Source organism: Nocardia sp. CA-151230, assembly GCF_050942175.1.
Lineage (GTDB): Bacteria > Actinomycetota > Actinomycetes > Mycobacteriales > Mycobacteriaceae > Nocardia.
On record NZ_CP192061.1, the window covers coordinates 6,302,092 to 6,528,116 of the forward strand.

Annotated in this window: 215 protein-coding genes, 2 tRNA genes, 1 rRNA gene and 2 pseudogenes (1 of these 220 running past the window's edge); 81 read left to right on the forward strand and 139 right to left on the reverse strand. The window is 67.8% G+C overall.

Annotated features, from left to right (window positions below; genetic code table 11):
* Positions 1 to 148: 148 nt before the first annotated feature.
* The 4 genes from ACQP1O_RS29715 to ACQP1O_RS29730 all read right to left on the reverse strand — a co-directional run bounded on the left by ACQP1O_RS29715 (position 149) and on the right by ACQP1O_RS29730 (position 4,930).
* Positions 149 to 1,665, reverse strand: a 16S ribosomal RNA gene (locus ACQP1O_RS29715).
* Between the two features lie 561 nt (positions 1,666 to 2,226).
* On the reverse strand, positions 2,227 to 3,507 hold the full coding sequence (gene tyrS, locus ACQP1O_RS29720; protein ID WP_433561731.1) for a tyrosine--tRNA ligase: 1,281 nt from the start codon (positions 3,505 to 3,507) through the stop codon (positions 2,227 to 2,229).
* Between the two features lie 218 nt (positions 3,508 to 3,725).
* Entirely contained in the window at positions 3,726 to 4,151 is a 426-nt protein-coding gene (locus ACQP1O_RS29725; RefSeq protein WP_433561732.1) for a DoxX family protein, read from the reverse strand.
* Between the two features lie 104 nt (positions 4,152 to 4,255).
* Positions 4,256 to 4,930, reverse strand: a complete 675-nt coding sequence (locus ACQP1O_RS29730; RefSeq protein ID WP_433567839.1) for a FadR/GntR family transcriptional regulator — start codon at positions 4,928 to 4,930, stop codon at positions 4,256 to 4,258.
* A 214-nt stretch (positions 4,931 to 5,144) separates the two neighbouring features.
* Between ACQP1O_RS29730 and ACQP1O_RS29735 the strand changes: the two genes are divergently transcribed.
* Positions 5,145 to 6,752: a 2-isopropylmalate synthase gene (locus ACQP1O_RS29735; protein ID WP_433567840.1), complete on the forward strand. Its 1,608-nt coding sequence runs from the start codon at positions 5,145 to 5,147 to the stop codon at positions 6,750 to 6,752.
* Positions 6,753 to 6,758: 6 nt separating this feature from the next.
* Here the strand turns inward: ACQP1O_RS29735 and ACQP1O_RS29740 are convergent, their stop codons facing one another.
* From ACQP1O_RS29740 to ACQP1O_RS29760, 5 genes are all read right to left on the reverse strand, one after another.
* On the reverse strand, positions 6,759 to 7,334 hold the full coding sequence (locus tag ACQP1O_RS29740) for a Clp protease N-terminal domain-containing protein (protein WP_433561733.1): 576 nt from the start codon (positions 7,332 to 7,334) through the stop codon (positions 6,759 to 6,761).
* A 112-nt stretch (positions 7,335 to 7,446) separates the two neighbouring features.
* Entirely contained in the window at positions 7,447 to 8,070 is a 624-nt protein-coding gene (locus tag ACQP1O_RS29745) for a DNA-3-methyladenine glycosylase (protein ID WP_433561734.1), read from the reverse strand.
* Between the two features lie 91 nt (positions 8,071 to 8,161).
* On the reverse strand, positions 8,162 to 8,455 hold the full coding sequence (locus tag ACQP1O_RS29750) for a DUF3761 domain-containing protein (protein ID WP_433561735.1): 294 nt from the start codon (positions 8,453 to 8,455) through the stop codon (positions 8,162 to 8,164).
* 122 nt (positions 8,456 to 8,577) lie between these two features.
* Entirely contained in the window at positions 8,578 to 9,498 is a 921-nt protein-coding gene (locus ACQP1O_RS29755; protein ID WP_433561736.1) for an RNA polymerase sigma-70 factor, read from the reverse strand.
* 120 nt (positions 9,499 to 9,618) lie between these two features.
* On the reverse strand, positions 9,619 to 10,806 hold the full coding sequence (locus ACQP1O_RS29760; protein ID WP_433561737.1) for an NAD(P)/FAD-dependent oxidoreductase: 1,188 nt from the start codon (positions 10,804 to 10,806) through the stop codon (positions 9,619 to 9,621).
* A gap of 179 nt (positions 10,807 to 10,985) precedes the next feature.
* On the opposite strand from ACQP1O_RS29760, the gene ACQP1O_RS29765 reads away from it, so the two are divergent.
* A complete protein-coding gene (locus tag ACQP1O_RS29765) occupies positions 10,986 to 11,705 on the forward strand; it encodes a DsbA family oxidoreductase (RefSeq protein WP_433561738.1) in 720 nt (239 codons plus the stop codon).
* Between the two features lie 6 nt (positions 11,706 to 11,711).
* On the opposite strand, the gene ACQP1O_RS29770 is transcribed toward ACQP1O_RS29765, so the two are convergent.
* Positions 11,712 to 12,920, reverse strand: coding sequence for a low temperature requirement protein A (locus tag ACQP1O_RS29770; protein ID WP_433561739.1), 1,209 nt, complete (start codon positions 12,918 to 12,920; stop codon positions 11,712 to 11,714).
* Between the two features lie 254 nt (positions 12,921 to 13,174).
* Here ACQP1O_RS29770 and ACQP1O_RS29775 point away from each other — a divergent pair, with 254 nt between their 5' ends.
* Together ACQP1O_RS29775 and ACQP1O_RS29780 are read left to right on the forward strand one after the other, a co-directional pair.
* Positions 13,175 to 13,888, forward strand: coding sequence for a response regulator transcription factor (locus ACQP1O_RS29775; protein ID WP_433561740.1), 714 nt, complete (start codon positions 13,175 to 13,177; stop codon positions 13,886 to 13,888).
* Complete coding sequence (locus ACQP1O_RS29780; RefSeq protein ID WP_433561741.1) at positions 13,878 to 14,909, forward strand: sensor histidine kinase; 1,032 nt, start codon at positions 13,878 to 13,880, stop codon at positions 14,907 to 14,909. The genes ACQP1O_RS29775 and ACQP1O_RS29780 overlap by 11 nt, the downstream gene beginning before the upstream one ends.
* On the opposite strand, the gene ACQP1O_RS29785 is transcribed toward ACQP1O_RS29780, so the two are convergent.
* Genes ACQP1O_RS29785 through ACQP1O_RS29800 form a run of 4 tightly spaced genes read right to left on the reverse strand, consistent with a single transcriptional unit; the run spans position 14,836 to position 18,003 of the window.
* Positions 14,836 to 15,291: a hypothetical protein gene (locus ACQP1O_RS29785; RefSeq protein WP_433561742.1), complete on the reverse strand. Its 456-nt coding sequence runs from the start codon at positions 15,289 to 15,291 to the stop codon at positions 14,836 to 14,838. The genes ACQP1O_RS29780 and ACQP1O_RS29785 overlap by 74 nt on opposite strands.
* On the reverse strand, positions 15,288 to 16,592 hold the full coding sequence (locus ACQP1O_RS29790) for a molybdopterin-dependent oxidoreductase (protein ID WP_433561743.1): 1,305 nt from the start codon (positions 16,590 to 16,592) through the stop codon (positions 15,288 to 15,290). The genes ACQP1O_RS29785 and ACQP1O_RS29790 overlap by 4 nt, the downstream gene beginning before the upstream one ends.
* Before the next feature lie 59 nt (positions 16,593 to 16,651).
* Entirely contained in the window at positions 16,652 to 17,341 is a 690-nt protein-coding gene (locus tag ACQP1O_RS29795) for a TIGR04282 family arsenosugar biosynthesis glycosyltransferase (RefSeq protein WP_433561744.1), read from the reverse strand.
* Complete coding sequence (locus tag ACQP1O_RS29800; RefSeq protein ID WP_433561745.1) at positions 17,338 to 18,003, reverse strand: glycosyltransferase family 2 protein; 666 nt, start codon at positions 18,001 to 18,003, stop codon at positions 17,338 to 17,340. Before ACQP1O_RS29800 ends, ACQP1O_RS29795 begins: the two co-directional genes overlap by 4 nt.
* Before the next feature lie 125 nt (positions 18,004 to 18,128).
* Between ACQP1O_RS29800 and ACQP1O_RS29805 the strand changes: the two genes are divergently transcribed.
* Positions 18,129 to 19,514 (forward strand): hypothetical protein, encoded by a 1,386-nt coding sequence (locus ACQP1O_RS29805; RefSeq protein WP_433561746.1) that lies wholly within the window; start codon positions 18,129 to 18,131, stop codon positions 19,512 to 19,514.
* 15 nt (positions 19,515 to 19,529) lie between these two features.
* Here the strand turns inward: ACQP1O_RS29805 and ACQP1O_RS29810 are convergent, their stop codons facing one another.
* Positions 19,530 to 20,588 carry an NAD-dependent epimerase/dehydratase family protein gene (locus ACQP1O_RS29810; protein ID WP_433561747.1) on the reverse strand — a complete coding sequence of 353 codons (1,059 nt, stop codon included), beginning with the start codon at positions 20,586 to 20,588 and terminating at the stop codon, positions 19,530 to 19,532.
* Between the two features lie 207 nt (positions 20,589 to 20,795).
* Between ACQP1O_RS29810 and ACQP1O_RS29815 the strand changes: the two genes are divergently transcribed.
* Genes ACQP1O_RS29815 through ACQP1O_RS29825 form a run of 3 tightly spaced genes read left to right on the forward strand, consistent with a single transcriptional unit; the run spans position 20,796 to position 22,943 of the window.
* The gene (locus ACQP1O_RS29815) at positions 20,796 to 21,530 is read left to right on the forward strand and encodes an ABC transporter ATP-binding protein (protein WP_433561748.1); all 735 of its coding nucleotides are present in this window, start codon (positions 20,796 to 20,798) and stop codon (positions 21,528 to 21,530) included.
* The gene (locus ACQP1O_RS29820) at positions 21,527 to 22,315 is read left to right on the forward strand and encodes an ABC transporter permease (protein WP_433561749.1); all 789 of its coding nucleotides are present in this window, start codon (positions 21,527 to 21,529) and stop codon (positions 22,313 to 22,315) included. Before ACQP1O_RS29815 ends, ACQP1O_RS29820 begins: the two co-directional genes overlap by 4 nt.
* A gap of 16 nt (positions 22,316 to 22,331) precedes the next feature.
* Positions 22,332 to 22,943, forward strand: a complete 612-nt coding sequence (locus ACQP1O_RS29825; RefSeq protein WP_433561750.1) for a TetR family transcriptional regulator — start codon at positions 22,332 to 22,334, stop codon at positions 22,941 to 22,943.
* Between the two features lie 308 nt (positions 22,944 to 23,251).
* Here ACQP1O_RS29825 and ACQP1O_RS29830 read toward each other — a convergent pair whose 3' ends face one another.
* Genes ACQP1O_RS29830 through ACQP1O_RS29840 form a run of 3 tightly spaced genes read right to left on the reverse strand, consistent with a single transcriptional unit; the run spans position 23,252 to position 26,200 of the window.
* A complete protein-coding gene (locus ACQP1O_RS29830; protein WP_433561751.1) occupies positions 23,252 to 23,473 on the reverse strand; it encodes a Trm112 family protein in 222 nt (73 codons plus the stop codon).
* A gap of 10 nt (positions 23,474 to 23,483) precedes the next feature.
* Positions 23,484 to 23,969 carry a GtrA family protein gene (locus ACQP1O_RS29835; RefSeq protein WP_433561752.1) on the reverse strand — a complete coding sequence of 162 codons (486 nt, stop codon included), beginning with the start codon at positions 23,967 to 23,969 and terminating at the stop codon, positions 23,484 to 23,486.
* A complete protein-coding gene (locus ACQP1O_RS29840) occupies positions 23,966 to 26,200 on the reverse strand; it encodes a hypothetical protein (RefSeq protein ID WP_433567841.1) in 2,235 nt (744 codons plus the stop codon). Before ACQP1O_RS29840 ends, ACQP1O_RS29835 begins: the two co-directional genes overlap by 4 nt.
* Positions 26,201 to 26,569: 369 nt before the next feature.
* On the opposite strand from ACQP1O_RS29840, the gene ACQP1O_RS29845 reads away from it, so the two are divergent.
* Both ACQP1O_RS29845 and rffA read left to right on the forward strand, forming a co-directional pair.
* Positions 26,570 to 27,625, forward strand: a complete 1,056-nt coding sequence (locus ACQP1O_RS29845) for a glycosyltransferase (protein WP_433567842.1) — start codon at positions 26,570 to 26,572, stop codon at positions 27,623 to 27,625.
* Positions 27,622 to 28,761, forward strand: coding sequence for a dTDP-4-amino-4,6-dideoxygalactose transaminase (gene rffA, locus ACQP1O_RS29850; RefSeq protein ID WP_433561753.1), 1,140 nt, complete (start codon positions 27,622 to 27,624; stop codon positions 28,759 to 28,761). Before ACQP1O_RS29845 ends, rffA begins: the two co-directional genes overlap by 4 nt.
* 53 nt (positions 28,762 to 28,814) lie before the next feature.
* On the opposite strand, the gene ACQP1O_RS29855 is transcribed toward rffA, so the two are convergent.
* Positions 28,815 to 29,261 (reverse strand): MarR family winged helix-turn-helix transcriptional regulator, encoded by a 447-nt coding sequence (locus ACQP1O_RS29855; RefSeq protein ID WP_433561754.1) that lies wholly within the window; start codon positions 29,259 to 29,261, stop codon positions 28,815 to 28,817.
* Positions 29,262 to 29,402: 141 nt separating this feature from the next.
* On the opposite strand from ACQP1O_RS29855, the gene ACQP1O_RS29860 reads away from it, so the two are divergent.
* A complete protein-coding gene (locus ACQP1O_RS29860; RefSeq protein ID WP_433561755.1) occupies positions 29,403 to 30,878 on the forward strand; it encodes an MFS transporter in 1,476 nt (491 codons plus the stop codon).
* Positions 30,879 to 30,938: 60 nt separating this feature from the next.
* Here the strand turns inward: ACQP1O_RS29860 and ACQP1O_RS29865 are convergent, their stop codons facing one another.
* The 3 genes from ACQP1O_RS29865 to ACQP1O_RS29875 form a co-directional block, all read right to left on the reverse strand.
* A complete protein-coding gene (locus tag ACQP1O_RS29865) occupies positions 30,939 to 31,811 on the reverse strand; it encodes a sterol desaturase family protein (protein WP_433561756.1) in 873 nt (290 codons plus the stop codon).
* 97 nt (positions 31,812 to 31,908) lie between these two features.
* Positions 31,909 to 32,541 (reverse strand): TetR/AcrR family transcriptional regulator, encoded by a 633-nt coding sequence (locus ACQP1O_RS29870; RefSeq protein ID WP_433561757.1) that lies wholly within the window; start codon positions 32,539 to 32,541, stop codon positions 31,909 to 31,911.
* Positions 32,542 to 32,655: 114 nt separating this feature from the next.
* Positions 32,656 to 35,619: an AMP-binding protein gene (locus ACQP1O_RS29875; RefSeq protein WP_433561758.1), complete on the reverse strand. Its 2,964-nt coding sequence runs from the start codon at positions 35,617 to 35,619 to the stop codon at positions 32,656 to 32,658.
* Positions 35,620 to 35,985: 366 nt separating this feature from the next.
* Between ACQP1O_RS29875 and ACQP1O_RS29880 the strand changes: the two genes are divergently transcribed.
* From ACQP1O_RS29880 to idi, 4 genes are all read left to right on the forward strand, one after another.
* Positions 35,986 to 37,392 (forward strand): family 2B encapsulin nanocompartment shell protein, encoded by a 1,407-nt coding sequence (locus ACQP1O_RS29880; protein ID WP_433561759.1) that lies wholly within the window; start codon positions 35,986 to 35,988, stop codon positions 37,390 to 37,392.
* A gap of 15 nt (positions 37,393 to 37,407) precedes the next feature.
* Entirely contained in the window at positions 37,408 to 39,342 is a 1,935-nt protein-coding gene (locus ACQP1O_RS29885; protein ID WP_433561760.1) for a family 2 encapsulin nanocompartment cargo protein terpene cyclase, read from the forward strand.
* Positions 39,343 to 39,410: 68 nt separating this feature from the next.
* Entirely contained in the window at positions 39,411 to 40,283 is an 873-nt protein-coding gene (locus tag ACQP1O_RS29890) for a geranyl diphosphate 2-C-methyltransferase (RefSeq protein WP_433561761.1), read from the forward strand.
* Positions 40,280 to 40,846, forward strand: a complete 567-nt coding sequence (gene idi / locus ACQP1O_RS29895) for an isopentenyl-diphosphate Delta-isomerase (RefSeq protein ID WP_433561762.1) — start codon at positions 40,280 to 40,282, stop codon at positions 40,844 to 40,846. The genes ACQP1O_RS29890 and idi overlap by 4 nt, the downstream gene beginning before the upstream one ends.
* A 37-nt stretch (positions 40,847 to 40,883) precedes the next feature.
* Here the strand turns inward: idi and ACQP1O_RS29900 are convergent, their stop codons facing one another.
* From ACQP1O_RS29900 to ACQP1O_RS29910, 3 genes are all read right to left on the reverse strand, one after another.
* Positions 40,884 to 42,131, reverse strand: coding sequence for a globin domain-containing protein (locus ACQP1O_RS29900; protein ID WP_433561763.1), 1,248 nt, complete (start codon positions 42,129 to 42,131; stop codon positions 40,884 to 40,886).
* Between the two features lie 8 nt (positions 42,132 to 42,139).
* On the reverse strand, positions 42,140 to 42,598 hold the full coding sequence (locus ACQP1O_RS29905; RefSeq protein ID WP_433561764.1) for an RrF2 family transcriptional regulator: 459 nt from the start codon (positions 42,596 to 42,598) through the stop codon (positions 42,140 to 42,142).
* A 168-nt stretch (positions 42,599 to 42,766) separates the two neighbouring features.
* Complete coding sequence (locus ACQP1O_RS29910; protein ID WP_433561765.1) at positions 42,767 to 44,257, reverse strand: NCS1 family nucleobase:cation symporter-1; 1,491 nt, start codon at positions 44,255 to 44,257, stop codon at positions 42,767 to 42,769.
* A 197-nt stretch (positions 44,258 to 44,454) separates the two neighbouring features.
* Here ACQP1O_RS29910 and ilvA point away from each other — a divergent pair, with 197 nt between their 5' ends.
* Positions 44,455 to 45,678 carry a threonine ammonia-lyase gene (ilvA, locus tag ACQP1O_RS29915; RefSeq protein WP_433561766.1) on the forward strand — a complete coding sequence of 408 codons (1,224 nt, stop codon included), beginning with the start codon at positions 44,455 to 44,457 and terminating at the stop codon, positions 45,676 to 45,678.
* A gap of 51 nt (positions 45,679 to 45,729) precedes the next feature.
* Here the strand turns inward: ilvA and ACQP1O_RS29920 are convergent, their stop codons facing one another.
* A complete protein-coding gene (locus tag ACQP1O_RS29920) occupies positions 45,730 to 46,053 on the reverse strand; it encodes a DMT family transporter (protein WP_433561767.1) in 324 nt (107 codons plus the stop codon).
* A complete protein-coding gene (locus tag ACQP1O_RS29925; protein ID WP_433561768.1) occupies positions 46,016 to 46,798 on the reverse strand; it encodes a hypothetical protein in 783 nt (260 codons plus the stop codon). Before ACQP1O_RS29925 ends, ACQP1O_RS29920 begins: the two co-directional genes overlap by 38 nt.
* Positions 46,799 to 46,929: 131 nt before the next feature.
* Here ACQP1O_RS29925 and ACQP1O_RS29930 point away from each other — a divergent pair, with 131 nt between their 5' ends.
* The 3 genes from ACQP1O_RS29930 (at position 46,930) to ACQP1O_RS29940 (ending at position 48,205) form a co-directional block, all read left to right on the forward strand.
* Complete coding sequence (locus tag ACQP1O_RS29930; RefSeq protein ID WP_433561769.1) at positions 46,930 to 47,277, forward strand: VOC family protein; 348 nt, start codon at positions 46,930 to 46,932, stop codon at positions 47,275 to 47,277.
* Positions 47,278 to 47,326: 49 nt separating this feature from the next.
* Complete coding sequence (locus ACQP1O_RS29935) at positions 47,327 to 47,797, forward strand: iron chaperone (protein WP_433561770.1); 471 nt, start codon at positions 47,327 to 47,329, stop codon at positions 47,795 to 47,797.
* A gap of 225 nt (positions 47,798 to 48,022) precedes the next feature.
* On the forward strand, positions 48,023 to 48,205 hold the full coding sequence (locus tag ACQP1O_RS29940) for a hypothetical protein (protein ID WP_354848491.1): 183 nt from the start codon (positions 48,023 to 48,025) through the stop codon (positions 48,203 to 48,205).
* A 60-nt stretch (positions 48,206 to 48,265) separates the two neighbouring features.
* Here ACQP1O_RS29940 and argH read toward each other — a convergent pair whose 3' ends face one another.
* The 3 genes from argH to ACQP1O_RS29955 are packed head-to-tail and all read right to left on the reverse strand — an operon-like array spanning position 48,266 to position 51,858.
* On the reverse strand, positions 48,266 to 49,687 hold the full coding sequence (argH, locus tag ACQP1O_RS29945) for an argininosuccinate lyase (RefSeq protein WP_433561771.1): 1,422 nt from the start codon (positions 49,685 to 49,687) through the stop codon (positions 48,266 to 48,268).
* Positions 49,684 to 50,601, reverse strand: a complete 918-nt coding sequence (locus ACQP1O_RS29950) for an SAM-dependent methyltransferase (RefSeq protein ID WP_433561772.1) — start codon at positions 50,599 to 50,601, stop codon at positions 49,684 to 49,686. The genes argH and ACQP1O_RS29950 overlap by 4 nt, the downstream gene beginning before the upstream one ends.
* 54 nt (positions 50,602 to 50,655) lie before the next feature.
* Positions 50,656 to 51,858, reverse strand: coding sequence for an argininosuccinate synthase (locus tag ACQP1O_RS29955; protein WP_354848500.1), 1,203 nt, complete (start codon positions 51,856 to 51,858; stop codon positions 50,656 to 50,658).
* 253 nt (positions 51,859 to 52,111) lie between these two features.
* On the opposite strand from ACQP1O_RS29955, the gene ACQP1O_RS29960 reads away from it, so the two are divergent.
* Positions 52,112 to 52,879, forward strand: a complete 768-nt coding sequence (locus ACQP1O_RS29960; protein ID WP_433561773.1) for a trans-aconitate 2-methyltransferase — start codon at positions 52,112 to 52,114, stop codon at positions 52,877 to 52,879.
* A gap of 148 nt (positions 52,880 to 53,027) precedes the next feature.
* Complete coding sequence (locus ACQP1O_RS29965; RefSeq protein WP_433561774.1) at positions 53,028 to 53,180, forward strand: hypothetical protein; 153 nt, start codon at positions 53,028 to 53,030, stop codon at positions 53,178 to 53,180.
* On the opposite strand, the gene ACQP1O_RS29970 is transcribed toward ACQP1O_RS29965, so the two are convergent.
* The 7 genes from ACQP1O_RS29970 to argC all read right to left on the reverse strand — a co-directional run bounded on the left by ACQP1O_RS29970 (position 53,173) and on the right by argC (position 59,785).
* Positions 53,173 to 53,874 carry a hypothetical protein gene (locus ACQP1O_RS29970; protein ID WP_433561775.1) on the reverse strand — a complete coding sequence of 234 codons (702 nt, stop codon included), beginning with the start codon at positions 53,872 to 53,874 and terminating at the stop codon, positions 53,173 to 53,175. The genes ACQP1O_RS29965 and ACQP1O_RS29970 overlap by 8 nt on opposite strands.
* Before the next feature lie 90 nt (positions 53,875 to 53,964).
* Positions 53,965 to 54,462, reverse strand: a complete 498-nt coding sequence (locus tag ACQP1O_RS29975) for an arginine repressor (protein WP_433567843.1) — start codon at positions 54,460 to 54,462, stop codon at positions 53,965 to 53,967.
* A gap of 29 nt (positions 54,463 to 54,491) precedes the next feature.
* On the reverse strand, positions 54,492 to 55,436 hold the full coding sequence (argF, locus tag ACQP1O_RS29980; protein ID WP_433561776.1) for an ornithine carbamoyltransferase: 945 nt from the start codon (positions 55,434 to 55,436) through the stop codon (positions 54,492 to 54,494).
* Positions 55,433 to 56,626, reverse strand: a complete 1,194-nt coding sequence (locus ACQP1O_RS29985) for an acetylornithine transaminase (protein ID WP_433561777.1) — start codon at positions 56,624 to 56,626, stop codon at positions 55,433 to 55,435. Before ACQP1O_RS29985 ends, argF begins: the two co-directional genes overlap by 4 nt.
* Positions 56,623 to 57,522: an acetylglutamate kinase gene (gene argB, locus ACQP1O_RS29990; RefSeq protein ID WP_433561778.1), complete on the reverse strand. Its 900-nt coding sequence runs from the start codon at positions 57,520 to 57,522 to the stop codon at positions 56,623 to 56,625. Before argB ends, ACQP1O_RS29985 begins: the two co-directional genes overlap by 4 nt.
* Positions 57,519 to 58,727 (reverse strand): bifunctional glutamate N-acetyltransferase/amino-acid acetyltransferase ArgJ, encoded by a 1,209-nt coding sequence (argJ, locus tag ACQP1O_RS29995; protein WP_433561779.1) that lies wholly within the window; start codon positions 58,725 to 58,727, stop codon positions 57,519 to 57,521. The genes argB and argJ overlap by 4 nt, the downstream gene beginning before the upstream one ends.
* On the reverse strand, positions 58,724 to 59,785 hold the full coding sequence (gene argC / locus ACQP1O_RS30000) for an N-acetyl-gamma-glutamyl-phosphate reductase (protein ID WP_433561780.1): 1,062 nt from the start codon (positions 59,783 to 59,785) through the stop codon (positions 58,724 to 58,726). Before argC ends, argJ begins: the two co-directional genes overlap by 4 nt.
* Positions 59,786 to 59,873: 88 nt before the next feature.
* On the opposite strand from argC, the gene ACQP1O_RS30005 reads away from it, so the two are divergent.
* Positions 59,874 to 61,586 (forward strand): LCP family protein, encoded by a 1,713-nt coding sequence (locus ACQP1O_RS30005; RefSeq protein ID WP_433561781.1) that lies wholly within the window; start codon positions 59,874 to 59,876, stop codon positions 61,584 to 61,586.
* Between the two features lie 66 nt (positions 61,587 to 61,652).
* Here ACQP1O_RS30005 and ACQP1O_RS30010 read toward each other — a convergent pair whose 3' ends face one another.
* Positions 61,653 to 62,558 carry an RNA polymerase sigma-70 factor gene (locus ACQP1O_RS30010; RefSeq protein ID WP_433561782.1) on the reverse strand — a complete coding sequence of 302 codons (906 nt, stop codon included), beginning with the start codon at positions 62,556 to 62,558 and terminating at the stop codon, positions 61,653 to 61,655.
* Between the two features lie 119 nt (positions 62,559 to 62,677).
* Here ACQP1O_RS30010 and ACQP1O_RS30015 point away from each other — a divergent pair, with 119 nt between their 5' ends.
* The 9 genes from ACQP1O_RS30015 to ACQP1O_RS30055 all read left to right on the forward strand — a co-directional run bounded on the left by ACQP1O_RS30015 (position 62,678) and on the right by ACQP1O_RS30055 (position 72,286).
* The gene (locus tag ACQP1O_RS30015; RefSeq protein ID WP_433561783.1) at positions 62,678 to 63,169 is read left to right on the forward strand and encodes a nitroreductase/quinone reductase family protein; all 492 of its coding nucleotides are present in this window, start codon (positions 62,678 to 62,680) and stop codon (positions 63,167 to 63,169) included.
* 39 nt (positions 63,170 to 63,208) lie between these two features.
* On the forward strand, positions 63,209 to 64,204 hold the full coding sequence (locus tag ACQP1O_RS30020) for a hypothetical protein (RefSeq protein WP_433561784.1): 996 nt from the start codon (positions 63,209 to 63,211) through the stop codon (positions 64,202 to 64,204).
* Between the two features lie 93 nt (positions 64,205 to 64,297).
* On the forward strand, positions 64,298 to 64,969 hold the full coding sequence (locus tag ACQP1O_RS30025) for a TetR/AcrR family transcriptional regulator (protein WP_433561785.1): 672 nt from the start codon (positions 64,298 to 64,300) through the stop codon (positions 64,967 to 64,969).
* A complete protein-coding gene (locus tag ACQP1O_RS30030; RefSeq protein ID WP_433561786.1) occupies positions 64,969 to 65,904 on the forward strand; it encodes an SDR family NAD(P)-dependent oxidoreductase in 936 nt (311 codons plus the stop codon). The genes ACQP1O_RS30025 and ACQP1O_RS30030 overlap by 1 nt, the downstream gene beginning before the upstream one ends.
* Positions 65,897 to 67,528 carry an AMP-binding protein gene (locus ACQP1O_RS30035; protein ID WP_433561787.1) on the forward strand — a complete coding sequence of 544 codons (1,632 nt, stop codon included), beginning with the start codon at positions 65,897 to 65,899 and terminating at the stop codon, positions 67,526 to 67,528. The genes ACQP1O_RS30030 and ACQP1O_RS30035 overlap by 8 nt, the downstream gene beginning before the upstream one ends.
* Positions 67,529 to 67,718: 190 nt before the next feature.
* The gene (locus ACQP1O_RS30040; protein WP_433567844.1) at positions 67,719 to 68,459 is read left to right on the forward strand and encodes an alpha/beta hydrolase; all 741 of its coding nucleotides are present in this window, start codon (positions 67,719 to 67,721) and stop codon (positions 68,457 to 68,459) included.
* Positions 68,460 to 68,618: 159 nt separating this feature from the next.
* Complete coding sequence (locus tag ACQP1O_RS30045; RefSeq protein ID WP_433561788.1) at positions 68,619 to 70,178, forward strand: FAD-dependent monooxygenase; 1,560 nt, start codon at positions 68,619 to 68,621, stop codon at positions 70,176 to 70,178.
* Between the two features lie 120 nt (positions 70,179 to 70,298).
* Positions 70,299 to 71,174, forward strand: a complete 876-nt coding sequence (locus ACQP1O_RS30050; protein WP_433561789.1) for an alpha/beta fold hydrolase — start codon at positions 70,299 to 70,301, stop codon at positions 71,172 to 71,174.
* A gap of 2 nt (positions 71,175 to 71,176) precedes the next feature.
* Positions 71,177 to 72,286, forward strand: a complete 1,110-nt coding sequence (locus tag ACQP1O_RS30055) for a GlxA family transcriptional regulator (protein ID WP_433561790.1) — start codon at positions 71,177 to 71,179, stop codon at positions 72,284 to 72,286.
* Here the strand turns inward: ACQP1O_RS30055 and ACQP1O_RS30060 are convergent.
* The 5 genes from ACQP1O_RS30060 to ACQP1O_RS30080 all read right to left on the reverse strand — a co-directional run bounded on the left by ACQP1O_RS30060 (position 72,262) and on the right by ACQP1O_RS30080 (position 77,133).
* Complete coding sequence (locus ACQP1O_RS30060) at positions 72,262 to 72,984, reverse strand: helix-turn-helix domain-containing protein (RefSeq protein ID WP_433561791.1); 723 nt, start codon at positions 72,982 to 72,984, stop codon at positions 72,262 to 72,264. The two genes, ACQP1O_RS30055 and ACQP1O_RS30060, sit on opposite strands and share 25 nt — an antisense overlap.
* A 362-nt stretch (positions 72,985 to 73,346) precedes the next feature.
* Entirely contained in the window at positions 73,347 to 74,882 is a 1,536-nt protein-coding gene (locus tag ACQP1O_RS30065; RefSeq protein WP_433561792.1) for an amino acid deaminase, read from the reverse strand.
* Positions 74,883 to 74,981: 99 nt separating this feature from the next.
* A complete protein-coding gene (locus ACQP1O_RS30070) occupies positions 74,982 to 75,410 on the reverse strand; it encodes a hypothetical protein (protein WP_433561793.1) in 429 nt (142 codons plus the stop codon).
* Between the two features lie 126 nt (positions 75,411 to 75,536).
* On the reverse strand, positions 75,537 to 76,601 hold the full coding sequence (locus tag ACQP1O_RS30075) for a hypothetical protein (protein ID WP_433561794.1): 1,065 nt from the start codon (positions 76,599 to 76,601) through the stop codon (positions 75,537 to 75,539).
* 22 nt (positions 76,602 to 76,623) lie between these two features.
* Positions 76,624 to 77,133 (reverse strand): PspA/IM30 family protein, encoded by a 510-nt coding sequence (locus tag ACQP1O_RS30080; RefSeq protein WP_433561795.1) that lies wholly within the window; start codon positions 77,131 to 77,133, stop codon positions 76,624 to 76,626.
* 313 nt (positions 77,134 to 77,446) lie between these two features.
* On the opposite strand from ACQP1O_RS30080, the gene rho reads away from it, so the two are divergent.
* The gene (gene rho, locus ACQP1O_RS30085; protein WP_433561796.1) at positions 77,447 to 78,619 is read left to right on the forward strand and encodes a transcription termination factor Rho; all 1,173 of its coding nucleotides are present in this window, start codon (positions 77,447 to 77,449) and stop codon (positions 78,617 to 78,619) included.
* On the opposite strand, the gene ACQP1O_RS30090 is transcribed toward rho, so the two are convergent.
* From ACQP1O_RS30090 to ACQP1O_RS30105, 4 genes are all read right to left on the reverse strand, one after another.
* Positions 78,606 to 79,391: an alpha/beta hydrolase gene (locus ACQP1O_RS30090; protein ID WP_433561797.1), complete on the reverse strand. Its 786-nt coding sequence runs from the start codon at positions 79,389 to 79,391 to the stop codon at positions 78,606 to 78,608. The two genes, rho and ACQP1O_RS30090, sit on opposite strands and share 14 nt — an antisense overlap.
* Before the next feature lie 304 nt (positions 79,392 to 79,695).
* Entirely contained in the window at positions 79,696 to 82,197 is a 2,502-nt protein-coding gene (gene pheT / locus ACQP1O_RS30095; RefSeq protein WP_433561798.1) for a phenylalanine--tRNA ligase subunit beta, read from the reverse strand.
* A 32-nt stretch (positions 82,198 to 82,229) separates the two neighbouring features.
* The gene (gene pheS / locus ACQP1O_RS30100) at positions 82,230 to 83,288 is read right to left on the reverse strand and encodes a phenylalanine--tRNA ligase subunit alpha (protein ID WP_433561799.1); all 1,059 of its coding nucleotides are present in this window, start codon (positions 83,286 to 83,288) and stop codon (positions 82,230 to 82,232) included.
* Between the two features lie 113 nt (positions 83,289 to 83,401).
* A complete protein-coding gene (locus ACQP1O_RS30105) occupies positions 83,402 to 84,211 on the reverse strand; it encodes an ion channel (protein ID WP_433561800.1) in 810 nt (269 codons plus the stop codon).
* Between the two features lie 116 nt (positions 84,212 to 84,327).
* On the opposite strand from ACQP1O_RS30105, the gene lipB reads away from it, so the two are divergent.
* Positions 84,328 to 84,999 carry a lipoyl(octanoyl) transferase LipB gene (gene lipB / locus ACQP1O_RS30110; RefSeq protein ID WP_433561801.1) on the forward strand — a complete coding sequence of 224 codons (672 nt, stop codon included), beginning with the start codon at positions 84,328 to 84,330 and terminating at the stop codon, positions 84,997 to 84,999.
* A gap of 87 nt (positions 85,000 to 85,086) precedes the next feature.
* Here lipB and ACQP1O_RS30115 read toward each other — a convergent pair whose 3' ends face one another.
* Positions 85,087 to 85,311 (reverse strand): hypothetical protein, encoded by a 225-nt coding sequence (locus ACQP1O_RS30115; RefSeq protein ID WP_433561802.1) that lies wholly within the window; start codon positions 85,309 to 85,311, stop codon positions 85,087 to 85,089.
* Between the two features lie 27 nt (positions 85,312 to 85,338).
* Entirely contained in the window at positions 85,339 to 86,793 is a 1,455-nt protein-coding gene (locus tag ACQP1O_RS30120) for an MFS transporter (protein WP_433561803.1), read from the reverse strand.
* Positions 86,794 to 86,894: 101 nt separating this feature from the next.
* Here ACQP1O_RS30120 and ACQP1O_RS30125 point away from each other — a divergent pair, with 101 nt between their 5' ends.
* Complete coding sequence (locus tag ACQP1O_RS30125; protein WP_433561804.1) at positions 86,895 to 87,470, forward strand: TetR/AcrR family transcriptional regulator; 576 nt, start codon at positions 86,895 to 86,897, stop codon at positions 87,468 to 87,470.
* A gap of 56 nt (positions 87,471 to 87,526) precedes the next feature.
* On the opposite strand, the gene ACQP1O_RS30130 is transcribed toward ACQP1O_RS30125, so the two are convergent.
* The 4 genes from ACQP1O_RS30130 to infC all read right to left on the reverse strand — a co-directional run bounded on the left by ACQP1O_RS30130 (position 87,527) and on the right by infC (position 89,801).
* A complete protein-coding gene (locus ACQP1O_RS30130) occupies positions 87,527 to 88,351 on the reverse strand; it encodes a TrmH family RNA methyltransferase (protein WP_433561805.1) in 825 nt (274 codons plus the stop codon).
* A 10-nt stretch (positions 88,352 to 88,361) separates the two neighbouring features.
* Positions 88,362 to 88,742, reverse strand: coding sequence for a 50S ribosomal protein L20 (gene rplT, locus ACQP1O_RS30135; protein ID WP_040807291.1), 381 nt, complete (start codon positions 88,740 to 88,742; stop codon positions 88,362 to 88,364).
* A 117-nt stretch (positions 88,743 to 88,859) separates the two neighbouring features.
* Positions 88,860 to 89,054, reverse strand: coding sequence for a 50S ribosomal protein L35 (gene rpmI, locus ACQP1O_RS30140; RefSeq protein ID WP_040856904.1), 195 nt, complete (start codon positions 89,052 to 89,054; stop codon positions 88,860 to 88,862).
* 60 nt (positions 89,055 to 89,114) lie between these two features.
* Positions 89,115 to 89,801, reverse strand: a complete 687-nt coding sequence (gene infC / locus ACQP1O_RS30145) for a translation initiation factor IF-3 (protein WP_354846243.1) — start codon at positions 89,799 to 89,801, stop codon at positions 89,115 to 89,117.
* A 329-nt stretch (positions 89,802 to 90,130) separates the two neighbouring features.
* On the opposite strand from infC, the gene ACQP1O_RS30150 reads away from it, so the two are divergent.
* Positions 90,131 to 90,499: a DUF1844 domain-containing protein gene (locus ACQP1O_RS30150; protein ID WP_364619634.1), complete on the forward strand. Its 369-nt coding sequence runs from the start codon at positions 90,131 to 90,133 to the stop codon at positions 90,497 to 90,499.
* 233 nt (positions 90,500 to 90,732) lie between these two features.
* Here ACQP1O_RS30150 and ACQP1O_RS30155 read toward each other — a convergent pair whose 3' ends face one another.
* Positions 90,733 to 91,347, reverse strand: a complete 615-nt coding sequence (locus ACQP1O_RS30155; protein WP_433561806.1) for a TetR/AcrR family transcriptional regulator — start codon at positions 91,345 to 91,347, stop codon at positions 90,733 to 90,735.
* Positions 91,348 to 91,353: 6 nt separating this feature from the next.
* Positions 91,354 to 92,190: a class I SAM-dependent methyltransferase gene (locus ACQP1O_RS30160; protein WP_433561807.1), complete on the reverse strand. Its 837-nt coding sequence runs from the start codon at positions 92,188 to 92,190 to the stop codon at positions 91,354 to 91,356.
* A 127-nt stretch (positions 92,191 to 92,317) separates the two neighbouring features.
* Between ACQP1O_RS30160 and ACQP1O_RS30165 the strand changes: the two genes are divergently transcribed.
* The 5 genes from ACQP1O_RS30165 (at position 92,318) to ACQP1O_RS30185 (ending at position 99,205) form a co-directional block, all read left to right on the forward strand.
* On the forward strand, positions 92,318 to 93,019 hold the full coding sequence (locus tag ACQP1O_RS30165) for an alpha/beta fold hydrolase (protein WP_433561808.1): 702 nt from the start codon (positions 92,318 to 92,320) through the stop codon (positions 93,017 to 93,019).
* 332 nt (positions 93,020 to 93,351) lie between these two features.
* A complete protein-coding gene (locus ACQP1O_RS30170; protein ID WP_433561809.1) occupies positions 93,352 to 94,182 on the forward strand; it encodes an LppX_LprAFG lipoprotein in 831 nt (276 codons plus the stop codon).
* A 275-nt stretch (positions 94,183 to 94,457) separates the two neighbouring features.
* Positions 94,458 to 95,942 carry a fatty acid desaturase gene (locus ACQP1O_RS30175; RefSeq protein ID WP_433561810.1) on the forward strand — a complete coding sequence of 495 codons (1,485 nt, stop codon included), beginning with the start codon at positions 94,458 to 94,460 and terminating at the stop codon, positions 95,940 to 95,942.
* 194 nt (positions 95,943 to 96,136) lie between these two features.
* Complete coding sequence (locus ACQP1O_RS30180; protein ID WP_433567845.1) at positions 96,137 to 97,246, forward strand: type III polyketide synthase; 1,110 nt, start codon at positions 96,137 to 96,139, stop codon at positions 97,244 to 97,246.
* Positions 97,247 to 97,282: 36 nt separating this feature from the next.
* Positions 97,283 to 99,205 (forward strand): ATP-binding cassette domain-containing protein, encoded by a 1,923-nt coding sequence (locus ACQP1O_RS30185; RefSeq protein WP_433561811.1) that lies wholly within the window; start codon positions 97,283 to 97,285, stop codon positions 99,203 to 99,205.
* Positions 99,206 to 99,259: 54 nt separating this feature from the next.
* On the opposite strand, the gene ACQP1O_RS30190 is transcribed toward ACQP1O_RS30185, so the two are convergent.
* The 3 genes from ACQP1O_RS30190 to ACQP1O_RS30200 all read right to left on the reverse strand — a co-directional run bounded on the left by ACQP1O_RS30190 (position 99,260) and on the right by ACQP1O_RS30200 (position 103,867).
* Entirely contained in the window at positions 99,260 to 99,745 is a 486-nt protein-coding gene (locus ACQP1O_RS30190; RefSeq protein WP_433561812.1) for a RidA family protein, read from the reverse strand.
* 171 nt (positions 99,746 to 99,916) lie between these two features.
* A complete protein-coding gene (gene uvrA / locus ACQP1O_RS30195) occupies positions 99,917 to 102,916 on the reverse strand; it encodes an excinuclease ABC subunit UvrA (protein ID WP_433561813.1) in 3,000 nt (999 codons plus the stop codon).
* 123 nt (positions 102,917 to 103,039) lie between these two features.
* A complete protein-coding gene (locus tag ACQP1O_RS30200; protein ID WP_433561814.1) occupies positions 103,040 to 103,867 on the reverse strand; it encodes a sigma 54 modulation/S30EA ribosomal C-terminal domain-containing protein in 828 nt (275 codons plus the stop codon).
* A gap of 255 nt (positions 103,868 to 104,122) precedes the next feature.
* On the opposite strand from ACQP1O_RS30200, the gene ACQP1O_RS30205 reads away from it, so the two are divergent.
* Positions 104,123 to 104,770, forward strand: a complete 648-nt coding sequence (locus tag ACQP1O_RS30205; protein WP_354846173.1) for a response regulator transcription factor — start codon at positions 104,123 to 104,125, stop codon at positions 104,768 to 104,770.
* Between the two features lie 72 nt (positions 104,771 to 104,842).
* Positions 104,843 to 106,573 (forward strand): GAF domain-containing sensor histidine kinase, encoded by a 1,731-nt coding sequence (locus ACQP1O_RS30210; RefSeq protein ID WP_433561815.1) that lies wholly within the window; start codon positions 104,843 to 104,845, stop codon positions 106,571 to 106,573.
* Positions 106,574 to 106,619: 46 nt separating this feature from the next.
* Here the strand turns inward: ACQP1O_RS30210 and ACQP1O_RS30215 are convergent, their stop codons facing one another.
* Positions 106,620 to 107,816, reverse strand: a complete 1,197-nt coding sequence (locus tag ACQP1O_RS30215; RefSeq protein WP_433561816.1) for a beta-ketoacyl synthase N-terminal-like domain-containing protein — start codon at positions 107,814 to 107,816, stop codon at positions 106,620 to 106,622.
* 175 nt (positions 107,817 to 107,991) lie between these two features.
* Between ACQP1O_RS30215 and ACQP1O_RS30220 the strand changes: the two genes are divergently transcribed.
* On the forward strand, positions 107,992 to 109,323 hold the full coding sequence (locus ACQP1O_RS30220; protein WP_433567846.1) for a diguanylate cyclase domain-containing protein: 1,332 nt from the start codon (positions 107,992 to 107,994) through the stop codon (positions 109,321 to 109,323).
* Between the two features lie 161 nt (positions 109,324 to 109,484).
* Positions 109,485 to 111,761: a HelD family protein gene (locus ACQP1O_RS30225; protein ID WP_433561817.1), complete on the forward strand. Its 2,277-nt coding sequence runs from the start codon at positions 109,485 to 109,487 to the stop codon at positions 111,759 to 111,761.
* A 90-nt stretch (positions 111,762 to 111,851) separates the two neighbouring features.
* On the opposite strand, the gene ACQP1O_RS30230 is transcribed toward ACQP1O_RS30225, so the two are convergent.
* The 3 genes from ACQP1O_RS30230 to ACQP1O_RS30240 all read right to left on the reverse strand — a co-directional run bounded on the left by ACQP1O_RS30230 (position 111,852) and on the right by ACQP1O_RS30240 (position 114,165).
* Positions 111,852 to 112,304: a universal stress protein gene (locus ACQP1O_RS30230; RefSeq protein ID WP_433561818.1), complete on the reverse strand. Its 453-nt coding sequence runs from the start codon at positions 112,302 to 112,304 to the stop codon at positions 111,852 to 111,854.
* A 460-nt stretch (positions 112,305 to 112,764) separates the two neighbouring features.
* Entirely contained in the window at positions 112,765 to 113,181 is a 417-nt protein-coding gene (locus tag ACQP1O_RS30235) for a DoxX family protein (RefSeq protein WP_433561819.1), read from the reverse strand.
* 87 nt (positions 113,182 to 113,268) lie between these two features.
* Positions 113,269 to 114,165, reverse strand: a complete 897-nt coding sequence (locus ACQP1O_RS30240; RefSeq protein ID WP_433561820.1) for an AraC family transcriptional regulator — start codon at positions 114,163 to 114,165, stop codon at positions 113,269 to 113,271.
* Positions 114,166 to 114,221: 56 nt separating this feature from the next.
* Between ACQP1O_RS30240 and ACQP1O_RS30245 the strand changes: the two genes are divergently transcribed.
* Positions 114,222 to 114,704, forward strand: a complete 483-nt coding sequence (locus tag ACQP1O_RS30245) for a VOC family protein (RefSeq protein WP_433561821.1) — start codon at positions 114,222 to 114,224, stop codon at positions 114,702 to 114,704.
* Between the two features lie 125 nt (positions 114,705 to 114,829).
* Here the strand turns inward: ACQP1O_RS30245 and uvrB are convergent, their stop codons facing one another.
* Positions 114,830 to 116,995 carry an excinuclease ABC subunit UvrB gene (gene uvrB, locus ACQP1O_RS30250; protein WP_433561822.1) on the reverse strand — a complete coding sequence of 722 codons (2,166 nt, stop codon included), beginning with the start codon at positions 116,993 to 116,995 and terminating at the stop codon, positions 114,830 to 114,832.
* Between the two features lie 410 nt (positions 116,996 to 117,405).
* Here uvrB and ACQP1O_RS30255 point away from each other — a divergent pair, with 410 nt between their 5' ends.
* Complete coding sequence (locus tag ACQP1O_RS30255) at positions 117,406 to 117,990, forward strand: DUF402 domain-containing protein (RefSeq protein WP_433561823.1); 585 nt, start codon at positions 117,406 to 117,408, stop codon at positions 117,988 to 117,990.
* A 66-nt stretch (positions 117,991 to 118,056) separates the two neighbouring features.
* Here ACQP1O_RS30255 and ACQP1O_RS30260 read toward each other — a convergent pair whose 3' ends face one another.
* Positions 118,057 to 118,479: a hypothetical protein gene (locus ACQP1O_RS30260; RefSeq protein WP_433561824.1), complete on the reverse strand. Its 423-nt coding sequence runs from the start codon at positions 118,477 to 118,479 to the stop codon at positions 118,057 to 118,059.
* 210 nt (positions 118,480 to 118,689) lie between these two features.
* Here ACQP1O_RS30260 and ACQP1O_RS30265 point away from each other — a divergent pair, with 210 nt between their 5' ends.
* Entirely contained in the window at positions 118,690 to 119,214 is a 525-nt protein-coding gene (locus ACQP1O_RS30265) for a DUF402 domain-containing protein (RefSeq protein ID WP_433561825.1), read from the forward strand.
* Positions 119,215 to 119,302: 88 nt separating this feature from the next.
* Here the strand turns inward: ACQP1O_RS30265 and coaE are convergent.
* Positions 119,303 to 120,253, reverse strand: a pseudogene (gene coaE, locus ACQP1O_RS30270) (dephospho-CoA kinase); the annotation flags it as partial.
* Positions 120,254 to 120,522: 269 nt separating this feature from the next.
* On the opposite strand from coaE, the gene ACQP1O_RS30275 reads away from it, so the two are divergent.
* Positions 120,523 to 120,741: a hypothetical protein gene (locus tag ACQP1O_RS30275; RefSeq protein ID WP_433561826.1), complete on the forward strand. Its 219-nt coding sequence runs from the start codon at positions 120,523 to 120,525 to the stop codon at positions 120,739 to 120,741.
* A gap of 168 nt (positions 120,742 to 120,909) precedes the next feature.
* Here ACQP1O_RS30275 and ACQP1O_RS30280 read toward each other — a convergent pair whose 3' ends face one another.
* Positions 120,910 to 122,433 carry a phospholipase C gene (locus tag ACQP1O_RS30280; protein WP_433561827.1) on the reverse strand — a complete coding sequence of 508 codons (1,524 nt, stop codon included), beginning with the start codon at positions 122,431 to 122,433 and terminating at the stop codon, positions 120,910 to 120,912.
* Between the two features lie 233 nt (positions 122,434 to 122,666).
* Between ACQP1O_RS30280 and ACQP1O_RS30285 the strand changes: the two genes are divergently transcribed.
* Positions 122,667 to 124,922 carry an MMPL family transporter gene (locus ACQP1O_RS30285; protein ID WP_433561828.1) on the forward strand — a complete coding sequence of 752 codons (2,256 nt, stop codon included), beginning with the start codon at positions 122,667 to 122,669 and terminating at the stop codon, positions 124,920 to 124,922.
* On the opposite strand, the gene ACQP1O_RS30290 is transcribed toward ACQP1O_RS30285, so the two are convergent.
* Together ACQP1O_RS30290 and rpsA are read right to left on the reverse strand one after the other, a co-directional pair.
* A complete protein-coding gene (locus tag ACQP1O_RS30290) occupies positions 124,868 to 125,500 on the reverse strand; it encodes a TetR/AcrR family transcriptional regulator (RefSeq protein WP_433561829.1) in 633 nt (210 codons plus the stop codon). The genes ACQP1O_RS30285 and ACQP1O_RS30290 overlap by 55 nt on opposite strands.
* 78 nt (positions 125,501 to 125,578) lie before the next feature.
* Complete coding sequence (gene rpsA, locus ACQP1O_RS30295; RefSeq protein ID WP_040856871.1) at positions 125,579 to 127,042, reverse strand: 30S ribosomal protein S1; 1,464 nt, start codon at positions 127,040 to 127,042, stop codon at positions 125,579 to 125,581.
* A gap of 281 nt (positions 127,043 to 127,323) precedes the next feature.
* On the opposite strand from rpsA, the gene ACQP1O_RS30300 reads away from it, so the two are divergent.
* Together ACQP1O_RS30300 and ACQP1O_RS30305 are read left to right on the forward strand one after the other, a co-directional pair.
* Positions 127,324 to 128,196, forward strand: a complete 873-nt coding sequence (locus ACQP1O_RS30300; RefSeq protein WP_433561830.1) for a class I SAM-dependent methyltransferase — start codon at positions 127,324 to 127,326, stop codon at positions 128,194 to 128,196.
* Between the two features lie 39 nt (positions 128,197 to 128,235).
* Positions 128,236 to 128,799 (forward strand): hypothetical protein, encoded by a 564-nt coding sequence (locus ACQP1O_RS30305; protein ID WP_433561831.1) that lies wholly within the window; start codon positions 128,236 to 128,238, stop codon positions 128,797 to 128,799.
* A 9-nt stretch (positions 128,800 to 128,808) separates the two neighbouring features.
* Here ACQP1O_RS30305 and ACQP1O_RS30310 read toward each other — a convergent pair whose 3' ends face one another.
* The 3 genes from ACQP1O_RS30310 to ACQP1O_RS30320 all read right to left on the reverse strand — a co-directional run bounded on the left by ACQP1O_RS30310 (position 128,809) and on the right by ACQP1O_RS30320 (position 131,338).
* On the reverse strand, positions 128,809 to 128,967 hold the full coding sequence (locus tag ACQP1O_RS30310) for a hypothetical protein (protein ID WP_196054659.1): 159 nt from the start codon (positions 128,965 to 128,967) through the stop codon (positions 128,809 to 128,811).
* On the reverse strand, positions 128,967 to 129,845 hold the full coding sequence (locus ACQP1O_RS30315) for an SPFH domain-containing protein (protein ID WP_433561832.1): 879 nt from the start codon (positions 129,843 to 129,845) through the stop codon (positions 128,967 to 128,969). Before ACQP1O_RS30315 ends, ACQP1O_RS30310 begins: the two co-directional genes overlap by 1 nt.
* Positions 129,846 to 129,973: 128 nt before the next feature.
* Complete coding sequence (locus tag ACQP1O_RS30320; RefSeq protein WP_433561833.1) at positions 129,974 to 131,338, reverse strand: FAD-binding oxidoreductase; 1,365 nt, start codon at positions 131,336 to 131,338, stop codon at positions 129,974 to 129,976.
* A 71-nt stretch (positions 131,339 to 131,409) separates the two neighbouring features.
* Here ACQP1O_RS30320 and ACQP1O_RS30325 point away from each other — a divergent pair, with 71 nt between their 5' ends.
* Positions 131,410 to 132,330, forward strand: a complete 921-nt coding sequence (locus ACQP1O_RS30325; protein ID WP_433561834.1) for a LysR family transcriptional regulator — start codon at positions 131,410 to 131,412, stop codon at positions 132,328 to 132,330.
* A 7-nt stretch (positions 132,331 to 132,337) separates the two neighbouring features.
* Here ACQP1O_RS30325 and ACQP1O_RS30330 read toward each other — a convergent pair whose 3' ends face one another.
* The gene (locus ACQP1O_RS30330) at positions 132,338 to 132,820 is read right to left on the reverse strand and encodes a DUF4383 domain-containing protein (RefSeq protein ID WP_433561835.1); all 483 of its coding nucleotides are present in this window, start codon (positions 132,818 to 132,820) and stop codon (positions 132,338 to 132,340) included.
* 135 nt (positions 132,821 to 132,955) lie between these two features.
* On the opposite strand from ACQP1O_RS30330, the gene ACQP1O_RS30335 reads away from it, so the two are divergent.
* Together ACQP1O_RS30335 and ACQP1O_RS30340 are read left to right on the forward strand one after the other, a co-directional pair.
* On the forward strand, positions 132,956 to 133,387 hold the full coding sequence (locus tag ACQP1O_RS30335) for a helix-turn-helix domain-containing protein (protein ID WP_433561836.1): 432 nt from the start codon (positions 132,956 to 132,958) through the stop codon (positions 133,385 to 133,387).
* On the forward strand, positions 133,384 to 134,223 hold the full coding sequence (locus ACQP1O_RS30340) for an alpha/beta fold hydrolase (RefSeq protein WP_433561837.1): 840 nt from the start codon (positions 133,384 to 133,386) through the stop codon (positions 134,221 to 134,223). Before ACQP1O_RS30335 ends, ACQP1O_RS30340 begins: the two co-directional genes overlap by 4 nt.
* 74 nt (positions 134,224 to 134,297) lie before the next feature.
* On the opposite strand, the gene ACQP1O_RS30345 is transcribed toward ACQP1O_RS30340, so the two are convergent.
* From ACQP1O_RS30345 to ACQP1O_RS30360, 4 genes are all read right to left on the reverse strand, one after another.
* The gene (locus tag ACQP1O_RS30345; protein WP_433567847.1) at positions 134,298 to 135,050 is read right to left on the reverse strand and encodes an amino acid ABC transporter ATP-binding protein; all 753 of its coding nucleotides are present in this window, start codon (positions 135,048 to 135,050) and stop codon (positions 134,298 to 134,300) included.
* Between the two features lie 90 nt (positions 135,051 to 135,140).
* Positions 135,141 to 136,091: an amino acid ABC transporter permease gene (locus tag ACQP1O_RS30350; RefSeq protein ID WP_354846108.1), complete on the reverse strand. Its 951-nt coding sequence runs from the start codon at positions 136,089 to 136,091 to the stop codon at positions 135,141 to 135,143.
* A gap of 6 nt (positions 136,092 to 136,097) precedes the next feature.
* On the reverse strand, positions 136,098 to 137,006 hold the full coding sequence (locus tag ACQP1O_RS30355; RefSeq protein WP_433561838.1) for an ABC transporter substrate-binding protein: 909 nt from the start codon (positions 137,004 to 137,006) through the stop codon (positions 136,098 to 136,100).
* A 153-nt stretch (positions 137,007 to 137,159) separates the two neighbouring features.
* Positions 137,160 to 138,245 carry an isocitrate/isopropylmalate dehydrogenase family protein gene (locus ACQP1O_RS30360; protein ID WP_433561839.1) on the reverse strand — a complete coding sequence of 362 codons (1,086 nt, stop codon included), beginning with the start codon at positions 138,243 to 138,245 and terminating at the stop codon, positions 137,160 to 137,162.
* Between the two features lie 89 nt (positions 138,246 to 138,334).
* On the opposite strand from ACQP1O_RS30360, the gene ACQP1O_RS30365 reads away from it, so the two are divergent.
* Positions 138,335 to 138,850, forward strand: a complete 516-nt coding sequence (locus tag ACQP1O_RS30365; RefSeq protein WP_433561840.1) for a 2'-5' RNA ligase family protein — start codon at positions 138,335 to 138,337, stop codon at positions 138,848 to 138,850.
* 81 nt (positions 138,851 to 138,931) lie between these two features.
* A complete protein-coding gene (gene trxA, locus ACQP1O_RS30370) occupies positions 138,932 to 139,297 on the forward strand; it encodes a thioredoxin (RefSeq protein ID WP_120739276.1) in 366 nt (121 codons plus the stop codon).
* Positions 139,298 to 139,420: 123 nt separating this feature from the next.
* Here the strand turns inward: trxA and ACQP1O_RS30375 are convergent, their stop codons facing one another.
* Together ACQP1O_RS30375 and polA are read right to left on the reverse strand one after the other, a co-directional pair.
* Entirely contained in the window at positions 139,421 to 139,852 is a 432-nt protein-coding gene (locus ACQP1O_RS30375) for a 2-keto-3-deoxygluconate kinase (RefSeq protein WP_433561841.1), read from the reverse strand.
* A 570-nt stretch (positions 139,853 to 140,422) separates the two neighbouring features.
* Complete coding sequence (polA, locus tag ACQP1O_RS30380; protein WP_433561842.1) at positions 140,423 to 143,158, reverse strand: DNA polymerase I; 2,736 nt, start codon at positions 143,156 to 143,158, stop codon at positions 140,423 to 140,425.
* Between the two features lie 122 nt (positions 143,159 to 143,280).
* On the opposite strand from polA, the gene ACQP1O_RS30385 reads away from it, so the two are divergent.
* A tRNA-Trp gene (locus ACQP1O_RS30385) sits at positions 143,281 to 143,353 on the forward strand.
* Positions 143,354 to 143,415: 62 nt separating this feature from the next.
* On the opposite strand, the gene ACQP1O_RS30390 is transcribed toward ACQP1O_RS30385, so the two are convergent.
* From ACQP1O_RS30390 to ACQP1O_RS30415, 6 genes and pseudogenes are all read right to left on the reverse strand, one after another.
* Positions 143,416 to 144,111, reverse strand: a complete 696-nt coding sequence (locus ACQP1O_RS30390) for an ABC transporter ATP-binding protein (RefSeq protein WP_433567848.1) — start codon at positions 144,109 to 144,111, stop codon at positions 143,416 to 143,418.
* Positions 144,112 to 144,276: 165 nt separating this feature from the next.
* A pseudogene (locus tag ACQP1O_RS30395) lies at positions 144,277 to 145,218 on the reverse strand (ABC transporter ATP-binding protein); the annotation flags it as partial.
* Complete coding sequence (locus ACQP1O_RS30400; RefSeq protein ID WP_433561843.1) at positions 145,215 to 146,447, reverse strand: branched-chain amino acid ABC transporter permease; 1,233 nt, start codon at positions 146,445 to 146,447, stop codon at positions 145,215 to 145,217. The pseudogene ACQP1O_RS30395 and the gene ACQP1O_RS30400, both read right to left, overlap by 4 nt.
* Entirely contained in the window at positions 146,444 to 147,484 is a 1,041-nt protein-coding gene (locus ACQP1O_RS30405; protein ID WP_354846087.1) for a branched-chain amino acid ABC transporter permease, read from the reverse strand. The genes ACQP1O_RS30400 and ACQP1O_RS30405 overlap by 4 nt, the downstream gene beginning before the upstream one ends.
* Before the next feature lie 75 nt (positions 147,485 to 147,559).
* Positions 147,560 to 148,771, reverse strand: coding sequence for a branched-chain amino acid ABC transporter substrate-binding protein (locus tag ACQP1O_RS30410; RefSeq protein ID WP_433567849.1), 1,212 nt, complete (start codon positions 148,769 to 148,771; stop codon positions 147,560 to 147,562).
* A 246-nt stretch (positions 148,772 to 149,017) separates the two neighbouring features.
* The gene (locus tag ACQP1O_RS30415; RefSeq protein ID WP_433561844.1) at positions 149,018 to 149,641 is read right to left on the reverse strand and encodes an ANTAR domain-containing response regulator; all 624 of its coding nucleotides are present in this window, start codon (positions 149,639 to 149,641) and stop codon (positions 149,018 to 149,020) included.
* A 222-nt stretch (positions 149,642 to 149,863) separates the two neighbouring features.
* Here ACQP1O_RS30415 and ACQP1O_RS30420 point away from each other — a divergent pair.
* Positions 149,864 to 149,950: transfer RNA gene (locus tag ACQP1O_RS30420), tRNA-Leu, on the forward strand.
* A gap of 22 nt (positions 149,951 to 149,972) precedes the next feature.
* On the opposite strand, the gene ACQP1O_RS30425 is transcribed toward ACQP1O_RS30420, so the two are convergent.
* Positions 149,973 to 150,419 (reverse strand): tyrosine-type recombinase/integrase, encoded by a 447-nt coding sequence (locus ACQP1O_RS30425; protein ID WP_433561845.1) that lies wholly within the window; start codon positions 150,417 to 150,419, stop codon positions 149,973 to 149,975.
* 291 nt (positions 150,420 to 150,710) lie between these two features.
* Positions 150,711 to 151,199 carry a DUF420 domain-containing protein gene (locus ACQP1O_RS30430; protein ID WP_433561846.1) on the reverse strand — a complete coding sequence of 163 codons (489 nt, stop codon included), beginning with the start codon at positions 151,197 to 151,199 and terminating at the stop codon, positions 150,711 to 150,713.
* Positions 151,200 to 151,904: 705 nt separating this feature from the next.
* Between ACQP1O_RS30430 and ACQP1O_RS30435 the strand changes: the two genes are divergently transcribed.
* From ACQP1O_RS30435 to ACQP1O_RS30455, 5 genes are all read left to right on the forward strand, one after another.
* Complete coding sequence (locus ACQP1O_RS30435) at positions 151,905 to 152,915, forward strand: glycosyltransferase (RefSeq protein WP_433561847.1); 1,011 nt, start codon at positions 151,905 to 151,907, stop codon at positions 152,913 to 152,915.
* Positions 152,916 to 153,335: 420 nt separating this feature from the next.
* On the forward strand, positions 153,336 to 153,521 hold the full coding sequence (locus ACQP1O_RS30440) for a hypothetical protein (RefSeq protein ID WP_433561848.1): 186 nt from the start codon (positions 153,336 to 153,338) through the stop codon (positions 153,519 to 153,521).
* Positions 153,522 to 153,665: 144 nt separating this feature from the next.
* On the forward strand, positions 153,666 to 154,343 hold the full coding sequence (locus ACQP1O_RS30445; RefSeq protein WP_433561849.1) for a phenylacetaldoxime dehydratase family protein: 678 nt from the start codon (positions 153,666 to 153,668) through the stop codon (positions 154,341 to 154,343).
* A 60-nt stretch (positions 154,344 to 154,403) separates the two neighbouring features.
* Positions 154,404 to 155,093: a low molecular weight phosphatase family protein gene (locus ACQP1O_RS30450; RefSeq protein WP_433561850.1), complete on the forward strand. Its 690-nt coding sequence runs from the start codon at positions 154,404 to 154,406 to the stop codon at positions 155,091 to 155,093.
* A gap of 193 nt (positions 155,094 to 155,286) precedes the next feature.
* Positions 155,287 to 155,649 (forward strand): hypothetical protein, encoded by a 363-nt coding sequence (locus ACQP1O_RS30455; RefSeq protein WP_433561851.1) that lies wholly within the window; start codon positions 155,287 to 155,289, stop codon positions 155,647 to 155,649.
* 203 nt (positions 155,650 to 155,852) lie between these two features.
* On the opposite strand, the gene ACQP1O_RS30460 is transcribed toward ACQP1O_RS30455, so the two are convergent.
* From ACQP1O_RS30460 to ACQP1O_RS30510, 11 genes are all read right to left on the reverse strand, one after another.
* Entirely contained in the window at positions 155,853 to 156,716 is an 864-nt protein-coding gene (locus ACQP1O_RS30460) for an acyl-CoA thioesterase (RefSeq protein ID WP_433567850.1), read from the reverse strand.
* 61 nt (positions 156,717 to 156,777) lie between these two features.
* On the reverse strand, positions 156,778 to 158,202 hold the full coding sequence (gene pyk / locus ACQP1O_RS30465; protein WP_364619557.1) for a pyruvate kinase: 1,425 nt from the start codon (positions 158,200 to 158,202) through the stop codon (positions 156,778 to 156,780).
* 90 nt (positions 158,203 to 158,292) lie between these two features.
* Entirely contained in the window at positions 158,293 to 158,961 is a 669-nt protein-coding gene (locus ACQP1O_RS30470; RefSeq protein ID WP_354846064.1) for an amino acid ABC transporter permease, read from the reverse strand.
* Between the two features lie 21 nt (positions 158,962 to 158,982).
* Entirely contained in the window at positions 158,983 to 159,738 is a 756-nt protein-coding gene (locus ACQP1O_RS30475; protein ID WP_379389796.1) for a transporter substrate-binding domain-containing protein, read from the reverse strand.
* A 210-nt stretch (positions 159,739 to 159,948) separates the two neighbouring features.
* Positions 159,949 to 160,389, reverse strand: coding sequence for an NINE protein (locus ACQP1O_RS30480; RefSeq protein ID WP_433561852.1), 441 nt, complete (start codon positions 160,387 to 160,389; stop codon positions 159,949 to 159,951).
* A 20-nt stretch (positions 160,390 to 160,409) separates the two neighbouring features.
* Positions 160,410 to 161,588 carry a prolipoprotein diacylglyceryl transferase gene (gene lgt, locus ACQP1O_RS30485; protein WP_433561853.1) on the reverse strand — a complete coding sequence of 393 codons (1,179 nt, stop codon included), beginning with the start codon at positions 161,586 to 161,588 and terminating at the stop codon, positions 160,410 to 160,412.
* 193 nt (positions 161,589 to 161,781) lie between these two features.
* Complete coding sequence (trpA, locus tag ACQP1O_RS30490; protein ID WP_433561854.1) at positions 161,782 to 162,582, reverse strand: tryptophan synthase subunit alpha; 801 nt, start codon at positions 162,580 to 162,582, stop codon at positions 161,782 to 161,784.
* The gene (gene trpB, locus ACQP1O_RS30495; RefSeq protein ID WP_433561855.1) at positions 162,579 to 163,889 is read right to left on the reverse strand and encodes a tryptophan synthase subunit beta; all 1,311 of its coding nucleotides are present in this window, start codon (positions 163,887 to 163,889) and stop codon (positions 162,579 to 162,581) included. The genes trpA and trpB overlap by 4 nt, the downstream gene beginning before the upstream one ends.
* A gap of 8 nt (positions 163,890 to 163,897) precedes the next feature.
* Complete coding sequence (gene trpC / locus ACQP1O_RS30500) at positions 163,898 to 164,716, reverse strand: indole-3-glycerol phosphate synthase TrpC (protein ID WP_433561856.1); 819 nt, start codon at positions 164,714 to 164,716, stop codon at positions 163,898 to 163,900.
* Between the two features lie 149 nt (positions 164,717 to 164,865).
* Positions 164,866 to 165,846, reverse strand: a complete 981-nt coding sequence (locus ACQP1O_RS30505) for a TIGR02234 family membrane protein (protein ID WP_433561857.1) — start codon at positions 165,844 to 165,846, stop codon at positions 164,866 to 164,868.
* On the reverse strand, positions 165,843 to 167,408 hold the full coding sequence (locus tag ACQP1O_RS30510; protein ID WP_433561858.1) for an anthranilate synthase component I: 1,566 nt from the start codon (positions 167,406 to 167,408) through the stop codon (positions 165,843 to 165,845). Before ACQP1O_RS30510 ends, ACQP1O_RS30505 begins: the two co-directional genes overlap by 4 nt.
* Before the next feature lie 199 nt (positions 167,409 to 167,607).
* Between ACQP1O_RS30510 and ACQP1O_RS30515 the strand changes: the two genes are divergently transcribed.
* The 4 genes from ACQP1O_RS30515 to ACQP1O_RS30530 all read left to right on the forward strand — a co-directional run bounded on the left by ACQP1O_RS30515 (position 167,608) and on the right by ACQP1O_RS30530 (position 169,921).
* The gene (locus tag ACQP1O_RS30515) at positions 167,608 to 167,913 is read left to right on the forward strand and encodes a hypothetical protein (protein WP_433561859.1); all 306 of its coding nucleotides are present in this window, start codon (positions 167,608 to 167,610) and stop codon (positions 167,911 to 167,913) included.
* A gap of 172 nt (positions 167,914 to 168,085) precedes the next feature.
* Positions 168,086 to 168,541 carry a peroxiredoxin gene (locus ACQP1O_RS30520; protein WP_357003011.1) on the forward strand — a complete coding sequence of 152 codons (456 nt, stop codon included), beginning with the start codon at positions 168,086 to 168,088 and terminating at the stop codon, positions 168,539 to 168,541.
* A 100-nt stretch (positions 168,542 to 168,641) separates the two neighbouring features.
* Positions 168,642 to 169,235 (forward strand): permease, encoded by a 594-nt coding sequence (locus ACQP1O_RS30525; RefSeq protein WP_433561860.1) that lies wholly within the window; start codon positions 168,642 to 168,644, stop codon positions 169,233 to 169,235.
* A 188-nt stretch (positions 169,236 to 169,423) separates the two neighbouring features.
* Positions 169,424 to 169,921 (forward strand): MarR family winged helix-turn-helix transcriptional regulator, encoded by a 498-nt coding sequence (locus ACQP1O_RS30530; RefSeq protein ID WP_433561861.1) that lies wholly within the window; start codon positions 169,424 to 169,426, stop codon positions 169,919 to 169,921.
* Positions 169,922 to 169,982: 61 nt separating this feature from the next.
* Here ACQP1O_RS30530 and hisI read toward each other — a convergent pair whose 3' ends face one another.
* Genes hisI through ACQP1O_RS30555 form a run of 5 tightly spaced genes read right to left on the reverse strand, consistent with a single transcriptional unit; the run spans position 169,983 to position 173,243 of the window.
* Complete coding sequence (gene hisI / locus ACQP1O_RS30535) at positions 169,983 to 170,354, reverse strand: phosphoribosyl-AMP cyclohydrolase (RefSeq protein WP_433561862.1); 372 nt, start codon at positions 170,352 to 170,354, stop codon at positions 169,983 to 169,985.
* On the reverse strand, positions 170,351 to 171,124 hold the full coding sequence (gene hisF, locus ACQP1O_RS30540; protein ID WP_433561863.1) for an imidazole glycerol phosphate synthase subunit HisF: 774 nt from the start codon (positions 171,122 to 171,124) through the stop codon (positions 170,351 to 170,353). Before hisF ends, hisI begins: the two co-directional genes overlap by 4 nt.
* 16 nt (positions 171,125 to 171,140) lie before the next feature.
* Positions 171,141 to 171,962, reverse strand: a complete 822-nt coding sequence (locus tag ACQP1O_RS30545; protein WP_433561864.1) for an inositol monophosphatase family protein — start codon at positions 171,960 to 171,962, stop codon at positions 171,141 to 171,143.
* Between the two features lie 4 nt (positions 171,963 to 171,966).
* Positions 171,967 to 172,698 (reverse strand): bifunctional 1-(5-phosphoribosyl)-5-((5-phosphoribosylamino)methylideneamino)imidazole-4-carboxamide isomerase/phosphoribosylanthranilate isomerase PriA, encoded by a 732-nt coding sequence (gene priA, locus ACQP1O_RS30550; RefSeq protein ID WP_433561865.1) that lies wholly within the window; start codon positions 172,696 to 172,698, stop codon positions 171,967 to 171,969.
* 26 nt (positions 172,699 to 172,724) lie between these two features.
* On the reverse strand, positions 172,725 to 173,243 hold the full coding sequence (locus ACQP1O_RS30555) for a hypothetical protein (RefSeq protein ID WP_433568023.1): 519 nt from the start codon (positions 173,241 to 173,243) through the stop codon (positions 172,725 to 172,727).
* Between ACQP1O_RS30555 and ACQP1O_RS30560 the strand changes: the two genes are divergently transcribed.
* Positions 173,155 to 173,502 (forward strand): LppP/LprE family lipoprotein, encoded by a 348-nt coding sequence (locus ACQP1O_RS30560; RefSeq protein WP_433561866.1) that lies wholly within the window; start codon positions 173,155 to 173,157, stop codon positions 173,500 to 173,502. The genes ACQP1O_RS30555 and ACQP1O_RS30560 overlap by 89 nt on opposite strands.
* A gap of 8 nt (positions 173,503 to 173,510) precedes the next feature.
* On the opposite strand, the gene ACQP1O_RS30565 is transcribed toward ACQP1O_RS30560, so the two are convergent.
* A complete protein-coding gene (locus ACQP1O_RS30565) occupies positions 173,511 to 173,966 on the reverse strand; it encodes a MarR family winged helix-turn-helix transcriptional regulator (RefSeq protein WP_433561867.1) in 456 nt (151 codons plus the stop codon).
* Positions 173,967 to 174,065: 99 nt separating this feature from the next.
* Here ACQP1O_RS30565 and ACQP1O_RS30570 point away from each other — a divergent pair, with 99 nt between their 5' ends.
* Complete coding sequence (locus tag ACQP1O_RS30570) at positions 174,066 to 174,539, forward strand: nuclear transport factor 2 family protein (RefSeq protein ID WP_433561868.1); 474 nt, start codon at positions 174,066 to 174,068, stop codon at positions 174,537 to 174,539.
* 117 nt (positions 174,540 to 174,656) lie between these two features.
* On the opposite strand, the gene ACQP1O_RS30575 is transcribed toward ACQP1O_RS30570, so the two are convergent.
* From ACQP1O_RS30575 to ACQP1O_RS30620, 10 genes are all read right to left on the reverse strand, one after another.
* Positions 174,657 to 175,490 (reverse strand): alpha/beta hydrolase, encoded by an 834-nt coding sequence (locus tag ACQP1O_RS30575; protein WP_433561869.1) that lies wholly within the window; start codon positions 175,488 to 175,490, stop codon positions 174,657 to 174,659.
* Positions 175,491 to 175,661: 171 nt separating this feature from the next.
* Positions 175,662 to 176,546 (reverse strand): cupin domain-containing protein, encoded by an 885-nt coding sequence (locus tag ACQP1O_RS30580; RefSeq protein ID WP_433561870.1) that lies wholly within the window; start codon positions 176,544 to 176,546, stop codon positions 175,662 to 175,664.
* Between the two features lie 178 nt (positions 176,547 to 176,724).
* Positions 176,725 to 177,363 carry an imidazole glycerol phosphate synthase subunit HisH gene (hisH, locus tag ACQP1O_RS30585; protein WP_433561871.1) on the reverse strand — a complete coding sequence of 213 codons (639 nt, stop codon included), beginning with the start codon at positions 177,361 to 177,363 and terminating at the stop codon, positions 176,725 to 176,727.
* On the reverse strand, positions 177,360 to 177,989 hold the full coding sequence (hisB, locus tag ACQP1O_RS30590; RefSeq protein ID WP_433561872.1) for an imidazoleglycerol-phosphate dehydratase HisB: 630 nt from the start codon (positions 177,987 to 177,989) through the stop codon (positions 177,360 to 177,362). The genes hisH and hisB overlap by 4 nt, the downstream gene beginning before the upstream one ends.
* Positions 177,986 to 179,107 carry a histidinol-phosphate transaminase gene (locus tag ACQP1O_RS30595; protein WP_433567851.1) on the reverse strand — a complete coding sequence of 374 codons (1,122 nt, stop codon included), beginning with the start codon at positions 179,105 to 179,107 and terminating at the stop codon, positions 177,986 to 177,988. The genes hisB and ACQP1O_RS30595 overlap by 4 nt, the downstream gene beginning before the upstream one ends.
* 29 nt (positions 179,108 to 179,136) lie before the next feature.
* A complete protein-coding gene (hisD, locus tag ACQP1O_RS30600) occupies positions 179,137 to 180,474 on the reverse strand; it encodes a histidinol dehydrogenase (RefSeq protein WP_433561873.1) in 1,338 nt (445 codons plus the stop codon).
* A gap of 308 nt (positions 180,475 to 180,782) precedes the next feature.
* On the reverse strand, positions 180,783 to 181,559 hold the full coding sequence (gene yidC / locus ACQP1O_RS30605) for a membrane protein insertase YidC (RefSeq protein WP_433561874.1): 777 nt from the start codon (positions 181,557 to 181,559) through the stop codon (positions 180,783 to 180,785).
* A gap of 106 nt (positions 181,560 to 181,665) precedes the next feature.
* Positions 181,666 to 181,962, reverse strand: coding sequence for a DUF6412 domain-containing protein (locus ACQP1O_RS30610; protein WP_379389838.1), 297 nt, complete (start codon positions 181,960 to 181,962; stop codon positions 181,666 to 181,668).
* Between the two features lie 173 nt (positions 181,963 to 182,135).
* Positions 182,136 to 182,423 (reverse strand): putative quinol monooxygenase, encoded by a 288-nt coding sequence (locus tag ACQP1O_RS30615; RefSeq protein WP_433561875.1) that lies wholly within the window; start codon positions 182,421 to 182,423, stop codon positions 182,136 to 182,138.
* A gap of 45 nt (positions 182,424 to 182,468) precedes the next feature.
* On the reverse strand, positions 182,469 to 183,515 hold the full coding sequence (locus ACQP1O_RS30620; protein ID WP_433561876.1) for an aldo/keto reductase: 1,047 nt from the start codon (positions 183,513 to 183,515) through the stop codon (positions 182,469 to 182,471).
* 158 nt (positions 183,516 to 183,673) lie between these two features.
* On the opposite strand from ACQP1O_RS30620, the gene ACQP1O_RS30625 reads away from it, so the two are divergent.
* The gene (locus ACQP1O_RS30625) at positions 183,674 to 184,525 is read left to right on the forward strand and encodes a helix-turn-helix transcriptional regulator (protein ID WP_433561877.1); all 852 of its coding nucleotides are present in this window, start codon (positions 183,674 to 183,676) and stop codon (positions 184,523 to 184,525) included.
* 133 nt (positions 184,526 to 184,658) lie between these two features.
* On the opposite strand, the gene ACQP1O_RS30630 is transcribed toward ACQP1O_RS30625, so the two are convergent.
* The 4 genes from ACQP1O_RS30630 to ACQP1O_RS30645 form a co-directional block, all read right to left on the reverse strand.
* Complete coding sequence (locus tag ACQP1O_RS30630) at positions 184,659 to 186,239, reverse strand: serine/threonine-protein kinase (protein ID WP_433561878.1); 1,581 nt, start codon at positions 186,237 to 186,239, stop codon at positions 184,659 to 184,661.
* A 267-nt stretch (positions 186,240 to 186,506) separates the two neighbouring features.
* Complete coding sequence (locus tag ACQP1O_RS30635) at positions 186,507 to 187,403, reverse strand: arylamine N-acetyltransferase family protein (RefSeq protein WP_433561879.1); 897 nt, start codon at positions 187,401 to 187,403, stop codon at positions 186,507 to 186,509.
* 81 nt (positions 187,404 to 187,484) lie between these two features.
* The gene (locus ACQP1O_RS30640; protein ID WP_433561880.1) at positions 187,485 to 188,429 is read right to left on the reverse strand and encodes an NAD-dependent epimerase/dehydratase family protein; all 945 of its coding nucleotides are present in this window, start codon (positions 188,427 to 188,429) and stop codon (positions 187,485 to 187,487) included.
* A gap of 96 nt (positions 188,430 to 188,525) precedes the next feature.
* Entirely contained in the window at positions 188,526 to 189,494 is a 969-nt protein-coding gene (locus tag ACQP1O_RS30645) for an alpha/beta hydrolase family protein (protein WP_433561881.1), read from the reverse strand.
* Positions 189,495 to 189,601: 107 nt separating this feature from the next.
* Between ACQP1O_RS30645 and ACQP1O_RS30650 the strand changes: the two genes are divergently transcribed.
* The 3 genes from ACQP1O_RS30650 (at position 189,602) to ACQP1O_RS30660 (ending at position 191,825) form a co-directional block, all read left to right on the forward strand.
* Complete coding sequence (locus tag ACQP1O_RS30650; RefSeq protein WP_433561882.1) at positions 189,602 to 190,780, forward strand: winged helix DNA-binding domain-containing protein; 1,179 nt, start codon at positions 189,602 to 189,604, stop codon at positions 190,778 to 190,780.
* A gap of 280 nt (positions 190,781 to 191,060) precedes the next feature.
* Positions 191,061 to 191,558 (forward strand): tellurite resistance TerB family protein, encoded by a 498-nt coding sequence (locus ACQP1O_RS30655; RefSeq protein ID WP_433561883.1) that lies wholly within the window; start codon positions 191,061 to 191,063, stop codon positions 191,556 to 191,558.
* A gap of 84 nt (positions 191,559 to 191,642) precedes the next feature.
* Positions 191,643 to 191,825 (forward strand): hypothetical protein, encoded by a 183-nt coding sequence (locus tag ACQP1O_RS30660; protein WP_433561884.1) that lies wholly within the window; start codon positions 191,643 to 191,645, stop codon positions 191,823 to 191,825.
* 60 nt (positions 191,826 to 191,885) lie between these two features.
* On the opposite strand, the gene nadC is transcribed toward ACQP1O_RS30660, so the two are convergent.
* The 3 genes from nadC to nadA form a co-directional block, all read right to left on the reverse strand.
* The gene (gene nadC / locus ACQP1O_RS30665) at positions 191,886 to 192,746 is read right to left on the reverse strand and encodes a carboxylating nicotinate-nucleotide diphosphorylase (protein ID WP_433561885.1); all 861 of its coding nucleotides are present in this window, start codon (positions 192,744 to 192,746) and stop codon (positions 191,886 to 191,888) included.
* A 121-nt stretch (positions 192,747 to 192,867) separates the two neighbouring features.
* Complete coding sequence (locus ACQP1O_RS30670) at positions 192,868 to 194,586, reverse strand: L-aspartate oxidase (RefSeq protein ID WP_433561886.1); 1,719 nt, start codon at positions 194,584 to 194,586, stop codon at positions 192,868 to 192,870.
* Between the two features lie 33 nt (positions 194,587 to 194,619).
* Positions 194,620 to 195,660 (reverse strand): quinolinate synthase NadA, encoded by a 1,041-nt coding sequence (gene nadA, locus ACQP1O_RS30675; RefSeq protein WP_433561887.1) that lies wholly within the window; start codon positions 195,658 to 195,660, stop codon positions 194,620 to 194,622.
* 77 nt (positions 195,661 to 195,737) lie between these two features.
* Between nadA and ACQP1O_RS30680 the strand changes: the two genes are divergently transcribed.
* A complete protein-coding gene (locus ACQP1O_RS30680) occupies positions 195,738 to 196,496 on the forward strand; it encodes an NUDIX hydrolase (protein ID WP_433561888.1) in 759 nt (252 codons plus the stop codon).
* Positions 196,497 to 196,567: 71 nt separating this feature from the next.
* Positions 196,568 to 197,056 carry a nucleotidyltransferase domain-containing protein gene (locus ACQP1O_RS30685; RefSeq protein ID WP_433561889.1) on the forward strand — a complete coding sequence of 163 codons (489 nt, stop codon included), beginning with the start codon at positions 196,568 to 196,570 and terminating at the stop codon, positions 197,054 to 197,056.
* A 7-nt stretch (positions 197,057 to 197,063) separates the two neighbouring features.
* On the opposite strand, the gene ACQP1O_RS30690 is transcribed toward ACQP1O_RS30685, so the two are convergent.
* A complete protein-coding gene (locus ACQP1O_RS30690) occupies positions 197,064 to 197,585 on the reverse strand; it encodes a hypothetical protein (protein WP_433561890.1) in 522 nt (173 codons plus the stop codon).
* A gap of 46 nt (positions 197,586 to 197,631) precedes the next feature.
* Positions 197,632 to 198,507: a helix-turn-helix domain-containing protein gene (locus ACQP1O_RS30695; protein WP_433561891.1), complete on the reverse strand. Its 876-nt coding sequence runs from the start codon at positions 198,505 to 198,507 to the stop codon at positions 197,632 to 197,634.
* 456 nt (positions 198,508 to 198,963) lie between these two features.
* Here ACQP1O_RS30695 and ACQP1O_RS30700 point away from each other — a divergent pair, with 456 nt between their 5' ends.
* The 3 genes from ACQP1O_RS30700 to ACQP1O_RS30710 all read left to right on the forward strand — a co-directional run bounded on the left by ACQP1O_RS30700 (position 198,964) and on the right by ACQP1O_RS30710 (position 200,728).
* Positions 198,964 to 199,710: an alpha/beta fold hydrolase gene (locus ACQP1O_RS30700; RefSeq protein WP_433561892.1), complete on the forward strand. Its 747-nt coding sequence runs from the start codon at positions 198,964 to 198,966 to the stop codon at positions 199,708 to 199,710.
* Positions 199,711 to 199,826: 116 nt separating this feature from the next.
* On the forward strand, positions 199,827 to 200,147 hold the full coding sequence (locus tag ACQP1O_RS30705) for a hypothetical protein (RefSeq protein ID WP_433561893.1): 321 nt from the start codon (positions 199,827 to 199,829) through the stop codon (positions 200,145 to 200,147).
* Positions 200,147 to 200,728, forward strand: coding sequence for a carboxymuconolactone decarboxylase family protein (locus ACQP1O_RS30710; protein WP_433561894.1), 582 nt, complete (start codon positions 200,147 to 200,149; stop codon positions 200,726 to 200,728). The genes ACQP1O_RS30705 and ACQP1O_RS30710 overlap by 1 nt, the downstream gene beginning before the upstream one ends.
* Here the strand turns inward: ACQP1O_RS30710 and ACQP1O_RS30715 are convergent.
* The 10 genes from ACQP1O_RS30715 to ACQP1O_RS30760 form a co-directional block, all read right to left on the reverse strand.
* A complete protein-coding gene (locus ACQP1O_RS30715) occupies positions 200,725 to 202,188 on the reverse strand; it encodes an MFS transporter (RefSeq protein WP_433561895.1) in 1,464 nt (487 codons plus the stop codon). The two genes, ACQP1O_RS30710 and ACQP1O_RS30715, sit on opposite strands and share 4 nt — an antisense overlap.
* A gap of 28 nt (positions 202,189 to 202,216) precedes the next feature.
* Positions 202,217 to 202,996: an ABC transporter permease gene (locus ACQP1O_RS30720; RefSeq protein ID WP_433567852.1), complete on the reverse strand. Its 780-nt coding sequence runs from the start codon at positions 202,994 to 202,996 to the stop codon at positions 202,217 to 202,219.
* A gap of 29 nt (positions 202,997 to 203,025) precedes the next feature.
* Positions 203,026 to 204,192 carry an ABC transporter substrate-binding protein gene (locus ACQP1O_RS30725; protein ID WP_433561896.1) on the reverse strand — a complete coding sequence of 389 codons (1,167 nt, stop codon included), beginning with the start codon at positions 204,190 to 204,192 and terminating at the stop codon, positions 203,026 to 203,028.
* Positions 204,189 to 204,905, reverse strand: coding sequence for an ABC transporter ATP-binding protein (locus ACQP1O_RS30730; protein WP_433561897.1), 717 nt, complete (start codon positions 204,903 to 204,905; stop codon positions 204,189 to 204,191). The genes ACQP1O_RS30725 and ACQP1O_RS30730 overlap by 4 nt, the downstream gene beginning before the upstream one ends.
* A gap of 85 nt (positions 204,906 to 204,990) precedes the next feature.
* A complete protein-coding gene (locus ACQP1O_RS30735) occupies positions 204,991 to 205,614 on the reverse strand; it encodes a class I SAM-dependent methyltransferase (RefSeq protein ID WP_433561898.1) in 624 nt (207 codons plus the stop codon).
* Positions 205,615 to 205,652: 38 nt separating this feature from the next.
* Complete coding sequence (locus ACQP1O_RS30740) at positions 205,653 to 207,077, reverse strand: cytochrome P450 (protein WP_433561899.1); 1,425 nt, start codon at positions 207,075 to 207,077, stop codon at positions 205,653 to 205,655.
* An 18-nt stretch (positions 207,078 to 207,095) separates the two neighbouring features.
* Complete coding sequence (locus ACQP1O_RS30745; protein ID WP_433561900.1) at positions 207,096 to 207,767, reverse strand: class I SAM-dependent methyltransferase; 672 nt, start codon at positions 207,765 to 207,767, stop codon at positions 207,096 to 207,098.
* A gap of 65 nt (positions 207,768 to 207,832) precedes the next feature.
* Positions 207,833 to 211,081, reverse strand: coding sequence for a thiamine pyrophosphate-binding protein (locus ACQP1O_RS30750; RefSeq protein WP_433561901.1), 3,249 nt, complete (start codon positions 211,079 to 211,081; stop codon positions 207,833 to 207,835).
* Complete coding sequence (locus ACQP1O_RS30755) at positions 211,069 to 212,166, reverse strand: pyridoxal phosphate-dependent aminotransferase (protein WP_433567853.1); 1,098 nt, start codon at positions 212,164 to 212,166, stop codon at positions 211,069 to 211,071. Before ACQP1O_RS30755 ends, ACQP1O_RS30750 begins: the two co-directional genes overlap by 13 nt.
* Complete coding sequence (locus ACQP1O_RS30760; protein WP_433561902.1) at positions 212,166 to 213,233, reverse strand: UbiA family prenyltransferase; 1,068 nt, start codon at positions 213,231 to 213,233, stop codon at positions 212,166 to 212,168. The genes ACQP1O_RS30755 and ACQP1O_RS30760 overlap by 1 nt, the downstream gene beginning before the upstream one ends.
* Before the next feature lie 292 nt (positions 213,234 to 213,525).
* Here ACQP1O_RS30760 and ACQP1O_RS30765 point away from each other — a divergent pair, with 292 nt between their 5' ends.
* On the forward strand, positions 213,526 to 214,386 hold the full coding sequence (locus tag ACQP1O_RS30765) for a haloalkane dehalogenase (RefSeq protein ID WP_433561903.1): 861 nt from the start codon (positions 213,526 to 213,528) through the stop codon (positions 214,384 to 214,386).
* A gap of 91 nt (positions 214,387 to 214,477) precedes the next feature.
* Here the strand turns inward: ACQP1O_RS30765 and ACQP1O_RS30770 are convergent, their stop codons facing one another.
* From ACQP1O_RS30770 to ACQP1O_RS30800, 7 genes are all read right to left on the reverse strand, one after another.
* The gene (locus ACQP1O_RS30770) at positions 214,478 to 217,633 is read right to left on the reverse strand and encodes a heterodisulfide reductase-related iron-sulfur binding cluster (protein WP_433561904.1); all 3,156 of its coding nucleotides are present in this window, start codon (positions 217,631 to 217,633) and stop codon (positions 214,478 to 214,480) included.
* A 69-nt stretch (positions 217,634 to 217,702) separates the two neighbouring features.
* On the reverse strand, positions 217,703 to 218,815 hold the full coding sequence (gene fni / locus ACQP1O_RS30775) for a type 2 isopentenyl-diphosphate Delta-isomerase (RefSeq protein WP_433561905.1): 1,113 nt from the start codon (positions 218,813 to 218,815) through the stop codon (positions 217,703 to 217,705).
* Positions 218,812 to 219,924, reverse strand: coding sequence for a phosphomevalonate kinase (locus tag ACQP1O_RS30780; protein WP_433561906.1), 1,113 nt, complete (start codon positions 219,922 to 219,924; stop codon positions 218,812 to 218,814). The genes fni and ACQP1O_RS30780 overlap by 4 nt, the downstream gene beginning before the upstream one ends.
* A complete protein-coding gene (mvaD, locus tag ACQP1O_RS30785; RefSeq protein WP_433561907.1) occupies positions 219,921 to 220,922 on the reverse strand; it encodes a diphosphomevalonate decarboxylase in 1,002 nt (333 codons plus the stop codon). The genes ACQP1O_RS30780 and mvaD overlap by 4 nt, the downstream gene beginning before the upstream one ends.
* Positions 220,919 to 221,851 (reverse strand): mevalonate kinase, encoded by a 933-nt coding sequence (gene mvk / locus ACQP1O_RS30790; RefSeq protein ID WP_433561908.1) that lies wholly within the window; start codon positions 221,849 to 221,851, stop codon positions 220,919 to 220,921. The genes mvaD and mvk overlap by 4 nt, the downstream gene beginning before the upstream one ends.
* Positions 221,848 to 223,047, reverse strand: coding sequence for a hydroxymethylglutaryl-CoA synthase (locus ACQP1O_RS30795; protein WP_433561909.1), 1,200 nt, complete (start codon positions 223,045 to 223,047; stop codon positions 221,848 to 221,850). The genes mvk and ACQP1O_RS30795 overlap by 4 nt, the downstream gene beginning before the upstream one ends.
* Complete coding sequence (locus ACQP1O_RS30800) at positions 223,034 to 224,104, reverse strand: hydroxymethylglutaryl-CoA reductase (protein ID WP_433561910.1); 1,071 nt, start codon at positions 224,102 to 224,104, stop codon at positions 223,034 to 223,036. The genes ACQP1O_RS30795 and ACQP1O_RS30800 overlap by 14 nt, the downstream gene beginning before the upstream one ends.
* Before the next feature lie 440 nt (positions 224,105 to 224,544).
* On the opposite strand from ACQP1O_RS30800, the gene ACQP1O_RS30805 reads away from it, so the two are divergent.
* Both ACQP1O_RS30805 and ACQP1O_RS30810 read left to right on the forward strand, forming a co-directional pair.
* Positions 224,545 to 225,516 (forward strand): hypothetical protein, encoded by a 972-nt coding sequence (locus ACQP1O_RS30805; RefSeq protein ID WP_433561911.1) that lies wholly within the window; start codon positions 224,545 to 224,547, stop codon positions 225,514 to 225,516.
* A 21-nt stretch (positions 225,517 to 225,537) separates the two neighbouring features.
* Positions 225,538 to 226,025, forward strand: the 5' portion of a protein-coding gene (locus ACQP1O_RS30810; RefSeq protein ID WP_433561912.1) for an isochorismatase family cysteine hydrolase. It continues 97 nt past the right edge of the window; only the first 488 of its 585 coding nucleotides appear in the window; it begins with the start codon at positions 225,538 to 225,540; the stop codon falls past the right edge of the window.

The following is a 226,025-nucleotide window of genomic DNA, read 5'->3' on the forward strand; positions in this document are numbered from 1 at the left end:
CGGCCGGCCACATGGGACCGACACCGATGAGAAGAGGTTGTCAGCGTTCCACCCATGAGCTTCCGCGGTCCCACGATTGGGGACTCAAACGGTCTCTGACACAACCCGATTCGACTCTTCGAATGGTTTGTGTAGAAGTGCTCCTTAGAAAGGAGGTGATCCAGCCGCACCTTCCGGTACGGCTACCTTGTTACGACTTCGTCCCAATCGCCAATCCCACCTTCGACGGCTCCCTCCACAAGGGTTAGGCCACCGGCTTCGGGTGTTACCGACTTTCATGACGTGACGGGCGGTGTGTACAAGGCCCGGGAACGTATTCACCGCAGCGTTGCTGATCTGCGATTACTAGCGACTCCAACTTCACGGGGTCGAGTTGCAGACCCCGATCCGAACTGAGACCGGCTTTAAGGGATTCGCTCCACCTCGCGGTATCGCAGCCCTCTGTACCGGCCATTGTAGCATGTGTGAAGCCCTGGACATAAGGGGCATGATGACTTGACGTCGTCCCCACCTTCCTCCGAGTTGACCCCGGCAGTCTCTCACGAGTCCCCGCCATTACGCGCTGGCAACATAAGATAAGGGTTGCGCTCGTTGCGGGACTTAACCCAACATCTCACGACACGAGCTGACGACAGCCATGCACCACCTGTACACCGACCACAAGGGGGGCCATATCTCTATGGCTTTCCGGTGTATGTCAAACCCAGGTAAGGTTCTTCGCGTTGCATCGAATTAATCCACATGCTCCGCCGCTTGTGCGGGCCCCCGTCAATTCCTTTGAGTTTTAGCCTTGCGGCCGTACTCCCCAGGCGGGGTACTTAATGCGTTAGCTACGGCACGGATCCCGTGGAAGGAAACCCACACCTAGTACCCACCGTTTACGGCGTGGACTACCAGGGTATCTAATCCTGTTCGCTACCCACGCTTTCGCTTCTCAGCGTCAGTTACTGCCCAGAGACCCGCCTTCGCCACCGGTGTTCCTCCTGATATCTGCGCATTTCACCGCTACACCAGGAATTCCAGTCTCCCCTGCAGTACTCTAGTCTGCCCGTATCGACTGCAAGCTTGCAGTTGAGCTGCAAGTTTTCACAATCGACGCGACAGACCGCCTACAAGCTCTTTACGCCCAGTAATTCCGGACAACGCTCGCACCCTACGTATTACCGCGGCTGCTGGCACGTAGTTGGCCGGTGCTTCTTCTACAGGTACCGTCACTTGCGCTTCGTCCCTGTCAAAAGAGGTTTACAACCCGAAGGCCGTCATCCCTCACGCGGCGTCGCTGCATCAGGCTTGCGCCCATTGTGCAATATTCCCCACTGCTGCCTCCCGTAGGAGTCTGGGCCGTGTCTCAGTCCCAGTGTGGCCGGTCACCCTCTCAGGTCGGCTACCCGTCGTCGCCTTGGTGAGCCGTTACCTCACCAACAAGCTGATAGGCCGCGGGCCCATCTCGCACCAGTAAACCTTTCCAACCCGGACCATGCAGTCCAGGCTCATATCCGGTATTAGACCCAGTTTCCCAGGCTTATCCCAGAGTGCAAGGCAGATCACCCACGTGTTACTCACCCGTTCGCCGCTCGTGTACCCCGAAGGGCCTTACCGCTCGACTTGCATGTGTTAAGCACGCCGCTAGCGTTCGTCCTGAGCCAGGATCAAACTCTCCGTTGAAGACTCTCGATCCACTCCCGAAGGAGCCAATCAGAAGAATGTTCGCAGAGTCCGAAAACCTAGCGATAAAAACGCCAGCCGGAAATTAGCTGACTAAAAATGTCCGACCCCAACACACGGGGGGTGTGAGGCCGGAACCAAATAAAATATTTGGCACTGACATTCATCGACACACTATTGAGTTCTCAAAGAACACACGCACAAGCAATCGATCCAAAGTTGATTGGATGTCCTGCGAGGCAACTTTTCCAGCCTAGCCGCGAGACTCCGCAGAGTCAAGGACCAACTTTCTGGCTGGTGTGTTCGTGTCCGGCGCTCCTCGTCCAACCTCGTATCCGATTCCGATGATTTCCAGCCTCTGAGCTGGGCGTTTCGGTCCCGGTCGGTGTCCGTGTCGCTCTGACCTGGATTAAGTTACGCGGCGGATAACGCAAGGTCAAATCCGCTGGTCGCGGAGGCGTTTCCGCTGGTAAACAGGCCGCTGACCGGGGCGATCGGCGACCTGAGCCACTGGTTTGTGACCCAGGTCATTTCGATCTTGTTTTGGTATCGACGAACCGGTCAGTTGGCCGCGCGGCGCACGCCGGCGAAGTTCTTCTTGCCGCGACGCAGTACCAGCCAGCGTCCGTGCAGGTAGTCGGCATCGGACGGGGTCCACTCCGGATCGGACACCTTCTCGTTGTTCACCGCGGCGCCGCCCTCGTTGACCGCGCGACGGGCCGCACTGCGGCCCTCGCACAGACCCGAGTCGACCAGCAGATCCACGATGGTGGAGGCACCTGTCGCCTCGGCGACCTTGCCGTCGACCGCGGATTCGGCCAGGGCCGCCGACAGCGTGGCCTCGTCGAGCTCGCGCAGATCGCCGCGGCCGAACAGGGCCTGGCTGGCCAGCTGCACCGCATGGGTGTTCGCCTCGCCGTGCACGAGCGTGGTCATCTCGGCGGCCAGGCGCTTCTGGGCCTCACGGGCGAAGGGGCGCTCGGCGGTCGCCTTCTCGAGCTCGTCGAGTTCCTCACGAGACAGGAAGGTGAACCAGCGCAGGTAGCGGACCACGTCGGCGTCGGCTGTGTTCACGAAGTACTGGTACCAGGCGTAGGGGCTGGTCATCTCCGGGTCCAGCCAGAGGCTGCCGCCACCGGTGGACTTGCCGAACTTCTTGCCGTCGGCCGAGGTCACCAGCGGGACGGTGAGGGCGTGCACGTGCTCGCCGTCGACCCGACGATTGAGCTCCACGCCCGCGATGATGTTGCCCCACTGGTCGGAACCGCCGACCTGCAGCGTGCAGCCGTATTCGCGGCGCAGCTGCAGGAAGTCGTTGGCCTGCAACAGCATGTAGCTGAACTCGGTGTAGGACATGCCGTCCGACTCCAGCCGGCGCTTGACGGTGTCGCGGGCCAGCATGACGTTCACCGAGAAGTGCTTGCCGATGTCCCGCAGGAACGACACCGTGCTCAAGGACCCGGTCCAGTCCATGTTGTTGGCGATGATCGCCGCGTTCGGGCCGTCCAGATCCACGAAGCGCTCGAGCTGGGAGCGGATGCGGCCGGCCCATTCGGCGACGGTGTCGGTGGAGTTCATGGCGCGCTCACCGACGTCGCGGGGGTCGCCGATGAGACCGGTCGCGCCACCGGCCAGCACGATCGGGCGGTGGCCCGCACGCTGGAAGCGCTTGAGCGCCAGCAGGGGAACCAGGTGTCCGGCGTGCAGGCTGGCCGCGGTCGGGTCGAACCCGGCATAGAGGGTGATCGGGTCCTTGGCCGCGGCCGCACGCAGGGCGTCCAGGTCGGTGGACTGCGCGATCAACCCGCGCCAGGTCAGTTCATCGATGATGTCGCCGCTCACGCCGTCCATCTTTCCATTCCGCCTCTCCGCGACTTTTTCGCCCGGCCTTGGTGCCGTCGCCAGTACTGCATGCGGCCACCGGTGGAGAGCCGAGACAATTTTGGCCGTCCCCGACGAGTTACCCCGGTCACAACGAAATCAGTTGTCGCGTGACATACGAGGAAACCCGTCGCCGAGTTTCGTCGGCGACGGGCTGGGGGTCGAGCGATTATTCGGGGTCACTTCACCAGGTCGGTGAAGGTGGAGAAGGAGGCGCGGCGCTCGTAGGCGATCCAGGCGAAGACACCGACGAGGATGAGCGGGAAGACCGCGAGGGCCGGGGAGCCGAGGACGAAGGCCTGGGTGGCGGCGGCACACACCATGGTGATGGACAGGCCCGCGGCGGCGGGGCCGTTCAGGCGGACGACCAGCAGGCCGATGCCGCCGGACACCTCGACCAGGCCGGTGAAGTAGCGGAACCAGTCGCCCCAGCCGATCTGGTGGAAGACGCGGACGGCGTCGGCCTGACCTGCGAACTTCGGCAGGCCGGAGGCCACGATGAAGAACAGGCCGAGCACGATCTGCAGGGTCCACAGCACGCGGTTGCGGAGCTTGCTCGGGGTGGCGGCGATGGCGACGGTCGGGGTGGCGGCGATGGCGGTCATGTCGAATGTCCTTCCGGGGCTTGTCGGTTCGGTGTCGAACCGGCTTGCTCACTAGGACGGGGGTCGCCGCGGAAACTCATCGCCGCTCGGCAGAATTTTTTTGGTCAGGGCTCGAAGGCGGCCTGGAGCGTGGTCAGGTGGACGCGACTGGCGGTCGCGGCGGCCTCGGGATCGCGGGCGCGGATGGCGTCGTAGAGGTGCTCGTGCGCGTCGTGGTCGGTGGCCGGATCGCGCATGGGGCGGATACGGAGCATGTCGATCATGGCGTGGCGCGAACGCGGGACGAAGGCGTTGAACAGCTCGAGCAGGATGTCGTTGTGGGCAGCGGCGACGACCGTGCGGTGGAAGGCGGTGTCGGCGTCGACCAATCCCTCGACGGAGTCGCCGCTTTCGGCCCGGGCGGCCAGGGCGCGGAGCATGGCGCGCAGGTCGGCGGGGGTGCGGCGGCGGGCGGCCAGGGCCGCGCCCTCGGCCTCGATCGCGATGCGGGCCTCGAGGACGGTGACGATGTCCGAGCGGCGCAGCACCGTGTCCCAGTCCTCGGCGACATCGAGGGCGGTGACGAAAACGCCCGCGCCCTGGCGGCTTTCGAGCACGCCCCTGCCCGCGAGTTCGCGAATGGCCTCGCGGAGCGTCGAGCGGCCGACGCCGAGCTGGGCGGCGAGGGTGGTCTCGCCGGGGAGGCGGTGGCCCAGCTGCCACTCCCCCGCACGAATTCGCGAGAGCAGGACCTCGGCGGCCTGGGCGGCGAGCGGATGCCTCTGTACCTGCGCCACTATTGCTCGGCCTCTCTACTTGTCTGAGGAGTGAATCACCTCTAGTCTAGTCCACATGCTTCTGGGTGCCCTGCTTCTCCTTCACCGCCGCGGCGGGGTCTGACCGACCGGCACCCCGCTAGCGGGCTCGCTGTGCTGCGCCGGTCACCTCCTCCGACGCGAAAGTGAATCTCCCGTGAGCACTCCCCCGAGCTGGAATCGTCAGCAGCCGTCCGTCATGCCCTCGCATCGGTATCGCGATGTGTACCAGCGGGTTTCGGTACCGCTGACCGAACGTTCCTGGCCCGCCAACCGGATCGCGACCGCACCGCTGTGGGTGCCGGTGGATCTGCGCGATGGCAATCAGGCCCTGGCCGAGCCGATGGATCCCGACCGCAAGCGGCGGTTCTTCGAACTGCTGGTGGCCATGGGCTACAAGGAGATCGAGGTCGGCTATCCGAGCGCCTCGCAGACCGACTTCGACTTCGTACGGCTGATCGGGGCCGAGCGGCTGGTTCCCGAGGACGTCACCATCGTCGTCTTCACCCCCGCGCGCCGGGATCTGATCGAGCGGACCGTGGAATCGGTGCGTGGCATTCCCAACGATGTAGTCGTCCACATGTACACCGCCACCGCGCCTACCTGGCGGAATGTGGTGCTGGGCAAGACCCGCGACGAGCTGGCCGAGCTGATCACCGCCGGCGGGCGCGATGCGCTGGAGCTGGCCGGGGACATGCCGAATGTCCGGTTCCAGTTCTCGCCCGAGGTGTTCATGCTGACCGAACCGGATTTCGTGCTGGAGGTCTGCGACCGCATGACAACCCTGTGGGACGCCACGCCCCAGCGGCCGGTGACGCTGAACCTGCCCGCGACGGTCGAGGTGGCGACGCCGAATGTGTACGCCGATCAGATCGAGTACATGCACCGGAACCTGGCGCGGCGCGACAGCGTGATCCTGTCGGTGCATCCGCACAATGACCGCGGCACCGGGATCGCGTGCGCGGAGTTGGCGGTGCTGGCGGGGGCGCAGCGGGTCGAGGGGTGCGTCTTCGGCAATGGGGAGCGCACGGGCAATGTGGATCTGGCGACGCTGGCGTTGAATCTGCATGCACAGGGCGTGGATCCGATGATCGACTTCTCCGATATCGACCAGGTGCGGCGGACCGTCGAGTACTGCACGCGGCTGCCTGTGCACGAGCGCCATCCCTACGCCGGTGATCTGGTGTACACGGCGTACTCGGGGACGCATCAGGACGCGATCAAGAAGGGGTTCGCCGAGCATCGCGAGCGGGCGGCCCGGCTGGGGCGGCCGGAACGGGAAATCGCCTGGGAGGTACCGTATCTGCCCATCGATCCGGCCGATGTCGGCCGCTCCTACGACGCGGTGATCCGGGTCAATTCGCAGTCGGGCAAGGGCGGGATCGCGTACCTGCTGGAGACCGAGTACGGCCTGGAGTTGCCGCGCCGCCTGCAGATCGACTTCGCCCGCCACGTCCAGCACCACACCGACCGGACCGGGACCGAGGTGTCGGCGCGGACGCTGTGGGAGTTGTTCACCGCCACCTACGCGGCGAGCCCGGCCGATTCGGGTATCCCCGCCGACGCGACGGTCGAGGACGCCGTCGGTCTGCTGGGCCGGCGCGGATTCTCGGTCGAGGTGTTGTCGGTGACGCATCAGAGCGTGGACCGCGCCGGCGTCGATCCAGCCGTCGCCTACCTGGAGTACCGGACGGACGATGGCGCGGCCTGGGCATTCGGTACCGCTGAAACCTCCTCCCGCGCAGCCGTTTCCGCCGTGCTGGCGGCCGGGGAGCGAGCCGCCCGGGCGGTACCGCTGAGCGTGTAGCCGGAGCTACCCGATGATGTCGCCGTGGACGGTCCCGGTGCCGGGACCGTCCAGGCGGCGTTCGAGTTCGGCCACCCGGTGCTCGAGTTCGGTGATGCGCTGGCGGAGTTCGGCTTCGGCCGAGGGCGCGCCGGCCGGGCCGGGGCTCGCGGCCACGCGGGCATCGATTCGGCCGCAGAGGTCGTCGGTCGTGGCGCCCTCACTGATGAGGACCTGCGAGGCCACGCCGGAGCCCTCGGCGACCAGAGCCAGCAGCAGGTGTTCGGGGCCGATGTAGTTGTGCTGCAGGCGCATTGCCTCGCGCAGCGACATCTCCAGCACCTTCTTGGAGCGGGGTGTGAAGGGAATGCGCCCGGCGGGGGCACCGTTCTCCTGGACGCCGACCGCCTGGTTCACCCGTTCGCGGAGGCCGGAGAGGTCCAGGCCCACGTCCGCCAGGGCCTGCCCCGCGATCGGATCACCGCCGCGCAGGATGCCGAGCAGCAGGTGTTCGGTCCCTATCCAATCGTGCCCGAGCAGGCGGGCCTCCTCCTGGGCCAGCACGATGGCGCGGCGGGCAGTGTCGGTGAACCGTTCGAACATGGGCTATTCCACCTAGGGTGAGCTGTCGATTCGTCCACCGTAGTCCTCCGGTCCGCCCGCCGATACGGACTCACGTGCGCCGCATCCCGCCCGGCGCGCGGACCGATCCGGACTAGGCGGAACGATCCAGTTTGGGAGCGCGCGGGCTGCGGCGGTAGGTCGACACCGCCGGGGAATCCGGCAGCCACAGGCGCCACGGACGGTCGGAGGCCAGACTCACCCCGACCCGGGGACCGGTGGATACGGCAGCGGGATCGGTGATCTCGGGGCCGAGTTCCAGGCGGATCGGCGCCTCCGGGTCGAAGAGGTGAGTTCCGTAGTCGTCCAGGCGAATTCCGAGGGCGCTGCCGACATTGCCGGGGCCACGCGCCAGGTCGGCGTCGGTTTTGGCGGCGGGGCGGCGGGTGCGGGCGAGATCGTGGCCCGCGATGATCTCGCCGGCCCGGACGAGGACGGCACTGGCGACGCCGTCGGGACCGCTGGTGACGTTCACGCAGGTGTGCATGCCGTAGCTGAAGTAGACGTACAGCACGCCGGGCGGGCCGAACATGACCGCGTTGCGCGGGGTGCGGCCGCGGCCGGAGTGGGCGGCCGGGTCGGGCCACGGGCCCGCGGGGTCGCTTCCGTAGGCCTCGGCCTCGACGATGCGCAGGCCCACCGGACCGGACCACAGCGTGCCGCCGAGCAGGCGCCGCGCGGCGCACAGTGGTTCGACGGCAAGCTCTTCGGCACTCACGCCGACCTATTGTTCCGCACGGCCGTCCCGCCCGGAGTGCCGGGACGGCCGTGCGGGGCCGGTGACCGCGTGGCCGGAGCCGAAGCGGTGGTCAGAGCCAGGCTGCGACGCCGCCGTGGTGCGAGCAGGTGCCACTGCGGTGCTGGCTGAAGCTGTAGGTGCCGTCCTTGCAGCGGGCGGTGGCCCCGTCCGGAACGGTGGGAGACTGCTCCGGCCGCGGCACGCAGGCGCCGCTCACGTTCTCGTATTCGGTGGCAGCGCAGGCGGTGTGGAGCACCGGCGCGGCGACCGCGGGGCCGGCGAGCGCGCTGCTCGCACCGATGAAGGCCGCGGCGGCCCAGGGCAGAATGTGGCGCGCCGTACGGCGCTTGATATAGCCGATCACTACGAAATCCTTTGCAGAATAGCGGTGTCGAGGCGGGAGCGGATGCCCCCGACGAGCGCCGAATAGTACGGGACCGCAATTGCCGCGAGACCGGATTCCTGTCGACCGACCGATTCGGCGACCTATTCGCCGCCCTGTTGCTGAATACCGGCCAGTTTGTCCGGATTCACCTGGAAGCGAATGTTTTCGATGTGACCATCGCGAATGTCGTAGGTCAGGGCACCCACACGGTAGTCACCGATCATGGCCAGCACGCCGAGTTCGCCATTGATGTAGGCGGATTCGAGGCGGATGCCCGCGCTGATCGGTTTCGCCATGGCGCCGAGCATCCAGCGAGCCACATGGTCGGGACCGTAGAGCGGGCGGCGGGCGGCGGTGACCTTGCCGCCCCCGTCGTTCCACAGCGTCACGTCCGGGGCCAGCAGTTCCATGAGCGCGTTGACATCTCCGCCCTGGGCCGCGGCCATGAATTTCTCGGTGACCTCCGCACGGATCGAGACATCGGTGTCGAAGCGCGGACGGCGCGAGTGCACGTGGGAGCGGGCGCGGTGCGAGATCTGGCGGACGGTGGCCTCGGGGCGGTCGAGGAAACCGGCGATCTCGGCATGCGAGTAGCCGAAGACCTCCCGCAGCACGAAGACCGCGCGCTCGACCGGGCTCAGGGTTTCGAGGACGACCAGCATGGCGGTCGACACGGTGTCGGCCATCTCGATCTCCTCTGCGGCGTCGGCGGTGGTGGTGAGCAGGGGTTCGGGCAGCCACGGCCCGACATAGGTCTCGCGGGTGGCGCGCGCTGAGGTGAGGCGGTTGAGCGCCAGATTGGTAACGGTGCGGACCAGATAGGACTTGGGGTGGGTGACCGTGTCCCGGTCCACCTCGTGCCATTTGATCCAGGCGTCCTGCAGGACGTCCTCGGCATCGGTGACGGTGCCGAGCATCTGATACGCGGTGCCGAACAGCAGCCGGCGGTGGGCGACGAAGGGATCGATCGAATCGTCCTGCCGGGCAGCGGTTACGGGCTGGTCGGGCGTGTGGTCCTGCATGGGACTCATACCTACCGGGTCTTGCGAAATGAATCCATCGGCGTGCCGGGATGTCGCATCGATATCCCGGCTACCTGGGCTGACGCGAACCGGAGAGAAGTTCGGGTCGTTTCGATGATCTCAGCATGCGATCGCGCGGGTGGCGCGGCCGCCGTTGGCGAACTGCACCTGCATGTTCATGTGCTTGCTCATCTTGTACACCGGCACCGGGCTGGCGCTGACCTGCTCCTTGTAGGCGACGGCGGCGCGGCCCTTCAGGTACCAGCGGCGCGGGGTGTCGTCGGCCTTGGTGAACTGGATGACCGCGTCCTTGCGGCCCAGGCTCACCGGCTGGTGGATGTAGCCGAAACGGAAGGGCTTCACGGTCTTTCCGCGCAGCCGGCGGGCCAGGCTGTCGGCGGCGTAGGCGGCGGTGGGCATGCCGCTCTGGCAGGTGCCGTGCAGAACGCCGAAGGGCATGCGCACCGCGGCGGCGTCACCGATGGGCAGGATCTCCGGGTGTGAGACCGAGCGCAGGGTGGTGTCGGTGACGATCAATCCGCGCTCGTCCACGACGATTCCGGCCTGCGCGGCCAGCGGCGAGACCTTCACGCCCGCGGTCCACAGGGTCAGGTCCGAGGCGATCAGGTCGCCGGTCGTCAGGCGTACGGCGTCGGGCAGCACCTTGGCGACCTGCACACCGACCTTGCGGACGATGCCGAGCCGGTCCAGGGCGCGGTTCAGGTGCGCGCGGGCCTTGTCGCCCATCATGTGTCCGGGTTCCTGCGCGCTGATCAGGGTGACGGTCAGGCCCGGGTGCGATTCGGCGATCTCGGTGGCGGCCTCGATACCGGTCAGACCGCCGCCGACTACCGTGACAGTGCCTGCGGCAGCGGCGATTTCGGTGAGCCGGTGCGAGAAGCGGCGGGCCCGGCGCGGGTCGTTGAGGGTCCAGGCGTGGTGGTCGGCGCCGGGCACGATCGAGGTGTCGGTGGTGCTGCCGAGGGCGTAGATCAGGGTGTCGTAGGGCAGGTCGGTGGCGTCGTCGAGAGTGACGACGCGGGCCGCGGCGTCGATGGCGACGGCGGCCGCGCGGTGGAAGACCACGCCCGAACCGGCCAGCAGATCGGGGATGCGGTGGTCGGCCAGTTCCTGCCCGGCGGCGATCTGGTGCATGCGCAGCCGCTCGGTGAAGCGGTCCGAGGGGTTCACCAGTGTGATGTGGGCGTCCAGCTTGCGGGTGCGGCGGGCCAGGCGAATGGCGGCCAACATGCCGGTGTAGCCGGCGCCGAGGACGACGATTCGGTGAGTGTTGGTGGTGGCGTTCATGGTCGGCTCCGTGGGGCTCGTTCCTGCTGGGTCGGGCATGAGACAGGACAGCCCCGCCGAACGTGACAACCCATCGTTGTGAACCGGGTCACAGCGGAACATTCGGGCCCGGTCGCCGGTTGGCAGAGGGGTGGCCGGACCCTCCGGCCTGCGGAAACAGCGTCGGAGTGTGAGGTGTGATGGCCGTACAGGTCGAGATCTGGACCGATATCAACTGCCCGTTCTGCTACCTGGGCAAGCGGCGTTTCGAGGAGGCGCTGGAGGCGTTTCCGCATCGGGACGCCGTGACAGTGGTGCACCGGTCCTTCGAACTGGACCCGACGTTGCCCCGGGATCACAGCGACGCGGTGGTGCCGCACATCGCGGAGAAGTACGGCATCAGCGAGGCGCAGGCCGCCGCCAACGAGCGTGGCATCGGGGCGCAGGCCGAGGCGGTCGGCCTGCCGTACCTGACCTCGGGACGGGACTTCGGCAACAGCTTCGACATGCATCGGCTGCTGCACTTCGCGCTCGAGAAGGGCAAGCAGGAGCAGCTGCTGGATGCCTTGTACGCGGCCAACTTCGCCGAGGAAGCACCGCTTTTCGGAGATACCGAACGACTGGTTCGGGTCGCGGTGTCGGTCGGATTCGACGACGCGGCCGTACGCGAGGTGCTCGCGGATCCCGAGGCCTACGCCGATGCGGTGCGCGCCGACGAGGCCGAGGCCGCCAAGCTGGGCGCGCGCGGCGTGCCGTTCTTCGTGCTCGACCGCAAGTACGGGGTGTCGGGCGCGCAGCCGTCGGAGGTGTTCGCGCAGGCGCTGGAACGGGCCTGGAACGATCACGCGCCGGAGCTCGAGATCGTCGCGGACGGCGAGGCCTGCGGTCCCGACGGTTGCGCACTGCCGCAACGGGATTGAGCGCTGCTAGCGATCGCCGTCGCGAATGATCCGGTGCCCGATCGCCGAGATGTCCTGCAGGTACGCGCTGCGCTCCCCGGATCGGAGTCGGAGCAGGTCGTCGGCGATCACGAAGCCGTAGGCGACCAGCATCAGGACCACGAGCTGTCCCCAGGCCACCCAGGCGATGCCGATCGGCGCGGTGGCCAGGACGGCGACGGCGGCGATGAATCGCAGGCCCGCGCGGGGAATGCCCAGGACCAGCCGGAACAGGCACTGGCCCAGCAGGAACAGGGCCACGCCGCCCGAAAGCGCCAGTGCCGCGGCCATACTCGCGGGCTGATTGCCGTGCGCGATGGTCATGGAGATGCCGGCCGCGGTCAGGATGATGCCGAGCACCAGCACGAACAATGAATAGCCGTAGGCGAGTACCGCGGTGCGGATCTGCGCCGGGCCCCGCAGTGCCCGCAGCCGGTGCTCGCCGCGCTCGTCGTCGAAGCCGAAATAGGCCCACCACAGCACATATCCGAGGGTGAGGCCGAGGCCCGCGGTCGCGACCAGACCGACGGTGAGGTCCATGCCGGTCAGGTTCGCGCCGATGGCCACCACCGATTCGCCGAGCGCGATGATCACGACCAGACCGTGGCGTTCGCAGAAGTGGCTGGGGCGGATGACGAATCCCTCGGTGCGCGCCAGGTACGGCGAGACCACCTGCACCGCGACCGCGATCATCCACAGCACGGCGCGCGCCCAGCCCTCGGCGATGCCGCCCGACAGCACCAGCGCCGCGGACACGGCATTGAGCGGCGCGAGACGCAGGATCGCGGAGCTCGCGCCGCGGCTGCCCGACGTCGCGAACATGACGCTGTGCACCGTGTTGATCACGAAGTACCCGAGCCCGAAGGCCAGCCCGGAACCCTGGAACGCACTCGGAATAGCGATGGCGATGACGAAGAAACCGAACATGCCGATGAGCAGGAAGGTGCGGCGTGACGAGCTGTTCGGGGCGACCTCATTGGTGAGGAACACGTACCCGCTGTACATCCACCAGATGATGGCGAACATGAGCGCCACGTGCCCCAGCTCGGACCAGCCGGGATGGTGGGTGAAGGCATGGGTGAGCTGGGTGATGGTGAAGACGAAGACGAGGTCGAAGAACAATTCCAGGGTCGAGGCCCGGACCTGTCCGCCCTCCGCTTCGACCTCGCCGGCCGGGCCGGACATATCGCTGGTCACGTCCAGAGCGTAGAGCCGCCCGGCTCCGGCCGCCGCCTGCCCGTCCGACGATCCCGCGCTCGGTGCGCTCAGCACCGCGCCAGCCAGGCGATCGGCCGCCCCGACACCGTGACCGCGGCGACCACGCGGAGCTCGGCGGCCGCGGCCAGCAGGAGCGTTCGAGCTGGTCACCGGTGGTGACGAAACTGTGACGGCGACTGCGGAAATGGCTCGGACCAGGTGATTCGCGGTTCGACGCCGCCTAGGGTGGGGAGATGCGGATTCTGGTGGCGGATGACGATCCCGTGGTGCGCGAGGTGGTGCGGCGGTATCTGGAGCGGGACGGGCTCGAGGTCGTCGAGACCGCGGACGGGCCGGCGACCGCAGCCGTGCTGGCCCGGAACGAGATCGATCTGGCGGTGCTGGATGTGATGATGCCGCCACCGGATGGGATCGATCTGACGCGGGCCGTACGGGCGGGGGCACATCCGGAGACGCCCATCATTCTGCTGACCGCGCTCGGCGAGGAGGACGATCGGGTGGTCGGGTTGCAGGCGGGGGCGGACGACTACGTGACCAAGCCGTTCAGTCCGCGTGAGCTGGCGCTGCGGGTGGCGTCGGTGCTGCGGCGCACCCATCCGCAGCCGGTGGCCGACGAGGTGCTCCACGGAGACGGCGTGGAGTTGAACCGGGCGGCCCGGACCGTGGTGGCGGGCGGGACGCCGGTCGAATTGACCGCGCGCGAATTCGATCTGCTGGCCTTCCTGCTGGCGCATCAGCGGCGCGTCTTCAGCCGGCAGGAGTTGCTGGCCGAGGTGTGGGGCTGGAACTTCGGCGACCTGTCCACGGTCACCGTGCACGTGAAGCGGTTGCGCGCCAAACTGGGCGCCGCACATCGGATCGAGACGGTGTGGGGTCGCGGATATGCCTGGGGCCGCGCCGATCTCGGCACTGATCCAGGAACCGAGGAGGTGTCCGGTGCCGACTGATACGCCCGGGCTGATCGGGTACGCGCTGGCGGGCACGCTGCCGGTGGTGGTGGTCGGCGCACTGTTGCTGCGCTACACCCGCAATCGCGCGATGACCACGAGCATGGCCGTGCTGGTGCTGATTCCGACGCTGGCCACGCTGTGCGGGGTGGTGGCGGTGAGCGGGCTCATGTTCGGGGCCGAATTCGAGCGCACGGCAGTGGTATTGGCCGTCGTCACCGCCGTCACGGTGCCCGCGGCGATTCTGCTCGGCCGCGAGCAGGCCCGCGCCACGGTGTGGGAGCGCGAGATGCTCGAGCAGGAGCGCGCGGCGGAACGGTCGCGGCGCGAGCTGGTGGCCTGGGTCAGCCACGATCTGCGCACCCCGCTGGCGGGGATTCGCGCCATGGGCGAGGCGCTGCTGGACGGGGTGGTGTCCCGTCCCGAGGATGTGCAGCGGTACGCCGATCAGATTGTGCTCGAGACGAATCGGCTCTCCGCGATGGTGGACGACCTGTTCGAGATGTCGAAGATCAATTCGGGGGCGCTGCGGCTGCAGATGGAGCCGGTCGATCTGCGCGAGCTCATCGACGAGGTGCTGGCGGCCAACCGGCCGACGGCCGAACGCGCCCGGATCACCCTGGAAGCAACGCAGCCCGAGGACAAGATCGTGGTGGCAGGCAGCGATCGGGCGCTGGGCCGGGTGCTGACCAACCTGGTCGCCAATGCCATCGCGCACACCCCGCCCGGCGGGCGCATCGACATCTCGGCGGGCGCCGACGACGGGCACGCCTGGACCCGGGTCGACGACACCGGGCCCGGCATCTCCGAAGCCGATCTGCCGCGCATCTTCGAGGTCGCGTACCGCGGCAGCTCCGCCCGCTCCCCCGGCGCGGCCGAACTCGGCAGCAGCAGCGGTATGGGATTGGCCATTGCCGCCGGGCTGGTGGCGGCGCACCACGGGGACATCACCGCGCAGAATCGTTCCGACGGTGCGCGATTCGAGGTCCGGCTGCCGCTGCTGACCACCGCCGGGCGGTGAACAGCAGGCAGGCGGCCACTACCGCCCACACCACGGCGAGCGCGACCAGCAGGCCGACGGTGTAGTCGCGGTCCAGGATGGTGGGGTTGCCGGGGACCGCGTCCTCGCGGCCGAGCACCGGGACTGCGATGAGGATCAGGGCCAGGCTGATGAACGCGCCCACGGCGTAGGCGGGCCACCAGCGGGCGGGGAGCACGAGGCGGCCGAGCGCGCCGGCGAGGGCCGCGACCGGACCGAAGACCACGTTCTCGGCGAGGATGACGCCGATGAACCAGACCGTGACCGAGCGCACGTCCGGGGTGCTCATCCTCAGCAGCAGTTCGACACCGTACGCGGCCAGGCCGATGCCCAGTGCGCCCAGCAGGATTCGGGTGATCGTCATGACAGTTCCTCGATCGATTTCAGCCATTTGGTCTGCAGGACACCCGGGCGGCTGGGTGCGATGAGGCGGCAGGGGTAGCCGTGGTCGAGGGCCAGGTCTTCGCCATTGAGGCGCAGGGCGATCAGCGTGGCGGCATCCACCACGTGGGTGCGGGGCAGGACGGATGAACCGTAGATGCCGGTCGTCTCCAGGGACACGAAACGTACGTCGCCGCCCCCGTACTCGCCCACCCGGGTCAGCAGGTCGCGCAGGCGGACACCGGACCAGTGGCCCTGCGCGCTCCAGCCTTCGACGCAGGCGATGGGCAGCGCGCTGTCGGCCTGCGGCAGGGCTTCCAGATCGGCGCGGGAGAAACTGTGTTCGTGGCCACCGACTTTCACCGTCAGCGCGTACTGCGGTGAGCGGGCGGTCTCGGTGACTCCGGCGGCTGTGGCAGTCCGGTTGATCGGAACACCCTGCGGGCCTTCGCCGCTGCGTGGCGCGAGCAGGGAGACCCAGCGCAGGAACGGGATCGACTGCCCCGCCACCGCCAGGCCCGCCACGACCGCGCCGAGCCCGGCTGCGGCGAGCACCGCGCGCCGCGGAACACCTGGCTGCGCGTGCTCCGATTCTCCGATCAGTTCGACATCCGGGACAGGGTCGTCGATCGGCCGCGAAAGTGCTTGCCGCACAATAGGAAGCTTGACTGCTAGATGCACCAGGACCGCACCGAACGCCACATACGCCATAGCGTGATGCGTGGTGGTGAAGAAGAATTTCCACGGATAGAACTGCGCGGTATTGAACAGCCCGGTCACGATCTGGAACAGCACCGCGCCGATGAGCACCGCCACCGACAGTCGCTCCAGTGCGTCCGGAAGTCCCCGGCGCAGCGACGGTTTGATGAAGAACCGCGGATACACCGACCAGAACTTCACCAGCAACAACGGGATCATCATGACCCCGACCGTCACGTGCGTGCCCTGCGTGAGTCGGTACAGCCACACCGGATGCGCGGGCCACCAGAACCAGTCCGGCGGATGCTGGATCAGGTGGCTGATCAGGCCGGTCCCGAACAGGATGGTGATGCCGACGCCGAGGGCAATGCCCGTCCGCGCGGCAACCGCCGTGGAGCGGGCGGGACTCAACCGATCGGAAAGCGCGCCCGGCAGCAACAGTTGGAGCGGCCCGGCCCCCTCGATCCGGCCGGGCCCCTCGATCGGGTCGGACTGAGCTGTCCCGCTCGACTGGACTTTTCCGCCGGGTTGGACTGGCCCGCCGGGCGGTGTGGGTTGGTCGGGCGGTGCGGTGGGTTCTGACATGGCGTCCGCGGCGGGGCCGGTTCGGGCGGCCGCCGCGGGCTCCTTTCCGAGCTCGAATCTCAGAGTGGGACGGGGGTTTTCGCGGTCACCAGGTCGGCGACGGCGCGCGTGAAGCGGCCGCGGGACACGGCCGCTACGGAGACGGCGTCTGCGTAGGTGTCCACGTCGGTGAGGGTGGGGAGGGAGTGCACCCGGAATCCGCTGTGGCGCAGGGCTGTTGCGGTCAGCTCACCGGTGCGGGGGGTCGACATGGGGACGTCGGTGAGCAGGTGCGCCGGACGCGGCTCCGGGAGACCGAGGGCCCACCAGCCGCCGTCCGCCGCGGGGCCGAGGACGGTGTCGCCGGTGGCCACCAGGCGCGCGGCCGAGCGGTTCAGCAGGTCGGCATCGGCCTGCGGAGTGTCCATGCCGATCTGCAGCACCGGGACACCGAACTCGGCGGCATCGACGTGGGCGTTGGCGAGGCGTTCGCCGAAGCTGTCGCCGCGCTGCGGCACCACGGTCACCTGGCGCAGGGCGGCGGCCAGTTCGACCGAACGCTCTGCGCGGTCGAGGTCGCCGGTCCAGGCGACGACGCTGTGCCGGATGCCGCTCTCGCGCACCGCGTCCAGCGTGTCGAGCAGGGCGCAGGCCGCCAGGTAGGCGGCGTCCACCGGTGAGAACGGCGGTGTGAGACGGGTTTTGGCGAATCCCGGGATGGGCGATTTGGCCACCACCAGCATGGTGGCGGGGACATCGGTCGGGTTCATCGCACACTCCAGAAGTCTCGGGCGGCACGCACGGTGCCGAGCCAGGAACCGGAGACCTTGGACTCGCCGTGAGTCCGCGGCCGATAGGTGATGTCGCGCTCCAGCACCAGCCAGCCCGCGCGGGCCGCACCGGTGAGCAGGGCCAGCGGATAGCCGGAGCGGGCGTGCAGGTGGCCGAGCGCCTGCAGACGGTCGCGGCGGGCCACTCGCATGGCAGCGATATCGTGCACCGGCAGGCCGTAGCGGCGGCGCAGCCGGAAGGCGAAGGCCCAGTTGCCGATTCGCGCGTGCAGGGGTTGCGCGCCGGATACCGCCGCGCGGCGGCGGCCGACCACCATGTCGACGCCGGGGCCGAATTCGGCCACCAGCCGGGGAAGTTCGCCGGGATCGAGGGAGCCGTCGCCGTCCAGGACGGCGACCAGTTCGGTGCGGGCAGCGTCGACGCCGGCGTGCACGGCGCTGCCGTAGCCGGGGGTCGCTTCGGTCACCACGGTCGCTCCGGCGGCACGCGCGACCTCGGCGGTGCCGTCGGTCGAGCCATTGTCCACCACGATCACCCGGTAGCCCACCGGAATTGCTGATAGTACGCCGGGAAGCGCTTTCGCTTCGTCCCGGCAGGGGATCACCACCGTGACCCCGGGTACGGAGTCCAACTCGGTCATGGCCTCGACCGTACGGCCAACCGGGGTCTTCCGACCCCGGGACACGCATGACGAAAGTATGACAAGAGCAGGATAAATGGCGATCCGGACAGTTCCGACAGGTTTCGGAGCCTAGGGTTTCCGGCATGGCGAACGCTTCCGCGACCCGGGTCGCGCGCTACGTCTCCACCCGTGTCGACGGCTACTGCGCGCTCGCGGCTCTCCTGCTCGTCCTCACCGCTTTCGCGGTTCCGCGAATCATAGGCAAACCCTGGAGCGACAAGTTGTACGCCGGGGCCGCACCGATCTTCGGCGGCTGGCTGCCGCATCTCGGGTGGGGCACGGTGCCGGCCGTCGCTCTCGCCGCGGCCGTGGTGCGCTTCGGCCCGGATCTGGCGCAGCGGCTGTCATGGAGTCGACTGCTGCCGGCGGCATGGGCGACGGCGGCGGCGTGGGCGTTCACGCTGGCCATGGTGGACGGCTGGCAGCGCGGCTTCGCCGACCGGCTCACCACCCGCGACGAGTACCTGCACGAGGTCGGCGGAGTGCACGACATCGGGGCCATGCTGCGCGGATTCTCCGGGCGCATCCTGGATTTCCAGCCCGATTCGTGGACCACCCACGTGTCCGGACATCCGCCGGGCGCATTGCTGGTGTTCGTGCTGCTGGACCGGATCGGACTGGGCGGCGGAGCCTGGGCGGGACTGCTGTGCGTGCTGGTCGGGACCAGTGCCGCGGCGGCCGTACCCTTCGCCATCCGGGCGCTGGGGTCCGAGCATCGGGCCCGGGCCGCAACGCCTTTCCTCGCGCTCATGCCCGCGGTCATCTGGATCGCGGTCTCCGCGGACGGGCTCTTCGCCGGGGTGGGCGCCTGGGCGGTGGCATTGCTGGCGTTGGCGACCCGGCTGGAGCGGGGCTGGGTCCTGCTCGCGCTGGCGTCCGGAGTGCTGTTCGGATTCACCCTCTTCCTGAATTACGGCCTGGCGCTCATGGTGATTCCGGCCGCGGCGGTGCTGCTGGCCCGGTCGCTGCGGCCCGCGCTGCCGGCGCTCGTGGGTGCGCTGGCGGTGGTGGGAGTCTTCGCGGCGGCGGGGTTCTGGTGGCTCACCGGCTATCACCTCGTGGTGCAGCGCTACTACCAGGGCATTGCCAGCGAGCGGCCCTATTCGTACTGGGTCTGGGGCAATCTCGCGGCGACGGTGTGCGCGGTGGGGCCGGCCACCGCTGCCGCGGGCAGCCGGGTGCTGGTCGAGCTGGAGATCCTGCCGGTGCAGCCGTGGCGGAACTGGCTCTCGCGCTGGCGCTCCCACGTCGATCCCGCGGCGCTACTGGCCGCCGCCGGGATCACCGCCATCCTCATCGCGGACATCAGCGGGCTGAGCAAGGCCGAGACCGAACGCATCTGGCTGCCGTTCGATGTGTGGGCACTGTCGGCGACCGCGCTGCTTCCCCGCCACAGCACGCGCTTCTGGCTCGCCGCGCAGGCGGCGGGGGCGCTGCTCGTCAACCACCTGATCCTGACGAATTGGTAGTAGCCACAGCCGAATTCACCTCCAGGTAGGGGACCCGTTCCCGGCGGCGGAGCGCAACGGCGCGTTCGCGAATTCGGCGAGCCCCAGACTCGGGGTGACGGCAGCGACGAAACCCAGTGAGCGGCGGGCGCGTTCGGGACTCGCCACGATGTGGCGGACGTCGCCGGCGCGGTAGTCGCCGGTCACCACGGGCTGTTTGCCGCCGCAGACGCGGGCCAGGATGGCGGCCACCTCGCCGATGGTGATCGGCGTGCCCGAGGCGATATTGAGCGGGGTGAACGCGCCGAGCGGGTGTTCGAGGGCGGCGACGTTGGCTTCCGCGATATCGCTGACGTGAACGAAATCGCGGGCCTGCGTGCCGTCTTCGAACACGCGCGGGGACTCTCCCGCCTCGAGTGCGGAGCGGAAGATGGCGGCAACCCCGGAATACGGTGTGTCCCTGGGCATATCGGGTCCATATACATTGTGGTACCGCAGTGCGGTGACGGTCCCGCCGGTGGCAGCGGCCCAGGCGATGGCGTAGTGCTCCTGAGCCACCTTGGAGGCGGCGTAGAGGCTGCGCGGACGCAGGGGGGCGTCCTCGTCGATGGGCGTCCAGGTGAGGGGGCGGCCGTCGGGGCCGCGGTAGTCGAATCGGCCGTTGTCGAGATCGGTGCGGGTGCGCGGGGCCGGCTCGGCGGGCGCGCCCGCGGAATCGACGTAGCGGCCCTCACCGTAGACCACCATCGAGGAGGCCAGCACCAGGTGGCGGCAGTGGGCGCGGTGCATGGCCGCGAGCAGCACGGCGGTGCCGAGGTCGTTGTGGCTGGCGTAGGCGGGGGCGTCCTGGGCGCTGACGCCGGCGCCGACCACGGCGGCCTGATGACAGACGACGTCGATGCCGTGCAGGAGATCGCCGAGGGCGTCCGGGTCGCGCACGTCCACCCGGGCGATGCCGGGCGGGGGCACGGCGGCGGATCCGTGGGCGGCGGCGAGCATGAAGTCGGCCGCGACGACCTCGTGTCCGGCGGCCAGTGCCGCGCGGTGAATGTGCGAGCCGATGAATCCGGCTGCGCCGGTCAGAAGTACACGCATGCGGCGATTCTGGACGGACCGCCGCCGGAATGCGCCAGGACTGACCGACCTCGCGTGATTCGTCACGATTTGGTCAGCGGAATCGGTCAGAGATGACCAGATCGCCACGCCGGAAAGCGACACGCAGCGGGGTCTTGCCCCGAGCCCCGGATGAGCGCACAATTCATCACGTAGTGAATTCAACACTCGATGAATTGAGGGTGACCCGTGACGGCACCAGCGACGACAACCGACGCCATCGCCATCGAGCACCTGGAAGTGCGGCGCGGCGGGCAACAGGTTCTGCAGAACATCTCCCTGACCGTTCCCCGGGGCAGCATCACCGGGCTGCTGGGGCCGTCGGGGTGTGGGAAGACGACGCTCATGCGCAGCATCGTCGGGACACAGATCATCGAATCCGGGTCGGTGTCCGTACTCGGCGAAGAGGCCGGATCGCGCGGGCTGCGGCGGCGGGTCGGGTACGTGACCCAGGACCCGAGCATCTACGACGACCTCACCGTCGCCAACAATGTCGCGTATTTCGGTGCGCTGTACGGGGCTTCGTCCGCCGACGTCGAAACGGCGCTGGCCGCCGTGGGTTTGAGCAGCCATGCGGGGCATCACGGCAACGAGCTGTCCGGCGGGCAGCGCACCCGCGTGTCCCTGGCCTGCGCACTGGTGGCCGATCCGGAGCTGCTGGTGCTCGACGAGCCGACCGTCGGCCTGGACCCGGTACTGCGCGCCGACCTGTGGGAGCAGTTCCAGGCACTCGCGAAACAGGGCCGGACACTGCTGGTTTCGAGCCATGTCATGGATGAGGCCGAGCACTGCGACCGGCTGCTGCTCATGCGCGAAGGCCGGCTGCTGGCGCAGCTCACGCCGGCCGAATTGCGATCCGACACCGGCGAATCCAGCCTGGAGAACGCCTTCCTCAAGCTGATCCGGATGGGAGAAGAGCTGTGACCGCGACACTTTCACGCCCCGCGGGCCCACGGCCGCTGGGCTGCTACACCGCCACCACGGTGCGCATCCTGCGCCAGTTGCGCGCCGACAAGCGCACGGTCGCCATGATCGTGCTGGTGCCCGCGCTGCTCATGACGCTGCTGTATTTCGTGTACAAGAACTATCCGACCATGCCGGGCGCGCCTCGGCTGTTCGACCGGGTCGGCATCACCATGCTCGGCATCCTGCCGTTCGTGGTCATGTTCCTCATCACCGCCATCGCCATGCAGCGCGAACGGGTTTCGGGCACGCTCGAACGATTGATGACCACGCCGCTGTCCAAATTCGACCTGCTGGCCGGGTACGGGACCGCGTTCTCCATCGCGGCCGCGGTACAGGCGGCAGTGGCCTGCCTGGTGGCGTTCTGGCTGCTCGGGTTGAACGCGGCGGGCAGCCCGGGGCTCGTAGTGCTGATCGCGGTGGTCGACGCGGTGCTCGGGGTCGCGCTGGGCCTGCTGGCAAGCGCGTTCGCGCGCACCGAGTTTCAGGCCGTACAGTTCATGCCCGTGATCGTGCTGCCGCAATTCTTCCTGTGCGGCCTGCTGGTGCCGCGGGGACAGCTGCCGAGCTGGCTGGAGGCGATCAGCAATGTGCTGCCGCTCAGCTACGCCGTCGACGCGCTGCAGCAGGTGTCCACGCACACCGGGGCCACCGGGCAGATGTGGCGGGATGTGCTGATCGTGGCCGCCTTCGCCGCCGTCGCACTGGGATTGGGCGCGGCCACCCTACGGCGGCGCACCGCATGACCGGGAGACATGCGGCGTGAGCGGAGGCAGCGGGACCCGTAGCGGACGGCGTCCGGGCAATTCCGGCACCCGGGAGGCGATTCTGGACGCCGCCCGGGTGCGCTTCGCCGAAGTCGGCTTCGACCGCGCCTCCATCCGCTCCATCGCCAGCGCGGCCGGAGTGGATCCCGCACTGGTACACCACTACTTCGGCACCAAGCACCAATTGTTCGCCGCCGCCCTGCAACTCCCCGTCGACCCCCAGACCATCCTCTCCGGCTTCGCGGCCGTCCCCGTGGAAAACCTGGGCGCCCACATCATCCGCACCGTCGTCGGTATCTGGGACTCTCCCGTGGGCATGCCCGCCGTAGCCGCCTTCCGCAGCCTCCTCGCCAGCGACGACCCCACCCTGGCCCGCACCTTCCTGCTGGAGGTGGTGCTGAAAGAGATTCGCCCCCTGGTCGATTCACCCCCCGGCACGGGCGCCCAACGCGCCGCCCTCGCCGCGTCACAGTTGGCGGGTCTCCTGGTAACCCGCAAGATCCTCCGCCTCGAACCCATCGCCTCCATGGCCGTCGAAGATCTCGCCACCACCATCGGCCCCACCCTGCAGCGCTATTTCACCGGCGATCTCCCCCAGCAGGGCTGACCGCGCCCGAGACATCCACCGGCAGAACCGAATCCGCTTCTACTGGCCGGCAGGCCTCTGCGCGCGAGGCGCCCCTTTTGCTGTGGCGGTTTCCCCTGTTGCGGCGCGGCTACCCACCACTGCTGCTGCCCTGCCATCCCTGCGGCTGCGGTACCCGATCCCGGGGGCCGAGCGACCCAACCTTGGGGCTGCCCCGCAGCCGATATCGACCAGCAGGGTCGCCGCCGATCCGGTCCCCATACTCGCCTGACGCGCTAGTCGGCCGACGGTGGGGCACGCGGGCGTTCATGGAGGGGGTGGTGGGGGGATCAGGATTGGGTGAGGAAGAGGGAATGTTCGTCGTCGGAGACGTCGCGGGCCTCGTCGACGAGGAGAACCGGGATGCCGTTGTCGACCGGGTAGGCGCGGCGCAGGCGGGGGTTGTAGAGCACGGTGTCACCGGTGGCGGTGTGGACCAGCTGCAGGGGGCCCTTGTCCTGGGGGCAGGCGAGCAGGCTCAGCAGGGTGGCGTCCAGGGTTTCCTCCGACATGTCCGACAACCTACCGGTCGGCGCGGGCGGGAGTGGAATCGGCGGGGCGGCGGAAGCTGATGTGGCGATGACCGAAGTAGCTGGCCACCGCGACCAGGCCCATGACGACCACGGCGGCCGGTTTGGCGGGGGCGTGCAGCAGGGAGACGGCCAGCTGCAGCAGCACCATGTTCAGCACCATGCCGACCGCGTTCACACCCACGAAGGCCACGAAATCGCGCAGCAGATGGCCGCGCACCCGGAACACCAGGGTGCGGTGCAGAACGAAGGCCACCACCATGCTGACCGCGTAGGCCAGCGCCACCGACAGGGCGGCGGCCGCGTCCTCGGACACCACGCCGCCGAGGACGGTCAGCCACACGATGGTGAGCACCATGCCCATCAGCGTGTTGAAGCCGCCGACGAGGGCGAAGGCGATCTCCTGCCGGCGCACCAGCCGCAGCAGCGGCCCGGCCGGAGCGGGCTCGGCGCCGGTGAGCGAGGGCGTCTCGGTCACTTGGCGGTGCCCACCAGTTCGCGGTCCGGATCGTCGTCGAGCTGTTCGGCGTCGGGCATGTCCTGTCCCCGCCGACGCGAGCGAACGTACAACCACTGGAGCAACCCGAGGCCGACGAGTCCTGCGGCGGCACTGCCGATTCCGATCTTCCAGCCCGGCGGCCGCCAGCTCACCTCCAGCACGGCCTTGTCGGTGCCGGCCGGAATGTCCACGGCCACGAAGACCTTCGCGACGGTGTGGAACGGGACCGTCTTGCCGTTGAGGGTGACGCGGTAGCCGGGCCAGCCCAGGCGCGCGAAGGTGACGCGGCCGCCGGTCTCCGAGGAGACCTGCACGCGGCTGGTGGTGTCGGTCTCCTCGAGCGAGGTGGCGGTGACATCGTGGGCGTCGCCGACGCGGCCGTTGACCGTGGAGATCGGGCCGTTGTCATGCTCGAGCACCCAGATGTACTTCTCGTGCCCGGGCACGTCGACGAAGTGCCAGCCCTTCGGGGCGGGTTGGTCACCGGCGTCGGGGAACATGGCCTTCTGCAATACGACCCGGTCGATCAGCATCAGGTCGGCGAGGGTGCGCCCGGTGGTCGGCTCGGCGCCGAACAGCCGGCGGTAGGCGTCGGGGCAGACGCTGGAGTCCCAGCGCATGCAGAGCATTTCGCCGAAGTAGAAGTGCCCGTTGGGCGTATAGCCGTTGACGTAGTCCTGCTGCAGGTCCTTGGCGTAGTTGCCCCACACCAGCGACCCGTACGCGCCCTGCAGGTTCTTGTCGGCGGGCTGCAGCAGGCCGCGGTCGGAGAGCTGAAGGGTGGTGCCCGCATGGAACTTCGGGAAGGCGGCCATGGCTTCGTTGCGGTCGGCGGGCAGGTTCCACGACATGGGCGTGGGCTGCACCCACCACACCTGGAACCAGGCGATCGGCACCATGGCGGCGATGACCAGCGCGGTGGCTCCGGTGGCGCCGCGGGTGCGGCCCAGCCACACCGCGCCGAACCCGAGGGCGATCACCACGGCGGCCGAGCCCAGGTGCCACAGCGCCTCGTGCGGGTCGGCGGAGAAGGTGCGCACCCACAGCGCCAGGACCAGCACCAGCGCCGAGATGATCCGCGTGTTGCGGTCCCGCAGCGTGGCGAAGCGGCCCAGCAGCACGCACACCAGCACGAGCAGACCCAGCGCCAGCATGGGCAGCACGCGGGCGGGCCAGCGCAGCGGGCCGACGGTACCGGGCCCGGCGGTCCACATGAGCGCCATCAGTGCGAACAGGGCGATCGCGACGAACTGCTTCCAGTGTTTCTGCGCCGCTTTCCAATCCACGAACGCCAGCGCCGGGATCAGGAACCAGGCGATGTAGGTCATGGGCAGCGGCTGGACGTAGCCCCACCACGAGGTGAACGCCGGCATGGTGGTCGGCAGGCTGGCGTTCAGCGATTCGGACCACGGCACGGTCAGGAACTGGTCGTTATTGATCTGCGAATTGCCGCGCCAGCTGACCTGCGCCGACAGCATCGAGGGCAGGAAGGTCAGCAGGCCCGCCGCGCCCGCGCAGGCCGCCGCAGCGGCCAGGCGCAGCAGCGGGCCGAACGCGTCGCGCCACTGCGGCCAGGTCCGCGGCCCCCGGCACACCAGGTAGCCGACAACCACCGCGATCAGCATGAGCACGGCCTCGACCGCGGGGAACACGTACTGCACCGAGATCGCCAGGTACAGGTACACGAAGACCGGGATCGGACCGCCCTGGCCGCGCAGGTAGCGCTCCGAGGACGCCCAGGCGTGGATCATCCAGGCGGTGCCGGCCATGGCGGTGAACCAGCTGGCCGAGTCGAAGAACAGGAAGAAACCGGTGAACGGCATGGCCACCCCGGCCACCGCGGCCCACTGCGGGCGCGCGCCGTACACCAGGCACACCCGGTACACGCCGAGCCCGGTGATGATCGCGAAGACCAGCTTCACGATGGTCGCGTACACGGCCAGATTGGGCACCGAGGGCGCGATCAGATCGATCAGCAGCTGCGGCGGGTTGAACAGTCCCGCTTCCTCATTGGCGTAGTTGCCCGTCATCCACTGGTCCGGAATCAGCAGCGGGAAATGGCCGTCACGGAAGGCGCGCCCGAAGAACACCCACAGGCCCGTGTACTGGCTTTCGGTGTCGTCGGTGAAGAAGTGGCGGGAGTTGGCCAGGATGACGGCCAGATACCCGAGGATCACCCCGATCGAAGTGACGATGCCCCAGCGGTACACCTCACGCCGAGCCGCCTTTTCGTCCTGCCCGGATTCGGCGGCCCCGACCACCTTGGAAACTGAGCTTTCCACCACGAGTTCCAGACCCTACAGGGCGGCGATGTCGATGGCACTTACGCCAAGCCGTTGGGAGGTATGGGCGCCGTTGCCGGGATGGACATGGGGAATGATGGGCCGGGTGTCAATACTTCGCACCGAATGCCGCGCCGAGCAGCGTGTTAGAGTTCAGCGCGGCTCGGGCTCCGGTTTCCGGTGTGGAGTTCCGGCGAACACCGTCATCGAAAGTACATTCAGCTGATGCCGATTCCGTCTGCCCGCACCTACGCGAGCGACCCCAGCGTGACCTCCGGCAGCGAGCGCCCGGCGCGGGTGCACGCGGTCTCCGTCGTGGTGCCCGTGTACCGCGGCGAGGAGACGATCGCCGCACTGGTCAGTGAGCTGGACAAGCTCGGGGAGCCGGTCACCACGCCGCAGGGCGCCACCTTCCGGGTCGAGGAGATCGTGCTGGTGCACGATCACGGGCCCGACCGCTCCGACGTGGTGCTGCAGGAGCTCGCCGAAACCTACCCGCAGGTGCGGGTTGTGTGGTTGAGCCGCAACTACGGCCAGGATGCCGCCACCATCGCAGGCATGGCCGCCGCACAGGGCGACTGGACCGTCACCATGGACGAGGACGGCCAGCACGATCCGGCCTTCATCGCCGACTTCCTGGACGCGGCGCTCGAGCAGCGCGCCGATCTGGTCTACTCCAAGCCGGTCAACACCCGCCCGCACGGTTTCCTGCGCAATGTCACCTCGCGCGGCGCGAAGATCGTGCTGGCGACGGTGTTCGCGTTCCCGGACTCCACCCGCTTCGAGAGCTACCGGCTGATCCGCGGCGATATCGCGCGGCAGCTGGCGCAGGTCGCCTCGAATGGCGTGTACCTGGATGTGGCGCTCACCTGGGTGGTGGGCGAGGCGGCGCAGGTGCCGGTGCAGTTGCGCGCCGAGGGCCGTGAGGAGTCCGGCTACAACTACCGGCGGCTGTTCTCGCTGTTCTGGAAGATGGTGCTGTGCAGCGGAACTCGCGGCCTGCGGCTGGTGAGCATGCTGGGTGTGACGCTGGCGCTGGGCGGGCTGGCCATGGCCGGGTGGGTGGTTTACCACAGGTTGACCGACAGCGGCACCGACCCTGAAGGCTGGGCCTCGCTCATGACGGTGCTGCTGCTGTGCTCGGGCGCGGTGCTGTTCTCGCTGGGTCTGATCGCCGAATACCTCGGTGTGGCACTGCATGTGCTGGTCGGCAAGCCGCTGTATCTGACGGTGGATTCGCCGACGCCGCGGCCGCAGCAGTTGCGCGGCGAAACCCGCCACGACGGTGGAAATCACCGCAACGGCACGACGAATCGGATCGACGAAGACATCGAGGGGGAGCTCCGCGCGTGAGCAGTGACCGCATCATCTTCAGCCGCCCGTTCCGCGCCGCGCGCGAGCTGCCGAATGTGGAGGCCGTGCTGTCCTCGGACCACAGCCACGGCGACGGTCCCTTCACCGCGACGGCCACCACGAAACTGCGTGACATCACCGGCGCGCCGCACGCGCTGCTCACCACCTCGTGCACGCACGCGCTCGAAATGGCCGGGCTGCTGCTGGAACTCGGGCCCGAGGACGAGGTGATCGTCCCGAGTTTCGCGTTCACCTCCAGCGCGACAGCCATGGCGTTGCGTGGAGCGACCGTGGTGTTCGCCGATATCGACGCCGCCACCGGCAATCTGGATCCGGAGTCGGTGGCCGCGGCGGTCACCCCGCGCACCAAGGCCGTCATGGTCATCCACTACGGCGGCGTGGCCGCCGACATGGAGGGCCTGCAGCGGCTGGCCGACGCGCACGGCTTCGCCATCATCGAGGACAATGCGCACGGCCTGGGCGGCTACTACCGGGGCCGCCCGCTGGGCACCATCGGCACCGTGGGCGCGCTGTCCTTCCACGACACCAAGAACGTGCACTGCGGTGAGGGCGGCGCGGTGCTGCTCACCGACGAAATCCTCATGGCGCGTGCGGAAATCATTCGCGAGAAGGGCACCGACCGGGCCCGCTTCCTGCGCGGCGCGGTGGACAAGTACTCCTGGCAGGACATCGGATCCTCCTACCTGCCAAGCGAATTGAACGCCGCCGTCCTCGACGCCCAGCTCGCCGAGTTCGACGCCATCCAGCGCAACCGCCACCGGGTGTGGGACACCTACGCCACCGCCCTCCCGGACTGGGCCGCCCGCAACGACGTTCGCCTGATGACGGTGCCGTCGGACCGCGAGCACACCGCGCACCTGTACTACCTGCGCGTCCCCACCGAACACCGCCGCGACGACCTCATCGCGCACCTGTCCCAGCGCGGCATCGTGGCTCCCTTCCACTACGTCCCGCTGGACTCCTCCCCCGCCGGCCTCAAGCTCGGCCGCACCCCGTTCCCGTGCGTGCGCAGCGCCGAGTTCTCGGCCACCCTGGTGCGGCTCCCCCTGTGGCCGGGCCTGACGGAGGAGCAGCTGACCCGCGTCGTCGACGGTGTCACCAGCTTCACCGTCTAGTAGCCGCGGGCCCGGCGGCATCGCGGATGCCGTTGCCACGCAAGGGGGCCGCGTCAGGGGCGGGTGGAAATACGGTTTCGGTAGCGGTCGATGTCGGCGTTCAGGCGCGAGAGGGAGTCGGCGAGGGCGGTGACCTCCTCGTCGGTCCAGTCGGCCACGATCTCGTCGAGATGGCGGATGCTCTGTGCGCGTTCGCCGTTCAGGCGGGACGCGCCTTCCGGGGTGAGGCGGAACTTGCGAGCGATGCCGCCGTCGGGGTCGGGGATGCGGTCGGCGAGGCCGGCGCGGAGCAGCGCCGCGGTCTGCCGGTTCAGGGTGGAGACGTCGAGGCCGAGGATTTCGCTGAGCCGGCCGATGGACATCGGGCCGTCGGCTTCGAGCAGGCTCAACAACAGGTAGGCGCTGCGATCGAGGCTGGTGTCGGTCGCCTTGCGGGCGATGAGGCTGAAACGGCCCATCAGCATGGTCTGAAATTCCAGCAATTCGGTGGGCTTGGGCACGTCCCGTCCTTCCGCGATCCGCATTGACCTGCGGGTTCAACCCCTGTCCACCCACACCCTAGCGTTGTGCATCCGCCACTGCATGTGCATCTTGCACTTTATGTGTACAGTACACATGATTCCGCATTGTGAGGAGATCCCATGACCCAACCCGATTCCGCTACGGCGTCCGGCTCGACGCCGGCGCGCACGGGCGCGGGCCGCACCCTCGCGGTGCTCGCCTACGCCGGTGTCATCGCATCGCTCATGCAGACGCTGGTGGTGCCGCTGCTGGGTGAGCTACCCCGCATCTTGAATACGTCGGCCTCGAACACCAGCTGGGTGGTCACCATCACGCTGCTCGTCGCGGCCGTCGCCACGCCCGTCGCGGGCCGGCTCGGCGACATGTACGGCAAGCGGCGCATGATGATCGCCTCCACCATCCCGCTCATCGTCGGGTCGATCGTGTGCGCGGTGTCCGATTCGCTGGTGCCGATGATCGTCGGCCGCGGCCTGCAGGGACTCGGCGTCGGCATCATTCCGCTCGCCATCGCCCTGCTGCGCGATGTGATGCCCGCCGAACGGCTCGGCTCGGCGATCGCGCTGATCAGCTCGTCCCTGGGCATCGGCGGCGCACTGGGCCTGCCGATCGCCTCGGCCGTCACCCAGTACAGCAGCTGGCGTGTGATGTTCTGGGTCGCAGCGGTTCTGGTGGGCATCGCCACCACGTTGATCGTGACCCTGGTGCCCGAGGGCAGCTCGGAAGGACCGTCGGGCCGTTTCGACGTTCCAGGTGCGGTGCTGCTCGGCGTCGGTCTGGTGTCGTTCCTGCTGCCGGTGTCGAAGGGCGCGACCTGGGGCTGGACCAGCGGTACCACGCTGGGCTTGTTCGCCGCGGCGGTCGTCGTCCTGCTCGCCTGGGGTTGGTGGGAGCTGCGGTCGCCCGAGCCGCTGGTCGACCTGCGCACCACCGCGCGTCCGCAGGTGCTGGTCACCAACCTCGCGAGTATCGCGATCGGTGTCGGCATGTACGCACTGCAGTTGAGCATGCCGCAGCTGTTGCAGCTGCCGACGTCGCTCGGTTACGGCCTGGGCCAGTCGATGATCATGATGGGTCTGTGGATGGCCCCCGGCGGCATCATGATGATGGTCATCTCACCGGTCGGCGCCCGCCTGTCCGCCGCGCGCGGCCCGAAGATCACCCTGTTCACCGGCGCGTTGACCATGGCGGCCGGTTACGGGGTGGCGCAGCTGACGATGGGCTCCACCTGGGGTCTGGAGCTGGTGAACGTCATCTGCAGCACGGGTGTGGCGCTCGCGTACGGCGCGATGCCGGCGCTGATCATGAGTGGGGTGCCGTTGTCGGAGACGGCCGCCGCCAACAGCTTCAACACCCTGATGCGTTCGATCGGAACCTCCGTCTCCTCGGCGGTCGTGGGCGCGGTGCTGGCACAGCTGACCATCTCGGTTGGCGGCCATGCCATTCCGACCGAGAACGGCTTCCGCACGGTGTTCCTGATCGGCAGCGCAGCCTGCCTGGCGTCCGCGGTGATCGCGCTCATGATCCCGGTCCGCAAGGCGGTCGCGGCCCGCACCACCACGGCTACCGAGCCGCAGAAGGTGCTGGCGGAGAACTGAACCGGAGCACGACCACTTGCCGGAAGCCCGGTCCACGACCGGGCTTCCGTGCGTGCGAGTTCAGGCGGGCTGGTCGCGTAGCTCCGGGGGCTGCCAGCCGGGCGGGGCGAAGATGTAGCCGAGTTTGTTGCGGTAGCCGTCGACGGTGCGGACGTCCCGGATGATGTTGCCGTACTCGTGATACTGCAGCTTCAGGAGGTTGTAGGTGCCCACGGGTTTGGTAAGACCGTAGGTGGGGCGGTGGATTTCGGGCTGGAAGGTGCCGAACATGCGGTCCCAGATGATGAGGATGCCGGCGTAGTTCTTGTCGAGGTATTCCGGGTCGCTGCCGTGGTGGACGCGGTGGTGCGACGGGGTGTTGAAGACGAATTCGATGGGGCCCCAGAGTTTTCCGATGGTCTCGGTGTGGGTGAAGAACTGGTAGATCAGGTTGAGGGTGAAGGCGATGTAGATCGTCCAGGGGGCGAAGCCGAGCAGCGGCAGCGGCGCCCAGAAGATGGCCTCGGACCACGGATTCCACTTCTGCCGCAACGCGGTTCCGAAGTTGAAGTACTCGCTGGAGTGGTGAGCCTGGTGGGCGGCCCAGCCGATGCGGACGCGGTGGGAGAAGCGGTGGTTGAGGTAGAAGAGCAGATCCAGGACCACCATCAGCAGCACCCAGCTCCACCAGGTGCCGGTCGGGAGGCGCCACGGCGCGACGTAGGTCCACAGCAGGACGAACACCACGAGGCTGAACGTCTTGAACACGAACGACGACACGATCGAGCCCAGGCCCATACTCAGGCTGGCGCGAGTGTCGCGGGCCAGGTAGCCGGTCGCCTGGTCGCGATCGCTGTCGCGCAGCGACACCATCTCGACGGCGATACACAGTAGGAAAACCGGGACCGCGTACAGCAGCGGTGTGTTGATCTGGTGCCAGACCTGCGAGAACATCGCACCTCCTCGAATTGACCAATTCGTAAGTTACCAATTGGTCAATTAAGTGGCAAGGGTCCGCCTGCAACCGGCCGCCGATGGCGGAATCAGCGAATCAGATGATCGCGGCGAACAGGCGGGCGCTGCGCGCGATCATGGCCTCGGCCGTCTCGTCCGGATGACTCAGCCACCAGTCGACGAGCGCGGCGACCAGCCCGGTCCACACGGCGATGAGCGCGGACAGGTCCTTCGAGTCGGTCAGCCCGTGCCCCGCCGCGAACGCCCCCACGCCCTGATCGGTCTGCGCGTCGATCCGGGCGCGCGCGGCCCGCACCGCCTCCGCCGCGGGCCCCTCGGCCGGATAGGACTGGTCGTGCACGACCTTCCAGTCGGAGGGCCGCGGCTCCAGCGCGGTGAAGATCGCGGCCAGCGTGCGCTCGGCCATCTCCAGCGAGGCGGTCCCCGAGATGGCCTCGTCGATCGCATCCCCGAGCACGCCCGCGGCCCGCTCCACGCAGGCCACGTACAACCCGTCCTTGGATCCGAAATACCCGTACACCAACGGTTTCGACACCCCGGCCCCCGCCGCCACCACGGCCGGCGACAGCCCCGCATACCCGACCCGCGCGATCTCCGCGGCCGCCACATCGAGGATCTGCGCCTCCCGCTCGGCTCGCGGCACCCCCTTGGTCCCCGCCGTGCCGACCCGCTTCACGGCTCCGCTCCCACCTCCGACATCCGATCGCATGCTCGAAAATTACCATTCGGTCAATTCGAGGGATCGCAGGCGAAATGCGAACGCGCCCCGGCCCTGCCGTGTCTTCTTCGGTACGACACGGTGGCGGGGGCGCGTTCGAGACGATCAGCCGAACAGGCGCGCGGCGAGATCGGGGGTGAGGACCTCGTAGGCCTCGGTGGTGCGGTTGTACCACCAGGTGCGGTCGTCGGGTTCGGCGCGACCCGCAGCCTGCACCGCCCGCGTCGAGGGACGGTAGGTGGAGCTGCGGGGGATGTCGTCCACGACGTAGACGATGTCGGGACGCTGATCGGGAGCCAGGGCCCGGACCGCCTCGGTCACGTCCTTGGGAGCCAGGCCGAAGCCCGCGCGGACGCTCACCGCGGCGATCGCGAGGATGCGGTCGCCGGCGGGGAGACCGAAGGCCACCTCCATGTCGACGGCGGTGATGTCGTTCAGCACGTCGACGATCGGCTGGGTGTAGACCGGGCCGCGCGGCGTCGGAATGACGGTGTCGCGGCGGTCCATGAGCCAGTAGTCGCCGTCGCTGTCGCGGCGGAAGAGGTTCTCGGTGGGCATCCAGGCGTCGCCGGGGGCGAAGACGCCGCGGAGTCCGCCCGCGGAGAGGTCGACGAGGTCGGAGACGGTGCCGATGAGCAGCCCCACCTCGTTGTCGGCGCAGCGCCGCGCGAAACCGCTTTCCTCGACCAGGATTTCGTCGGTCAGCGGGTCGTAGGCGATGAGTTCGACCTTGGCGGTGCCCGGCACCGGACGGCCCTTGGAGCCGATCTTGGCGCCGGAGACGTTGGCCAGCACCACATCTCCCTCGATGGAGGCGTAGAACTCCAGCACCTTGGCGGGCGCGAAGCGCTCCTCGGTGCGCCGCCACAGGCCCTTGGGCATGCCGGAACCGATGAACAGGCGGATCGGGTGCGCATGCCCGTCGGCGAAGGTGTCCGCGTCGAGAATGTCGCGCAGCATGGTCCAGGTGTAGGTGACCACGGTGACGCCGTAGCGGTGCACCTCCTCGGCGAATCGCGCCGGTTCCAGCGAACGGGCCAGCGCGATGCGGCTGCCGCCGGCCACCGCGCCACCGAGGCTCACCAGTAATCCGGACGAATGGTGCAGCGGCGCAAGGCAGTACACGGTGTCGTGACGGCTCAGGTTCGCCGCCGACGCGGTGCCGAAGGCCGACAGCGCCCAGCGGTGATTGGTGACCTGCTTGACGTCGAACTTGTCGCCGGTGCCGGTGACCAGGATGAAGGCCAGCTCGCGCGCCAGGCCCGGATCCGGCCGGTACCAGGCGGGCAGCTCCACCTGCGCCGGGTCGATCTGCTCCAGGTCGACCACATCGGCGCCCGGCGGAATGCCGAGGCGACGGGCATTGCCGCCGCCGAGCACCAGCACCCGGTGACCGGTGGCGGCCGCGCTGGCGAGGTTCTCCGGATCGGCGATGAGCAGCCTGGTCCCGGTCAGGTCCGCGACCTTGGAGAGTTCGCTCCCCGGCGCCAGCAGCACCGCGACGGCACCGAGCCGCGACAGCGCGGCGATGGCGGCCAGCGCGCTCGGCCGGGTCTCCATGACCACGCCGACCCGGGTGGCAGGCCGCACGCCGACGGAGATGAGCCCACGCACCACATTGTCGATGCGCTCGTTGACCGCCTCCTGGGTGTGCACGCGGTCGTCGAACACGAACAGCTCGCGCTGCGGCGCGCGCCGCGCCTGCTCGGCGACCAAGCGGCCCAGCGAGATTCGGGTGTGCGGCTGGATCATGCCCAGCCGGGTCAGCCGGGGCAGCGCGCGGGCGGCCTCGCTGGTGAGTTCGACCGTGCCGCGCAGCGTCTGCCCGGCCACGCCCTCGATGGTCTTACCGACGCTGGTTCCGGCCTCGGCCAGGGTGCCGAGGGCGTGCACGACCCGGGTGAGCCCGGTGCGCGGGCCGTTGCGGACCACCTCGGTGCTCATGCGCTCGACCTGCTGGGGCAGTTCGCCGCGGCCGCTGAGGTAGTTGACCCAGTCGCGCACCACGGGCCAGGTCTGCTTGGTGGCGGTGGAACCCGACACCAGTCCGAAATGCCCGGCCACAATGCTGGTCTCGTACACGTCGGCATTGGGCGCGGCGTGCACGATGCCGCGCACGGCGGCAGGCTGGCCGATGTCGTCGACCTCGCCGACGAAGGCCAGGATCGGGCACTTGATCTCCGCCAGCGAGATGAGCTGATCGCGGATCACGAAGCCGCCCAGCATCATTCGATTGTGTTTGACGAACTGCTGGAGCAGGTCGGTGAGTGCGGGACCGGGGTAGCCGAGCCAGCCGTCGACCTCGAGGAAGCGGCGCTGACGCTCCTTGGGCAGCAGCGCCTCGCGGTTGTGCAGCTGGCGCAGGAAGTCGATGCGGGCGCGGGCGGTCTTGACCGGATCGAGGGCCTGGAAGCCCAGGCGCACCATGGAATCGGTGATGGGCAGCCGGTTCAGCACGTGGTCGGTGAGGAAGTCGGTGGCGTCGGAGACCAGCCCGTGCGGCAGTCCGAAGGGCATGCCCGCGACGGCGTCGACCGGGCTGCCGAAGGTCACGATGGACTCGACGCCCTTGCCGTAGCGGTAGGCCGCGGTCTGGTAGGCGAACATGCCGCCCTGCGAGTACCCCATGAGATGCACGGCGCGGCCGGTGATTTCGGTGACGGTGTCGATGGCGCTCGAGACCGCCAGCACATGGTCGGCCAGATCGCGGTCCCAGCCGCCCTCCTCGGTGGCCGGTGAGCCGAAATCGACCACCCAGCAATCGATTCCACCCTGGTGCAGAATGCCGACCGCCCCGTCGGCGGCATTCACATCCCAGATCTCGGCGGTCACCATGATGGGCGGCACCAGCACCACCACCGGACGCTCCGCCCCGGTGTCGTCCGGGAAGTAATGGCGCAGGCGATACATCCGCTTCCGCTCCACCACCTCGTACGGAGACGATTCGATGTCGTGAACCAGTCCCCCGAACCGGATCACCTCGAGCCCGTTCTGTGCGGTCGCGACGAGTCGCTCGATCGGACCCACCACGGACCTCGTATTGAATTTCACGGCTTCTCTCCCAGACATTTCCTGGCCTTGACCAGCGTCACCCGCCCCGACGCGTCGCGATGAGCTTGCCATACGTCCACCCTACTGCGCTGGCGCTGTGACCAGCACCATGCGGGCTACGCGTGGCGGAGCGATCCGGGCCCGCACCAAAGCAAACCGGCCGTTCGGGGTTTACGGGATACAGCAACATTCCAGGCATCATGTTTTGGCATTTCGGCATGTCGCATGATCAGGAGCCCTACCATCGAAATCGCTGGAATCGCACTGTCGCGCTTGTCAATTCACTCACTTGTCTAATTCACGCAGGCCCCGTTCGGGTCTGCTGTTTCGCCGTGGACTCCACCGCCTTCCATCGCGGTGGCCCTTCGAGGTGAGGACCGCAGCATGACCATCGAAATGCCCCTTCAGACCGAAAACGGCCAGCGCAAGTCCCTCAGTACCGCTGCCGCCCACCAGCTGGCACACACCACCAAATCCGAACCGCAGATGCAGGGCATCAGCTCCCGCTGGCTGACCCGCTCGCTGCCGTGGAGCCAGGTGAAGGGCGGTATCTACCGCGTCAACCGGCGCCTCACGCACACCGTCGGCAACGGCGAGGTGGAGTACGTCATCAACGGCCCGCACGCCCGGGTCATCCCGCTCGAACTGCAGGAGCTGCCGCAGCTGCGCGGCTTCGCCGACGAGGAGATCCTGGCCGCCGTGGCCGGCCGCTTCGAGCAGCGGGATCTGCCCGCCGGCACCGTGGTCGCCGAGTTCGGCAACCCCATGGACCAGGTGCTGCTGATCGTGCACGGCAAGCTCTCCAAGATCGGCACCGGCGAGTACGGCGAGACCACCAAGCTGGGCATGCTGGGTGGCGGCGACTACTTCGGCGATCAGACCCTCACCGATCCGGACGCCATCTGGCCGGTCACCATCAAGACGGTCACGCCCACCACCCTGCTGGTGCTCGCCCGCTCCGCGGTGGAACAGCTGACCGAGAACATTCCGGCACTGGCGGAACACCTTTCCGCCGTGGCAGACGCCCCGGCGCTGCCGCAGAACAAGTACGGCGAGGCCGAGATCGTGATCTCCTCCGGCCACTCCGGGGAGCCGATGCTCGAGGGCACCTACGTCGACTACGACGACCAGCCCCGTGAGTACGAACTCAGCCTGGCCCAGTCGGTGCTGCGCGTGCACACCCGCGTCGCCGACCTGTTCAACGACCCGATGGATCAGATCGAACAGCAGCTGCGCCTGACCATCGAGGCCCTCTACGAGCGCCGCGAGTACGACCTGGTCAACAATCCGGACTTCGGCCTGCTCAACAACTGTGACCTCAAACAGCGCATCTACACCGAATCCGGCGCGCCCACACCGGACGATATGGACGAACTGCTCTCCATGCGCCGCAGCACCAAGCTGTTCCTGGCGCACCCCAAGGCGATTGCCGCGTTCGGGCGCGAATGTTCCAAGCGCGGAATCTATCCCGACCCGGTGGAGGTGGACGGCCACCGCGTGCCCGCCTGGCGCGGGGTGCCGATCTTCCCGTGCGGCAAGATCCCGGTCAGCGGCACCCAGACCACGTCGATTCTCGCCATGCGCACCGGCGAGAAGGACCAGGGCGTGATCGGCTTGCACCAGACCGGAATTCCGGACGAGTACGAGCCCAGCCTGAACGTCCGGTTCAAGGGCATCGACGATCAGTCGATCATCTCCTACCTGGTCAGCTGCTACTACTCGGCCGCCGTCCTGGTCCCCGACGCGCTCGGCATTCTCGACAATGTGCTGGTCGCCCGTCAGTCCGACTGAGCGAGGTGTCCTGTCATGTCGGTGCTCTCACGCGCCGCGGCCCCGCCTGCCGCCCATGAGGTGGCGGCGGCCGTCGCCGCCCTGCTGACCAACCTCGACACCACCGCACCCCAAACCCTGCTCGCGGCAACCGAAGCCATTGCCGCCCTCGGTGATAATCCCCGCCTCGGCGCCTCCGACGCCGCCGAGGCGCATTCCCCCCGACGGTTGCTCGGCCCCTCCGGCCTCGGGGCCCCGAGCCTCCGTGTGAACCTACCCAACCCCCAGGTGATCACGGAGCTCGCGGGGCAGGCATCGCGTCCGCCGTCGCCTGCCGGCGGCGCGATGCCGACGCCGAGACCCCCGACCTCCCCACTCGCCCAACCCCTTCGCCCCATCCCCCGCACCCTGGGCTCCGGCCGCCGCCCGTCCCCACCGGCCGAAACCCATGCCGCGGAACAGAGCTCGCCCGGCCCGACGGCGCGGCGGGTTGCGAGCGGCCCCACCGGAATCGGTACGAACTCGGCATTTCGCCGAGGCGGGGTGCCCGGTGGCTCCGCATCGGTCGCGCCGACGTCGCCTGCGGCACGGGCGGACACCGTGGTCCGGGCCGATACGGTGGCTCCGGCTGTACCCATCTCGATAGCCACCGCTCCGGACGGTGTCGGTCCCGCCGATGCGGCGGCGATCGTGCCGGCGTCCAAACGGTCCGCCGGGCAGATCGCGGATGCCGTTCGGGCAGTTCCGACTTCGGCGGCTGCTCGGCCCGGTGCTCCCGGCGCGGATCCCGGGCAGACCCTCGATCCTGCGTGGGACCTCGGGTCGATCACCGAGCTGGCTCGCGGGATTCCGGGCTCCACGGCGGTCGAGCCCGGTACCACCATGGCGGTCGGAGCTTCGGAGGCCGCCAGTTCCGCTGGGGCCGAGCGGGTTTCGCATGGTCCGAGTGGCATCGGGACCGGATCGGTGCGACGGGCGCAGGGGGCGGCCATTCCGGCGCTCTACTGCCCGCCGCCGGTACGGGACGATCCGGCGCTGGCGGAGGCGGTGAATTTCGGGATCATCGCCTGGGCCGAGGAGATCGGGCTGTACGAGGGGCGGCTGGATGATCTGCGGAAGGCCGACTTCGGGCGGCTGATCATGCTGGCGCATCCGGATTGCGATGATGCGGATCGATTGCTGGCGGCGGCCAAGTGCGCGGTGTCGGAGTGGTCGGTGGACGACTACTACTGCGAGGAGGATGCCAGCGATATTGCGCCGGACGGCAGCAGGTCCAGCGCGGAGGCCGAGCTCGGACCGCGGCTCGAATTGGCTGCCGCCGCCATGGATCCCGTGCATCTGCCACCGCGATACCAGGTCAAGGTGGAGGAGGCCATGCAGAGCGATCCGATTCTGCGGGCATTCCGGACCTCCTTCGAGCACCTGTCGCGATTCGCCACCCCGACCCAGGTGGCGCGGCTGCGCACCGAGATCGCGGGCTGGTTCATCGCGCTGGGCGCCGAGGCGGGGTGGCGCGCGGCGGGCCGCATGCCGCCGGTCTGGGAATACCTGCTGAACCGGCAACCGCACAGCTTCCTGCCCTGCATGGCCCCGATCGATGCGGTCGGCGGCTACGAGGTGCCGTCCGGGGAGTACACCGATCCGCGGGTGCGCCGGGTGGTCACCACCGCCGCGCTGGCCAGCCAGATGGTCAACGACCTCTACTCGATGGCACGCGAAGACCTCTCCGGCGGACGGGAATTCAATCTCCCCACCGTCCTCGCCGCCGAGGAGCAGTGCTCCCGCCGCCAGGCCGTCCAGCGCACCGCGGAGGTCCACGACGAACTGGTGCACCGCTTCGAGGCCGAGGCGGGCGCCCTCGCCGCCGCCGGCTCCCCGGAGCTGCGCCGCTTCCTGACCGGCCTGTGGGCCTGGATGGGCGGCAACCGGGCCTGGCACGCGGACAGCCGCCGCTACAACGAAACCCCGTGAGTCACATCACCCTTCGATGCGCGCAGTACTTCCAGAGTCATATCACCCAGTCGAGAGGATGACCTGCCATGACCGCGCTCCACCCCCGGCCGGATGCCGTGCTGAAGACCGAGTACCAGAAGTCGGTCGCGTCCTACTGGAACAACAATCCCAATGACGATCGCGTCAACACCAAGCTCGGCGAGGTGGACGGGCTCTATCACCATCACTACGGCATCGGCGAGCCGGACCTGTCGGTCCTGGAAGGCCCCGAGGAGACCCGGCAGGAACGGATCGTCAAGGAACTGCACCGGCTGGAGACCGCGCAGGCCGACGTCCTGCTCGGCCAGCTCGGCGACGTCCGCCCCGGCGACCGGCTGATGGACGGCGGATCCGGCCGCGGCGGTACCAGCTTCATGGCCAACCAGCGCTTCGGCTGCGAAGTGGACGGCGTCACCATCTCCGAATATCAGGTGGGTTTCGCCAATGAGCAGGCCCGGGAGCGCGGCGTCTCGGACAAGGTGCGCTTCCACTTCAAGAACATGCTCGACACCGGATTCGAGGCCGGCTCCCGGCGCGGCATCTGGACCAATGAAACCACCATGTACGTGGACCTTTTCGAACTGTTCGCGGAGTTCTCCCGGCTGCTCGAGCCGGGCGGCCGCTACGTCTGCATCACCGGCTGCTCCAATGACGTGTTCGGCGCCCGCTCGGCCTCGGTGAGCTGGATCGACGCCCACTACGGCTGCAATATCCATCCGCGCAGCCGCTACTTCCAGGCGCTGGCAGCCAATGGCCTGGTCCCCATCGCGGTCACCGACCTCACCCCCGCGACCATCCCGTACTGGGAGCTGCGCACCCGGTCCGAACTCGCGACCGGCGTCGAGAAACCCTTCCTGACCTCGTACAAGGAGGGCAGCTTCCAGTACCTGATGATCACCGCCGATAAGGTGGTTAGGTGACCGGCACCCTCGACGCATCCGACACCACCCCGGTGGTGGACCGTGAGACCCTGCTCGTCGAACTGGTCGACGAGCAGGGCCGGGCGCAGGGTTCGCTGTCGGTGGCCGCGGCCCACACCGCGCCCGGGCAGCTGCATCGGGCCTTCTCGGTGCTGCTGTTCGATGCCGCCGGGCGGGTGCTGCTGCAGCAGCGGGCAGGTGTGAAGACGCGCTTCCCGCTGCTGTGGACCAACACCTGCTGCGGGCATCCGGAGCCGGGGCAGGCGGTGGTGGAGGCGGCCGCCAAGCGGCTGCACGAGGAACTCGGCATCACCGCCGAGGTGTCCGAGGCCGGCACCTTCACCTACCAGGCCACCGATCCGAAGACCGGTCGCGTCGAGTTCGAATACGACCACGTCCTGATCGGACGGCTGGAAGACAGCGCACCGCATCCGAATCCGGATGAGGTCGCCGATATCGCGTGGATCCGGCCGGACACCCTCGCCGAGAACGTGGCGGCCGAACCGTCGCGCTACACCCCGTGGCTGAGCGGAGTGCTGCGGATCATCGCGGCGCAGGTCTGACGGCCGATCGCGGCCAAGGGTCGATTACCGCCCGCGGTCAGGCGAGGGCGGGCTCCTGATCGGCGTCGAGCAGCCAGTCGTTCGGCGCGAAGAGCTCGAAATGCACTCGGTCCGAGGGGATTCCGGCGGACATGAGCTGGGCGCGGACATACTGCAGGAAGCCGGTGCCACCGCACAGGTAGTAGTCCGCGTCCTCCGGCAGATCGACGCTGGTCACGTCCAGCAGCCCGTGGCCGTCCGCCTCGTACCAGGCGCGAGAGTACACGTCGGCGAGCCGGTGGGCGAGCTCGTCGACCGTCTCGCGCAGGGGGTGCGCGGTGGTGGAGCGGTCGGCGTGCAGGATGACCGTTCGGCGCGTGGGGGTTTCGGCCGCCAGGTATTCCAGGATGCCCACCATCGGGGTGACGCCGATGCCCGCGGAGATGAGCACGACCGGCGTGGTGGCCCCGGTGTCGATGGTGAGATCGCCGAACGGCAGCGTGATTTCGAGGGTGTCGCCCGCGCCGACGGTATCGTGCAGCCAGTTCGAGACCTCACCGGCCGGAATGTCCGCGTCGGCGGGCACCCGGCGCACGGTGAAGGCGAGCCGGCCGTCGCCACCGCGGTTGATCAGGCTGTACTGCCGCAGCTGGCGGGCGCCGTCGGGCAGCTGAGCGCCGACCGAGATGTACTGTCCCGGCACGAATCCCGGCAGCGGCTCGGACGGGTCGGCCGACTCCACCACGAAGGTGGCCACCCCGGACGGATCGTCGATGCGCTGTACCACCCGGGTCTGACGGAACACGTCACCGGCCACGACCCCCGCGGCGTCGTAGAGCTCCCGCTCGAAATCGATGAGAGTGGTTGCCATCAGCCAGTACACGCGATCCCAGGCCGCGGCGATCTCCGCGGTCACGACGTCCGCGCCCAGCACCTCCACGATGGCGGCGAACAGATGCTCGTGGACGATGCGGTATTCGGGCTCGGTGACGCCCAGCGAGGCGTGCTTGTGGCCGATGCGGGCCAGCAGTTCCCGCGGATGCGGCAGGGCCGGGTCGACGAGGTGGGTGGCGAAGACGGCGATGGAGGCGGCGAGCGCCTTCTGCTGCGCGCCCTGGTGCTGGTTGCCGCGATTGAAGCGGTCGCGCAGCAGGTCCGGGTGGGCGGTGAACATCTTGGAGTAGAACAGCGGGGTGATTTGGTCGATGTGCGCGGCCACCAGGGGCAGGGTCGCGCTGATCACCTCGGCATGCTCGGGTTCCAGCTCGGGGAGATTGTTCAGCGTGGAATCCGGCGCGAACCTCATGAGGTCTCCTAGGTATCGATGAGTGAAGCCACCGGGAATACCGGCATATACAGCAGCTCCACGGTGCGCTGATCCACCAGATCGGACAGGAGGTACCGATCCAGTTCGGCATAGAAGGCGTTCTGCGCGGTGGCGAGAACGCCTCGCAAACGGCACGCATTCGACAATGGGCACGGATTGTCACCGCCGCACTCGATGACTTCGCTATCACATTCGAGTTGGCGAACAATAGTGCCAATGGTCGTTTTTTTGCCGGCCTCGGTCAGGAAGATCCCGCCGGTGCGTCCGCGCTGGGACTCGACGTAGCCCAGTTCGGCCAGCCGGGAGATAGCCTTCGCAACGTAGTTTTCGGAAGCATTCACCTGTCGCGCAATGAGTTTGACGGTGACTCTTTCCTCGGCTCCACTGCTGACCGCGAGACGCATGAGCGACCGTAAGCCGAGATCGGTGAACCGGGAGAGCTGCATGAGCCCAACGGTACTAATTCCGATTGAGAAAAGCAGGTTTTCGAACTGTGCGCTTTAATACGCGACCCCATGCGGATTATGTAACACGGGACACACTTTCATGGGTGCGCCTATTAATGTTCCAGCAAATCCCTGGCAGCAGCCGGCACCGCTGCCAGGGACATCCCCTCAGGCTTCGACCATGAGCTTGCTGCGCGTGGCCAGCGCGTAGTAGATGACCAGCGCCAGACCGCATCCGATGAACCAGCTGTACTGGGCCGCGGTGTGCATGCCGTAGACGTCCTTGGCCAGCACCGGGAACACCGCCGCGATGGCGCCGATCACGGTGGCGATCACCGCGACCGGATTGAACCCGTTGCGGTACCAGTACTTTCCGCTCTCGGCCATGGTGAACAGCTCGTCCACCACGATGGTCCGCTTGCGCACCAGGTAGTAGTCGGCGATGAGCACCCCGAACAGCGGGCCGATGAACGCGCCCAGCACCTCGAGTGTGTAGTGGATGACGTCCGGGTTGTTGTAGAGGTTCCACGGCGTGATCAGCACCGACCCGACCGCGGCGATCATCCCGCCCATGCGCCAGCTGATCTTCTGCGGGCTCACGTGCGAGAAGTCGAAGGCCGGGGAGATGAAGTTGGCGACGATATTGATGCCGACCGTGGCGATGGTGAAGGTCAGCGCGCCCAGCACGATGGCGAAGGTGGAGTCGATGCGCGAGACGGTCTCGACCGGATCGGTGATGAGCTCGCCGTACACCGGGATGGTCAGCGACGCGGTGATCACCACCAGCAGCGAGAACGCCAGGAAGTTGACCGGCAGGCCGAGCAGGTTGCCGCGCTTCACCGCCGCCATGGACTTGCTGTAGCGGGAGAAGTCACCGAAGTTCAGCATCGGGCCACAGAAGTAGGACACCACCAGCGCGATCGCGCCCAGGACCACGGGCAGCGCGTCCCAGCCGTGGTACTTCACCGCGCCCAGTTGCAGATCGATGGCGCTCCAGCCGGCCTTGTAGATCAGGTAGCCGCACAGGAAGAACATGACGACATACACGGCGGGACCGCAGAAGTCGATGAACTTGCGGATGGACTCCATGCCCTGCCAGAACACGGCCGCCTGCACCAGCCACAGCACCAGGTAGGCGCACCAGCCCAGCAGCGACAGGCCGAGGAAGCCGTAGTCGCCGGACTTCGCGTACGGCGCCAGGCTCGGGAAGAGCTTGACCGCCACCACGATCAGCGCCGCCGAGGCCAGGTAGGTCTGAATCCCGTACCAGGCCACCGCGATCAGACCGCGGATGATGGCCGGGATGTTCGCACCCTTCACACCGAAGGCGCTGCGGCACATGACCGGATACGGCACGCCCGCCCGCTGGCTGGGCGCGGCCACCAGATTGCACAGGAAATATACGATCGTGATGCCGATGAGCAGGGCGGCCAGCACCTGCCAGCCGGCCAGGCCGAGGGCGAAAAGGCTTCCCGCCGTGACGTATCCGCCGACGCTGTGCACATCCGACATCCAGAAGGCGAAGATGTGGTACGAGCCCCAGGTCTGTTTTTTCAGCGGGGCGAGATCGTCATTGGTGAGCCTGGGGTCGTAGGCTGGAGCAGGTGTCGCCGCGGTGGATTCCGCGCCCGCCGATGCGGGAGAGACGATATCGGTCATGGGGTTTTCCGATCCGAGAGCCGTTGGTCGTTGGCTCAAGGTAGGAACGAGCCGTTCCTCGTGGATTGCTTTTCGGTTTCCGGGTTATTGCGTGATCCATATATCTTTTGCGATCGCCCCGGACGGACCCGCTTCACATTCCGGCGGCGGCGAGCCGCACGCCCGCACCTGTCACAGAGGGGTGAATCCCTGGCACCATGGCCGGCATGGAGCTCATGGCGCGGATCGAAGCGGCGGCGACCCTGCTGACACCGGTCATCCGGCGGACCCCCGTGGTGGCCTCGCGGGTGCTGTCGGAACGCATCGGACACGAGGTCTGGCTGAAATGCGAGAACCTGCAGCGCACCGGATCGTTCAAGCCGCGCGGTGCCTACAACCGGATCGCCAATTTGTCCGAGGCCGAGCGGGCGCACGGGGTGGTGGCGGCCAGCGCGGGCAATCACGCGCAAGGGGTGGCGTGGGCGGCGACCTCGCTCGGGATCGAATCCACGGTATTCATGCCGGTGGGCGCGGCGCTGCCGAAACTGGTGGCGACCAGGGCCTATGGCGCGACGGTGCATCAGGTGGGCGAAACCATCGACCAATCACTCGCCACCGCAATGGATTTCGCGGCACGCACTGGAGCGACGCTGGTGCACCCGTTCGATCACATCGATATCGTGGCCGGGCAGGCGACGGTCGGGCTCGAAATCCTCGACCAGCTGCCGGATGTCGGCACGGTGCTGGTGCCGACGGGCGGCGGCGGCCTGCTCGCCGGCGTGGCCGCCGCGGTACAGCGACGGAAGCCGCAGGTCCGGGTGATCGGCGTGCAGGCCGCCGAGGCGGCCGCCTGGCCCGCCTCGCTCGCGGCCGGGAAACCGGTGGCGCTGGAACAGATGTCCACCATGGCCGACGGCATCGCGGTGGGCCGGCCCGGTGAGGTACCGTTCGAGCACATCGTGGCCAGCGCGCCCACCATCGTCACCGTCGACGAGGACGCATTGTCCAGGGCGCTGCTGCTGTGCATGGAGCGGGCCAAGCTGATCGTCGAGCCCGCGGGCGCGGCGGCCGTCGCGGCGCTGATGGCCTGCAGTCCAGCCGAACTCGCGCTGGAGGGCCCGGTGTGCGCCATCCTCTCCGGCGGCAATATCGACCCGCTGCTGCTGACCCGCGTGATCGGCCACGGCCTCAGCGCCGCCGGCCGCTACCTCGCCGCCCGCGTCACCATCTCCGACCGTCCCGGCAGCCTGTCCCGCCTGCTCGCCGAGCTCGGCCGCACCGGCGCCAGCGTCCTGGACGTGGTCCACTCCCGCACCGGCGCCTGGCTCGCCATCGACGAGGTCGAGGTGCTGCTGACCCTCGAAACCCGCGGTCCCGCCCACCGCGACGAGATGCTCACCGCCCTCGCCGACGCCGGATACCAGGTGCGCGTACAGGATTGACCAGATGGACGCCGGGCTGCCCATTCGTTCGTGCGCAGAATCGGCTGACAGTCAGTGCGCCCCACCGAGTTCCAGCGCCAGCACCCCCGCGATCACCAGCACGATCCCCCCGATCTGCACCGGCGTGATCCCCTCATCCAAGAACAACGCCCCGATCGTCGCCACCGCGACCACTCCCACCGCCGACCAGATCCCGTAAGCCACCCCAATGGCCATCCCCCGCTTCAACGCCTGCGACAGAAAAAAGAACGCCGCCCCGTACCCGATCACCACGATGATCGACGGCACCAGCTTGCTGAACCCCTCCGAGATCTTCAGCGAAACAGTCGCCGTCACCTCACACACAATCGCCAACGCCAGCAAAAACAAGGTCATAGCCGCACAATAACCGGCTGTCACCCCGCTTCGGGCAGCCGATGAAACTGCCGGCGTACTCCAGCAACTCGGCACCCCGGCCACGGATGCCGATGGCTACCAGGCGGTTTTTGCCGAAGCGTTGGAGCTGCCGGATCTGCCGCCGCGCGGTGGCCGCAGCGGCACGCAGATCCCCGGCGCGACTCTGGGCAGCGGCGAGGGTGTCGAGCGCAGCGGACTCGGCGAACAGGTCGCGCGTGCCGCGCACGAGCTCGACCGCCCGCTCCACACGCGATACCACTTCCGGCGCAGCCCAGCCGCCCGCCGCCGCGCGATCCATGAACAGGGCGACGGCATCCGAATCGCCTTCTCCGGCAAGCGACATCGGCGGGACCGTGTACACGCGCTCGAACGGCACCATCAGCCGGGCGCGGCTGGTGGCCAGCACGCTCATTCCCGGGCACGCGGCCAGCAACTGCTCCACGAAGGGGGCGACGCCGTCCCGCACATGTTCGCAATTGTCCAGCACCAGTAGCGCGTTCCGATCGGCGAGCGCGGCCAGCACGGCGCGGTCGAAGCCGCGGCCGGGCTGCTCACCGATGCCGAGCGTCATGGCTGCGGTGCCTGCGACCACACACATATCCGGGCTGCTGATCGGCACCAGGTCGACGAACCACACCCCGTCGGCGAAGTCGGCGGCCACGTCCGCCACCACTGTCAGGGCGAGCCGGGTCTTGCCCACACCGCCGGGTCCGACCGCGGTCACCTGCTGGTGGATTCCGTGGTCACCACGGATGCGACCGAGGGGCCCCGGGGGCGAAGCTGAATGCACACCGGGTTCGCAGGAACCAACCGGGCGACAGGGTCGTCTCGGACCCGCACTCACCAGGAGAAATCATGACCACGCTGGGCATCAGGACCGTGCTGCACCCCGTCTCCGACCTCGCCGCCGCCAAGACCGTCTACGCCGCGCTGCTGGGCATCGAGCCCCAGACCGACTCCCCCTACTACATCGGTTTCGAGTCCGAGGGCCAGCACATCGGCCTGGTCCCCGCGGGCGGCCCGCAGAGCCCGGCCGCCCCCGTCTCCTACTGGCACGTCGGCGATATCGAGGCCAAGGTCGCCGAGCTCACCGCCGCCGGCGCGACCGTCCAGCAACCCGCACGCGAGATGGGCGGCGGCCGCCTGGTCGCCACCCTCACCGATGCCGACGGCAATGTCCTGGGCCTCATCCAGGACCGCTGACCGCTCCCCCAACCCAGCCTCTCCCCCACTCCCGCAAAGGAATCCAGCCATGGCCACCGAAACCACCATCAAGAAGACCACCGCCAAGAAGACCACCGTCGGCTTCAGCGCCGAAGAGCGCGCCGCCATGAAAGCCCATGCCGCGGAACTGAAGACCGCCGCCCGCCGCAGCTCCCGCTCCGCCAAGGCCGACGGCGAACAGGACGTCCTGGCCAAGATCGCCGAAATGACCGGCACCGACCGCGAAATCGCCGAACGCCTCCACGCCCTCATCAAATCCGTCGCCCCCGAACTCACCTGCAAAACCTGGTACGGCATGCCCTCCTACATGCGCGACGGCAAGATCGTCTGCTTCTTCCAGACCGCCGCCAAGTTCAAGACCCGCTACGCCACCCTCGGCTTCAACGACATCGCCAACCTCGACGACGGCGACCTGTGGCCCGTCAACTACGCACTGCAGGCCATGACCCCCGAAACCGAATCCCGCATCACCGACCCCCTGAAGCAGGCCCTGAGCTGACGTTCCCCCCTCCGACACCCGCCGCGCCCCGGCCCTGAATCAAATGAGGTGCGGCGGGTGTCCGCCTGTGGTTACAGTGCTCCGCATGTGGCTGCAGCTGTTCTCCTGAGCACGATTCGTTCGTGACGCCCGGCGGTCTGCCGAATTGACCGTGCCTGTGGCATTCCCGATTCCGACCGGCGATCGAACCCGGTCCGTCGGTCACGCATACCCGTAGGAGGACTCATGCCCGAGCGCTTTCCGCTGCCCGAAATCCCTGCCGAGGACCCCGCCGAACGCCCGTTGTCGCGGCGCGAACGGCGCGGGAAGGGTGACAAGAAGCAGCAGACCACCGCGAACGGCAAGGTGCACGACGCCGGTCGTGCCGCGGTGCCCGCCGCTAAGCACATGAATTATCGACGCGGATGACGAACGCGGCCCGTTGGGTTTCCAGGTCGGAAATCCAACGGGCCGTTATCGTTTCGAGTATCAGCTGAGCCAGGCGCGCTGGGTGGCGGCGGTGCCGCGCACCTCTTCGAGCTGCTTGGCGACCTGGGTGCCGGCCGTGCCGCCGCGGGCATTGCGGGAGGCGATGGAGCCTGCGACGGTGAGGACCTCCCGGACACCGGGGGTCAGGGCCGGGTCGACGGCGGCGAACTCGGCGTCGGTGAGCTCGTCCAGGCCGACGCCGCGGGACTCGGCGGCGCGGACGCAACCGCCCGCCGCCTCGTGCGCGACGCGGAACGGAACACCCTGACGGACAAGCCATTCGGCGATATCGGTGGCGAGGGTGAAGCCCGCGGGGGCAAGCTCGGCCATGCGGTCGGTGTGGAAGGTCAGGGTGGAGACCAGGCCCGCGATGGCGGGCAGCAGCAGCTCGAGCTGGGCGACCGAGTCGAAGACCGGCTCCTTGTCCTCCTGCAGGTCACGGTTGTAGGCCAGCGGCTGAGCCTTCAGGGTCGCGAGCAGGCCGGTGACATTGCCGATCAGGCGGCCCGCCTTGCCGCGGGTGAGTTCGGAGACGTCCGGGTTCTTCTTCTGCGGCATGATCGAGGAGCCGGTGGACCAGGCGTCGGCCAGGGTGATGTAGCCGAATTCCGGTGTGCTCCAGATGATCACCTCTTCGGCCATGCGGCTCAGGTCGACGGCGATCATGGCCAGCACGAACGCGGCCTCGGCGGCGAAGTCGCGCGAGGAGGTGGCGTCGATCGAGTTCGCGGCGGAGGAGTCGAAATTCAGTTCGGCGGCAATGGCTTCCGGATCCAGGCCCAGCGAGGAGCCCGCCAGCGCGCCGGAACCGTACGGCGACACCGCGGCCCGCTTGTCGAAGTCGCGGATCCGGTCGATGTCGCGCAGCAGCGGATGGGCGTGCGCGAGCAGGTGGTGGGCCAGCAGCACCGGCTGGGCAGCCTGCAGGTGCGTCTTGCCCGGCATGACCGCGTCCGGGTGCGCGGCGGCCTGCTCGACCAGGGCGTCCACCACGTCCAGCACGCCGGAGGCGATGCGCCGCACGGCATCCCGCAGCCACATGCGGAACAGCGTGGCCACCTGGTCGTTGCGGGAGCGGCCCGCACGCAGCCGGCCACCCAGCTCGGTACCGACCCGGTCGATCAGCCCGCGCTCCAGCGCGCCGTGCACGTCCTCATCGGATTCGAGGGGCCCGAAAGCGCCCGATTCCACGTCCGCCGCAAGCTGATCCAGGCCCGCGAGCATGCCCGCCAGATCGGTCTCCGACAGCAGCCCGGCCTTGTGCAGCACACGCGCGTGAGCCTTGGAGGCGCGAATGTCGTACGGCGCGAGCGCCCAGTCGAAGTGGGTCGACTTGCTCAGCGCCGCCATCGCCGCGGCCGGGCCGGACGCGAAGCGTCCACCCCACAGCGCGCCTTCATTGGTGCTGCCGCCCTGGGTCATAGCGTGTCGTCTCCTCGCGGTTTCGTCGCGGTCATCAGAATGTGTTGGGTCATACCGGCCCGGACCGCCTCGGGAACGGCCCGGCCGCGGTCCTCGAGCAGGGCGACCGGGTCGCCCTCGGTGACCAGCCAGCGGTGCATGGCGAACCAGCTGCGGGGGTCCTCGCGGCCCTCCCACGGGTAGAACAGATCTTCCAGGTCGAGCTTCAGCCCGGCATCCGCCATCACCTTGCGGCGCCGCTCCCGGAACTCGTCGGCCGGATCACCGGACCCGGTGCCGAGGTTGATCGCCATCCGGCTGCCCGGCGCGCTGAGCTCCACCACATGCTCGAGCAGCTGGGTCTGGGCGTGACCGGGCAGGTAGCGCAGCAGCCCCTCGGCCAGCCAGGCGGTCGGCTGATCCGGTTCGAAACCCTTGTCCAGCAGTGCTTTCGGCCAGTCCTGCCGCAGATCGACCGGCACCTCACGGCGATCGGCCGCCGGCTCGCCATCGGCGAGCGCCCGGGCCTTGAACGCCAGCACCTTCGGCTGATCGAGCTCGAAAATCCGGGTGTCCGACGGCCATTCGAGCCGGTACGCCCGCGCGTCCAGCCCGGCGGCCAGAATCACGATCTGCCGGATCCCGGCCCGCACGGCCGCGGCGAAATACTCGTCGAAGTAGACGGTGCGGGCCACCAGGACATTGCCCATCGACCAGGCCTGGTAGTCGCCGTCGCTGATGCTCCGGCGGCTCAACGCCCCGGACATCATGGCGTTCCAGCCCTCGGACCCGACCGCGGCCACCAGCTTCGCCGCGTACGGATCGTGGAACAGGGCGTCCTCGCGACTGGTCTCGTAGGCGCGAATGGCCGCCACGCCGATGGCGGTCGCGCCCACGCTCTCCGTGATGTCCCAACTGTCGTCATCGGTTCGCATGGGCGCGTCTCCTTCGGCCGGCGCTTGAATGAAATCAGCTCCGGTCGCAGGCTACTACTTGCTGTTGAGATCCCGCCGCGCCGCGACCTTGGAGGACAGGCCGTGGATCTGGACGAAGCCCTTGGCCAGCGACTGGTCGAAGGTGTCGCCCTCGTCGTAGGTGGCGAGGTTGAAGTCGTAGAGCGACTCGTCGGAGCGACGGCCGTTGACCACGACGCTGCCGCCGTGCAGGACCATCCGGACATCACCGGACACGTGCTGCTGGGTCTCGGCGACGAAGGCATCCAGCGCGCGCTTCAGCGGCGAGTACCACAGGCCGTCGTACACCAGCTCGCCCCAGCGCTGCTCGACCTGCCGCTTGTAGCGGCCCAGCTCGCGCTCGATGGTGACCGCTTCCATCTCCTGGTGCGCGGTGATCAGCGCGATGGCGCCGGGGGCCTCGTAGATCTCGCGGCTCTTGATGCCGACGAGCCGGTCCTCGACCATGTCGAGGCGGCCCACACCCTGGCGGCCGGCCCGCTTGTTCAGCTCGGTGATGGCCTCGAGCATGGTGACCGGGCGGCCGTCGATGGCGACCGGCACACCCTTGTCGAAGGTGACGATGAGCTCGTCGGGCGCCTCGAAGTTGACGGTCGGGTCGACGGTGTAGTCGTAGACGTCCTTGGTCGGGGCGTTCCACAGATCCTCGAGGAAGCCGGTCTCGACCGCGCGGCCCCACAGGTTCTGGTCGATGGAGAACGGCGACTTCTTGGACACGTTGATCGGCAGCTTGTTCTCGCCGGCGAACTCGATGGCCTTCTCACGGGTCCAGGCGTAGTCGCGGACCGGGGCGATGACCTTCAGGTCGGGCGCGAGCGCGCCGATGCCGACCTCGAAGCGGACCTGGTCGTTGCCCTTGCCGGTGCAGCCGTGAGAGACGGTGTCGGCGCCGTGGTACTCGGCGGCCTCGACCAGGTGCTTGACGATCAGCGGCCGGGAGATGGCCGAGACCAGCGGGTAGCGGCCCATGTAGAGGGCGTTGGCCTGGATGGTCGGCAGGCAGTACTCGTTGGCGAACTCGTCGCGGGCGTCCACGACGATGGACTCCACGGCGCCGCAGTCCAGCGCGCGCTGGCGCACGTCGTTCATGTCCTCGCCACCCTGGCCGAGGTCGATGGCGACGGCGACGACCTCCGCGCCGGTCTCCTTACCGATCCAGCTGATGGCGACCGATGTGTCCAGCCCGCCGGAGTAGGCGAGTACGACGCGCTTGGTCATAGTCCGTGTGCTCCTCGATTGTTCGTATAGGCCCTCGACCGGTGTGCTGCCCCGCGGTCCCGTCCCGGTCCCTCTGGCGCGCTCCGTCGTCCTGCAAATGATTATGCATGACGATGCAATCCCATTCATAACCGGGGTCCTCGCCTGCACGGATCCGACCGCCGGTGACCGTCACATCCTTGCACCGGAACCCGGAGACGAATACAGTACGAACGTACGGTTTGGGAAATTCGACGTTCATGCGGAGGGGCCCATGTGGGATCCGGACAAGTACCTCGCCTTCGACGACCTGCGCGCGCGGCCGTTCTTCGACCTGGTCGGGCGGGTCGGCGCGAACAAACCGCGGCGGGTGGCCGATGTCGGCTGCGGCCCGGGGAATCTCACCGCGGCACTCGCGACCAGGTGGCCGGAGGCGGCACTCGAGGCATTCGACTCCTCGCCCGAAATGGTCGCCGCGGCAAGGGAACACGGCATCGATGCAACTGTCGCCGATGTCCGCGACTGGCGGCCCGCACCGGACACCGACGTGGTGGTGACCAATGCGGTGCTGCAGTGGGTGCCGGATCATCTTGCGCTGCTGCCGGATTGGGTAGCAGCCCTGCCCGACGGCGCCTGGCTGGCGATTCAGGTGCCCGGGAACTTCGATGCGCCTTCACATCTCGCGATCCGGGAGCTCGCGTCGTCGCCGCGGTGGCGGGAGCGACTGGGGGCGGCGGGGATTCTGGATCGGCAGGCGGTGCCCGATCCCGCCGGATACGCCGGGGTGCTGACCGCGGCCGGATGCCGGGTGGACACCTGGGAAACCACCTATCTGCAGCCCCTGACCGGGAACGACCCGGTGCTGGAATGGGTCACCGGAACGGCACTGCGGCCGGTCCGCGACGCACTCGACGATGCCGCGTGGCAGGACTTCCGGGCCGAGCTCGCGCCACTGCTGCGATCGGCCTATCCGCAGCAGCCGGACGGTGTCACCTGGTTGCCCTTCCGTCGCGTGTTCGCGGTCGCGCACAAGCCGGAGTGAGAGGAACCGGTCGCCCCTCAGGGCGACGGGTCGGCACCGAATCCGGCAAATGTCCGAAACCCACCCTTCGATGCGATTCACGATCACGGCGTACGCCGCTGTGCCACGCTGGAAGTCGACACTTCCGGGTCAACCGAAGGATTCCGCCATGCTCTCGACACTCGCTCAGAACGTAGGCACCCTCGGCCGCGACATCCTGTCCATCGGAGGAGCGGCACTCCAGCTCGTGCAGGATCTCATCTACTCCGGCGCAAACGGCCAGGGCGGCACGGTTCCGCCCGGCCAGTACCCGTTCAACTGATCTCGATCGGCATCAGCATCCCGTTGGTGGCGGCGTCCTCTCGATGCCGCCACCGATTTCTCTGTCCGCGAGCCCGTCGCCGTTGAGCGTCGAGCACGCAGTAGCCCGCATCGTCGGCGAGCCGCACGACCTGGGGCTCACGCACCGGCAGGCGCAGGCCGGCGCGATCCAGGCCACGCGGGTCGGGCGGTCGCAGGCGGGCGGTGCGGCCGCCGGGCTCCAGGGGTGGGGTGGGCGGCCGCGGAGGTAGGTCCGGTAGCCGGACCGGTTGCGGCACAGTGATATCCGACCAGGTGATCACCGTCTGGCGTTCGGCGCGGAAGAGCAGGCCGCCGCGAATCCAGTGCGAGGCCAGGATCCGCCCGGAGAGCGCGACCTCGAGGACGGTGAAGCGGCCGCCGTAGGGTTCCGGCGCGGCTTCGGATACGGCGTGGAAACCGCAGCTGCAGTCCTCGTCCGGCACTGCGTGACTCCGGCCGCGCCGGCATTCGGCGATCGCGTCGCGCGGGTAGGGCGCCCCGCCGGTTGCCGGAATGAACCGATCCCCGTCGATGTGCCGGGCCACCTTGCGGGCCATGACCACCCAGAACCCGTCGTCGGTCCGGCGCAGGCTGGGCCGGACCACCTCGGGAACATGAGGCCGCTCCCGCGTCCCGGCTTCGAAGGATCCGATCAGTCCATAGCCTTCGCACATGTGCGTTCCTTGCTCGGGGATGTCCTATCTACCGAGCGTACGCCCGCACTCGCACCCCGCTACCGCAATTATCCTGCGGCACAGTCCGATTCAGGCCAGCTGTTCGATCTTGGCAGCCAGTTCCGCGCCGGTCATGGGCTCGCGGGCGATGACCGCGATGGTGTCGTCGCCCGCGATGGTGCCGACCACCTCGGGCAGCGCGGCGCGGTCGAGGGCGCTGGCCAGGAAGTGCGCGGCGCCCGGCGGAGTGCGCAGGACTGCGATATTGCCGCTGGCATCGGTGGAGACCAACAGGTCGCCGAGCAGTTTCGAGAGTCGTTCGGTGCCGCCGGTGACGCCGCGGACGGGGCTGCCGTCCTCGGGGACCACGTACACGCCCGCGCCGCCGTCGGCCGCGCGCAGCTTGACCGCGCCCAGTTCGTCGAGGTCGCGGGACAGTGTCGCCTGGGTGGTCTCGATGCCCTCGGACGAGAGCAGCACGGCCAGTTCCGACTGGCTGCGCACCTCGTGCTGGGAGAGGATGGCGATGATGCGGGCCTGCCGGCCGGCCCGGGTACGGGCGATGGCCGCACCCGACTTGCCCGACACCGGTGCGGCCGTGCGACGTTCGCCGCTGCTCACCTCTCGCCTCGCTGGTATCGCTCCAGCAGCCACACCAGCAGCGCCTTCTGCGCGTGCAGGCGGTTCTCGGCCTCGTCCCAGACCGCGCTGTGCGGGCCGTCGATGACCTCGTCGGTGATCTCCTCCCCGCGGTGTGCCGGAAGGCAGTGCAGCACGGTCACATCCGCGGCCGCGCGGGCCAGCAGCCCGGCATTGACCTGGAACGGACGGAACGGGGCGACGCGGTCGCGGCCGTCGTTCTCCTGGCCCATGGAGGTCCAGGTGTCGGTGACCAGCGCGTCCGCACCCTCGGCCGCGGCCTGCGGATCATGGGTGATGGTGATGGTCGCGCCGGTCTCGGCGGCCCGCTTCTGGGCGGCGTCGACGATCCAGCCGAACGGCTCGAAACCCTCGGGGGCGGCGATGGTCACGTTCATGCCCGCGGTGACGCCGCCGAGCATGAGCGAGTGCGCCATATTGTTCGCGCCGTCGCCGAGGTAGGTGAGGTTGCGGCCGCTCAGGTCGGAGCCCTTGCGCTCCTTCAGCGTCTGCAGATCCGCCAGCACCTGGCAGGGGTGGAACTCGTTGGACAGCGCATTGACCACGGGAACCGTTGCGGCACCGGCCATCTCGTCCAGGCGCGCCTGTTCGAAGGTGCGCCAGACGATGGCGTCCACGTACCGCGACAGCACGCGGCCGGTGTCGGCGAGGGTCTCCTCGCGTCCCAGCTGGGTGTCGCGGCCGTCGACCACGACGGCGTGCCCGCCGAGCTGGGCGATGCCCATCTCGAAGGAGAACCGGGTCCGGGTGGAGTTCTTCTCGAACATGACCGCGACGCCGCGCGGGCCCTCCAGCGGCCGCCGCGACTGCGGCGCGGCCTTCAGTTCCGCTGCCAGCGCGAGGATCTCGGCCTGCTCGACGGGGGTGACGTCGTCGTCACGCAGGAAATGCCGGATGGTCACTTGGTCTCCTTCTGGGCCTGGGCGGCATCGAGGATGCCGGGCAGGTCGGACAGGAAGTTCTCCGCCTGGGTCTCGGTGAGCACCAGGGGCGGAGCGAGGCGAATCACGTTGGGCTTGGCCGGATTCAGCAGGTACCCGGCCTCCCGGGCGGCCAGCTCCACGTCCGTGGAGGCATCGGCGGTCAGCTGGATGCCGATGAGCAGACCGGCGCCCCGCACGTGGTCGACCAGCGGGTGGCCGAGGTTCTCGATCCCGTCGACGAGGATCTTGCCCACCGTCTCCACGTGCGAGAGCAGGCCGTCTTCGTCGATGGTCCGCAGCACGGCCAGTGCCGCCGCCGCACACACCGGATTGCCACCGAAGGTGGTGCCGTGCATGCCCGGCTGCAGCAGCTCCGCGGCCGGGCCCTGGGCCAGCACGGCGCCGATGGGCAGGCCGCCGCCCAGCCCCTTGGCCAGGGTGATGACATCGGGCACGATGCCCGCGGCCTGGTGCGCGTAGAACGCGCCGGTGCGGCCGATTCCGGTCTGCACCTCGTCCAGGATCAGCAGCGCGCCTTGCTCTTTGGTGATGGCGCGGGCCTTGGCCAGGTAGTCGGCCGGAGGCACCACGACGCCGCTCTCCCCCATGATGGGTTCCAGGAACACCGCGGCCGTGTCCTTGTCGACGGCGGCGGCCAGCGCCAGCGCGTCACCGTAGGGCACGTGGATGACGCCGGGCGGCATGGGCTCGAACGGTTCCCGCTTCGAGGGCTGACCGGTCAGTGCGAGCGCGCCCATGGTGCGGCCGTGGAAGGCCTCCTCGCAGGCGATGATCTTCCGGCGCCCGGTCAGCCGCGCCATCTTGAAGGCGGCCTCGTTGGCCTCGGTGCCGGAGTTGCAGAAGAACGCCTTGCCGTGCCCGTCGCCGAAATGCGCGAGCAGCCGCTCGGCCAGCTCGATGACCGGTTCGCTGGCATACAGATTCGAGACGTGGCCCAGGGTGCCGAGCTGCTGGGTGACCGCGGACAGGATGGCGGGGTGGGCGTGGCCGAGGCTGTTGACCGCGATGCCGCCCAGGAAGTCGAGGTAGCGCTTGCCGTCGGCGTCGTAGACGACCGCGCCGGCGCCGCGCACCAGCGCCACCTTGGGGGTGCCGTAGTTGTTCATCAGCGCGGTGTTCCACCGCTGCTGGATGTCGGCTGTGCTCATGAGATCTCCTGTGCGGGGGTGACCATCGTGCCGATGCCTTCCCCGGTGAACAGTTCCAGCAGGACCGAGTGGGCGACGCGCCCGTCGATCACGTGCGCGGTGGGAACGCCGCCCTCCACGGCGCGCAGGCAGGCTTCCATCTTGGGCACCATGCCCTCATCCAGCGACGGCAGCAACTTGGCCAGCTCGTCGGTGTCGATGCGGCTGGTCAGCGAGGACCGGTCGGGCCAATTCGTGTACAGGCCCTCGACATCGGTGAGGACCACCAGCTTCTCCGCGCCGATGCCCTGGGCCAGCGCGGCCGCCGCGGTGTCGGCATTGATGTTGTGCACTACGCCGTCGGCGTCCGGGGCGATGGTGGAGACCACCGGAATCCGGCCCGCCGCAATGAGATCCAGCACGGCCTCCGGCTTCACCTCGGTGACGTCGCCGACCAGGCCGATATCGGTGGCCTCACCGTCGACCTGCACGGTGCGGCGGGTGGCGGTGAACAGCCGGGCGTCCTCGCCGGAGATGCCGACCGCGTACGGGCCGTGGGCGTTGATGAGCCCCACCAGTTCCCGGCCGACCTGACCGAACAGCACCATGCGCACGACGTCCATGACCTCGGGCGTGGTGACGCGGAAGCCACCGCGGAATTCGCCCGTCATGCCGAGCTTCTTCAGCATGGCGCTGATCTGCGGGCCGCCGCCGTGCACCACCACCGGGTGCACGCCGACGGTGCGCAGGAACGCCATATCGGCCGCAAAGGCCCGCTTGAGCTCGTCGTCGACCATGGCGTTGCCGCCGTACTTCACGACCACGATCTTGTCGCGGAACTTCTGCAGCCACGGCAGCGCGTCGGCCAGGACGTGCGCCTTGTCGAGGGCCGAAAGCTGTTTCACCACATCGCTCATGAGCTGTAGGCCGAGTTCTCTTCGACGTAGCCGTGCGAGAGGTCGGTGGTGCGGACGGTGGCCGCGCCGTCGCCCAGACCCAGCTCCACCAGGACCTGGATGTCGGGCCCGGACAGGTCGACCTCGCGGGCGCCCGGCGCGCCCGCGCCGTCGATGCACACCGGAGATCCGTTGAACGACACCGAGACCCGGTTCGGATCCAGTTCGATGGGCGCGATGCCGATGGACGCCAGCACCCGGCCCCAGTTCGGGTCGGAGCCGAAGAACGCGGTCTTGACCAGGCTGTCGCGGGCCAGCGCCCGCGCCCCGATGAGCGCTTCCTCTTCGCTGACCGCGCCCTGCACGGTGATGTGCACGCGCTTGGTGACGCCCTCGGCGTCGGACATGAGCTGCTCGGCCAGGTCGTCGCAGACCGCGAGCACGGCCGCGTTCAGATCCGCCTGGCTGGGGGTGACGCCCGAGGCGCCGTTGGCCAGCAGCAGCACAGTGTCGTTGGTGGAGCAGGAGCCGTCCACGTCGAGCCGGTCGAAGGTGTACTTCGTGGCATTGCGCAGCGCCTCGTCCAGCTGCTGCGGGGTGGCGACCACATCGGTGGTGAGCACCACGAGCATGGTGGCCAGCGACGGCGCGAGCATGCCCGCGCCCTTGGCCATGCCGCCCACGTTCCACTTGTCCTGGTGATGGAAGGCGGTTTCCTTCGGCACGGTGTCGGTGGTCATGATGGCCCGCGCGGCCTCGGCGCCGCCGGACAGGCCCCCACCCATCTCGTGCACGATCTCGGTGACGGCCGGGATGAGCTTGTCCATGGGCAGCCGGTCGCCGATCAAACCGGTGGAGCAGACCGCGATCTCGCCCGCGCCGGTCTCGGTTCCCCAGTTGCTCAACGCCTTCGCCAGCTCCTCGGCGGTGGTGTGGGTGTCCTGGAAGCCGCCCGGGCCCGTGCACGCGTTGGCGCCACCGGAATTCAGGATGACCGCGCGCAGGCGGCCTCCGGTCAGCACCTGCTGCGACCACAGCACCGGCGCGGCCTTGACCTTGTTGCGGGTGAACACGCCCGCGGCCGCGTACTCCGGGCCCTCGTTGAACACCAGCGCCAGGTCCGCCTTGCCGCTCTTCTTGATGCCGGCGGCGATGCCCGCGGCCCGGAAGCCCAGCGGTGCGGTGACGCCCTGGGTCCGCACCAGCTTGCCGTTCTCGATCGTCACGGTGCCACTCCTACGGTGGAAAGTCCTGCGGTCTCGTCGATTCCGAGAGCCAGATTCATCGATTGCACCGCGGCGCCCGCGGTGCCCTTGGTCAGGTTGTCGATCGCGCCGATGACCACCAGCAGCCCGGCGTCGGTGTCCACGGTGACCTGGAGGGTGACGACATTGGAGCCGAGCACCGAACCGGTCTGCGGCAGTACGCCTTCCGGCAGCAGCTGCACGAAAGGCTCGTCGGCGTAGGCCTTCTCGTAGACGGCGCGGGCGGTGGCGGCGTCCACGGTGGTGGGGGCGGTGCAGGTGGCCAGGATGCCGCGCGGCAGCGGGGCCAGCACCGGGGTGAACGACACGCTCACGTCGGCGCCGGATCCGGTGGCGGCCTTCAGGTTCTGCGCGATCTCGGGGGTGTGCCGGTGCGCGCCCGCGATGCCGTAGGCCCGCAGCGAGCCCATCACCTCCGAGCCCAGCAGGCCCACATCGAGTTTGCGGCCTGCGCCCGACGTGCCGCTCACCGCAACCACATTCACGCGCGGCTCGATGATTCCGGCCGCGACGGCCGGGGCCAGCGCCAGGCTCGACACGGTCGGGTAGCAGCCGGGGACGGCGATCCGGGTGGCGCCGCGCAGCTTCTCGCGCCCGCCGGGCAGCTCGGGCAATCCGTAGGGCCAGCTGCCGGCGTGCGGGGTGTCGTAATACTTCTCCCACGCCGCCGGGTCGGTGAGCCGGAAGTCGGCGCCGCAGTCGATGATGATCGTGGATTCCGGCAACGCCGTGGCGATCGCCGCGGACTGCCCGTGCGGCAGGCCGAGGAAGACCACATCGTGGCCGGCGAGCTCCTCGACGGTGGTGGGCGCGAGCACCCGATCGGCCAGCGGCAGCAGATGTGGCTGCAGCTCACCCAGGGTGGTACCGGCATTGGACCCCGCGGTCAGCGCCCCGATCTCGAGGCGGCCGCTTCGGTAGGCTGGATGACCGAGCAGCAGGCGCAGGACTTCACCGCCCGCGTACCCGCTCGCACCAGCTACCGCGACCCGCAGGGGCCCGTTCGAGGTATCCACCATGTGATGATTATGCACGACTGTGCAAGCTCATTCACAACGGGGCGGAAATCTGACAGAGAGCGCCGCTTACGGCACACTCGACAGCGCCATGTACGACGACGCCACCCAACCGCTGCCGGTCGTCGGCCCCCAGCCGGGCCGCACCCGCCGGGCACCGGAGACGCCAAACCCGACTCCCCGCCGTTCGCGGCGTGCCGAGGCGGACTCCACCAGCCGGCGCGCGGACAAGCGACGCACCGATGGCAAGCGTGATCGCAGCGGCGGCAAGCCCGAGCGCACCGCGGCCCAGCTCGAGCGCGACAAGCGCCTGCGCCTCGCCGGACGCGGCATCACAGCACTGGTGGCCGCGGGTGTGATCGGCGTAACAGGACTGGTCTGGTACGGCCGCAACGACTTCGACGCCGGCTTCGTCCGCTCGGGCGCGATCTCACCGGAGGACGTCAACCTCGACGGTGACATCAATATGCTGCTGATCGGCCTGGACACCCGGAAAGACCTGAACGGCAACGACCTACCCAAGGAGATCCTCGACCAGCTGCACGCCGGTGACGGCTCGGAGGGTGGCTACAACGCCAATTCGCTTATCCTGGTGCACATTCCGAAGGATATGAAGCACATCATCGCGTTCTCCATCCCGCGCGACGACTACGTTCCGGTGCAGGGCATTCCGGGCTACGACCACGCCAAGATCAAGGAGTCCTACGGCCTCAAGAAGTACACGGTCGAGGAGAAGCTCAAGGCGAAGGGTATGTCCGAAGGGCCCGACCTGGAGCGTCAGGGCCGGGAAGCGGGCCGCGCCAGCATCGTTCAGACTGTGAAAGCGCTCACAGGCGTACCCATCAACCGGTTCGCGGAGATCTCCCTGGCCGGCTTCTACGATCTCGCGACCGCGCTCGGCGGCGTCGACGTGTGCCTCAATCACGCCGTGGACGACAGCTACTACTCGGGGGCGCAGTTCCCCGCCGGGCCCCAGCACCTGGACGGCTCCGACGCGCTGGCGTTCGTGCGGCAGCGGCACGGGCTGGAGAACGGCGACCTCGACCGCACCCACCGGCAGCAGGCATTCCTCACCTCGGTGGCCAATTCCATGAAGAGTTCGGGCACGCTGGGCAACCCGGGCCGGCTCAAGGCGCTGATGGATGTGGCGCACAAGGACGTGGTGCTGTCGGACGGCTGGAGCCTCATCGATTTCGCCACCACGCTGGGCCGCGCGGAGAAGCCGACGGTGGAGTTCCGCACGCTGCCGGTGCTGCGCTACGACACGGTCGACGGCCAGGACGTGAACGTCATCGATCCGGTCGCCATCAAGAAGACGGTGCGCGAGGCGTTCGGCGTCTCCACCCAGGCCGCGCCCAGCGCACCCGCCACCACGCCCACCTCGACGCTGGACGTGGCCAATGCCAGCGGCACGCCCGGCCAGGCCGCCAAGGTGTCGAAGTTGCTGACCGCCAAGGGATTCCCGGCCGGTGACGTCGCCAACGCCACCTACGCCGACGGCACCACCTCGACGGTCTACTACGGCACCGGCGCCGATACCGACGCCAAGCAGCTGTCGGAGATGTTCGGCGGGATCCCGGTGAGCCCGTCCACCGAGGTGTCCAGCGGGCACGTGAAGCTGGTCGTCGGCGCGGATCTCGAGATTCCGGCGTCGCTGGACCCGACCGCCGCCACCACCAGTCCGACCACCACCGCGGGCGGCTCCTCGACCAGCGCCGCGGCCACCGACACCACCACGGACGCACCCGATTCCGGCAAGCCCGTCACCACCCAGATCGGTTCGAATATCCCCTGCGTGAACTGATCCACCTGCGGCCGGCCGCTGAAATCCCCAGTCACACAACGATTCAGCGGCCGCTGAGCATCCGGCTCACCGTTCCAGGGCGCGCGTCAGTTCGGCGGTCCCCAGCTTGTCCGGGTTGCGGATGGCGTACAGCCCGGTGATGCGGTCGCCGGAGGTCTCGATCAGCTCGACGGTGTCGAGGCGTCCGTCGGCGGTGCGCAGCAGCAGGGCGGGCAGGGCGTTGTAGGTGCCGACCTCGACGGTCATGTCCGCCATGGCCTTCCGGCTCAGCCCGATCAGATAGTGGGCGACGCGCTCGGCGCCGACGACCGGGCGGCGTGCCGCGCTCACCTTGCCGCCGCCGTCGGAGATCTGGACGATATCGGGGGCCAGCACATCCATGAGGGTCTGCAGGTCGCCGGTTTGCGTGGCCCGCAGGAACCGGTCGATCACCTCGCGGCTGGTCTCGGAGTCGGGTTCGAAGCGCTTGCGCCGGGACCGCACGTGCGCGCGGGCCCGATGCGCGATCTGACGCACGGTGGCATCGGATTTGCCGACCATGCCGGCGATGTCGACGAGGCTGTGGCCGAACACCTCCGACAGCACGAACACCGCGCGTTCGGTGGGTCCGAGGGTCTCGAGCACCAGCAGCATGGCCATCGACACCGATTCGGCCAGCAGCACATCGTGACTGGCGTCGGATTCGGTGCGAATGGGCTCGGGCAGCCAGTTGCCGACGTAGTCCTCGCGGCGGCGGCGCACGGTGCGCAGGTGGTTCAGCGCCTGCCGGGTGACGATGGTGGTGAGATAGGCGCGCGGATGCTCGATCCGCGCCGGATCGGTCTCACGCCAGCGAAGATAGCTGTCCTGCAACACATCCTCGGCGTCGGCGGCGCTGCCGAGCAGCTCGTAGGCGATGGTGAACAGCAGCGGCCGCAGCCGATCGAACGCGTCCACCGCGCTCATCGGTCCGGTGTCAGCGCCGATCCTCATGCCCGAAGCCTAATCACGAACCGGGCGAGCACGACACCCTCCTTCAGGAGCCACTACGTCAACTCACTGGACGCCATGTACATTGAGCCCGTACGACCGCCGACCCGAGGGGACCTCCAATGCCCGGCACCGATTCCGGCCCGCTGACCCTGGCGGGTCGCTTCAACTACTACTCCAGCACCCACCTCGGCGCGGTCGCCCGCTTCTACGCCCGCCTGCACCGACGCCTCTTCGACCGTTTCGGCGGCACCCGCTTCGCCACCCTCTTCGGCCACCCGGTCCTCGAGTTGACGGTCCCCGGCCGCAAATCCGGCCAACCCCGCCCCGTCATGCTCATGCTGGTCCGCTCCGGCGACGCCCTCCTGGTCTGCGGCTCCAACGGCGGCAACCCCGGCACCCCCAACTGGTGGAAGAACCTCCTCGCCGCCGACCACGCCGACGTCCGCATCGGCCGCGAAACCTTTCCCGTCACCACCCGCGTAGTCACCGACGACACCGAATACGCCACCCACTGGCAAACCCTCACCGCCGCCTACCCCCACTTCACCACCTACCGAGCCCTCAGCCCCCGCGACTTCCCCATAGCCGTCCTCACCCGCGCCGGCAACTGAACCATGCAATGATCACCGCCATGACGACCCGAAAGGCCCATGGCCGCTAGCCACGTCCTCGCGCTCCACGCGCGGCTCCCGGACCGCTACGCCCACCTCGAGCTCCTCGCCTCCACCATCGATGCCCGCGGCCGCCTGCTGGCATTGCTCGCCGATCCGGCACAGCCCGTGCCACCGGCATCCACATCACCTCCCTCCGGCGCGAATTACGATGCGACCGTTGCCATCTGCGACGCCGGCGACATCACCGAGATCCCGCTGCGGCATCTCGATCTCCGATTCACGGCTCTCGACGCGCTCGGCACGGGCGTCGTCCTCGCCGCGGCCCGAATCCCCCGCGCCTGCCCCGATGAATGGACTCGCCGCGGGCCCGTCCCAGCGGACGGGCTGAACCTCACGCACAATGTCCGGCTCTTCGATGCGTCGGGCAAGCCGACCGGGTCGTTCTACGCCGGCGATGCCATCGATCAGATGATCACCGATCCCGACGGCCGAATCTGGATCAGCTATTTCGACGAGGCACGATTCTGGGCGCCCGACGCGAATGGCACTCGGTCCCTGCAACTTCCGGTCGGCCTGGCCCGCTGGGACACCTGGGATGCCGCACCCTGGCTGGCCGCCCGGCACACCTCCGGGGTGTTCTGGCTGGATTGTTACGCGCTCAATGTGGGCCGCGCGCGCGTTCGAGCCTGCCCGTACCCCAACTTTCCACTGGTCGAGCTCGAGTCCCGTGGATTCCTTTCCACCACAGCCACTTCGGTCGAGTACTGCCACGGCATGGCGGTATCGGGTGATGGTTTCGCCTTCTTCCGTCCCCACGTGGGTCGCAGTGATCCGATCGGGTGGGAGATCGTCCGTGCCCGGCGGGAAGGAGGCGCGATCGTCGAGGTCGACCGGGAGGAGCTGTTGCTGCCCGACGGACGGCGGCCCACTGGTTGGCCGATTGGCAAGGTCGGGCGAGATTCCGGGCTGTGGTTGCGGGAGTTGGCTAGTCCGCGGGAGTGGTATCGCTTTGACCTGGGCGGGAGCTGCTGAGAATCAGTTCTTGAATCTGGTTCAAGAAGTTGGTTAGGCTGCGGGGGTGGCCAAAGTTGAACGGGATTCAAAAAGTGGGCCCGGGCGGTTCAGGTGAATCGGCGGGGACGGCAGTCTCGGGCGGCGCTGCTGGAGGCCGGGCGCACCGCGTTCTCGGCCAAGCGGTACGAGGAGGTGTCGATCGCGGAGATCGCGGCGGCGGCGGGGGCCGCGGTGGGGTCGGTCGGATATCACTTCGGGGGGAAGTTCGAGTTGTATCTGGCGGTGCACGAGGCGGTGTTCGAGGACTTCTGGGATCGGCTGCAGGAGTTGCGGGGGTCCGCGATGGAGCGGCTGACACTGGGGTTCGGGATCTATCTGGATTTCGTGCAGCAGCACGGGACCGCGTTGATCATGACGCCGCGCGCGGGGGCCGACGAGCGGCTGCTGGCACAGCACGAGCGGCATCGGGACCGGCTGGTGGCGGCGCTGCTCACCGAAATCGTCTCCGCGGGAGAGAGTTCGGCCATCCGTATCGCCATGGACGGGTGGCTGGCCTTCGCGGAGGGCGCCACGGCGCGCTGGCTCACCGAGCCGGAGCCGGATCGTGCTCAGCTGCAGAGCCTGGTGCTGGCCGCCGGATTCGCCACGGTGCAAACGACTTTGGCGCTCGACCCGTCCATCACCCTGACCTCCCGCACCATCGCCGCCCTGCTGGACCTGACCGGCACGCAGCAGCGCACCGAACCACGAGAACAGCGCACCGAACGAAGAGAGACGAGCTAGTGGAACTCCTCCACCGACCCAACAATGCCCTGGCGGCCGGGCCTGTCGGCCGGGCCGCGGCGTGGCTCATCGGCCCGCGCGGCATCTCCGACCCCGCCCGCCTGCGCCGCGAGGTGGAGGGCAAGATCGCCGTGGTCACCGGTGCGTCCCACGGCCTGGGCGCCGAGACCGCCCGCATGCTCGCCGCCGCCGGCGCGACCGTCGTGCTCGGCGCGCGCTCGGTCGATCCGCTACAGGAGGTGGCGCAGGAGATCACCGCGGCGGGCGGCAAGGCGGTGGCGATCCGCCTGGATCTGGCCGAGCCGGAATCGATCGCGGCCTTCGCCGAGGACATCCTCGCCCGTTTCGACCATGTCGACTATCTGATTCACAACGCGGGCAAGTCATTACGCCGGTCGATCCACCTGTCCTACGACCGGCCGAAGGATCTCACCGCCACCTCGACCGCCAACTACCTCGGCCCGATCCGCCTCACGCTCGCCCTGCTGCCGAGCATGCGGGCGCGCCGTAGCGGCCACATCGTGAACATCTCCACGGTGGGCGTGCTCTTTCCAGCCGTCCCGAAGTGGGGTTTCTACCTGTCTTCCAAGGCCGCCTTCGATGTGTGGATGCGCGCGGTGGGCATGGAGGCGCGGCCGGACGGGGTCACCCTCACCACCATCTACGCCGGGCTCATGCACACCCGGATGAGCGCGCCCAGCCGCTGGATGTCCGCGATGCCCGGCCAGTCCCCCGCCGAGGCCGCGACGGGCGTGGCGCGGGCGCTGATCACCAAGCCGCGCATCATGATTCCCGCCTACGGGTATGCGACCTCGGTTCTCACCCCACTTCTGCGGGTGCCGCTGGAGGTCGCCTTCACTGCCGTCTACCAACGACTCGGTGATACCGACGCCGCTCTCCGCGCGCTGAACGGGAAAGGCGCGAGCGATGCGTAATAGAACGCTCTTCGATTGGGGCACAGCTCTTTCCGCGATCACGACTTCGGGTGCGCTACGCCCGATCGGCCCAAAGGCCGCGGTGTCGATCGCGCGCGGCTACCAGGCGTACGGCCCGTCGCTCGGTCTGCTCCTGGCGGTGTCCGCGGCCCGCCACCCGGATCGGATCGCCCTGATCGACGAATCCGGCGCGGTCACCTACCGCGATCTCATGCGCCGCTCCGAAACCATTGCGGCAGCGTTGCATTCGCTCTCACCGGACCTGCGCACGCTGGGCATTCTGTGCCGCAATCACCGAGGTTTCCTCGAGGCGGTCATCGCGGGCAGCCGTCTCGGCTGTGAGCTGGTCTTCCTCAATACGGAACTGCCCGCCGCCCAGCTGGCCCGCATCCTGGAACGGCACGCGCCCGATGTCCTCGTCCACGACGACGAGTACCTTCCGGCGATCGCCGAGGCAGGCTATCCCGGAATGCAGGTGCGCGGCTGGCGCGAATCCGAGGTCGAATCCGAGTCGCTGACCCTGGACCAGCTTGCGCGGCAAAGGCATCCATCCCCGCCACCGGCCAGGCAGCCCGCGCGGATCACCTTGCTGACCTCGGGCACGTCCGGCATGGCCAAGGGCGTCGCCCGCAGGATCGGATTGCGTCCCGCGCTGGAGGCGGCCGCCTCGCTGGCTTCGGCGGCCCGCCTGGCCAACCGCGATATCGCGATCGTCGCACCCCCGTTCTTCCACGGTTTCGGCCTCGGCGCACTGGCCGGCCAGCTTGCTCTGGGCGCGACAGCGGTTACCCGCCGCCGCTTCGATCCCGAACTCGCCCTGGCAGATATCGAGCGCCACAGAGCGACCGTGTTCATCGGCGTCCCGATCATGATCCAGCGCCTCGCCGCCCTCCCCGACGACATCCGTAGCCGCTACGACCTGTCGTCCCTGCGCCTGGCTTTGACCGGTGCGGCGCCGATTTCGCCCAACACCGTCGCGAAGTTCCTGCGCCACTTCGGACCCCGCCTGGTCAACGGCTACGGTTCCACCGAGGCGGGCGTCATCTCCATCGCCACCCCGGCCGATCTCGAGTACTCCGCCAAGACGGTCGGACGCCCCATACTCGGTGTCTCCGTACGCATCCTGCGCGCCGACCGCACCCTGGCCGCGGTCGGTGAGACGGGCACGATCTTCGTGCGCGGCGGCCTGGGATTCAACGGCTACACCGCCGACCACGGCGGCTCCGCCCCCATCAAGGAGGTGCGCGACGGCTACGTCAATGTCGGCGACATGGGCCACCTGGACGCGCAGGGCCGCCTCTACATCGACGGCCGCGACGACGAGATGATCGTCTCCGGCGGCGAGAACATCTATCCCCGCGAGGTCGAGAACGCGCTGTCCGAGCATCCCGCCGTCGCCGATGTCATCGTGGTCGGCATCCCCGATCCCGAGTACGGCCAGGTGCTGCGGGCATACCTGGTGACCACCGACGCCGACCCCGGCGACGACGCCCTCAAACAGCACATCCGCACCCGCCTCGAACGCTACAAGGTGCCCAAGCACTTCGTCCGCCTGCCGGAGCTCCCCCGCAATCCCAGCGGGAAAGTGCTGCGCCACAAGCTCGGCGAGCAGGCCGCCTCCTGATCGCAGGGTTGCGGCCTCCCGCCCGGGTTGGTACCGTTCCGCCCGACCGTGACATCACGAAGGAGGTGAGACCCATGAACGACGTATCGAGGTGGGTGCTCCCCATCGTGGTCGCGGTTGGGCGTACGAAGTAGCTGTCGCCGGGAGCGCCTGTGTTGCAAGGCATTCCGAGAGGCAGAACATCATGCACCTGAACTTCACCGCGGAGACGTCGGAAGACGGCGTCCGTGAACGCGATTTCCTCCTGGGCGAGATCACCGGCGTACTGTGGTCGCCCGAATCCGCGTCCGAGAACGCACCCCTGATCCTGCTGGGTCACAGTGGCGGCGTGCACAAGCGCGCCCCGAACCTCGTGACGACGGCGCGTCACTTCGTGACCGAATCCGGCTACCGGGTGGCCGCCATCGACGCCCCGGGGCACGGCGACCGGCCGCGCAACGAGGAGGACCAGCGGTGGGCCGACTCGCTGCACGCGGCGCGGGCGGCCGGAGAACCCATGGACTCGATCATCGCCGAGTTCAATATGTCCCTGGCCGAGCGGGCCGTGCCGGAGTGGCAGGCCACCCTGGACGCGCTGCAGGCGCTGCCGGAGATCGGCCCGGACGCTCCGGTCGGCTACGGCGGCATCACCCTGGGCACCGTCATCGGCATGATGCTGGTGGCCGCCGAACCCCGCATCCGGGCCGCGACCTTCAACAGCGTCTTCGTGTTCGACGCGCTGTTCGAGGCCGCACGCAGGATCACCGTCCCCCTCACGCTCCAGGTCGCCTGGAACGATGAGGAAATCGACCGCCGGCCCAGCTTCGACCTGTTCGAGGCGTTCGCGTCGGAGGAGAAGACGTTGCTGGCGAATCCGGGCCGGCACAACCAGATGGCCAGGACCCAGCCCGATTTCGCGGCGGCGTTCATGCGCCACCATCTGGGCCGGTAGCCGAAAGAGTCCATCCGGCAACGGATGACGATCGACAAAGGGAAGCGGTGATCCGCTTCCCTTTTCAACATATATCGCACCCCCGGACTTGCGGCAAGACCCCCGGTATGCCGCAGAATCGCTGGCCGTAGCCGAAATCCGTGGAATGGAGTAGCGCGAGTGCGTGCGACGAGTGCCGACGTGATCATTGCGGGCGCGGGTCCGACGGGTCTGATGCTGGCCGCCGAACTGCTGACGGCAGGGGTGCGGCCGGTGATCCTGGAGCGCAGTCCGCTGCTGCGGACAGTCCCCAAGGCCAATGGATTCAGCGGGCAGATCCTGCAATTGCTGAGCCATCGAGGATTACTGGACCGGTTCGAATCGGCCGGGGCGGCGGTCGCTCCGGCGGCGGTCTTCCCGTTCGGCGGACTGCACGTGGACCAGAGCCCACTGGCGGATCCACCGCTGCGCGCGCTGCACCTCCCGCAGCCGCAGCTCGAGCAGCTGCTCGACGAGCTGGTGCGCGAGCGCGGTGGGGAGGTCAGGCGCGGACACACGGTGACCGGAATCGATCAGGACGCCACCGGGGTCACCGTGGCGGTGTCGGGCCCGGAAGGCCCGCATCAGCTGACCGCCCACTATGTCGTGGGCTGCGACGGTGCGCGCAGCAAGGTCCGTGAGCTGGCGGGAATCTCCTTCCCGGGCATCACCTATCCGGAGGTCAACCGCCTGGGCCAGGTCGCCGTGGCAGCCGGGGTGACCATGCTGGACAACGGCGATCTGGCCGTCGCCGGACACGGTGTGGTCCCCGCCGGTTTCACCCGCACCGATCGCGGCGTGTTCGCGGTCGGCTCGCTCGCCGCCGGCATGCTCATGGTGCAGACCACCGAGGACACCGCCACCGAGACCGATGACAACGAGCCGATGACCCTGGCGGAGCTGAGCGACAGCATCCGACGCGTCCTGGGTGTCGACCTGCCGTTGGGTGAGCCGATCCGCCTGTCCCGCTATCAGTTCCAGGCACGGCAGGCCGAAAGCTTCCGCGCCGGAAGGATTCTGGTGGCCGGCGATGCCGCGCACACGTTCCCGGCCACGGGTGTCGGCCTCAACGCGGGCATGCTCGACGCAGTCAACCTGGCCTGGAAGCTGGCCGCCGACATCGACGGGAGTGCCCCGGACGGGCTGCTCGACAGCTACCACGCGGAGCGTTCCTTCGCGGCGGCCCGCACCATGGTGCACACCCAGGCGCAGGCGGCGCTGCGCCGCGGCGACGATCCGGCGGCCGAGGCACTCCGGACGCTGTTCCAGGAATTGCTCACCGACGCACCGGCCCTGCAGCGGCTGGGGTCCATGATCGCGGGCGCCGACATCCGCTATCCGCTGCCGAATCCCAATGGCCACACCCTGACCGGCGCCTTCCTCCCCGATCTGCGCCTGCGCACCGGCGTCGCCCAGTCCCTGCACGACGCCCGCCCCGTGCTGCTCGATCTCGCCGACCGCGCGGACCTGCGCGAGATCGCCGAGCAGTGGGGCGACCGCGTCGACATCCGGACCGCCACCACCGGCGACCGGGCCGCCGATGCCGTTCTGATCCGCCCGGACGCCCACATCGCCTGGGCCGCAACGGTCGGCGAATCCCCCTCGACCGCCGAACCCGGACTGCGGGACGCGCTGACCACCTGGTTCGGCGCACCGGCGCAGGTGACCGTCCCGAGCACTGGAAACACGGTCAGCGACTGACCGGATCGGCCACACCGCTGATCCGTCCGGCCCGAGCCCTCGGCCCGGATCCATTTCCGGCGTTCAATTCCGGCATGCCGCAATCGCGGCCGGAACGAAATCGCTTGGAAGGACCGGGAAATGACCGAGTTCGTAACGCTCGAGCACGGGCGGATCGCGTGTGATGTGGCCGGGAACGGACCGCTGGTGGTGCTGTCGCACGGCATGGGAACCTGGCGGCAGGAGTTCCGGCACCTGGTCGGGCCGCTGGTCGCGGCCGGATACCGGGTGGTGAACGCCGATATGCGCGGGCACGGCGAATCCAGCCTGAACTGGCCCTCGGTGACCAGGAAGGAAGCCATCAGCCGCACCGACGTGGCCCACGACCTGCTGGGTGTCATCCGGCATTTCGGGGGTCCCGCGGTCATCGTCGGGCATTCGCTGTCGGGCGGCTCGGCGACCATTGCGGCGGCGGCGGCCCCCGAGTTGGTGAGCGCCATCGTCGAAATCGACCCCTTCACCCTCACCCAGCAGCTGCATATCGGCACGATGATCACCAGCCGCCGTTACCGCCGCGGGATGTTGCGCCTGCTCGCCACGCAGGGGCTGAAGTCCTTCACATGGTGGTTCCGTTACCTCGACATCGCGTACCCGACCAAGCCTGCCGATCAGGACAGCTACCTCGACGGACTGCGGACCGTCCTGCGGCAGCCCGGCCGCTGGGCGGAATTCATGAAGACCGGCGCGACCACTCCGGCCGACGCCCATGCCCGAATCGCCGATATTCATTGCCCCGCACTGGTGCTCATGGGCGCCGAGGATCCGGACTTCGCCGACCCGGAGGCCGAGGCCGACAAGGTCGTGGCCGCCATGCCGCCCGGACTCGGCCAGGTCGCGCTGGTGGCGGGCGCAGGCCACTACCCGCACGCGCAGTGCGCCGACCGAGTAGCCGAACTGGTCATCCCGTTCCTCGACCGGAACACCGCCCGCCGCACATCCGAATCGGTCAGCCACTGACCATGGCAGCCGAGCCCGGCGACTGCGATGATGGCGGGATGCCCGCACCCCGCACCATCGTTTTCGTTGTCTACCAGGGCATGCAGCTGTCCGAGCTGGCCGGGCCCCTGGATGTGTTCGCGCTCCTCAACGGCGTCCGAGAGCGGCCGCCCGCGCAACTGCCGCAGGTCCTGCAGGAGCATCCCATCAGTTCGGCCGGCGGCCGGGCGGATTCGGACGGCGCGGCCCTGCCCTACCGCCTGCTGACCGCCTCGCCCGGGGGCCGCCCGATCACCGCGGACGGCGGCCTCACCGTCTCGGTGGAGCACTCGCTGCACGACATCGCCGCCGGTGACGACTTCGACACCCTGATCGTCGTGGGCGGCATTGCCTCCGGGCCGGCCGGGGCGGAGGTGGTGCGGGAGCTGCCCGCCCTGGCCCGCAAGGCGCGGCGGGTGACCTCGGTGTGCGCGGGCGCGCTGCTGCTGGCCGCGGCCGGGTTGCTCGACGGCTATCGGGCCACCACCCACTGGGCCTCGACCGACCTGATGGCCCAGCGCTTTCCGCGGGTCACGGTCGAACCGGATCGCATCTACGTCCGTGACCGCAATCGCTGGACGTCGGCGGGCATGTCGGCGGGCGTCGATCTGGCCCTGGCACTGGTCGAGGACGACTACGGCCGCGAGGTCGCCGCCATGATCGCGCGGCTGTACGTGGTGTTCACCCGGCGTCCCGGCGGGCAGACCCAGTTCAGCGCGCAGCTGCGCACCCAGCCCGCGCGCACGCCCGCCATCCGCGCGGTGCAGCAGTGGCTGCCCGATCACCTCGACACGAACCTCGGGGTGGCCGAACTGGCCCGCCGCGCGGGTATGAGCGAACGCAACTTCGCCCGGGCCTTCCGCATCGAAACCGGCAGCACGCCCGCGGCTTTCGTGGAGGACCTGCGCGTCGAGGCGGCCCGCCGCCTGCTGGAATCCACCGAGCTGACCATCGGAGCGATCGCCCGCCAGGTCGGCTACCGCCACGGCGAGACCCTGCACCGGGTCTTCGGCCGCCGCCTGTCCACCACACCCGAACGCTACCGGCAGCATTTCGCCACCGGCGCTGCTCAATTGGCGGGGACCAGCGAGTAGATCCACCAGGGGCGTTGCGGCAGTTCGAATTTGAAGATCTGAATGTGGTAGCTCACCCACTCGCCGGTCTCGGGCGAGCGCACCCGCACGGGCCGGCGGGTGATCTTCTCGGGCGGAACCTCGGTGGACCAGAAGCGACCCCACTCCGGGGCCGCGCTGCAGCGATCGACAATGGCCGCGAGTCGTTCGGGCGGGTGGGTGGCGGAGGCCATGTAGCGGAATCCGTACACCATGAAGTGTGCTTCGCGTTCCCAGTCGTCGATGACCTCGCGCGCCCTCGGGTCCAGCAGCATCCATTCGACGATGACGTCGCCGGGCTCGAGTCCCGGAAACGCCCGCAGATAGGCGTCATTGGCGGCGACGAGGTCTACCGCGGGCATGGTCTGGAAGCAGGCGGGGTGCGGCATGGCGCGCAGGAAGTCGAGCTCGTAGGGCTCCGGCGGCGTGATCTCGGTTCCGAAACTGGCCAATTCGGGCTGCAGCAGGGTGGCGACGTGCTCGCGCACCTGCACCGGCACCTGGAGCGCGGTGAACAGCGCGCCGACGGCGACCGCGGTGGGCTGGCGAGTGCCCTGCTCGATCTTCTGGATCAGCGCCTCGGAGACGCCGGCAAGCCGGGACAGCTCGGCCCTGGTCAGCCCGGCTGCCTCGCGGCGACTACGCAAATAGTCAGCAATCTCCGAGCGCGCCGCGGTCACCGATACCTCCAGAAGCCATGAAACATGTTGTGTCCTCGCACAAGGTACCGGAACACCCACGATCAACACAGCCTGCGAACTGGCTTCCGAGGAAAATGGCAATCCGGCCGCTATTTTCGCTGGGACAAATTGGGACAGAAGTTCACCTTGACCCGCACCCGGGCCGATCGGGATGCTTGCCACGCCGTGTGGAACACCGCACGGCGACACCGGGTGTCCGCGAGGGGACGGCACGAACGCGGACCGCATCGCTGTCGCCGATGGATCGCGCCACGTGCCGCGAGGCATCCGTCGTCGCGGCGGTGGACGGGACCTCGGGGTCCACCCGCCGCGGCCGAAGCACCTCGGCCCCTACATCCCGCTCAGAAATACGTGTGCAGGAAGTCGACGACCCGCGGCCGCTCGGCGTCGGCGTCATCGATCACCGGGATGAGCCGCCACTTGTCGAACGCGGTGCAGGGATGCGAAAGGCCCAGTCGCACCACACTTCCCACCGGCACCTCGTCATTCGACGCACCCGGCAGCCGCAGGAAGGCGTGCTGATCGTTCAACGCCGAAACATGCGCGCCGGCAGGCAGCGAAGTGGTCGCGCCCGCCGAGAGCCCGGTGTTCGCCGGTCCCGCCATTCGCTGCGGGACCGGCAATCCCAGATCGAACGGAACATCGCGCCGCCCGGCATCGAGCAGCGTGAGTTCGGCTTCCGGGCGGGACACACACCGTGCCCATCCATGCATGGCCGACCGCAGCGGATGCTCCGCGTGTCCCGCGGCCAAGGGTGAAATCCCCGAGTAGAAGCCGTCATCGTGCACCAGATACGCACCGGACCGCAGCACCACCGTGGTCGGAACCCCGTGCGCACCTTCCTCATCCGCCAGCCCCGCCAGTCGCTCCACGACGAGGTCCGGATATGCGCTGCCGCCGGCGGTCACGATCGCACTGCGGCGAGGCCGATCAGTTCGGGCGTTCGATCCATCCAGGGCGGAACGGGCGGGCGCGGACGAGTCGGCCGTGGAATCCGCCGCAGCAAGCGAGGTTTCCTCGGTGCGGAAGGCTGCCCCCGCGGTCGGCTCCTCTACCGGGCGACCGGCCACAGGCTGGAATACGAACTCGTCGTACCTGCCCGCGGCCATGAGCTCCTGGTGCAGGATCACGAGTTCGTCCAGGTAGTGCCGCACGGCCGCGATGGCCTCCGGCGTGCGGTCATGGGCGAGCGCGGCCTCGTAACCGCCGACCCCGGCGAGTCGCAGGCGCGATGACTTGTGGACCGCCTCGGCTACGGCGTGTGCGGCGGCCAGGCCACGAGCACCGGTACGGCCGTGCGGGCCACCGAGTTCCACCACGACGTTCAGCTGGACTCCGTCGGGCGCGGACTCGAGATGGCGCTCCATCTCCCGGACCGCGTCGACGCCGTCGACCCAGCTGTAGAGCTCGAAGTCGGGGTCATGCGCGATTTCCGTTGCTGCCCAGTGTAATCCGATCGGATCCACCAAGGTGTTGGCCAGCACGATGCGGTCGAGGCCGAACGACCGGCCGACCTGGGCCTGCCAGCCGGTGGCGAGGGTGATACCCCAGGAGCCGGCCTCGAGCTGTTCGGCCCAGAGCTGGGGCGACATGGAGGTCTTGCCGTGCGGGGCGAGCCGGACGCCGGCGGCGCGCGCCCAGTCGGCCATGACGGTCCGGTTCGTGTCCAGCGCGGAGCGGTCCATGGTGAGCACCGGCGTCTGCAGGTCGTCCAGGTGCGGATTCGTGGCCAGGTATTCGCGGACGGTCAGTCCCCAGGCGGCCGGGGGCAGCGACTTGTGCCGCGGGCCCAGGACAGCGTCACCACAGGCGAGGACGCTGTCGCTGAGGGCTGCGGCGACTCCGTTGTCGGTGCGGGACTGATCAGCCTGGGCCACGACGCTCCTTTCGATCGAAGCAACCTTGCGTTGCCCGAGTCGAAGCAATCATGCATGGCACGATCCGGGACGTGTGCACCCACTCGCGGGCTCGGGGCCCTACTCGACACCGATGTGCTGATGGTCGGTGCGAATGCGGCCGTCCTCGTCCAGCGCGAGGACATCCATTCCGCCGCCGACCACGGTGCCGTCGTCGGTCACCATCGACCAGGTGAAGGCGACGACCTGCTTCAGCAGCAGCTTCGCCTCCCCGCGCTGGACGAAACGGTGCTCGCCCGGGCCGACGAACATCTCGTAGGCCCGCTCCACCCGCCGTTCCAGCGCATGATGTCCCCGCACCTCGAGCGAAGGGATCGGAAAGTTCAAACGAGTGGCGGCATCTCGCATATCCTCCGGCGGATCGACGAGAATCTGCGCGCCGTCCTCGGCCCACAGTTCGCGAATGAGTTTGCGCCGCGGCTCCGGGTCGGGCTCGTTCCACGTGGCCAGGTAGCGGTCGGCGAGTTCGTTGATGTCGATGTTCGTCATGGCATCGAGTCTGTGCGAGTGCGCTGCGCTGCGCGATTCCCTCCAGGGAATGAGCGGGCTCCCCGTCAGGGAATGAAACAGGGCCGCACGCGGTTTCAGCGTGCGGCCCTGTTCACCGGACTCGGGTCAGTTCCCGGCGAGTACCGCCAGCACCGGCTCGGACAGGAAGAACGGCTCCAGCCGCTCGCGAATCAGCTTGGCCAGCACGCCGTTCCGCTTGGCGGCCTCCACCACGGCCGGGCCGTAGCGCAGGATCTCCTCGGCGATGACCGCCTCGGACAGACCCAACTCCGGCAGCATGGCCGCCAGGGTGTGGTCGCCGTACTTCTCGAAGAACACCTCGACGCCCTGGTCCACCAGCACGCCCACGTATTCCTTGTTGCGGGTGGTCAGCGCGATCCGGTGGATGATCAGGGCCAGGTCGCGGAGGTCCTGCTGGGACAGGTACTCGCGCAGGCCGCTGACCGGCTCACCGGCGTGCAGGTCCCAGAATTCCATGGCCGCGTCGTGCACCGGGGCATCGCGCAGCATTTCGCGAATGGCGTTGTTGGTGCGCTTGAGCGCGAATTGCGCACCCTTACCGGCCATTTCGCCGATGAAGGTGCCGCCGGCCTTCTCCGCCGCCTTGCGGGCGGACTTGGCGGCATTGGTGCCCATGGAGACCAGGGAGCCGACGCCGGGAATCTTCGAGGCGATCTGCTTGTTGGTCTCCATCAGATCGTCGACCAGCTTGTCCACGAACTTGGCGGCCACGGTCGCGATGAGGGGGCTCTCGGTCAGCCGTTCCAGGATGCGTTCCTGGGCCTGGTGCATGCCGAAGAGCTTCTCCAGCAGCTGTTCGACCGGCTCCCGGTCCACCACGTCACCGAGGGTGTAGTCATGATTCCCGGCGATGTTCTCGTACAGCGAATCGGCCAGCGTGCCGACCATGTCGCCGAGTACCGGGCTGCCGCCGATCAGGTCGATGACATTGGCGACGGTCTGCTTGGCCTGATCGATCTCCACCACATCGCGGAAGATGATGGTGTCGGCGACACCGACCACGGCTTCCACGTCGCGGGCGATCACTTCGGCGAAGCGGTCACCGCTGACCTCGGCGACAATGAAGTCGACCTGCAGATCCAGGAGCTTCTCGGCGATTTCGCGTGGCGTCCGCGACGGCGTATCGGACTCGGTCAAGGTTCCACCCATCAATTGAAGATGGAACGCCTGATCACTCGGAATCGTTGCCGTGCACCGATTTTCGAATCTGTTCCAGACGTTCCCGCGCGGCCTTCGCCCGCGCATCCCACTGTTCCTCGACGCTACGGCCCACTGGTGTCTGCCGATCGAGTTCGCCCATCCCCTGCGATGTCCCGTAGCGCTGCTCGACCTTATCGCGAACTGACTCGAAAGTAGGGACGCCGCCGGAGGTATACCCGCCGATCGACGGACCTGCGGGGATACCCGCAGGCGGTACCGGTATCCCGGTGACCACGGGACCCGCTCCCACCTGCCCGGATGCCGGGACCGTCTCAGACTGCGGATAGCTTTCCACGGGCAGCGTGTCCGGAGTCACATCGATGACATCCGGCGCATGACCCAGGGTGGCCGCCAGTGACTGTGCCACCGCGTGCAGCGCGGCCAGCCCGGCCTTGCCGTCGGTGGCGGCCTCGACGACCGCCGCGAGTTCGGCGTCCGGCAACTGCGCCAACAACGCCACGAGTTCATTGGCATCGCTCATGGGTTCCAGGCTACGCATCGCGGGGGTCCGGCACAGCGCGCCGGCAACGGAACATTGCGCGGGATTCGGGGACAGCGTACGGTGAGGGCGTCGCAATCCCGTGGATGCAGGTCGACGCCGAGTCCCTCCCACGCGATTTCTTCCCTCCCCGAGCCGGTTATCCGGTGGCGCTGCAGCTCCCAGCCGGAGCTGCACCACCTCACTCGAACCACTCGGAGTCACCGGCGGTCTTCTACCGCCTTCGGCCGCATCCGGCCACACCAATCACTCACTCCCGGTGCACAAGTCACCTGATCCTTCAAGGAGAACTCTCATGACCACCATCGATCCCACGCCGCGGGTCGCCCACAACGACGCGACCCCGGCCCTCGAACACATCGAAACTCTCACGCCCGCAACGGGAATCCTGGATGTCCATGGCCAGAGCGGTGTGCTGCGCCGCAGCGGATACCTGCCCGGCCCGGAGGACATCCACGTGCCCACCCGATTGATCCGGAGCCACGGCCTGCGCCGCGGCGATGCCCTCACCGGGCTGGCGCAGTCGAACACCAAGAACGGCAAGCTCGCTCCCCTGGTGCGGGTCGACACCGTGAACGACCTCCCGGTCGCCGAGATCTCCCCGCGACCGCACTTCCAGGACCTGACCCCCATCCACCCCAATGAGCGGCTGCGACTCGAAACCGGGCCGAACCAGCTCACCGCCCGCGTCACCGATCTCGTGATGCCGATCGGCAAGGGCCAGCGCGCCTTGATCGTGGCACCACCCAAGGCGGGGAAAACCTCTGTGCTGCAGTCGATTGCACATGGCATCGCCGCCAACCATCCGGAGGCGCACCTGATGCTGGTGCTCGTCGGTGAACGCCCCGAGGAGGTCACCGACCTCTCGCGCGGGGTACCCGCCGAGGTGATCGCCGCGACCTTCGACCACTCCCCGGCCGAACAGACCGCCCTGGCCGAACTGGCCATCGAACGCGCCCAACGGCTGGCCGAACAGGGCCGCGACGTCATCGTCCTGCTCGACTCCCTGACCCGGCTGGCCCGCGCCTACAACATGACCGGATCAGCATCGGGCCGAATCCTTTCCGGCGGTGTGGATTCCATGGCATTGGCGCCGCCGAAGCGGTTCCTGGGCGCGGCCCGCAATATCGAACACGGCGGATCGCTGACCATCATCGCCACCGCCCTGGTCGAAACCGGTTCGCTCGCCGACACCGTCATCTTCGAGGAGTACAAGAGCACCGGCAATGCCGAGCTCAAACTCGACCGCGGACTGGCGAGCCGCCACGTCTTCCCGGCCGTGGACATCGCCAAGTCCAGCACCCGCCGTGACGAACTGCTGTTCGCCCCCGACGAGCGGCTCGCCGTGGACAGGCTCCGCCGCACCCTGGCCGAACTGGACGATCAGCGCGCCCTCGACCTGCTCCTCGACGGCCTGCGCAAGACCGGCAGTAATGCGGAATTCCTCGCCAACATCATCCGGAAGTGAGGCGCTTGGGCGGCAGCACCCCGGCCGCCCAGGTCGCCACCGTCTCGGCCCAGCCCGGGAATCCGATGAGGTCGTTGTGCATGCCGCCGGGATAGATCACCAGCTGTTTGGGCTCGGGCGCGGCGGCGTACAGGTCGCGGCCCATCTGTACGGGCAGGAGTTCGTCCATGTCGCCGTGCATGATCATGACCGGGCAGGTCAGAGTGCGAATCCGCGGCAGGCTGGGATAGGCGTCGGGCACGAACGGCTTCGGCAGGAACGGATACACCGCGACCGCAGCGTCCCGCATACCCGTGAAGGTCGACATGAGCAGCAGCGCGGCGGGGGGAAAGGCATTCGCCAGCTCGAGCATCACGCCGCCGCCGAGCGACTTTCCCAGATACACCAACCGGTTGGCATCCACACCGGGCCGCGCGAGCAATGCCTCCCGCGCCGCCCGCACGTCCAGATACGTCCCACGCTCGCCCGTCCGCCCGGTGCTGCGCCCATACCCGCGGTAATCGAAAATCATCACATCGAACCCGACCGCCGCGAGCATGGCCAGCATCGGCGACCGATCCCCGATATTCCCGCCGTTCCCGTGCGCGAACAAGATGTGCCCCAGCGGCTCCACCGCCGCCCGCACGAACCAGGCATCGATGGTCTCGCCGTCCGCCGTCCGGAGCGACAGCTCCTCGTAGGCGATGCCATACATCTCCGGAGTCGCCAGAATCCGCCGATCGCCCGGCTGATAGCTGAGCGCATTGAGGATGGGGGTCGCCGGATGCCACATGGTTCTTTCTTACCTCCCCGCGTCCCCGCCCGCCGAGAGACCTCACCCCATATCCCGATTCGAGTTATTCGCCACCTTCGATTCGGACAACGAATTCGAACCGGGCCGGGATCGGCGGGAGCGTCTGGTTCGATCGAGCCACCGCACGAGCCCTCGGCAACCCCGACCCACCGCGCTCTACCGCCTGCCCCTGTTGATCGAGGTTACCGACACCCCAGCGAACGACGAGACCGAGCTGAACGAACCAGGGAAATGACAACGGAGGCCCCGGGTTCGGAGCCTCCGTTGTGTTGGCCGGTTCGGGTCAGGCGCGGATGACCGCTCCTACCGCGGAGGATGCGGCGGCGACGGCTGCGTCGCGGGCAGCGCTGGCCTCGTCCTCGGTCAGGGTGCGATCGATGGCGCGGAAGCGCAGGGCGTAGGTCAGGGACTTGCGGCCCTCACCGGCCTGGGCGCCCTCGTAGACATCGAAGAGCGAGATGTTCTCGAGGAGTTCGCCCGCGCCGGTGCGGAGGGCGTCCTCCACTGCGGCGGCGGACACGGTCTTGTCGACGCTGATCGACACGTCCTGCAGCACCGCGGGGAACGCGGAAACCACGGGGGTGGGCCGAATTTCGCGCAGTGGCAGTGCGTCGAGGTCGAGCTCCACGGCGCAGGTGCGCGGGGGCAGGCCCGAGCGCTCCAGGACCGCGGGGTGCAGTTCACCGGCGTGGCCGACGACCACTCCGTCGACGACGAGCTCGGCGCACCGGCCCGGGTGCCACGGAAGGTATTGCGCGGCACGACGTTCGATCACCAGGCCCGAAGCGTCGGCGATGGCGTCCACCAGGGCGAAGGCGTCGCCCGCCTCGACCGCACGACCCGCACCCCACGAGCCCCGCGGCTCGCGGCGACCGGTGAGCACGGCACCGATGTGGATCGGCTGCTCCGGCAGCGACTGCAGCAGCACGCCGATCTCGTCCTCGGTGGGACGGCGGTCGACGGGCAGCGGACCCACCGGCACGGTCTGCTCGGTCGGCAGGGTGACCTGGCCGATGCCGTAGATGGCGAGGTCCCGCTCCCCGCGGGAGATATTGCGGGCGGCGATCTCCAGCAGCCCGGGCAGCAGCGTGGAGGACAGCTCGGCACGCTCGACATCGAGCGGGTTGAGCACGCGCAGCGTCTTGCGGCGCGAGTCATCCGCGGCCAGGCCCCAGGTGTCGAAGACGCCGCCGGGCATGAAGACCGGCGCGGGCACCTCGACGCAGCCCTCGAAGGCCAGCGCCTTGCTCACCGCGCGGCGGCGGCGCTGCTGGGCGGTGAGGCCGCGGCCGGCGGGGGCGGTGGGCAGCACCGACGGGATCTTGTCCAGACCCTCCAGGCGCAGCACCTCCTCCACCAGGTCGGCGGGCTGGGTGAGGTCGGGCCGCCAGCTCGGCGGGGTGACGACCAGCTGCCCGTGCCCGGACTCGCTGACGCCGACCTCGATGGCGCAGCCCACCTGCTGCAGGCGGCGAGTGGCGGCGCCGGGGGCGTAGTGCACGCCCGCGGTGCGGTCTGCCAGGTCGATGTCCATGACGATCGGCTGCCGGGCCGGGGTGGGCACGCGTACGTCGGTCAGCACGGATTCGACTGTGCCACCGGCGATCTCGGCCAGCAGCGTGGCGGCGCGATCCAGGGCGGCCACGTTGACCGCGGGGTCCACGATCCGCTCGAACCGGCGGCTGGCCTCGGAACCGAGCTTGTGGCGGCGCGCGGTGCGGGCCACGGCCACCGGGTTCCAGGTGGCGGCCTCGAGCAGGATGTCGGTGGAGGTACCGGACACCTCGGTGCTCGCGCCACCCATGATGCCCGCGAGCGAGATGACGCCGCTGTCATCGGCGATCACCACGTCCTCGGAGTCGAGGGTGCGCTCGGCCTCGTCGAGGGTGCGCAGCGTTTCGCCCTTGTGCGCGCGGCGCACCACGAAACCGCCCTGCACCTTCGTGGCGTCGAAGGCATGCAGCGGCTGGCCGAGTTCGAGCATCACGTAGTTGGTGACGTCGACGGCCGGGGAGATGGGCCGCACGCCCGAGAGCAGCAGGCGACGCTGCAGCCACCACGGGCTCACGGCCTTCGGGTCGATGCCGGTCACCCGGCGCACCGCGAAGCGCGTGCACAGCGACTCGGGCTCGAGCTTCACCGACCAGGCCTCGGCCTCGTCGTCCGGCAGCAGCCGCACGGCCGGATCGCCGTATTCCAGGTCGAAGCCGCAGGCCAGTTCACGCGCCAGACCGCGCGCCGAGAAGGCGTAACCACGGTCGGGGGTGATGGCCAGCTCGATGACCGTATCGTCCAGGCCCAGCAGCTCATTGGCGTCCGCGCCGGGCTCGGCGGTGCCGGGCTCCAGCACCAGGATGCCGCTGTGGTCCTTCCCGATCCCCAGTTCGGCGACCGAGCAGATCATGCCATTGCTGGTGTGGCCGTAGGTCTTCCGCGACGCGATCTGGAAGCCACCGGGCAGCACACCGCCCGGCAGCACCACGACCACCAGGTCGCCGACGGCGAAATTCCGTGCGCCGCAGACGATCTCCTGCAGCTCGGGATTGCCGACGTCCACCTTGCAGAAGCGGATCGGCTTCTTGAACTCGGTCAGCTCGGTGATCTCGGCGACCCGTCCGACCACCAGCGGGTGCTCGATGTCACCCTGCACCTGGTGCAACTGGTCGACCTCTTCGACCTCCAGCCCGACCCGGACGAACCCCGCGTCGAGCTCCTCCGGCGTCACCGACCACCCGGGGGTGGTCCGCTGCAGGATTTCCGTCAGCCAGGACTGCGCTACTCGCACTTGACGTTTCGCTTCCTCGTATCGGGGTCAGGTCAGGACTGGATGCCGAACGGCAGCGTGAAGCGCACATCGCCCTCGACGATGTCGCGCATATCCGGCAGGCCGTTGCGGAACTGCAGGGTCCGCTCCAGACCCATGCCGAACGCGAAACCGCTGTACACCTCGGGATCGATGCCGCTGGCGATGAGCACCTTCGGGTTCACCATGCCGCAGCCGCCCCATTCGACCCAGCCGGGGCCGCCCTTCTTGTCCTCGAACCACACGTCCACCTCGGCGGACGGCTCGGTGAAGGGGAAGAAGCTGGGCCGCATGCGCGTCGTGGTGTTCGGACCGAACAGCGCCCGCGCGAAGGAGTCCAGGGTGCCCTTGAGGTGCGCCATGGTCAGGCCCTTGTCGATGGCCAGACCCTCGATCTGCGAGAACACCGGGGTGTGGGTGGCGTCCAGCTCGTCGGTGCGGAAGGTCCGCCCCGGGCAGACCACGTAGATCGGCAGCTCGCGAGACAGCATGGAGCGCACCTGAACCGGCGAGGTGTGCGTGCGCAGCACCTGCCGCGAACCCTCCGGCGCGATGTGGAAGGTGTCCTGCATGGTGCGGGCCGGGTGGTCCGGCAGGAAGTTGAGGGCGTCGAAGTTGAAGTGCTCGGTCTCGACCTCGGGACCCTCGGCGACCTCCCAGCCCATGCCCACGAACACATCCGCGACCCGCTCGGACAGCACCGAGATCGGGTGCCGCGCGCCCTCGGCGTGCCGCCGGGCGGGCAGGGTGACGTCGATGGTCTCCGCGACCAGGACCGCCGCGTCGCGCTCGGCGAGCAGCTCGGCCTGGCGGGTCTCGTACGCCTGCGACACCCGGCCGCGCGCCACATTGACGCGCTTGCCGGCGTCGGCCTTCTCCTCCTTGGGCAGCGCGCCCAGCGACCGCTGCGCCAGCGAGATCGGCGACTTGCCACCCATGTACTCGGTCTTGGCGGCAGCCAGCTCGTCCAGGGTCGAGGCCGAGGCGAACGCCTTCTCAGCAGCTTCCGCGGCGGCGGAGAGCGACTCCTCGCTCAACGCAGCGGTCTGCTCGGCACTGTTGTCATCGGCCACGATGGTTCGTCACTCCCCAGGCTCGTTACGGGTCGGGCGGATACTCTTTGTCAGCATCGGTACTGCGTACCCATTCTTGCTGGTCGCATCGTAATCCTTGTAATCAGGCCGCCTCACCCGGATTTTCCCAGCTCGCGGACACCTTCCTGGCGTGGTGTACCCAGCTGGGCACGCAGCTCGGCGATGTCGGCGCGCAACGACCGCACCTCGCCGATCAGCTCGTCGAGTTCGCGGTCGGCCCGTTCGACGCCCTCGTCCACAGTGCGCAGCCGGTCGATGACCCAGCTGGTGACGGTACCGATGACGAAGGAGATCAACCCGATTCCGACGGTCATCAGCACCACCGCGATCGACCTGCCCTCGACCGTCACAGGATAGAAGTCCCCGTAACCGACCGTGGTGACCGACACCACAGACCACCATGCCGCCTCACCGAGACTGTGGATATTGCTCCCCGGGGCATCGCGTTCGGCGTCGAACATGGCGACGCTGCACAGCAATACGAGCAGCATCGAACTCACCCCGACGAACATCGTCAGCCGCATCCGCGCCTGGAACCGGGTGTGCCGGTCGACCGCGTCGATGATCAGCAGGGCCGCACGCAGCAGTCGCAGCGGGCGCAGCGGCGGCACCAGCACGATCGACAGGTCCAGCCAGTTGTTGCGCAGGAACCGCCTTCGATCGGTCGAAATGCGCAGGCGGAACAGGAAATCGGCGGAGAACAGCAGCCAGATCGCGATATCGACCCGGGTCAGCCAGGCATCCAGCGACGGGGTACGGCCGTGGTCGAGCACCTGCCACACATAGGACACGAGGAAGGCGACGGCCAGGACAGTGAAGGGGACGGTGGTCGCCCGTTCCCAGAGCACGCGCCGGCTCGGGTGGCGGGCGAACATCACGACCGCGGTATCGGTCTCGGGCATGGGGTGACCATCTCGTATCGGATCGACTGGACGTCGACAAGCGGCGTCGACACACAGCAGGATCGCATTGACGGCCGGGCCCGGGCACGCCGGGCAGCGGTGGTACCAATGGAGCTGTGAAGTCCCGGCCGCTGACCCTCATCGACGACACCGACAGCCTCATCGAGTACTCGGCGGCGATGGACCGCATGCAGGAGATGTGGGAGGAGCGCGTCGCCGACCAGCGGCCCGACACCCTGTGGCTACTGAGCCACGAACCCATCTTCACCGCCGGGGCCCGGACGCCCGAGGCCCACTTCCCCGCCCCCGAGACCGATATCCCGGTCCTGCTGACCCGCCGCGGCGGCCAGCTCACCTATCACGGGCCCGGCCAGCTGGTGGGCTATCTCATCGTCAAACTGCAACCGGGCGAAGGCGTCGTCGACCTCATCCGCGACGTCGAACACCGACTCGTCACGGCCCTGGCCGAGCTCGGGATTCCCGCCGAGCGCCGTGACACCCCACCGGGTTCCGAGCTCCTCACCGGTGTCTGGACCCGCGACACCGGCCGCAAGATCACGTCCATCGGTATGCGCGTAGGCCGCAATGTCTCCACGCACGGCTTCGCGCTCAATGTCATCGGCGACCTCACCCCCTGGAAGCTCGCGGTCGCCTGCGGCATGCCCGATGTCGACATGACCTCCGTCGAGCGGGAACTCCCCGGGCAGGAGCCGCCGACGATGGAGCAGGTGGTCGCCACCATCGCCACCGCCTTCGAGGCCGCCGCTGCTCCGAGCCCGGCTCCGTAGCCGGCGCCACCTCCCGAGTGCACCTGTAATGCGTTGCGGGCCCTTCCGGATCGGTCCGGAAGGGGCGCAACGCGGTTCGTGCCGGCGTTACTCTGGCGCACCGGTTGTCAGGGGCACCGTTCGAGGGGCGGATCGGATCGTCGACGCCGATCCGAGGGCGGCGAACAAGGCTACGCCGATGTAGACCAGTTGTTCGGGGATGCGGAACCACAGCGGTGTGGCCGCCTGACCAGCGAGGGGGATGTTGTCCACTGCCACATGGATGTTCGCGGGGAGCAGCAGGACGAGCATCAGGAGCAGGGTCTCGTACATGAGGCACCTCCGTGGGGACGAACCCGGTCAGTGAGCGACAGCCGGTGCACCGGTGGATGATTCGGCGATCGCCTGCCGACTGGGCAGCAACAATGCGACCAGCGCACCGACCGCGACGATGGCCGCGCCCACCTTGACCGCCGGGATGAGGCCGTCCACGTATTCCTGCGGGCTCAGATACGAGCCGTGCGAGGCGAACACCGACGCCAGCACCGCGACACCCATGGCGACACCCACCTCACGGATGGTGTTGTTGGTGCCGGAGGCCATGCCCTGATCGGCCGGGGCCGCGCTGGCCATGACGGCGGTGGCGGTGGGCGCGAAGGTCAGGCCCATACCGATGCCGCCGAGCACGAAGGGCAGGACGAAGGAACCGTAGGAGACCTCGACGGTCGTGATCAGAGCCATCCACAGCAGCGCCGCCGACAGGAACACCTGACCGATGGCGATCAGCGGCCGCACTCCCACCCGATCGACGATCAGCCCGGCGAGCGGAGCCACCACCATCGGAGCCATGGTCCACGGCAGCGTCCGGATACCGGACTGCAGCGGCGTGTAGCCCTGCACCACCTGGAAGTACTGGGCCAGCAGGAAGATCGAGCCGAAGACGCCGACGGAGAAGGTGAAGAGCACGATATTGACCGCGGTGAAGCTGCGCGAACGGAACAGCCGCAACGGCAGCATGGGATCGGCCGAGCGGTTCTCCCACAGCACGAACGCCGCCAGCAGCGCCGCGCCGCCGATCAGTCCGGTCAGCACCTTGGACGAGGTCCATCCGTCGTCCGCACCGTGGATCACGCCCCAGACCACCGCGAGCACGCCGCCCGCCGATAGCAGCAGGCCGACCGGATCCAATTTCCGTGCGCCGCCGAAGGATTCGTTCAGGATGCGGGCGGCCAGCGGAACGGCGACGATGCCGATCGGAACGTTGATCCAGAAGATCCACTGCCAGCTGAGTCCGTCGACGACCGCGCCGCCGACCACGGGTCCGAGCGCCACGCCGAGCCCGGAGATGCCACCCCAGATACCGATGGCCGCACTGCGCATCTTCTCCGGCACCGCCGCCGACAGCAGTGTCAGCGACAGCGGCATCACCGCCGCCCCGCCGAAGCCCTGCACCGCCCGCGAGGCGATGAGCATCCACGGCTCGGTGGCCAGCGCGCACGCCGCCGAGGCCGCCGTGAACAGCGCGATGCCCATGACGAACATCCGCCGGCGGCCGATCCGGTCGCCGAGCGCGGCGGCGGTGAGCAGCAGCGAGGCGAAGGACAGCGTGTAGGCGTTCACGAACCATTGCAGGTCGGTGAGCGACGCGTGCAGTTCGGTGCGGATGACCGGCAGCGCGTTGGTGACCACGAGATTGTCCAGCGTGACCATGAACATCGGGATGCCCACGGCCGCCAGGATCGCGCCCAGCGGCCGCTGCCGGGCGGCATCGACGACCTTGTCGGTGAGCGTTGAAGTTTCGAGTGTTTCAGCCATGACCAATCCTTGTTGTTATCGACTGATAACTAGAGAGTATGCATCGACTGATAACATGTCAAGGCACACTGAATCGCCGATGACGAGGAGGCACGACAGCCATGACCAGGACCCGGATGACGGCGGCCGAGCGCAGCGCGGAAGTCCTCGCGGCGGCAACCGCCGCCTTCGCTGAATCCGGTTACGCCGCAACGAAAACCGACGATATCGCGCGCCGAGCGGGGGTCTCGCAGCCCTATGTGATCCGACTGTTCGGTACCAAGCAGCAGCTGTTCCTGGCAGTGCTGGACCAGGTGTGCGGGCGCATCGAGGAGCTCTTCCGCTCGGGGGCCGCCCAGGCCGCACCCGACGCCTCCCCCAAAGACCGCCTCGACTCTCTCGGCAGCCACTTCGGCGACCACTTCCTCACCGACGACGATCTGCCCAGAGTCTTCCTGCAGGGCATCGCAGCGGCGAGCGAGGCGGCCATCGGCGAGAGCATCCGCAATCACTTCGGACGCCTCTACAACCTGGCCAAGGAGCTCACCGGCGCGACGACCTACGAGGTCCGCCGATTCTTCGGCACCGGCATGCTGCTCATCGACCTGACTGCGCTCCAGGTCACCGATATCGACGACGCCGATACCCCGCCGTGGGCCACCGAGATCCTCGCCAACCTCAGCGAGGACGGCATCTGATCAGATCCGGACCGGCTCGCCGGGTTTCGGCGCCGCATCGGCAGACTCGGCCGGCGTCACTTGGCGTGCTGGACCCGAGCGCTCGCGTAGAGGCAAATCGCTGCCGCGGCAGCGAGATTCAGGCTCTCGGCGCGGCCATGGATGGGAATGCGGACCCGGTGGGTGGCGCGGGCGGCGATGGCCTTGTCCAGACCGTGCGCCTCGTTGCCGAACAGCCAGGCGACCGGGCCGCCCAGGATCTCGTCGGTATCGTCCAGGTCGACCTCGCCTTTGGCGGTGGTCGCCAGCACGGCGATCCCGGCGTGCTCGAGGGCGTCGAGGGTGGCATCGATATCGCGGGAGCGGGCCACGGGGACGTGGAAAAGGCTTCCGGCACAGGCGCGCACGCATTTGCCGTTGTGCGGATCTACCGAATCACCGGCCAGCACAACGCCATCCGCGCCGACCGCGTCGGCCACCCGAATCAGGGTTCCGGCATTGCCGGGGTCGGCGATCTCGACCGGGACGGCCAGCATGCGCGGGGACGCGTCGAGGATCTCCGACAGCGGCACATCCACCTGGCGGCAGACCGCGATCAGGCCGGGCGGCGTCACGGTCTCCCCCAGCATCTCCGCGGCACGGTCACTGACCAGCGTGGTCCGCACCCGTTGCGCCGCGGCGCCGGCCACCAGCTCGTGCTCGCGTTCGGCGGCCTTGGAGGAGTAGAACAGCTCCTCGATCCGCCCGGTATCGAGCGCGGCCTCCACCGAATTCGCGCCCTCGGCCAGGAACAGGCCGGTCTTGCGGCGCACCGGCGCGCGATGGAGCTTGACCGCAGAAACGACCCGCGGGTTGTGCTCGGAGAGCACGTCCGCGGGTCGTTTCGAGTGTTGCGTCGTCACGCAGGCCGAATCAGGCGGCCGGGGCGTTGACGTCGGCGGGCAGCGCGGCCTTGGCGGCGGCCACCAGCTGGGCGAACGCCTCGGCGTCGGACACCGCGAGCTCGGCCAGGATCTTGCGGTCGACCTCGATGCCGGCGGCCTTCAGGCCCTGCATGAAGCGGTTGTAGGTCATGTCGTTCAGACGCGCGGCGGCGTTGATACGAGTGATCCACAGCTGACGGAAGTCACCCTTGCGCGCCCGGCGGTCCCGGTAGGCGTAGGTGAGCGAGTGCAGCTGCTGTTCCTTGGCCTTGCGGTACAGACGCGACCGCTGGCCACGGTAGCCCTTGGAGGCCTCGAGAACGGAACGGCGCTTCTTCTGAGCGTTGACGGCCCTTTTGACGCGTGCCACTTGTCAGTCCTTGATCGAATAGGGGGCGCTGGGTCTTTCGCGTGAACCCGGTGAGTGCGCCCGAGGTTGGTCGGTATGCGTTCCGCGAACGGATCGCGAGCGGCTGGCTCAGCCGAATTACTTGGCGAGCAGCTTCTTGACGCGAGCGACGTCCGCCTTCGCGACGACCTCCACGCCGTCCAGACGACGAGTCCGGGTGGACGGCTTGTGCTCGAGCAGGTGGCGACGGTTCGCCTGCTGACGCAGCAGCTTGCCGCTGCCCGACACCTTGAATCGCTTCGAGGCGCCGCTGTGGCTCTTCATCTTCGGCATGGATTCCTCAATCTGTCGTGCCGGAGGCGCGCGTCAGCGCGCCACCGGAGCTTCTCGTTATTACTGCTGCGGGGTAGCCGGTTCGGCAGCCGGGGCTGCGGTCTCGGCCGGGGCCGGAGCCGGGGTCTCGGCCGGGACGGTACCGCCCTGGGCCGCAGACTGCTGGGCCTTCACCCGCGTCTTCGCACCCTTGTGGGGCGCGAGGACCATGGTCATGTTCCGGCCGTCCTGCTTGGCCGAAGTTTCGACGAAACCGAGGTCGGCGACGTCGGCGGCCAGTCGCTGCAAGAGCCGGAAGCCGAGTTCCGGACGCGACTGCTCGCGACCACGGAACATGATGGTGACCTTGACCTTCGACCCCGCCTCGAGGAAGCGCATCACATGGCCGCGCTTGGTGGCGTAGTCGTGGTCATCGATCTTCGGCCGGAGCTTCTGCTCCTTGATCACGGTCTGGACCTGGTTCTTCCGGGACTCACGCGCCTTCTGCGCGGTCTCGTACTTGAACTTGCCGTAGTCCATGATCTTGCACACCGGCGGGCGTGCATCCGGCGCGACCTCGACCAGGTCGAGGTCGGCTTCCTGAGCGACGCGTAGTGCATCTTCAACACGCACGATCCCAACCTGCTCGCCACCCGGTCCGATGAGTCGGACCTCGGGAACGCGGATGCGATCGTTGATGCGGGTCTCAGTGCTGATGGGGCCTCCTAGGTCAAGCGGTTCGTCAACGACCGCAAGCAATAACTGCAACCCCAATTCCAACACGAAAGCCCCGTGCTGGTATTTCACCACCACGGGGCCCGAGTCGACCGATCCGCGACGCAAACAGCTCGCATCGCACTACACGCAGGACAAAACCACGTGCAGAACCCATCAGGCAAATGATGGGCGACCGGACCGTCTGATCTGACCGAAAGGCCGATCGACGGTGGGAGTCGGGCTCCACTTGATGCCCCGAGTCGGTTGCAGGAACCAGTCCGGGACGGTCGTCGCGGAAGAGTCTAACACTCATAGCCGTGAGCTCCGAATCGGCGGCCCCCGCGACCAGGGCCGACCCGCGCGATGGGATGCTCTACTGCATGAGCGAGGCAATCACGAGCGACGAATCGGCTCTCATCGACGGCGAGGTCGTCCGCGAACTGGCCGACATCCCTGCCGTCGAGGTCATCAGCCGCGCCGCCGTCATGCTGATGAGCTCCGCCGCCGAGAAGCTCGGCCTCGGCGAAGCCGATCCTGCCACCAGCCCGCACCTCGACCTCGACGAGGCCCGCCGCGTCATCACCGCCCTCGCCGGCCTGATCACCGCCTCCGTCGAATATCTCGGCCCGCACGCCGGACCCCTCCGCGAGGGCCTCCAATCCCTCCAGCGCGCCTTCCGCGAATCCTCCGCCTACCCCGACGCCCCCGGCGCCGGCCCGGGCGAGAAGTACACCGGCCCGGTGTACTGAACGAACCGCTCGGCCGATTCCGCGGCCGATCCACCCCGCCCCGCTCGGTAGCCTGCGACCGGAGGCCGCGAACCTGGGTCGACCACCCCAGCGGTGGAAATCGCAGTCGCCATATTGGTGGAGCCGCGCGATGCCGGGCCGGGTTCCCCGAATCGGCTGTGACGCCAAAGCCTTCAGTGCGATAAGACCGCATCGGCCGAGTCGGGCCGAGACTGTAGCGGCAGCCGGGCGCCTCAGGGGTGGGGTGCGATTCCGGCGAGGAGGGTCGCGACTACGGCGTCCACGTCTACTTCGGCGTGCGGGGTGCCGGGGAGCATTGCGGTGAGGACTGCGTCGTGGCAGATGCCGACGAGGATGGCGGTTGCGGCGGCGGTGTCGGCGTCCGAGGCGAGGCGGGACAGGTCGCGTTCGGCGCGGAGGTAGCGGGCCAGTAGTTCGCGCCAATCATCGCTGTGGGCTTCGGATTCGGCATAGCGGGTCAGCACGGATGGGCTGGCCAGCAGGCCGGCGAAGACCGGTAGGACTGCGCGGTGCAGGGCAAGGCCGGCGTGTAGGTACAGCGCCAGGTTCTCCTGGACGGTCGCGGTGCCGGGAGTGGGCAGGGGCCCCAGGTCGGCATGGGCGGCGGCGACGTGGGCGCCGAGGGCCGCGGCCAGGAGGGCGTCCTTGTCGGGGAAGTGGTTGTAGAGGACGCCGTCGGCGACGCCCGCGGCGCGGGCGATGGCTCGGACGGTGAGGCCGGGTGCGCCCTGGTCGGCGAGCAGGCGCTGGGCGGTGGCGACGAGGTGGTCGCGGAGATTGCGGTCGTCGTCGGTGCCGCGCAGCGCCGCTGCCTTTCTCGGGGACATGGGTGGTTACGGTAGCGGGCGCGTCGCGGTGACCAGGTAGGCCGCATTGCGGAGGCGGACGCCGCCGGGGGTGACGAAGGGGGCCAGGGCGGTCGAGATGGCTGTGCGGACCGCGGTATCGGTGGTGAAACCGGACAGCGAGCGGTGGTAGCGCAGCGGGCCCCAGTCGATGATGAAGTCCGTGGCGTCGTCCAGGTCGCGACCCCAGAGACCTTCGGCCTCATGATATTCGACGTCGATGTCGCGGAAACCAGCTGCGGTCAACAGGTCCCGGATGGCGTCGGGGTCGGCGAGCGGGCCATGGGTGTGGGTGATCTCGAAGTCGGCGAGATGCTGTGCGGCCGCGCCGAACACGGTGCCGAGATCGGTGCCGGGCATGGGCGGCATGGTGACGAAGGCGAGGCGGCCGCCGGGGCGCAGGGCGCGACCGATGTTGGTGAAGGCTGCCGGCGGGTCGGCGAAGAACATGATGCCGAAGCGGCTCAGGGCGGCGTCGAAAGCGTTGCCGGGGAACGGGAATACCTGGGCGTCGCCTCGTTCGAAGGTGACGTTGGGGACGGCCTCGGCGGCGGCGAGGGTGCGTGCCCGGGTGAGCATCGGACCGGAGAGGTCGATGCCGGTGGCGGATCCGGTGCCGGTGCGGCGGGCGGCAGCGCGGGTCAATTGGCCGTTGCCGCAGCCAATGTCGAGGACGCGGTCGCCGGTGGAGATACGGGCGGCCGTCAGCAGGGGCTCGTTGAAGCCGTGGTTCACCGCGTCGTAGCGGTCGTGGTTGCCGGCCCAGTGTTCGCCCTCGTAGCCGTTCCAGGCATCGGACTGAGCGGTATTGACGATCTCTGTCATGATCGACTCCTATATGAACGCTTATTCATGAACGTACGTTCATAATGCGCCTCCCTCGTCGCTCGGGTCAAGAGCCCCCGGGAGACATGGGGTTTCGACTGTCGGTGGGCTGTGCAATCCTCAGGACATGGCACGGATACTGCTGGTTCCCGGCTTCTGGCTGGGCGCATGGGCGTGGGAGGAAGTGGCCGGGCAGTTGCGGTCACTCGGGGACGAGGTCGAGGCGCTGACCCTGCCGGGTCTGGATCCGGCGGATCCGGAGCGGTTGTCGGCAACCCTGCAGACACAGGCGCGCGCGATCGTCGCGGCCGGCCGCGAGGGCGACGTGCTGGTAGCCCATTCGGGCGCCGGCGCGGTCGCGTACATGGCGACAGATCTAGCGCCGGAGCTGTTTTCGCGCGTCGTGTACGCCGACAGCGCACCCATGCCGGCCGGGTTCGTCCTCAACCCGGCCCTGGGGGACGCGGCGGAGTTTCCGCTGCCGGACACCTGGGCCGAGGTGGAGGCCATGGGGAACAGCCTGGCCGGATTGGACGAGGCGATGCTGGCCCGCTTCCGGGAGCGGGCGGTGCCGGTCCCGGCCGGCGTGGCGGGCCGCCCGCTGACGCTCGGCGATTCGGCTGCGCGACTGAAGGTTCCGACCACCGTGATCTGCTGCAGCTTCCCCTCCGAGCTGGTCCAGCAGCTCCGCGACGCCGGCGAGCTGCCGCTGTTCCGGGAGCTGCGGAACATCGACGCGGAGTACGTGGACCTGCCGACCGGGCACTGGCCGATGTGGTCGAAACCGGAGGAACTCGCCGAGTTGATCCACGAGACCGCACAGCACTGATCGCGGTGAAACTTCAACGATCAGCTGAAGTTTCACCGAATCAATTGGCTAATATCCAGCGATCAAACTGCGTACCAATAAGTGGCCGCTCGGCTTGCCGCCGGCTCAGCGACGCTGTTAACGCTCGCCGCCACGGGGGAAATACTGGGTTGCAGGGTAATCGCCTGCGCGGCTGGATGATCTAAAGCTTTGGCGTCACGCAGGTGGTGCTGGTTGGATGCCGGAGTATCGCCTCCGTTCGACACGGACGCGGGCGAAGTCCTGCATACTACGACGGGCAGCGGCAAGGCTGTCCTCACAACGAGATCGAACGGAATCTTCGGGGGTTGTACATGAATGAACTGATGTCCCAAGGCAAGCGCACCGCCGGCCGCCGCGTCCGGCGCAGCGTCCTTCCGATCATGATCGCCGCCGCGGCGGCCGCCGCGCTGGTGTCGGGCTGCTCCTCGTCCTCCAGCTCGGACAGCAAGGCCACCACCTCGCAGGCGGCCCCGCCGTCGCAGCTGCCCGACGGCGCGCAGATCGTCGCCGAATCGGCCAAGACCACCCAGACCCTGCAGTCGGTGCACGTGGTCATGAATGTCCAGAACCTCCCGACCCTCCCGGTCGAGAGCCTCAAGGCCGACGTCACCAACCAGCCGCAGGGCCAGGGCCAGGCCATCGGTGAGGCCAAGGTCAAGGTCAAGCAGGACGCCGACTTCACCGACACCAAGTTCATGGTCGTCGACAAGACCCTCTACACCGGCGACGGCAGCAAGTACGCCCCCGTCGGCCCCGCCGAGAAGATCTACGATCCGGGCGTTCTCCTGGACAAGGACAAGGGCCTCGCCAATGTCATTGCGCAGGTGAAGAACGCGAAGGCCGAGGGCCGCGAGAAGATCGACGGCGTCGACACCGTGAAGGTGAGCGGCACCATCGACGCCTCGGTGTTCGACCCGGTCGTGCCGCAGATCGGCAAGGACGGCGGCAGCTTCCCCATCACCCTGTACATCAAGGACGTCGCTCCGCCGAGCGGCGCCGGCACCACGCTGCCGTCCACGGCCGCCTCGCCGGGCACCGGTCCCAATCTGGTGCGCGCCGTGGTCACCAAGGACACGGGCACCGTCACGGTTACCCTGTCCGACTGGGCGAAGCCGGTCCACGTCACCAAGCCCGGCAGCTGATCGCGCGTATCCCTGTCATGTGAGTTCGGAGCCGGTTCGGGGAAAAAGCAACGGCGGCAACACCTGTCATCCGCCCTCCCCGGACCGGCTTTCGCATTTCGGCACACAGTCCGAAGTGCCATTGCTTACAACGAATTCCAGCCCGCCCCGGCGAGCTGGTTAGTCCGCAGCTATCTCGGCTGCACGCTTAAGAGATTGTTCAGTGAAATGCAAGGCGCGGCAGCGACGATTTCGTCCGAAAGTTCAAACGTCGTGCCTGCGTGTGGAGGGATGAAATGACGATCGAACGCCCGGAAGCCGAAGCGACGATCGAACGCCAGGAACCCGAAGGGGAGTTCCGCCGGCCCCCGATGGACGGCCCACCGCCGGTATCGAATGTCTGGGTCTACAACGGCAAAGCCTACGACCTCAGCGACTGGATTTCCAAGCATCCGGGCGGCGAGTTCTTCATCGGCCGGACCAAGAATCGCGACATCACCTCGATCGTCGGTTCGTACCACAAGAATCCGGAGGCCATCGGCCGCATCCTGAAGAAGTACGCGCTGGATCGCGACGCCCTGCCGGAGGACATCCACCCCAAGGCCAACGCACCCGCCTTCCTCTTCAACGAGGGCTTCGACAGCTGGCGCGACACCCCGAAGTTCACCTTCGACAACAAGGACGACCTGCTCCACCAGGTGAAGGCCCGGCTCAAGGAACCCGAGCTGGCCGCCCGCATCCGGCGCATGGACACCTACTTCAATATCGTGGTGGCCACGCTGGCGGTGCTGTACTTCGCGGTGCAGGGCCTGCGGCTGTTCGAGCGCAGCTGGATGCCGCTGCCGGTGTTCGTGATCGCCATGGTGCTGCTGCGCAGCTCGCTGGCCGGCTTCGGGCACTACGCGATCCACCGCGCCCAGAAGGGCATGAACAAGATCTACACGAATGCCTTCGACTTCAATTACGTCGCACTGGCTTTCGTGACCGCGGACGGCCACGCGCTGCTGCACCACCCGCACACCCAGAGCGAAGTCGACATCAAGAAGAACGTCTTCACCATGATGATGCGGGTCCCGCGGCTGTACCGGGTGCCGATCCACACTCTGCACAAGTTCGGTCACACCATCACCGGCATGACCATCCGCCTGCTCGACGTCTGCCGCCTCACCCGCAAGGTGGGCATCAAGGACATGTACGGCACCTGGGGCGGTGCGCTGCCGCACTTCATCGGATCCTTCGGCGTGCGCTTCCTGCTGCTGGGCGAGCTGATCGCCTTCACCGTGATGGGCGACTTCTGGGCCTGGGCACTGCAATTCGTGATCACGCTGTGGATCTCCACCTTCCTGGTGGTGGCCAGCCACGACTTCGAACTGGAGACCGAGGAGATCGAGTCGAACTCCGAGGACTGGGGCGTGAACCAGATCGAGCAGGCCTACGACCTCAAGGTGGTCGGCAACCGTTACGTCGACTGCTTCCTGTCCGCGGGCCTGAGCTCGCACCGGGTCCATCACGTATTGCCCTACCAGCGCAGTGGTTTCGCAAACATCGCGACCGAGGACGTGCTGCGCGAGGAGTCCGCGAAGTTCGGGGTGGAGTGGCTGCCGGCCAAGAGTTTCTTCACCGACCGCTTTCCCAAGCAGATCCGCACCTACATTCTCGCGCCGTCCGACGACGCGGTGGAGCGCAAGTGGGGGTTCGTCAAGGAGCACTTCTCACCACTTGCCCTGAAGACCTGCGCCGTCTACACGGTTCAGGGCTTCACCGGAATCGGAACCGTCTGAACCGATTCCACTACCGCGGTGCGTTCGCACATGCGCCGGCCGCACCGCGGGTCGTCATATCGAAACGAGGGGAGAATTTCGTGTCTATCACCATCGATGAAGGGGGCGCCCGCCCTTCGACGGCGGCGACCCGGCTCGCGGGGGGCGAGCCCGGCTCGGCTTTCCTACACCGGGAAGACTTCGCACCCGCGCCGCTGCCGCCGACCCCGCCGACCACCGTCGGCGTCATCGAATCCATCGCGACCGGTTCGCCGGACCAGATCTTCTCGCAGGCCGACGCCGCCGCGCAGGTGGCCGGACTCTTCAGCGATCCGGTGCAGCAGGCCCGGATTCCGCGGATCTACCAGAAGACCCGCATCACCACCCGCCACCTCGCGGTCGACCCGGTCGACCCGGAATTCCTGTCCTACAGCAGGGAAGTCGGCACCATCCGGGACCGCATGAACACCTTCTACGAGCACGCGGTGCCGCTGGCCGTGGATGTGGCCGGACGCGCCACCGCGCATCTGGAGGACCGGGCGTCTGAGATCGGCATGCTGGTCTTCGCCACCAGCACCGGCTTCATCGCACCTGGCGTGGACGTGGCCGTGGTCAAGCAGCTGGGCCTGTCCCCCACCGTCAACCGCGTCATCGTGAACTTCATGGGCTGCGCCGCGGCCATGAACTCGGTGCGCGCCGCGGTGGACTACGCCCGGGCGCACCCGGACAAGAAGGCGCTGGTCATCTGCATCGAACTGAGCTCGGTGAACGCCGTGTTCGACGACAATATCAACGATGTCATCATCCACAGCCTCTTCGGAGACGGCTGCGGCGCGGTGGTCATCGGGGCCAGCCAGCCGCAGCAGCCGCTGCCGGCCGGCGCGGTGGTCATCCGCGACAGCTTCAGCTACCTGTTCGACGACGCGGAGGACGGAATCGTCCTGGGCGTCAACGACAATGGCATCACCTGCGAGCTGTCGGAGAACCTGCCGCAGTACATTCTGCGCGGCGTGGACCCGGTGGTGACCAGCGTGCTGGCGCGCAATGGCATGACCAAGTCCGACATCGACCTGTGGGCGATCCACCCGGGTGGCCCGAAGATCATCGAGGAGTCCGTGCGCTCGCTCGGCCTCGGCTCCGAGCAGGCGGCGACCAGCTGGGACGTGCTCGCCGAGTACGGCAACATGCTCAGCGTCTCGCTGATCTTCGTGCTCGAGCAGATGATCGCGCAGCAGGCCACGCAGCCCATCTCGACCGGGGTGGCGTTCTCGTTCGCGCCCGGCGTCACCCTCGAGGGTGTCGTCTTCGACATCATCCGCCCCTGATCCGGGCATAGTTTCCGTCCAGAGAGCCCAGCAGCCATGCAACTCATCAGATTCCTCATCTCCATCTCGTGGATGCGGATCGCCGGCGTCATCGCCTCCGGTCTGGTCTGCGGTGCGGCCAATACCTACCTGGTGACATTGATTCGGGGAGTGGTGTCACCGGAACCGCATCCGGGCGTCACGGTCCAGGCGTTCGTCGCGACCGCGCTGATCATCCTGATCAGCGGTGTGATCTCGCAGGTGCTGCTGATCCGGCTCGCGCAGGAGGCCATCTACCGCCTGCGCGCGGACCTGAGCGCCCGCATCGTGTCCGCGCCGCTCGAACACCTCGAGCGGCTCGGGCAGCACCGCCTCATCGCGACCCTGACCGAGGATGTGCGGTCACTGTCGCAGGCGGTCACCGCCATTCCGAGCATCTGCATCGACCTGGCGACCATCATCGGCTGCTTCGCGTTCCTCGCGATCGTGTCCGGCCCGATCTTCGCCACCACCGTCGCGGGTACCTTGCTCGGAATCGCATGTGTCGAAACAGTTCTCAAGAAGGTGCGGCACCTGTACCAGGCCGCCCGCGAGAACGAGGACGGCCTGCTGCGGTCCTTCCAGGAGGTGTCGCTGGGCATCAAGGAGCTCAAGCTGCACCGCGGGCGGCGGCGCGACTTCATGGATCGGCAACTGCTCGGCTCGGCCGAGAAGCTGCGGGCGCAGAACGTCGACGCCGGCTCGAAGTTCACCTTCGCCCAGGGTTTCGGCCAGCTGCTGCAGCTGGGCACCATGGCCCTGATCCTGTTCGGCCTGGCGCGCGCCCTGGACCTGCCGCAGAACGTCATGGTCGGCTACGTCCTGGTCACCACGTTCCTCTCGATGCCCATGCAGAACTTCATGCACCGCATTCCCGACCTGCTGCGCGGTGACGTGGCACTGGCCAAGATTCGCTCGCTGAATCTGTCCATCCAGACCGCGCACGACGAATCCACGCTGCCCTACACCGAGCGTCCCGCCGTCACCGCAGCGCGGCTGGAGCTCAACGACGTCAGCTACAACTATCTGAGCGAAGCGCCGCCCGCCTTCCCGCCCGTGCCTGGTGGTCCGCCGCCCGGCACCGGAGCGCACCCGGGTGGCGGTGCGCGGCCGCACCCGGGCGGTGGCGGACGACCCGGCGCGCCCGGTGCGCCCATGGGCGGACGGCCCGGACCGCATCCGGGTGGACGGCCCGGCGGGCCGCCGCCCGGCCACGGCCCGCGTGGCACCGATCGGCCGGATGTCAACGGCCACCGATTCGTCGACCACGGCGGCCACCCCGTCCCGATGGGCGCGCCCATGGCGCCGCCCCAGGCCGACGGGTCCGGCTTCCACCTCGGACCGCTGGACCTGACCTTCTCACCCGGTCAGATCAGCTTCATCGTGGGCGGCAACGGCAGCGGCAAATCGACACTGGCCAAACTGATCACGGGCCTGTACGTCCCGCAGCACGGCCACCTGTCGCTCAATGGCGAGACGATCGACCACGAGAACATCGAGTGGTTCCGGCAGAACTCGTCGGCGGTCTTCACCGACTTCCACCTGTTCGAGGACTACCTGGGCTTCGACGAGGGCGTCGACGACGATGTCCGGAAGTACCTGAAGGAACTGCAGATCGACCACAAGGTCACCGTGGAGAACGGCCGGCTGTCGACGATCGCGTTGTCCCAGGGTCAGCGAAAGCGCCTGGCGCTCTTGACCGCTCTGCTCGAGGATCGCCCGATCTACATGTTCGACGAGTGGGCCGCGGACCAGGAACCGAAGTTCCGCGACGTCTTCTACCGGGAAATCCTGGTGAAGCTCAAGGAACGCGGCAAGACCGTCATCGTGATCACCCACGACGACCGCTACTTCGACTGCGCCGACCAGATCGTGAAACTCGACTTCGGCCGCATCGCCGAGGTCAAGGAACTCGGCCCGCCCCTGGCGGCCACCGAGTAAGCACGGAAGACGAAGGCCCCGTACCGATTCCGGTGCGGGGCCTTTCGTCTGCGCTCAGCCGTCGATCTCCACTTCAGCCGCGACGGTGACGCAATAGCCGAGGGGCAGGGTGGTCATGCCGACGGCGGTGCGTGCGTGCCGGCCGATCTCCGGGCCGAACACGTCGAGAACCACGTCGGAAAAGCCATTGATCACGGTCGTCGTGCCAGCGAAGCCGTGGTCGGCGTTCACCATGCCGTTGACCATGAGCCACGCCGAGATCCGGTCCAGATCACCGAGTTCGACCTCGAGGGCCGCGATCATGGCCAGGGCCGCGCCCCGCGCGGATTCGGCTGCCGCGGCAGGCGATACGACACTCGGCACCTTGCCGAACGGACCGGCCGGACGCCCGTCGTCGGTGAGCGCACCGTGCCCCGACACCAGAACCCGCCGCCCCGAAACCCGAACCCACGCAAACGGAACATTCAGACCGGGCGGCGGCTTCACGACCGGTGGCAGCTGGATCCCCAACCCCGTCAACCGTTCCGCGACAATTCCCATGACCAGCCCCTTCCGATCCGTGAATGATGGCCTGCCATCCAGCCGTTATTCGAGAATGGGACGCGACACCGAAGGGAGGAGCCACCCGGCTCGACGCCTCGATTGGACCGCTCGCCGGCCGAATGACGACGGCCCCACAGCAGTGCGGTGGGGCCGTCGGGGATCTCGGCATCAGCGGAGGGCGGCGGCCTTGCGGCGGGCGGCGGCTGCCTTCTTGGCGGCGGTGGCCTGGGCGTCGGTCTTGGGGGCCGCCTTCTTGGCCGGAGCCTTCTTCGCTGCCTTCTTGGCCGGCGTGGGTTCGGTGAGGGAGGCGGGCTGGGCGGCGAGGACGCCCTTCAGGAACTGGCCGGTGTAGCTCTCAGGGACTGCGGAAATGTCTTCCGGGGTGCCCTGGGCGATGACCATGCCGCCGCCGGAGCCGCCCTCGGGGCCCAAGTCGAGGACCCAGTCCGAGGTCTTGATGACGTCGAGGTTGTGCTCGATGACGATGACCGTATTGCCCTTGTCGACCAGGCCGTTGATAACCCCCAGGAGCTTGCGGATGTCCTCGAAGTGCAGGCCGGTGGTGGGCTCGTCGAGGATGTAGATGGTGCGGCCGGTGGAACGCTTCTGGAGTTCGGCGGCCAGCTTCACGCGCTGGGCCTCACCGCCGGAGAGCGTGGGGGCGGACTGGCCGAGGCGGACGTAGCCGAGGCCGACATCCACCAGGGTCTTGAGGTAGCGGTGGATGGAGGTCACCGGCTCGAAGAACTCGGCCGCCTCCTCGATCGGCATATCGAGGACCTCGGCGATGGTCTTGCCCTTGTAGTGCACCTCGAGGGTCTCGCGGTTGTAGCGCGCACCGTGGCAGACCTCGCACGGGACGTAAACGTCCGGGAGGAAGTTCATTTCGATCTTCAGGGTGCCGTCACCCGAGCAGGCCTCGCAGCGGCCGCCCTTCACATTGAAGGAGAACCGGCCCGGCTGGTAGCCGCGCACCTTGGCCTCGGTGGTGGCCGCGAAAAGGGTGCGGATCTTGTCGAAAACACCCGTGTACGTAGCCGGATTCGAGCGCGGCGTACGGCCGATCGGCGACTGGTCGACCTGCACAAGCTTGTCCAGGTGATCGAGGCCGTTGACCCGGGTGTGGCGGCCGGGCACCTGGCGTGCGCCGTTCAGCTTGTTCTGGAGCACGGTCGCCAGAATGTCGTTGACCAGCGTCGACTTACCCGAACCCGACACGCCGGTGATCGAAGTCAGCACGCCCAGCGGGAAACTCACGTCGATGTTCTGCAGGTTGTGCTCGACCGCGCCGACCACCGTGAGTTGCTTGCGCTTGTCGATCGGGCGCCGCACCAGCGGCACCTCGATCTGCTCGCGGCCGGAAAGGTAAGCGCCCGTGAGCGATCCCTTGTCCTTCAGCAGGCCCTCGTACGGACCCGAGTACACCACCTGACCGCCGTGCTCACCGGCCAGCGGGCCGATGTCGACCACCCAGTCCGAAGCGTGGATGGTGTCCTCGTCGTGCTCGACCACGATGAGCGTATTGCCGAGACTCTTCAGCCGCGTGAGGGTTTCGATGAGCCGGCGATTGTCGCGCTGGTGCAGGCCGATGGACGGCTCGTCCAGCACGTACAGCACACCCACCAGGCCGGACCCGATCTGGGTGGCCAGCCGGATACGCTGCGCCTCACCGCCGGACAGCGTGGCCGCGGCGCGCGAGAGCGTCAGGTACTGCAGACCGACATCCAGCAGGAAGCCCAGGCGCGCCTGGATCTCCTTGATCACCTGCGCCGCGATCGCCGCCTGGCGATCGTCGAGGGTCAGGGTGTTCAGGAACTTCGCGGCGTCACCGATGGACAGATCCGACAGGTCCGCAATGGATTTGCGCTCCGGGCCCGCCGACAGCGTGACCGCCAGGATCTCGGGCCGCAGTCGCGCGCCGTTGCAGACAGGGCACGGGATGTCCCGCATGTACCCGTCGTAGTGCTCCTTCATCGCCTCCGATTCGGTGGCGTCCATGCGCCGCTGCAGGAACGGCATCACGCCCTCGAAATCGGCGTAGTACGAACGCTTGCGGCCGTAGCGGTTGGTGTAGGAGACGTGCACCTGCTCGGAGCTGCCCTCCAGCACGGCCTTGCGGGCCTTGAGCGGCAACTGATTCCACGGCGTGTCCATGGAGAAGCCGATCGCCTCGGCCAGGCCCGACAGCAGGCGGGTGAAGTATTCGGCGGTCTGGCCGCGCGACCAGGGCGCGATCGCGCCGTCATTGAGACTCAGATCCGGGTCCGGCACAACCAGATCCGGATCGACCTCCTTGCGGATACCCAGACCCGTGCAGTCCGGGCAGGCGCCGTAGGGCGAGTTGAAGGAGAACGACCGCGGTTCCAGATCCTCGATATCGAGGGGGTGCCCGTTCGGGCAGGCCAGCCGCTCGGAGAAGCGCCGCTCTCGATCGTGGGCGTGCTCGTCGCGATCCACGAAGTCCAGCACCACGATACCGTCGGCCAGCCGCAGCGCGGTCTCGATCGAATCGGTCAGGCGCTGTTTGGAACTCGGCTTCACCGCGAGGCGGTCCACGACCACCTCGACATCGTGCTTCTCCTGCTTCTTCAGCTTCGGCGGGTCGGTCAGCGGATGCACCACGCCGTCGACCCGGACCCGCGAGTAGCCCTGCGAGTTCAGCGACTCGAACAGGTCCACGAATTCGCCCTTGCGGGTGCGCACCACGGGCGCGAGCACCTGGAACTTGGTGCCCTCCTCCATGGCCAGCACCTGATCCACGATCTGCTGCGGGGTCTGCTTGGCGATCAGATGACCACAGACCGGGCAGTGCGGAGTGCCCGCGCGCGCGAACAGCAGACGCAGATAGTCGTAGACCTCGGTGATGGTGCCGACCGTGGACCGCGGATTGCGGTTGGTCGACTTCTGGTCGATGGACACCGCCGGGGACAGGCCCTCGATGAAATCCACATCCGGCTTGTCCATCTGGCCGAGGAACTGCCGCGCATACGCCGACAGCGATTCCACGTACCGCCGCTGGCCCTCGGCGAAAATCGTGTCGAAGGCGAGCGAGGACTTTCCGGACCCGGACAGACCAGTGAAAACGATGAGACTGTCGCGGGGTAGGTCGAGATCGACCCCTTTGAGGTTGTGCTCCCGCGCTCCGCGCACCGTCAGGCGATCCGCCACTGGCCATCCTTCCAACGTTTCAGCATCCAGACATACCCCCGACGCCATGCTAGGGGCACCCACCGACAAGTTTGGTTACGAGTGCTGAAACGCTGGTCACAGTATGTTTATTGCGAGATGTGACTAGGCCCGCCGATCGGCGGGTACGGCAGTGGTGCCCGCCACACTCGGCAGCGCTCGCCGCACACAGCCCGTGATGGCTCGCGGCTGCAGGACCCGATCCCGGTCCCGCGCACGCGAGCGGCCCTCGGCGCCGGCCGCGGTGACCAGCGCGAGATCGCCGTCGAAGCGCCGATACAGCAGCCGGCCGCGGCGCGTATCGGCATCGGTGAAGAACAGATAGGGCAGCCCGCCCAGGCACAGCCGGGCCACCGCATCGTCTTCGAGCAGGACCGGCACGCCGTCGCGCATCCGGCCCAGGGTCCGCACCCCGAGCGGACCGGTCCAGCAGACCACCGCCTCGGATCCGGTCCCGGCATCGATGAACAGGTGCGCGTCGTAATCCATCGCATCCAGCACCCGCGCCGCCGCGGCCGGTGTGGCCACCTGTAGTCGACAGTCCTTGCGCCGCACGATCGGTCGCGGCTCGGTCACCGAGGACAGTGTCGGCCGCGCGGGATCCGGCCAGGGCCGGGACAATTCGTCCGGCCGGCAGCCCAGTCGCAGATCCAGCCGCTCCAGCGCGAAGGTGGCCGCGAACCGCCCCGGCCCGGCGACCTGCACCCGGAACGCCTTCCCCAGTGTCCGGATACCCGCCTGCACCAGCGTCGTCTCGTCCTCGGCGGCGGGCCAGTGCAGGCGTGCCCGCACCGGCCCTGCGACCCCGTGCCGGCGCAGGATCCTGCCCAATCCGCGCACCACCCGGGTCACCTCCCCCGACGGGACGGGCCCGCGCGTGGTCACGACGAAATCCGGATCGATTCCACTCGACCACACATCGAATGCGCCCATAGCCGACCCCGCTCTCCCTGTTCCGACCCGGCAACCCCGCTCCATGGCAACACACCCCGGTGACCCCCGACAGTGCCGAAAGTCCCGAACCAGACCACTTTCGGGGAAAATCCTCCGACAAAAGATCACCGGACAAATTTTCGGACAGTTCGGGCCCCGGAAATTAGGGACCTTCGGCGGTATCCGCATGTCTTCCCGCGAGTTACGTTTGCCACTACCATTTCGCGCGCCCGCGACCCGAGCTTGGAGGCCGTCGTGATCAAAGTCTTCCTGGTCGACGATCACGAGATCGTCCGCCGCGGTCTGACCGACCTGCTGGAGGAGGATCCCGAACTGACCGTCGTCGGCGAGGCCGGTGACGTCGCCCAGGCGCTGGCCCGGATCCCGGCGCTGCGCCCCGACGTGGCGGTGCTGGACGTACGCCTGCCCGACGGGAACGGCATCGAACTGTGCCGCGACCTGCTCGCCGACATCGACGACCTGCGATGCCTGATCCTCACCTCCTATACCGACGAACAGGCCATGATGGACGCGATCCTGGCCGGCGCCAGCGGCTACGTGGTCAAGGACATCAAGGGCATGGAGCTGGCCAAGGCCATCAAGGAGGTGGGCGCGGGCCGTTCGCTGCTGGACAATCGCGCGGCGGCGGCGCTCATGGCACGGCTGCGGCGCAGCACCGAATTCGACGGCCCGCTGGCCGGTTTGACCGATCAGGAGCGCAAGCTGCTGGACCTGCTCGGCGACGGCCTCACCAACCGGCAGATCGCGGAACGGATGTTCCTGGCTGAGAAGACCGTCAAGAACTACGTGTCCCGGCTGCTGGCGAAACTCGGCATGGAACGCCGCACCCAGGCCGCCGTGCTGGCCTCGAAATTGCGTACGGGACAGTCACGTTCGGCATGACAGCCTCGCGGCAACCTCGGCCCGCATAGAATTCGGCTTGCCGTGTCGTATCCGCCGGACCGCAGGACAACCATGCACGACACACCCCGCACCGGTACCTACTCGGTGCGTGAAACACTGTCGCAGCTGCGATTACGCGAATTGCTCACCGAGGTCAAGGACCGGGTCGAACAGATCATCGACGCCCGGGACCGCATCGACGGGCTGGTCGAGGCCATGCTCGCGGTCACCTCCGGCCTCGATCTGGACCAGACCCTGAGCACGATCGTGCGCGCCGCCACCATCCTGGTCGACGCCCGTTTCGGGGCACTCGCGGTGCGCGGGCACGAACAACAGCTCAGCCAGTTCATCTTCCACGGCATCGACGAGCAGACCCGGATGCGGATCGGCGCGCTGCCCGAGGGCCACGGCGTACTCGGCCTCATACTCGACAAGCCCGAACCGCTGCGCCTGGACGATCTCCCGCGCCATCCCGCCGCGACCGGATTCCCCGAGCACCATCCGGTCATGCGCACCTTTCTCGGCATGCCGGTGCGGATCCGCGGCGAGATCTTCGGAAACCTGTATCTCACCGAGAAATCCGGCGGGCACCCCTTCACCGAGGACGACGAGGTGCTGCTGCAGGCGCTGGCCGCCGCGGCCGGTATCGCCGTCGACAATGCCCGGCTCTACGAGCAGGCCCGCACCCGGCAGGCCTGGATCGAGGCCACCCGCGATATCGCCACCGAATTCCTGGCCGACACCGAACCCAGCAAGGTGCTGGCCCACGTGGTCGAGCACGCCCGCGAGCTGACCGCCTCCCAGCAGGCGCTGCTGGCCGTGGTCGCCGATCCCGACGACGCGCCCGAGGATGTCGCCGAACTCGTTGTGGCGCAATGGTCCGGCCCCGACGAACCGCCGGACGGACACGCGGTTCGCGCGGTGGCCACCGCCGTCGGGCAGGCCCTCACCACCCGCACCCCGCTGCGCTTCGACGACGCCCGCCACATCGACCTGGGCACGCCCATCGCCGATATCGGCCCGGCCCTGGTGCTGCCGCTGCACACCCCGGATTCCACCCTGGGCGTGCTGATCACGCTGCGTGCCGCCGAATCCGCGCCCTACACCGACGAATTGGTGGAGCTGATCGCCGCCTTCACCGATCAGGCCGCGCTGGCCATGCAACTGGCGGTGGCGCAGCGGCGCATGCGCGAACTCGACATCCTCACCGACCGCGACCGGATCGCCCGCGACCTGCACGACCACGTCATCCAGCGGCTGTTCGCCATCGGGCTCTACCTGCAGGGCACCGTGCCGCGCGCCCGGGTGCCCGAGGTGCAGAAACGGCTGGCCGACGCCATCAACGATCTGCAGGACGTGGTGGAGGAGATCCGCACCTCCATCTTCGATCTGCACGGCGGCGACGGGCACAGCACCCGGCTGCGCCAGCGCATCGAACGCGCGGTCAAACAGCAGACCACCGCCACCGGCATCCGGGCGCTCATGCACATCACCGGACCGCTGTCGGTGGTCGAGCCGGCGCTCGCCGATCACGCGGAAGCCGTGGTGCGCGAGGCGATCTCGAACGCGGTCCGGCATTCCGGGGCCGACACCATCACCATCGACATCGGTGTGGCCGACGATCTCACCATCGTGGTCTCCGACAATGGCCGCGGCATTCCGGACGACATCACCCCCAGCGGCCTGACCAACCTGGCCCGGCGCGCCGAACAGTCCGGCGGCAGCCTGGCGGTGTATCCGCGGCGCGATCCCAGCGGGGACGGCACGGGCACGAAACTGCACTGGTCGGTGCCACTGCACTGACTCGCTGAGATCGAGCGTTATCGCCTCGCTGAGAGCTCGGGTGTCGTCAGCCGACCGGGCCGAGCACCACCGCGGAGTTGTTGCCGCCCATGCCCAGCGCGGTCTTCACCGTGATGCCGTCGACGCCGCGCCGGACGCCCCCGACCAGATTGGGATGCGCGGGGGCCACGATCGGGGCGGACACCAGCAGCCCGCGCTCGTAACCCAGTGCCGCGACGGCCACTTCGACCCCGGCCGAGGCGGCCTGGCAGTGCCCGGCCAATGGCTTGAGCGCCACCACCGCCGGGCGATCGTCGAAAAGCTCCGCCAGCAGCGCGGTTTCGGCGGCGTCGCACTGGGCGGTGCCGGAACCGTGCGAATTGAGGTACGCGACCTCGTCGGGACGGACATCGGCGCTGGCCAGGGCGCCGCGCACGCACTCGAATATCTGGGAGTAGGACGGCTCGACGGAGATCACATGGTGGCCGTCGTTGGACATGGCCCCGCCGAGTATCGCCGCATAGGGACGCTCGGCGTCACGTGTGGCCAGGAACGCGACCGAGGCCTCGCCGAAACCGAAGCCGCGGCTGCCCTGCTGGAAGGGACGGCAGGCATCGAGGGGGTCGGCGTCGTCCACCGCCGCGCCCAGGACCACGAACGGCTGCACCATCTCTGGAATCCCGGACAGGTCGGTGGCGACCACCAGCACGTCGTCGGCGATGCCCTGGGCCAGCCACAGCTGCGCGGTGACCAGGGCCACGTTCGCCGAGGAGCAGGCGGCGGTCACATTCATGGCCGGGCCGTGAAACCCGAACTCGCTCATCAGCATCGACACCGGGGTCGAGGGAAGCAATCGCAGATAGTCGCGCGAACGCCGCTGCCCGCCGTCGACGGTGTAGAAGTCCCGCCACTCGTTGGCGTCTCCGAGCACGATGGCGTGCAGCAGGCCAACCGTCCGGCCGGGCCGCCAGCCGCGTTCGCGCGCATCGGCCACCGCCTCGCGCGCCGAGCCGATGACCGCGCGTAGGTAGCGGCTGGGTGGTAGATCCGGATCGCCGCCGTCCGGCACGCGGGCGATCCACCCCTGCCGATCGCGTCCGGGCCCGTACCCTGGAAAGAGCCGGGCTGCGGGTTTGCCGGTCAGCAAACCTTCCCAGAGGGTTTCGAGGCCCCAGCCGTACCCGGTGACAGCGCCGATGCCGGCCAGGGTCATATGATCTTGATGCCGACCTGCGGTCATCGGGACGGGGATGGTGCCAGGCATTTGCATCGCTCCTCTCGGGCCGTTGCCCGTAATGATCACCACTCGCGGGCCGATGCTGAGCAGAACTGTAGGTCATTCAATCGGTCGGCAAGGGGCACCAGCAAATTTTTAGATAACAGAATGGTGCCGTGCTCCAGTGACGTGTCGGAACGACGATCAGGGGGTGCATGACGTGATGGGTAACGATCGGGCAAATGACTCGGCCAATACCGAACAGCTGGCCCAGCGATACCGGTCCCTGGTGGATTACAGCCCCGACGGGGTCGTGGTCCACGCGCGTGGCACCGTCGTCTACGCCAACCCCGCAATGCTGCGGCTGCTAGCGGCCGAAGATCCGGACGACGTGATCGGGCAACCGGTCACCAATTTCGTCGAACGAAGTTCCGTCTCACCCATGCTCGACCGCATCCGCCGCCTCACCATCGCGGGCACCGCGTCCGACCCCGCCGAGATGACGCTGATGCGATGCGACGGCGGCAGCGTCGACGTCGAGACCGTGTCGGTGCTCACCGCCTGGCACGAACACCTCGCCTACCAGGTGGTGGTGCACGACCTCACCGCGCAGCGCCGCGCCGAGGCCGCCCAGCAGCGCGCCGAGGATTTCTTCACCACAGTGGTGTCGCAATTGGAGGAGGGGGTGGTGGTGATCGACCGGCACGGGCGCATCGAATCCGCCAATCCGGCCGCGCGCCGTATCTTCGGCTACGACGCCGACGACCTCGTCGGTACCCACATCTACGACATCCCGCTGAGCCTGCTGGACGCCAACGCCCAGCCCATGCCCACGTCCTGGTATCCGGTGATCCGCACGCTCGCCACCGGGGAGACGGTGACCCGCTTCGTGTTCGGGCTCGACCGGACCGACGGGCAGCGGCGCTGGCTCTCGGCCAACAGCCGGCTGCTCGATCCCGGCGATCCGGACTCGGCGGCGGTGTCGTCGTTCAACGACATCACCGAATTCCGGGCCAGCCGAAGGCAATTGGAGTACCAGGCCACCCACGACCCGCTCACCGGGCTGGCCAATCGGGCGCTGGTGCTCTCGCGGCTGGCGGCGGCGCTGGGCACCACCGAGACGCTGCCGGTGTCGAGCGTGCTGTTCATCGACCTGGACGGGTTCAAGGCCATCAACGACACGCTCGGGCACGCCATCGGCGACACCGTGCTGCAGATCGTGGCGCAGCGGCTGCAGCGCGGGCTGCGCTCCGAGGACATCGTGGGCCGGATCGGCGGTGACGAATTCCTGGTGCTGCTGTCCGGGCGCACCCTGGGCGACGATCTCGACACGCTCATCGCGCGGCTGCGCCAGACCATGGCCGAGCCGATCATCGCGCGCGGGCACCGCATACAGGTCGACGCCTCGATCGGGGTGACGGACCTGTGCGCGGGCGACAATCGCACCCCGGAGGCCGTCCTGCACGATGCCGACCTGGCCATGTACCGGGCCAAGCCGCCCAACCATCGGAACGGCGCCCTCGGACGCCGCAGCGACAGCACCCACGCCTCCTGAACCCGGCAGTTTCGGGGCTTGTTACCTGGCGGTACGGCGCGCGAGGGAATCGCGAACTAGACTCGACAACTCTGTTCTCGATGCTTCGCGCGCCGTACCCAACACGGCGGACGTGGTGAACAAGGAGTTCCGTTTTGCCCGACCTCACCGAGGAGCGTTCCGTGTCCGATTCCGCTAACGCGGCTTCCCCGGACCTGGAGCGCGAGCAGCAGTACCTCACGAAGCTCTACGAACAGCTCGACGGCATGCGCGCCTACGCCCAGCGGCGGCTGCGCACCGTGCTGCTGGAAACCGGCGGCACGCCGCAGGCCCGTAGTGAGCGCGAGTCGTTCACCCAGCTCTACTCCGAGGACCTGGCCAAGTACGACGCCGCCGAACACGGCCTGTGCTTCGGCCGCATCGACATCGCCGAGAACGGCGACAGTGAGCATCGCTATATCGGGCGCATCGGCATCCTCGACGAGAGCGCCGACTACGAGACGCTGCTGCTGGATTGGCGCGCTCCCATGGCCCGGCCCTTCTACCTCGCCACCACCGCCGCACCCGACGGCGTGACCCGGCGGCGGCACATCCGCTCGCGCAACCGCACGGTCACCGGGGTCAATGACGAGTACCTGGACCTGGATGCCGCGCAGCGCGCCGGGGTGCTCGGCGGCGACGGCGGCGTGGGCAGCGAGAGCGCGCTGCTGGCCGCGCTCAATGCGGCCCGCACCGGGCACATGAACGACATCGTCGAGACCATTCAGAGCGAGCAGGACGCCATCATCCGCTCCGAGCACAAGAGCGTGCTGGTGGTGCAGGGCGGGCCCGGCACCGGCAAGACCGCGGTGGCACTGCACCGCGCGGCCTACCTGCTGTACACCTACCGGCAGCAGCTGGACAAGGCCGGCGTGCTCATCATCGGCCCGAACTCGACGTTCCTGGACTACATCGGCCAGGTGCTGCCCTCGCTGGGTGAGACCGGCGTGCTGCTGTCCACCGTCGGCAACCTGTACCCGGGAGTGCAAGCGACACTGGAGGATTCGCTGCGCGCCGGGGAGCTCAAGGGCTCGCTCGACATGCTCGAGGTGCTCAAGAAGGGGGTGCGGGCCTGGCAGGAGGTGCCCCGGGAGCCGATTCAGCTCTACTTCGACGGCCACCAGCTGGAGCTGGACCGCAAGATCGCCACCAAGGCCCGCGGCCGCGCCCGCTCCTCGCGCCGTCCGCACAACCTGGCCCGGCCCGTCTTCGCCGCCGCCGTCGTCGACGCGCTCACCGATCAGCTGGCCGCCGCCATCGGCGCGAACCCGCTGGGCGGGCGAAACCTGTTGAGCCAGACCGATCTCACCGAGATCCGCGACGAGATGCGAGCCGATCCCGAGATCCAGCGCGCCATCGCCGGACTGTGGCCCATCCTCACCCCGCAGGAGGTGCTGGGCGGGCTGTGGGCCGACCCCAAGCGCCTGGCCGATGCCGCCGGGCAGCTGAGCCACACCGACCGGGCCGAGCTGTACCGGTCCGACAGCGGAGAGTTCAGTGACGCGGACGCGCCCCTGCTGGACGAGCTGGCCGAACTGCTCGGTATCGACGACAGCGAAGAGCGCGAGCGCGCCCGCCGCCGCTGGCGCGCCCAATTGGCCGAGGCCCAGGACGCACTCGACATCCTCACCGGTTCCGCGCCCCAGGATCTCGAGGACGACCTGGATCCCGAACTGCTGATGGCCTACGACCTCATCGACGCCTCCCAGCTCGCCGAGCGCCAGCAGGTGCGCACCCGGCAGACCACCGCCGAACGCGCCGCCGGCGACCGCACCTGGACCTACGGCCACGTCATCGTGGATGAGGCGCAGGAGCTTTCGGCCATGGCGTGGCGAATGGTCATGCGCCGCATCCCGAATCGCTGGATCACCGCCGTCGGCGACGTGGCACAGACCGGCGACCCGGCGGGCGCCTCGTCCTGGCAGCAGGTGCTGGAACCCTATGTGGCCAAGCGCTGGAAGCTCACCGAGCTGACGGTCAACTACCGCACCCCGTCGGAGATCATGGCGGTGGCGGCGGACGTGCTGACCGCCATCGACCCGGCCGCGCCCGCGCCGCGCTCGGTCCGCGACTCCGGCTTCGAGCCAACCGCGACCCGGGTGGCGGCCCCCGAGCTGGCCGACGAGATCAAGCGGCTGATCGCCGCGGAGGCCGAGCATCCCGGCACCACCGTGGTCATCGTGCCGCACGACCTCGCCCCGGAACTCGCACACCTGACCGATGATTCGGTGCGCGTGCTCACCGTCCACGACGTGAAGGGCCTGGAGTTCGACGCGGTCATCCTGGCCGAACCGCACCGGATCCTGGGCGAATCGCCTCGTGGCCTCAACGACCTGTACGTGGCGCTCACCCGCGCCACCCAGCGCCTGGCGGTCGTGCATTCCGCGGACCTGCCGGAGGTCCTGCGCCGGCTGCGCTGACCAGGACCGCGAACAGCGAAGCGGCCGAGCCCGGTGAGGCTCGGCCGCTACGTTGAAAAGGGGGTCCGCTCTCTCGGAACGGAGGTTCGCTCAGCGCACGGTGTGCACGATCAGCACGTCGCAGCGGGACTTGCGGGCCACATCCGACGGCACCGAGCCGAGCAGGCGACCGGCCAGGGTGTTGAGGCCGCGGTTACCGACGACGAGCAGGTCGGCCTCCACCTCCTTCACCAGGTCCAGCAGCGACTCGACGGGCTCGCCGACGACGGCCTTCTCCACCACGTTCACCGCGCCGACGGAGACGGCCTTGTCCCGCGCGACGCGCAGGATCTCGCTGGTCGGCGCGGAGCCGCGGACCTGGTAGGCCTCGTCCTTCAGCACGTCCGCGGCCGCGGCCACATCGCGGTCGTCGGTCGGGAAATACGCGCAGGCGATGTACAGCGTGGCGCCCTCGTCGCCGGCCAGAGCCGCGGCCCGCTCGACGGCGACGTACGACGAGTCCGAGCCATCGGTACCGACGACGATCGTCCGGTAGGCGGTCATTTCTCCTCCAAGTACAAGGGTCGGGGCCGCGGAATCCTCGACAGTGGGGTTTTCACCGCGGCAACTTCGCCTGACAATAGCGGCATAACCGGCGGAAATATTCGATATCGCAACACATCACACTTCCGTGGCGTGATCGGATCCGGGCACATTCCGGTTCCCGCCGCGAAGACGGCCTCGGCTACCAGCGAATTTCCGAAGCACCGCGACGTGGCCCACAATATGCCAACGGTGTTGCGTCCCTGGGAGATTCGTCACAAACCCGATATCCCCCGGACCGGCCACGGGCCGTTCGTTGTGACATCGCACAACGAACGGCCCGCGAAACAGTGACTTGGCCTTGCCTCACAGCTCGCGATATTCGGCCCACAACCAGCCGAGAATCGCGCTGAGGATGGACATACGATCCTCTTCCCTCCGGCCGATCAATGACGCGCAATACTAACGCGCCCGGATCGGATCAGAGGCTGAAAAGCGGTCCGGTGAGCGTCAATCCGAGATCCCCGCCGGTGTGGGCGAAGAAGGCGAACAGCATGAGCGCCGCGCCCGCGAGCGCGATGTCCTTGTTGAAGTTCACCATCTCGGCCTGCTTGGCCTCCGCGTCGGTCTCCTTCCAGAAGGCGTGCATGAGGAAGGCGGTCGGCAGCAGGAAGACGATCAGCAGCAGCGCGCCCAGATCGGCCCAGACGCCCAGCAGCACGCTCAGCCCACCGGCCAGCAGCAGCACACCCGACGCGGGCACCGCCAGATCGGCCATGGGCAACCCCCTGAACTGCGCGTACTGCGCCATCGTCTTCCGCTGCGCGAAATGCCCGAAGCCCGAGCCGAGGAACAGCAGTGCGAACAGGATCCGTCCGATCAATACCAGCACGTCCATAGCCCGCTCCTTCGATGATCGATATGCCATTGGATGACATGGCAACCAACTTCTGGGGTATCGAGATTATTCCCGGACCAGCGGTTATCAGGATGGTAGCGAGATGCGGGCATATTCCAGCGGAGGCAGCCCGATCTCCTTGGCGAACTCGTTGGAGAAGTGCGCCTGATCGAAGTAGCCGAGCTCGACGGCCAGCGCGGCCAGGTCCGAGGTGCGGCCCTCGGCCAGCAGATGTGCGCCGTCCTGCAGGCGATAGCGCCGCAGCACCCATTTCGGGCCCGCACCGACATAGCGGCGGAACAGCCGCTGCAGGGTTCGGACGGGAATACCGAAACGCTCGGTGACCTGGTCGACCCGGGTCAGATCGCGATCATGCTCCATGGCCTCGATGATCGCCAGCACCTGGCGGTAGCCGGTGTCGTCACCCCCACCGGGCTCCTCGCGCCGGACCTCGACCAGGAAATCCTCGATCAGATCCCGGCGGCGTTCGGCATCGGCGGTCGCGAGCACCGCCTCGGAGAGAGCGTCGGCCGCCGGGAAGATATCGGTTGCCGGGACCGAGGTATCACTGAGTGCCCCGACGTCCAGGCCCGTGAACGCGCCGAAGCCGCCGGCCCGGAACTTCACCCCGAAAGTCTCGCCCTCCCCGGCCAATTCACGCACGTACTTGGTGGTCCACACACCGGTGACGAAGGCGCCGGTGCGTTCGTGGGTGCGCTCGAAGGTCAGGTTGACGCAGGGGTACGACAGCACCTCGGCCCGGAAGGGCGGCTGGCCCCGGCGATCCCAGCGCACGGCCCAGTACCACTCGACGTAGCGGGACACCCGCGGGCTGGCGGGCAGCCGGGAGTGGTTGTTGGCCTGGTTCTGCTGGCGGGGCCGCAGAATGCCCTTGGCGGTCTCCGGCGGCGGTACCGGCTGCGGCGAGAACCGGCCTCCGGCAGTGCTTCCACCGGCCCCTTCGGCAGTGTTTCCAATGGTCATCGCGCCTGTCGCTTTCTTACAAGACCATCGCCGCCGCGGCGACGAGAGTAGTGCACATGAGCAACGCAGTGAATCCGATCCCCGAGGGCTACCACTCCATCACCTGCTTCCTGGCCGTCCCGGACGCCAATGCGGCCATCGAGTTCTACTCCGCCGTCTTCGGCGCGAAGGTGCTGAGCCGCAACGATCTTCCCGACGGCCAGGCCGCACACGCCGAACTTCTCATCGGCGACTCCACCATCCAGGTCGGCATGCCCATTCCCGACGAGGGCCTGCGCGCCCCCGCCGACGACTGGGTCCACACCAGCGTCGTCCACTACTGCCCGGATGTGGACGTCGTCTCGAAGCTGGCCTCCGAGAACGGCGCCCGCTTCGTCGCCGAACCCGCCACCTTCGTCACCGGCGACCGGTTCGGCCGGGTCATGGATCCATTCGGCCACCGCTGGATCGTCATGACGCGAGTCGAGGACGTCTCCCGCGAAGAGGCGGAGCGACGCGTCAACGAATGGATGGCCAGTTCCGCCTCCCCGAGCCTCTAGCGGACGGCCGAGTGCCGCTGACAGCTGATAGCCCGTGCGGGCGGTTGGGTGCCGAACCGATTCTGGACGTACCCGGCGAGTTACCCCCGCCTGCACGAAATCAGTTGTTACGTCGACAATTTCCCTCACGAGAGGCCGGCGGCATCCATGCCGCGTAGTTCCTTCTTGAGGTCGGCGATCTCGTCGCGTAGGCGTCCGGCCAGCTCGAACTGCAGCTCGCGCGCCGCGTTCATCATCTGCGCGGTCATATCCTTGATCAGGTCGGCGAGTTCGGCGCGCGGCATGTTCTTCACATCGCGGCCCTCGTAGACACCGGCGCTCACCGCCCGCCCGGGCTCACCCTGGGCGCGACGGCCGCGGCTGACATTGCGTCCCGAGCCGCCCACCTCGACCTCGGTCTCCTCGGCCTCGCGATACACCTGGTCGAGAATGTCGGCGATCTTCTTGCGCAACGGTTTCGGATCGATACCGCGCTCTTCGTTGTAGGCGATCTGCTTGGCGCGGCGGCGTTCGGTCTCGTCGATGGCGTGGCGCATGGAGTCGGTGATCTTGTCCGCGTACATGTGGACCTCGCCCGAGACATTGCGCGCCGCACGGCCGATGGTCTGGATGAGGCTGGTGGCCGAACGCAGGAAACCTTCCTTGTCGGCATCGAGAATCGCGACCAGCGAGACCTCGGGCAGGTCCAGACCCTCGCGCAGTAGGTTGATGCCGACCAGTACGTCGTATTCACCCAGCCGCAACTGCCGCAGCAATTCGACGCGGCGCAGGGTGTCGATCTCCGAGTGCAGATAGCGCACGCGCACACCGAGTCCCAGCAGATAGTCGGTGAGATCCTCGGCCATCTTCTTGGTCAGCGTGGTGACCAGCACACGCTCGTCGCGCTCGGTGCGCAGCCGGATCTCGTGCACCAGATCGTCGATCTGCCCCTTGGTCGGCTTGACCACCACCTGCGGATCCACCAGGCCGGTGGGCCGAATGACCTGTTCGACGAATTCGCCGCCGGTCTGGCCCAATTCGTACGGGCCGGGCGTGGCCGACAGGTACACCGCCTGCCCGATCCGATCGGCGAACTCCTCCCAGGTGAGCGGTCGGTTGTCCACCGCCGACGGCAGCCGGAAGCCGTACTCCACCAGGTTCCGCTTGCGCGACATGTCGCCCTCGTACATGCCGCCGATCTGGGGCACGGTCACATGCGATTCGTCGATGACGAGCAGGAAATCCTCGGGGAAGTAATCCAGCAGCGTGGCCGGCGCGGTTCCGGCGGCACGGCCGTCGATATGCCGCGAATAATTCTCGATACCGGAGCAGAAACCGACCTGCTTGATCATCTCCAGGTCGTATTGGGTGCGCATCCGAAGTCGTTGCGCCTCCAGTAATTTGCCCTGCTTCTCCAAATCCGCGAGCCGCTCGTCGAGCTCCGCTTCGATATCCCGCACGGCCCGCTCCATGCGTTCCGGGCCCGCCACATAGTGGGTGGCCGGGAAAATCCGGACCATATCCACCTGACGCACCACATCACCGGTGAGCGGGTGCAGATAATAGAGCGCCTCGATCTCGTCCCCGAAGAATTCGATGCGCACCGCCAATTCCTCATAGGAGGGAATGATTTCGACGGTGTCGCCGCGCACCCGGAAACTACCGCGGGTGAACGACATGTCATTGCGGGTGTATTGCACATCCACCAGGAGACGCAGCAGCCTATCGCGATCGATCTCGGTGCCGACCTCCAGCTGCACCGACCGATCCAGGTACGACTGCGGCGTGCCGAGGCCGTAGATGCACGACACCGAGGCGACCACCACCACATCCCGCCGCGAGAGCAGGCTCGACGTGGCCGAGTGCCGCAGCCGCTCGACATCGTCGTTGATCGAGCTGTCCTTCTCGATATAGGTGTCGGTCTGCGCGATGTAGGCCTCGGGCTGGTAGTAGTCGTAGTACGAGACGAAGTACTCGACCGCATTGTTCGGCAGCATCTCGCGCAGCTCGTTGGCCAGCTGCGCGGCCAGGGTCTTGTTCGGCGCCATGACCAGCGTGGGCCGCTGCAACCGCTCGATCAGCCAGGCCGTGGTGGCGGATTTACCGGTACCGGTGGCGCCCAGCAGCACCACATCCTTCTCCCCGCCCCGGATGCGCCGCTCGAGCTCCTCGATGGCGGCGGGCTGGTCACCGGCCGGTCGATGCTCGCTGACCACCTGGAACTGCCCGTCGACGCGCTCGACGTCGCCGATGGGCCGGTGCTCGGAATGAGCCAGCGGCAGGTCGTCCGGGATCTCGGTTGCGAAGGCCATGTCCCCAGCCTAGGACTCCCCACCGACAATTCTGTCCGCCTCCCCGCGCCTTCAGCGGGCGACTGAGAGCCGTTGAGAGTGACAACCCCTGCCGGCGGTTGGGTGCCGAACCGATTCTGGTCGTACCCGGCGAGTTACCCTCGCCTCTCGAAATCAGTCGTCGCCTCGGGCACGGTTGCCGAGGGTTTCACTCCGCGCCGAACGGGTCGCCCCTGCTCGGTTCCCCATGCATCACACACGATTTCGTAAACCATCGGTAAATGTCCGAATTGACCGTTACCCCAAGGGTTTTCGCGACGCGCGCCCGTCGCGGTGTCGCGTAGATCTCAGTCCGTTTCCAACGGTTTGAATCACCGTTCCCAGGTGTACTCTGAGCTCGCTGGTCGCACGATTCGAGAAGAGGCAGGGCGATGACCGGTCTGCATACGCCACAGCGGAATTCCACCAATGGCGCACACCCCTACGAGACGATCGGCAACACCCCTCCGGTGTCTCCGCATCGCCCAAGACTCGAATACTTCAATATCGCGGATCTGTCGTGGACCGATTATCGCGGGTTCCTGCACCCCGTGGAGCGTTTGCATGCAGAGCCTTTCGGCCTGTATGTCGAACGGACAGTGGACAATCCACGTTTCCACTACATCGAGTCTTGGCTGCTGCCCGAGCTCACGCTGCGCGCCACGGTCTACCATCTGCGGCCCGGCCACGATCGCAGCCAGACCTACTATCTCGACATCGGCGAGTACGGCCCGTGCGAGGCCAAGAAGTGGCGGGCCGAGAGTCACTATCTGCAGGTGGTGGCGCGCCGGGGCCAGGCGCCCGAACTGGTCGGGATCGACCAGTTGCTGAGCGCCCACGCCGCAGGGCATTTCGACACCGCGCGCACTCATCTCGCCATCGAGCGGGCCGCCGCCGTGGTGGACGGCATCGCCGGCTGCGGTCACGACGTCGACCGCTGGCTGGCCGGTCAGGGCGTCACGCTCAGTTGGCTGTAGAAACAAGCCCGCCCGGTCCGTGCGGCACGGACCGGGCGGGTTCGAACGGGTCTGTCCGTCCTCCGACTAGCCGGACAGGCTCGGCAGCAGTCCGTTGAGGCCGCAGCCGAAGCTACCGAAGCTGCCGGCCGGATCCACCTGGACGGTGATCGACTTCGAGATGAGGGTCTGGGTGGCCTTCAGCTCGTGCGAACCGGCGGTGCTCGGGGTCCAGTTGATGGTGACCTTGTTGCTCAGCAACGAGGGCGACACCGGGCTGCCGGTCAGCTCGACGCCATTGTCGGTGAACGACACCGAGGTCAGGCGGTCGACCTCGACGCTCGCGGTGAGCGTGTAGGAGCAGCCGACATTGTGGGTGGAGCCCGAGACCTCCAGATTGGACGGCCAGGCACCGGCCTGCGGAGCGACCAGGACGACGGTCCCGGCCACCGCGCCGAAGGTCGTCAATCCCATGCCGACCCGGCGGGCACGGGTTGTGTGTGCGTTCATGCAGTACTTCCCTTGGGGTGAGGCACCCGCCCAGGCGCGGCGAGTGTCGTGCGCGACGAAACGGCGCAGCCGCACATTAGCGAAACATGACCGCTTCAGATCATGTTTTCGGAAAATTCGTCCCGGTCGGAGCCGGATTCCAGCAATCTGTCGGCGACGCGACACCCGCTCCCCTGGACGACCGCCGCCCGACACGCGATGCTGAATGGCATGACTCGGGCACCCGCGGTAGATCTGCACCGACCCAAGGTGGAGTACTTCAATATCGACGAGCTCACCAACATCGATCCCAAGGGTTTCGTGCGGCAGGTGGAGCGGTACCAGGTCGAGCCGTGGGGGATGTACATGGCCCGCACCTCCGACCACCCCGAGTTCCACTACATCGAATCCTGGCTGCTGCCAACGGTGTCCATCCGCGCCACCGTGTTCCACTTCACCCCCGCCCACCTGCGCGACCAGGACTACTACATCGATATCGGCGAATTCGTGCAGGTCGGCCCGAAGCAGTGGAAGTCCGTCGACCACTACCTGGATCTGGTGGTGCGCCAGGGCCGCGAGGTCGAGCTGCTCGACGTGGACGAACTGCTCGCCGCGCACGCCGCCGGCTACCTGACCCTGTCCGAGGCGCAGCATGCCATCGAGTCGGCCACCTCGACCATCGACGGAATCGCCGCGCACGGCCACAGTTTCGAGGCCTGGCTGGCATCCAAGGGCATCACGCTGACCTGGATGTAGGCCCGAGACAGAGGGGCCGTCCGCACCGAGGGGTGCAGACGGCCCCTCTACCGTCGAGGCGGCCGGGTCAGACGCCGAGAATCAGGTTGACCGGGCGGCCCGGGTCGGCGTTCGCGTGCAGCCGCTCCCCCGCCGCAAGATCCACACCCGACGCGGCGAGCAGCGCGTCCCCTGCGGCGACCGGCGGGAAACCGATGTCCGCCAGGCGATCACGCAGGCCGTCCACCGCGGCTCCGTCGGCGACCGTGATCCGGATGTCGAGCACATCGGTGGCCGGTTTGCCCGCCACCGAGGTCGGTCCGACGTGTTCGATGCTCCGCGCGTCCGCGCCGCACGCCACGGCGAGCCGCGCGATCACCCGCTGAGCCTGCACGGGCCACTCCGGATTCGCCTCCGCCACGGGCAGTTCCGGCCGGGCGGCGGGCGTGCGGGTGCGCAGGTTGCGTTCGAAGGGAACCAGGCGCTCATCCCACAGCCGATGAACCTCGGCATCGATGACGCCGGTCGCGCCATTGTTGTCGAGCAGCACGTCGGCCACGGCCCGGCGCTGGGCGTCGGTGGCCTGGGCGGCGATGCGGGCGCGGGCATCGGCCTCGTCGATGCCACGGAACTCCACCAGGCGGCGCAGCCGGGTCCCCTCGGCGGCGTCCACGATGACCACCAGGTTCATGAACGGCGCGAGGCCGTTCTCCACCAGCAGCGGAATGTCCTGCACCACAATCCCGTCCGCGGGGGCGGCGGCGATGAGCGCGGCGGTCCGCTTGCCGACCAGCGGGTGGGTGATGCCGTTGAGGGTGGCGCGCGCCTCGTCGGAGGCGAAGGCCTTGGCGGCCAGGGCCGGTCGGTCGAGGCTGCCGTCGGCGGCGAGAATATCCGCTCCGAAGGCTGCGACCAGGGCGGCCAGCCCCTCGGTGCCGGGCGCGACCACCTCGCGGGCGACGACGTCACTGTCCACCAGCACGGCTCCGCGCTCGGTGAGAATGCGGGCCACGGTGGATTTGCCCGCGCCCATGCCTCCGGTGAGACCGATTCGCAACATTTGTTCAGTCTCGCATCAGCGCCGCTCATCGCGCCCATCAGGGGTTACCCCCTCCGGTCTGCGGTTTCACCTGCAAGTGCAGTACTTGGCCATTCCGTGACACTCGTGAGACCGTTTCGCAACTTTTTCGGAGAATACGGACCGTTTGTCGGCAAGATTCCGACACGCCGGGGTGAATGTCGCGCAATATTCGGTGACGCACACTTTTGTTCGGCTATGGTTCGCCGCAGGCGATCTTAGGCCGGTAACACGCAAGAGAAGGAACATCAGTGGGCACCAAAAAACTCCAGGCGGGTCGCCACCGTCTGGGCCTGGCGGGCACCGTGCATTGCATCGAGATCCCCGCCGTCGCAGCCGCTCTCGTCGAGCGCCGTCGTTCCTGGCTGGGCACACTGCTCAACCCGGCCCGGCACAGCGTCGCGGCCCAGCGAAAACGGTCGCCCGAGACTCGCATCGTGCGGCGCTGGGTACCCGCCACCGCCGGCTGATCCGGCGCGGCCGGCCAATTCGCCGCCCGAGTTGATCCGCTCCCCCGAGACACACAGTGGCCCGGTCCGATTCGGACCGAGCCACCCTTTTGCGTGCGTGTCACACGATGCCGTTGTGTACGTGCCACACGGTGCCGCTCAGCCGTTCGCCCAGCGGCACCGGAACTTCTACACGATTCCGCTGGGCCGACGCCGCGTACCGGGATCCTGCTTGGGCATGGAGTTCGGCGGCACCGGATAGGGGGTGCCGACGGTCGCGGTGCCGAGGGCAATATTCGGCCCGCACTGCGCCACGGCAGCGTCGACCTTCCGATTCGCCGGAGCGAACGCGGGTTTCGTGGCGTCCGGGGCCGAGGCGAAGTCGAAGGCCGAGGTCATATCGCCGGTCACGCCGCGTCGCCACGCGGTCAGGTTGGGCACGTCGACCCCGAAGCGGCGCTCGATCAGGCGCAGCTGCGAGGTGTGGTCGAAGGTCTCCGACGCCACCAGTCCGCCGCGGCTGTAGGGCGAAACCACCAGGCAGGGAACCCGATAGCCGAGGCCGATCGGGCCGGTGACGCCCTCGAACTTCTTGTCGGTCGGCACGGTGATGAACTCACCGGGCGTGCCGGCGGGCGGGGTCGGCGGGGTGACGTGGTCGAAGAAGCCGCCGTTCTCGTCGTAGCTGATGATCAGCGCGGTCTTCTCCCACACCGCCGGATTCGAGGTGAGGATGTCGAGCACCTGCATGATGCCGACCGCGCCGAAGGCCGGGGGCAGTGCCGGGTGCTCGCAGTTGAGCAGCGGCGGAATCACCCATGACACGGACGGCAGCTGGTTGGCGGCGACGTCGGCGGCGAAGTCCTGCGGGTAGGCCGGGGCTTTACCGCGGCGTGCCAGTTCGGAATTCGGGTCGGCCGCCTGCTTGAAGCAGCCCATCATGCCGTCCAGCAGGACCGAGGACAGCGGGCCGATATCGCGGTTGTTGTAGATCTTCCAGCTGACCCCGGCCTCGGAGAGGTTCTCCGGCATGGTCCGCCAGCTGTAGGCGTTCTGCGGGATCAGCGTCGGGGTCTCGAGCAGCGGTCCGCCATTGAGTCCGTCCGGGTCGATGGTCGCCGAGACCCAGTACAGGCGGTTGGGGTCGGTCGGGCCGAGCACCGAGCAGTGGTAGTTGTCGCACAGGGTGAAGGCATTGGCCAGATCCCAGTGCACCGGGACGTCGTCCTGGGTGTAGTAACCCATTGCGGCAGGGCCGTTTCCGGCGCCGACGGACGCGATCGACATGGGCATCCAGCCGTCGTTGCGGCCGTTGTTCCAGGCCTTGTGCATGCCGACCCAGCCGTGGTCGGGGTCGTTGATGCATTCGCCGTCGAGGGTCGCGCCGCGGGTGGTGTCGAGGCGGAAGGGGTTGATGAAGCCGTCCGCGGTCGGGCCGACACCGGGCGCGTACCCGTACTGCTTCCAGGCCGGGGACGGGTCGTCGAAGCCGCGCACACCGGACATGGTGCCGAAGTAGTGGTCGAAGGACCGGTTCTCCTGCATGAGCAGCACGATGTGCTCGATGTCGCCGAGCCCGCCCATGCCGGCCGGATCCGCGGCGTAGGCCCGCTCGATGATCGGTCCGGCCAATGAGGCGAGCGAGGCCGCGCCGCCCGCGGCCATGGCTTTCGCCAGAAAGTCGCGCCTGTTGATTCCGGCGAACACGCCCATGCTCCGGTAGTGCCTTCCCGCTTGGAGTGAAAGGAATTGAACGCGGCGAACACATCCGGTCGCCTGTCCAGTTCGCATCCAACCTTCGAATGGTGACGGCTCAGCGAACCATTCGTAACCGTAGTGGGTCCAGTGGGGGATTCCTGACAGTGACTTGCACCTCATTGCCGGGTCGGCCTAAGCTGTCGGCCATACCTGAGAGTGACTTTCAGGTATCGACCGTGGGAGCCTCCATGACCCGTCCGGCGCTCGCCGATCCGCCCCGATTCCCGGACTCCGCACCGCGATTCGGCGTCGTCGGACGCTGGGGCGAATTCATGGCCCGGCATCCCCGAATCGTGATCGGCGTGTGGCTGGTGCTGATCGTGGCGTGCGGCGCGGCGTATCCGGCCCTGCACGCGAGACTGGGCGCACCCGACTACAGCGTGCCGGGATCAGCCTCGGCCACCGCCGAAGACCGCGTCGCACAATATTTCTCACGGCTCGGCGCGGAGCAGGACCTGATCGTGCTGCATTCGGACCGATACACCGTCGACGATCCGCGCTTCCGGGCGGCCATCGAGCGTGTGCTGGGCGCGGCCCGCGGGGTGCCCGGCGTCGCGGGCGCGATCGGGCCGTTCGAAGGCGATGCGGGGCAGCAGATCTCCGCCGACCGGCACACCGCGCTCGGCATCGCGGGCATCGACGGCGGCATGTCCGACCGGATCGACGTGGCCGCCCGCCTGCAGACCGCGCTGACCGCCGCCTCCGATGCGGAGGTACGGGCCGGCCTGACCGGATACTCACCGGTCGAGGGCGAACTGATCCGGACGGAGACCGCCGACATCACGCGCGGCGAGGCCATCGGCCTGCCGATCGCGGCGGTCGTGCTGGTGCTGGCGCTCGGCGCGGCCGTCGCCGCCACCCTCCCCATCTCGGTCACCGCCGCCGGGATCGCGCTCGCCGTGGGCGTGCTGTTCGGGCTGGCCGGCCTGCTGACCTTCGACTCCTTCGTGCTGTCGGTGGCGACCATGATCGGCACCGGCACCGCCATCGACTACGCCATGTTCCTGGTGAGCCGATTCAACGAGGAACTGACCCGGCGCGGGGTGCGGGATCGCAAGGCGCGCCGGGAGATTCGGGCCGCCGTCGGCGCGACCTTCGACACCACGGGCCGCACCATCCTGGCCTCCGGGCTCATCGTCATGATCTCGCTGTGCTCGCTGACCGTGGTCGGCCTGCCCATGCTCGATGGCGTGGCGCTGGGTGTGGTGACCGCGGTGACGGGCACCCTGACCGCCGCCTTCACGCTGCTGCCCGCCCTGCTGTCCGCGCTCGGCCCGGCCGTCAATCGGGGTGCGCTGCCCGCGCGGTTGCGCCCGGCCGAGGCCCGATCGACGGCGGCGTCGAGCACCTGGGCGCGCTGGGCGCATCTGGTGATGGGCAGACCGGTGGTGTTCGGTGCGCTCGCAATGGCGTTGCTGGTCGTGGCGGCACTGCCGATCGCGGGTATCCGCTACGGCATCGACATGGGCCTGAACTCGCTGGGCGATCGGCCCACCGGCCAGGCGACTCGCCTGGTACAGAACGACTTCGGCCCCGGCCTGCTCTCGCCCATCCAGGTCGTCGCCGCCGGACCCGGTGACACCGCGCTGTCCGCCGACGGCCGCACCGAGGTGCTGCGCCTGGTGACCGATCTGGCTCGGGATCCCCGGGTGGCCACCGTGCTCCCCCAGCAGGCCGATGGCCGCTACCTGGCGACCATCGTCCCCAGGGACGCCTTCGACTCGACGACCGTCGCCACGCTCACCGCCGATATCCGTTCCCGCGCATCGACTGCCGAGTCCGCCGAGGTGCTCGTGGGTGGCACGCCGGCGATGTTCACCGATGTGTCGCAGCTGATCTCACGCGGCTTCCCCTGGGTCATCGCCCTGGTCCTGACCGCTTCGCTGGTCTTCCTGACGGTGACCTTCCGCTCGATCGTGCTGGCGCTCGAGGCGATCCTGCTGAATCTGCTGGCCACCGGTGCGGCCCTGGGCATTACGGTCACCGTCTTCCAGCGCGGTGTCGGCCAGGCCGTGCTGGGTTTCCACAGCGCCGGCTTCCTCCAGGTCTTCCTGCCCATGCTGGTCTTCGCCGTCCTGTTCGGATTGTCCATGGACTACGAGGTTTTCCTCATCCGGCGCATGAAGGAGTCCTGGGAGCGCACCCACGACAATGCCACCGCCGTCGCCGAGGGCCTGCAGCGCACCGCCCGGCCCATCACCGCGGCCGCCGCCATCATGGTCGCGGTGTTCGCCAGTTTCCTGAGCGCGGATGTCATGGAGCTGAAGGAGATCGGCTTCGCCCTGGCCGTCGCGGTCGCCATCGACGCGGTGATCGTCCGCCTGATCCTGGTGCCGGCCTGTATGCGGCTGCTGGGCCGCTGGAACTGGTGGCTGCCGACTCCGCGCCGTCAGCGGAACATGGCCTCCAGCGCGACCACGATGGATTCGACGACTTCGCGGTAGACGTCGCGCAGCCGCGCGGCGAAACCCGTTCCGGCCCAATGGTCCAGCGCCGCCATGGAACCCCAGATGGCGATCGCGGCGGCCAGCCGCATCTGCACGTCGTTGCGGTCGCGGCCGGTACGGTCGGCGAGCAGGATCCGGAACTGGTCCTCGAGCTCCCGCATCTGCTGCGCCTGTCCGAGTTTCACCTCGGGAATGGTCCGGACATAGCCCATGCGCAGCCGCGTCCGGTACTCGACCTCATCGGTCACGATCTCGTCGATGAGTACGGGGATGAGCGGACGCGCGGCCGCCAAAAGGTCAAGGGGAGTCCGGGTTTCACCGCCGCCGACGGTCCGCACAATTTCCAGGAGCTTCGGATCGGTCTCGTCGTAGAGGACCAGATTCTCCTTGGTCCCGAAATACCGGTAGATCGAACTCGGTGACACACCCGCGGCACCCGCCACCCGCTCGACGGTGACCTCCCGATACCCGTACTCGTCGAACAGCTCCAGCGCTACCCGCTGGATACGGCCCATGGCCTCGATCTTGCGGCGCTCCCACAGCGACGGGGTCGACTCAATGGCGGATTCGGACATGTCACTTCCGAGAATAGCGAAGGTCCCCGAGCCATCGGCTCGGGGACCTTCGACTATCGCTTACCGCGTGTCAGCGAATCAGGCGTTGCCCGACAGCTTCTCGCGCAGAGCAGCCAGCTGGGCGTCGCTCGCGAGCGAGCCACCGGCCGGCTCGGAGGACGAAGCCGCAGCCTGCGAACCCGACTCCGAGGAGTAGTTCGACGGACCACCGTTGGCGGCCTCGGCGGCGGCGTCGGCGGCCATCTTCTCCATCTGAGCGGTGTGCATCTTGTGGCGACGCTCGGCCTCGGCGTACCGGGTCTCCCACTCCTCACGCTGCTTCTCGAAGCCCTCGAGCCATTCGTTGGTCTCGGAGTCGAAGCCCTCGGGGAAGATGTAGTTGCCCTGGTCGTCGTAGCTGTCGGCCATGCCGTACTTCGACGGGTCGAACTCGGCGGTGTAGTCCTCGTTGGCCTGCTTCAGCGACAGCGAGATCCGGCGACGCTCGAGGTCGATGTCGATGACCTTGACCATGGCGTCGTCGCCAACGGCGACAACCTGGTCCGGGACCTCGACGTGGCGCTCGGCCAGCTCGGAGATGTGCACCAGGCCCTCGATGCCCTCTTCGACACGCACGAACGCACCGAACGGAACCAGCTTGGTGACCTTGCCCGGCACGATCTGGCCGATCGCGTGGGTGCGGGCGAACTGACGCCACGGGTCTTCCTGGGTCGCCTTGAGCGACAGGGAGACACGCTCGCGGTCCAGGTCGACGTCGAGAACCTCGACGGTGACCTCGTTGCCGACCTCGACAACCTCGGACGGGTGGTCGATGTGCTTCCAGGACAGCTCGGAGACGTGCACCAGACCGTCCACGCCACCCAGGTCCACGAAGGCACCGAAGTTGACGATGGAGGAGACCACACCCTTGCGGACCTGGCCCTTCTGCAGCTGGTGCAGGAACTCGCTGCGGACCTCGGACTGGGTCTGCTCGAGCCAGGCGCGACGCGACAGGACCACGTTGTTGCGGTTCTTGTCGAGCTCGATGATCTTGGCCTCGATCTCCTTGCCGACGTACGGCTGGAGGTCGCGGACGCGACGCATCTCGACCAGCGAAGCCGGGAGGAAGCCGCGCAGACCGATGTCCAGGATCAGGCCGCCCTTGACGACCTCGATGACGGTGCCCTTGACGGCCTCGTCCTTCTCCTTGAGCTCCTCGATCGTGCCCCAGGCCCGCTCGTACTGAGCGCGCTTCTTCGACAGGATCAGGCGGCCTTCCTTGTCCTCCTTGGTGAGAACGAGGGCCTCGACCTCATCGCCCACGGAAACGACCTCAGCCGGATCGACATCGTGCTTGATGGACAGTTCGCGAGACGGGATCACGCCTTCGGTCTTGTAACCGATGTCGAGAAGGACCTCATCGCGATCGACCTTGACGATGGTTCCTTCGACGATGTCGCCGTCGTTGAAGTACTTGATGGTCTTGTCGATGGCGGCGAGGAAGTCCTCGGCAGTGCCGATGTCGTTGACGGCAACCTGCGGCGAGGTGACAGTGGTGGGCATGTGTTGGGAGGCTCCGGACGGATTGTGGTCGGTAGTGGACATGTGGACTTTCGGTATTGCTGCGAACAGCAGGCGTTGGAACTAACGTTGGTCATGCACAGCACACCGCTGCGACGCTGCACAACGCTGCCCTGAAAAGCATGCGGACCCACAGCACGATTGTCTGCTCTACGCGGTCTCGAGAAACCGGGTACAGAAGACACTCGCGGAAAACAGCGTACGCGACGGGTGTTGTACCAAGCAAACATGGGTCCCGGCGCGCGGGTCGATAGGGTGAGCCCATGTCCGAAGATCACTCCGTCACCACCGACGATACCCGGCACGCCGAAGCCAACACCCTGCTCGGGACGGTGGGAGTGACCCGAACCAAGGTCGACTCGCAGTCCAGTCAGCGCGCCAGCCGCAAGTGGTGGGACGCCGACGCCGCGGCCTACCACGAGACCCACGCCGACTTCCTCGGCGTGGACTCTCCCGCCGGTGAATTCGTGTGGTGCCCGGAGGGACTGCACGAGGGTGACTGGCATCTGCTGGGGGACATCACCGGAAAGCGGATCCTGGAGATCGGCTGCGGCTCGGCCCCCTGCTCGCGCTGGCTCGCTTCGCACGGCGCACACCCGGTCGGGCTGGACATCTCCCGCGCCATGCTCGACCGCGGTCTCGCCGCCATGGCCGCGGGCGGCCCCCGAGTCCCGCTCATCCAGGCGGGCGCCGAGGAATTGCCCTTCGCCGACGAGTCTTTCGATCTGGCCTGCTCCGCTTTCGGCGCGGTGCCCTTCGTCGCGGACTCCGCTCAGGTGATGCGGGAGGTCCACCGTGTCCTCAAACCGGGTGGCCGCTGGGTCTTCTCGGTGAACCACCCCATGCGCTGGATCTTTCCCGACGACCCGGGCCCCGAGGGCCTGCGCGCCACCATTCCCTATTTCGACCGCACTCCATACGTCGAACTGGACTCCGAGGGCGAACCCACCTACGTCGAACACCACCGCACCATCGGGGACCGCGTCCGCGAGATCGTGGCCGCCGGCCTCATCCTGAAGGACATCATCGAACCGGACTGGCCCGAATGGCTCGACCGCGAGTGGGGTCAGTGGAGCCCCCTGCGCGGCGAGATCTTCCCCGGCACAGCCATTTTCGTCACCGAAAAGGCGAACTGAGAGCAACATCCGTACCCTCGTGGTGATTGGGGGTATGGCGTGCAGGAGAGCCGGTTCGGCCGCTATGGGCTGCTCGGAGAGCTGGGTGCGGGCGGAATGGGGCAGGTGTACCGCGCCTACGACACCGGGACCCATCGAGTGGTGGCGCTCAAGGTACTGCCGCCGGCGCTGGCCCACGATCCGGTGTACCGGGAGCGGTTCCGGCGTGAGGCGCAGGCGACGGCCCGGCTGAACGGGCCGCCAACCACCTCGCCACCGGTCACCTCCGCACCGGTCACCTCGGGCCCGGTGGCGCCGACCGTGCTGGAGGACTTCATCCGCCAGCACTATTCGCTGCTGCCGGGCAATCCGATGGTGGCCTGGACCCGGCTGACCGCCCGCTATCAGGGGACGATCGGCGGCTATGACGCCTACCGAACCTTCTGGGGCACAGTCGGTTCCGTCACCGCGTGGGACGTGTCCGCCGACCCCGCCCAGCTGACCGTGACCTACCGTCTCACCCTGCGCTACGGCGACGGCCGGAGCGGGACCGAGCTGCGGCGCGCGCAGTTGGTCCCGGTCGGCGACAGTTACCTCATCGACAGCGCGGAACTGGTGTCGTAATCCCGCGGGTCATTTCGGTTCGCGCCCAACCTGTTTCAGGGCGAGACGCAGCGCGAATTCGATTTGGGCGTTGATGCTGCGGAGGTCGTCGGCGGCCCACTTGGCGATGGCTTCGTGGACCGCCGGATCGAGCCGGAGCAGCACCTTTTTCGGCTCGCGCTTGACCATCAGGAGTAGAGGGTTCCGGCGTTGACGACGGGCGCGGCGGAGCGATCCCCGCACAGGACCACCAGCAGGTTGGACACCATTGCCGCCTTGCGCTCCTCATCGAGTTCGACCACGCCCTGGTCGGCCAGTCGGTCCAGGGCCATGCCGACCATACCGACCGCGCCCTCGACGATGCGGCTGCGGGCGGCGACCACCTGGGCGGCCTGCTGGCGGACCAGCATGGCCTGGGCGATCTCCGGCGCGTAGGCGAGGTGGGTGATGCGGGCCTCGATGATCTCGATGCCGGCCAGTTCGGTGCGGGCACGCAGTTCGGTGGTGAGCTCGCCGGCCACCTCGGACCCGTCCCGCAGGCTGGCGGTGTTCGCGTCGTCGGATTGGTAGGGGTGGGTGGTGGCCAGGTGCCGGACCGCGGTCTCGGACTGGGTGCGGACGAAGTCCTCGTAGTCGTCGACGGCGAAGGCGGCCTTGTAGCTGTCCACCACCTGGTACACGACCACGGCCGCGATCTCGACCGGATTGCCGTCCAGATCGTTGACCTTCAGCTTCTGCGTCTCGAAGTTCCGGACCCGCAACGAGATGCCGCGACGGCTGGACAGCGGGGTGACCCAGTGGAAACCGGATTCGCTGACCGAGCCGATGTACTGGCCGAAGAACTGGATCACCTTGGCCTGGTTGGGATTCACCACGATGAACCCGCTCGCCGCCAGCACCGCGGCCAGGAGCGTGACGGCCAGCGCCACACCCAGGACGGTCGACGAACCGCCATCGCCGCCACCGGTGTTCAGCGTGTGCGCCTCGACGGCGATCGCGATGATCAGCAGTATCAGAACCCCCAGCATGAGGAATCCGTTCAGCCGGAAGGCTCGACGCAACTCCATGACACTCTCCTAGTATCGAAGTGATATCACGACGATAGCGCGCAAGGGAGCCCGAGCCAAGCCCGGAAACGCGGCTCGCCCCGCCACGGACAGGCGTGGCGGGGCGAGCGCGAGTGGACAGGACGCGGTCAGTGGGGACGAATATTGCGGTTGTTGCGGAACAGGTTTGCCGGGTCGTACTTCGCCTTCAGACCCGACAGCCGGTCGTAGGTGGCAGCATTGTATCCCGCCCGGGTCTGCTCCTCGTCGGCCTGATCGCCGCCGCCGTAGAGGAAGTTCAGGTTCTGGCCGAGCGTCCAGGGCTGCAGGGTCTTCAGCACGAGCGACAGCCGGTCGTCGATCTGGTCCGCGTTGTCCGGGTTCGGCATGGTCAGGATTCGGGCGATGTACTCGGCGTCGCGGTGGTCCATGGCGATGCCGTTCGGCCCCGGGCGGCCCAGCGCGCCGCCCAGGTGGCGCAGCCCGGCGATCACCGGCACCGGCGACTCGGGGCCGGTGGCCTCCAGGAAGGCGTCCGTGGCGTCGGCGGGCAGGTCGGACAGCAGCGCGTTGGTGGCCAGGTAGGGGTGCGGGTGCTCCGGATCCCGGTAGATGGCATGGCTTTCCGTGTACGGCATGACCCGCAGGTCGTCGGCCATCCGCGCGCCGACCGCGCGCAGCGGGGCGACCAGGCGCTCGCCCTCCTCGGCGGAACCGGTGAACGCGATATTGATGGTCGCGACGTACCGGCCGCGCAGGTGCGGCGGGAATGCCGGAATGTCGGGGAAGGTCATCATGGTGATGGCCGAGGTCATCTGCTCGGGCACGTCCCCGGTCCACAGTCGCCACGCTTCCAGTGCGGGTGCGACCAGCGGGGTGTCGAATTGCAGCTGGCCGCCGTACACCGTGGTGATCGGCAGCAGCGCCAGCTCCAGTGCGGTGACCACCCCGAAGTTGCCGCCGGTGCCGAGCACCGCGCCGAACAGCTCGTCGCCGGGCGACAACCGGCGCAGCCGGCCGTCGGCGGTGACGATCTCGATGCCGCGCACATGCTCTGCGGCATAACCGAATTCGCGGGCCAGGATGCCGATGCCGCCACCGAGGGTATAGCCGACCACGCCGACCGAGAGCGACGAGCCGTTCAGCGGCGCGAGGCCGTGCGCGGCGGCCGCCTCGATCAGGGCTCCGGCCTGGACGCCCGCCGCCACCCGGGCGGTCCGGGCGTCGGCGTCGATGCGGATGTCGGTCATGCGGCGGGTGGTGATGAGCACGCCACCGTCGGTGGCGACCGACAGGCCGTGGCCGGTGTTCTGCACGGCGACCGGAAGGCCGTGGCGCGCCGCGTATTCCACGGCGGCGCGGACATCCTCGGCGTGGGCCGCGCCGACGACCACGGCGGGGCGGTGGGTGTAAGCGGTTTGGAATCCGGCGATCTCGGCGTCGTAGCCGGTGTCGCCGGGCTGGAAGACGGGGCCGGTGGTGGCGGGCAGTTCGGTATTCGCTGTCTTCGTCATGTCACCAACTCTGCTCGGCTCCGATCGAGAACTCCAACAGATAGTTTTTCTCGAAGCTAGAATCAAGAGTTATGGAACTGCGTCAGCTGCGGTACTTCGTCACGGTCGCCGAGGAGGCCAACTTCACCCGGGCGGCGGCCCGTCTGCACCTGGCGCAGCCGGGGCTCAGCGCGCAGATCCGGCAGCTGGAACGCGAACTGGGACAACCGCTTCTGGACCGTTCCAGCCGCTCGGTCACGCTCACCCCGGTCGGCGAGGCGGTGCTGCCACTGGCCCGGGCGGCCCTGGATCAGGTCGAGCGCATCACCCACACGGTGGACGAATTCACCGGCCTGCTGCGGGGGCACGTGCGGGTCGGGCTGATCTCCGGCGCGGCGGGCGACGAGATCGACATCGCCCAGGTGCTGGCCGACTTCCATCGCGATCATCCGCAGATCGGCATCTCCCTGACCGAGGACACCTCCGATGCCATGTACACCGCGGTCCGCCGGGGCGACCTCGACATCGGCCTGCTCAGCATTTCCGCCGACCTCGACCCGGGCATCCACACCGAAATGATCTACGACAGCACCATCGTCGCGGCGGTGCCGCTGCGGGCCGACGGCTTCGGCGAGCGGATCACGCTCCCGGAGTTGTGCGAGCATCCGCTGATCTGCCTACCGACGGGGACCGGCATCCGCGGCCTACTCGAAACAGCCTGCGCCACCGCTGGTCTCACACCGAACGTGGCCTTCGAGGCCGCCGCTCCCCCGCTGCTGATCCGGCTGGCCGCGCACCAACTGGGCGTCGCGATCATTCCCCGGATTCCCCCGGCGGACGCGACCGCGCTCGGTGTGCGCACCCTCGAGATCGATCCGCCGATGCACGGCCGACTGGTGCTGGCATGGAATGCCGAGCGGCCCATCAGCCCGGCCACGAAAGTCCTGCTCGGTCAGCTCCGTATCGCGCTGGCGCACTGGAAGGATCCGGCGCCGATGTTCGTGAAGCCCTAGCTGTCGATCACGCTCCAGCTGTTCGTCGGACCCCGACCGCGAACACCGCCCGCAGGCCACCGTCGCGGATCGCCTGGACACCGACCAGCACCAGCAGCACCACGCCGGTCACGATGTGCTCGACGGCATCGATGCGGTGATTCGGGAAGCTGAACATCAGCACGCTGTGCGCGAACAGCGCCCAGATGCCCACCACGAATCCGCCTCCGACAGCGGCGATCACGCAATACCAGGCGGCCCAGCGCTTGCGCAGCGCGGCCACCAGCGCGGGCGTGAACAGCAGCAGTCCCGCGAGTCCGTGCCAGCCGTTGTAGTCCATGCCGAGCACGGGTGTGGCCGGGGCGTGATCGCCCATGGCGAAGCTGGGTTCGGCGACCCAGCCCGCGATCGCCCAGACGATGTGGACGGCTCCGACCACGAGGACCGCCCATTGCAGGAAACTCCATCGCGCCGATTCGACCGGATGCTTCGCGACCGCCGTGAACCCCATGTCGCTGCCTCCCACAGTGCGACCGAACATCTACTACACAATGTAGTTCAGTTTGATGGCCATCGTAAGGCCCATCACATAATTACCCAAACTTCCCCATTGCGGTCACATATAGGGATGCTTAAGGTAGTTTTCGTGACAGATCGTCTGTACTCCGTCGACGAGGTAGCCGAGCGCCTCGGCCTGCACGTCCGCACCGTCCGCGGCTACGTGCGCGACGGGAAGCTACCCGCCACCCGCATCGGCAAGCAGTACCGCATCGCCGCCACCGATCTGGCGGCCTTCACCGGCCTGCCCGCATCCGGCGACCCGCGCGAATCGGTTGCCCGGCATCGGCATTCGGAAGCGTCGACCATCGTCGAGGTCGACGCCGTGGATCCCGGCACCGCCGACCGGGTCAGCACCCTGCTGACCGGCGCGGCGGCGACCCGGGGACCGGACGGACAGCCCCTGCGGATCCAGACCTTCCACGACCGCGAACGCGCCCGCCTGAAGGTCATTCTCGTCGGCGGCCTGGGCGATACCGCCCGGCTGCTCGAATACATGGAAGGAGTCCTCGCGTCGTGAACGCGATCTACAAATCCGAGGCGGGCCGCGCCGCCATCCAGACCCGCTACCGGGATGTCCTGCGGCAGTGGCCGGTTCCCGCCGAGCAGCTGCACCTGGCGACCTGCGAGGGCGACACCTTCGTGCTCGCGTCCGGCCCGCAGGACGCCCCGCCGGTGATCCTGCTGCACGGCTCCGGCTCCAACAACTCCACCTGGCGCGGCGATATCGCCTCCTGGGCAGAGGATTTCCGGGTCTACGCGGTCGACCTGCCCGGGGAACCCGGCGGCAGCACCGAATCGCGGCCGGCCCTCGGCTCCGAGTCGCTCGCCCAGTGGCTCGACGATGTCCTTGCGGGCCTTCAGCTTTCGTCCGCGAGCTTCGTCGGCATGTCACTGGGCGGCTGGATCGCGCTGGACTACGCCGTCCGCCGGCCCGGCCGCGTCACGAAGCTGGCCCTGCTGTGCCCCGGCGGCATCGGCAAGCAGCGCTTCGGCTGGATCTTCAAGAACCTGGTCGACCACCTGTTCAGCAAGCACGACCTGCGCCGCTCCGCGGCCATCGTCACCGGCCTGAACCTGACCGACCACGCGGAGATCCTGGACGATGTGACCCTCACGTTCACGCACTTCACTCCCCGCACGGGCAAGCTGCCGATCTTCACCGACGACCAGCTGCGCAGCCTCACGATGCCGGTCCTGGTGATCGTCGGCGAAGACGACGTCATGTTCAAATCGGCCGACACCGCCCGCCGCGCAACGCAATCCATCCCGGACGCGACCACCCGGGTCCTCCCCGGCGTCGGCCACGCCATCCTCGGCCAGACCGCCCCCATCGAGGAGTTCCTCCGGAAATGACACGATCAGGGAGCTGTCACCGCGGGGAATTCGGGTGAATTCCGCCGGGACAGCTCCCTGATCGTGTTGTGCGCCTACAGAATGCGCGACAGGAAGGCTTTGGTCCGGTCGTGCTGGGGGTTGGCGAGCACCTCGCGCGGGTTGCCCGCCTCGACGACGACGCCGCCGTCCATGAAGACCAGCTGATCGGCCACCTCACGGGCGAAGCCCATCTCGTGGGTCACCACGATCATGGTCATGCCGGATGCCGCGAGTTCTCGCATGACGCCGAGGACCTCGCCCACGAGCTCGGGGTCCAGCGCCGAGGTGGGCTCGTCGAAGAGCATGAGCTTCGGGTCCATGGCCAGGGCACGCGCGATGGCCACGCGCTGCTGCTGACCGCCGGAGAGCTGGGCGGGGTAGGCATCGGCCTTGTCCGCCAACCCGACTCGGTCCAGCAGCTCCCGGGCCCGGGCGACCGCGGCGGGGCGCTTGAGCTTCTTGACCTGGGTCGGCGCTTCGATGATGTTCTCCAGCGCCGTGCGGTGCGGGAACAGGTTGAAGTGCTGGAAGACCATGCCGATGTCGCGGCGCTGCTTGGCAGCATCGCGCGGGTGCAGCTCGTAGAGCTTGCCGTTCTTCTCGCGGTAGCCGACCAGATCGCCGTCCACATACAGCCGTCCGGCATTGATCTGCTCGAGATGGTTGATGCAGCGCAGGAAGGTGGACTTGCCGGAGCCGGAGGGGCCGATCAGGCACAGCACCTCGCCGCGTTTCACCTCCAGCGTGATGCCCTTGAGCACCTTCAGTGCGCCGAAGCTCTTGGCGACGCGGTCGGCGCGCACCATCGGCACGCTCGAGGGCGGCAGCGCGTCCTCGACGAGCGGAATCGGATCCTTGGAGAACGACATCGAGTCCTCGGACATATCAGCGTCCACCTATCCCGTTCCGCCGGCGACTTGCGCCTGAGCCAAGGCGCGCAACTGCTTTGCCGTCAACTGCCGCGACGAACCCCGCGAGTAGTACCGCTCCAGGTAGTACTGGCCGATCATGAGCACGCTCGTGATGAGCAGGTACCAGGTGGCGGCCACCAGCAGCAGCGGAATCGGCTGGAAGTTGATGCTGTAGATGTCGCGGGCCCGGCCGTAGAGGTCGGTGGTGAGCGGGATGGCCGTCACCAGCGAGGTGGTCTTCAGCATGGAGATCAGCTCGTTGCCGGTGGGCGGGATGATCACCCGCATGGCCTGCGGCAGCACCGTGCGGGTCATGGTCTGCGACCACGACATGCCCAGCGCCACCGACGCCTCGCGCTGCCCCTCGCCCACGGAATTGATTCCGGCGCGCACGATTTCGGCCATGTAGGCGGCCTCGTTGAGACCCAGGCCGATCATGGCGAAGAAGAACGGTGCCGACCAGTGCTGCACATCGAAATGCGTCAGCGACGGGCCGAACGGCACGCCCACGGTCACGGTCTTGTACAGCGACGGGAACAGACCCCAGAACACCAGCTGCACATAGACCGGCGTCCCGCGGAAGATCCACAGGTACGCCCACGCCACCGAGCGCAGCACCGGATTGGGCGACAGCCGCATGACCGCCAGCAACACGCCCAGCACCACGCCGATCACCATGGCCAGCACGGTCAGTTCCAGAGTGACCAACGCGCCCTTGGCGATTCGCTTGTCACCCAGGTACTTGAAGTAGGTGTCCCAGTGGTACGCCTCGTTGGTCTTGGCGCCCCAGACGAACAGGGCCAGGGCAATCAGAATGATCGCGGCGGCGATCCACCGGCCCGGCCGTCGCAGCGGAATCGCTTTGATCGGCTCGGGCTCGGTGCTCGCGACCGCCGACGCAGCCGAGGCTGCGGAGTTGGTCTCGTCCTGCGACATGATGCTCTAGCTCGTCGCCCCGTTGATGCCCGACTTGGTGATCGCGCCCTCCTGGACGCCCCAGTTCTCGGCGATCTTCTTGTACTGGCCGTTGTCCATCAGGTACTGCACGGCTTCCTGCAGCACCGGCGCCAGCGGCGAGCTCTTCTTGACCGGCCAGCCGTAGGGCGCGGAGTCGAAGATCTTGCCGGCCGCCTCGATCTTGTCGCTGGCCTGCTTGATGGCGTACGCGGTCACCGGGGAGTCGGCGGACATGGCGTCGACCTGACCCTGCACCAGCGCGTTGGCGGCGGCGGACTGCTCGTCGTAGGCGACCTTCTGGATCTCCGGCTTGCCCGCATCGGTGCAGGCCTTGGACTTGGCCGGGATCTCGTCGGTGTCCTGAACGGTGGTGCGCTGCACCGCGACTCGCTTGCCGCAGGCATTGTTCGGGTCGACCGGCTTGCCCTTCTGCTGGGCCCACTGGCTGCCCGCGGAGAAGTAGTCGACGAAGTCGGCGGTGGCCTCGCGCTCCTTGTTGTCGGTGAAGGACGACATGCCGAGATTGAAGGTGCCCGCCTCGATGGAGGGGATGATCTTCTCGAAGTCGGCTTCCTTGTAGTCGGCCGACAGGCCCAGCACCTTGGCGACCGCGTCCATCAGGTCGACGTCGAAGCCCACGATCTTGCCGCTGCTCGGATCCCGGTACTCATTGGGCTGGTAGGGCACGTTCACACCGACGATCAGCTTGCCGGAGGACTTGATGTCGGCGGGCACCTTGGCGGCGATGGTGTCGACCTTGGCCACGTCGACCTTGGCCACTTCGGGGCCGCTGGACTCGGAATTGCTGGTACACGCGGTCAGTGCGAGTGCGCCGCCGGCGACCACGACAGCGGCCCGCAGGACACGCCCGCGAAGAGAGTTACGAACAGACACAGCAGTCCTCCACAGTTCGGGTGCGCGACATCCGGGCGTCGCCCGCCGTTTGAAATGTAAGCGAGTGACACCGTCCGTGTCGGTCGGTAACCGAACATTAATCGGCGACACGCCATCGCGTGGCCGAACACGCCCGGTCCCGGAAGTGCGCGCTCACCAGCGGTGCAGCCGGGCGCGCACCTGCTCGGTGAATTCGGAGGTAGAGGCTAGCCCACCCAAATCAGACGTCGCAACACCGGCCCGCAACGTCTGCGCAACCGCGTGTTCCACCCGGTCGCCCACCCGCCGCAGGGCGCTGTAGCGCGGAGTCCGGCTCATCCAGCGCAACATGCCCGCGGCGGAGTTGAACAGCGCCACCGGATTCGCGCGATTGTGCCCGGCCAGCGTGGGGGCCGCGCCGTGCACGGCCTGCGCCATGACCTGCGTGTCCGAACAGTTCACCGACGCCGCCATGCCGAGAGAACCGCTCAACTCCCCCGCCAGATCGGAAAGGATGTCGCCGAAAAGGTTTTCGGTGACGATCACGTCGTAGTCCTGGGGCGCGCGGACCAGATGCGCGGCCGCCGCGTCGACGTGCTCGTCGCTGACCTCGATGTCGGGATACTGCGCAGCCACCCCGTAGCAGACGTCGCGGAACATGCCCATCGTCATGGGCAGCACGTTCGCCTTGTGCACGATGGTCACCTTCTTGGAGCGCTCACTCGCGATCTCGAAACTCAGGTGTGCGATGCGCTCGATCGCCGGGCGGGTGAACACGCCGACGGCCAGCGCGACATCCGGTGACGGCTGGAATTCGCCGGAACCCGCGGCCATATTGCGGTCGGCGTAGAGGCCCTCGGTGTTCTCGCGCAGGATCAGCAGATCCATGTCCGGGGCGACCGAGCGCACGCCCTCGAGGGTGCGGGCCGGGCGGATATTGGCGTAGAGCCCGAAGCGTTTCCGGACCGCGCCCGCCGGCGGCAGGCCGGTGCGGTGCTCGGGTGCGTAGGAGGCGCTGTCGTGCGGGCCCATGATCCAGGCGTCGAGCTCGGCCAGCCCATCGAGGGTCTGCTCGGGTACCGGGTTGCCGTACTGCTCGATCGCCGCGTGTCCCAGCGGCAGCGTCACCCATTCCACCGGCGGCAGACCCGTGGCCCGGAAGGCGTCGTCGACCACATCCCGGGTGGCGCGCACGATTTCCGGGCCGATGCCGTCACCCTCCAACAGGCCCAGGCGTACTCGAGTGTCGCTGTCGCTCATGGGAGCCATCCTCGCGCAACCCCTGCGGCGGCGACGCTCCGGCACACGGCCGCGCATGTTTCGAGATCTCGGCGTAGGTTCGGGACACCATGGTGCAATCGGTGGAACTGGTGCTCGACGTGACGGCCGAGGCCGAGATGCGGCGGCAGTGGGCACTGCTGCGCGAAATCGGATTGCACGCGCCCGGGCCCGAGCACCGGCCGCACATCACCCTCGCGGTCGCCTCCGAGATCTGGCCGCGACTCGATAAGGCCTTGGCGCGCCAGGAGTTTCGGCCCTTTCCGATCCGGCTGGGCGGACTGCTGGTGTTCGGCTCACGCACACCCATTCTGGTCCGGGCCGTGGTGCCCTCCGCACCACTGATCGCCCTGCAGCACAGGCTGTTCCGTGTCATCGAGGAGTGCCCGGGCATTCCCGCCAACGTGCGCCCGGACATCTGGACGCCGCACGTCACGCTCGCGCGGCGGCTGCGGCCGGGACAACTCGAGGCGGCGCTCGACGCGGTGGCCTGGGACAAGGACTTCCGGGCTACCGTAGAGGGCATCCGGCGATGGGACGGCGACCGGCGTGACGAGTGGCCCATTTCCGGGACCGAACGACTCTGAACGACCGACCGGCCGATCCCCCAGGGAAGATAACCAGTGGGCCCCGTGTTGGACCGGGGGACATCGATACGAGAGGAAACCATGGCCACCCAGACCCTGACCGAGCAGAACTTCGACGAGGTAGTCACCGGCAACGACGTCGTTCTCGTCGACTTCTGGGCATCGTGGTGCGGTCCCTGCCGCAGCTTCGCCCCGACCTTCGAGAAGTCGTCGGAGACCCACCCCGACGTGGTGCACGGCAAGGTGGACACCGAAGACCAGCAGGGCCTGGCCGCCGCCGCCAATATCCGCTCGATCCCGACCATCATGGCCTTCCGCGAGGGCGTGCTCGTCTTCGCCCAGCCCGGCGCGCTGCCCCCGGCCGCCCTCGAGGACCTGGTCACCCAGGTGAAGGCCCTCGACATGGACGAGGTCCGCAAGCAGATCGCCGAGCAAGAGTCGAAGTAGGCCGCGCGCCCCGCGAACTCAGCGCCGCAACCCCGGAAGGAGTTGCGGCGCTCGGCTTTTCAGCCGACACCACTCGCAATCCGACCCCGCTGCCTCAGCAGCGGGGTCGGGGTCCTGCTTCGCTCAGAAGTGCGAACCGAGCCGGTTGATGCCGGCGATCATGGCGCGGATGGTGGATTCGGCCGGATCGTCGGCAAGGGCGGCGCCCCAGCCGCGACGGCCGTTGAACTCGCACTGGATGAAGGTGGCCATGCCGTCCGCGGTGCGGCGCTGGTGGAACGCGAGGATCTCCACCGGGTAGCCCTCGTCGTAGAGGGCCGAGGTCAGCGCCGCCACCGGGCTGCCCGTCGCCACGACGGTGCGCAGGTGATCGGCGATCTCCAGGGTGGCCGTGCCGGCGCGGTGGCCGATCGGGGTCCAGTCGCTGAGCTTGACCGGTCCCGTCTGGGCGCAGTACCGGTCGTGGAACTCGGCGGGGGTCAGGCCGATGCACTCGGTCCGCAGACTCGCGGGGGCAGCGGCGATGAACGCGGCGGTATCAAGGGTGATGGTCATTGAACTAGGTCTTCCCGACTTCTTCCGAAGAAAGTGACAGAGGGGACCAGCAAGAAGGTTCATTCGGCCGCAGCGAGGGGCCGGTCCGAATCAGACCCCGCTACGGCGGAGAACTACGAGTACGCGCGCGCCAGCCACACTCGCGGTGAGCGAAATGAGCGCGGCGCGGTCGCGGTCGGCGACTTCGAGCGCTGCGCTGCGGCTGTTGGCGGGATTCGACACGGGTCGAGCATAGGGGGACACCCTCGCAATGGCAACCATATTCGCAATCGACCCATGGGTAACTTCGCCGCAGGTCACCGGATATGCGACGGGCGCCACACCGGCCCGCGAAAGAGTGCGAGCAAACACCATTCGACCCGCAGACATCCGATATATGAACACGCCCAGCTCACGGCCGGTCCGCCTCCCCGAAACTCGAGCGGACGGCAGCGTGCCGCCGGAGTCGCGCACCCGTGCCTGCGGTCAGGTGAGTGCCCGAATTTCGGACGCACCCGGCGAGTTACCCATGGCACAGCGAAATCGGTTGTCACGTACCGAACGCCTCGACTGCGCCGGCCGCGCTCGCCTCTAGTGCGCGGCCGAATCCCAGCTGCGGCCCACGCCCACCGAGACCTCGAGCGGCACCGAGAGTTCGATGGCATTGGACATGTGCTCGCGCGCAAGCGATTCCAGTTGCTCGCGCTCGCCGGGAGCGACCTCGAAGACGAGTTCGTCGTGAATTTGCAGGAGCATCCGGGACTTCAGCCCGGCCGCCCGGATCGCCTGCTGGGTGTCGATCATGGCGACCTTGATGATGTCGGCGGCCGTGCCCTGGATGGGGGCGTTGAGGGCCATCCGCTCGGCGGCCTCGCGACGCTGCCGGTTGCTGGAATCCAGATCCGGCAGGTAGCGGCGGCGGCCGAAGAGGGTCTCGGTGTAGCCGATCTTGCGGGCCTGCTCGACGGCGTCGCGCAGGTAGTCGCGGATGGCGCCGAAACGGTTGAAGTAGATGTCCATCTGGACCTTGGCCTCGTCGGCGCTGATCTTCAACTGCTGGGACAGGCCGTAGGCGGACAGCCCGTAGGCCAGGCCGTACGACATCGCCTTGATGCGGCGGCGCAGTTCCGGATCCACGTCGGAGATGGGAATGTCGAAGGCCTTGGAGGCGACGAAGTTGTGCAGGTCCTCGCCGGAGTTGAAGGCCTCGATCAGGCCCTCGTCCTTGGAGAGGTGGGCCATGATCCGCATTTCGATCTGGCTGTAGTCGGCGGTCATCAGCGATTCGAAGCCCGTGCCCACCACGAAGGTGTCGCGGATGCGGCGGCCCATATCGGTGCGGATCGGGATGTTCTGCAGGTTGGGCTCGGTCGAGGAGAGCCGGCCGGTGGCCGCGACCGTCTGATTGAAGGTGGTGTGGATGCGGCCGTCGTCGGCGACCGACTTGAGCAGGCCGTCCACGGTCACCTTCAGACGGGTGGCGTCGCGGTGCTCGAGCAGGTGCTGCAGGAACGGGTGCTGGGTCTTCTCGTAGAGACCCTCGAGCGCGTCGGCGTCGGTGGTGTAGCCGGTCTTGGTGCGCTTGGTCTTCGGCATGTCGAGCTCGTCGAACAGCACCACCTGCAGCTGCTTGGGCGAGCCCAGGTTGATCTGCTTGCCGATCACCCCGTAGGCATTGTTGGCGGCCTCGGCGACGCGGTCGGCGAACTCGCGCTGCAGCTCCTCCAGCTGGGCGGAGTCGACGGCGACGCCCGCGGCCTCCAGATCGGCGAGCACGCTCAGCAGCGGGAGTTCCATATCGCGCAGCAGGGCGGTCGATTCGATGCGCTCGAGTTCGGTGTCGAAGGCGTCGGCGAGGTCGGAAACCGCACGGGCGCGCAGCATCTGGGCATTGGCGACCTCGGCGTCGACCTGTTCCTCGTCGTCGAGCAGCGACAGCTGGGCCTCGCCCACATTGTCGACCCGCAACTCCCGGCTCAGGTACCGCAGCGACAGGTCCTCCAGGTTGAAGGTGCGCTGGCCGGGCAGGATCAGGTAGGCGGCCAGCGCGGTGTCGCTGGTGAGCCCGCCCAGCTGCCAGCCGCGGCCGCGCAGTGCGTGCATGGCGGTCTTGGCCTCGTGCAACGCCTTCGGGATCTCGGCGTCGGCGAGCCAGGCGCCCAGCGCCTTCTCGTCCTCCGGGGTGAGGGTGTGCACGTCGATGTAGGCGCCCTCGCCGTCGGCGGCGGCCAGCGCGATGGCCTGGGTGTCGCCGTTGATCGGCGAACCGGCGCCGACCACGGAAACACCGTGCCGCACACCGGTTCCGGCGTGCTCTGCCAGCCAGTCCGCGACCGTGCCCGCCGCGAGGGTACTGCCGCTGATCTCGAAACCGGCCTCGGCCTCGGGCTCCACCGGGGCCAGGGTGTCGAAGAGGCGATCGCGCAGGACGCGGAACTCCAGCTCGTCGAACAGGCGGTGGATCTTCTCCCGGTCCCACGGCTGCACGGCCAGCTGCTCCGGGGTGTAGGGCAGCGGCACGTCCTTCACCATCTCGGTGAGCTGACGGTTGAGCACGACGCTGGACAGGTTGGCGCGCAACGCGTCTCCGACCTTGCCCTTGACCTTGTCCACCTGGTCGACCAGCGTGGCCAGATCACCGTATTCGCGCACCCACTTGGCGGCGGTCTTCTCCCCCACGCCCGGGATGCCGGGCAGGTTGTCGCTCGGGTCGCCGCGCAGCGCCGCGAAGTCCGGATACTGCTGCGGGGTGAGCCCGTACTTCTCCTCCACCGCCGCCGGGGTGAACCGGGTCAGCTCGGAGACGCCCTTCTTCGGGTAGAGGACGGTGACGTTGTCGTTGACCAGCTGCAGCGAATCGCGGTCACCGGTCACGATGAGCACCCGGAAACCCTCCGGCACGGCCTGCGTGGTGAGGGTGGCGATCAGATCGTCCGCCTCGTACCCCTCGATGGCCATCACCGGAATCCCCAGTGCCCCCAGCACTTCCTGGGTGGTCTCCACCTGGCCCCTGAACTCGTCGGGCGTGCTGATCCGGTTCGCCTTGTACTCGGGGAACGCCTCGGTCCGGAAGGTCTTCCGGCTCACGTCGAACGCCGCCGCCACATGCGTGGGCTTCTCGTCCCGCAGCAGATTGATCAGCATCGCCGTGAATCCGTACACGGCATTGGTGGTCTGCCCACTCTGCGTCTTGAAGTTCTCCGCCGGCAGCGCATAGAACGCGCGATAGGCCAGCGAATGCCCATCCAGCAGCAGCAGGGTCGGCTGCTCCCCGGACGCAGATGCGGGCACAACACCAGGACGCTGATCAGTAGAGGCAGGGGTCACCCGACAGAGTCTAGGTATCCCCTCCGACATCGGTGGGCAGCGGGCATACTCGGCCCGTCGCCGCAGGTCAGCAAAACCGATTTCATCGCGGCCGGGCTACCTGGTAGCGTATGCCCTCGCCAAGGGGTGTAGCTCAATTGGCAGAGCAGCCGTCTCCAAAGCGGCAGGTTGCAGGTTCGATTCCTGTCGCCCCTGCAGAAGGCTTCGGGCCGGTCACCGGAAGGTGACCGGCCCGAATGCTTTTCGGGATCGGGGCGTCAGCCGACGCCGAGGTAGGCGGACTTGACGGCGGGGTCGTGCAGGAGGGCCCGGCCGCCGCCGGTCTTGGTGACCTCGCCGGTTTCCAGGATGTAGGCGCGGTCGCTGCGGGTCAGGGCCTGCTGGGCGTTCTGCTCGACCAGCAGGACCGTGGTGCCCTGGGCGTTGATGTCGGCGATGATGCGGAAGATCTGCTGGATCACCATGGGGGCCAAGCCCATTGACGGCTCGTCCAGCAGCAGCAGCTGGGGGCGGGCCATGAGGGCGCGGCCGATGGCCAGCATCTGCTGCTCGCCGCCGGAGAGGGTGCCGCCCACCTGGCGTCGGCGTTCGAGCAGTCGGGGGAAGAGCTCGTAGACCCAGTCCAGGGTGTGGGTGTAGTCGGCCTTGGCCTTGAACGGTCGTGCGTGGCAACCCATGTCGAGGTTTTCCTGGACCGTCATGCCGGGGAAGACCCCGCGGCCCTCGGGGGCCTGGATCAGGCCCGCCACGACGCGTTCGTGGGCCTTCATGCGGGTGATGTCGCGGCCCTGGAACGTGATACGGCCGCGGGAGAGCGGCAGCAGGCCGGACAGTGCCCGCATGGTGGTGGTCTTGCCCGCGCCATTGGCGCCCAGCAGGGTCACCAGCTCGCCCTGGCCGACCGACAGCGAGATGCCGTGCAGGGCTTGGATTCTGCCGTAGTTGACCACCATGTCCTCGACCGTCAGCAGGGGCTGATCGGACGGGGTTTCCGGCACGTCCGGCACCGGGATGGGCTTGGCCAGGTCCGGAATCGGTTGTGCGCCAGGCTTGCCCGGGTCCACGTCCGCACCCGCGTCCGGCGTGGCCTGCTCGGCGCCACTGTCCGCGGCCTCCGCCTCGTCGGGTACGCCCAGATACGCATTGATCACCGCCGGGTCCTGGCGGATCTGGTCCGGCAGGCCGTCGGCGATCTTGCGGCCGAACTCGAGCACCACGATGCGGTCGGTCACGCCCATCACCAGCCGCATGTCGTGCTCGATGAGCAGCACGGTGTAGCCGTCGTCGCGGATCTTGCGAATCAGATCCATGAGCGCCGACTTCTCGCTCGGATTGAAGCCGGCGGCCGGCTCGTCCAGGCACAGCAGTTTCGGTTCCGTCGCCAGCGCACGGGCGATCTCCAGGCGGCGCTGATCGCCGTAGGAGAGATTGCGCGCCTTCTCCACCGCATGTGCGGCGATGCCGACGAATTCCAGGAGCGCCATGCCTCTTTCGAGCGAGTCGCGTTCCTCGCTCCGGTGCCGCGCGGTACGGAGGATGGCGCCCGGGACCGAGGTCTTGTGCCGGGCGTCCGCGCCCACCACGACGTTCTCCAGCGCCGTCATCTCACCGAAGAGCCGGATGTTCTGGAAAGTGCGCGCGATACCGAGTCGGGTGATCTCGTTGCGCTTGGTCTTGGTGAGCGGCTTGCCGTCGAAGTAGACGGTGCCGCCGGACGGCCGGTACACGCCGGAGATGGCGTTGAAGCAGGTCGTCTTGCCCGCGCCATTGGGTCCGATGAGCCCGAGGATCTCGCCGCGGCGGATCTCGAAGCTCACGGCGTCCAGCGCGGTGAGACCACCGAACTTCACCGTCAGCCCGTCGGTGCGCAGCAGCGGCGCACCGATCGCGGTCTCTATCTCCCGGTGCGGCGCAACGACTTCCGCGACCACACCCTGGTCCTTGTAGACCGGCAGCACCTCGGTCACGTCCAGCGTGCCCGCGCTGGGCTCGACCTCCGGCGCCGCGTACCCGGCCGCCATGTCCTCGTTGTCGAAGAGCGCGTCGCCCGGCCCCGTCATTGCCCCGCTCCCGTCGCCTGCGCGGCCACCACCGGCCGTCGCACCGCCCGATACACCTGCCGCCCGTAGGCGAGCAGTTTCTGCCGGGCCGGGAACAGACCCTGCGGCCGGAAGATCATCACCACCACCAGCGTGAGTCCGAAGAACAGATACTTGTAGTCGCCCAGCGACTGCCCGCCCACGTTCACCGACATGAATCGGTTGGGCAGGTACACGATCAGGAACGCGCCGACGATCACGCCGAGCTTGTTGCCCTGGCCACCCAGCACCACCGCGCACAGGAACAGCATCGAGTTGATGACATTGAATCCGGCCGGATTGATGAACTGCACCTGGCCCGCGTACAGCGCGCCGGACAGGCCGCCGATGGCCGCGCCGATGGTGAAGGCCCACAGTTTGAACTTGAAGGTGGGTACGCCCATGATCTCGGCAGCGTCCTCGTCCTCGCGGATGGCGACCCAGGCGCGGCCGACACGGCTGCGCTCGAGATTGCCGACCAGCATCAGCACGCCGACCACCAGCACGATGCCGAGCCAATACCACCAGGTGCCGGAGTTGGCCCGGTCCAACGGATTCCAGCTGCTCGTGTCGCCCAGGTTGCCGGAGGAGAAGTAGCCGCCGGGGTGACTGTCCGACTCACCGAGCTTCGGATACTGGATCCGCGACAGCCCGAGGCTGCCATTGGTGATCTCGGGCAGATTGTCGGCCAGCAGTCGCACGATCTCACCGAAGCCGAGGGTCACGATGGCGAGGTAGTCGCCACGCAGGCGCAGGGTGGGCGTCCCCAGGATCAGGCCGGAGATGGCCGTCAGCAGGATCGCGATCGGCACACATGCCAGCCACGCCCACGTGGGGTCGAGGAAGCCGCCGTTGGTCTGATTCCACGGGCTGTTCGGGCTGGTGAGCAGACCCACCGAATACGCGCCGACCGCGTAGAAGCCGACATAACCGAGGTCGAGCAGACCCGCCTGTCCCACAACCACATTCAGGCCGATGGCGATGAGGGCGTACATGGCGAACTGCGCCATCACCCCGCCGAAACTGGTGCCGGGAGTGTCCAGCAGCGGCAGTTTGAACAGCGGCAGTACGGCCAGCACGATGACCGCCGGCACGCCGAACGCCCACTGCGCCGGGCGGGACAGCCCGCCCCACCAGTTCCGGATGGCGTCACCGACGCCGCGCCCGGCGGGCGAATGCTGTGCCACGGGCGATGGTTTCGTCGTCGTCATGCCCGCGCCCTCCCCAGGCTCTCGCCCAGGATGCCGGTCGGGCGAATCATCAGCACGCCGACCAGCACCACGAAGGCCACCACGTCACGCCACTGCGTGCCGAACAGGATCTGCCCGTAATCCTCGGCCAGACCCAGCAGCAGGCCGCCCAGCAGGGCGCCGCGCAGGTTGCCGATGCCGCCCAGCACCGCGGCGCTGAACGCCTTGATGCCCAGGATGAATCCGCCGTTGTAGATGATGCCGTTGGGGATCTTGAGCGTGTACAGCAGCGCGGCCGCACCCGCGAGCACGCCGCCGATGAGGAAGGTCAGCATGATGACCCGCTCCCGGGAGACGCCCATCAGTGTGGCGGTATCGGGGTCCTGCGCCACCGCGCGAATGCTGCGGCCGAATTTCGTTTTATTGATGAGCAATTCGGTGGTGAGCGCCAGCGCGATTGCCGCCAGTACGATCACCAGCGAGATATTGGTGACCGAGGCGCCGAAGATCTGGAACTGCTCGGTGGGCTTCACCAGCACGATCGGCTGCTGCGCATTGGTGCCGCCGAGCTTGTTGCCGGTCAGCTTCGGCAGCACGTAATGCACGAATTCCTGCAGTACGAACGACATTCCGATCGCGGTGATCAGGAAGATAAGCGGTTTCGCGCCGCGTTTGCGCAGCGGGCGGTACGCGACCCGCTCCAGGCCCACCGCGGCCGCGCCGGAGACCAGCATGCCGAAGACCATGGCGGCGCCGAGATAGATGACGGTCGAGACGACGCCCTGGGAATACACGTCGCCACTGGCGGCGAATCCGAAGACCATCAGCCCGACCAGCTGGCCGAACATGCCCAGCATGAAAACTTCCGAATGGGCGAAATTGATCAGGCGCAACACACCGTAGACCAGTGTGTATCCGACCGCGACCAGGGCGTAGATCGAACCGTACGTCAAACCTTCGACGGTCAGCCGCCAGAATTGGTCGACTACGCCGGAGACATTGAATTCGATGGAACTGCTCGCAAGGAGGGTCACATCGGCCAGAGCGGGTGCAGACATTCGTTACTTTCGCCGTCCGAGGAAAACAGCGTGTGCCGAAATCTATTCGGCACACGCTGTTCCGAATAGTGAGTGCTACTTGACCTGGTACATCCAGATCAACGCGTTCGCCAATTCACCGGTGGGGCCCCACTTGTATTCGCGGGCCAGGCCCTGGCCGTCGTAGTTGCGCACGTAATCGACCAGATCGGGGCGGGTGACCTTGCCGGCCTCGATGCCCTTGAGCACGATGGTGGTCAGGTCGTAGCCCTCGGTCGAATAGGTGCCCGGGTCATAGTTGTTGAATGCCTTGTAGGCGGTGGTGAACTTGTCCGTCGCCGGACCACACGGGCACGACAGCAGCGCGTCCTTGGAGGAATTGCCCGCCTGCTTGACGAACTCGACGTCCTTGGTGCCGTCGTCGGAGATGAAGGTCGCGGTCACGCCGCCATTGCGCAGCTGGCTGACCAGCGGGGACGCCTCGGCGTAGTAGCCGGCGTAGAAGATGGCGTCCGGCTTGGCCGAGGCCATCTTGGACACCGTCGCGGAGAAGTCCTTGTCCTTCTGCTTCACGTTGGCCGTGCAGCTCTGGTCGGCGATCGAGCCCAGGCCCTCGGTGACGGTCTTGGCCAGGCCGGTGCCGTAATCCGAGTCGTCGGCGATGACGCAGATCTTCTTGAACTTGCCGGTGCCCTTGAGGTATCCGGCCACGGCCGGACCCTGGATGCCATCGTTGCCCAGGCCCCGGAAGAAGTTGTTCCAGCCGTTGGTGGTGAGGGTGACGTTGGTGGCCGACGGCGTCAGCGACAGCAGATTGGCCTGGTTGAGGATCGCGCCGGTCGCCTTGGTCTCGCCGGAGAAGGTCGGGCCGATCAGGGCCACGATCGACGGATCGCTGACGATGGTCGGGATGACCTGGGTGGCCTTCTGCGGGTCGCCCTCGGTGTCGAATTCCTTGACCGTCACCTGGCAGCCCGGGTTGGCCTTGTTGTGCTGGTCCAGCGCCAGTTTCACGCCGCGGATGATGTTCAGGCCGAGGTTGGCGTTGTCACCGGTCAGCGGGCCCGCCATCGCGATCGTCTGGGGAGCGCATTTCCCCTTGCCGTCGCCGGCCGGATCCGCGGCCGCGCTGGTGTCCTTCGCCGGAACTTCCTTGCCCTGGCCGTCCACCTGCACGAGAGGCTGAATGGTCAGATTCGAGCCGCCGCCCGAATTATCCGTTGATTTGCTACTGCATCCCGCCGACGCCAGAGCGAGTACGGCCGCCGCTCCGATGACCACCGCTCGCGCCGTACGACTGCGTCGCAGGGACGACGTGCGCGTCAATGAACCAAGCACGATTCACCTCATGTTCTGTGCTCCCCCGGGGTGACCGAGGAGGGCCGCCCCATCGATCGGCCCGTCCAGAACATAGCCCCGCTACGTTAGCTCCGCATCACATTCGAATCATCCATGTGACATCGCAACAAAAGCGGAGCGCCCTGCTGTTACCGCACTGTTAATTTCTCCAGTGCATTAGCGGCAACAACAGGGCGACGACGCGGCAAATGCGGCTTACTTCGGCGCGAGGTTCTCCAGCACCACTTCCGCGACCGCCTTCATGGTGGTGCGACGATCCATGGCCGTGCGCTGAATCCACTTGAACGCCTGCGGCTCGGATAGTCCCTGGGTCTGCATCAGCACACCCTTGGCACGCTCGACCAGCTTGCGCGTCTCGAGCCGGTCGGTCAGATTCGCGACCTCGCTCTCGAGCGCCGCGATCTCGTGGAATCGCGATGCGGCCAATTCGATGGCCGGCACCAGATCCGACTTGGTGAAGGGCTTCACCAGGTACGCCATCGCGCCCGCGTCGCGCGCCCGCTCCACCAGGTCACGCTGGCTGAAGGCGGTCAGGATGACCACCGGCGCAACGCGTTTCGACGCGATCTCGGCCGCCGCGTCGATGCCGTCCCGACGCGGCATCTTCACGTCCATGATCACCAGATCCGGCCGCAGCTCCTCGGCGAGATCCACGGCCTGCTGACCGTCTCCCGCCTCACCCACCACGTGATAGCCCTCCTCCGAGAGCATCTCCACCAGGTCCATCCGGATGAGCGCCTCGTCCTCGGCAACCACCACCCGCTTGGGGGCGGACGTCGCAGCGTCCTTCTTCGATCCGCCCCCTGCTGTCGTTCCCATAGATGAACCCCTGTCGCTTCCGAATACCGATACCCGATGCCACCTCGCCTTGCGCCACCCTCGCAGGACCAGCACGCATCGAGTCACCCCAAAGAGTACCGTTCACCCGCCCCCACAACCCACGTACCCAGCGCAAACCGACCAGTATCACAACCCGGTAGCTCCCCGACCCCCTCGATTAGTCTCTTCCCCCCTTCACCCGCTATCATTTCTTCCCGGTGCGCCGGGTTGGCGGAACTGGCAGACGCGACGGTCTCAAAAACCGTTGTCCGAAAGGACGTGTGGGTTCGAGTCCCACACTCGGCACCAAGGTAGAGGGCTGTTTCGGTGATCACCGGGACAGCCCTTCTTTTATTCCGGTACGCAGCCGGTACACAGCAGCCTGCGCGCCGGCTTCCATTCCGTTCGCGACGGCGTCCGGGTCGTCCGGGAACAGGTGGCCGTACAGGTCCAGGGTCAGCATGACCGTCTTGTGCCCCAGCATCCGTTGCACGACTTTGATATTCGTTCCGGCACTGATCGCCGGCGAGGCAGCTGTGCGCCGAAGTCCGTGCGGCACAACACCGATCAATCCGGTGTCCTTGGCCGCTCGGTCGAATACCCAGCGGAACTCCGTAGATGTCAGGAAGCCGCCCTTGTGGCCGGGAGACGAAGTAGCCGCATATAGTGCTGACCGAACCGGCCAGCGCTGAGCGGCCGAAGATCGACTGGCTGTGCAAAATCTGACGCGGGCCAGTAATCGCCGGTATCGCGTGCTGATGCTGAACTGTGAGATCAATTGCGGTACAGGACATCCGAAATATTGCGAGGTATGCCTCAGCTCGGTCGAAAACGCGGCCTCATGTCACACGGGCACCAAATTCGCACTCCTGGACGGGATTACCGGTGCAGTGACGTGATTGTCATCAGTTGCGGTCGGCCGGTACCGGTTGCGGCAGCTGCTCGGCGAGGGCGGTACGGGGCAGATGTATCGCGCGTTCGATACCGGGACCGAGACATCCGAGCGGGCGCGACTCACTCCCGGGACCGGACGTGTACCAGCGTTCCGCCATTGTTCGTTGCCGCTGGGTCAGGCGACGAAGGCCAGCCCGTAGAACACCCAGCTGGTCACCGCCGTGAGGGTCATGCCCGCCGCGGCGATCGGCGCCCACCGACGATGCCAGGCGCTGTGTACACCCGGGTGCGGTGGTGTCCCGAAGTTGCGGGCTGCCCGGATGATCACCACGGGCCACAGCACCACCGAGAACACGGCGAAGGCCAGGTGGATGACGAGCGCGGTCCACACCGTGGTCGAGGCCGTGCCGCCGACGACCCCGGCGGCCCGGTCCTGCCACCCGTTGAACCGCACATCCATTTCGAACAGCACCACCGCGGCGAGCAACCCGACCGCGAGCAGGATCTGGACCCCCTTGTGCAGTCCGAACTTTCGCTTGACCTTGGCCTGGTAGACGCTCCACGCCAGGACGGCGACCACGATCGCCATCACCAGCACCATGGTGTCCATCGCCCACGACGCCCTCGTGCCGAGGAAGCCGTCGACTCCGGGAAAGTCGTTCATCGTCGTGCCTTCATCTCTCTGCGGGGATATTTTCCCGACGCTGCGTCGGGAAGATCCGCGGATCGAGACTCTAGCAGCACCGACTCCCACCCCCGAGTCGCGCCATGGCCGCCGGTCGGCGCTCCGGCCTCGGACACTCCGCCTCGGATGCCCTACGCGCCCCCGAACACGTCGGGCACCGAAAAGATCACCACAGTCGCCGCGCCCTGAAGGGGTCCCGGACTGGCGAGGGTTGCGTATTCAACCGTCGGCGGTTGCGATCGATTCTTCGGACCATTCGGGCGTCTCGTTCGGCCACAGACGACGGACTACACTCGCAGCAGCGAATTGGCCGCCGAATCTGGTTGGCGGACAACGAATTCGCCGCGTCGTTCAGCGAGCCAGGCGCACCATCGCGAGTTCGCATTCGATGCATTCGGTGGCACTTGCAGTAATCGCCGGAAATCCAACGAAGCTTGCATGATCGCCGAAGGCCAGTCCCAACGTGAGGTCGCCCGCGGCGTCGGCGCCACCCCCCGCGATGGCCCCGGGGCGAGGTGAAGGCCACCGAAATCGACTGCGATACAGGCCGTCCGGCGTCGCTTCGGAACTCACTTTCCCGTGGCAACACACACGACGGCATGTCCGGGGTGGGGTTGCGAGAAGTGGTGTCCGGCAGGGGGTTCGGGGATGGTCAACCTCGGGTTGACGGGTTAGGGTGGCGGGATGCGCCTTGTGTTTGCCAGCCTCGCGACTGTGGGGCATGCGTATCCGCTGGTGCCGCTCGCGGTGGCGGCTCGGGAGGCGGGGTGTGAGGTGCATTTCGCGGTGGGAGCGGGGATGCACGGGGTGATCGGGCGGCATGGTTTGGAGGCGTTCCGGCCCGGGGATTGTTTTTCGGAGATGTACGCGGAGGACATTGCGGGGGATTTGGAGCGGTTGCGGCCGGATCTGGTGATTCACGAGTGGGGGGTGCCGGGGGCAGCGATCGCCGCGCGACGGGCGGGGATTCCGGGAGTGTGGCATGGGTTCGGACGGATGTTTCCGGAGGGGATCGGGCTGGAGAATCCGATGCGGATCGCCGAGGTGGAAGGAGTGCCGCATATTGATATTTGCCCGGCTTCGCTGCAGGACAAGGAATTTCTGATAGCGGAACGGATCGAGTTGCGGCCGGTTCCGTACCCGGAGACCGGGGGAATCTCCGCATTGCCGGGCATACCGACGTCTCGGCCACTGATCTACCTGACGCTGGGCACCGTATTCGGCACACCGGGACTGATCACACAGGCCGTGTCCGGCCTCTCTCGGCTCGACGCCCAGGTCATCGTCGCTGCGGGGCGGCTGGATCCGGACGAGCTCGGTGCGCTGCCGGGCAATGTCAGTGTGCACGGCTGGGTGCCGCAATCCCGGCTACTCCCCCATGTCGACGTTGTCGTGCATCACGGGGGCAGCGGCACCACCCTCGGTGCGCTGAATTCCGGGGTGCCTCAACTGGTCCTGCCGCAGGGGGCCGACCAGTTCGCGAATGCGGATGCGCTGGAGGCGGTGGGTGCGGCGATTCAGCTCGGGGCGGGCGAGGTCGACGCGGACACGATCGCCGATCGGGCGGCGCGGCTGCTGCCGCGGCGGGGCAATTCTTATCGCGAGGCGGCCGAGGCGGTCGCGGCGGAGATCGCTCGGATGCCCGGGCCGGATGAGGTCGTCGAGCGGCTGCGCGACCACGTCGTGGGCCGATAGGGGTACCAGGCTCCCGTACCGGGGCCGGGCGGGGATAAATCGGGGCGAACAGTCGGATTTCACTACGGCGGGCCGTCGCGTCGCGCATCATCGTGTCCGTAGGTCCGAGAGCATGGTGGAGGTTGCATGCGAATCCCGATATCCGCGTTGGCGAAAGTAGGGCCGGCCGGGGTCGGCCTGGCGGTGGCGGTTGTGGCGTTGTGCGCTGGCTGTGGGACGGAAACGGGCGGGTCGGCGGTACCGGCCGGTGCAGGATCGACGGCGGGAGCGACGACCGCGGCCAGGACGACGTCTTCGAAAGCAGCGAACCAGCCCGCGGACGGGTTGCCGGCGGCCTCGAACGGGACCGATCTCAGCGCCTGCTCCAACGGCAATTGCGAGGTCCGGGTCGACGGGCCGACCACGATTCCGGTTCCCGGATTGTCGCGAATCAGCAACGTCCGGATCGCGCAGATCGGCCTGGGCTCGGTCACCGCGTCGACGACGGTGTTCGGGTTGCCGGTCGTCGGGTCGACCACGGTCGGCGGCACCATCGCCCTGAACGGCCTGACCGTGAAGATCGTTGCCGTCCAGGGCAACTCGGCCGTCCTGCGGCTGAGCACCTAGGGCGAGCCGGGCCGCATCCACGCTCCGCCGGCGCACCGCACGCCGGGCTAGACTGCGGACAGGACGAGGAAACAGCGTTTTCGAACCGTGAGGACAGCGGCGCCGTAGTCCCGCACGGATCAGCGAAACGTGCGGAGGTCACGAATGCGGGTGAAGAGAATGACCGCGGACCTGTCCGAATATCCGGATCTGGTCGTGATCCTACTCGGGATGCGCGTGCGCAAGCCACGGGGAATCCTGCGGCTGCTGGGCGTCGGCCCCAAGCTGTATCGGTCGCATCACGATATGCCGGACGGGCTCCTGTCGCACGAGGATGTGGTGTGGTCGCTGTGGCCGCCACACTGGGGTGCGCGGCAGTACTGGCGGGATCTGGAGAGCCTGGAACGGTGGACGCGGTCGGACCCGCACCGGCAGTGGTGGCAGCAATTCCTGCGGGATTCCGGCGGCACCGGATTCTGGCACGAAGCCTATTTCGCCAGGGGCGGAATCGATTCCGTGTACGACGATATGTCCACGCCCACCGGGCTGGCCCGGTTCGCGCGAGCCGTCCCTGCTCGGGGGCGGTTGTTCTCGACACGCGGCCGGGTCGGCGATACGGTCCGGACCGGAGATCGGGCAGTGCCCGAAATCGCGCCCGTGATAACGGAATCCGCGTTGTACGGCACGACTGACACCAATAACCGTTCGGCTATTGATTTGCCGGACGCGAGCGGGCATGCTCACATTCCAGGGGCGTTGACCTGTTGCCAAACGGACACTCCGGTAAACGAGAACCAACATCAGGTGAGCGACATTCGACCGCGCGATGAACATCGCGGTTGAAACGTGTGATTCGGTCACGGAACTGTTTCGAAGCGACAACGGCGGGCATAAGTTATCCGCATGCATGTGCTGTTCGTGTGCAGCGGAAATGTTTGCCGATCCGTCATTGCCGAGCGCCTCACCCTGGCGGTGGCCGCTGACCACGGACTACAGGAGCTGTCCGCCGAGAGTGCCGGAGTACGCGCACTGGTCGGATTCCCCGTGGAACCCCTTGCCGCACAGACGATTGTGGGTCTCGGCGGCAACGCCGACAATTTCAAGGCCCGCCGCCTCAAGGCGGAGATGGTACACCGCGCCGACCTGGTGCTGGCCATGACCGAGAAGATTCGCGACCAGGTGCGCGAACTCGTGCCCGAGGCGCTCCCCCGCACCTTCACGCTGCTCGAGGCCTACCGGATCGCCAAGGTCAGCGGCGCGCGCACCGTGGTCGGACTGCACGCCGCGCGCAACGATCTCGCGTACGTCGGCCGGGAGAACATCTCCGACCCGGTCGGCCTGTCGCCGCAACAGTTTTGCGATGTCGGCGACCGTATCGCCGAAGCGCTGGTGCCGCTGCTCCTCGCCCTGCACGCCCATCAGCATCCGCAGGCCACACTGCGCCCGCGCAGCGCCGCGGACGGGCAACCGCCGCTGCTCGTGATAGACGGCGGCCGGGGCGAGCAGGGCCGACGAGCCGAGCACCTGCGGCCGGGCGAATACTCCGGGCCGGCAGTCGAACCGACCCGGCACGCGGCGGAATCCGCCGGATAGCAGGCAAATCCGGCATCCTGGCCCTGAACCGTCGCGTGTCAATGCACCTTGCTGCCTGCTGGGTCCGGTAAGGGATTACACTCTCGCGCGGAACACCTATCCGTTCCGCCGAACACCACTGCCGGTGGTTCGACACAAGAACAGGACCAAGGACATGCCGAAGCGAATTTCGGATGTTTCGCTCCATGTTTACGTGACACCTCAGACCCTGCACCGCGTCACCGAGACGGTGTGCCGGGTGGTCGACGAATACGTCGCCGATCGAGATATCTTCGCGTGGCGCTTCACCCTCCCGGTGGAGTGCGACGAACCCACCCACACTGTGCTCGAAACCCAGTGGCGGCTGGACAATCCCGACACGGACCCGGGTACCCGCCGCACCTACGAGATCGCGCTCAGCCTGGTGGGCGAGGCCCGTCAACTGACCAAGGCGGGCATCGCCAAGCTCGAGCAGCGCCTGGTGCTGGAACTGTCCGCCGACGAACCGATCCCCTACATCGTGCACGCCCTGCAGCGCGAGAACTTCGAGCTCGAAGAAAACCGCGAGCTGATCTAATTTTCGGAGCTCTCAGGGGCTTCGTCCCCGAACCCCCTCGAGATTTCGGGGGCTCCCCCCGGACCCCCGAGATTCGCCGTGCCCGATACCCGGAACGCGCCACACCCATACCCCGGAACGCGCCACGCCCCGGAACGCGCGTCGGGCCGCACCCCGAAGGGCACGGCCCGAGCATCTATGCGTCGTCGTCCGGCGATCGCGTGTCAGCGGCGCGCCGGGAAGTGGCGGATCACGCCCTCCTGCACGGTCGTCGCGAGCAGGTCGCCGTTCCGGGCGTAGAAGTGGCCGCGGGCCAGGCCGCGGGAACCCGCCGCCACGGGAGACTCGGTCGCGTAGAGCGACCAGTCGTCGAAGCGGAAGGGCCGGTGGAACCAGATGGAGTGGTTCACCGTGGCCGCGATGATGCGGTCCCAGCCCCAGGACAGCCCGTGCGTGGTGATGATGGAGTCCAGCACCGTGGTGTCGGACGAATATGCCAGCGCCGCAACGTGAATCAGCGGGTCGTCGGGCAGCTGCCCGTCGCTGCGCATCCAGACCCGGTTGTGACCGAGGCTCTCGCCCTTGCCCTTGAGGATCCAGGCCGGGTCGTTGGTGTAGCGCATCTCGATGGGATGCGGTGCGTCGACGAACATCTGGAGCTTGTCCTCCAGACCGACGAACGACTCCTCCACGCGCGGAAGGTCGTCCGGCCCCGGGACGTCGGGCAGGGGCGCGCCGTGCTCGAGCCCCTTGCCCCAGTCCTGGAAGGCGGCGAGCATGACGAACAGCTCCTGCCCGTCCTGGTACGCCGTGACCGTGCGGTTGGCGATGGAGCGGCCGTCCCGATGCCGATCGACGTGGTATTCGATCGGCTGCTTCGGGTCACCGCCACGTACGAAGTGCGCGTTGACCGCGTGGATCGGACGCTCCGGACCCACCGTCCGTCCCGCGGCGATGATCGCCTGCGAGACCAGCTGGCCGCCGAACGTGCGGCTCCACACCTTCTCGGGATGGTGTCCGAGGAAGATATCGGGGCCGTTCTCCTCCAGATCGAGCAGGCGCAGCAGCTCCCGCAGATCGTCGGACAGACCGGTCCCGTCGGGGTCCGCGACGACGTCCGAAGACGTCTCGTCCAGCGACGCACTCAAATTAGTGGTCCTCCTCGCCAATGCGATGCACGTGGATCAGGTTGGTGGACCCGACAGTACCCGGCGGCGAGCCGGCCACGATGACCACGAGGTCACCCTTCTTGTACCGGCCGATCGAGAGCAACGCGTTGTCCACCTGGTGGATCATCTCGTCGGTCGTGCCCACCGGAGGAACGATGAACGTTTCCACGCCCCACGTCAAGGCGAGCTGACTGCGAATCGCGGCCTGCGGGGTGAAGGCCAGCAGCGGCAGCGGGGTGTGCAGGCGGGCCAGGCGGCGCACCGTGTCACCGGACTGCGTGAAGGCAACCAGCGCTTTGGCATTCAACCGCTCGCCGATGTCGCGGGCGGCGTAGGAGATGACACCGCGCTTGGTCCGCGGCACGTGGGTCAGCGGCGGCACCCGGGTCGAGGACTCGGATTCCACGGCGTGCACGATGCGGGCCATGGTGCGCACGGCCTCGATCGGGTAGTCGCCGACCGAGGTCTCACCGGAGAGCATGACCGCGTCCGCGCCATCGAGCACGGCGTTGGCCACGTCGGAGGCCTCGGCGCGGGTCGGGCGGGAGTTGGTGATCATGGACTCCAGCATCTGGGTGGCCACGATGACCGGCTTGGCGTTCTCGCGCGCCATCTGCACCGCGCGCTTCTGCACCAGCGGCACCTGCTCGAGCGGCAGCTCCACGCCGAGGTCGCCGCGGGCGACCATGATGGCGTCGAAGGCCAGCACGATGGCTTCCAGATTGTCGATGGCTTCGGGCTTTTCGAGCTTGCCGATGACCGGCACCCGGCGGCCCACGCGATCCATGATGTCGTGCACCAGCTCCACATCGGAGGGCGAGCGCACGAAGGACAGCGCGATGAAGTCCACGCCCAGATTCAGGGCGAATTCCAGGTCGTCGATGTCCTTTTCGGACAGCGCGGGCACGGACACGTCCATGCCGGGCAGCGAGACGCCCTTGTTGTTGGAGACGGGGCCGCCCTCGGTGACCCGGCAGATGACGTCGTTGTCCTCGACACGCAGCACGGTCAGCCCGACCTTGCCGTCGTCCACGAGCAGCCGGTCGCCGGGCTTGGCGTCCTTGGCGAGGTGTTTGTAGGTGGTGGAAACCCGGTCGTGAGTTCCTACGATGTCGTCGACGGTGATACGGACTTCCTCGCCGGTGTTCCAGACGGTCTTGCCGTCGCCCTCGAACCGGCCCAGCCGGATCTTCGGGCCCTGCAGGTCGGCGAGGATACCGACAGCGCGGCCGGCAGTGTCGCTGGCAGCACGCACCTTCTTGTAGTTCTCGGCATGATCGGAGTGCTCGCCGTGGCTGAAGTTCAGGCGCGCAACGTCCATGCCACTTTCGACGAGCTCACGAATCCGGTCCTCGGATGACACTGCTGGTCCGAGGGTGCACACAATCTTCGTTCGTCGCATCACGCGTTCAACCCTAGACCTGTGACAACCCTCATGCCGACCCCGGCACACACATATACGGATCTCGTAAGCAGCCGTTCAGCTATCTCACGATCAACGCGCAACGTGCCGGGCCAGGCGGGTTTCCAATCGAGTCTGACCGAAGCCGAGGACCAGGCATATTACCCAGTAGTAGATTGCCGCGACGCCGTAGAGCGCGAAGAAGTCGAAGGTGGGCGCGGCGGCCATTTGCGCGGTGCGCAGCAACTCGGTCACCAGAATGGTGGAAGCGAGCGACGTGTCCTTCACCAAGGAGATGAGGGTGTTGGACAGCGGGGGCACCGCGATGCGGGAGGCCTGCGGCAGGATGACCAGCCGCAGCGCCTGCGCGTAATTCATGCCGACCGAGTAGGACGCCTCCCACTGCCCCTGGGCCACCGAAAGGATCGCGGCCCGAATGATTTCCGCCGCATAGCCGCCGACATTCAGGCTGAACGCGATGATGGCCGCCGGAAACGGCTCCAGCACGATATTGAAGGCGGGCAGGCCGAAGAAGATGATGAACAGCTGCACCAGCAGCGGCGTGCCGCGAATGATCGAGATGTAGAAGCGCGCGGCCGCGTGCAGCGGCCACACGCTCGACATCCGGGCCAGCGCCACGAACAGCGCTATCGCCAGGCCGATCACGAAGCTGATGGCGGTCAGCGGCAGCGTCTTGGTGACCGTGGCCTCCAGCATGGGCCAGAGGTTGTGCCGCACCAGCGCCCAGGTGGCGTCGTCCATCGTCGAATTGCCCTGTGCCGCTTACTTGCTGACGTCGGTGCCGAAGTACTTGTCGGAGATCTTGGCGAGCGTTCCGTCGGCGCGCAGTTCGTCGAGGGCCTTGTTGACCTGATCGGTCAGCGCCTGGGAGTCCTTACGAGCGGCGAAGGCCTGCTTGGAGACCTCACCGGTCTTGCCGACGACCTGGATGGTGCCGGTGCCCTGCTGCTTGGTGTAGGCGTTCACCGCGAGGGTGTCGTTGACGGTGGCGTCGGCGCGGCCGGTCTTGAGCAGCTGCACCGCCTCCACGAAGCCGGGGATGGCCTCGACCTTGCAGCCGGCGCCCTTGGCGGTGTCGGCCCAGTTGGAGGTCTCGGACTGGGCGCAGGTCTTGCCGTTCAGGTCGGCCAGGGCGTGGACGCCGTCATTGCCGGTCTTGGTGACGATGACGCCCTCGGAGACGGTGTAGGGCTGCGAGAGCGAATACTTCTGCTCACGTTCGGGTTTGATGGTGACCTGATTGGCGATGAGATCCACACGCTTGGATTCCAGTGCGGCGAACAGCGAGTCCCAGGGGGCGGTGGTGAATTCCACCTTCTTGCCGATCTTGTCGCCGACGGCCTTGATGACGTCGACGTCGTAGCCGGTGAGGGTGCCGTTGTCCTGGTAGGTGAACGGGGAGTAGTTGCCCTCGGTGCCGACTTTGAGCGTGTTCGCATCGTCCTTGCTCGAGCTGCATGCGACGAGCCCTGCGGCGGCGACAACGGCGAGCATGACGGCGGCGAGCTTACGGCGCACGACGGGGACCTCTCCTCGGGCGTGGGTGACCACGCGACAAACAACCGACAAAGGGTACGCCCCGGACCGACCGGGCGGCACGGCTGTGTCTATTTTGCCCTCCGCTTCGCTCCGGGCAGTCCGCTCCTCCGCTTCGCTCCCCCGCTCCAAGGCGGAGGTCTATTCCAGCCGCGGTCCAGAACGAGACGCGCCGCGAACCTCCCGGTGATGTCAGTCGCGCAGCGGACGTCCCTGCAGATCGGGGACCTTGCCGGTGAGCATGAGAATGCCGTCGATCAGCGACCAGATCCCGCAGCCGCCGCAGGTGATCAGCTGCAGCACGCCGATCGTGGTGTAGCCCAGATAGAACCGGCCGACACCGAAGTGCCCGATGAAGATCTGCAGCAGGCCCGCGGTGAGCTTGCTCTTGTCCGAGAACGGAACTCCGAATTGGTCGCGGCCGAACGGGGCTTCCGGGTCACCGCCGTAGGGCCCGGCCGGGCCCGGGATCGGATACGGCATCGGCTGTCCGTACGGCTGACCCGGCTGGCCATAGGGCTGCTGGCCCGGGTAGGGCTGCTGACCGTAGGGCTGCCCGTACTGTGGGCCGGTGCCGGGCACGCCGTACTGCGGCCCGTCCTGCATCGGCGGCTTGTCGAATGGGTCGGTCACTCACGTCCTCCTGATCGCGGTCAGGAGCCATTCTTGCCGGATTCGACCGACTTCGCCTGGTCGACCGCGGTGGACTCCGTCTCCTCCGGCTCGGAATCGCCGGTTTCGGAAGAGATATCGCGCTCGGTCTCGGATTCGTTGCCGGCGCCCGGGGATTCCGATCCGGTGTCACCTGTGGATTCCTCGGCGGTCGGCTCGTCGACCTCGGTGACGGCCGCCTTCGAATCCCCTGCCGCCGAGCCTGTTCCGGCCGCCGCACCCGCCGCCCCGAACGCCCGCAGCGCACCGAACTGCCACGGCCACGGCCGTTCCACGCCGGCGCGCAGCTGGTCGGCGGTCTCACGGCCCTTGGTGGCGAACAGGAAATAGGCCACGGCGCAGACGAATACGATCGCCGAGGTGAAGGAGTTGATGCGGATGCCCGCGATGTGGGTGGCCTCGTCGTCGCGCAGCAGCTCCACGAAGAAGCGGCCGAAGCAGTAGATCGCCACGTAGAGCGCGAACAGGCGGCCGTGGCCGATGCGGAACTTGCGATCCAGGTAGAGCAGCACGGCCACGCCGAGCAGGTTCCAGATCAGCTCGTAGAGGAAGGTCGGCTGCACGATCTTCTCCGCCGGGCCCGCGGCGGTGCCGTTCATCATGTCCAGCTGGCCGCTGTGGTCGTAGCGAAGGAAGATCTCCAGCCCCCACGGCACCTTGGTCTCACGGCCGTAGAGCTCCTGGTTGAAGTAGTTGCCCAGCCGGCCGATGGCCTGGGCCAGCAGGATGCCCGGAGCGATGGCGTCGCCGAAGGCGGGCAACGGAATCCGGTACACCCGGCAGCCGATCCAGGCGCCGATGCCGCCGAGCAGCACCGCGCCCCAGATGCCGAGGCCGCCCTCCCAGATCTTGAGCGCGTTGATGGGGTGACCGCCGGCGCCGAAGTACTTCTGCCAGTCGGTGGCCACGTGGTAGAGCCGCCCGCCGATCAGGCCGAACGGCACCGCGAACATGGCCACGTCGAGCACCATGCCGGTCTGGCCGCCCCGCGCCACCCAGCGCTTCTCACCCAGCCAGATGGCCGCGATGATGCCGAGGATGATGCAGATGGCGTACGCCCGCAGCGGGAACGGCCCGATGTTCCAGACCCCGCGCGGCGGGCTGGGAATGTAGGCCAGGACATCGGCGCCGGTGCTCTCGGCAAGGGCTCGTAAGGTCACGAGTCCCCACCGTAGCCCAATAGGCCTGCGGCGTGCTGTCACAGGTCGGCGCGCGCCGTGGAATTCGCCGCCATGGGTCGCACCGGCACCCGGTAACGCAACGGATATACGAAGCGGCGCGCATTCCCGCACCCCCGGATGAAGCACAAGGGTGCGTACCGAATTCGGTACGCACCCTTGGGTATTGCCTTGGTTACGAGGAAACCGCCGCCGAGCGGACGCCCTGCGCCAGCTCCGCCGTCAGCGTCCGGACCGCGTCCAGACCCTGCGCCGCCGCGGTCACCAGGGCCGAGCCCACGATGACACCGTCGGCGTAGGAGGCGATTTCGGCCGCCTGCGCACCACTGCGCACACCCAGGCCCACGCCGATCGGAATATCGGAGTGGCTGCGCACCCGCGCGCACAGGGCCGGGGCCATGGAGGACACCGCGTCGCGCGCACCGGTCACACCCATGGTCGAGGCCGCGTACACGAAACCCTTGCTGGCTTCGAGGGTCTTGACCAGGCGCTCCTCGGTGGACGACGGCGCGACCAGGAAGATGCGATCCAGGTTGTGGGTCGAGGACGCCACGAACCAGTCGTCGGCCTCCTCCGGAATCAGGTTGGGCGTGATCAGGCCGAGGCCGCCCGCCGCCGCCAGATCGCGGGAGAAGCTGTCGACGCCGTACTTGAGCACCGGGTTCCAGTAGGTCATGACGACGGCCTTGCCGCCCGCCTGGGAGATGGCCTCCACGACCTTGAACACGTCGCGCACCCGGACGCCGCCGGCGAGCGCCTGCTCGGCGGCATGCTGGATGGTCGGGCCGTCCATCACCGGATCGGAGTAGGCGACGCCGACTTCGATGATGTCGCAACCGGACTCGACCATGGCCTTGCACACGTCGATGGAACCCTGCAGGTCCGGGTAGCCGGCGGGCAGGTAGCCGATGAGCGCGGCGCGGTTCTCCTCGCGGGCGGTTGCGAAGGTGTTCGCGAGGCGGGACTGCTGGCTCACTGCTTCTCCCCTGCGTTCTCGTCGGCCTTGTCGAACAGCCCGAACCACTGGGCGGCGGTGTCCATGTCCTTGTCACCGCGACCGGACAGGTTCACCACGATGATCGCGCCCTCGCCGAGCTCCTTGCCGAGTTTCACCGCGCCCGCGACCGCGTGCGCGGACTCGATGGCCGGAATGATGCCCTCGGCACGGCTCAGCAGCAGCAGCGCGTCCATGGCCTCGGTATCGGTGATCGGGTAGTACTCCGCCCGGCCGATGTCCTTGAGGTAGGCGTGCTCGGGGCCGACGCCCGGATAGTCCAGACCGGCCGAAATCGAATGGGATTCGATGGTCTGGCCGTCTTCGTCCTGGAGCAGGTAGGAGTACGCGCCCTGGAACGCACCCGGGGTGCCACCGGTGAAAGTCGCTGCGTGACGGCCGGTTTCGACACCGTCGCCCGCGGCCTCGTAGCCGATCAGGCGCACGCCCGGATCGTCGATGAAGGCGTGGAAGATGCCGATGGCATTGGAACCGCCACCGACACAGGCGGTTACGGCGTCGGGCAGGCGGCCGGTCAGGGCCTGCACCTGTTGGCGCGCCTCCAGGCCGATGATGCGCTGGAAGTCGCGCACCATGAGCGGGAACGGGTGCGGGCCCGCGGCGGTGCCGAAGCAGTAGTAGGTCTGCTCGGCATTGGTGACCCAGTCGCGCAGCGCCTCGTTGATGGCGTCCTTGAGGGTCTGCGAACCCGTTGTCACACTGATGACTTCGGCGCCGAGCAGCCGCATGCGAGCCACGTTCAGCTGCTGGCGCACGGTGTCGACCGCGCCCATGTAGATGACGCACTCGATACCGAGCAGCGCGCACGCGGTGGCGGTGGCGACGCCGTGCTGGCCCGCGCCGGTCTCGGCGATGACGCGGGTCTTGTTCATGCGCTTGGCCAGCAGCACCTGACCCAGCACATTGTTGATTTTGTGAGAACCGGTGTGGTTCAGGTCTTCCCGCTTCAGCACGATGCGCGCGCCGCCGGCGTGCTGCGCCAGGTTCCTGCACTCGAACACCGGCGACGGGCGCCCGGTGTAGTCACGCTGCAGGCGATCCAGCTCGTCGAGGAAGTTGGGATCGACCCGGGCCTTGTCGTATTCGGCGGTGACCTCTTCGATCACGGCCATCAGCGCCTCGGGCACGTGCCGCCCGCCGTACACGCCGAAGTGCCCGCCCAGATCGGGTTCGTGGCTCTTGTGCGTGATGCCGTCACTGGCCTGCGGGAGGCCGAGAACGTTCTTGCCGGAGGCCATTTCGGAAGAAACTCCGTGAGTTTGCGTCATCGGCTCTTTCACCGTCCCCGGCGAACCGGCTTCGGGCATGAGGGGTGGGTTCCGGCGGTCACCAGCTCGGCCACCGCGGCGCGCGGGTCGCCGCTGGTCACCAGGCCCTCGCCGACGAGCACGGCGTCCGCGCCCGCCCCGGCGTAGGCCAGCAGGTCGGCGGTGCCGCGAATGCCGGACTCGGCCACCCGGATCACTTCACTGGGCAGGCCGGGGGCGATGCGCGCGAACACATCCCGATCCACCTCGAGGGTCTTGAGATTGCGGGCGTTCACGCCGATCACGCTGGCGCCGGCCTCGAGGGCGCGGTCGGCCTCCTCCTCGGTGTGCACCTCGACGAGCGCGGTCATGCCGAGCGATTCGGTGCGGTCGATGAGCGCGGACAGCACGTCCTGTTCCAGGGCGGCCACGATCAGCAGGATCGCGTCCGCGCCGTGGGCACGGGCCTCGTGGATCTGGTACGGGCCGACGATGAAGTCCTTGCGCAGGATCGGAATGTCCACCGCCGCGCGAACCGCGTCGAGATCCGCGAGGGAACCGCCGAATCGGCGCTGCTCGGTCAGCACGCTGATGATGCGCGCGCCGCCGTCCTCGTAGGCCCGGGCCAGGTCGGCGGGGTTCGGGATGTCCGCGATCGCCCCCTTGGAGGGGCTGGCCCGCTTCACCTCGGCGATCACTCCGATCCCCTCCGCGTGCAGGGCGGCCTTGGCGTCACGCGGGGACTTGGCCTGCGCGGCGGCTGCCTTCACCGCCTGGAAATCCAGAAGGGCTTCCCGAGCGGCCACATCCGCGCGGACCCCGTCGAGAATCGAGTCGAGTACCGTCATCTGGCTCGAATCCTTTCTGGGGAGACGGACTTGCTGCCTGAGAATCCCCCCAGGCGCTGTCTCACCGATGCTGATAAAGAGTAAATGGCTATGTTCCCGTGCTTGACAGCGGGGCGGGTACCGGCGACGCTGCCGGTCCCTCACCCAGCTCAGGGGCGGTTGTCGCGCGCTGCCCCGTTACCCGGATCATCGTCCGCGGCAGGGTGATTGGTTTCATCGTCGGTCGGGTCGACGCCCTCGTCGAGGGCATCCCACAGCACGCGACCCGACAACTGTTTGTCGGCGCGGGCCGGGGTCCCGGATTCGTGGTCCTGGACCCGGGCCTGATGTGCGGCAACCTGCTCGGCGGCCGACAGCTTCCGCGCCGCCGGACTGTCGTACTTGCCGGACATCCGCGTGGTCCCGGACGACTGCCGGACCAGGAGCAGACCGGCCACGAACGCGGCCACCGCTCCGGCCAGGGACACCACGGCCGGCAGCGTCGAGGTCGTCACCGCGCCCGCATGGTCACCCCCGTGCAGTTCGGCCAGTCGCGTGGCGCGATCGGCGGTCCCCTTGTGCATGAGCAGGGCGTACGCGGGCACCGCGGACACCGCGGCCAGGACCGCGACCACCACGCCGACGCCGCGCCGCCACCAACCATGGGTGGCGAACACCGCGGCGATGGTGGCCAGGAAGACCAGCGCCAGCGGCGTCAAGGCCCCGAACCAGACACCGCCGTTGAGATCTCGATGGCGCGGCAGGCCGTAGTCGCTGGTGATCTCGAGCCGGGCCCACGTCATGCGGGACGACCCCCAGAGCAGCGCCGCCGCGACCGCCAGCAGCGCCACCGCGGCGATCGGCCGCGACCGCTTGCGCGCCCGCGCGGCATCCGTGTCGGCTTCCGCCGCAGCGGCATTCGCCTCGGCCTCGGCCAGGTCCGCCGCCCGCGCGCGTTCGGCAGTGCGCGCGGCATCGGTCTCGGCGTGTGGATCGGCGCCGGCGGCACCGGATTTCCCGGTAGCTGCCCCGGCGGGCTTCGAATCGGATTGCGCCGCTCCGTTTTCCCGCTCCGCGCTGCTTTCGGGTGTTGCGCTGCCTTCGGGTGTCGCTTTCGGTGCCGGACCCCTGTCCGGGTCCTGATCGCTCATTGATCCGCGCCGTTCGGGCGGTAGGCGCGCACGGTCTCGGCGGCGGCGATGGCCTTGAGGACGGCCATGGCCTTGTTGCGGGATTCGACGTCCTCGTAATCCGCGTCGGAGTCGGCGACGATGCCGGCGCCGGCCTGGACAAACGCGGTGCCGCCCTTGAGCAGGGCGGTGCGGATGGCGATCGCGGTGTCGGCGTCACCGGCGAAGTCCAGGTAGCCGACCACGCCCGCGTAGACACCGCGGCGGGTGGGCTCGAGCTCCTCGATCAACTCCATGGCGCGGACCTTGGGCGCACCGGAGAGGGTGCCCGCGGGGAAGCAGGCCTGGACCGCGTCGAGGGCGATCTTGCCGGCGCGCAGGCGGCCGGAGACCGTGGAGACCAGGTGCATGACGTGCGAGTAGCGCTCGACGTGGCGGTACTCGGTGACGCGCACGGTACCGGGCTCGCAGACGCGACCCAGATCGTTGCGGCCCAGATCGACGAGCATGAGGTGCTCGGCGTTCTCCTTCTCGTCGGCGAGCAGGCCCTTCTCGAGCAGCAGGTCGTCCTCCTCGGTGACACCACGCCAGCGGGTGCCCGCGATCGGGTGGGTGGTGGCCGTGCCGTCCTTCACCGTCACCAGCGATTCGGGGCTGGAGCCGACGATGGAGAACGCGGTGCCGCCCGAGCCGTCCGGGATGTGCATGAGGTACATGTACGGGCTCGGGTTCGAGGCCCGCAGCATGCGGTAGAGATCCAGCGGGGTGCCGTTGTAGTCCATCTCGAAGCGCTGCGAGAGCACCACCTGGAACGCCTCGCCGGCCTCGATCTCCTTGACCAGCCGGCGCACGCCCGCGCCGAATTCCTCCGAGGTGCGCTGCCGGCGGTAGTTCGGCTCGGGGCGGTCGAACACCGAGACGGTGGAGTCGGCGGGGGCGGCCAGGGCCTCGGTCATGCGGTCCAGGCGGGCCATCGCGTCGTCGTAGGCCGCGTCCACGTGCTCGTCGGTGCCGTTCCAGTTGACGGCATTGGCGATGAGGGTGATCGCACCCTCGTGGTGGTCGAAGGCGGCCAGATCGGTGGCCAGCATCAGGACCATCTCGGGGACCTGCAGGTCATCGGTGGCGATGCTGGGCAGGCGTTCGAGGCGGCGCACGGTGTCGTAGCCCAGGTAGCCGACCAGGCCGCCGGTCAGCGGCGGTAGTCCGGGCAGCCGCTCGGTGCGCAGCACCTGCAGCGACTCGCGCAGCGCGGCGAGCGGATCGCCGCCCACCGGTGCGTCGGCGGGAGTCTGGCCGAGCCAGGCCGCCGCGCCGTCGATCACGGTCAGCGCGCTGGGACTGCCCGCGCCGATGAACGACCATCGCGACCAGGAGCGGCCGGTCTCCGCCGATTCCAGCAGGAAGGTGCCGGGCCGGTCCGCGGCCAGTTTGCGGTAGGTCGAGAGCGGAGTCTCGGAGTCCGCCAACACCTTTCGGACCACCGGGACCACCCGGTGGTCGGCCGCGAGCGCCCGGAACTGCTCCCGGGAGGTGGTGGTATCGATAGCCGCGTTCAGAGGCAAACCATGCGCGCCGTGCATTCACCCATCATTCCAGGCCCGCTCGGAGCGATCTAAATCGCGCTCCCCGCCCAGCCGAGCGGGCGGCTGCGGCGAATACCTGAAGCGGTCGTCACTGCACTCGCGGCGGTCTCCACACGCGGTGGATCGTCACTGCTCCGGCAGCAAGATGGAGAGGTCGCACGCGGTTATCCCCATTTTCGAGAGGAGTTCAACACAGATGTACCCCTCGCACCCGATGGCACCGGAGGGCCCACGCCACACCGGTCAGCAGATGGCTCCGGGCGTGCTTCCCGGCCAGCCGCCGTGGATGACGCAAGTGAACCCCGGCGGGAAGCACTCCGCCATCGCCTCGTTCGTCACATATGCGAAGGCCCTCGAAGCACTGGATCGGCGCAGCTTCCCGGACGAGTACGCCGAGTACGCCGACCGCATCCGGGAGCTCGAGCCGTTCCTGCGCGCCCACGGGATCCTGGACGTCATGGATATCAAGAACCCGGAGATCGCCGCCCTGATCGGCGTGTGAGGTAGGACCGGCACCCAGTGTCGGGGCGGTTGGGGCTCCGGGGCCCGTCCTCCAGCCCCGGGCAGACGACCGGTGGGGGCCGGTCACGAGGCGCCAAGCCCGAAGCCCAGCAAAGGGTTTCATCCGGGTCTCCGATAGCTCGTGCACGATGAATCAGGGGTAGGGTGCGGGTATGAAGGTTGGTCAGCTCGCACCCAATTTCGAACTTCCGGACCAGTCGGGGACCGTGCGGTCGCTCGAGTCGCTGCTCGTGGACGGGCCGGTGGTGTTGTTCTTCTATCCCGCCGCGAACACGCCGGTGTGCACGGCCGAGGCGTGCCACTTCCGGGATCTGGCAACGGAATTCAAGGCCGCCGGGGCGACCTGCGTGGGGATCAGCGCGGATTCCGTCGAGGTGCAGTCCGGGTTCGCGGAGAAGCAGGGCCTGAGCTATCCGGTGCTGTCCGATCCCGGAGCCAAGGTGGCCGCCGAGTTCGGCGTGAAGCGCGGCCTGCTGGGCGCGCTGGTGCCGGTGAAGCGGACGACCTTCGTCATCGATCCGGACCGGACCGTCGCCAAGGTCATCAACAGCGAGATGCGCGCGAACGTGCACGCCGACGAGGCGTTGAAGTTCCTGCGCGAGCGCTGAGCCGGTTCCCACGTGAGCGCTCAGTCGGTTCCCGCGCGAGCGCTGAGCCCCCACCGCGTCGCTCCTGTGCGCGCCGAGAATTCGGACATACGCTGAGCGCATGACTACGCCCAGCACCGACCAGGAGCGAAAGCCTTCAACGTTCGTCACGTGGCGCAATCGCATCATTGGCGGAGTGGCGGCCGCTGTCGTTTTGTGGCTGGTGTATCTGATGCTGGCCGCATTCATTCCACGGTGGTGGGCGCAGCGCATCGGCGAATGGGTGAGCGGGAGTTTCGCCAAGGGCATCTGGTACGGCCTGATAATGGGCGCGGTATGTACAGCTGTGCCACTTTTCCTGTTCCTGGCCGCAGGACTCAGCTGGCGTAAACGGGGCGGCATGTTTATCGCGGGCGGCGCGGCGGTTCTCGCGATCGTCATCGCCATCCCGAATTTGATGACGCTGACCATCGTGTGGGGCAACTCGAATGCCGCACACGCCGGTGAGCGCATTCTCGATGTCGACGGGCCGGGATTCCGCGGCGCCGTGCTGGCGGGTGCGATCGTGGCCGCGCTGCTGTTCCTGCTGGTGTCATTTCTCTTGCTGCGCAAGCGATTCCGCCGGTACCGCGCCGAACGCCGGCAGGCCGAACCGGAAAAGCCCCGCGTAGAGCCCGAAACTCCGACGCCGCCTCCCGAACTCGACGCGAACTGAATCCACTCGCGACACGCGTGATCGATGTCACGTCATCCGGCAACACCGTGACTGACGAGCGAAATCGTGGCAAACTTTAACGTGCGAGTGACTCGTTCGATGCTGTTTCGCAGGCTCTCCCGGGCCGGCACAACACGTCACTTGGCTGCTACGAGAGGGCGCGCACGGTGACCAAGTGGTTGAATCCCATGGAACAGCGAGCTTGGCGTACCCTTGTCGCGCTCACCACCAGACTTCCCGCCGCATTGGATACCCAGCTACAACGCGAGTCCGGGATTACCCATTTCGAATACTTCGTGATGACTCTGCTCTCCGAAGAACCAGGTCACCGGTTGCAACTGAGTGACCTTGCGCAAAAAGCAAACGCATCGCTATCACGACTCTCGCACGTGGTCTCCAAACTCGAACGGCTGGGCTGGGCCGAGCGCGTCACCATTACCGGTCGCCGCGGCGCGCAGGCGGTGCTGACCGATGCCGGATTTCAGAAGATCACCGAGGCCGCGCCCGGGTATCTGGAGTGCGTGCGCGGCCTGGTGTTCGACGGGCTGGACGCCGAGCAGACCAAGCAGCTGCTGGAACTGGGCGAGACGCTGGTGGCACAGCTGGAGAAGGGCATGGCCCGCGGGCTCGGCCGCTCGGGGCGGCCGATCTCGTATCTGGACGTGGATCCGAACGAATCGGGCTGACACGGGAGGCTGTCCACCGACGCTGCGAGCTTGCTCGCCCAGGCCGGAAAACCGTTGCCGCTCAGTCCTCGTCGGTGAGCAGCCGGTTGCCCTGGGACAGCAGCACGTCGGTGTCGAAGCAGGTGTGGGTGCCCGTGTGGCAGGCCGCGCCCTCCTGATCGACGACCAGCAGCACGGTGTCGCCGTCGCAGTCCAGCCGCACCTCGTGCACGTACTGGGTGTGGCCGGAGGTCTCGCCCTTGACCCAGTACTGCTGGCGCGAGCGCGAATAGTAGGTGCCCTTGCGGGTTTCCAGGGTGCGGGCCAGCGCCTCGTCGTCCATCCACGCCATCATGAGCACGTCGCCGGTGCTCTTCTCCTGTGCGATGGCGGCGAACAGCCCGTCGGAGTTGCGCTTGAGGCGGCGTGCGATCGCGGGATCCAGGGTGCTCATCGGACGGTGATTCCTTCCGCGCGCATGGCGTCCTTGACCTGGCCGATGGTGAGGTCGCCGAAGTGGAAGACACTGGCGGCCAGCACCGCGTCCGCGCCGGACTGCACGGCGGGCGCGAAGTCGGCGACCTTGCCCGCGCCACCGGAGGCGATGACCGGCACCGAGACCGCGGCGCGCACCGCGCGGATCATCGGCAGGTCGAAGCCCGCCTTGGTGCCGTCGGCGTCCATGGAGTTGAGCAGGATCTCGCCGACGCCCAGTTCGGCTCCGCGCACGGCCCATTCGACGGCGTCGATGCCGGTGCCGCGCTTGCCGCCGTGGGTGGTGACCTCCCAGCCGGACGGGGTCGCGGGCCGGCCCTCGGGCACGGTGCGGGCGTCGACCGACAGCACGATGCACTGGGAGCCGAAGCGCTCCGACATTTCGCGCAGCACCTCGGGGCGGGCGATGGCGGCGGTGTTCACCGACACCTTGTCCGCGCCCGCGCGCAGCAGCCGGTCCACGTCCTCGACGGTGCGCACGCCGCCGCCGACGGTGAGCGGGATGAAGATCTGCTCGGCGGTGCGGGTGACCACGTCGATCATGGTGCCGCGGTCGCCGGTGGAGGCGGTGACGTCGAGGAAGGTCAGCTCGTCGGCGCCCTGGGCATCGTAGGTGGCCGCGAGTTCCACGGGATCGCCGGCGTCCCTGAGGTTTTCGAAGTTGACGCCCTTGACCACGCGCCCGGCGTCCACGTCCAGGCACGGAATCACGCGTACGGCCACCGTCATTTCATGACCTCTGTCTTCAGCATTGCTCTGCCTCTCCTCGGACCCGGTCGGCGGTATCCGCGATCAGGTCCAGTAGTTCCTCGTGCACGCCAGGGGCGGCGGCCAGCACCGAACCGGACTCGACGGTCCAGTCCCGGCCCAGCAGGTCGGTGACCACGCCCCCGGCGGCCCGGACCAGGGCCACGCCCGCAGCGTTGTCCCACGGATGATGTCCGAACACCACGGCCCCGCCCAGAATTCCCGAGGCGGTGTAGGCCAGGTCGATGCCGGTGGAGCCGTACATGCGCTGGCGGCCGGACAGCCGGCTCAGCGCTCCCAGCAGATTGAAGCGGAAGATGCCCGGAATCCGGCCCGCCCCATCGATATTGAAGCTGCCGAAGCCGAGCATCGCGGTGGCGAGCTTGGCCGGGGCCAGGCGCGGCAGCGGGTTGCCGTTCAGCAGCAACGGGCCGTCCGCGACCGCCGCGTAGCGCTGACCCAGGATCGGCAGCCAGGTCAGGCCGATGACCGGGACGCCATCACACACCAGCGCCAGCAGCATGCCGCACATCGGGCTGCCCGCCGAATAGTTGAAGGTGCCGTCGATGGGGTCCAGCACCCAGGCGGTGCCGGAGGTCAGCTGCGGACCACCGAATTCCTCACCGTGCACCGGGATTCCGGTGCGTTCGCCCAGCTGCTGCGAGATGGTGCGCTCGAGCTCCAGGTCGAGTTCGGTGGCGAAGTCGTTGCGCCCCTTCTCGACCGCGCTCGGCGCCCCGATGCCCTCGACGAAACGCGGTGCGGCGGAGTCGAGAACGCCACTGGCGATGCCGAGCAGTTCGGCGAGTTCGGCGGCCACGGCGCTAGCGAACCGCGGCCAAGGCTTCGGGCAGGGTGAACCGGCCCGCGTACAGGGCCTTGCCGATGATCGCGCCCTCGACGCCCTCGTCCACCAGCGTCGCGATGGCGCGCAGGTCGTCGAGCTGGGAGATGCCGCCCGACGCGATGACCGGGGCCTCGCAGGCATTGGCGACCTGGCTCAGCAGGTCCAGGTTCGGCCCGGTCAGCGTGCCGTCCTTGGAGACGTCGGTCACCACGTACCGTGAGCACCCGTCCCGCTCGAGGCGCTCGAGCACCTCCCACAGATCGCCGCCGTCGGTCACCCAGCCGCGGCCGCGCAGCCGCCACTCGCCGTCGATCAGCTTCACATCCATGCCGACGGCGATCTTGTCGCCGTACTCGCCGATGGCCCGGGCACACCACTCCGGATTCTCGATCGCCGCGGTGCCCAGGTTGACGCGCGCGCAGCCGGTGGCCAGCGCGGCCCTCAACGATTCGTCGTCCCGAATCCCGCCCGACAGCTCGACCTTCACATCGAGTTCGCCGATCACCTCGGCCAGCAGTTCGCGGTTGGAGCCCTTGCCGAACGCGGCGTCCAGGTCGACCAGATGCACCCACTCGGCCCCGGCGTGCTGCCAGGCCAGCGCGGCGTCGCGCGGCGAACCGTAGCTGGTTTCGCTGCCCGCCTCCCCCTGAACCAGGCGCACAGCCTCACCATTGGCGACATCGACGGCAGGTAGCAGCACAAGACTCACGCGGTAAGCCTAGTGGTTGCCCGCCGTCACACCGACCGCAGGGTGAACCGTGTCAGCCGCCCACCGCACTGCGGGAACGATTTCGGGGGCGGGGGCGCACGGGCGGTGTCACGCTGTGGGGAAACAGGGGTCGATCGAAGGGAGCTCGTTGTGCGGAAGGTGGGGCTGGTCGTGCGGAAGGTGGGGATCGGGCTGGCGGCGCTGGTGCTGGTCGGCGTGGCGACCGGATGTAGCGACAGCGGGGGGTCGGGGGCGCGGCCAAGCCCGACGGCGAGCAGCGCGGCGCAGGCCGGGGAGCCGACCGCGGTGACCACCACGCGCACACCCGCGGATACCACGGCGGCGACGGGAGCGCAGCCGTGCAAGCCCGAGTCGGGGGTGATTCGAAGTGCCGCCGCCACATTGGATCCGGTGGAGGTGGTGCGGGGAACGCCGTGGAAGTGGGCGTTGCCCGCGGTGGGTGCGCGGACGACGGTCAATGACATCTGCTCGACCCTGTCGGCGTACTTGATCACGATCGAGGGGGCGACGGCCGGCTCACCCATGCAGGTGTTGCTGTTCCATCGCGGGAGCTACCTCGGCACGGCGGACCCCAGGTGGAATTCGTTCATCTCCCCGGATCCGAACCACACCACCGACGACACCGTGGGGCTGCGGTACAAGATCCCCGGCAGCTGTAATGCCTGCCCGGACGCAACCTTCTACTGCGTCCAATTCCATTGGGACGGAAGCAAGGTGCAGATGGCCGGGAGGCCGCCGGAGGTGTCGGGGACGACCGTGACGCCCGGGTCGACCAGGTGCTGAGGCGGGGATCAGCCGTCCCGGGTGTGGGATTCGAGGACGCGGTTCAGCGTCAGGACGAAGTTGGCGCGTTCAGCGGCGGTGAAGCCCGGGAGTAGTTCTCGCTGGGCCACTTCCAGGCGTTCGTCGAGGTCGGCCAGGTGGGCCCGCCCGGCGGACGTGAGGGTGAGGGTGTTGCGGCGGCGGTCGGTGGGGTCCGGGGTGCGGCGGAGGAGGCCGCGGTCGGCCAGGTCGTTGACCGCGGCGACCACGTCGCTGCGGTCGATGCCGGTGCGGCGGCCCGCCTCGGCCTGGCTGAGGGAGCCGTGTTCGTCGAGGGTGGCGAGCAGGGCGTAATGGTAGCGGCGGGAACCCGTGGGCTCCAGGGCTTTCTCGGTGCAGCGGTTGGCGATGATCGCGACCTGGCCGATGAGGCGGGTGGGAAGAGCGCGCAGCCGGCCGGAGGCGCCTTCGGGCGCGGTGTCCATGAGGGGAATCTACCAACACTTGTTGGAGGCACCCACGATCGGTTACATTGGTTTCACCAACGTTGGAGTCACCAACAATATCGTCGAAAGACCGTAGCCATGAACACGATCGACACCACCACCCGGCAATTCCAGGATCTGGCCGACAAATTCGAGATCACCGAGCTCGTACACCGCCTCGGCCGCGCCCTCGACGAGGGCGACTGGGACGAGCTCGCCGCCCTCTACACCGCCGACGCCACCGCCCGCACGCCCGGCGGCCTGGCCACCGGCCGCACCGCGCTGGTCACCCAGGCCAGTCGAAACCACTCCCCCGACAGGCGAATCCAGCATGTCGTCAACGGCATCCTCATCGACCTGACCGGCGACACCGCCAAGATCCGAGCCAACCTCCTGGTCGTCTTCGCCTGGGGACCCGCCCAGGACCCCACCCTCGGCTCCCAACCTCGCCTCACCCTCGGCGAGGTCTATCGCTTCGACGCCATCCGCACCCCCGACGGCTGGCAATTCTCGAGCGTCGCCTCCACCCCCGTCTGGTCAGTCGGCGCCCGCCCGACACCGTCCGCGGCCTAGAGCATCCGGTTCACGGCCAGGGAACGCGCTGCTCGGCTGTCAGGACACCGAGGGCACCCACGCCGTCCAAGGGACGTGCCGCAACCGGTGTGATCGCGTCGCCGAGCCGCGCAGTGGTCAATGGAGGTCGAGGTCTCCGGCTTCGGGAGCGAGTGACCAGTCGAGCGCAAGGTCGGCGACGGCTTCCCAGCCGTCCTCGCCGCAGGTGTAGTGGCTGCGTCCGGGGAACAGCTTGTAGGCCGAGATCGCCTGGGAGTTCTTGACGTTCCGGTCATAGTTCTCTCGCTGGACGACCGGGGGCAGGATGTGGTCGTTGCCGCCGGAGATGAACAGTAGCGGGGCGCGGTCGTCATTGGCGAAGTTGTAGGTGGTCGTCGCGTTCGGGGTGAAATTCGCGAAACCGCCCTGGAACAGGATGCGGCCGGAGACCGGAACGGCGTAGCGGTCGTAGACGGCCTTGGAATCCTCGTCGCTCAGATTGTTGGTGAAGGCGTAGTGGAAGTCCTTCTCGGTGATCGGCACCGCGCGGTTCTTGTTGGCCGGATTGTGCAGCACCGGGAAGGTGGCCTTGATCTCGCTGAACGGAAGCGCCCAAACGCCTTTCACGGCCGCGCCGTCGATGGATACCCCGGCCGCGCCGTAGCCGGCATCGAGGAGAAGTTGCACGAAAGCGCCACCGAACGAATGCCCCATGATGATCGGCTTCGCGTCGAGCCCTTCGATGACTTCGGCGAGATGGTCGAAGACCTCGCGCACCCCCAGGTCCGCCAGCGGCGAGGGATCGCGGCGGAGCGCTTCGACACCGGCTTCGCCCGGCTCGATTCCCGGATAGCCGGGAGTGATCACCTTCATGCCGCGCTTCTCGTAGTGGGTGACCCAGTGCTCCCACGACAGCGGTGTCATCCAGAGGCCGTGAACGAGGACGACCGTGTCTGCTGCTCGATTCTCCATCTACCCATCCGATTGTCTTCGGGTCAGCGGCCGCGTCCGCGGCTCGCCGAGGCGTCCGGAAGCTGCCCGATCGGGTCCGGCAACTCGCCAGCCACTTGCTGACCTTCGAAGACTATCTGGACGATCGAGAAAGCAACATGATCCTATCGCTCTTGTTCTTTGCCGAAACGCTCAGACGATCTGCGTCTTCCGGCTGACCCGCCACGTTCTCGGTGCGGCGCCGTACTCGCGGGCGAAGGCCCGGGAAAAGGCCGCCTCGGAGGTGTACCCCACCGCCTTGCCGATCGCCCCGACCGATTCCGAGCTGGTCATGAGCAGGTCGGCAGCGCGCGTCAGGCGCAATCGAGCGAGGTATCGGGCGGGCGGCTCGCCCACCAGACGGACGAAACGCGCCGAGAACGCCGCCCGGGACAGCGAGGCGAGGGTCGCCAAATCCGTTACGGCCCAGGGCTGCTCGGGATGCCGATGGATGGCGGTGAGCACCGGTCCGAGCGGCCGGTCGAGCGCGGCGGTCAGCCAGCCCGCGCGAGGCGTCGCGTCGAGATCCGACCAGGCTCGCAGGGCGAGGATGAACAACAGGTCCATCAGCCTGGACACCATGGCCCGCGAGCCGGCAGTCGGATCCGCCATCTCGGCCGCTAGCACGGTCGCGCACAGCGGCAGCCAATCGAAACTCGCTTCGGACCCGCGGATCACGATGGCGGGCGGCAGCACCGCCAGCAGTGGTGCGGCGGTATTCTCCTCGACCAGGAACCGGCCGCTCATCCACACCCCACCGTCCGGCGACCCGAGCCGATGCGCGGCACCGGTGGCCAGGAGCGCCAGGTCACCGCGTTCGAGCCGCAGCCGGTCTCCTCCGGAGACCTCCAGTTCGATCGGACCCCGCTCGACGATGTGGAGCATCCGCTCGCCCGCGCGATGACCGATCCGTCGTTCATCGACCGTGCGGACCACGGCCAGCTGCTCGCCCCGCAGGTGAATCAGATCCAGTACGTCGGACAGGGCGTCGACGGACGTGTCGAGCGGTACGGCAAAGTTTCCACCTAGATCAGTCATCGTTCTTGCCCTCACGTCCGAGTCGGATCGACGGACCATACCTGGCCGACCCACCCGCGGCCAACGGGACACCGGTGGTCTTCGGCGCCGGACCTCCACCGTCAGCAACCCGCTCGGCGACCCCGAGAACGCGAAACCCCCGCCGATGGCGGGGGTTTCGGTGATCTCGGGCGGTTGGTCAGATCGAGTCGACCCAGTTGCGCAGCAACTGGGCGCCTGCGTCGCCGGACTTCTCCGGGTGGAACTGGGTGGCGCTCAGCGGCCCGTTCTCCACCGCGGCGAGGAAGGGCACGCCGTGTTCGGCCCAGGTGAGCTTGGCCGGGGCGATCTGCGAGCCGCCGTCGTCGGTCCAGGCCCAGTGCTGGGCGGCATACGAGTGCACGAAATAGAAGCGGGTGTCGGCGTCCATGCCCGCGAACAGGACGCTGTCCTCGGGGGCCTTCACCGTGTTCCAGCCCATGTGCGGGAGGACTGGGGCGTCCAGACGCTCGACGGTGCCGGGCCATTCGCCGCAACCCTCGGTTTCCACCCCGAACTCGACGCCGCGTTCGAACAGGATCTGCATGCCGACGCAGATGCCGAGGACGGGGCGGCCGCCGGAGAGGCGCCTGCCGATGATGCGGTCACCGCGCACGGACAGCAGGCCCGCCATGCAGGCCGCGTACGCGCCGACACCGGGGACCACGAGACCGTCCGCGTTCACGGCGATTTCGGGATCGGCGGTAATGGTCACGTCCGCACCCGTGCGGGCGAGGGCGCGGCCGGCGGAGTGCAGGTTGCCGGAGCCGTAGTCGAGCAGGGCGATCTTCTTGGTCATAGCGAGCCCTTCGTGGAGGGGACGCCGGACACGCGCGGGTCGTATTCGACGGCGGCACGCAAAGCCCGTGCCACGGCCTTGTATTCGGCCTCGGTGATGTGGTGCTGGTCGCGGCCGTAGAGCACACGCACGTGCAGGGCGATGCGGGCGTTGAGCGCGATGGACTCGAACACATGGCGATTGATCACGGTCGAGTAGGACGCGGTCGGGGCCACGCTCGGAATGATGGTGTGCAGCATGTGATCCGGCTCGCCGGTGTGCACGCAGTACGGCCGCCCGGACACGTCGACGACGGCGTGCGCGAGGGTTTCGTCCATCGGGATGAAGCAGTCGCCGAAGCGGCGGATGCCCTGCTTGTCGCCGAGCGCCTGGCCCAGGGCCTGGCCGATGACGATGGCGGTGTCCTCGACGGTGTGGTGGGCCTCGATCTCGATGTCGCCCTTGGCCTGGACGGTGAGGTCGAAGCTGCCGTGCTGGCCGAAGGCGGTCAGCATGTGGTCGTAGAAGGGGACACCGGTGGAGATGTCGGTCTTGCCGGAGCCGTCCAGATTGAGCTCCACCACGATGCTGGACTCGCGGGTGGTGCGCTCGACCCGGGCGATGCGGTCGGCACGGTCGGTGGTCATCGGGCGATCAGCTCCTCGGACGCCAGTTTCGCGCTGACGCGCAGGAATTCGTCGTTCTCGGCGGCCAGGCCGATGGTGGTGCGCAGGTAGCCGGGGATGCCGACATCGCGGATGAGCACGCCGTCGTCGAGGTAGTGCTGCCAGGCGCGCGGCGCGTCGGCGAAGCGGCCGAACAGCACGAAGTTGGCATCCGACGGGACGACCTCGTAACCCAGCTCGGCCAGCGCCGCCATGACCCGGTCGCGCTGCGCCGCCAATTCGGCCACGCTGCCCAGGGTTTCGTCCGCGTGCCGCAGCGCCGCCCGCGCCGCGGCCTGGGTGACCACGGACAGGTGGTAGGGCAGGCGCACCAGCAGCATGGCGTCGATGACCGCGGGTGCGGCCACCAGGTAGCCCAGTCGCCCGCCCGCGAAGGCGAACGCCTTGGACATGGTGCGGCTGACCACCAGCTTGGTGGGGTACTTGTCGATCAGGCTGATCGCGCTGGGCGCCGAGGAGAACTCGCCGTACGCCTCGTCGACCACCACGATGCCGGGCGCGGCCGCGAGGATGCGTTCCAGGTCCGCGAGCGGAATGCTGTGGCCGGTCGGGTTGTTGGGGCTGGTCACGAAGACCACGTCGGGGTTCTTCTCCCCCACCGTCAGCACCGCGTAGTCGATGTCGAGAGAGAAGTCGCCATTGCGCTCGGCCCCGATCCACTCGGTGTCGATGCCCTCGGAGATGATCGGGTGCATCGAGTACGAGGGCACGAAACCCAGTGCGCTGCGGCCGGGTCCGCCGAATGCCTGCAGCAGCTGCTGCAGGATCTCGTTGGAGCCGTTGGCGGCCCACACATTCGCCGTGTCCACCGCGACACCGGTCTGCCGGGTCAGGTAGGCGGCCAGATCGGCACGCAGTCCGACCGCGTCGCGATCCGGGTACCGGTGCAGGTCGGCGGCCGCGGTGCGCACGGATTCGGCGACATCGTCGACCAGTGCCTTACTCGGCGGGTGCGGGTTCTCGTTGGTGTTCAGCTGTACGGGCACGGTCAATTGCGGTGCGCCGTAAGGACTCTTGCCACGCAGGTTCTCCCGCAGCGGCAGATCGTCGAGCGAGATATTCGATCCGGGGACGGTCACGGCGCCTTCTTCCAGGCCGGCCTGGGCGCTCACCGCAGCTCTCCGAATCGCGCCTGCACGGCCTGGCCGTGCGCGGGCAGATCCTCGGCATCGGCCAGTGCGACCACGTGCCCGGCGACATCCTTCAGCGCCGCCTCCGAGTACTCGACGACGTGGATGCCGCGCAGGAAGGTCTGCACGCTCAAACCCGAAGAGTGCCGGGCGCATCCGGCGGTGGGCAGCACGTGGTTGGAGCCGGCGCAGTAGTCGCCGAGGGAGACCGGCGACCACGCGCCGACGAAAACCGCTCCGGCGGAACGGACCCGGGCCGCGACCGCGGACGCGTCGGCGGTCTGGATCTCGAGGTGCTCGGCGGCGTAGGCGTTGACCACGCGCAGGCCCTGGGCGATGTCGTCGACCAGCACGGTGCCGGACTGCTTGCCCGACAGTGCCTCCGCGACGCGGTCGTGGTGCTTGACCACGGTCATCTGCACGGTCAGCGCCGCGTCCACGGCGTCGGCGAGCTCGACGCTGTCGGTCACCAGCACGCTGGCGGCCAGCACGTCGTGCTCGGCCTGCGAGATGAGGTCGGCGGCCACGTGCACCGGATCTGCGGTGGCGTCGGCGAGGATGGCGATCTCGGTGGGCCCGGCCTCGGCGTCGATGCCGACCAGGCCGCGGCACAGCCGCTTGGCGGCGGTCACATAGATATTGCCCGGGCCGGTGATCAGGTCGACCGGTTCCAGCTGTGCGCCGTCGGTGTCGGTGCCGCCGTAGGACAGCAGCGCCACGGCCTGCGCACCGCCGACCGCCCACACCTCCTCCACGCCCAGCAGCTTGGCGGCGGCCAGGATGGTCGGGTGCGGCAGGCCGCCGAACTGGGCCTGCGGCGGCGAGGCGACGACCAGCGAGTCCACGCCCGCGGCCTGCGCGGGAACCACGTTCATGACCACCGAGGACGGGTAGACGGCATTGCCGCCCGGCACGTACAGGCCGACCCGCTCCACCGGCACCCACCGCTCGGTCACGGTACCGCCCGGCACCACCTGGGTGGTCTTGTCGGTGCGGCGCTGATCGTCGTGCACCTTGCGGGTGCGCTCGATGGCGACCTCGAGGGCCGCGCGCACGGCCGGGTCCAGCTCGGCCAGGGCCTTGTCCAGTTCGGCGGCGGGCACGCGCACCGCGGCGGGCCGCACACCGTCGAACTGCTCGCTGAATTCCAGCGCGGCCTCGACGCCTCGATCCCGGATGGCCTCCACGACCGGTCGCACATGATGCAGCACCGAGTCCACGTCGACGCCCCCACGCGGCAGAGCCGCGCGCAGTTCGGCAGCAGTGGGAGTACGTCCGCGCAGATCCACGCGGGCGAGCTCGATGCGGCTAGTCATAGCGCTGTGCAGTCCTTGTCTGTGCTGATGTCGAGGGGTTCGCGACGCGGCCGAAACCGCTTGCGACCAGCTACCAGACTATCGGGTCACCGCCAGCGCTTTACGTGGCGGCCGAGCTCGTAGGCCGGATTGCCACGTGTAAGCCGTCTGGACCGAGGTTTTCCAGGTCGGGGCCGCCGGAGAACACGGGCCGGACCGGCGGCGATGGCGTGCCCGCCGGGCATACCCGGCACGGCGGCCCGGGTAGCCATCGGCGAGGCCGGGCCGGGTGACCTCCGACACCATGCCCGGCACGGGCCGGGTGCGGCTCAGGCGGTGGTCTCGGCCGCCGGCTGGCCGAAGCGGGCCGACACCAGATGCTGCTGGGCAAAGGTCCACGCGTTCTGGGTGACGAAGTAGAGCAGGATGGCGATGGGCATGACCGGGCCGACCAGCAGGGCTCCGGCGGGGAAGACCCACTGCGACAACGTGTTCATGATCCGGACCTGGGAGCCGCCCGCGCCCTCGGCGGGCTCCGGCTGGCGGGCGACCGCGGCGCGGGCGGTGAAGTGCGTGGCGATCGCGGCGATGATCATGAGCGGAATCGCCACGGCGGCAACCGTTCCGAAGGACGGGCCGGCCGTGGACAGGGTGGCCGCCAGGGGCGCGCCGAACAGCTTGGCGTGCAGGAAGGACTCCACCTGGTCGGCATTGAAGACGTAGTTCTGGGTGTGACCGGGCTGGAAGGACCGCAGCACGTGGTAGAGCCCGACGAAGACCAGCGTCTGCCCGATGATCGGCAGGAAACCGGTCAGCACGTTGACGCCGGACTCCCGCTGGAGCTCCTGCATGGCCAGCGCCTGCTTCTCCCGGTCGCCCGCGTGCTTGCGCTTGATCTCCTGGATCTGCGGCTGCATCTCGGCCAGCGCGCGGGAGAACTTCAACTGCGCGATGAAGGGCCGGATCAGCAGGGCCCGCAGGGTCATGACGAGGAAGACGATGGCCAGCACCCAGGCCAGGCCACTGGTCGCGCCGAGCAGCGACGCGAAGGCGGTGTGCCACAGCCACAGCACGGCGGACACGGGGTAGTAGATGAAATCGAGCACGGAGTACCTCGCTGCGCAGCACCCGCACACGCGTACGGGCGAAAAGAATTCGGGACGGCGGAGAACCCGACAGCGCGCACGACCGGGACAGATCGTGCCGGCGCGGTCAGGCCGCGAGGACTCCGGGTGCGCGCGGGCGCGGGCGGCCGGGGGCGTCGGGATTGCTCTGCCGCAGGAACGCGCCGCGGCGCCGCCGTCCGGCCGATTCCGCCGGACCGATGTGCGCGGTGGCAGCGAGCAGCGGACCGCGCGCCGACAGCACCGCCGCGGTCACCGCGACGAGCGCGGCCGCACCGAGGACGAGCAGCGAATCAGGGGTGGCGGCGGCCAGATACAGCACCGCCCACGCGGAGACCACGAGCGCGCACAGCAGCAGCGCCGTCGATCGAATCCGCGTACCCATGCGCCCGACCCTACCTGCGTTCCCCATCCCCGGCACCCCATGTGCCGGACGTGACATGCGCCGCTCCTCCGGCCGTACCGTATCCGGCTCGGGCGGACCCTGATCCGGGCTCACGCGCGACCGCGCCCCGACCGGGGACACCGGCGGGGGCGCGAGGATCGAAGGCTCGACCGCTATTCGGCGACGAGGCGACGGATGATCATGGGCTCGGCCAGAATGTCCTCCAGGACTCCGGCCACGTGCTGGAAGTGCTCGGTGGCGAAGTGCTTCTCCAGGGCGTCGGCGTCCTGCCATTCCTCCACCACGACCATGTGGGCCGGGTCGTTCGGGTTGGTGAAGGGCTGGTACGAAAGGCAGCCGGGCTCGGCCAGGGACGGCTCGATCATGGCCTCCAGGGCGGTGCGGAGGCGGTCCTCCTGGCCGGGGGCGGCGCGGAGTTCGGCGACGACGTGCAGGGTCATGATGGTCTCCTCGGGAGTCGTGTCGGGTATTCGGAGCCGGGCCGGTCAGGACAGGATCGGGCCCTCGCCCGCGCCGGTGGTGCGCAGGGCGGCGGTGATGGCCGCCAGGTCGGCGGGGGTCAATTCCAGTGCGGCGGCGTCGATCCAGCCGTCGACCTGCTCGGGCCGGCGGGCGCCGACGATGGCGCCGGTGACGCCGGTCTGGATGAGGGTCCAGGCGATGGCCACGGATCCGACGGTGGTGTCGTGGGCCGCGGCGATCGGGCGCAGCGCCTCCACGAGTGCGAGATTGCGGTCGAGCTCGGTGGTGAACTCCGGGAAGCCCTTGCGCCAGTCGTCGTCGGGCAGGCCGGCGACCCGCTCGGCGGAGAAGGTGCCGGTCAGCAGGCCGGAGTGCTGCGGCTGGTAGACGATGCCACCGGTGTGATGCTCGGCCGCCCAGGTCAATTCGCCGGCCGCCTCGCGCTTGATCAGCGAGAACTGCGGCTGGATGGCGTCGACGTGGGCGATGGCCTCGGCGATCTCCAGTTGCGGCACATCGTGATTGGACAGGCCGATGGCGCGGACCTTGCCCTCTTTCACGAGGTCGGCCATGGTCTGCCAGTACTCCTCGAGCGGGGTCACCACGGCGGGCTCCACCCCGTCCGGCGCCGAGAAGTCCAGGGAGGCACCGGTATCGGGCCAGTGCACCTGGTAGAGGTCGATGCGCTCGACGTTCAACCGGCGCAGTGAGTCCTCGAGCTCACGGCGGACGCTGGCGGCGGCCATGATGCGCTTCGGCGCGGCGGCGCGGTCGTTCTCGTCCCAGACCAGGCCGGCCTTGGTGAAGACGAACGGCCGGTCGGCCTCGGGCAGTCCGTGGATCGCCTTGGCGACGACTTCCTCGGAGTGGCCGAGCCCGTAGACGGCGGCGGTGTCGATCCAGTTCACGCCGGCCTCGACGGCGCGGCGGATGGTGGCGATGGAATCCGCGTCGTCCTGGCCGCCCCAGGCGAACCGCCAGCCCGAACCGCCGACGGCCCAGGCGCCGAATCCGATCCGGCTGATGTCCATGTCGGTGGTGCCGAGCCGGCGGGTGGGAAGGGAGGTCATGATGTGTGCTCCTCGTGTGTCTTTCGCCGTCCGTTGCGGCGCTGAGCACTACTTTCGCCGGATTCCAGCGGGGCAAACAGTGCGGCGTCTGCCTGGGCACGGGATGACCAGGATCAGGTGCCGGATGGAATTCGCGGCGCCCGTGGTTACCGATGGACATGACCTTGGACCGTCGCGCCGAACTCGGTGAATTCCTGCGCTCCCGCCGCGCCCGGCTCAGCCCCGCGGAGGTGGGCCTGGTGGATCACGGTGCGCGCCGCCGTGTTCCGGGCCTGCGCCGCGAGGAGCTGGCGCTGCTGGCCGGGGTCAGCGTGGATCACTATGTGCGCCTGGAACAGGGCCGCAGCCTGCAGTTCTCGGAGTCGGTGCTGGATGCGGTGGCGCGGGCACTGCGGCTGAATCAGGTTGAGCGCGATCATCTTTACCGCCTGGCCCGCCCGTGGTCTGGTGAGGAGCCGCCCGGCGTGCAGGAGGTGCGCCCGGGCCTGCGCCGGCTGCTGGACGCCGCCCACGACGTCCCGGCCTACATCGTCGGCCGCGGTGTCAGCGTCCTGGCCTGGAATCGCCTGGCGGCGGCCCTGATCACGGATTTCGGCGCGATCCCGCCCGCGCAGCGCGACTTCCTGCACCTGGTCTTCCTGGACGAGGGCGCGAAGGATCTCTACGAGGACTGGGACGACAAGGCCGCCGACACCGTGGCCTACCTGCGCCTGGACGCCGCCCGCAATCCCGGCGACCCGCAGATCACCGCGCTGATCGACGAAATGAATACCCGCAGCCCGGAATTCGCGGAGCTGTGGAAGCGGCACGAGCTCAAGGACAAGACCTTCGGGAGCCACGTCTACCGGCACCCGATCGTGGGCCGCCTGGAGCTCGGCTTCGAAACCTTCCGTCTCCCCGACGATCCCGACCAGGCCCTGGTCGCCCACCACGTCGAGCCGGGCTCCCCCAGCGCCGATGCCCTGCGTCTGCTGGCTGCCGTGGCGGCGGAGAACGCCGAGCACCACTGAACGACCCCGGCACGGCTGAACGATCCGGGCGGCCTCGAACGATCCTGCGGCCCTGAACGACTCGGACGGGCTGCCGAAAGAAACAGCGCCGCACCGGTGATCCGGTGCGGCGCATGTTTTCGGCCGGGTGGCGCTATTTGGTGTCGCTGTCGATCAGCAGGTTGCCGCTGCCCGGGTCGATCACCCGCAGCGTGACCGACTTGTTCCCGTTCTTGGTGGTCAGGCTGGCCAGCGAGATGTCCACCGACCCATCGGCATTGGCACTGTCCGAACCCCGCGCGCCCTCGATGGTCGAGTAGCGCTGGATCGGATTCTGCGTCCAGTAGGACTGGAACGCCGCCGAACTGCCGTACACCTGCTGCGCGGCCGGGGTGAGCCGGCTCCACGCGTCCTGGAAGCGGCTGTAGACGATGGCGTCGTAGAACTTGTCGACGGCGTCCGCACCGGCGCCCACGCTGACCGGCGACGCACTCTTGGTCTGGCCGAGGCCGGAGGGCGCGCCCTTGGTGGCGCTGGCCGTGACGGATGGTTTGGCGGCGGTGGTCTGCCCGCTCCCACCGGAAGTGCTACTCGATCCGGAGTTGCCGAGCACACCGAACAGGATGCCCCCGACGATCACGACGACCGCGGCGAGTCCGATCCAGACGAACTTCTTCCTGGAGCCCGGTTCCGAATCCGATTCGGGCGCAGGATGATTGCGGGTCGGCGGGCCGGCGTTCATGGGCGGGCGCGGCGGCGGGGTCTCCAGCAGCTGCGCCTGGCTCATGGCGCCGGTCGGGATGTCGGCCGACTGGCGGCGCTCCATCTGCCGGGTGGTCTGCCGCGGCGCGGAGCGCTGGGCGGCGCCGGCCGACGGGGTGACCGGGCCCGAGCGCCGGGCGGCCAGCACCCGGGTGGCCTCGGCATCCGGGCCGACTTCGGCGAATTCGGCCATGATGTCGCGCACGTCGAGCATGCTCGGCCGGTCCTCCGGCTCGAAGCTGAGCAGGCTGAGCAGCAGATCGCTGAGCGGTCCGGCATTGCGCGGTTCGCTGATCTGGCCGTTGGCGGCCGCGTACAGCAGCGCCAGCGGATTCGGGTTGGTGCCGTAGGGCGGTTCGCCTTCCAGCGCGTGGAAGAGCGTGGCGCCCAAGGCGAATACGTCCGCGGCCGGCGTCGGTTCCGCCCCGCGCGCGACCTCGGGGGCGAGGTAGGCGGCGGTGCCGGAGATGAGTCCGGTGGCGGTCAGCGTGACATCACCCTTGGACTTGGCGATGCCGAAGTCGGTGATCTTCACGGCGCCGTTGTCGCCGAGCAGGATGTTGCCGGGCTTGACGTCGCGATGGACGATGCCGGCGCGATGCGCGGCGATGAGCGCGGATGCCACCTGTTCGCCGATGCGTGCGACCTGCGGCAGCGGCAGCGTGCCCTGCGCGGACAGCACCACCGCCAGACTCTGCGACGGCAGATACTCCATGACCAGGCACGGGTCACCCTCGTGCTCGGTGATGTCGAATACGACGATGGCGTTCGGGTGCTGGAACCGGGCCGCGTTGCGAGCCTCGCGTGCGGCTCGCTGCCGCACGATGTCCTTGTCTGCATCCGACAGGCTCGGCTGGGTGAGGATCTGCTTGACCGCCACGGAACGTTCGAGCCGCTGATCCACGGCTCGCCAGACGACACCTGTGCCGCCGCTACCAATCCGTTCGACCAGGCGGTAATGCCCTGCGATCACTTGGCCGGTTTCGATGGCACTACTCCGAAGTTCTCCGAGACGACTGTGACAATGCGGTTGCCCGCGCGTTTCCCCGCACGAGTGTAGCGGGCGACGCGCGGATCTCCGACGTCAGCGTGAGATATGAGCGAGATCTCGGTGAGATCTACGCCGCAATCGAGTGACCGCCGCGTGACCGGTTATGAGAACTCGCTGGTAGAAGCACATCCATGACAGGACATAGACCATTTGGTTTGGTGCGTGTTTGCTCCCACACACCGACGGCGTTCAGCTACCTTTCACTCCCGAAGCCGGGGCGGAGACCGCCGCGGGCCACTCGGCGCGCGTCAATCGCGCCGCGTCCGCCTCGTCGAGCTCGATGTCGAAGACCTCCGCGAGCACCTTCGGCAACTCGGCGACCTCCAGTTCGCGCACCTCCTCCGAGCCGTCCGGGTAGCTGGTGGTCCAGGCGGTGCCGTCCAGCTGGTGATGAACCTCGGCGTGGAAGCGCTGCACGAACGGCCGTGTGGTGAACGGCGAACGCGCCGAGGTGGACACGTAGTGGTTCCCGACCGCGAAATCGATGCGGTACTGCGGCGTGGTGACGAAGGTGTGGCGGTCCACCCAGCCGTCCCGGCCGAACTGGTACAGCGTCCACAGCTCGCCACCGACCGCGTCGATGGACCGCTCCAGACGGAAACGCCATGCGCCCGCGCTGAATTCACCGCGATCGGGGGCCAGCTCGACCGGTTCGAGCGGACCCCACCCGAAGCCGACATCGCACAGCCAGCGGCGATCGTCGTCCACGGCCTCGACCCGCAGCAGCGCGTGAGTGGCCGGGCGCAGGTTGGTCGCGCCGCGCGTGACCCGGCCCGACATGGCGGTGAACTGGAAGCCCAGCCGCTCCAGCGCGGCGGCGAACAGGCCGACGTTCTCGTAGCAGTACCCGCCGCGCCGCCGCCGGATCAGCTTGTCCTGCAGCGCTTCCGGATCCAGCGGAATGCCGCGGCCGAGAATGATCTCCAGGTTCTCGAACGGGATGGTGGTGGTGTGGGCGCGCACCAGTTCGCGCAGGGTGGCCAGGGTGGGCGTGCGCTCACCGGTGAAGCCGATCCGGGCCAGATAGGCGTCCAGGTCGAGGTCCGCACCCTGCCAGGTGTACGAGGGGTCCGCCGGTGTGGTCATCGCCGCCTTCCTGTTGCGCCAGATTTCGCGAAGATCAACGGTATTCGGCGGGAAAGTGTTCCGGCGGCAGCGGGTGCCGGGTCAGCGCACGAGGTCGGCCAGGGTGGGCAGGCCCTCGCGGTAGGTGGGGTACATCGGCTTCCAGCCCAGGTCGGCGCGCGCCTTGGCGTTCGAGACGCGGATGGAGAAGTCCAGCATCTGGGCGGCCGCCAGTGGTGAGGCCATGCGCACCAGGCGGGCCGGGAGCCGGCGCGGCGGCCGCGCGCCGACGGTCTCGGCCATGGCGTCGAACATGGTGTCCCAGGTGATCGGCTCGTCGTCGACGATGTTGTACGCCTGCCCGGGGACGCCGCGCTCGAGGGCCGCGACGGTCGCGGCGGCGGCGTCGGCGAGATGGATGAAGCTGACGTATCCGGTCCCCGCGCTCGGCAGCGGGAACATGCGCAGCCGCAGCGCCCGCACGAAGCTCTCGGACGCGCCGGGTCCGTAGAACAGGCCGTAGCGCAGGGCGATTCCGTCGATGCCGGGTGCGCGCCAGGCGCTCGATTCGGCCTCGTGCAGCGCGCCGATGATGCCGTCGGTGACGTCGCCTTGGATGCGGCCGAACGGGTCCTGCTCGGTCACCGGCCGCGCGCCGTGGTCACGCAGGCCGTATCCGACGATCAGCGACTGGGTGAGATAGCGGCGCGCCCCGGTGCGCTGGGCCAGCTCCACCAGATGCTTGCTGCCGATCTCGCGTAACGCGTTGGTGCGCAACAGGCCCGGCGCGTGGTAGTGGGTCGGCGGCGAGTACCGGTAGGAGGTGAGCTGGTGGATGACCGCGTCCGCGGTCAGTCGTTCGGTGGCGCGCATCAGGTCCGAGCGGTCCATGACATTGGCGACCAGCGGGGTGGCCCCGAGCGAGCGCGCGACCTCGGCGCCGCGACCGCCGCGGGTGAGCGCGTACACCTGATGCCCGGCCTGCCGCAGCGCCGTGACCAGTGGCCGCCCGATCGCTCCCGTCGCCCCAGCCACCACGACTTTCATTGCGCCTCATCCCGTCTCACCGCGCCGATGTCGACTGCGAGCCTACTGTCCGGGTACGGGACCGGGTGGATCGTGGTCGGCACCGAACGGCCGCGCTCAGGCCGCGCATTTGGCGTTCGGAGGCGGGGCCGGGGCGGTGTTCACACCGGCCGCGACATCGATGAGGAAGTCGTGGTCGCCGCCCAGCGGTTCGCTGCCGAGCAGCAATCGCTGGACCACACAACCGGATTCGAAGAACACCGGATTGATGCCATGGTCGCCGGGCACCACGCGGCCCTCCAGATCACGGCCGCTGACCACGGTGTACATGGAGACCGGGTGGCCGGAGAGGGTCAGTGAGGCGCGCATTTCGAGCGACTGGGTGTAGGGCACCAGCGGGTCGGCGGTGCCGTGCAGCAGGACCGCGCGCTTGACGTCGATGCGGTTGGTCATGAGCACCGGTGACCGGTCGAGGTAGGACTGCAGGCAGGTCACCGGGGTGCAGCCGCCCGCGTCGCGTTCGATCTCGGCCGACAATTGCGGTCCGGCCAGACCGGATTCGAGCCAGGCGGTGATGTCGTCGGCGTGGCCGAAGGTGTCGACCCAGTAGTCGTAGGTGCCGGGCGGGGCATAGGCGGCGGCCAGCCCGCTGGTCACACCGCCCTGACTCCAGCCCCACAGCACCGTGGGACCGATGCCGGGGTGCTCGTCGCGGTACCACTGGGTGGCCGCGACGGTGTCGCGCCAGCCCGCCCAGACGTTCCACTCCCCGGTCCGCCAGGTGCCGGAGTCGGAGCGCTGATCCATGGTGACCAGGGCCGCGCCGGTCTGCCGGACGATCGAGGCCAGGTAGTCGGGGAAGTCGCTCGCACTGCCGGCGTGGCCGTGCACCGCCACGATGAGTCCGCGTGCGCCGCCGTCTGGTTCGTAGACCCGGCCGGTGGCGGTCTCACCGTCCACCGTCAGGGTCACCGGCCGCATCGACACGTCGCCGGGTGGCGCGCTCGAAACCATCGGGGCCGCAATCACCGTCGCCGCGAGCATGCCCGCGACCGCACCGACCACCCGCATCCACCGGACACCCACGCCCGGCATCGTCACATGTCCGCGGAGCCCGGCCGGGTACCCACGCCGGACGATTTCCCGGCGGCGGGGTGCCCACGGATTCGCATGGCGGAGGCTAGGATTCGACCATGCGTTCGATGGATGCCGCGGAGCGGCGGGCTCGGCTGGGGGTGCGGCACCGGCTGGCCGCCGGGGTGCGCGGCGACGCGGTCGAGCAGATCGTGCAATCGATGGTGGTCCTGCACGCCACCGATCCGGCCACCGTGTACCTGTCCGTCGCGGCGCGCGGGGTGGGCATCGAACCCGGGCACGTCGAGAAGGCGCTCTACGACGATCGGACGCTGCTGCGCATGCTGGCCATGCGGCGCACCATGTTCGTCGCGCCGGTCGACCTGGTGCCGGTGCTGCAGGCGTCGGTGGCGGATGCCCTGGCGCACAAGCAGCGCAAGACCTACGGGCGGTACATCGAACAGTCCGGGGCGGTGACGGGGAATGTCACCGCGTGGCTGAACGAGGTCGAGGCGGAGGCGCATGCGGCGCTGCTGGCGCGGGGCAGCGCGACCGGGGCGCAGTTGAGCAAGGAGGTGCCGCGCCTGCGGACCCAGATCGACACCGCGCCGGGCAAGCCCTATTCCAAGCCGACCAATATCACCACCTGGGTGCTGGTGACGCTGGGCTGCGAGGGCCGGATCGTGCGCGGGCGGCCCAATGGGAGCTGGGCCAGCAGCCAGTACACCTGGGCGCCCATCGAATCCTGGCTGCCGGAGGGGATTCCGGCGCTGCCGGTGGACGAGGCGCGGGCGGAGCTGGTCCGGAAGTGGTTGCGCGCCTTCGGTCCCGCACCGGTGAGCGATCTCAAGTGGTGGACCGGGTGGACGCTGGGCGAGGTCCGCAAGGCGCTCGCGCTGGTGGATACCGCCGAGGTCGACCTGGGTGGCGAGACCGGACTGGTCCTCGCCGACGATCTGGAATCGACCCCCGCCCCGGAACCCTGGGCCGCGCTGCTGCCCGCCCTCGACCCCACGCCGATGGGCTGGCAGTCCCGGGACTGGTACCTCGGCCCGCACCGGTCCGCGCTGTTCGACCGCAATGGCAATGTCGGCCCGACGGTCTGGTGGGACGGCCGCATCATCGGCGGCTGGGCGCAGCGTCCGGACGGCGAGATCGTCTGGCGGCTACTGGAGGACGCGGGCTCCGACGCCGAGCGCGCCGTCGCCGCGGAAGCCGAACGCACCGGGGCGTGGTACGGCGATGTCCGCCCTATTCCCCGATTCCGAACGCCGCTCGAACGTGAGCTCACCGCCTGAGCTGCGCGCCGGCACTCCGTCGAATACCGCCGCGCCGGTCCGAGATCCGTGTCGCAGATCGGTTGCGAGTTTGCGATCGAATGTCGATCTCGTTGCATGGCAGAGTATTCGACGGTTGCGCCCCGCCCCGGACACTACTGTGAGGTTGCTGCCCACGAGTATTCGGAGAAATTCTGCGGGCCTACCGGGCGGCAGGCTGTTACTGTCGGCATTGTTATTCGCACGATCCGGGCCGGGACACGGGGAGGTCCAGGGGTTCGGCGAGTTTTCGGAGTGTGTCATGGCGTTGACGAATCGGCTGGTCTCCCCGGCTGCACCGCACATCGATTCGGCCGGCGCGCCGCACGGTAGCTCCGCCGAGGGGCGGCCCGTATCCACGCCGTCGCGAAACGACCTGTGGGGCGACGCCTTCCGGGATGCGGCGCTGGGGATGTGCGCGGTGCTGTCGGCGACCGACGGGCGCATCGATCCCGCGGCGCGCATGCGGGTGGCGCAATTGGTCGGCGCGCACGAGGTCCTGCGCCTGCGCTCCCCCGAGGACCTGCGAAATCTGTTCGAGGACAATTGCGCCCGGCTCATCATGGATCCCGCCTTCGGGCACGCGTATGTGATGGCGCAGATTTCCAAGGCCACCGACTATCCCGAGCAGGCGGCCGCGGTGGTGCGGATCGGACTGGTCGTCGGGCAAGCCGACGGCGAACTCGGCGCACACGCGCTCACTGTGATTCGCGAGGCTTGTCAGGTTTTGCGTCTGGACCCACACGAATTCGGTCTGTAAAGCCCTCTGGCTTTTGCTGGACATTGCCCGGAGCCGTCCCGCATTCTTGGAGCGTTTGCTGCCCAGCGAGGGGATTCACTCTGCATGGCGATCCAAGGGTTCCTCAATATTCTGCTCGACACCGTCCACCCCAATCGGGGCTGGCGGTATTGCGGCTGGTGCGAAGGCACCGGGGCCGCAGGCTGTTCCGAAGGCGGGTCGGCGATCCTGTGCACCGGCTGCGGCGGCATCGGCTGGCTCGTCGATCCGCCCGTGTACCGGCGCTGACCTGACGATTCACCCTCGGCGGAGTGGCACACCGGGGGTGAATCGACGGGAAGGGCTGTCTCACATATCGAGTCCGAGGTCCAGCACCCGGACCGAGTGGGTGAGCGCTCCGACGGCCAGGTAATCGACGCCGGTGCGGGCGTAGTCGGCCGCCATGTCCAGCGAGAGTCCGCCCGAGGACTCGAGTTCGGTGCGCGGCGACCGGGTGTTGCGGCGCTGCACGGCCGCCTGGGTGGCCCACAGCGGGAAGTTGTCCAGCAGCACCAGTTCCACGTCCTCGGCGAGCACGGCGTCGAGCTGTTCGAGGCTGTCCACCTCGACCTCGCACTCGATGTCCGGGTTCAGTTCCCGCACAGCGCGCAGCGCGGCAACCACCGAGCCCGCGGCCACCACGTGGTTGTCCTTGATGAGAGCGGCATCGCCCAGGCCCATGCGGTGATTGACGCCACCGCCGACCCGCACCGCGTACTTCTGCAGGGCCCGCAGGCCGGGCAGGGTCTTACGGCTGTCGCGGATACGGCAATCGGTGCCCGCCACCGCGTCCACCCACTGGGAGGTGGCGGTGGCGATTCCGGACAGGTGGCACACCAGGTTCAGCAGGGTCCGTTCGGCGGTGAGCAGCCCGCGGGTGGGCGCGGCCAGGCTGAGCACGACGTCACCGGGCTGCACCCGGGTGCCGTCCGCGACGCGGCCGGTGACCTCGTAGTTGCCCGCGCCCAGTACCTCGTCGAGCACCAGCAGACCGACATCCAGCCCGGCCACCGTGCCCGGCTGGCGAGAAGCCATGTCCGCCTTGGCGACCGCGTCCGCGGGCACCGTGGCCAGCGTGGTGATATCGGGCCCGTACCGCAGATCCTCGTCGAGGGCGGTGCGGATGAGCGCGACCACCGCGTCGCGGTCCAGTCCGGCGTCGAGAGTCATTGCTGCACTCCTTGTTCGATGACTTGTCCTGCGCCCCGGGCAATGTGGTTCCGGACCGCGATGTCGTTCCGGAACGCGAAGCCGTGCGAGACGGCGAGCTCCGGCATGGCGGCCACGCCCGTCACGAGGCGACGGGCACGGCGGCCCGACCCCATGCCTGCCCCGGCTCGACGCCGTCGGCAACGAGCTTCGGCCGCCCGTCGGACCCGAGCCGGACCACGATGCTGCGCCGCAATTCCTCCCGCGGCTCCGGGTAATCCGACCGCGTATGGCAGCCTCGGCTCTCGGTGCGCGCCGCCGCCGCGACCAGCAGTGCCCGCGCGGTCAGCGTGAGCGCGGAGTCCTCCAGCTCGCGAATGATCGCCGCCGCCGAATCGGAGTGCGCGACTGCGCCATCGCTCGACACATCCAGGGCATCGCCGTCCCGGCCGACAGCTGCGCCGTTCCCGCTCAGCGCCCACTCGACGGTGATGTCGGGCGCGGCATTGTCGGCGACCAGGCCGACCATGCGCAGGACGGCGGCACGCAGGCCGTCGCCGTCGCGGACGACCGAAGCGTGCTCGGTCATCAGCTCCTGCAGCAACTTTCGATCCGCGCGAGGGAAGCGCAGCGGGCCGACCTCGGCGATCGGGCGGGCCACGCCCTGGCGTTCGGCGGCCGCCGTGCCCGCGCGCTCGCCGACCACCAGGCCCTCGAGCAGGCTGTTGGAGGCCAGGCGATTCGCGCCGTGCAGGCCGGTGCGGGCCACCTCACCGGCGGCGTACAGGCCGGGCACCGTGGTGCGGCCGGCGGTGTCGGTGAGGATGCCGCCGCACTGGTAGTGCGCGGCCGGCGCGACCGGGATCAGATCCGTGGTGGGGTCGATGCCCGCGGCCCGGCACGAGGCGGTGATGGTCGGGAAGCGTTGCGGGAAGCCCTCGATCGAGCGGCCGTCGAGGTACACGTGGTCGGTGCCGAGCTCGTGCATACGGGCCGCGATGGCGCGGGAGACCACGTCGCGCGGGGCCAGATCGCCGCGCGGATGCACGCCCGCGGTCACCGAATTGCCTTCGGAATCCACGAGAATCGCACCCTCGCCGCGCACCGCCTCGCTGATCAGCGGGCGGCGGCCCAGGCCGCCGGGCGTGAACAGCACGGTGGGGTGGAACTGCAGGAATTCCAGGTCCGACACCAGCGCCCCGGCTCGCAGCGCCAGCGCGATGCCGTCGGCGGTGGCGCCGGCGGGATTGGTGCTGCACGCGTACAGCTGGCCCAGCCCGCCGGTGGCGAGCAGCACGGCGGGCGCGTGCACGATGCCGAAGCCCTTGCCCGACACCACGATGACACCGCGCACGCCCTCGTGCCCGGTCACGATGTCGAGCACGACGGCCCCGAACAGCACCGGCAGTCCGGCGGTGTTCAGCGCCCGCTGCACCTCGGCGCCGGTGGCGTCACCGCCCGCGTGAATGATGCGGCGGGTGCTGTGCCCGCCCTCCCGTGTCCGCGACACCTGACCATCGCGCCCGAGATCGAACACCGCGCCCAGGTCGGTCAGCGCGGCCACGGCCTGCTGCCCGCCCTCGACGATGGATCGCACCGCGTCGGCGTCACACAATCCGGCCCCTGCGACCACGGTGTCGTGCACGTGCGATTCCACCGAATCCCCGTGCGGCGCAACCACCGCGATCCCGCCCTGCGCGTACTGCGTGGAGGTGTCGGTAGGCCCGCCCTTGCTGAGTGTCAGCACCCGCAGCCCGCGTCGGGACGCGGTCCGCGCGGCGGTCAGGCCGGCCACCCCGCCACCCACGACGACGAGATCCGCCTCGGCTTCCCAGGTGATGGAAATCGATGTATTCACCATTGCTCATCCCTCCCCTGACGGGGGACGACGTGGCTACTCGCCGCCGCCGGGGTTGCCGATCTCGATCATGCGCTGCACCGAATTGCGGGCCAGGGCAGCGGTTTCGGCATCGACGTGGACCTCGTCGCGGTTCTCCACCAGGCAGCGGAGCAGGGCGGCGGGGGTGATCATCTTCATGTACTGGCAGGAGGCCCGGTCGTTGACGGGCTGGAAGTCGATGCCGGGGGCGGCTTTCCGCAGCTGGTGCAGCATGCCGACCTCGGTGGCGACCAGGACCTGGTTCGACTTGGCCGCCTTCGCGGCGTCGATCATGCCGCCGGTCGAGAGGATGTGCACCCGGTCGGCCGGGAACTCGCCGGCGCCCGCCAGGTACAGAGCCGAAGTCGCGCAACCGCATTCGGGGTGCACGAACAGTTCGGCGTCCGGGTGGGTGCGGGCCTGCTCGTTGAGCTCGTCGCCGTTGATGCCGGCGTGCACGTGGCACTCGCCCATCCAGATGTGCATGTTCTCGCGGCCGGTGACGCGCTTGACGTGCGCGCCCAGGAACTGGTCCGGCAGGAACAGCACCTCGCGGTCCGGGTCGATGGAGGCGACCACGTCGACGGCATTGGACGAGGTGCAGCAGATGTCGGTCAGCGCCTTCACCGCGGCGGTGGTGTTCACGTAGGACACCACCAGCGCGTCGGGGTACTCGGCCTTCCAGGCGCGCAATTCCTCGGCGGTGATGGAGTCGGCCAGCGAGCAGCCCGCGCGCTGGTCCGGGATGAGCACGGTCTTCTCGGGGCTGAGGATCTTGGCGGTCTCGGCCATGAAGTGCACGCCGCAGAACACGATGGTGTCCTCGGGCGCCTCGGCGGCGATCCGGGACAGGGCCAGGGAGTCGCCCACGTGGTCGGCGATGTCCTGGATCTCGGGCAGCTGGTAGTTGTGCGCCAGGATGGTGGCATTGCGCTCACGCGCCAGCCGCTTGATCTCCGCCGCCCATTCGGGGGTGGCCTCCACGCCGGAGTATCCCGACGGGCCGTCGGTGATGCGCTCGGTCAGCGTCATCGTCGCGCCCACTGCTGCAGCCATGGCATGGCTCCTTCTCTCATGCGCCCGGCAACCTCGCCGATTCGCATCCAACCGGTTTTCGACTTAGAATCGAAAACGTGGCCCATCGTAGCACCATCCACGAAACACTCACCGCGGTGTTCCAGGTTCGTCGCTTCCCTGACACCATCCGTGCAGGTGAGAGCACTAGCGTGGGTGGGATTGCCGTCTCCGACCGCTGCCCGCCGGGCCAGCGCACCGAACTCGCGGTGCTGTTGTGGGAACGCGCCCTGGACCCCGCCAAGGGCACCTGGTCACTGCCCGGCGGCCGACTGCGCGACGATGAGGATCTCGATACGTCCGCGGCCCGCCAGCTCGCCGAGAAGGTCGATGTCCGCGAGCTGACCCACCTCGAGCAGGTGTGGGTTTTCAGCGATCCCGACCGGGTACCCGGCGACCGCCGAATCGCCTCGGCCTATCTGGGTCTGGTGCCGTTGACCGCCGAACCGGTGCTTCCCCACGACACCAAGTGGCACCCGGTCTCCGACCTGCCGGACATGTCCTTCGACCACGGCACGGTCGTCCGCCACGCCCGAAACCGCTTGGCCGCCAAGCTGTCCTACACGAATATCGCCTTCGGCCTGGCCCCCGCCACCTTCACCATGTCCACCCTGCGCGAAATCTATTGCGCCGCACTGGGCTACGACGTGGATACCACCAACCTGCAACGAGTGCTGACCCGCCGCAAGGTGATCACCCCCACCGGCGAGACCTCCTCCCCCGGCCGTACGGGCGGACGGCCCGCCGCCGTCTACCGCTTCACCGACTCCGGGATCCGCGTCACCGACGAATTCGCCGCCCTCCGCCCACCCAGCTGACCATCGGCATGGTGGAGACCATTCTCGAAGCAACCGCTGCCGAATCCGGACCCGTCTGCTGAACTGTTCGTATGGAAGCCGGCGACGTCCTGGCCCTCCATCGAGCCTGTGAACGAGCCGGCGTGCGGTTCTGGATCGACGGAGGGTGGTGTGTCGACGCACTGCTGGGCGAACAAACGCGGGCACACGGTGATCTGGATATCGCCATCCGGCGCACCGACGCCGACCGTTTGCACGAAATCCTCACGGAGCTGGGTTATCTCGCCGATTCAGGACCGGATCACACAGCATGGAACTACCTCATGCGAATCCCGCCCGACAAGGCGGTCGATGTACACGTCGTCGAACACGACGCCGACGGCCACGTCACCTACGGCATCGAATATCCCGCCGATTCCCTGACCGGCACCGGCATCATCGACGGCCAGAAGGTCGACTGCATCGCAGCCCCCTGGATGTTCACCTTCAAAACCGCGTACCCACCCGCCTCCAAAGACCGCGCCGACGTCCGGGCACTGGCCGCCAAATTCGGCTTCGCCATTCCCGACTCGCACCGATAGCCCGGGACTACCAGCGGACCATGGGCATCGGGCGCGTGGGATGGGTCAGTGCATAGCGGGCGGCTTGCCGGGCGAGGAATGCGTGGAAGCCGGCATAGGGCAGGTGCGCGACAACGGCTCTGACCTCGGCCTGGGTCACGGGCCGACGGAGCAGCCCGTGCGTGAGATCGATGCGGTCGGCAATGCGGAATGTTTCGGTCAACCGGTCGTCGACGCTGCGAAGGCGATGATGCTCGAGCACCATCCGACGTGCAGTCTCGACGTCGTCGATACCGAATTCAGCGGCGTGACCGGCCACCAGATCCGCCGACGCATCCAAATAATCCCAGCTTCCGGCGGTCCAGATCCCCAGATCGTGCACCGCCCACGCCAGCGCCGCGACATCCGGCACCGCCTCCCCCAGCAACAACTGCTGATAGTTCAGGCAGCGCAGCACATGATTCCGGTACACGGGCAAGGCATCACCGATCTCCCGCCGGTGCCGATCGAGCACGCCATCCACGATCGGATGAGAATCCCGGATCTGCATCCGCTCATCATGTCGCACCGACCGAGCCGGTGATGAACAGGTACGGCTAGCTCCGCTGGACCTGGGCGGCGGGCTGGAGGTCCGGGTCCTGGTGTGGGAGTGCGGCGGTTGGCCAGGCGATGTCGTCGACGGCGAGCCAGGAGGTGACGGCGACGGCGGTGGGGGTGATGCCGGAGAAGGCGACGATATCGCGGTGGAGGTGGGATTGGTCGGCGTAGCCGGTTTCGGCGGCTACGCGGGCCGGGTCGGTGCCGGCGGCGAGGCGGTGGACGGCGTGGTCGAAGCGGACCAGGGTGGCGGCGCGTTTGGGTGGCAGGCCGAGTTGGGTCTGGAATCGGGACCACAGGCGTTTGCGGGTCCAGCCGAGTTCGTCGGCGAGGGCGTCGACACGTACCAGGCCGTGACCGGAGCGAATGCGACGCCAGGCCCAGACCACCTCCGGGTCCGCTGCGGGCGCGGCCGCGTAGCGGCGGGCGAGCAGGGCCTCGATCAGTGCGAAACGTTGTTCCCACGACCGGGTTTCGGCCAGTCGTTCCCGGATCAGCGCGGACTCGCGACCCCACAGGGCGTCCAAAGGCACCAGGGCGCCGGACAATTCGGCGAGGGAGACGCCCAGCAGCGGACCTGCGATCAGGGGAGACAGGCGCACCTGCACGCATTCGATCTGCGCTCCGCGCACGCGCCGGGTCCCGGACCCGAGCCCGCCGACGAGGCTGCCCCCGCAGCGGCTCGCGGCGTCGTCGACGGTGACCGCGCCGGGGCCGAACTCCAGCAGCAGCGTGATGTCGGGATGCGGCAGCGCCAGCTGGTCAACAGGATTCACCCCGTGATCACGGAACCCGGCCATGCGGATACCGGGGAGCCGGCCGGGCCGCGAGGGGCAGACGACATCCCAGACAGGTTCGGGTGCGGTGACGCGCACGCCTTCATGGTGGAGGCCGGGGAACATTTGTTCAAGCCGGCAGCGTGCGGCGACGGCCACAGTGAGTGCGTGAATTCCCCAGCTGCGCTCCCCAACCATTCGCAAGAAGAGCAGGCCCGATTCCCCGGCCACTCACAAGCAGAGCAAGACCGGCGCCCCCGCCACTCACAAGAAGAGCAGGCTCTACTCCCCGGCCACTCGCAAGAAAAGCAGGCCCGGCTCCCTCACTCGGAAGCAAAGTGGGCCTGCGATTCGCAGGCGCGGCAAGCGCGCGCAAGTGGCCGGAGGAACGGCACGCGACGGGCGGTCGCCGCGGCTGCCGGGACACTTCTGGTTCTGGGCTGTGTAGTGGTGGCGACGCCGCAGAGCACTGCTGCCGCAGGCGATTCGACGCTGAGCGTTGATGGCCAGGATATCCATGTCAGTCAGGATGGACCGGCCGATGATCCTGCTCTCGTGCTGATCCATGGGCTCGGGGCGTCCGCTCACTGGTGGGACCGGGTGGTGCCATTGCTGGCCGGCTATCACGTCATTCGGGTCGATCTGCTCGGCCACGGCGGGTCAGCCAAACCCGGCGGTGACGAGTATTCGATTCCGCAGCAGGGACATCGGGTCGCCGGTGTGCTGGATCAGCTCGGAATCCGGCACGCGCTCGTCGTCGGCCACTCGACCGGCGGCGCGGTCGCGACCTCGGTCGCCGAACAACGGCCGGATCTGGTGACCGGTCTGGCCCTGATCGACAGCGGCCCCGCCATGAGCGACGACACCTCCGAAAGCCCGGCCTCGCAACTGCTCACCACCCCCGGCGTCGGGGACCTGATCTGGCAGGTTCGCACCGACGATCTGCTGCGGCAGGCCCTGACGAGCGCCTTCGCCACCGACGCCTACCCGATTCCCCAACAGTTCGTCGACGACCTGCGCGGCATGACCTATCACGCGCTCACCGCGACCAGCGCGGCCAGCACCGACTACATCACCCAGCGCACCCTCCCGGACCGCCTCGCCACCATCGGGAAACCCCTTCTGGTGATCTTCGGCGAGCAGGACCGTCGCTGGCGCACCGCGACCTCCGCCGACGAATACCGGACCGTCCCCGGCGCGACGGTGGTGACCGTTCCCGATGTCGGACACTCCCCCTTCGTCGAGAACCCGCCACGCACCGCGGAAATCTTGTTGCCGTTCACCAGGATTCACGCCTCGTGAAAGCCCCGCACCAGAGAAGGACACAGCCGTTGCAACGGAGGGCATGGCCGTTGTTTCGCCCGCGGGCCTATGGTGGTCACAGGTAAACGCAGGTAGCCGAGCCGACGGAGGCGGTCATGGCATCCGAGGACAGGAAACGAGCAGCACAGCGCGCCCTGGTCGACCGGGTGCTGAACGGGACGGGCACCGCGTCGGCAGATCTGCGTGCCCGCGCCTTCCGCAATGCCGATCTACCGCCACCGTTGCGCGAACTCATCGACAAGGTCGCCACCAGGCCCACGCAGATCACCGATGCTGATTTCGCCGCCGCCGGGGCATCCGGCTACAGCGAGGATCAGCTCGTCGAGCTGGTGATCTGTGCGGCGGTCGGCGAATCGGCCCGGCGGTACGAGACGGGACTGGCCGCCCTCGCCGACGCCGTCGAGGAGGTCGGCTGATGCGCCCGGACATCCTCGATACCGGCTACCGCCCGACCACCAAGCTGCTGTTCACACTCATCCGGCTCTTCTCGCGCCAGCCCGTGCCGGATGCCGCGAAACTGGTTTTCTACCGCCCCGATTTCTACGGAGACGCGGCGAAAACCTTCACCCACGAGGCGATGCGCGGCCCCTCGGCCTGGTCGGTGGCCGATCGGGAACTGATGGCGGCCTACGTCTCCAAGCTCAACGATTCTGCCTTCTGCATCGCCGCGCACACGGCCACCGCCGGTCAGGCCAGTGCGGACGACGGTCGAGTCCGGGCCGTCCTGTCGGACCTGGATTCGGCCCCCGTGGAGGAGGGCCTGCGCGCGACTCTCCGCATGCTCGGAACACTCACGCGCGAGGGCACGGTGACCGCCGCGGACATGCGAAAGGTGCTGTCCACCGGCGTCACACCGCAACAGATCGAGGATGCCCTGGCGGTCTGCGCCGCCTTCAACACGACCAACCGCCTGGCCGACGCCTTCGCCTTCGAACTCCTCACTCCCGCGGCCTTCGAAGCCGGCGCCAAATTCCTTCTGAAGCGCGGCTACCGCTAGACCGGGATCGTCGCCGATCTGTCCGGGTCGGTCATCGGGTCCAGCTTCCGGACCCGGATGGTGATCGCGACCACGATCGCCGCGATCACGAAAAACCCGGCACCCCAGTAGAACCCGACATCGTAGCTGTGGACCGCGGCGTGCGCCGGGAGATCCGGGGTGGGCAGGTGGGTGCGGGCGTAGCGCGTCGAGACCTGGACCGCGATCGTGGTGAGCAGGGCGGTTCCGATCGAGGCGCCGATTTGCTGCACCGCGTTCAGCAGGCCGCTGGCCACGCCCGCGTCGCGGTCGTCGATCGCGTAGAGCGCGGTGGCCTGCATGGCCACGAAGATCTGCGCCATGCCGAGCGCGATCACGATCTCGGCCGGGAACACCGCCGCCCAGTAGGAGTAGCCGACCCGCAACTGCGCCAGATAGATCAGGCCACCCGCGCCGAGTTGCGCACCGGCCAGCATCAGCACGCGCGGGCCGATCTGCGGCAGTAGCTTGCTGGCTATACCCGCGGAGACGACGATGCCGAACGGGAACGGCAGGAAGGCGATTCCGGCCTTCAACGGCGAATAGCCGAGCGTCTGCTGGAAGTAGTAGCTGAGGAACAGGAACACCGCATACATCGCGACCGGAACCAGTAGCGCGACCAGGAACGAGCCGCCTCGATTGATCTCGCCGGGAATACGCAGGGGCAGTAGCGGATTGGCGACCCGCGCCTCGACGGCGACGAAGGCCAGCAGCAGGCAGACACCGATCACCAGCAGGGCGACAGTACTTGCGGCGCTCCATCCCGCTTCGGCCGCGCGATTGAACCCGTAGACGACACTCGCCAGGCCCGCGGTCACGAGGACCACGCCCGGCAGGTCGTAGCCGCCCACCCGCCGCACGGGCACGTCCCGGACCACGACCAGCAGGGCCGCCGCCGCGGTGGCGAGCGCGATCGGGATGTTCACCAGCAGGCACCAGCGCCAGGACGCGTACTCCGTCAACGCTCCGCCACCGATGAGCCCGACCGCGAAGCCCGCCCCGGACACGCCCCCGAAAACGGCGAAGGCGCGAGCCCGCTCCTGCGCCGCGGTGAACGTCACCGACACCAGCGACAGCGCCGAGGGCGCCAGCAAGGCCGCGAACAGGCCCTGCAGCGCCCGGCCGGCGAACAGCATGCCGGGGCTCAGCGCCGCACCTGCCAGCGCCGAGGCCACCGCGAATCCGACCAGGCCGATCAGGAAGATCCGCCGCCGCCCGACATAGTCCGCCAGGCGACCGCCCAGCAGCAGCAGGCCACCGAACACCAGCGTGTAAGACGTGAACACCCACTGCTTGTCGGCATCGCGGATGCCGAGGTCGGCCTGCGCGTAGGGCAGCGAGATCGTCACGATCGTCGCGTCCAGGACGACCAGCAATTGCGCAATCGACAGCACCACCAGTGCCCACCAGCGGCGATCGGACGCCGCACGTACCTCGGACATGAACAACCTCACCCTCTACTCATCAGTTTCATGCGACTGCGCGATTGTTGAAGGTCCGCCCGGGCAGGCGGCTCGCCACGAAATCCACCGCGGATCCGAGCACGCCGATGACGAGGATGATGGCCACAACCTGGTTGTAGGCCAACTGATCTCGGGCATTGAGAATCTGATAGCCCAAACCCGAACGCACACCGAGCATCTCCGCGGGAACCAGCACGATCCAGGCGGTGCCGAGACCCAGGCGCAGGCCGGTCCGGACATGATCACGGACGGCCGGAATGATCACGACACGCAGTTGCTCCAGGCGCGTCGCGTGAAAAGACCGCGCCACATCCAGGAATCCGCGATCGATGGCGTGCACCCCGGAGACGGTGTTCAGCAGGATGGGCCACACGGCCGCGGCCGCGACCAGAAAATACACCGGCTGATTGCCGATCCCGAACAGCGCCACCGCGATCGGCGTCCACGACAGCGGCGAGATCATGCGCAAGAACTGCACCACGGGCGTCGAGGCCCGCTCGATCCGGGTGCTCAGGCCGATCAGCAAGCCCGTCGGCACGCCGATCACCGTCGCGATGGCCAGACCGATAACCAAGCGCCACAGGCTGATCGCCGCATCGGACACCAGCACGCCGCGCTGATACAGATCGACGATCGCCGGGAGCACCCGTTGCGGGGCGGTCTGCCGTAGCAGCGAATGCTCGTGCGACAGCACGGTTGTCGCCAGCCACCAGAGGAAAACCGTCACGGCGATGGCCGCCGAGGCGGGCCAGGCCCCAGCGACCGCCGACCCGGCCGCCGCGCGCAGCGTGGAGTTCGTTCGAACGAAGGTTGAAGTCACAGCAGTTGCACCTGTTCAGTTCTCACGAGGTCGGCGGGCAGCCCCAGGGCCTGTGTTCCACCGTGTGCGGCAATCGAATTCAGCACGAAGGTGTCGTCCACCAGCTCCCGGTGCGCCGTGCTCGGATCGAGGTCGTCGAGAAAGCCGCGGTCGCCGTCGACCACCGTGTCGTGCATCGCTTCGACCAGCTTCCGGGTGAAACTGGGATAGGGGTACGGCTGGAATCCCACGAGGTGCGGCGACCAGTCCGGGTGTCGCGTTTGATACGGCGGCGCGGGATAGGTGAGGGCCGTGCGAACCGCCGGCAGTGGCTGGGGCAGGTAGCTGCCCGAGGTCAACGCGTCGGCGGCTCGATTGCGGTCCGCGGTGATCCGCAATTGCGCGGAGACCACCGCATCCGTCACCCCCTGCACCGCGGATGGCCGCTCGGCGATCACGTCGTCCCTGGTGACCAGTACGCAGCACGCATGTTCGCGCCACACGTCGCCCAGGAAGGTGTGGATTCGACCGATCTTCTTGATCTGCGCGATGGCATTGAAGGGGTCCGCCACGACGTAGCCCGCGATCGACCGATTCGCCAGGGCGGGAACCATATCCGACGGACTCATGACAATGAGTTCGACGGTGCGTTCGGATCGCGACGCACTGCGCCGGACGACCGGCGTGATGTCGTGGGCTCGCAGGAGTTGCTGCAGGACGATGTTGTGGATCGACCACCAGAACGGGATCGCGACCTGGGTTCCCACCAGCTGATCCAGATCGGTGATGTCCGGCGCGACGGTGAGCGCCGAGCCATTGGTGTGATTCCACCCCAGCACCCGCACCCCGGCACCCAGGACGCGCTGGAGCTGCAGGGCCATCGGCATCAGCAGATGTGCCACGTCGATCTCACGGGAGACGAACGCCTCGGCCAAACCGGCCCAGCTCCGGAACAATACGGGCTTGCCGCTGCTGACCGATCCGGCGGCGTAGAGGCCCGCCGAATGCGCGATCAGCAAGGGCGCGGCGTCGGTGATCGGCAGGTAGCCGATGCGCAGCGCACTCTCACGCCGCCGCCCGGCGGTCGCCGCGCTGTGGACGAGGTCCACCGAGCCGAAGAGCCCGGCGGCGACGGTCAGTCCCGTCGCCCCGGCCAGCAGGTATCGTCTCGAAATGTCGGTCACGGAACCGCCACCTCGTCCGGCTGGTACTGCTGGAGGATGTCGGCACGCAGGGCCGGCGTATCGAGGCCGGTCCGCACCTCGCGCCATTCGCGGCGAATCCTGCCGCGGTCGAGCAGCACGATCCGATCCGACAGCGCGATCGCCTCCTCCACGTCGTGGGTGATGAGCACGACCGTCGCCGCGAGTTCGGCGACGAGCTCGGCCAGCCACTGCCGCAGGTCGATTCGAGTCGCGGGGTCCAGGGCGCTGAACGGCTCATCGAGCAACAACAGCCGGGGCCGAGTCGCGGCCGCTCGCAGTACGGCCACGCGTTGCGCCTGGCCACCCGACAATTCGCTCGGATACCGGTCGGCGAGGCCGTCCATCCCGAATCGCCGCAGCAGGGTCGTCGGGTACTCATGGTCGAATTCGTGGCGGTGAGCGGTGAATCGCCTTGCCAGCGAGATGTTCTCGATGACGGTGAGCCACGGCAGCAGCAGGGGCTGCTGGAACACCACACCGGTGGGCGGGCGGGCACCGTCGCTACTCCAGCGCACCGTCCCCGCGGTCAGGCTCTCCAGGCCCGCCAAAATCCTCAGGAGCGTGGACTTTCCGCTGCCGCTCGGCCCCAGCACGGCGAGGAACTCGCCGCGATCGATCGAGATGCCCACATTGTCCAGCACGAGATTGTCGCCGAACTTCTTTGTGCCGCAATCGACTGTCAATTCATACAAGCAAGGACACCTTCGTGAGCGGAACGAGCAAGCGCGCCGAAGTTCGACGGCCGCACTTGCTCGGTTCCAGGGTTCGTGCGGGCGACTACGCGCCCTTGACGCCGGTCAGGCGCGTGTACATGCCGCCGTGCACGCTGTCGACGACCACGTCCGTCAGCTGCTCACGGAATACCCGCTCGAACGGCTCGAGCTCCTTGTAGTGAGATCCCACGATGAAGGACTTCAAGAAGTTGTACCCGTTGATGACCGGGTAGCCGAGTCCGGAGGTTCGCGGCAGGGCATCGATGATGCGCACACCGGTGCCCGGCTCCAGGTTCGCGAGCAGCTCTTCCAGTTTCCGCGAAGGGTCCGGAACACAGCTCATCGCAATGCAGCTGAAGACCATGTCGACGTCTCGGAGCAGCGGTGTCGTTGCGATGTCGTCGACCACGAGCTTCACATTGCTCCAGCCATGGGCCACCACCCGCTTCTCCGCCTTGGCGAGAATGGCCGCGTTGTTGTCCAGCCCGATCACCCGTCCCGACGGACCGATCGCCTCGATCAGCGCCGGAAAGGCAAGTCCGGTACCGCATCCGAGGTCGGCCACCGTCTTGCCGGACAGGTCCAGACCGGCGACCAACGCCGGGTGCAGCTTGTCGATTCCGCCGAGTGACAGGACCCATGCGGTCCGGTCGTAGATCGGTGCCGCAATATCGTATCGTTCTGCCAATTTCCTACACTCCCTCAGGTTCTCGTCGGCCGAGGCCGTTATCGTCGAGTCAGTCGAACTCGGAAGCCGCCCTTGATCACCGGGGCAAGGCCGGGATCCTCGCGAAGTGTCCAGTTCGGCGGCACTTCGATCTTGTAGCGGCTGAAGATCAGGGCGACGAGGTACGGCGCGATCAGGTACCCCAGTTGCGCTCCGGTGCACCGATGCGGGCCCGCTCCCCACGCCAGGTAGTGCAGCACTCGAGGCTGATCGACCCGTTTGCTCTTGTCGTAGAACCGATTCGGATCGAACTTGTCGGGATCGGTCCACCAGCGCGGATCGCGGTGGATGGTCGAGATCGGAACTCCCAGCATGGTATTGGGTGCGATGTCGAGCCCTTGGAAGTTCGCGCCGGTCGAGGTGAACCGGAGCAGGAGCGGAAGTCCCTGCATCCGCATCGATTCCTCGAAGCAGGATTTCACCCAGTGCAGGCGCCGCACCGACTCGATGGAGGGCTGCGAAAGATCTACGGTGCCGGACTCTTCCACGAGGCGATCCGTCGCCTCGGCGTCGAGGACGGTGCGAACGACCGTTTGGGTGATGGCGCCGGCGGTGGTGCCGTACGACGCGCTGGTCATGGTCGCCACATCGAAGCAGAGGTCCCAGAAGGTCATGGGAGTCTTCAGCTTCTTGTACCCCGCGAGCATGCCGTCCAGGACATCGCCGTACGTTCCCAGCGCCGGTGAGTTCTGGCGCTCGACAACGCGATTCTTGACGATCTTCGCCGCGGTGTACACCGCCCACGGCCGGATCTTGTACGGACCCCACGGGCGCACCAGATTCGGCGGATCAGCGATCTTCAGAGTCGACCCGAGGAACTTGGTGAAGGTCGAGAGGCCATTGTGCAGCTCGTCGATCTCGCGGGGAGTGAAAGGTTCGGTGAACGTCTGCTTCAGCACACCGCGCAGGAGGGTCTGAAATATCGCTTCCTGCAGATCGGTGACGCCCTCGGCGTCGGTCGCCACGGCGATGTTCGCCTCGAGACTGTCGAGATAGGCTTCGACGTTCGCATTGAACGTGCTCTTCAGGCCGTCCCGGGTGACCAGCGGGCTGACGATCCGGCGTCGTTCTCTGAAGAGCTCGCCCTCGATGAACGACAACCCGTTCTGCCGCTTCGCGATTACCGGGTGATAGTTTCCGAATTTGCTGTAGTCGCCGGAGGTGTCGCCCATTGCCGCGTGCGCGTCTTCCGGGTTACCCAGCACGACCAGGTCCCGGAGTGGGAATCGGATTCGGCTGACGTCCCCGTACTGCCGGACCGTATCCCGCAGGAACTTGTTGCGGTCCTTGGCGAACTCGGGGTACGAACCCATGAAGCGGTGTCCCGGCGGTCCGGGCAGGTGCTCATTCGAGAAACGACGGCTGATTATGCTGGTTTCAGAATGCACCTTCGGCGCCTCGACATGCGGGCATTTGTTGGACATGACGAACCTTTTCCATCTCTACTTGCGGAACACGTAGGCGCGCACCATGCCACCGTGGTACCGCGCTTGGGATTCCAATGTCAGGCCGGCGTTTTCACAGCGGACGATGGTGTATTCCGCGCCGCGGTCCATCTCCACTTCCCGGGTCATGTGGGCGACGGGATCCAGGCCGAACAGTCCCGCGATCCCGCGAATCAGCAACAGGCGGTACTTCAGAACCGTGCGGAGCATCTCGCTGTCCGGCAGTGCGAGTTCGATGAGCAGGAAGCGCCCCCCGGCGCGGAGCACCCGTGCCGTCTCCGCGAGCGCGGCCGCCGGGTCGTCCATATCGTCGAGCGCGAAACACATGACGACGGCGTCGAAGGTCGAGGAGTCGAAGGTCAGGGTCTCCGCGCTGCCGCACAGCAGATTCCATTCACTTCGAGGATGCTCACGCCCCAGCCGCTTCAGCTTGGGTTCGGCCACCTCGAGCATCTGCTCATTGAGGTCGACCGCGCAGTAGGAGATCGGAAAGCGATATTCCGCGGCCAGTGCCGAGGCGATCTCGGCCGTGCCCGCCGCGAGGTCGAGCACCTTCGATCCGGCCTCGAGCCGGAGCAGGCGAACAGCCTCGCGGCGGAGCCTCTTGTCACCACCCAGTGTGAGAATCGAATTGACCAGATCATAGCGCGGGGCTATTTTCGTGAACATTGCCTGAGGCGTGGCAGGACGTGTCCCGACCATTCAGATTCCTCCTCTCCAATTGCCTGGACACTTCATTCGCGTCGCCCGATACGGCGAATAGTCTGGACAGCCGCGTCGGTACCGACGGCCTTGACCATGGACCAGGCACCGGATCTCGCGGATTTGCCATCGCGCAGCCAGCCCGACAGCAGTCCCACGACCTGACGAACGTGGATGCGCCCGGCCAGTGCGGGAGCCTCCACCGCGGGGATGCGCGCGTCGATGAGCATCGGGCCGTCGTTGCGCAGCGCGGATCGGAACGCGGTCCCGAATTCCTCGGAGGTCCGGGCCGTCACCGCGGTGAGCCCGCAGTGGCGCGCGAAGCTCGCGAAGTCGAACGGCGCGAATTCCGATGACGTATCCGGCCATCCCATGATCCAGCTCTCGAACTTGATGGCCGCGAGCGCGCTGTTGTTGAAAACGACGATCACCGTGGTGGATTCGACCTTCGCCGCGTTTCGGAGTTCGGCCAGCGTGATGCCGATACCGCCGTCGCCCACGATCGCCACGGAGATGTCCTTCGGATTGCGCACGGCGACATCCACTGCCGCCGGTACCGCGAATCCCATGGTGGCGAACGATGCGGTCCACAGATATCGGGCGGCAGACCGTACATAGCGGTACGCCCACAGTGTGTTGATGCCGACGTCGACGCTCAAGGTGGATGCTCGATCGGCGCGCGCGAGTTCGTGATCGATGATCTGTGACGCCGTCACCGCCAGCAATTGCCGCGAACTCTCACGCGGACCTTTTCGCTGCGACGTGCCGGGGCGGGCGATACTGCCCACGCCGACAGGATCATTCGAGCATCCGATCAGCGCCTCCAGCACCTCACGCGCGTCACCGAGCAATCCGATCGATTCCGGCGGGAGGCGAAGGAAGGTCAGCGGATCGGCGTTGATGGAGATCACCGGACCATCCCCGGCGAGCTCGAAAGCCGAACCTCGCCATGACACGCCCACCAGAATCACCAGTTGGCTCTGACGAATGTTCTGCATCGCTTCGTCATGACCGGATGTCCCGACCAAGCCGGCGCAGTGATCCCCGACGACGTTCGCGGCCAACGCACCCATCGTGCAGTAGAGCGGAGCTTCCGTGTGGGACGCCAACTCGATGAGTTCACGTCGTGCACCCGCGGCACCGCGGCCGACGATGATCGAGACATTCTCTGCTGCTTCGAGAAGTGTTGCCGCACGTGCGATCTCGTCGTGTGCGGCCATCGTGCCGCCGGGCAGTCCGATCAGCGAAGCCGGGATGCCGAGTGTGTTCGCGCTGTCGACGAGCGCGGCGCTGTTGGCCGCCGACAGTGCCGAGTCGGAAACGTGAACGTGCGTCACGCCTTTGCCCCCGCCGGCGACGGTCAGCAGCGCGTCCCGAAGGCGCGTCGAATCCTTCGCCGTGCCATCCAGCACAACCGATATCGCCGAGATCTCCCCCAGCACGTCCACCGGGTTCAGGAACCAGCGGTCGATTTCGAAGGAGATCAGCAGCACCGACGCGCTGTCGAAGGAAGCGTCGTACAGCCCATTCAGCTGCGCGAGAAGTTCTGCGGGAGAGGTCACCACGGCGCACGCCGTCGTCCCCGCGGCCTTGAAAGCCGCGGTCGCACGCATGGCCGCCGCCTGTATATCGGAGACGATATGCAGGTCGAGGTCGGATCGTGGATCACCCGTCAGGCCGAGCCGCGCGGAGCTGGTTCTCGACAGATACACCGAGTCGATCCCACGATCCGCGATCACACCGAGCAGATCGCTCGCGAACTCGACGGCATCGGCGCGGGGTGCCGTATCGGTAAGTGCCGCTTCCACTTCCAGCACCGAGGTCAGGACCACCGCCGGTCCATCCGCCCGCCCGGCTTCCTCCAACCGTGAATCCAGCTCGCTCGGGTTTCCCGCCCAGAACACCGGGATCCCGAAGGCCCGAGCCAGATCCTGGATCGTCGCACCGGATTCCGCACCGCAGATCACCGTGACGGGAACCGCGTATCGCGCGGCGGTGGACAGTTCCGCGATGTACTGGTCCAGGGACGAGAGTTCGGTCAGCGCGTAGCACCGATCGTTCGCCGCCAGCGCGAGACCGATCGACATCGGCAGCGCCGAACCTTCGGCCTGCAGATTCCATGCGCTGTGGACATGTGCGTGCTCACTCAGGAACCTGCGCGAAAGCCGCTGTATCGCTCCGGGGTCGACAGCGACCGACGCACCCGCCAGCCGTCGGGTGAGCACCACCCATCCGCCGGGAGCATCCTGGGTGCGCACGGTTTCCGACGAGCGCTCCGACGACGCCGCTTCGCCCCTGCGGCTCGACACCGCGGAGGTCAGGGACTCCAGAATCACCGGAATATCGCCGGCGATTCCGATTCGCCGACATCCGGCATCGAACCCCGAGGTAGCGAGATCGGTGATTTCGATCAGGATCTTCGCCGAGGGGAAGTACCGCTGCACTCCGACCGTTGGACGGCCGATGAGAAGAACGCTGTCGTCGGCCGCCGATGTGTGCTCGTCCTCGACGGGCGATACCAGCGTCTCCGGGATGCCGGACTCGGGCAGTGCCCGGAGCGGAACCTCCAGCGCCTGCGCGAGCAGGCGAGCCCGCTCGACCGATTCCCCACTGCCGGAACCCAATACCATCGCCACCGGGTGCGCGCAGAGGTAGTCGGCGAGGTCGTCGACGCGCTTCTTGTCGACCCTCGTGGCGGTCCGCCGGTCGAGCCGGTACGGGCTCGGCTGTTCGCGCTCCCCGACCGGTGCGTTCAGCAGATCCGACGGGATGGCGACATGCGCCGACGTCTGCTCGAGTCGTACCCCGAGAACGATCTGGTCGAAGACGCCGATCTGGTCGGCCGACATGATGTCCGATGATCGCCAGGTGCCGTCCCGGAACAGCCGCGAGGAATCGATCTCCTGGAACGACTGCGTCCCGACGTCGGCCAGGTGTACCTGTCCGGATATCGCCAGCACCGGCACACGGTCGTACAGGCCGTCATAGACGCCGGGCAGCAAATGCGTCGCACCGGGGCCGGCCGTTCCGAAGCACACCCCGACGGTGCCCGAACCCCGCGCGTAGCCGACTGCCATCCACGAGGCCGCGCTCTCGTGGCGCACCGCGATCAATCCGATCTCGTCACGCCGGCCGACCGCGTCGACAAGGCAATTGACCGACTCCGCGGGCATTCCGAAGATGTATCGCACATCGTTCCGGACCAATCGATCCACAAGTGCATCTGCGAACCGCGGACGGCCCATCAGGTCGGCCCCCAGGTGCGGATTCATCTGTGGCATGCGCTTGCCTCCATTCGGCTGTATCCATCCGCGAGTACTTCGACAACGTCATTCAGGTGTTCCATTGCGGGCACGGTGATTCGGACGCCGAGGCCCGGATATTCACGTACCGCGATCCCCGAGCGGGAGCAGCGATCGACGAGGGGTGCAGGATGCCGCATCGGCACCCAGAGGAAGTTGCCGCACGATTCGGCCACGGTGAGTCCACGCTCTCGAATCGATGCGCTGAACAATGCCCGGCAGCGGACGACCAGATCGACCTGGGCGGCGAGTTCATCGCTCACCTCCAGCGAGGCGATGGCCGCAGCCACCGCCAGCCGATTCACACCGAAAGGCATTGCGGCGGTTCGGCATGCGCCGATCAAGTCGCTATTGCCGACCGCGTATCCGACGCGCAGGCCCGCCAGGCCATATGCCTTCGAGAAGGTCCGCATGACGACGAGATTCGTGTGCGAGCGCGTCAGCCGGAAAATCGCCGCGGGATCGGCGGTGCGATCGAAGTCGATATAGGCCTCGTCCACCACGACGACCGTGTGCCGCGGAACCGCCGCGAGGACCATCTCGATCTCGTCGGGACGCACCGGTTCGCCGGTCGGGTTGTGCGGTGAGCAGATCAGGATCGCGGCCGCGTCGTCCCCGGCCGCCGCCACCATCGATTCCAGCGGCTGCCACCGAATCTCCGTGCCCGGCACCGGAACCGCCGTCCCGCCGGCGTCCATCACGACTCGCTCGTACGCGTCGAAGGCCGGAACCGCGAAGACGACTCGGCCACCGTCCCCGGCGATGCGGCGCAGGATGTATCCGAGCACGCCGACACTGCCCGGTCCGACGATGACCTGATCGGGGCCGCAGCCGACGAACTCGGCAATGGCCGCCCGCAGCGATCCATAGGATGCGGAAGGGTAGTCCGCGGCGCGGTCCACTTCGGCCTCTATCGCCTTGCGGACGCTCGGCAACGGGGAGAAAGGCAACGCATTGTTCGAAAGGTCGAGCGCGACAGGCGAATAGTCGTTTCCTTCACCCGAGCGGTATTCGTTCCACACGACGCCGCCACGCGCCTTCATCAGCCTTTCCACCGCATCCATTACGCAACATCCTTCTTTCTGCGGGTATCGAGCTTCAGCGCATCCATAAGGAAGATGATGATCAGCGAACCCAGCACGATGCCGATCGACGAAATGGACGGATCTACCAGCAGAATCCAGGTCGACAGATATCCCGTCGATACCACCATGTCGAAACGCAGCATGTTGTTCGCGGACTGGCTGTCCTCGCGAAGGATCATTCGTGCGCACTGAACACAGACGACCGGCAACCACACCAGGGTCAGCAGGTACTTCGCCGCGAACTGTCCACCGGCCACCAGGAATACCGGGCCCAAGTAGACGGCCATCGTCCCGGCCGCAGCCACCACCGCTGCTTGCAGCCGGGTTCGGCTGATGGTCGCCGAGGTCGTCAGTCCGGCGTTTCGATCGCCGTAATAGTCGGGCAGGTTCTTCACCAGGCCCTTGGCCGCGAACCAGACGAACAGATAGGCGGCCATGATCAGGAACGGCCAATTTCCGAGCACCGCCGGTCCGTGCGTCGCCACGGCGGGAGCCATCAGGAACGGAAAGGCGACATCCAGTGCGAACAGGCCGATCGAGGACACCGGCCGTGCCTTCACACGGAACGGCGGCAAGGAGTACTGGTGGGCGATCACGACGCAAATCGCTGTCATCACAACGAAAATCGGGCTCACCAGCGCCGCCAGCGCCAGCATGATCAGGCACACGGCATAGGCACTCCGCAGCAACCGCCGCCGGCCATAGAGGCCGAGCAGGTACAGGCGGGCCGGGAGGTTCTCATTGTCTTCCGCGACATCGGAGTAGCCGTTGAACAGATTGGCCACCGCGCTGTACAGGAAGGTGATCACGAAGCCGATCAGGACGTCGAGGTCGATCGGCAGGCCGAGCATCTTACAAGAAAGACAGAACGCCAGCATTCCGGGAAGGCACGTACGCGGGCGCGCAAATGAAAGGAACAGTTCGAGTCGTCCCCGAACTCCTGCCGTCGAGCCCTCGGACGAATTTACCCAATCGAGTCTCTCCTCTGCCGACTTGCTCAGAAATTCGTCAAGTGTCGGTATCGAAATAGTTGAAGCCACGATCACAGCTCACTCGTCATGCGCAGTTGAAAATATCGGCCGCTCCGGAACCCAACTCCTGAAACGGAAACCATCGCCGCCGCTATCGGCGCCCAGCACACACCTCATCGATGCTTATACGGTGTATTGCGATTCCACCGGTCTGAGCATACAGCGAAACCTGATGTCGCCCAAGGATGTTCAACCGCCGCCTTCGTCAGTTGCACAGGCCTTTGTACAGCCAAACCCGTTGGCAATTCACGTGATTACGGGCGACCGGGGTATATCAGACGTTGTCTCGTAACGCAGAGAGGTTCCTATGCTGATCGACTTCGTTCCCGACAAGAATCTGTATCCCTTCGAGTCCCGCTGGTTCGACTCGTCCGCCGGCCGGGTTCACTACATAGACGAGGGCTCCGGACCGACAATCCTGTTCTGCCATGGCGTTCCGACGTGGAGCTTCCTCTACCGCCACATCGTGCGGGAACTGCGGGACCGGTACCGCTGCATCGTCGTCGACTATCTGGGCTTCGGATTGTCCGAGCGCCCCGAGGGTTTCGGTTACACGGTCGCCGAGCACACCGCGATCCTCGGCGAGCTGATCGATCACCTGCGGCTCGACGACTTCGTACTGATGGGACACGATTGGGGCGGCCCCATCGGCCTGGGCGCGGTCACCACCCGCGCGGATCGGCTACGCGGCATCGTGCTGGGCAACACCACCTTCTGGCCGCCCGAGGCCAGGGCGAATCGGGTCTTCAGCAGGCTCATCCGTACGCCCCTGATGCAGCGGCAGGTGCTCGAGAAGAACTTCCTCGTCGAGCGTGTCCTGCTCGGTGAACTGGGGCGCAAGCTCAGCCCGGCCGAGATCGATCACTATCGCTCGGTGCAGCCCGCCACCGAGGCCCGCCGGGGACTCGGCGTGATCGCCCGGCAGATCCGGGACGCGCGCCCGCTGCTGGACCAGCTCTCCCGGGACGTCCCCGCCATTCTGGGCGACAAGCCGACCTTGCTCGTGTGGGGGATGCGGGACATGGTGTACCGGCCGAAGGGCCATATCCCGCGAATGCGTGCGACATTCACCGATCTCGAGGTAGTCGAGCTTCCACGCGCACAGCAGTTCATTCAGGAACACGCGCCGGATGAGATCGCGACGGCGATCGCGAAGCGGTTCCCCTGAGACTGGCCACGGACGCGACGTGGGCGGCGCTACCACTCGGTAGCGCCGCCCGCGTCGATCAGGTTCGGCTGCCCGCTGTTTCGGGCCGGGCCTAGTTCTTCCGGCCCGGAGCCTTCATGCCCGACTTGAAGCCGAGGCCACCCGGCTTGGCGGCCGGGGGCTTGGCCGCGCCATTGCCCTCCGACGTGCCATTGCTGTCCGCCGCGGCCGGTTCGGCCGCAGCGGCGGGCTCGGCGGCCGGAACCGGAGCGGCCTCGGCCGGAGCCGAATCCACTACGGCCGCAGGCACTTCCGGAGCCGCAGCGGCAGTCGGGGCCGCAGCGGCGGGAGCCTTCGGGCCGGGGCGCTTGAGGCCGGACTTCATGGCCAGGCCCTTGGGCGCGATGGACGGCTTGGCCTCAGCAGCCGGAGCCGAAGCCTCGACGGCCGACGCGGCCGGCGCGGTGGTCTCGGCCGGCGCGGCGGCCTCGGCGGCGGGCTTGGCACCTGGAGCCTTGGCGGCACCCTTCATCTGCAGGCCCTTGCCGCCGGGGGCCTTGAGCCCGCCCTTCATGGCAAGCCCACCCGGCTTGGCCGCCGGGGCCGCCGGGGCCGCGGGAGCCTCAGCGGGCGCGGCTGCGGTGGGAGCGGCTGCGGTGGAAGCGGATTCGGTGGCGGGAGCCTTCGCGCCCGGCGCCTTCAGACCGCCCTTCATCTGCAAACCCTTGCCGGGGGCCTTGGCCGGGCCCTTCATGGCCAGGCCCTTGGCCGCAGCCGGAGCCGCGGTCGCCTCGGACACGACCTCGGCAGCAGGAGCGTCGGCGGCCGGAGCGGCGGCCTTCGCGCCCGGCGCCTTCAGGCCGCCCTTCATGGCCAGACCCTTACCACCGGGAGCCTTCGCACCACCCTTCATCCCCAGACCGCCACCAGCCGGCGCAGCCTCGACGGGAGCCTCGACCGCGGCCTCGGCCTCGACCGGCTCGGGCACCGAAACCGGTTCGGGCTCTTCGGCCTTCGGCTGCTGCACAACGCGCAGGTTCTCGGTCAGGGTCGCGGCCTCGACACGGTTGATCGACTGCAGCATCAGCTGCGCCACATCCACGACCTCGACACCCTGACCGACCTCACCACCATCCTTGCGGGCGGTGACACCATCGGTCAGCATGACCCGGCAGAACGGGCAACCCGTCGCGATCATCGACGGCTCGTTACCACCGTTCAACGTGTCGAGGGCCTCGTCGACCCGGTCGATATTGATGCGCTTACCGAGCTGTTCCTCCATCCACATCCGCGCACCACCGGCACCACAGCACATGGAACGCTCGGCATGACGCGGCATCTCGACCAACGTCGAACCCGAAGCCTGCATCAACTCCCGCGGCGCGTTGTAGATCTTGTTGTGCCGGCCCAGATAACACGGGTCGTGATAGGTCACGTTCTGCGCCACCGGCGACACCGGCACCAACGCCTTGCCACGCACCAGACGATTGAGCAACTGGGTGTGATGCACCACCTCATAGGTGCCGCCGACCTGCGGGTACTCATTGTTGAGCGCGTTGAAACAGTGCGCACACGTGACCACGATCTTCTTCTTGGCCTGCTCCACACCATCGAACACCGAGTTCAACAACTCGATGTTCTGCATCGCCAACTGCTGGAACAAGAACTCGTTACCCGCACGACGCGCCGAGTCACCGGTGCAGGTCTCCTCCTGACCCAACACCATGAACTTCACACCCGCGGTCGCCAACAACTCCGCGACAGCCTTGGTGGTCTTCTTCGCACGATCCTCATACGCACCCGCACAACCGACCCAGAACAGATACTCGTACCCGTCGAAGGAATCAGCATCCCTACCGAACACCGGGATCTCGAAATCGACCTCGGAGATCCAGTTCAACCGGTCCTTGGCGTTCTGACCCCACGGGTTGCCCTTGTTCTCCAGATTCTTGAACAACCCCGCCAACTCCGACGGGAACTCCGACTCGATCAGCACCTGATAACGGCGCATATCGATGATGTGATCGACATGCTCGATATCGACCGGGCACTGCTCCACACACGCACCACAGGTCGTGCACGACCACAACACCTCCGGATCGATGATGCCATCGACATCCTCACCACCGACCAGCGGACGCTCCGCCTCCGCACGCGCAGCCTCCGAAATCTTCGCCAGCGCACGCTCATCCGGCCTACCCTCGGCGTCGACCAGACCGATCTCCTCGCCACCCATATCCTTACGGCCACCCGCCAGCAGATACGGGGCCTTGGCGTAACCATGATCACGCAACGACATGATCAACAACTTCGGCGAGAGCGGCTTACCCGTATTCCAGGCCGGGCACTGCGACTGACAACGACCACACTCGGTACACGTGGTGACATCGAGGATGTCCTTCCACGAGAAGTCCTCGAACCTACCCACACCGAAAGTGTCATTGTCCGGATCCGCGGTCTCCATCTCGATCGGCTTACCGCCCGACATCATCGGCTTCGCCGCACCCAGAGCGACACCACCATCAGCCTCACGCTTGAAATAGATGTTCGGGAAGGCAGCGAACCGGTGCCACGCCACACCCCAGTCGATGTTCCGGCTGACCACTACCACCCATACCAGCGCGGCCATCAGCTTGAAGAACGCGAAGACCGACACCGTGGAAGCGCTCGCGGGCAGCAGCTTGGCGATGTTCATACTGACGAAGTCGCTGGCGGCATGGTGCTCGCCGGTGTAGCTGATGACCAGTGCCTTCACACCGACCATGCTGATGCCCTCGACGAGCACGACACCCTCGACGAAGTAGGCCGCAAGGAAGTTGGAGCCGGAGAACCGGGAGAGCCGCGCGGGCCGGCGCGGATGGTTCAACTGCCGGATGGTGATCAGCACCAGCGCGCCGACGATCGTGCCCAGGCCCAGCAACTCGTCGAGGAGGTGATAGGCGAGGGTGTCACCGATCCACGGCCAGGTGAAGGTGGGGCTGAAGATCTGCCCCTGGGCCTGGAAGACGGTGACGAACCCGATCAGGAAGCCGACCATGACGAGCCAGTGCGCCCAGCCGACGGTCCGGAACTTCACCATGCGGGTGTGCGCGGCGAATTCCTTGACCATGGTGGCGAATCGGGGCAGGAACGGCCCGAATCGGTCCGGGGCCGGCTGCCCCAGCCGGATGGTGCGAACCATCCGGCGTATCGCCAATATGAACCCGGCCCACGCGGGGACACCGATCAGTATGGAGATGATGCCCAGCGTTATTTGCAGGGGGCTCATACGGTGACCTTTCACTTACGAAGGGACGCAATGTCGCTCGTCGCTCGTCGCATCATAACTTGAGCTAAGCTACTCACGGGTAACAGGCACGCTCGACCGCATCGGATCCCGGGAGCGGCGGGCGTAGCCGGCCGGATCGATACCGCGCAGTCTGCAAATTTCGGCGAGCCCACCGGTCAGCAATACATCGGTTGCCGCCAGCGCACGGACGGTTTCCGCGCCGAGCAGCACCATGAGCTGCCGGATCTGCGTGATCCACGTGTCGATGGCCGCGATCAGCGCATCGACGCCCTCGGTCTCGAGGATCGACAGGAAATGCCCCGACACCCCCACCGCCCGCGCGCCGAGCGCGAGCGCGCGAACGGCGTCGAGCGGAGTACGCACCCCGCCGGAGGCCAGCAGTGTGACCCCGTGCCGCAGCGCCGCGTCGGCTCCGTCGGCCAGGCAGGCCGGGGTGGACAGGCCCCAGCCGGCGAGCAGGCCGAAGTCGGCGCGCCGTCGCCTGGCGTTTTCGATGAGCGCGAAATTCGTTCCGCCATTGCCGGATACGTCGACGATCCGCACGCCGAGCTCGGCCAGCTGGGTGACGGTGTCGGCACTGATCCCGAACCCGACCTCCTTGACGATCACCGGGATACCGAGCGTCTCGGCCAGGCGAGCGATATTGCACGGCCAGGCGGAGAAGTCCCGATCCCCCTCCGGCATCACGATCTCCTGGATCGCATTGACGTGCACCTGCAGTGCGTCGGCGCGCAGCAATTCCACTGCCCGCACCGCCATCTCCGGGGTGGCGTTGGCATTGACATTGGCGATGACGTAGCCGTCCGGATTCTCGCCGCGCAGCACGCGGTAGGTCGCGGCCACCGAACTGTCGGCCAGGTAGGCGCTCATCGAGCCCGACGCGATCGCCAGGCCGGTCTCCCGCGCGGCGATCGCCAGCCCGCGATTCACTTCGCCGGTACGGTGGCTGCCGCCGGTCATCGCGTTGATGTACAGCGGCACCGGCCAGGTCGTGCCGCCCACCTCGGTGGCCAGGGAGACCGCGTGCTCCGCGGTGCCCCGGATGGCGTGGTGGACGAAGGCGACGTCGTCGAACGGAGATGTGCGCGGCCCGGCCATCGACACCTGATGCTGCGCGACGGCCAGGCGGACGTGATCGTCCTTGCGGCTGGCATAGCTCATCTGATGCTCTCTTTCCTCTTGTGTACCCGGAGACGCAGCGGTTCGATTCCGGCGGCGCGCCAGCGCTGCCGCAGGATCGGGGCGCGGGCGGGGTCGATCAGAGCGATCCCGCAGTCGCCGCCGCCCGCACCGGAGCTCTTCGCCACCGCACCGAGTTCCTCGGCGAGACAGCGCAATCGAGACAGTTCGGGGCTTTCGATGGCCGTACCGGACACGGCGGCCAGGTCACGGAGCAGTCGCCCGGCGGTATTCAGCGCGACCTCGACCGCGTGATCGTCCCCGGACCGGCATGCTGTCGCGAAATGCTCGACACACCGGTCACTCGCGGCGACGAACTGCCGATAGACCGAACGATGCTGTCGGACAGACTGTTTCATCGCTGCCACCAGCTCGCTCGAATTCGCGGGACTGCCAACCCATCCCACCTCGAGCGACAGCGCACGGGGTGGCGGCAGCGACCGCACCGCCAGGTGTTTCCAGGGCCGGCGGATCAGTGCGCCGAGTTCCTGGTCGTGTCGCGCGAGCGCGGTGGTCAGGGCCGCGCGATCCGGGGTCCGGTAGTACACCCAACCGCCGTGCGCCGAGGCCGCGACATCGCCGCCGGAACAGTACGGATCCACCGAGAACACCGAGAGCAGAGCCAGTTTCAGCTCGGTGGCGGGATCGAGCGGCAGCCCGTACGCCTGGGCGGCGGCCCGGACGACCGCGACGGTCACTGCCCCGGAGGAACCCAGCCCGTATTTGCGTCCGGTCGCGGAATCGTCGAGCTGGGAGTCGATATCGAGGGCGAAACCCACGGGCTCGCAGCCCGACTCGACGGCATAGCGATCGACGATGGCCAGCGCTGCCAGCGCATGGGACAACCCGGCCGAGTCGGCCGTCGTCGCCGGCGACGGCTCGAAACCACTTCCCCGGCGGATGAATTCGACGCCGCGACCCGGGGCCCGATTGGTGGTGATCGTCCGGGCCACAGGGCCGGCCGACGTCACCGGCGTCAGGCGCACGCGCACCTGACGATCGATGCCGACCAGCACGGCCGCGCTGCCCGGCTCCAGGACCGCGTATTCGCCGACGATGTAGAGCTTGCCCGGAACGGCGACCGTGATCATCGATTTCCGTCATCGGAGACGACGGCACCGGGCCCGGCGGTGGTGACCACGGTCCGCGCCGCTCCCCCGACCACCTCGGCAACCGCGGCGGCGACGGCGGCGCTGTCGCGGGAATCGCACAGCACCTTCACATTCGGACCGGCGTCCATCGTGGCCCAGGCTCCGATGCCCGAGGCACGCAACTCCAGCACCCGGTCCAGCACCCGGTAAGTGCCGGGTGCGAAGTACCGTACGGCCGGTCGTGCACCGAGCATGGTCGCGTGCATCCCGAGGGCGTTCGCCTCGGCGATGTCCCCGACGGTCGCCAGATCGCCCTCGTGCAGCGCCTTCCGCATGCGGTCCAGGTCCCGGGCGGACTCGGCCACCCACGGCGGGTAGAACGGCGACGTGGCCATGGTCCGCCGCATCGCTTCCCTACTGGGAACGGTCTTTTCGCGGGTGTCGACCAAGGCCACCACCAGCGCCGGGTCCAGCAGCGGCGCGTCGATCGGTTCGGCGAAGCTGCTCAGGTCACCGGCGTCGCCGACGTCCTCGCCGCGCCACCACACCGCGAACCCGCCGAAGACCGATCGCGACGCGCTGCCGGATCCGCGGCGCGCCAGCCGGGACAGCGCGCGCCGGTCGAGGTCCAGTCCGTAGGCGGTTCCGGCGGCCAGCGCCAGTGCGGCGAAACCCGCTGCCGAGGAGGCCAGTCCGGCTCCGGTCGGCACCGTGTTCACGGTGTCCACCACGGCGTGCCGCGGGTCGCCGGACAGCTCGCGCACCAGATCGAGAAACCGCGAGACGCGCGCGGCGAACGCCTCGGGCGCCCTCGCTCCGGCGAACGTCACGTGGTCGGCGGTGAGGTCCGGCCGCTGCGTGACCCTGGTCGTGGTCGGGAATTCCCGCAGGGTCAGCGACAGGCTGGTGGTCATGGGCAGGTGCAGGACCTCGTCTCGCTTGCCCCAGTACTTGATCAAGGCGATATTCGGATGCGCCACCGCCACCACGGAATTCATGCGCGCACCGGCGTCAAAGGGACCTCGAGACAACGCTGGGCGCCGGCCGCGAGCAGTGCCGTGCGCACCGCAGGGGCATCGGTGGCCAGTGCGATGACGCAGCCGCCGAGCCCGCCGCCGGATAGTTTGGCCCCCAGGGCACCCCCGGCCAGTGCGGCGGACACCAGCTCATCCACGGCCGGGCAACTGACGCCCAATCGCACCAGAAGCCGTTGTGCGGCAGTAATGGCCCGACCCAGGTCGGCGAAGCGCCCGAGCCGCAGATCCTCGGCAGCGCCGTGGGTGAGCTTCCCGGCGCGCTCGAGCAGCGCCTCACCCTCCGCGCCGAGCTCGGACAGTCGCCCGCGCACGGTGGCCACCGCCTGCCGGGTGCTCCCGGCCACACCGGTGTCGGCCACGACCAGGACCGCGCGATCCGCGCTGTCCGCCACCGGAAGGGGCCGCGCCAGCCCGTCCTGGAACCACAGCGGACCCGCCGGGCTGATCACCGTGCGCGCATCGATGCCGCTGGCGTTTCCGTGCGCCCGCGTCTCCGACTCCTGGATCAGCGCGAAAAGGGTTTCGTCGGAGAGCTTTCGATCCCACAGCTCGGCCACCGCGCGAATGATGGCCGCGGCGACGGCGGCGCTCGAACCCAGTCCGCGCTCGCTCGGGATATCGCTGTCGACGGCGACTGCCATGCCGTCCTCGGGAACCCGAAGGTGTCGGCAGGCCGCCGCTATCGCCAGCCGCGATACCGCGGTGTCATCCAGCCGCGCGGCCGTTCCCCTGGTCCGGTATGCGGTGGCGGTCACCCCCACCTGCGGTACCGGCAGCGAGATCGCCGGTCGACCGTAGAGCACCACATGTTCACCGAGCAGGATCAGTTTCGCGGCGGCCCGGCCCGTGCCGAGCGTGTCGGCGGCGGGCCGTTTCGCATCCATTCTCATGCTTGAATCAGGTGACGTGCCTCGTACATTCGCGAATGCCCGGTGACGGCCCGCAAGCGGAAGGGTCCGGCGCTGTCGGCCTCGAGCACCTTCGACGAACCATCCACGGGCAGTTCGAAATCCCTTATCGCACGGTATCTCTCGTATGAGATCGGTTCGCGTCGTGCGATGGCCGCCCGATTGGCCGCGGTCCGCAACCGTTGCCGGTATCCCGGCACCATCGACAAGCCGAAAAACTCCGCGACACAACCCGATCCGTAGCTGAGTAGCCCGACCGAACGTCCGCTCAGATCCTCTGCATGGTCGAGCAACGACATCAGGCCCACGTACAACGAGGCCGTATAGCTGTTGCCGATCAGCCGGTTGTAGACGGTGGTGTGGGCGAGATCCGCGTCCAGCCGCTCCTGGTCGGCGCCGATGCCGTGGACCTCGAGCAGCCGCGCGTGCGCCTTGTAGGCCATCCGGGTGAATGGCTGGTGATAGCAGAAGGCCGCGAAATCCTCGATCGCCCGGCCGCCGCGGGCCTCGTAGTCCTTCCACGCCTGTTCCGCCGCTTCGAGATACAGCGAGACCGACAGCTTGCCGTCGACCATCGGTGTCGAGCGGTAGTTGGGCCGCCAGAAGTCCTGCACATTGGCGGTGTACAGACCCGAACCGGGTTCCAGGACCGCGACGGCCGGGTCCGCCGACACCAGCATGGCGACGGCGGCCGCGCCCTGCGTGGCCTCGCCGGCGGAGTCGACATCGTATTTCGCGATATCGCTGGTGAGCACCAAGACCTGGTGATCGGGGTCGCGGTGCACGAGTCCGGCCGCGAACTGCAGCGCGGAGGTACCGCCGTAACACGCCTGCTTCAATTCCACCGCCCGGGTCGAGGACGGTAATCCCAGCAGGTCCTGGACATATACCGCGGCCGCTTTGGACTGGTCGATCCCGGTTTCGGTGGCGAGCAGGACGGTGCGAATATTCCCCGCGTCGTGCTCGGCCACGATCTGCTTCGCCGCGGCGGCGGCCATCGTGACGATGTCCTCATCCGTCGCCGGAACGGTCTGCGTGGTCTGCCCCAGGCCGACGGTGTACTTGCCGGGATCGACGCCGCGCCGCTCCGCCAGTTCGCCGAGGTTCAGCGCGTAGTGCCCGGTCGCCAACGCGATATCGTGAATTCCAATGGGAGACACCACGTCAATTCTCTCCATCCGATGGTGAGCGTTCGAAAGTCAGATGCGTCCGCATCAGTTCTCCGGAGTTCGTCTGGGCCGCCATCAGCGACAGCTCGCCGCACAGGACCGCCGCCGCGGTCACCACGGCGAGACGGCGGGCGTTCTCGCCCGCCCTGCGGTCTTCACGGCAGCCCAGTCTGGCCAGATTCGCCGCGGCGAAGTCCAATCCTTTTCCGTTTCCGACGGTTCCGACGATGATGTTCGGCAACGTGCACGAGAAATAGAGATCGCCGTCGCGGTCCTCGGCGTGCGTGATGCCCTGCGAGCCCTCGACGATGTTCGCCGCGTCCTGGCCGGTGGCCAGGTAGACGGCCAGCAACATGTTCGCGTAATGCGCGTTCGCCGTGCGGATCCCACCTGCCAGACTGGTTCCGATCAGGTTCTTGCGGACATTGAGGGCCGCCACCCGCCGCGCGGTCGTGTGCAGATCGTGCTCCATCACGGCACGCGGGACCAGCAATTCGGTAACCACGTTCTTGCCACGGCCCAGGATGCCGTTGACCGCCGATGCCTTCTTGTCCGTGCAGAAGTTTCCCGACACGGATTCGTAACGCACGCCCGGGAATTCGCGCACCATGTACGCGAGCAGGGCATCGGCGGCCAAGGTAGCCATATTGTGACCGGAAGCGTCCCCGGTCGAGAATTCGAATCGCACGAACAACAGGTTTCCGGCGATCTGGTGATGGATCTCCAGAAGTTCGGCATAGCGGCTGCATGCGGAGACCATCCGGCGCAGCTCACCCATGGAGTCCCCGAGCCGGCGGACCGCGGCCAGTGCGGTCCCGGCGTCGTCGGCCTCGAGCAGGACCGACCGGGTCATCCGTTCGTCGACGAGCGTGGCGACGACGCCGCGGTCGCAGCGCCTGGTGACCTTGGCGCCCCGCGCCACCGACGGCCACAGCGGCGATTCATATGTGGCCAACGGGATTTCGACCAGTTCGTCCACCACATTACCGGTGATCTTGACCGGGCCCACCCAGCGCAGCGGGACGCTCGCCACGTCCATTTCTCGCTCGGCACCGTTCACAGACATCGAATCTCCCCCAACTCCAGCAGGTTTCACGAGCAATTCTCTGTGATTGCGATTCACATGTACCGCAACCGAAGTCGGCCACGGTATTACCGCACATGTCGATCTCCGCGACAAGAGCGGAACGCCTGTTATCGAACTCACCGGATGAGATCCCGCTACCGCCGGCGGGCGCAGCTGTGCGAAACCACAGCCGAAAGGCGGGCGGTCCTGCATCGATGGACCGAATCGCACTGTGCAACTGCGGCTTTCACCCAGTTGTACAGTGTCTGATGTCACCGGCTGTGGATCGACACAGCCGCACAGGCTGACGACGATGGGTGATCACAACCGCCCGCCGTCCACCTCGATACCCCCTTGCTGAGAGGATGCGCCTGGGGTAATTTCCGAACGCTGATCTCGAAAGACCAAGGGGCACTACGCATTTGGAGAACTCTTCGAAATTGAATCGCGTCAGAACATCCTTAGAGATTGCATCGCTGGTAACTATCGGCTCCCCTCGATCCGAGGGCGAGGATCATTCCCACATCGAAAGGCTGGTCGAGGCCGAATGGCCTTTGCCGCCCATTCTCGTTCATCGGCCCACACTGCGAGTTATCGATGGATTTCATCGCACATTCGCCGCGCGACTGAAGGGATTCACACATATTGATGCATATCTGGTGGACGGTTCCGAGGAACTCGCATTCATCGTCGGGGTCCGGGAGAACACGACCCACGGCCTGCCGCTGTCGCTGACCGATCGGCGGGCCGCGGCGGAACGAATCATGCGAACCCATCCGCACTGGTCGGATCGTTCGATCGCGACCACCGCGGGCCTGTCCGCGAAGACCGTGGCCGCGATCCGGGGCCGCATCGACGACAATTCGCGGTCGAGCCATCGGCTGGGAAGTGATGGACGACTACGACCCGTCGACACCAAATCCGCCCGGCGCACCGCCGCGGAGCTGATCCTGGCCCGCCCCGACGCGTCCCTGCGTAGCATCGCCCAAGAAGTGGGCCTGTCCCCGTCCACCGTTCGAGATGTCCGCAGCCGACTCAAACGCGGGGAGGATCCGCTCCTCCATTCGAACGAAAACAAAACGCCCCCTACCCTTCCGGAGTCGGAGAGCAAACTCCCGGAAACTCCCGATCGGCTCACCCCTGTTCCCCATCCCGAGAAGCCGGCGGATCTCGGTGCCCTGCTGGCACTGATGTCCCGGGACCCGGCACTACGGATGAGCGCCAGCGGCCGCGACCTCCTGCGGTGGATGCATCAGCGCGCGGTGAAGAGCAGCGATGTCGAGAAGATAGCCGACGCAATTCTCCCGCATACCCGGGACCACATCATCGAATTCGCGCTCCAATGCGCGGCCAACTGGGCCAATATCGCCCATGATCTGCAAAATCCCTCGAACGCGGCGCAGCACAACTAGCTAGTTATCGGAGTAGTCGACATGTCAAAGATCGCAGTTCTCACGAGCGGCTTGCAATACGATATCGTCGGAAAGAACCCGGAGCGTCAGGCGGCGATCACCGCGGCGACTCCGCATGTGACGGAATTCTTGTCCGCCATGCGGAAACGGGGTTATCCCATTTTTCATCTCCAGCTCCTCAACGAACCGGACGATCCCCTCGCGGAGCGGTACGACGGCCGCATCCCCGCCCTGAAGGGCACGGCGGGCGCGGAGGTGATTCACGAGTTCCTCGACTCGGAAGACATCATTCAGGAGCGGAGCAAGGACAGCGGCTTCTACGAGACCGATCTGCATGCGCGGCTGCAGGCGATCGGGGTCGAGACCCTGATCCTCATCGGTCTGCAAACCCAGATCTGTATTCAGACGACGGCGGCCGACGCATTCTTTCGCGGATACATCGTCGGGGTGCCGAGCGACTGCGTATTCTCCGCCGTCGAAGCCGACCGGCAGCGTGCACTCGAATGGCT

Excerpts from the sequence above, each read along its gene's own strand:
- ACQP1O_RS30015 (WP_433561783.1), top strand. The coding sequence starts at position 62,678 with ATGCCCGGCACCGATTCCGGCCCGCTGACCCTGGCGGGTCGCTTCAAC.
- ACQP1O_RS30415 (WP_433561844.1), bottom strand. The coding sequence starts at position 149,641 with ATGGGAACGACAGCAGGGGGCGGATCGAAGAAGGACGCTGCGACGTCC.
- ACQP1O_RS30770 (WP_433561904.1), bottom strand. The coding sequence starts at position 217,633 with ATGAGCCCCCTGCAAATAACGCTGGGCATCATCTCCATACTGATCGGT.
- ACQP1O_RS30245 (WP_433561821.1), top strand. The coding sequence starts at position 114,222 with ATGAGCAACGCAGTGAATCCGATCCCCGAGGGCTACCACTCCATCACC.
- ACQP1O_RS29785 (WP_433561742.1), bottom strand. The coding sequence starts at position 15,291 with ATGACGATCACCCGAATCCTGCTGGGCGCACTGGGCATCGGCCTGGCC.
- ACQP1O_RS30745 (WP_433561900.1), bottom strand. The coding sequence starts at position 207,767 with ATGTTCACGAAAATAGCCCCGCGCTATGATCTGGTCAATTCGATTCTC.
- ACQP1O_RS30715 (WP_433561895.1), bottom strand. The coding sequence starts at position 202,188 with ATGTCCGAGGTACGTGCGGCGTCCGATCGCCGCTGGTGGGCACTGGTG.
- ACQP1O_RS30220 (WP_433567846.1), top strand. The coding sequence starts at position 107,992 with ATGGGTAACGATCGGGCAAATGACTCGGCCAATACCGAACAGCTGGCC.
- ACQP1O_RS30325 (WP_433561834.1), top strand. The coding sequence starts at position 131,410 with ATGGAACTGCGTCAGCTGCGGTACTTCGTCACGGTCGCCGAGGAGGCC.
- ACQP1O_RS30120 (WP_433561803.1), bottom strand. The coding sequence starts at position 86,793 with ATGGCTGAAACACTCGAAACTTCAACGCTCACCGACAAGGTCGTCGAT.
- ACQP1O_RS30125 (WP_433561804.1), top strand. The coding sequence starts at position 86,895 with ATGACCAGGACCCGGATGACGGCGGCCGAGCGCAGCGCGGAAGTCCTC.
- ACQP1O_RS30520 (WP_357003011.1), top strand. The coding sequence starts at position 168,086 with ATGAAGGTTGGTCAGCTCGCACCCAATTTCGAACTTCCGGACCAGTCG.
- ACQP1O_RS30285 (WP_433561828.1), top strand. The coding sequence starts at position 122,667 with ATGACCCGTCCGGCGCTCGCCGATCCGCCCCGATTCCCGGACTCCGCA.
- ACQP1O_RS30050 (WP_433561789.1), top strand. The coding sequence starts at position 70,299 with ATGACCGAGTTCGTAACGCTCGAGCACGGGCGGATCGCGTGTGATGTG.
- ACQP1O_RS29765 (WP_433561738.1), top strand. The coding sequence starts at position 10,986 with ATGGCCGTACAGGTCGAGATCTGGACCGATATCAACTGCCCGTTCTGC.
- ACQP1O_RS30235 (WP_433561819.1), bottom strand. The coding sequence starts at position 113,181 with ATGGACGTGCTGGTATTGATCGGACGGATCCTGTTCGCACTGCTGTTC.
- ACQP1O_RS30640 (WP_433561880.1), bottom strand. The coding sequence starts at position 188,429 with ATGAAAGTCGTGGTGGCTGGGGCGACGGGAGCGATCGGGCGGCCACTG.
- ACQP1O_RS30260 (WP_433561824.1), bottom strand. The coding sequence starts at position 118,479 with ATGAACGCACACACAACCCGTGCCCGCCGGGTCGGCATGGGATTGACG.
- argB (WP_433561778.1), bottom strand. The coding sequence starts at position 57,522 with ATGAGCGATGTGGTGAAACAGCTTTCGGCCCTCGACAAGGCGCACGTC.
- trxA (WP_120739276.1), top strand. The coding sequence starts at position 138,932 with ATGGCCACCCAGACCCTGACCGAGCAGAACTTCGACGAGGTAGTCACC.
- argH (WP_433561771.1), bottom strand. The coding sequence starts at position 49,687 with ATGACCCAGGGCGGCAGCACCAATGAAGGCGCGCTGTGGGGTGGACGC.
- ACQP1O_RS30650 (WP_433561882.1), top strand. The coding sequence starts at position 189,602 with ATGCGTTCGATGGATGCCGCGGAGCGGCGGGCTCGGCTGGGGGTGCGG.
- ACQP1O_RS29910 (WP_433561765.1), bottom strand. The coding sequence starts at position 44,257 with ATGACCGATATCGTCTCTCCCGCATCGGCGGGCGCGGAATCCACCGCG.
- ACQP1O_RS30750 (WP_433561901.1), bottom strand. The coding sequence starts at position 211,081 with ATGCCACAGATGAATCCGCACCTGGGGGCCGACCTGATGGGCCGTCCG.
- ACQP1O_RS30330 (WP_433561835.1), bottom strand. The coding sequence starts at position 132,820 with ATGGGGTTCACGGCGGTCGCGAAGCATCCGGTCGAATCGGCGCGATGG.
- ACQP1O_RS30070 (WP_433561793.1), bottom strand. The coding sequence starts at position 75,410 with ATGACGAACATCGACATCAACGAACTCGCCGACCGCTACCTGGCCACG.
- ACQP1O_RS29865 (WP_433561756.1), bottom strand. The coding sequence starts at position 31,811 with ATGTTCTCGCAGGTCTGGCACCAGATCAACACACCGCTGCTGTACGCG.
- rho (WP_433561796.1), top strand. The coding sequence starts at position 77,447 with ATGACCACCATCGATCCCACGCCGCGGGTCGCCCACAACGACGCGACC.
- nadC (WP_433561885.1), bottom strand. The coding sequence starts at position 192,746 with ATGACTCTCGACGCCGGACTGGACCGCGACGCGGTGGTCGCGCTCATC.
- ACQP1O_RS30215 (WP_433561816.1), bottom strand. The coding sequence starts at position 107,816 with ATGCCTGGCACCATCCCCGTCCCGATGACCGCAGGTCGGCATCAAGAT.
- ACQP1O_RS30800 (WP_433561910.1), bottom strand. The coding sequence starts at position 224,104 with ATGTCTGTGAACGGTGCCGAGCGAGAAATGGACGTGGCGAGCGTCCCG.
- ACQP1O_RS30255 (WP_433561823.1), top strand. The coding sequence starts at position 117,406 with ATGACCGGTCTGCATACGCCACAGCGGAATTCCACCAATGGCGCACAC.
- ACQP1O_RS29755 (WP_433561736.1), bottom strand. The coding sequence starts at position 9,498 with ATGCAGGACCACACGCCCGACCAGCCCGTAACCGCTGCCCGGCAGGAC.
- ACQP1O_RS30155 (WP_433561806.1), bottom strand. The coding sequence starts at position 91,347 with ATGTCCCCGAGAAAGGCAGCGGCGCTGCGCGGCACCGACGACGACCGC.
- ACQP1O_RS30525 (WP_433561860.1), top strand. The coding sequence starts at position 168,642 with ATGACTACGCCCAGCACCGACCAGGAGCGAAAGCCTTCAACGTTCGTC.
- ACQP1O_RS29725 (WP_433561732.1), bottom strand. The coding sequence starts at position 4,151 with ATGACCGCCATCGCCGCCACCCCGACCGTCGCCATCGCCGCCACCCCG.
- ACQP1O_RS30780 (WP_433561906.1), bottom strand. The coding sequence starts at position 219,924 with ATGATCACGGTCGCCGTTCCGGGCAAGCTCTACATCGTCGGCGAATAC.
- ACQP1O_RS29735 (WP_433567840.1), top strand. The coding sequence starts at position 5,145 with ATGCCCTCGCATCGGTATCGCGATGTGTACCAGCGGGTTTCGGTACCG.
- ACQP1O_RS29870 (WP_433561757.1), bottom strand. The coding sequence starts at position 32,541 with ATGCGATCGGATGTCGGAGGTGGGAGCGGAGCCGTGAAGCGGGTCGGC.
- ACQP1O_RS30530 (WP_433561861.1), top strand. The coding sequence starts at position 169,424 with ATGGAACAGCGAGCTTGGCGTACCCTTGTCGCGCTCACCACCAGACTT.
- mvk (WP_433561908.1), bottom strand. The coding sequence starts at position 221,851 with ATGAGAATGGATGCGAAACGGCCCGCCGCCGACACGCTCGGCACGGGC.
- ACQP1O_RS30470 (WP_354846064.1), bottom strand. The coding sequence starts at position 158,961 with ATGGACGACGCCACCTGGGCGCTGGTGCGGCACAACCTCTGGCCCATG.
- ACQP1O_RS30360 (WP_433561839.1), bottom strand. The coding sequence starts at position 138,245 with ATGAGCGACAGCGACACTCGAGTACGCCTGGGCCTGTTGGAGGGTGAC.
- ACQP1O_RS30755 (WP_433567853.1), bottom strand. The coding sequence starts at position 212,166 with ATGGATGCGGTGGAAAGGCTGATGAAGGCGCGTGGCGGCGTCGTGTGG.
- ACQP1O_RS30105 (WP_433561800.1), bottom strand. The coding sequence starts at position 84,211 with ATGCCCGAGACCGATACCGCGGTCGTGATGTTCGCCCGCCACCCGAGC.
- hisI (WP_433561862.1), bottom strand. The coding sequence starts at position 170,354 with ATGAGCACCCTGGATCCCGCGATCGCACGCCGCCTCAAGCGCAACTCC.
- ACQP1O_RS30405 (WP_354846087.1), bottom strand. The coding sequence starts at position 147,484 with ATGTCTGCACCCGCTCTGGCCGATGTGACCCTCCTTGCGAGCAGTTCC.
- ACQP1O_RS29875 (WP_433561758.1), bottom strand. The coding sequence starts at position 35,619 with ATGTCTGGGAGAGAAGCCGTGAAATTCAATACGAGGTCCGTGGTGGGT.
- hisF (WP_433561863.1), bottom strand. The coding sequence starts at position 171,124 with ATGACGGTGGCCGTACGCGTGATTCCGTGCCTGGACGTGGACGCCGGG.
- ilvA (WP_433561766.1), top strand. The coding sequence starts at position 44,455 with ATGGCCGGCATGGAGCTCATGGCGCGGATCGAAGCGGCGGCGACCCTG.
- ACQP1O_RS30505 (WP_433561857.1), bottom strand. The coding sequence starts at position 165,846 with ATGAGCGATCAGGACCCGGACAGGGGTCCGGCACCGAAAGCGACACCC.
- ACQP1O_RS29775 (WP_433561740.1), top strand. The coding sequence starts at position 13,175 with ATGCGGATTCTGGTGGCGGATGACGATCCCGTGGTGCGCGAGGTGGTG.
- ACQP1O_RS30365 (WP_433561840.1), top strand. The coding sequence starts at position 138,335 with ATGGTGCAATCGGTGGAACTGGTGCTCGACGTGACGGCCGAGGCCGAG.
- ACQP1O_RS30705 (WP_433561893.1), top strand. The coding sequence starts at position 199,827 with ATGGCATCCGAGGACAGGAAACGAGCAGCACAGCGCGCCCTGGTCGAC.
- ACQP1O_RS29860 (WP_433561755.1), top strand. The coding sequence starts at position 29,403 with ATGACCCAACCCGATTCCGCTACGGCGTCCGGCTCGACGCCGGCGCGC.
- ACQP1O_RS30435 (WP_433561847.1), top strand. The coding sequence starts at position 151,905 with ATGCGCCTTGTGTTTGCCAGCCTCGCGACTGTGGGGCATGCGTATCCG.
- ACQP1O_RS30795 (WP_433561909.1), bottom strand. The coding sequence starts at position 223,047 with ATGGAGAGAATTGACGTGGTGTCTCCCATTGGAATTCACGATATCGCG.
- ACQP1O_RS30450 (WP_433561850.1), top strand. The coding sequence starts at position 154,404 with ATGCATGTGCTGTTCGTGTGCAGCGGAAATGTTTGCCGATCCGTCATT.
- ACQP1O_RS30210 (WP_433561815.1), top strand. The coding sequence starts at position 104,843 with ATGCACGACACACCCCGCACCGGTACCTACTCGGTGCGTGAAACACTG.
- ACQP1O_RS30570 (WP_433561868.1), top strand. The coding sequence starts at position 174,066 with ATGAACACGATCGACACCACCACCCGGCAATTCCAGGATCTGGCCGAC.
- ACQP1O_RS30740 (WP_433561899.1), bottom strand. The coding sequence starts at position 207,077 with ATGTCCAACAAATGCCCGCATGTCGAGGCGCCGAAGGTGCATTCTGAA.
- ACQP1O_RS29930 (WP_433561769.1), top strand. The coding sequence starts at position 46,930 with ATGACCACGCTGGGCATCAGGACCGTGCTGCACCCCGTCTCCGACCTC.
- ACQP1O_RS29795 (WP_433561744.1), bottom strand. The coding sequence starts at position 17,341 with ATGAACCCGACCGATGTCCCCGCCACCATGCTGGTGGTGGCCAAATCG.
- ACQP1O_RS30185 (WP_433561811.1), top strand. The coding sequence starts at position 97,283 with ATGCAACTCATCAGATTCCTCATCTCCATCTCGTGGATGCGGATCGCC.
- ACQP1O_RS29740 (WP_433561733.1), bottom strand. The coding sequence starts at position 7,334 with ATGTTCGAACGGTTCACCGACACTGCCCGCCGCGCCATCGTGCTGGCC.
- ACQP1O_RS30555 (WP_433568023.1), bottom strand. The coding sequence starts at position 173,243 with ATGGGTGAGCCGGCCGTCGCCCCCTCGATCGTGATCAAGTACGCCGAC.
- ACQP1O_RS30660 (WP_433561884.1), top strand. The coding sequence starts at position 191,643 with ATGGCGATCCAAGGGTTCCTCAATATTCTGCTCGACACCGTCCACCCC.
- ACQP1O_RS30710 (WP_433561894.1), top strand. The coding sequence starts at position 200,147 with ATGCGCCCGGACATCCTCGATACCGGCTACCGCCCGACCACCAAGCTG.
- hisH (WP_433561871.1), bottom strand. The coding sequence starts at position 177,363 with ATGACCAAGAAGATCGCCCTGCTCGACTACGGCTCCGGCAACCTGCAC.
- ACQP1O_RS29965 (WP_433561774.1), top strand. The coding sequence starts at position 53,028 with ATGCTCTCGACACTCGCTCAGAACGTAGGCACCCTCGGCCGCGACATC.
- trpB (WP_433561855.1), bottom strand. The coding sequence starts at position 163,889 with ATGACGCAAACTCACGGAGTTTCTTCCGAAATGGCCTCCGGCAAGAAC.
- ACQP1O_RS29885 (WP_433561760.1), top strand. The coding sequence starts at position 37,408 with ATGTCGGTGCTCTCACGCGCCGCGGCCCCGCCTGCCGCCCATGAGGTG.
- ACQP1O_RS30010 (WP_433561782.1), bottom strand. The coding sequence starts at position 62,558 with ATGAGGATCGGCGCTGACACCGGACCGATGAGCGCGGTGGACGCGTTC.
- ACQP1O_RS30625 (WP_433561877.1), top strand. The coding sequence starts at position 183,674 with ATGACCTTGGACCGTCGCGCCGAACTCGGTGAATTCCTGCGCTCCCGC.
- uvrB (WP_433561822.1), bottom strand. The coding sequence starts at position 116,995 with ATGGCCTTCGCAACCGAGATCCCGGACGACCTGCCGCTGGCTCATTCC.
- ACQP1O_RS30445 (WP_433561849.1), top strand. The coding sequence starts at position 153,666 with ATGCGGGTGAAGAGAATGACCGCGGACCTGTCCGAATATCCGGATCTG.
- ACQP1O_RS30345 (WP_433567847.1), bottom strand. The coding sequence starts at position 135,050 with ATGGTGCGCGCCGACCGCGTCGCCAAGAGCTTCGGCGCACTGAAGGTG.
- ACQP1O_RS30350 (WP_354846108.1), bottom strand. The coding sequence starts at position 136,091 with ATGTCGCAGGACGAGACCAACTCCGCAGCCTCGGCTGCGTCGGCGGTC.
- ACQP1O_RS30690 (WP_433561890.1), bottom strand. The coding sequence starts at position 197,585 with ATGCAGATCCGGGATTCTCATCCGATCGTGGATGGCGTGCTCGATCGG.
- ACQP1O_RS30400 (WP_433561843.1), bottom strand. The coding sequence starts at position 146,447 with ATGACGACGACGAAACCATCGCCCGTGGCACAGCATTCGCCCGCCGGG.
- ACQP1O_RS30375 (WP_433561841.1), bottom strand. The coding sequence starts at position 139,852 with ATGACCATCACCCTTGATACCGCCGCGTTCATCGCCGCTGCCCCCGCG.
- ACQP1O_RS30615 (WP_433561875.1), bottom strand. The coding sequence starts at position 182,423 with ATGACCCTGCACGTCGTCGCCGAACTCCGCGCCGCCCCCGGCCAGGAG.
- ACQP1O_RS30230 (WP_433561818.1), bottom strand. The coding sequence starts at position 112,304 with ATGACCGCCTACCGGACGATCGTCGTCGGTACCGATGGCTCGGACTCG.
- hisD (WP_433561873.1), bottom strand. The coding sequence starts at position 180,474 with ATGACTAGCCGCATCGAGCTCGCCCGCGTGGATCTGCGCGGACGTACT.
- ACQP1O_RS30430 (WP_433561846.1), bottom strand. The coding sequence starts at position 151,199 with ATGAACGACTTTCCCGGAGTCGACGGCTTCCTCGGCACGAGGGCGTCG.
- ACQP1O_RS29900 (WP_433561763.1), bottom strand. The coding sequence starts at position 42,131 with ATGAGGTTCGCGCCGGATTCCACGCTGAACAATCTCCCCGAGCTGGAA.
- ACQP1O_RS30510 (WP_433561858.1), bottom strand. The coding sequence starts at position 167,408 with ATGCACGGCGCGCATGGTTTGCCTCTGAACGCGGCTATCGATACCACC.
- fni (WP_433561905.1), bottom strand. The coding sequence starts at position 218,815 with ATGAGCTATGCCAGCCGCAAGGACGATCACGTCCGCCTGGCCGTCGCG.
- ACQP1O_RS30565 (WP_433561867.1), bottom strand. The coding sequence starts at position 173,966 with ATGGACACCGCGCCCGAAGGCGCCTCCGGCCGGCTGCGCGCTCTTCCC.
- hisB (WP_433561872.1), bottom strand. The coding sequence starts at position 177,989 with ATGACCACCGACCGTGCCGACCGCATCGCCCGGGTCGAGCGCACCACC.
- ACQP1O_RS30265 (WP_433561825.1), top strand. The coding sequence starts at position 118,690 with ATGACTCGGGCACCCGCGGTAGATCTGCACCGACCCAAGGTGGAGTAC.
- ACQP1O_RS30165 (WP_433561808.1), top strand. The coding sequence starts at position 92,318 with ATGGCACGGATACTGCTGGTTCCCGGCTTCTGGCTGGGCGCATGGGCG.
- ACQP1O_RS29935 (WP_433561770.1), top strand. The coding sequence starts at position 47,327 with ATGGCCACCGAAACCACCATCAAGAAGACCACCGCCAAGAAGACCACC.
- ACQP1O_RS29830 (WP_433561751.1), bottom strand. The coding sequence starts at position 23,473 with ATGTCGGAGGAAACCCTGGACGCCACCCTGCTGAGCCTGCTCGCCTGC.
- ACQP1O_RS29940 (WP_354848491.1), top strand. The coding sequence starts at position 48,023 with ATGCCCGAGCGCTTTCCGCTGCCCGAAATCCCTGCCGAGGACCCCGCC.
- ACQP1O_RS30080 (WP_433561795.1), bottom strand. The coding sequence starts at position 77,133 with ATGAGCGATGCCAATGAACTCGTGGCGTTGTTGGCGCAGTTGCCGGAC.
- ACQP1O_RS29905 (WP_433561764.1), bottom strand. The coding sequence starts at position 42,598 with ATGCAGCTCTCCCGGTTCACCGATCTCGGCTTACGGTCGCTCATGCGT.
- ACQP1O_RS30390 (WP_433567848.1), bottom strand. The coding sequence starts at position 144,111 with ATGGTGGTCAACTACGGCAGAATCCAAGCCCTGCACGGCATCTCGCTG.
- ACQP1O_RS30160 (WP_433561807.1), bottom strand. The coding sequence starts at position 92,190 with ATGACAGAGATCGTCAATACCGCTCAGTCCGATGCCTGGAACGGCTAC.
- ACQP1O_RS29950 (WP_433561772.1), bottom strand. The coding sequence starts at position 50,601 with ATGCGAACCGATGACGACAGTTGGGACATCACGGAGAGCGTGGGCGCG.
- ACQP1O_RS30055 (WP_433561790.1), top strand. The coding sequence starts at position 71,177 with ATGGCAGCCGAGCCCGGCGACTGCGATGATGGCGGGATGCCCGCACCC.
- ACQP1O_RS30670 (WP_433561886.1), bottom strand. The coding sequence starts at position 194,586 with ATGGTGAATACATCGATTTCCATCACCTGGGAAGCCGAGGCGGATCTC.
- ACQP1O_RS29920 (WP_433561767.1), bottom strand. The coding sequence starts at position 46,053 with ATGACCTTGTTTTTGCTGGCGTTGGCGATTGTGTGTGAGGTGACGGCG.
- ACQP1O_RS30170 (WP_433561809.1), top strand. The coding sequence starts at position 93,352 with ATGAATGAACTGATGTCCCAAGGCAAGCGCACCGCCGGCCGCCGCGTC.
- ACQP1O_RS30190 (WP_433561812.1), bottom strand. The coding sequence starts at position 99,745 with ATGGGAATTGTCGCGGAACGGTTGACGGGGTTGGGGATCCAGCTGCCA.
- ACQP1O_RS30075 (WP_433561794.1), bottom strand. The coding sequence starts at position 76,601 with ATGGGTGGAACCTTGACCGAGTCCGATACGCCGTCGCGGACGCCACGC.
- ACQP1O_RS30035 (WP_433561787.1), top strand. The coding sequence starts at position 65,897 with ATGCGTAATAGAACGCTCTTCGATTGGGGCACAGCTCTTTCCGCGATC.
- ACQP1O_RS29790 (WP_433561743.1), bottom strand. The coding sequence starts at position 16,592 with ATGTCAGAACCCACCGCACCGCCCGACCAACCCACACCGCCCGGCGGG.
- rpmI (WP_040856904.1), bottom strand. The coding sequence starts at position 89,054 with ATGCCGAAGATGAAGAGCCACAGCGGCGCCTCGAAGCGATTCAAGGTG.
- ACQP1O_RS30655 (WP_433561883.1), top strand. The coding sequence starts at position 191,061 with ATGGCGTTGACGAATCGGCTGGTCTCCCCGGCTGCACCGCACATCGAT.
- ACQP1O_RS29805 (WP_433561746.1), top strand. The coding sequence starts at position 18,129 with ATGGCGAACGCTTCCGCGACCCGGGTCGCGCGCTACGTCTCCACCCGT.
- ACQP1O_RS29810 (WP_433561747.1), bottom strand. The coding sequence starts at position 20,588 with ATGCGTGTACTTCTGACCGGCGCAGCCGGATTCATCGGCTCGCACATT.
- nadA (WP_433561887.1), bottom strand. The coding sequence starts at position 195,660 with ATGGCTGCAGCAGTGGGCGCGACGATGACGCTGACCGAGCGCATCACC.
- ACQP1O_RS30575 (WP_433561869.1), bottom strand. The coding sequence starts at position 175,490 with ATGGAGAATCGAGCAGCAGACACGGTCGTCCTCGTTCACGGCCTCTGG.
- ACQP1O_RS30515 (WP_433561859.1), top strand. The coding sequence starts at position 167,608 with ATGTACCCCTCGCACCCGATGGCACCGGAGGGCCCACGCCACACCGGT.
- ACQP1O_RS29960 (WP_433561773.1), top strand. The coding sequence starts at position 52,112 with ATGTGGGATCCGGACAAGTACCTCGCCTTCGACGACCTGCGCGCGCGG.
- ACQP1O_RS30610 (WP_379389838.1), bottom strand. The coding sequence starts at position 181,962 with ATGGGTACGCGGATTCGATCGACGGCGCTGCTGCTGTGCGCGCTCGTG.
- ACQP1O_RS29760 (WP_433561737.1), bottom strand. The coding sequence starts at position 10,806 with ATGAACGCCACCACCAACACTCACCGAATCGTCGTCCTCGGCGCCGGC.
- ACQP1O_RS29890 (WP_433561761.1), top strand. The coding sequence starts at position 39,411 with ATGACCGCGCTCCACCCCCGGCCGGATGCCGTGCTGAAGACCGAGTAC.
- ACQP1O_RS30115 (WP_433561802.1), bottom strand. The coding sequence starts at position 85,311 with ATGTACGAGACCCTGCTCCTGATGCTCGTCCTGCTGCTCCCCGCGAAC.
- ACQP1O_RS30635 (WP_433561879.1), bottom strand. The coding sequence starts at position 187,403 with ATGACCACACCGGCGGACCCCTCGTACACCTGGCAGGGTGCGGACCTC.
- ACQP1O_RS30310 (WP_196054659.1), bottom strand. The coding sequence starts at position 128,967 with ATGGTCAAGCGCGAGCCGAAAAAGGTGCTGCTCCGGCTCGATCCGGCG.
- ACQP1O_RS30280 (WP_433561827.1), bottom strand. The coding sequence starts at position 122,433 with ATGGGCGTGTTCGCCGGAATCAACAGGCGCGACTTTCTGGCGAAAGCC.
- ACQP1O_RS30765 (WP_433561903.1), top strand. The coding sequence starts at position 213,526 with ATGCTGATCGACTTCGTTCCCGACAAGAATCTGTATCCCTTCGAGTCC.
- ACQP1O_RS30315 (WP_433561832.1), bottom strand. The coding sequence starts at position 129,845 with ATGGAGTTGCGTCGAGCCTTCCGGCTGAACGGATTCCTCATGCTGGGG.
- ACQP1O_RS30320 (WP_433561833.1), bottom strand. The coding sequence starts at position 131,338 with ATGACGAAGACAGCGAATACCGAACTGCCCGCCACCACCGGCCCCGTC.
- argC (WP_433561780.1), bottom strand. The coding sequence starts at position 59,785 with ATGGTGGATACCTCGAACGGGCCCCTGCGGGTCGCGGTAGCTGGTGCG.
- ACQP1O_RS30090 (WP_433561797.1), bottom strand. The coding sequence starts at position 79,391 with ATGTGGCATCCGGCGACCCCCATCCTCAATGCGCTCAGCTATCAGCCG.
- ACQP1O_RS30290 (WP_433561829.1), bottom strand. The coding sequence starts at position 125,500 with ATGTCCGAATCCGCCATTGAGTCGACCCCGTCGCTGTGGGAGCGCCGC.
- ACQP1O_RS30020 (WP_433561784.1), top strand. The coding sequence starts at position 63,209 with ATGGCCGCTAGCCACGTCCTCGCGCTCCACGCGCGGCTCCCGGACCGC.
- ACQP1O_RS30300 (WP_433561830.1), top strand. The coding sequence starts at position 127,324 with ATGTCCGAAGATCACTCCGTCACCACCGACGATACCCGGCACGCCGAA.
- ACQP1O_RS30240 (WP_433561820.1), bottom strand. The coding sequence starts at position 114,165 with ATGACCATTGGAAACACTGCCGAAGGGGCCGGTGGAAGCACTGCCGGA.
- ACQP1O_RS29955 (WP_354848500.1), bottom strand. The coding sequence starts at position 51,858 with ATGACCAAGCGCGTCGTACTCGCCTACTCCGGCGGGCTGGACACATCG.
- ACQP1O_RS30175 (WP_433561810.1), top strand. The coding sequence starts at position 94,458 with ATGACGATCGAACGCCCGGAAGCCGAAGCGACGATCGAACGCCAGGAA.
- ACQP1O_RS30620 (WP_433561876.1), bottom strand. The coding sequence starts at position 183,515 with ATGACCTCCCTTCCCACCCGCCGGCTCGGCACCACCGACATGGACATC.
- ACQP1O_RS30150 (WP_364619634.1), top strand. The coding sequence starts at position 90,131 with ATGAGCGAGGCAATCACGAGCGACGAATCGGCTCTCATCGACGGCGAG.
- ACQP1O_RS29985 (WP_433561777.1), bottom strand. The coding sequence starts at position 56,626 with ATGAGCACAGCCGACATCCAGCAGCGGTGGAACACCGCGCTGATGAAC.
- ACQP1O_RS30200 (WP_433561814.1), bottom strand. The coding sequence starts at position 103,867 with ATGGGCGCATTCGATGTGTGGTCGAGTGGAATCGATCCGGATTTCGTC.
- rpsA (WP_040856871.1), bottom strand. The coding sequence starts at position 127,042 with ATGCCCACCACTGTCACCTCGCCGCAGGTTGCCGTCAACGACATCGGC.
- ACQP1O_RS29880 (WP_433561759.1), top strand. The coding sequence starts at position 35,986 with ATGACCATCGAAATGCCCCTTCAGACCGAAAACGGCCAGCGCAAGTCC.
- ACQP1O_RS30685 (WP_433561889.1), top strand. The coding sequence starts at position 196,568 with ATGGAAGCCGGCGACGTCCTGGCCCTCCATCGAGCCTGTGAACGAGCC.
- ACQP1O_RS29800 (WP_433561745.1), bottom strand. The coding sequence starts at position 18,003 with ATGACCGAGTTGGACTCCGTACCCGGGGTCACGGTGGTGATCCCCTGC.
- mvaD (WP_433561907.1), bottom strand. The coding sequence starts at position 220,922 with ATGAATTCCGTGGTGGCGGTGGCGCATCCGAATATCGCCTTGATCAAG.
- trpC (WP_433561856.1), bottom strand. The coding sequence starts at position 164,716 with ATGACGGTACTCGACTCGATTCTCGACGGGGTCCGCGCGGATGTGGCC.
- ACQP1O_RS30580 (WP_433561870.1), bottom strand. The coding sequence starts at position 176,546 with ATGACTGATCTAGGTGGAAACTTTGCCGTACCGCTCGACACGTCCGTC.
- ACQP1O_RS29970 (WP_433561775.1), bottom strand. The coding sequence starts at position 53,874 with ATGTGCGAAGGCTATGGACTGATCGGATCCTTCGAAGCCGGGACGCGG.
- ACQP1O_RS30005 (WP_433561781.1), top strand. The coding sequence starts at position 59,874 with ATGTACGACGACGCCACCCAACCGCTGCCGGTCGTCGGCCCCCAGCCG.